The organism is Amycolatopsis sp. NPDC001319 (assembly GCF_042896185.1).
Classification (GTDB): domain Bacteria; phylum Actinomycetota; class Actinomycetes; order Mycobacteriales; family Pseudonocardiaceae; genus Amycolatopsis.
Map to the genome: position 1 here is coordinate 334456 of NZ_JBIAWY010000004.1, position 226366 is coordinate 560821.

The following is a 226366-nucleotide window of genomic DNA, read 5'->3' on the forward strand; positions in this document are numbered from 1 at the left end:
GCGCCGGTCGCCCGCGTCGGTGGCCTGACGCTGCGCCGGATCAGCGAGGAGCAGCTCGCCGCCGCGCGATCGACGCCGAGCAGCACCGACTCGCTGTACTCGCTCGACTGGGTCCCGACGACACTGCCGGACGCGGGCACCACCGACTACACCGTGTACGAAGCCGGCACCGGCAACGACGCCGAAAGTGCGCGGGCGGCTGTCCACAATGCACTGACGGAGCTGCAATCGGTCGAGGGCAAGCTGGTCGTCGTGACCCGCGGTGACCTGGCCGGTGCGGCCGTCGCCGGTCTCGTCCGCTCGGCGCAGGTGGAGAACCCCGGCCGGATCGTGCTGGTGGAAGGCGAGTCCACCCCCGACCAGCTCGCCGCGATCGCGGTCGCCGACGAGACGGCCGTGCGCGTCTCCGGCGACGACGTGCGCGTGCCGCGGCTGGCCCGCGCGGTGCCGGAGCCGGGCGAGCCCGTGGACTGGTCCGCCGGAACGGTGCTGCTCACCGGCGGCACGGGTGCGCTGGGCCGGATCGTCGCGACGCACCTGGCCCGGCGGGGCGCGAAGAAGCTCCTGCTGGTCAGCCGCCGCGGCAAGAAGGCGCCGGGTGTAGCCGAGCTGGTCGCGCAGCTGGCCGAGCTGGGGGCCGAGGCCACCGTGGCCGCGTGCGACCTCGCCAACGCCGCCGCCGTGAAGCGGCTGCTGAAGAAGCACCCGATCCACGCCGTGGTCCACGCGGCCGGCGTCCTCGACGACGGGGTGCTGCCTTCGCTCACGCCCGAGCGCATCGACGGCGTCTTCGACCCCAAGGCGCTGGCCGCGTGGCACCTGCACGAGCTGGCCGGCGACGTCGCCGCGTTCGTCACGTTCTCCTCGGCGGCCGGCGTGCTCGGCGCGCCCGGTCAGGCCAACTACGCTGCCGCCAACGCCTTCCTCGACGCCCTCGCCACCCACCGCCGCGCCGAGGGCAAGCCGGCGCACTCGCTGGCCTGGGGCATGTGGGAGTCGGCCGCGGGTATGGCCGGCGAGACCCACGGCAAGCGCGGCCTCGGCGCGTTCACGGCGGAGGAGGGCCTCGCGCTCTTCGACGCGGCCGTCGGCTCGGCCGGCGACGTGTTCGTGCCGATCAAGCTCGACCTGCCCGCGTGGCGCGAAGCCGGCGGCGTACCCGACCTGCTGCGTGGCCTCGTCCCGGCGGCGCGGCGGACGGTCTCCGACCGCGAGGCGGGCGCGGACTCGTTGCTGGGCAAGCTGATCCGGCTCCCGGCCGACAAACGGCTCGACCACCTGCGTGAGCTGGTCATCGCCCACGCGGCCGCGGTGCTCGGGCACGGTTCGGCCGACGTCGTCGACGCCGACCGCGCGTTCAAGGACCTCGGGTTCGACTCGCTCACCGCGGTCGAGCTGCGCAACACGCTCAACGAAGCCACGGGCCTGAGCCTCACGGCCACGCTCGTCTTCGACTACCCGACCGCCGGTGACCTGGCGGCGCACCTGCACGAATCGCTGCTCGGTGACCTCGGCGACGCCACCGAGCCGGAGCAGACCGTGGTCGCCCTCGGCGCCGACGAGCCGATCGCCATCGTGGGCATGGCCTGTCGCTTCCCCGGCGGCGTCCGCACACCCGAGGAGTTCTGGCAGCTCGTCGTGAACGGGGGCGACGGCACGTCCCGCTTCCCCGAGGACCGCGCGTGGGACCTCGACTACTGGCTCGGGCTGTCGGCGGCCGCGGGCAAGGAACCCAACGGCGGGTTCGTCACCGACGCCACCGACTTCGACGCCGGCTTCTTCGGCATCAGCCCCAACGAAGCCGTGATGATGGACCCGCAGCAGCGCATGCTGCTCGAGGCCGTGTGGGAGGCGTGCGAGTCGGCGGGCATCAACCCGTTGTCGCTCAAGGGAACCGACACCGGCGTGTTCGCCGGCGTGATGCAGTCGGACTACGACCCGGGCCCGCTGGGCACGCTCGCGCACAACGGCCTGTTCCGCGGCTCCGGCGCGCTCGGCAGCGTGGTCTCCGGTCGCGTCGCCTACACCTACGGGCTGGAGGGCCCGGCCGTCTCGGTCGACACCGCGTGCTCGTCTTCGCTGGTCGCCCTGCACCTCGCGATCCAGGCCCTGCGCCAGGGCGACTGCTCGCTCGCCCTCGCGGGCGGGGTGTCCGCGCTCGTCTCGCCGGAACCGTTCGTGCACTTCGACAACAGCGGCACGGCGTCCGACGGGCGCACCAAGGCGTTCTCGGCCGCGGCCGACGGCGTGGGCTGGGCCGAAGGCGTGGGCCTGCTCGTGGTCGAGCGCCTCGCCGACGCGCAGCGCAACGGCCACGAGGTTCTCGCGGTGGTCCGCGCGAGCGCGGTCAACCAGGACGGCGCGTCCAACGGGCTCACCGCACCCAACGGGCCTTCGCAGGAACGCGTGATCCGCCGCGCGCTCAAGCTCGCGGGGCTGACCGGCGCGGACGTCGACGTCGTCGAGGGCCACGGAACCGGCACCACGCTGGGCGACCCGATCGAGGCCAACGCGCTGCTCGCCACCTACGGCCGCGAGCGCTCGGCCGACGACCCACTGTGGCTCGGCTCGGTGAAGTCGAACATCGGGCACACGCAGGCCGCCGCGGGTGCGGCCGGGGTCATCAAGATGATCCTGGCGATGCGCCACGGCGAGCTGCCGATGACGCGGCACGGCGGCGACCCGTCGCCGCACGTCGACTGGTCGCCGGGCACCGTGCGGCTGCTCGCCGAGACGATCCCGTGGCCCGAGCGCGACCGTCCGCGCCGCGCCGCCGTCTCGGCTTTCGGGTACAGCGGCACCAACGCGCACGTCATCGTGGAGCAGGCGCCGCCCGTCGCCGCGCCAGAACCGGTGCGGGCGCCGGGTGAGCGTGGCACGGCCCTTCCGCCGTGGCTGCTCACCGCCCGTACGCAGGAAGCATTGTCGCTGCAGGCCGCCGCGTTGCTCGCGCACCTCGAACAACATCCGGACCTGGACCCGCTCGACGTCGGGTTCTCGCTGGCCGTGCGCGAACCGATGCTGTCCTACCGCGCGGCGGTGGCCGGCGACGACCGGGCCGAACTGGTGGCTGGCCTCACCGCGCTGGCCGCGGGGGAGGACTCGCCGGCCGTCGTGCGCGGCATCGCCCGCGGCGGGGTGACCGCGTTCCTCTTCCCGGGACAGGGCACGCAACGGCCGGGGATGGGTCGTGAGCTGTGCGCCGCGTTCCCGGTGTTCGAGCACGCCTTCAACCAGGCGAGTGTGCTGTTCGACGACCACCTGGGCCGCTCACTGCGCGAGGTGATGTTCGCCGCCGAGGGCTCGGTCGACGCGCAGCTGCTCGACCGCACGGCGTTCACGCAGGCCGCCCTGTTCACCATGCAGGTGGCGCTCTACCGGCTCGTCGAGTCGTGGGGCCTGCGGCCAGGGGTATTGCTGGGCCACTCCGTGGGCGAGATCGCCGCCGCGCACGTGGCCGGGGTGCTGTCGCTCAAGGATGCGGCGAAGCTCGTCGCGCATCGCGGGCAGCTCATGCAGGAACTCTCCGGCGGCGCGGTGTTCGCGGTCGAAGCCGACGAAGCCGAGGTCACGCCGCTGCTCACCCCGGCCTGCGGGATCGCCGCGATCAACGGCCCTCGCTCGCTCGTTGTGTCCGGTGCCGAGCCCGACGTGCTGGCCATCGCCGAGCACTTCCAGGCCGAAGGCCGCCGCACCAAACGGCTCGCGATCAGCCAGGCCATCCACTCGCCGTTGCTCGACGAGATCCTCGACGAGCTGCGCGAGATCGCCGAAGAGCTCACCTACGAGCCCGCCCGGTTGCCGATTGTGTCCACGGTGGACGGTGTGGTGGTGGACCCGGAGCGCTGGTGCGACCCGGAGTACTGGGTGGCGAACTGCCGTCAGTCGGTGCGGTTCCTCGACGGTGTGCGAGCCCTGGAGGACTTCGGCGCCGCGCGGTACGTGGAGCTGGGCACCGACGGCACGCTCGCCGCGATGACCCAGACGTGTCTCGCCGGTGACCCGCGTGACGTCGTGGTGATCCCGTTGCGCGCCAAGGCCCAGGGTGAGCTCCGGGGTGCGCAGCTGGCCGCCGGCCGGTTCTTCGCGCACGGCCTCGGTCTCGCGCCCGCCAAGTTGTTCCGCGGCGCCGAGCAGGTGCCGTTGCCGCCGTACGCCTTCTGCCGCACCCGCTTCTGGCCCGAGGTGGACATGGAGGCCCTGCACGCCACCGGCGACCTCGTCACCACCGGACTCGACGCGACGGAGCACCCGCTCGTGGCCGCGTCGCTCACGGTGGCCGGTTCCGCGCAGGTGGTGCTGACCGGCCAGGTGTCGGTGCACACGCACCCGTGGCTGGCCGACCACACCGTCGGTGGCGTGATTCTGTTCCCGGGCGCGGCTTTCGTCGAGCTGGCCGTGCGGGCCGGTGACGAGGCTGGCTGCCCGCGGATCGACGAGCTCACTCTGGAAGCGCCGCTCGTGCTGCCGGAGCTGGGCAAGGTGCGCTTGCAGGTGGTCGTGGACGAGCCGGACGGCTCGGGTCGCCGCACTGTGTCCGTGTTCTCGCAGGCCGATGCTGCCGAGCCGTGGGTGCGGCACGCCACCGGGGTGCTCGCCCCGGACGCGGGGGCAGGGCCCGCGGGGCTGTCCGTCTGGCCGCCTACGGGGGCGGAACCCGTTGACTTGGAAGGGTTCTACGAAGGTTTCGCTGCCGCGGGCCTCGGTTACGGGCCGGCGTTCCAGGGGCTGACGGCCGCCTGGGTGTCGGGTGCCGAGGTCTTCGCGGAGGTCGTGCTGGACGACCCGGCCGCCGAGCGGTTCGGGTTGCACCCGGCCGCACTCGATGCGTCGCTGCACGCCATCGGGCTCGCCGAGACCGTGACGGTCGAGGGCGGGCTGCCGTTCGCGTGGACCGGCGTGCGGCTGCACGCGGTGGGCGCGAGCCGGCTGCGCGTGCGGATCACGCCGCTGGGCGCGGACTCCGTGGCGATCGAGCTGGCCGACCAGACCGGACGTCCGGTCGCGTCGGTCGAGTCGCTGGTGCTGCGGACCGGCGCCGGTGGTGCGGCGGCCACCCGGGCGCCGGAGTCGCTGTTCGGCTGGGCTTGGCTGCCCGTGCCGGCGATCGGTACAGCAGTGCCCGCGCTGTTCCCGAGTCTCGACGCGGTCCTCGCCGCCGGCCCGGTGCCGGACGTCGTGGTGCTCGATCGCCGCACGCCGGCTGAGATCGGTGACGCGTTGGAGGACGTGCAGAACTGGCTTGCCCAGAAAGAGTTCTCGGCGGCCACGCTGGTCGTGCTCACGAGCGGCGCGGTGGCGCGCGACGGCGAGGACGTGACGGATCTCGCCGGGTCCGCGCTGTGGGGCCTGGTGCGCGCGGCGCAGTCGGAGAACCCGGGCCGGTTCGTGCTCGTCGACTCCGACGAGGCTTCACTGGCGCTGCTGCCGGGTCTGCGGGACTCCGGGGAGCCGCAGTTCGTGCTCCGCTCCGGCGTCGCGTACGCCGGACGGCTCACGCGCCCCGCGCCGTCGGCCGAGCCCCTGACCGCGTTCGGTCCCGACGGGACGACGCTCGTCACCGGGGCCACCGGGGCGATCGGCTCGCAGCTCGTGCGGCACCTGGTGACCGAGCACGGCGTGCGGCGACTGGTCCTGGTCAGCCGGCGTGGTTCGGCTCCCGGCCTGGTCGACGAGCTGACTTCGTCGGGCGCATCGGTGACCGTCGCGGCCTGCGACGCGGCCGACGAAGCCGCGCTCGCCGAGGTGCTGGCCGCGATCCCGGCCGAGCACCCCTTGACCGCGGTGGTGCACCTGGCCGCGGTGGTCGACGACGCCACCCTGCCGTCGCTGACCCGCGAGCGGCTCTCGGCGGTGCTGCGGCCGAAGGCCGACGCGGCGCTGAACCTGCACCGCCTCACCGAAGGCCTGGAGCTGTCGGCGTTCGTGCTCTTCTCCTCCGTCGCCGGGCTGCTCGGCAACGCGGGCCAGGGCAGCTACGCCGCGGCCAACACGTTCCTCGACGGCCTCGCCGCGCACCGGCGGTTCCGCGGGCGGCCCGCGCAGTCGCTCGCGTGGGGCCTGTGGGAGGACGCGGGGCTGTCCGAGAGCGACCGGGACCGGTTGGTGCGCAACGGGATCTCGCCGCTGTCCGCGGAGGAAGGAATGGCGCTGTTCGACGCCGCCGTGGCGCGGCCGGAGGCGCTGCTCGTGCCGATGAAGGTGCTGGCCGGCGACACCGAGGACGTGCCGCCGGTGTTCCGCACGCTTGTCACGCCTTCGCGGCGCACGGCGTCGCGGGCCGCGAGCGATGCGGAAGGTCTGAAGCAGCGGTTGGCCTCGCTCGAACCGCTGCAGCGTGAACGGGCGGTGCTGGACCTGATCCTGGACCGGACGGCGGCGCTGCTCGGCTACGCCGGCGGCACGGCGATCGACGCGTCGCGCCACTTCCTGGAGTCGGGCCTCGACTCGCTCACGGCCGTCGAGCTGCGCAACGGCCTCAACGACGACACCGGCCTCCGCCTGCCGGCCACGGTGGTGTTCGACCACCAGACCCCGGCCGGCCTGGCCACACACCTGCTGTCCGAATGGGACACGACAGTAGCGGCTCCGGCGGAAGACGACTCCCTGCAGGAACTCTTCGCCGACGCGGTGCGCGCCGGCCGGGTGCAGGACGGGCTGAGCATGCTGGGCGCGGTCGCGAACCTGCGTCCCGCGTTCACCTCACCCGCCGACGTCGACCGGCTGCCCGCGCCGGTGCGGCTCAAGGAGGGGTCGGCCGACCCGCAGCTGTTCTGCTTCGCGACGCCGGTCGCGACGGGCGGGGTGTACCAGTACGCGAAGCTCGCCGCCGGGTTCCCCGGTGACCACGAGCTGCACGCGGTGCCGATGCCGGGCTTCCTGCCCGGGGAGGCGCTGCCGTCGACGCCGGAGGCGATCGTCGAGGTCCTCGCGGAAAGCCTGCGCAAGGCGGCGGGCGACCGTCCGTTCGCACTGCTGGGCTACTCGTCGGCGGGCATCCTCGTCCACGCCGTCGCGGAAGCCCTGGAACGCACCGGCACCCCGGCCGCCGGCGCCGTCCTGCTGGACACCTACGTGATCCACGAAGGCGCCGGTGAAGACGTCCGCGCCAGCGAGGAGGCCGCCGCGGACCTCGCGAAGGGCATGCTGCGTCACGAATCGCAGTACGGCTCCTTCGACCGCACGAAGCTCACGGCGATGGCCCGCTACATGGACCTGCTGCCGCGGATCACGGTCACGGACCTCGCCACCCCGTCGTTGCTCGTGCGGCCCACGGACCCGTTCGACCCGGCCGCCACGACGTGGCGCACCACCTGGTCCCACGCGGGCACCACCCGCACCGTCCCGGGCCACCACTTCACCCTCATCGACACCGACGCCCCCACCACCGCCCGCGCCGTCTCGGCCTGGCTCACCGACCTCGCCTGACCCTCTGCTCACCGCACCCCAATGCGGCGTTGGTGGCGCTCAACGCACCGAACGCCGCATGGGGGCGCTCCGGGCCGGGCGAGCGGGTCAGCGGGACTCGGCGAAGCCGGACACGCCGGCGACGACGTGGTCGAGGCCGGCTTCGAGGAACGCGTCCGCCTCGGGTTCTGTCGCCGGGTACTGGCCGTCCGAGACGAGGCCGGCCAGGTGTGTCGAGCCGAGGCGGTCGAGGTGGGGCAGCAGGTGATCCCGCACGGCGGTTGCCTCTCCGGGACCGGCCGGGGACGCGAGCCGCGCGGCGGCGGCGTGGGCGAAGCCCGCCACCATGGTGACGCAACCGAGCAGATGTCCTTTGTGGACACCGGCGCGGGACAGGGCCGCCAGGAGGAGCTCCGTCCACGCCAGGCGGTTCGGGGTGATCGCGTCGCCGCTGCGCGGCAGGTCCAGCAGCCACGGGCGGGTCAGCAGCCGGTCGACGACGGCACGGGCCCAGGCCCGCACGTCGGCGCGCCAGTCGTCGGACGCGACCAAGGCCGGCGGCGGCGGGCCCCAGCCCGCGTCGGCGAGCAGCACCGTCAGCTCCTCTTTCGAGCTGACGTAGCGGTACAGCGCGTTGGTCGTCACGCCGATCTCGTGCGCGATGTTCGGCAGGGAGGCGCCCGCGGCGCCCTCGGCGTCGGCGAGCTCCACGGCCGCCGCGACGATCTGTTCGACGGTGTGCGCGGGCCGCGGTCCGCGGCGTGGCGGCGGAGCGCCGCCCCAGGCGAGCGTGAGCCCCGGGGGCCGTTCGGGTGTCGTGTCCCTGTCCAGCATGGTCCGCATCTTCCCTGGCGAGTACTCCGGCAGTAAACTGTGAGAGTCTTGCACTGATTCGGGCGGAGGGCGAGCGGACGTGATCGAGACCAAGCCGGTGGCTTCGGCCATCGGCAGGCTCCTGTGGCCGGAGCGCACGGAGGTCACCGAGCTGGACCGCAAGCTCGCGGTCACGCGGATCGAGCACGCACGCGATGAAGGGCAGTACGACGAAGCCGAGGCGGCGCAACGGATCGCCCGGGTCGAATCGGCCGGCGACTACGCCGCGCTGACCGCCGGCGTGGCCGGCAGCGCCGACGCCGCGGTGCCGGCGATCCTGCAGGCCGCCCCCCGGGTTGGTGCGGCGGTGTGGGCGGTGGCGAGTGTGGTCAACGTGCTCGTCTACCTGATCCTCGGCCTGGTCAGCGGCCACTGGGACGGGCCGTGGCCGATCTGGCCCGTGCTCGGCGGCGGCCTGATCGTGCTCGGCCTGTGGTCGACTCGTGAGCGCGACCGCCGGATGCGCCTCGCCGGCGACTGACGCGCAACCCCTGACCTGGTGAAGAGGGTCCTGGGTTCCCCTTGGCGAACTGGTCCGCTAAACTGTGCAAGCCATACACAGTTCAACGATCGGGGGCCGAGATGGCCGAAACGACAGACAGTTCGACGGCCGGGGGGCGCACCACCGCTTTGAAGGTGGTGACGATCGTGTGGCTGGTGGCCACGGCGATCCACCTGCTGATCTGGGTGATCATGTGTGCCGTCACGCTGAGCCTGAACCACTCGCCGTTCTGGATCTGGCCGCTCCTCGGCGGCGCCGTGATCGTGGTGCCCTGGTGGCTCGCGGTCCGCGGCCGCGCGAAGGAGAGGGTCGCCCGGTCATGACGACGATGACGGCCACCGGGTCGCCCGTCCGGCTCGACTCCGTGAAAAAGACGTACGGGCGCGGAGAGAACGAGGTCGTCGCGCTCGCCGGCGTCAGCGTCGACTTCCCGCGCGGCAGCTTCACCGCGGTGATGGGCCCGTCGGGGTCCGGCAAGAGCACGCTGCTGCACTGCGCGGCGGGCCTCGACCGGCCCGACTCGGGCAGCGTCACGCTCGTCGGCGCCGACCTCAAGGGCAAGAGCGAGACCCAGCTGACGGAGCTGCGGCGCGAGCACGTGGCGTTCGTGTTCCAGTCGTTCAACCTCATGCCGGCGCTCAACGTCGAGGAGAACATCACGCTGCCGATGCTGCTCGCCGGGCGTGAGCCCGACCGGGCGTGGATCGCGCAGGTCGTCGAGCGGGTCGGGCTCACGCACCGGGTGAAGCACCGCCCCGGTGAGCTTTCCGGCGGCCAGCAGCAGCGCGTGGCGATCGCCCGCGCGCTCGCCGGCCGTTCGGAGGTGACGTTCGCCGACGAGCCGACCGGCGCCCTCGACACGAGCACCGCGCTCCAGGTCCTCGGCCTGCTGCGCGAGCTCGCCGACGCCGGCCAGACCATCGTGATGGTCACGCACGACCCGGTCGCGGCTTCGTTCGCCGACACGGTGCTGTTCCTTGTGGACGGTCAGATCGTGACGCGCATGACCGCCCCGGCCGTCGAGGCCGTGGCCGGCGAGCTGGCGCGCCTCGGCGCCCAGGCCAAGCTGGCGAGGGGGCGGCAGTGAGCCCGCGGCGCGTGGTGCTCCGGATGGCGCTGGCCAGCCTGCGGTTCCGCGCCGCCGCCTCGCTGGCGACGTTCGTCGCGATCCTCGTCGGCTGCTCGCTGCTCATCGCGTGCGGCGGCCTGTTCGAAACCGCGCTGACGCTCGACGCGCAGCCCCAGCGGCTCGCCGCGGCGCCCGTGGTGGTCGGCGGTTCGGCCGGGTTCAAGCTGCCCGACGAAGAGTCGCAGGTCGTGCCCTACAGCGAACGCGCCGGCGTGCCCGCGGACCAGCTCGCGAAGCTGGCGGGTGTGCAGGGCGTGCGCCAGGTCGTGCCCGACGTCTCGTTCCCGGCGGTGGTCGTGACCGCGGCCGGGCCGCAGGCGGGCGGCGACACACTCGCCGGGCACGGCTGGGAGTCGGCCGCGCTGGCGCCTTACACGCTGGTGCACGGCACGCCGCCGCAGAACGCCGGGCAGGTCGTGCTGGACGAGGCGTCCGCCACCGGGGTCCAGGTCGGCGGCCAGGTGGCCATCGCCGTGGACGGCGCGCAGCCGCGCGACTTCGTCGTGACGGGCATCGCGCGCTCCGACGTTTCGGGGCCCGCGCTGTTCTTCTCGGCCGGCGACGTGCAGCAGTTCGCCACGCACCTGGGCACCGTCGACCTCGCCGGCGTCTTCCCGGCGCCCGGCGTCGACGCCGACGACCTGGCCGGCCGCCTCGCCGAGCAGGTGCCGGGCCTGACCGTGCTGACCGGAGCCGACCGCGGTTCCGCGGAATTCCCGGGCATCGAGGCCGCGCAGCTGCCGCTGATCCTGCTCGCCGGGGTCTTCGGCGGCATGGTGCTGGTCGTGATGGCGCTCGTGGTGTCGGCGACGATCAGCCTCACCGTGCGCCAGCGCCAGCAGGAGCTCGCGCTGCTGCGGGCCACGGGTGCGACGCCGAAACAGGTGCATCGCATGGTGCTGTCCGAGACGATGGTGGTTGCCGTGCTGGCCGCGATCGCGGGCGTGTTCCTCGGCCGGTTCGTCGGCACGCGGATCTTCGCGGTCACCACGGAGGACGGCGTGCTGCCGCCGCAGCTGGAGTTCAGCCAGGGGATCATCGCGTTCGCAGGTGGTCTGCTGCTGGCGCTCGGGATCTCGTTCGCCGCCGCGTGGTTCGCCGCGCTGCCGGCCGCACGGTCGCGTCCGCTGCAGGCGCTCGCCGAGGCGTCGATCCCGTCGGCGAAGGTCAACGACGTGCGCAAGTTCGGCGCGAAGGTCTTCGCCGGGTTCACGGTCGTCCTGGCCGTCGCGACGCTGTTCCTGCCCGTGGACATCGCCTCGGCCGCGTGCGGTCCGGCCGTGCTGACCGGTTCGATCGCCGTCGCGCTGATCGGCCCGGAGCTGATGGCCTACGTCGCCACGCGCTTCGGCCCGCTGATCCGGCGGGTCGGCGGCCGCGACGCGACGCTGGCCGTGATCAACTCGCGCACGCGCGCCGTGGCGTTCGCCGCGGTGCTCACGCCGATCACGCTGGCGACGGCGGTCGCGCTGGGCAACGTGTACGCGGAAACCACGCAGCAGCACGCGATCGTCGGCGCGTATGCCGAGCAGCTGCAGGCCGACGCGGTGGTGGACAGCGGCACCGGCGCGGTCTCGCCCGAGCTGATCCGCGCCGTGCAGCAGGTGCCGGGCGTGGGCACGGTTTCGCCCCTCGTCACGAGCCAGGGCTGGATCGAGGAACCCTACGACGGCAACGGCAGCGACCCGGGCCGGCTGCTCGGCGTCGACGCGGGTGACACCAGCGTGCTCGCCACGCCCGTCACCTCGGGGACGCTGCGCGACCTCACCGGCGACACCGTGGCGCTGCCCGAGGACATCGCCGACGACCTGGACCTCGAGCTCGGCGACACCATCACCATGCGCCTCGGTGACGGGGGCCAGGCGCACGTGCGGATCGTCGCGCTGCTCGACAGCCCTACGGGCTACCCGAGCATCGTGCTGCCGGCGGCTTTGCTCGCCCAGCACACCACGTCCGGCGTCGCGAGCCGGCTGCTGGTGCGCGCGGCGGACGGGCAGGACGCGTCGGCGGTCGTCTCGGCCGTCACCGCGGCGACGCACAACTGGCCCGGGGTCGTGGTCGGCGACTCGGGTACGCTGACGGAGAGCTTCGCCGCCAGCGCCGACGTCGAGGCGATGATCCACTACCTGCTGGCCGTGCTGGCCATCGCGTACGCGGCCATCGCGGCCGTGAACACCCTTGCGGTGGCGGTGCTTTCGCGGCGGCGGGAGTTCGGCGTGCAGCGGCTGGCGGGCGCGGGGCGGCGTCAGGTCCGGTCGATGCTCATGATCGAGGGCGGGATCCTGGCGGTGCTCGGGATCGTGCTCGGCACGGTGATCTCGTTGTTCACCATGGTGCCCATGGCGATCTCGTCGGGGACCATCGTGCCGGTCGGGCCGATCTGGGTGTTCTTCGCGGTCATCGCGGCGGTGTTCGTGATCGTGTGGCCCGTCACCGCGCTTTCGGCCCGGCTGGCCATGCGCCGCAGCCCGATCGAGGCGGTGACGCTGCCCGGGCAGTGAGCTTTTCTAGGGGTACGCGGGCCGGTTCCGGGTGGCTAGTCTCGAATTCGACTATCCGCACCGGGCCGGCCCGGTTTCCCTTTTCTGGAGTGGATTTCCATGCGAGTACTCCTGGCCGCGCCGTCGTCGCCCGCCCGTCTGCGCACGCTCGTCCCGCTCGTCTGGGCGCTGCGCACCGCGGGGCACGACGTGAAGATCGCCGGACGGCCTTCGTTCGTCGAGGAGATCCTCAGCACCGGCTGCGTCGCCGTGGACCTCGAAGAAGGTGACGGGGAAACGCTGGCCGAATCGGCCGCGCTGGTCGAGTTCGCGAAGCTCTGGCGGCCCGAGGTCGTGGTCTCCGACGCGCTGGCTCCCGCCGGCACGGACGCCGCCCGCGCGGTCGGGGCCGTGGCGGTGCGGTTGCTCGGCGCCGCCGACGAACCTGCCACCTCCGACGTCGACGCCACGCTCGACGTCGTGCCGCCTTCGTTGCGGGCCAGGAGTTCGGACGTGCGAGCCGTGCGGCACGTGCCGCACTTCGGCCCCGTGGTCGTGCCGAACTGGTTGCGCCGCAAGGCCCGGCGGGCCCGGATCCTGCTTTCCCTCGACGACACCTCGCTGTTCGGCCCGGTCTTCGACGCCGTGACCACTGTGGACGCCGAGCTGCTGTGCGCGGCGCGCGCCGACACGTTCGGCCCGGGGACCACGGTGCCTGCCAACGTGAAGCTCGTCGACGTCGCCCCGCCCGCCGCCGTGCTGCCCACGTGCGCCGCGGTCGTCCACGACGGCGACCCCGCCCTCGCGCTCGCGGCGGTGGCGCACGGACTGCCGCAGCTTTCCTTGGCCAGCAACGCTTTCGCGACCCGGGTGGCCGAAGCCGGTGCCGGGTTCGTCGGCGCCGTCGAGCACGTCGCCGACGTGGTGGCCGACGGCGGGGTGCGGGCCAAAGCCGTGGCGCTGCGCGAGGAAATCGCCGCGCTGCCGGCCCCGCACGCTGTGCTGACCGAGCTGACGCGGTGATTGTGGGGCCGCCCGGCCCCGTTAGGGGTGGGGCGGCCACCAGGGCCTCGGTAGCGTTTTCGACGTGGCACCTTCCACCCCTTTCCGCGGTTAGGTGGGTCGAATCCGTGAGTACCGAAAGCCCGTCCGGTGAGAACGAGCGCAAACTGCTCGGGTATCTCAAACGCGCGACGACGGAACTGCGCGAGACCAAGCGCGCCCTGCAGGAATCGCGCGACCGCGACAGCGAACCCCTGGCGATCGTCGGCACGGCCTGCCGCTACCCGGGCGGGGTCCGGACGCCGGAAGACCTGTGGCGGCTGGTCGCCACCGGCACCGACGCCATCGGCGAGTTCCCGGCGGACCGCGGTTGGCCGCTCGACACCCTGCACGACCCCACCGGAGAACGCCCCGGCACCACGAATACGCGCGAAGCCGGGTTCCTCTACGACGCGGCCGAATTCGACCCGGAATTCTTCGGCATTTCCCCGCGTGAGGCGCTTTCCATGGACGCGCAGCAGCGGCTCATGCTGGAAACGGCGTGGGAAGCGCTGGAACGCGCCGGAATCGTGCCGGAAACCCTGCGCGGCAGCAGCACCGGTGTGTTCACCGGCGTGATGTACCACGACTACGCGGGCCACGCGGCCGCCGGCAGTGTGGTGTCCGGCCGCGTCGCCTACGCGCTCGGGCTGGAAGGTCCCGCGCTGAGCGTGGACACCGCGTGTTCCTCGTCGCTCGTCGCCCTGCACTGGGCCGGCCAGGCGCTGCGCCGCGGCGACTGCTCGCTCGCGCTCGTCGGCGGCGTCACGGTGATGGCGACGCCCGAGACCTTCGTCTACTTCACCGAGCAGCGCGGGCTGTCCGACGACGGGCGCTGCAAGGCGTTCGCCGCCGCGGCCGACGGCACGGGCTGGGGCGAGGGCGCGGGCATGCTCGTGCTGGAACGCCTTTCCGACGCGCAGCGGCGGGGCCACCCCGTGCTCGCCGTGGTGCGCGGCAGCGCGGTGAACTCCGACGGCGCGTCGAGCGGCCTGACCGTCCCCAATGGACCGGCGCAGCAGCGGGTGATCCGCAGCGCGCTCGCGTCGGCCGGCCTGACGACCGCCGACGTCGACCTCGTCGAGGGACACGGCACCGGCACGAAGCTCGGCGATCCGATCGAGGCGCAGGCCCTGCTGGCCACCTATGGCCAGGACCGCGCGGAACCGCTGTGGCTCGGTTCGCTCAAGTCCAACATCGGCCACACGCAGGCCGCGGCGGGCGTCGGCGGGATCATCAAGGTCGTCGAGGCCATCCGGCACGGGGTACTGCCGAAGACGCTGCACGTGGACGCTCCTTCGCCCCACGTCGACTGGGCGTCGGGCGCGGTCGAGCTGCTCACCGAGGCGCGCGAGTGGCCCGAAACCGGGCGGCCGCGGCGGGCGGCGGTGTCGTCGTTCGGGATCAGCGGCACCAACGCACACGTGATCATCGAGCAGGCGGAAGCTCCGACGCCCGAGGCGGAAGTGACCGAGCCGGTAGTTTCGGTGCCGGTAGTTTCGGTGCCGGTTGTGGTGTGGCCGCTGTCGGCCGACTCGGGGGACGCGCTGGACGCCCAGGTGGAGAACCTCGCCCAGCGCCTCGATTCGGCGCTGCCGATCACGGACGTCGGGTTTTCCCTGGCCACGACCCGGTCTTCACTCGACCACCGCGCGGTGGTCGTCGGCGCGAACCGCGAAGAGCTGCTGGCCGGGCTGGCCGAGGGCGGTATCCGGGGCGCCCGCGGTTCGGGCCGTACGGCGTTCGTCTTCACCGGCCAGGGCGCGCAGCACGCGGGCATGGGCCGGGAGCTCGCGGCGGCGTACCCGGTGTTCGCCGAGGCCTTCGACCAGGTGTGTGCGCTGCTCGACCCCGGGCTGAAGGCGGCGCTGGACGACGCCGAGCTGCTGGAGCGGACCGGATACACGCAGCCGGCGTTGTTCGCGTTCGAGGTGGCGTTGTTCCGGCTGCTCGAATCGTGGGGCGTGCGGCCCGACCACGTGCTGGGGCACTCGATCGGCGAGCTGGCCGCGGCGCACGTCGCCGGGATCCTGTCCCTCGAGGACGCCGCCACGCTGGTCTCGGCCCGCGCGAAGCTGATGCAGGCCCTTCCGGCCGGCGGCGCGATGGTGGCGGTGCAGGCGACCGAGGACGAGGTCACGCCGCACCTGACCCCGAACGTCAGCGTCGCCGCGATCAACGGCCCCGACTCCGTCGTGCTTTCCGGCACCGAGGAAGCCGTCGCCGCCGTCGTTGCGAACTTCAGCGAGCGCAAGTCCACGAAGCTCAAGGTCTCGCACGCGTTCCACTCGCCGCTGATGGAACCGATGCTCGCCGAGTTCGCCAAGGTGGCGAAGAAGCTCACCTACGCGAAGCCGCGGATCCCGGTCGTCGCCACGGCCGGCGGTGATCCGTCCACTCCGGACTACTGGGTGCACCAGGTCCGCGCGGCCGTGCGGTTCCACGACGGCGTGCAGACGTTGCTCGGCCACGGTGTCACCACATTCCTCGAGGTCGGCCCGGCCGCGATCCTCAGCGTGACGGCCGCCGACGCCTTCGTCCCCGTACAGCGCAAGGGCCGGCCCGAAGCGCACGCGCTGGTCACCGCCCTGGCGACCCTCCACACCCGCGGTGTCGAGGTGGACTGGCACACGTTCTACGCCGGGGCCCGGCGCGTGGACCTGCCGACGTACGCGTTCCGCCGCACCCGCTACTGGCTGCCCGCCACCACAGCGTCGGGCGATCCGGCCGAGCACGGCCAGGAACGCGCCGCGCACCCGATGCTCAGCTCCGTCGTCCGCCTCGCCGACCGCGACACCGTCGTGCTCACCGGGCGGCTGTCGGCCACGGGCTGGATCGCCGATCACGTGGTGCTCGGCACCGTCCTGCTACCCGGCACGGCGTTCGTCGAGCTGGTGCAGCGCGCCGCCGACGAGGTCGGCTGCGCACACCTCGAAGAGCTCACGCTCGAAGCCCCGCTCACCCTGGCCGAAGGCGCCGCGATCCAGGTGACCGTGGAGGCCGCCGACGCCGACGGACGACGTCCCGTGACCGTCCACTCGCGACGCGACGAGGCCGCCGAGTGGGTCCGCCACGCGAGTGGTTTCGTGACGCCCGAGGCCGAAGTGCCGTCGTGGCGGCTCACCGAATGGCCGCCCGCCGGCGCCACCGAGGTCGCGCTGGCCGACCCGTACGAGACGCTCGCAGCCCTCGGCTACGACTACGGGCCGGCGTTCCAGGGCCTGCGCGCGATGTGGCGTTCCGGCGACGACGTCTACGCGGAGGTCGTCTTGCCCGACGGCGCCGAGGCCCGCGACTACGGTCTCCACCCCGCCCTGCTCGACGCCGCCCTGCACGCCCAGCTCCTCGGCCCGGTGCCCGAAGAGGGCTCTCTGCTCGAAGACCCGGCGCCGATGCTCCCGTTCTCCTTCTCCGGCACGACTCTGCACTCCGCCGGCGCGTCGGCGCTCCGGGTGCGGGTGTCACCGGCCGGCCCGGACACCATCACGGTGCGGATCGCCGATTCGACCGGCGGCCCTGTGCTGACGGTGGACGCCCTCGCCGCCCGCGCGGTTTCGCTCGACAAACTCGGTGGCGCCAGGGACTCGCTGTTCCGCACCTCGTGGGAACCGGCGAACGAAACCGTCCCCGTCGAAGCCGCCCGCATCCTCGAACTGTCCACTCCGGACGGTCCGGTGCCCGCCGCGGCCCGCGCGATCACCCGCGAGGTGCTGACCGCCATCCGCGAGACGCTCGACGGGACCGGTCGCTTGGCCGTCGTCACCCGAGGCGCCGTGTCGGTGGCCGGGGAAGACGTGCACCCGGCGCTGGCAACGGCGTGGGGCCTGGTCCGCGCGGCCGAGGCCGAGAACCCGGGCCGGTTCCTCCTCGTCGACGGCGAACCGACCTCGCTCACCGAGGAGCCCGAGGTCGCCGTCCGCGATGGCCAGGCCTTCGTACCTCGCTTCACCGTCGCCGCACCCACCGTGAAAGACCTGGGCTGGGACCCCGACGGCACCGTCCTCATCACCGGCGGCACCGGTGGGCTCGGCGCGGTCGTGGCCCGGCACCTCGTCGGCACCCACGGCGTCCGCCGCCTGCTCCTCACCAGCCGCCGCGGCGCGGAGGCACCCGGCGCCGTCGACCTGCGCGCCGAACTCACCGCCCTCGGCGCACACGTCACCATCAAAAGCTGCGACGTCACCGATCCCGGCTCCGTGCGGTCCATGCTGGACCGCACGCGGGTCACCGCCGTCATCCACGCCGCCGGTGTTCCGTCCGCGGGACGCGTCGAAACCCTCACCGACGACGAGACCGACCGCGTCTTCGGGCCGAAGGTCGACGGTGCCTGGAACCTCCACGAGCTCACCGGTGACCTCGACGCCTTCGTGCTGTTCTCCTCCGCCGCGAGCTCCGTCCTCGCCGCCGGCCAGGCGGGGTACGCGGCGGCCAACGCCTTCCTCGACCAGCTGGCCGAACACCGCCGTGCACAAGGCAAACCCGCGATCTCCCTCGCCTGGGGCGCGTGGGCCGAGGACGGCGGCATGGCCGGCGAGCTCGACGCCGCGGACCTGCGTCGCCTCCGTCGCCTCGGCACCCCGCCGATGGCGACCGGTGAAGCCCTCGCCCTGCTCGACGCGTGCCTCACCGCCGACGACGCCGTGCTCGCGCCCGTGCGCCTCGACCGCGCCGCGCTGAAGGCTCGCCGGGACGTGCTCCCGCCCGTGCTGCGCGGCTTCGTCCGCCCGGCCGCGCCGAAGCGGGCGGGCCGTGCGGACGGGGCCGTCGCCGCCCGGCTGGCCACGGTGGCGGAGGCCGAGCGCGAGGCCTACCTGCTGGAGGTCGTGTCGGAGCAGGTCGCTGCGGTCCTCGGTTTCACGAGCGGGGCCGCGGTCGAGCCCGGGCGCGCGTTCCAGGAGATGGGGTTCGACTCCCTCACCTCCGTGGAGCTGCGCAACCAGCTCGGCGCGCTGACCGGCCTCAAGCTCACGGCCACGGTCGTCTTCGACCACCCGACGCCGGCCGCGCTCGCGCGCCGGCTGCACGACCTGCTGGGCGAGGGCCGCGGCCCGGCCGACCCGGTGCTGGCCGAGATCGACCGGCTCGAGGCGCTGCTGTCGGGCGCCGCCGGCTCGCTGAACGGCTCGACCGGCAAGGTCACCGCCCGCCTCGACGCGCTCGTGCGCAAGTGGGCCGACGCGCACACCGGCCGCGAAACGACCGCCGACCTCGGCGAAGCCACCGACGACGAGCTCTTTGCCGTGCTGGACGACGAATTGGGCATCGGATGAACAGGCAGACCATGACCAACGAGGACAAGCTCCGCGACTACCTGAAGCGCGCCACCGCGGACCTGCAGCAGGCCCGCCGGCGGGTGCACGAGCTGGAGGCCCGGGACACCGAGCCCATCGCGATCATCGGCATGAGCTGCCGCTACCCCGGGGGCGTGCGGACACCGGACGACCTGTGGGAAGTCGTCGACGAAGGCCGCGACGTGATCGGCGAGTTCCCGGCCGACCGCGGCTGGGACGTCGAGGGCGTGTACGACCCGACGCCGGAGCGGCCGGGCAAGACATACACCCGCCACGGCGGCTTCCTCTACGACGCCCCGGATTTCGACGCCGACTTCTTCGGCATCAGCCCCCGCGACGCGCGCCGCGCCGACCCGCAGCAGCGCATCCTGCTGGAGGCGTCGTGGGAGGCGTTCGAGCGCGCCGGGCTCGACCCGCACTCGCTCAAGGGCAGCCCCACCGGCGTCTACGCGGGCGTGATGTACCACGACTACAGCGGCGGCAGCCCCGACGGGAGCCTGGTGTCCGGCCAGGTGTCGTACACGCTCGGGCTCGAAGGCCCGTCCGTGTCGGTGGACACGGCCTGCTCGTCTTCGCTCGTCGCGCTGCACCTGGCGGCGCAGGGGCTGCGCCGCGGCGACTGTTCGCTGGCGCTGGCCGGCGGTGTCGCCGTGATGGGCACGCCGGAGATGTTCGTGGACTTCTGCAGCCGCCGGGGCCTCGCCGCCGACGGGCGCAGCAAGTCGTTCTCCGACGACGCCGACGGCACGTCGTGGGCCGAGGGCGTGGGTGTCCTCGTGCTGGAGCGACTGTCGGACGCACAGCGCAACGGCCACCGGGTGCTCGCCCTGGTGCGCGGCTCGGCGGTGAACCAGGACGGGGCCAGCAACGGCTTTTCCGCTCCCAACGGCCCTTCGCAGGTTCGGGTGATCGAGGCGGCGCTGGCCGACGCCGGGCTGTCGGTGTCCGATGTGGACGCCGTCGAGGCCCACGGCACGGGCACCGCGCTCGGTGACCCGATCGAGGCACAGTCGCTGCTGGAGACCTACGGCCGGCGCACGTCGGGTGAGCCGCTGTTGCTCGGGTCGATCAAGTCGAACATGGGCCACCCGCAGGCCGCGGCCGGTGTCGCCGGGGTGATCAAGATGGTGCAGGCGCTGCGCCACGGCAAGCTGCCGCGCACGATCCACCTGGGCACGCCGTCGAAGCACGTCGACTGGACGTCCGGCGCCGTGGAGCTGCTCGCCGAGCCGCGCGACTGGCCCGAGGTGGCGCGGGCGCGCCGCGGTGCCGTGTCGTCGTTCGGGGTCAGCGGCACCAACGCGCACGTGATCCTGGAGCAGGCACCCGAGGTCGAAGCCGTCGAGCCGGCCGTGGCGCCGGTGTATCCGCTGGTGCTGTCGGCGAAGAACCCGGCCGCGCTGGCCGAGGCCGCCGCCCAGCTCGCGTCCCCTGTGGACGCCGGGCTCGCCGGCGCGGCGCACACGCTGGCGACCGGCCGGGCCCGGCTGGACCAGCGCGCCGTGGTCCTGGCGCACAATCCGGAGCAGGCCGCGGAGGCGCTGCAGGAGTTCAGTTCCCGGCCCGACGTCGTCACGGGTACCGCCGACCTTCGCGGCAAGACGGTGTTCGTCTTCCCCGGCCAGGGTTCTCAGTGGACCGGGATGGCGACGCAGCTGCTGCGGCAGTCGCCCGTGTTCGCCTCGCGCATGGCCGAATGCGATGCCGAGCTGCGCAAGTTCACCGGCTGGTCGGTGCTCGCCGTCCTGCACGGCGAGCCGGGCACGCCGCCCGCGGACCGCGTGGACGTGGTGCAGCCGATGCTGTGGGCCGTGATGGTGTCGCTGGCCGCGGTGTGGCGCGCGCACGGCGTGGAGCCGGACATGGTCATCGGCCACTCGCAGGGCGAGATCGCCGCCGCGAGCGTCGCGGGTGCGCTGTCTCTCGAAGACGGTGCTCGCGTGGTCGCCCTGCGCAGCAAGGCCATCGGGGAGGTCCTCGGCGGACGGGGCGGCGGGATGCTCGCCGCCGGGCTGGCCGCGACCGACCTCGAAGCCCGCCTCGGTGCGTGGGACGGCCGGATCTCGGTGGCCGCCGACAACGGCGCCACCTCCGCCGTGCTCTCCGGCGACGGCGACGCGCTCGACCAGCTGCGCGACCAGCTCGTCGCCGAGGGTCTGCGCGCCAAGCGCGTGCCGGTGGACTACGCGTCGCACTCCGCGCACGTCGAGCACCTGGCCGACCGGCTGCTGGCCGATCTGGGCCCGATTCGCCCCCGTCGCGGTGAGGTCGCCATGACCTCCACGGTGACGCTCGAACCCGTCGGCGATTCCACTGTGGACGCTGCCTACTGGTTCGCGAACCTGCGCCGGACCGTGCGGTTCGCGCCGGTCGTCGCGCAGCTTGCCGCCGCCGGCTACACGCGGTTCGTGGAGATCAGCCCGCACCCGGTGCTGACCATGAGCATCCAGGAGACCCTCGACGAAGCCGGCCACGCCGGTGCCGTCGCCGGGACCCTGCGCCGCGACGAAGGCGACCTGACGCGGTTCGCGACCTCACTCGCCGAGTACTGGGTCCGCGGCGGCTCGGTCGACTGGTCCTCGCTGATCCCGGCGGCGGGGATCGTCGACCTGCCGACTTACCCGTTCCAGCACAAGCGTTTCTGGCGCGAGGAAGCCGACGCCACGGCTTCGCCGGCCATGCCCGTCGCCGACCAGGAGTTCTGGGAGGACGTCGCCGAAGGGGACGTCGCCGCGCTCGCCGCTCGGCTGGGCGTGGAGGCACAGCCCCTCGCCGAGGTCGTGCCGGCGCTGGCCACGTGGCACAGCCGCCGCACCGAACTGTCCACCGTGGACTCCTGGCGCTACCGCGTGTCGTGGACGCCGATCGGCGGCGTCACCGGCGGGCTGACCGGCGCCTGGTTGGTCGTCGCCCCCGCCGGCGCCGCCGAGCTGGCCGACGCGCTCGCGGAGCAGGGTGACGTCGTCCGCCTGTTCGTCGAGAGCACCGACGACCTCGCGACCCTGATCACCGAGGCGACGGCAGTCCGGCCGTTCGACGGCGTGCTCTCGCTGCTCGCCCTCGGCGCGGACAACCCCGCGCTCACCACGATCGAGCTGCTGCAGGCCCTGGGCGACATCGACGCGCCGGTCTGGGTCGTCACGCGGGGCGCCGTCGCCGTGGACGCGTTCTCCGACGCCGACCCGGCCGCCGCCATGGTGTGGGGCCTCGGCACGGTCGCCGCACTCGACCGCCCCGGCACCTGGGGTGGCCTGGTGGACGTCACCGGCCCCGGCGACGCGGCGAAACTGGCCGCCGTCGTGTCCGGAGTGGACAACGAGGACCAGGTCGCGATCCGCCCGTCCGGCGTCTTCGCCAAGCGGATGGCCCACGCGCCGCTCACCGGCGACGCTCCCGAGTGGACTCCGCGCGGCACCGTGCTGATCACCGGCGGCACGGGCGCGGTCGGCGCGCACGTCGCCCGTTGGCTCGCCGCGAAGGGCGCCGAACACCTCGTGCTCACCAGCCGACGCGGCCTCGACGCCGACGGTGCGCGCGAGCTGGTGGAGGAGCTGTCCGGCACGCGCGTCACCGTCGCCGCGTGTGACGTCACGGACGCGCAAGCGCTTGCGGCCCTGCTGGAAGAGCACCCGCCGACGGCCGTCGTCCACGCCGCCGGGGTGCTCACCCGCGAGCCGTCACTCGACGACGTCACGCCCGAGCAGTTCACCGCCGCCCTCCACGCGAAGGTCGCCGGTGCCGCCCTGCTGGACGAACTGCTGGGCGACGCCGAGCTCGACGCCTTCGTGCTGATGTCCTCCGGCGCGGCGGTCTGGGGCACGTCCGGCCAGCCCGCCTACGCAGCCGGCAACGCCTACCTCGACGCCCTCGCCCGCCGCCGCCGTGCGAACGGCCGTACCGCCACCGCCGTCGCCTGGGGTTCCTGGGGCGGCGGGGGCATGGTCGACGCCGAGGCGAGCGACCTGCTGCGCCGCATGGGCCTGGCCGAGATGGCGCCGAAGCTCGCCGTCGAAGCACTCGGCCAGGCCCTCGCGCACGACGACACGCACCTGGTCGTCGCGGACATCGACTGGGCGGCGTTCGCGCCCGTCTACCAGCTCGCCCGGCCGCGGCCTTTGCTGCGTGCGCTGCCCGAGGTCACCGCCGACGAGGCTCCGGTCGAGTCCACCGGCGACCTCGCCGGGAAGCTCGCCGGCCTGACCGCCCCCGAACAGCGCCGCACCCTGCTGGATCTGGTGCGCGGCGAGGTCTCGGCCGTCGCCGGCTACGACGGCGCCGGTTCGGTCGAGCCGGCCCGCGCGTTCAAGGAACTCGGTTTCGACTCCGTGACGGCCGTCGACCTGCGCAACCGGCTCGGCGCCGCCACCGGCCTGAAGCTGCCCGCGACCGTCGCGTTCGACCACGTGAACCCGCAGGCGCTCGCCGAGCACCTGTGGACGCAGCTGTGCGAAGGCGACGCCGAGGTGCCGCTCGAGGTGGAGCTCGACCGCCTGGAGGCTGCCGCCGCTTCGCTCGACGCCGCGGAGATCGACCGGTCGCGCATCGTCGCGCGGCTGCAGGCGATGGTCACCACCCTGCACAAGACGCTGGCCGGCAGCGGAGCCGGCGCGGAAGCCGCGCTGGAAGCCGCGACCACCGACGAGCTGTTCGCCCTCATCGACAACGAGCTCGGCGCCTGACACCCGCCCACTGCAGCGACAAGAGGAATCTCGCGATGACTGACGAAAACAAGCTGGTCGACTACCTCAAGCGGGTGACCGCCAACCTCCAGGAGACGCGCGAGCGGCTGCGCGAGGTCGAGGCCGCCGGCGCCGAGCCGATTGCGATCGTCGCGATGGGCTGCCGCTACCCGGGCGACGTCCGCTCGCCCGAGGACCTGTGGCGCCTGGTGGCCGAAGGCCGCGACGCCATCGGCGGGTTCCCCACCGACCGCGGCTGGAACCTGGACACGCTCTTCGACGCCGACCCCGACAGCCCCGGCACGAGCTACGTCAGCGAAGGCGGCTTCGTCGCCGACGCGGGCGAGTTCGACGCGCCGTTCTTCGGCATCTCGCCGCGCGAGGCCCTGGCCATGGACCCGCAGCAGCGCATCGTGCTGGAGCTGGCGTGGGAGACGTTCGAACGCGCCGGCATCGCGCCGCACTCGCTGGCGAAGCAGCAGGTCGGCGTGTTCGTCGGCAGTGGCGGGCAGGACTACTACGACGAGCTGCCGGCCTCGGTGCTCGCCGGTGAGGTCGAGGACTACCTGAGCACGGGCAACGCCGGCTCGGTCATTTCCGGCCGCATCGCCTACGCGCTGGGACTGGAGGGCCCGGCCGTCACGATCGACTCGGCGTGCTCGTCCTCGCTGGTGGCGCTGCACCTCGCGGTGCAGTCGCTGCGGCAGCGCGACTGCTCGCTGGCGCTGGCCGGCGGCGTGATGGTGATGTCGCGGCCGGGCCCGTTCCTCGCGTTCAGCCGGCAGCGCGGCCTCGCCGCCGACGGCCGTTGCAAGGCGTTCTCCGACAGCGCCGACGGCACCGGCTGGGCCGAGGGCGCCGGAACCCTGTTGCTGGAACGGCTTTCCGACGCCCGCCGCAACAGCCACCCGATCCTCGCCGTCGTGCGCGGCTCGGCCGTGAACTCCGACGGCGCGTCCAACGGCCTCACCGCGCCCAACGGCCCGTCGCAGCAGCGCGTGATCCGGCAGGCGCTGGCCAACGCGCAGCTGTCGGCGTCCGAAGTGGACGCGGTCGAGGGCCACGGCACCGGTACCACGCTGGGCGACCCGATCGAGGCGCAGGCTGTGCTCGCGACTTACGGGCAGGACCGGCCGGCGGGCAAGCCGCTGTGGCTGGGCTCGATCAAGTCGAACATCGGCCACGCGCAGGCGGCGGCCGGCGTCGGCGGCGTGATCAAGGTCGTGCAGGCGCTGCAGCACGGGTTGTTGCCGAAGACGCTGCACGTCACCGAGCCGTCGACCGAGGTCGACTGGGCGTCGGGCGAGGTGGAGCTGCTGCGGGAGGCGCGGCCGTGGACCGCCGACGGACGGCCGCGCCGGGCGGGGATCTCGTCATTCGGCGTGAGTGGCACCAATGCGCACGTGATCGTCGAGGAAACGCCGGCCACCGAAGCCGCCGAGGTCGTCGCGCCGAGCTGGCCCGAAGGGGTCGCCGTGCCCATGCCGCTGGCCGGGCACGGGTCGGCCGCGTTGGCGGCCCAGGCCGGACGGCTGTCCGAAGTGGAGGGTGCGTCCGCGCTGGATCTCGGCTTCTCGCTGGCCACGTCCCGGTCGCCGTTGTCGCACCGGGCCGTGGTGCTGTCCGAGGACCCGGCGACGGCGATCGCCGCACTGGCCGTGGGGGAGACCGCGCCGGGGCTGATCACCGGTTCGTCGGCGGAGGGGCAGACCGCGTTCCTGTTCTCGGGCCAGGGTGCGCAGCGCGCCGGGATGGGCGCCGCGCTGGCCGCCGCGTTCCCGGTGTTCGCCTCGGCCTTCGACGAGGTCTGCGCCGAGCTGGACCGGCATCTGGACCGTCCACTCAAGACGGTGGTGTTCGAGAAGCCGCGCCTGATCAACCAGACCGGGTACACGCAGCCGGCGTTGTTCGCGATCGAGGTCGCCCTGTTCCGGCTGCTGCAGTCGTGGGGCGTCAAGCCGGACTACCTGCTGGGCCACTCCATCGGCGAGCTGGCGGCCGCGCACGTCGCCGGGATCCTGTCGCTGGCCGACGCCGCCACGCTGGTCACCGCTCGCGCGAAGCTCATGCAGGCCTTGCCGGGTGGTGGCGCCATGGTCGCGCTCCAGGCGACCGAGGACGAGGTCACGCCGCACCTGACCGATTCCGTGAGCATCGCCGCGATCAACGGCCCCGACTCCGTGGTGCTGTCGGGCACCGAGGACGCCGTCGCCGCCGTGGTCGCGCGGTTCGACGGCCGCAAGTCCACCAAGCTCAAGGTGTCGCACGCGTTCCACTCGCCGCTGATGGAGCCGATGCTCGCCGAGTTCCGCACCATCGCCCAGCAGCTCACCTATGCGCCGCCGGTGATCCCGATCGTCTCCACCGTCGGCCCGGATGTCGACATGTCCACTCCGGAGTACTGGGTCGGCCAGGTCCGCGCCGCCGTCCGGTTCCACGACGGCATCACCACGCTCACCACCCATGGCGTCGGCCGGTTCGTCGAGGTCGGGCCGGACGGGGTGCTCTCGGCGCTCGTCCGGCAGGCCACGGATGCCACCGTCGTTCCCGTCCTGCGCAAGGACCGTGACGAGCCGCACGCCGCGCTCACGGCGCTGAGCGAGCTGTTCGTCAGCGGCCTCGAGCCCGACTGGGCCGCGGTCTTCGCCGGCCGCGGCGCTAATCGGGTCGACCTGCCGCCGTACGCGTTCCAGCGCAAGCGCTACTGGCTCGCCGCCCGCGCCAACCGCGACGAGATCACCGGCGCCGGCCTCACGGTGGCCGGGCACCCGCTGCTCGGCGCCGCCGTCGCGCTCGCCGACAGCGACGGGGTCGTCCTCACCGGCCGGCTGTCCGTCGAGACGCACGCGTGGCTGGCCGAGCACCGGCTCGGCGACGTCGTGGCCGTGCCCGGCACCGCGTTCCTGGAGCTGGTCGTGCGCGCCGGTGACCAGGTCTGCGCCGGCCGGATCGAGGAGCTGACGCTGGGCAGCCCGCTCGTGCTGCCCGCACGCGGTGGCGTTCAGGTGCAGGTCACGGTCGGTGCGGCGGGGGAGCACGACGTCCGCACGGTCACCGTCCACTCGCGACCGGAGGAGGGCGCCGAGTGGACGCTGCACGCGTCCGGCACCGTCGCCCCGCAGTCGCCGCGGGGCGGGACCGAGCTCACCGAGTGGCCGCCCGCCGGCGCCGAGCCCGTCGCGATCGACGGGATCTACGAGGACTTCGCCGACACCGGCCTCACCTACGGTCCGCTGTTCCGCTCGCTGCGCGCGGTGTGGCAGCGCGGGCGGGAGGTGTTCGCCGAGGTCACGCTGCCCGAGGACAGCGACGCGGAGCGCTTCGGCCTGCACCCGGCCGCGCTCGACGCCTGCACCCACGCCCTGCGGGTCGCCGGTGGTGGCGACGGCGGCGTCGGCCGCGTCCCGTTCTGCTGGACCGGGGTCGAACTGCACGCCACCGGCGCGTCCGCGCTGCGGGTGCGCTTCACCCCGACCACGGACGACGGCTTCGAGGTCGTCCTCGCCGACACCACCGGTGCTCCCGTGGCGACGGTCGCCGAGACCGTCTTCCGCGCGTTCACCGCCCCGGTCGCGACCGAGCAGGCCGCGCCGCTGTACCGCGTGGAATGGCAGCGGGCGACGGTGCCCGAGTCCGATAGGGACACTTCGGGCCTCGAGGTCTTCGACTGCACCGCCACGACCGGTGACCTGCACGAACCGACCCACCGGGTGCTCGCCGCCCTGCAGAGCTGGCTCGCCGAAGGTCACCAGGAGCACGAACGGCTGGTTATCGTGACCCGTGGCGCCGTCGCGGCCGGTGGCGACGTCACGGACCTCGCCGCGTCCGCCGTGTGGGGACTCGTGCGTTCGGCGCAGGAGGAGAACCCCGACTCGTTCCTGCTGCTCGACCTCGACAGCGAAACCCAGGCCGCAGACGTCGTGGCGCAAGTCCTGGCCTCGGGCGAGACCCAGGCCGCCGTCCGCCTCGGGGTGCTGCTCGCGCCGCGCCTGGTGCGCACGGCACCCGAGCTGGAGCGTCCCTACTTCTGCCCCCACGGCACGGTGCTGGTCACCGGCGCGTCCGGCGCGCTGGGTGGCAAGCTCGCCCGGCACCTGGCCGCCGAGCACGACGTGCGCCGGCTGCTGCTCGTCAGCCGCCGGACCACGCCGGAGCTGGAGCAGCTGGCCGCTGACCTGCGGGAGCTCGACGTCGACGTGCGGCTCGCGCGCTGCGACGTCGCCGACCGCGCCGCGCTGGCCCGGGTCCTCGCCGACATCCCGGCCGAGAATCCGCTCACCGCCGTGGTCCACGCGGCCGGCGTGCTCGACGACGGCGTCGTCACCGCGCTGACCCCCGACCGCGTCGACACGGTGCTCGCGCCCAAGGTCGACGGCGCCGTGAACCTCCACGAGCTGACCCGCGACACGGCGCTCTCGGCGTTCGTCCTGTTCTCCTCGGTCTCCGGCGTGCTCGGCGCGCCCGGCCAGGGCAGCTACGCCGCTGCCAATGCGTTCCTCGACGCCCTCGCCGCCCACCGCGTCGCCCACGGCCTGCCGGGCCTCTCGCTCGGCTGGGGCCTGTGGGGCGAGGTCGGCGGCATGGGCGGCACGCTCACCGCCGAGGAGGTGACGCGGCTCGCGTCGAGCGGCATCGTGCCACTGTCCACTGCGGACGGTCTCGCGCTGTTCGACCGTGCGCTCGCCGTGCGGCAGCCGACCGTGGTCCCGGCGAAGCTCGACCTGCCGGTGCTGCGCAAGCTGGACCGGATCCCGCGCACGTTGGAGCAGCTCGTCGGTCGCGCGGCCCGGCGCGTCGCGGCCCAGGCCGAAGCGACCGAGGACTCGTTCGCCGGGCGGCTGCTGCGGCTGCCGGAGGAGGACCGGCGCGACGCCGTGCTGGAGCTGGTGCGCGGTCACGCCGCCACCGTGCTCGGCTACGGCGGTGCGCACGAGATCGAGCCGGCGGCCCAGTTCCAGTCGCTCGGCTTCGATTCGCTGACCGCCATCGAGCTGCGCAACGGCCTCACCGCCGCAACAGGCCGGCGGCTGCCGGCGACGCTCATCTTCGACCACCCGACCCCGTCCGCCCTGGCGACCCATTTGCTCGCCGAGCTGGCGGGCACCACTGAAGAAATCGTCACGGTCGCGTCGGCGACCTCCGACGAGCCCATCGCCATCGTCGGCATGGCCTGCCGCCTGCCCGGCGGCGTCACGTCGCCCGAGCAGCTCTGGGAGCTGGTCGCCGAGGGCCGCGACGCCATCGGCGACTTCCCGGCCGACCGTGGCTGGGACGTCGCGGGCCTGCTCGACCCGACCGGCCGCCGCCCCGGCACGACGTATGTCGCGCGCGGTGGGTTCGTCTACGACGCGGGCGACTTCGACCCGGCGTTCTTCGGCGTCTCACCCAAGGAAGCGCCGGCCATCGACCCGCAGCAGCGGCTGCTGCTCGAAGCGTCGTGGGAAGCGCTGGAGCGCGCGGGCATCGACCCGGTGTCGCTCAAGGGCAGCCCGACCGGCGTGTACGCGGGCGTGCAGTACCACGACTACGTGGGGGCCAACAGCGCCGGCTCGATCGTCACCGGGCGGGTGTCCTACACGCTGGGGCTGGAAGGTCCGTCGGTCAGCATCGACACGGCGTGCTCGTCTTCGCTGGTCGCGATGCACATGGCGGCCCAGGCCCTGCGCGGCGGCGATTGCTCGCTGGCGCTGGCCGGCGGCGTCACGGTGATGGCGACGCCGGAGACGTTCGTCGAGTTCAGCCGTCAGCAAGGGCTCGCGGCCGACGGCCGGTGCAAGGTGTTCTCCGCGGACGCGGACGGCACCACCTGGTCCGAAGGCGTCGGTGTGGTCGTGCTGGAACGGCTCGCCGACGCGCGAGCCAACGGGCACCCGGTGCTCGCGGTCCTCAAGGGCAGCGCGGTCAACCAGGACGGCACGTCCAACGGCCTCACCGCCCCCAACGGTCCCGCGCAGCAGCGGGTGATCCGGGCCGCGCTGGCCGACGCGGGCCTCGAACCGTCCGAAGTGGACGCCGTCGAGGCACACGGCACGGGCACGAAGCTCGGCGACCCCATCGAGGTCCAGGCGCTGCTGGCGACCTACGGCACGCAGACGTCAGCCGACCGTCCCCTGTGGATCGGCTCGGTGAAGTCGAACATCGGCCACACGCAGGCGGCGGCCGGTGCGGCGGGTGTCATCAAGATGGTCCTGGCGATGCAGCACGGGGAGCTGCCGGCGACGCTGCACGTCGGGCGTCCGTCCACAGAGATCGACTGGTCCACCGGCGCCGTGCGGGCGCTCGTCGAGCCGGTCAAGTGGCTGCCCAACGGCCACACGCGCCGCGCCGGCGTCTCGTCGTTCGGTGTCAGCGGCACCAACGCGCACGTGATCCTCGAAGAAGGCGACCGGCGTGAGGTGGTCTCCGGCAGCGGGGTACCCGAGTACGACGGGCCGGTCGCGTGGCCGGTGTCCGGCCGCGGTGCCGCGGCGCTGCGGGCGCAGGCCGAGCAGCTCATGTCGTACGTGGACGAAGAGCCCGAAGGCAGCCTCGCGGACATCGGCCTTTCGCTCGCCACCTCCCGCAGCGCCTTCGACCGCCGGGCCGTGCTGATCGGCGGCCGGTCGCCGCAGTTCGTGCGGGGCCTCGCGGCGCTGGTCGACGAAGAGGAGGCTCGCGGCGTCGTCAGCGGCGTCACGACTTCGGGCCGCACGGCGTTCCTGTTCGCAGGCCAGGGTTCGCAGCGCCTCGGCATGGGGCAGCGGCTCGCCGAGCAGCAGCCCGTGTTCGCAGCCGCGTACGACGAGGTCTGCGCGGAGCTGGACCGGCACCTGGACCGTCCGATCCGTGAGGTCATCACCAGCGGTGAGGCCCTCGACGAGACGCGCTACACGCAGCCGGCGTTGTTCGCACTGGAAGTTGCGCTGTTCCGGCTGGTCCGGTCGTGGGGCGTGAAGCCCGACGTGCTGGCCGGGCACTCGATCGGCGAGATCGCGGCGGCTCACTGCGCCGGCGTGCTCTCGCTGGCCGACGCGGCGAAGCTCGTGGTCGCCCGTGGTGCGCTGATGCAGGGGCTGCCGGAAGGAGGCGCGATGGTCGCGATCGACGCGTCGCCCGAAGCGGTGCGCGAAGCCGCGGCCGGCACGGTCGACCTCGCCGCGATCAACGGCCCGAGCTCGGTGGTCATCTCGGGTGCGGCCGACGCCGTGGCCGCGGTGGCGGCGAAGTTCGAGCGCACCAAGCAGCTGCGGGTCTCGCACGCGTTCCACTCGCGGCTCATGGAGCCGATGCTCGCCGAATTTCGCGCGGTGGCCGAGCAGCTGACCTACACCGAGCCGCGGATCCCGGTCATCTCGACCGTGACCGGCGAGCCGGCTGACCTCACGTCGCCGCAGTACTGGGTGCGTCAGGTGCGGGAAGGCGTCCGGTTCCACGACGCGGTCACCCGCGCCGCGGCCGACGGTGCGACACGGTTCCTCGAGCTCGGCCCGGACACCACGCTCACGGCGATGGCCACGGCCTGCCTCGACGATCGGCCGGAAGGGCTGGTGCTGGCCGCCTTGCTGCACAAGGACCAGGACGAGGCGGTCACCGCGTTGACCGGACTCGCGCAGCTGCACGTGAGCGGCGTCGACGTCGACTGGACCGCGGTCTACGAGCCGACCGGCGCGCGGAAGGTCGCGCTGCCGACGTACCCGTTCCAGCGGCAGCGTTACTGGCTGGAGAGCACGGCGTCGGCGCCGGGCCAGGAGGACCACCCGCTGCTCGGCTCGGCGCTCGAACTCGCCGACGCGGGCGGGCTCCTGTTCTCCGGCCGCGTGTCGGTGGGCACGCACCCGTGGCTGGCCGACCACGTCGTCGGCGGCGCGATCCTCTTCCCCGGCACCGGGTTCGTCGAGATGGCGATCCGCGCGGGCGACGAGGCCGGCTGCGCGCGGCTGGACGAGCTGACGCTGGAGTATCCGCTCGTCGTGCCCGAACGCAGCGGCGTGCGGGTGCAGTTCGCGCTCACCGCACCCGACGGCACCGGCATGCGGACGTTCACCGTCCACTCGCGACCGGAAGGCGACGGGACCGCGTGGACCCGCCACGCCACCGGCCGGCTCGCCAAGGCGGACAAGGCCGGCAAGTTCGAGCTCGGCCAGTGGCCGCCGGGCGCCGAGCCGGTGCGGCTGGAGGGCACGTACGAGGAGCTGGCGGAAGACGGCCTGGCGTACGGTCCGGCGTTCCGCGGACTGGTCGCGGCCTGGAAGCACGACGGTGAAGCGTTCGCCGAGATCCACCTGCCCGCGTCGGTGTCCGAAGTGGACCGCTACGGCATCCACCCCGCGGTCCTCGACGCGGCCTTGCACACCATCGGCGTCTCGGGAGCGCTCGGCAAGGAGCCGATGCTGCCGTTCGCGTGGGAAGGCGTGCGGCTGCACGCGGTCGGCGCGACGACGCTGCGGGTGCACGTGAAGCCGATCGGCACCGGGGCGGTCGCCCTGGACATCGCCGACGGCACGGGTGCGCCCGTCGTCTCCGTCGAGTCGTTGCTGCTGCGCCCGATGTCGGCGGTGCCGCAGGCGGCCGAGCCGAGCGGCGGGGACTCGCTGTTCCGCGTCGCGTGGGAGCCGGCGGAGCTGGACGCTGTCGCCGAGGTCACCGACTGGACCGTGGTGGGTGCCGACCCGTTCGGCCTCGCCGGTGAGCTCGGGGCGGAGACCACTGTGGACTTCGCCGGTGCGTCCGGCCTGCTCGTGGTGTCGGTCGGCGGGGATGACGTCCACGCCGAGCTGCACCGCGTCCTCGGGCTCCTGCAGGAGTTCCTGGCCCGACCGGACGGTTCGCTGCTCGTGGTCACCCGCGGTGCGGCCGCCACGGAGGCCGGGGAGAACCCGGATCCGGTCGGGGCGGCCGTGGCCGGCCTGGTGCGTTCGGCGCAGGCCGAGCACCCGGACCGCGTCACGCTCGTCGACCTCGGCACGGGCACGCCGACCGGCCGCACGCTGGCCGCGGTGTCCGCTTCGGATGAACCGCAAGTCGCGCTGCGCACCGGCTCGGTGCTCGTGCCGCGGCTGCGGCGGGCGAGCGACGCGGCGGCCGCGCCGGTGTGGCGGACCGACGGCACCGTGCTCATCACGGGTGCCACCGGTGCGCTGGGCAGCGCCGTGGCCCGGCACCTGGTGGCCGAACACGGGGCGCGGAGCCTGCTGCTCGTCAGCCGTCGTGGCGCGGACGCGCCGGGCGCGGCGGACCTGCGGGAGGAGCTGGCCGGCCTCGGCGCCGACGTCACGCTCGCCGCGTGCGACGTCGCCGACCGGGCCGCGGTTTCCCAGCTGTTGCGGGGAGTCGAGCTGCAGGCCGTGGTCCACGCGGCCGGTGTCCTCGACGACGGCGTGCTCACCTCACTCACCCCGGAGCGGCTGGACAACGTGCTGCGACCCAAGGTCGATGCCGCCCTGACCCTGCACGAGCTGACGCGAGACGCGGACCTCACCGCATTCGTCCTGTTCTCCTCGGCCGCCGGCGTGCTCGGCGCACCGGGCCAGGGCAGCTACGCCGCGGCCAACGCCTACCTCGACGCACTGGCGGCTCGCCGCAGGGCCGAAGGACTCGCCGGCACCTCGCTCGCGTGGGGCCTGTGGGAAGGCGGCATGGGCGACGCCGTGCAGGACGCCGACGCACACCGCATCGGCGAGACGGGCATCACCGCGCTGTCCACTGAGGACGGGTTGCGGCTGCTCGACTCGGCCGCGGGCTCCGCCGAGCCGCTGCTGGTGCCGATCGGGCTCGATCCGCGTGTGCTGGCGGCGTCGAGTGTGGAGGACCTCCCGGCCGTGCTGCGCGAGTTCGCCGACGCACCGGGCCGCCGGGCGGCGAAGGACGCGGCGGACGACACGGAGTCGTTGGCGCAGAAGCTGTCGGCTCTGCCGGCGGCCAAGCGCGTGCTGACGATGCTGACGCTGGTGCGCACCCACGCGGCCGCCCTGCTCGGCCACGCCGGGCCGGAGGCGGTGGAGGCGGACCGCTCGTTCAACGAGGTCGGCTTCGACTCGTTGTCCGCCACCGGGTTCCGCAACAAGCTGAGCCTCGTCACGGGGCTGAAGCTGCCCGTGAGCCTCATCTTCGACTACCCGACGCCGCGGATCCTGGCCGAGCACCTCGTCGGCGAGCTGGCGCCACAGGCGGTGGAAACCCCGGTTGTGGAGGAGCCCGAGGACGAGCAGCCGGCGCTGGACGCGTCGGCGATCGACGAGCTCGACGCCGACGCCTTGATCAGCATGGCGATCGGGGGAAGCGACGACGACTGACCGGCCGTCGACCCCTAACTCCGCGCCACCCGGCCATTATTGCCGCTGCGAAGGCGCCTGTGGCCCACTGGTACGGACAGTTCACCGGGCTCCCGGCCGGTGTCCGAGAAGAGAAGTTCTTCATCGATCTTGACCCGAACGAGGAGAGGTAACCGATGGTCACCGGCTACGCAATAGAAGCACGGGGGCTGCGCAAGTCCTATGGCGACGTCGACGTGCTGGAGAGCGTCGACCTCAGCGTGGAGCGGGGCACGATGTTCGCGCTCCTGGGCCCCAACGGCGCCGGAAAGACCACCACCGTGCGGATCCTCAGCACGCTCCTGGAGGCCGACGGCGGCACGGTGACCGTCAACGGCCACGACCTCAAGGGCCCCAAGCGCAAGGTGCGCGAGCAGATCGGCCTGACCGGCCAGGACACCGCGGTCGACGAGCTGCTCACCGGCCGCGAGAACCTCGAGATGATGGCGCGGCTGTTCCACCTCTCGACCGCCGACGCGAAGGCGCGCGCCACGGAACTGCTCGCGCAGTTCGACCTCGTGGACGCGTCGACGCGGCAGGTCAAGACGTACTCCGGGGGCATGCGCCGCCGGCTGGACCTCGCGATCAGCCTCATCACGTCGCCGCCGGTGCTGTTCCTCGACGAGCCGACCACCGGTCTCGACCCGCGCAGCCGCTCGGCGATGTGGGACGCGATCCGGCAGCTGCTCGACGGCGGCACCACGATCCTGCTCACCACTCAGTACCTCGAGGAAGCCGACCAGCTCGCCGACCGCATCGCCGTGATCGACAAGGGCCGCGTGGTCGCCGAGGGCACGGCGGCCGAGCTCAAGCGCCGTGTCGGCACGGAGCGGCTCAAGCTCACCTTCGCCACCCCCGTGGAGGCGGAGCGCGCGCACACCGTCGTCGAGGGCGTGCTGCTCGACACGACGGTGAGCATCGCGATCGACAACCCCGCGCAGGTGCGGCGGGTGCTCAACCAGGTCGCCGACGCGGGCCTCGAAACCACCGGTCTCGAGCTCTCCGAGCCGACCCTCGACGACGTCTTCCACACCCTGACCTCAACCGCGGGAGAGAAGTGAGATGACCCAGACCCTGTCGAGGGAGACGGAGGGGACCCGGATCCCCGCCACTCCCGCCCGTTCGGCGCTGTCGCTCGCGGCGTCCGACTACCGGGTGCTGATCGGGCGCAACCTCAAGCACATCACCCGCAACCCGGAGATGCTGATCCAGGCGGTCTCGCTGCCGATCGTGCTGCTCCTGCTGTTCCGCTTCATGTTCGGCGGCGCGATCAACCTGCCCGGCATGAACTACATCGACTACCTGGTGCCGGGCCTGATCGTGATCAGCATCGGCTTCAACTCCACGTCCACTGTGGTCGGTGTATCCGCCGACCTCACCAACGGTCTCGTGGAACGCTTCCGGTCGATGCCGATGGCCGGGTCGGCTGTGCTGGTCGGCCACGTGGTTTCCGGGGTGCTGCGCAGCCTGCTCTCGCTCGTGGTGATGGTGGCTGTCGGGCTTGCCATCGGCTTCCGGCCCGGTGGTGGCGTTCTCGGGTGGCTTGGCGCGGTGGGCCTGCTGGTGCTCTTTGCGGCCGGTGTGTTCTGGCTGGCTACGTTGCTCGGGTCGATCGCGAAGACGGTGGAGGGGGCGAGTGGCTTGGGCATGATCCTGGTGTTCGTGCCCTACGCCACCAGCGCGTTGGTGCCGACGGCGTCGATGCCGAGCGTGCTGCGGGTGATTGTGGACAACCAGCCGGTGACGGTGTTGATCGATGCTGTTCGGCATCTGATGAACGGGTCCGCGTTGGGTGCCACGGGGTGGCTGGCGTTGGCGTGGTGGGTTCCGATCACGGCGGTTGCGGCGGTGCTGACGGTGCGGAAGTTCCATCAGCGGGCGACGGTCTGAGGCTGGCTCTTCTGGGGCGGCCCGCTTCGTGCGGGTCGCCCTTTCGTCGTGTGCAAGGTCGACTTTAGGTGGGTCGGGCACGCTGCGTTGAGCAGCCAAGACCAGTGCGTGAAGTGAGGTGGCAGGATGCCGACCCGCATCGATGAGTTGCCGGCCGATGTGCTCGACGTGTGGCTCGCCCCGTTGGCGGATGATCCGGCCGGGGCCGTGGCGTTTCTTGCCGAGGTGACCGATCGGGTTGCCCGCCGGAGTGGGGGTGGGCGGGTGTTGGTGCTCGGTGGGGGGCCGGTTGCGGATGCGTTGGCCGGGGAGGGTTACGCGGTCGACGTGGGTTCGTTTTCGCTTGGGTTGCCGGTGGGTTCGCGGTTTGATGCGGTTTTTCTCGGTGGTGACGGGTTGTCGCGGATCTCGGGGCAGCGGGGGCAGGTGCGGGCGGTTCGTTCGCTGGCGAGGGTGTTGCGGCCGGGTGGGGCGTTGGTGGTGCAGGGGAGGCAGCCGGATCCTCGAAGGTGGGGTGCGGATGTCTGGGTGCGTGAGGTGGATTGTGTTCGGCAGACCGTGGTGGTGGGTGGGTCGGTGTTGAGGTATGTGTGGCCGGCTGAGTTGGATTTGATGGCTGAGTTGGCGGAGTTGGCGTTGGATTCAAGGTGGGGTGGGTGGTACGGGGAGCCGGTTGAGTGTGGGGGGCCGGTGGTTTCTGTGTATCGGAGTTGAGGGGGTTCTGGTTGTGGTGCCGGCTCGGCGTGCTGCGCACACCATTGCCGGTTGTCGGGTGGGTGGTGGGGAACCCCGATTTTTGATTGTGACGACGGTAGGGATCGGCTTGTCAAGGCGGGAAAGCGTGCCTTGACAAGCCGATCCCTACCGTGTTGGAGAAAAGCATCGGGGGGCCGGGTGGGGGAAGGGTTCGGGGAGGGGTTGGGGGAACGTGGCGTGCGGTGCCGGGTGGCGGTTGGTGAGTGGCAAGGGCACGCGTGGGGGGTGTGGAGTGGTGGCTGTGGTGCGCGGCCGGCGGTTGGGGTGGTGGGCGCCGGGGTCAGGTGGGGGTGTGGGTTGTATGGGCGGCCGGCGGTTCGGGGTGTGCCGGAGCGTCCCAATGTGGCGTTGGTTGCGTTGGGTGCACTCAATGTGGCGTTCGGTGCGTTGGGCGCAACCAACGCCACATTGGGGCGGTGGCGGTGGTGGTGTGCCGTCGGGCGGCGGAGCGGGAGTGTCGCGAGTGAAGGACCGAGCAACAAGAAAGGCCCGCTACTGCAATGAAAGCAGTAGCGGGCCTTCCTGCTGTGCGGAGTTACACGGCGTCGGACATTTCTCCCACCAGGATGCTCTGGTGGAGTTTGCGGAGGGAGACGCCGGGTTCGATTCCGAGTTGCTGTACCAGGTTCTGGCGGGCCGAGGCGAAGGTTTCCAGGGCTTCGGCGCGGCGGTTGGAGCGTAGGAGCGCGGTCATGAGGTATTCGTAGAAGGTTTCGCGCAGGGTGTGTTCCTTGGCCAGCGCCGAGAGTTGGCCGACGACCTCGCGGTGGCGGCCGATGAGCAGCTCGGTTTCCATGAGCAGCTCCAGGCATTCCAGGCGGGTCTCCTCCAGGAGGGTGGCGTACGCCTGTACGTCCGGGGAGTCCGTGAAGCCGCCGAAGGCGGGGCCGCGCCAGAGGGAGGCGGCGTGGCGGAGGACGGTGGCGGCCTGGCCGTAACTGCGGTCCCAGTGGAGGGCGCGGCCTTCCTGGTAGAGGCGGGTGAAGCGGTCGGCGTCGAGTTCGTCGATGCCGACGTGGAGGGAGTAGCCGCGTGGGCTGGTGACCACGGGGCTGTCCTCGGCGTCGGCCGGGGTGCCGCGGAGGAGCTTGCGCAGCTGGGAAACGTAGACGTACAGCGCGGCGCTCGCGCGCGCCGGTGGGTTTTCGCCCCAGATTTCGCCGATGAGGTGCTCGGTGGTGACCACCTGGTTGCTCTTGGCCAGCAGCACGGCGAGCAGCGTCTCGATCTTGCGCGCCCGGGGTGCGCTGACACCGGGCCGGCCGCTGACTCTGATCTGCCCCAGAATTTCGTAGTTCATCATGAACGCCCTCCGGTGTCCGCGTCGTCGGGGGGCCGGCATCGGCGGCGCCCCCAGCGCCCCTGCCTGCCGGACTTGCCTGGCCCCACGTGAGCAACTTACCAAACCGGGAGGTCGGTTTTCAAGACAAAACCGGGAGGTCGGTCTGTTTTGATCAAGGAAAAACGGCCTCGGTCCAGGTAGTGGCCCTGAATTGTGCCGGGAATCCTTGTAAACCGGGCGGTTGGTATCTTACTCTGATCAGGTCGGCACGGACGTGCGCGGCCGGAGTGGATGGGGACGACGGTGACGAAGCAGGCGCGCGCGGAGCAGACCCGGCTCTTGTTGCTGGACGCCGCCGCCGAGCTGCTCCACCGCGACGGCTACGCGGCCACGAGCATGGTGGACATCGCGCGCCAGGCGGGCGTCACCAAGGGCGGCCTGTACTTCCACTTCTCCTCGAAGGACGAGGTCTGCGACGAGGTCCAGGGCGCCGCGGTGGCCGTGCTCCAGGAGCACGTGGACCGCGTCGACCGCCGGAGCGGCGCGCCCGCCCTGCGCAGGCTCGCGGAGCTCAGCCGCGCCCTCATGCACTGGCTCGGCGCGGATCCCAAGGTCGGCGCCAGTTTCCGGCTCACACGCGAGATGGGCTCGAAGGACGCCCGCTACGTCGCCTTCACACGCGCCTGGCTCGCCCAGGTGCGGCGCTGCATCGCCGAGGCGCACGACGCCGGCGAGCTCAGCGCGGAGGTCCTGCCCGACATGGCGACGCTGCTGGTGGTCGTGACCTGTGTGGGCCTCGAGTCGGTGGTCGCGAGCGGCACGATCCCGGCCGACACCGACCTCACGCGCACGCTTTCCGAGCTCTGGCGCGTGATCGAGCTGGCCGAGCCGGTGCCGAGCACCGCGCGATGAGCCGCCTCAGGCGGGCTGCTCTTCGAGGACCCCGGCCGGGTTGAACTTGTGCAGCCGGCGCGGCGGCACGATCGAGGGCAGCAGCGTCGCCCACATGAACGTGACGCGCTCGCGCAGGTCGGTCCGGTCCGTGAGGACCTGGGAGCTCAGCTGGATCCCCGTGAACGACCCGACGGCGTACTGCGCGAGATCGTGGGTGTTGATCTCCTTGCGCACGTCACCCGAGGCCTTCGCGGCGAGCAGGCACCCGTGGACGAGGTCGATCCACTGCTTGTAGGCGTTGGCGGCCGGCGTGACGAACGAACCCTGCTCGATGACGAGCCGGATGCTGGCGCGCACGAAGACATCGTTCTGCAACCCGGTGGCAAGGGTGTGGCACCAGTCGATCACTGTCTGCAGCCCTGGGTTCGTCAGCGCCGGCGACGAGTCCGCCACCGCAAACTGCTCCTGCATCAGCGCTTCGGCGAGATCTTCCTTCGACTTGAAGTGGAAGTACAGCGCACCCTTGGTCACGCCGGCCTCGGCCAGGATGTCGGACAGGCTCGCCCCGAGGAATCCGACCGCGTCGAACCGCGACGCCGCGGCGGCGAGGATGGTCTTACGGGTCTGCTCCGCGCGTTCCTGGCGAGCCACGCCTGACTCCTTCGTGCACAAGGGGATGAGGTCCGTCGTGGACCGGTGCAAGCGCTCAGTGTACCGGTCGGCGGGCCGAAGAGCCAGCGAAAAAAACCGGTAGGTAGGTATGGTTTTGGCTCTCGGATTCCGCTAGAAATTGAACGGGGGAGCACTGGGGAAACTGGGGAATTTCTTTCTGGGAGGTCCGACATGGTCGGCACACTGCTAGTGGAGACAGTAGGAAGATCATCCACTGAAACGATCGATGAAACTCCGGCGAAGAGACCGATTGACTTCCAGCAGACGATCCCGCGCAGCCTCGTGCACCGCGCGGCTGTCTCGGAAGTCTTCGTCACCGATCTGAACATCCTGGGGCCGGGACGCTTCGAGCTCGGCGCCCAGTGGCCGCGGCGCCACGGCTTCTTCGGCCCGCGCACACCGGCTTCACACGACCCGTTGCTGTACACCGAAACCTGCCGGCAAGCCGCGATGCTGCTCGCCCACCGGGCGTACGGGGTGCCCCTCGGCTACAACTTCCTCTCCGACCACAAGGCGTACGAGGTCGACGAGGCAGGGCTGGCCACCGACACCCGGCCGGTGAACGTGGTGCTGCAGGTCAGCGCGCACGACGTGCAGTACCGCGGCAAGCAGGTCGGCGGCATGCGGTACGAGTTCGACGTGTTCCGCGACGGCACGCACGTCGGCACGGCTTCGGAGCGCTGGCGGTGCGTCTCGTCGGCGGTCTACCGGCGGCTGCGCGGCGAGCACTTCGCGGCGACGCCGTTCCAGGTCACGGTGCTGCCCACCGTCGAACCGGCCGAGGTCGGGCGCAACCACGCGCAGGACGTGCTGGTCGCGGCCACTTCGGAGACGGGCGTCTGGGCCCTGCAGTTCGACCCGGACCACGCGGTGCTGTTCGACCACACGGTGGACCACGTGCCCGGCATGGTCATGGTCGAGGCCGCGCGGCAGGCCGCGTTGCTCACGGTCGGCGACCCGCACGCGTTGCCGCTACGGGCGGAGATCGAGTTCGACGCCTACGTTGAGTTCGAGGCCGAATGCCTTGTCGTGGCCACGGAACTGGCCCCGGCGGAGGACGACTGCCGCCTGGTGCGCGTGGAGTTCCGGCAGTACGGCAAGACCGCCGTGACGACCACGCTGGCGATGCGTCTGTCATGACTGCCGACCTGGGGGCGGTCAGTACGACAGACATCCTGGTCACCGGCGCCACCGGCTTCATCGGCTCGGCCGTGGTGCGGGAGCTCGTCGCGAGCGGGTGCGGCCCGCGCGTGCGGGTCCTCGTGCGGCGGCCGCTGCCCGACTGGCCGGCGGACACGGGCGTGCGAGCCGTGGTGGGTGACCTCACCGACCCGGCGAGCCTGGCCGGGACGTGCACGGGCGTCACCACGCTCGTGCACCTCGCGGCGCAGGTCGGCGGGGACGAACAGCTGTGCACCGCCGTCAACGAGGACGGCACCCGCGCGCTGCTCGCGGAGGCGGCGCGTGCCGGCACCACGCGGCTGCTGCACCTGAGCACCTGCGCGGTCTACCGCGACGGCGACCACCGCGGCGCGTCGGAGTCGGCGCTGGTCACGGGTCCGGCATCGGCCACGAGCCGCAGCCGGCTCGCGGCCGAACGGCTCGTGCGCGCGGCCGGTGGTGTGGTCCTGCGGCCGCACCTGGTCTACGGCGTCGGCGACCGGCACGTCGTCCCCGCGCTGGTGCGGTGGCTGCGTGCGGTCCCGGCGTGGGCGGCGGGCGGCGACGCGCGGACGTCGGTGGTCTCGGTCACGGACCTCGCGGCGGTGCTCGTCGCGTTGATCCACCGCCCGGGCCCGGCGGGGGAGGTCTTCCACGTGGCCGACCCGCGGCCCGTGCGGATGCGGCGCCTGGTCACGGCCGTGTGCGACCTGCTCGGTGAGCCGGTGCCCGCGGCGGACCTGCCGCTCGCGGAGCACCGCGAGCGGACGCGGGACGCGTTGCCGTGGCTCAGTGATCACCAGTATTCCCTGCTCACGCGCGACCACTGGTACGAGAGCAGCCGCATCTGGGCCCGCACGGGCGTGTCGGCGGGGCCCGGCCTCGTCGCGCGCCTGGCCGAGGCGGCGGAGTACTACCGGGAAACGCTCTTCGGCCGCGTTGGCGGAATATGACGCGATTCGAAGATCGAATAACGCGGAAAGTGCCCGCTTGAATTCGCACAGCAATTTCGATCATGACGGCCACCCGGAATGGACCGGGTGGCCGTCCGCTTTTCCCGGTGGCCGGTGATCGTCGAAGATGGCGGCATGTCACGACGTGAGCTCGTGGTGCTCGGGTCGGCGAGCCAGACGCCGACCCGGCACCGCAACCACAACGGGTACCTCCTGCGTTTCGACACCGACGGCGTGCTGTTCGACCCCGGGGAGGGCACGCAGCGGCAGATGACCCACGCCGGCGTGGCCGCCGCGGAGCTCACGCGCATCTGCATCACCCACTTCCACGGCGACCACAGCCTCGGCCTCTCCGCCGTGCTGCAGCGGCTGTCGCTCGACGCCGTGCCGCGGCCCGTGCGCTGCCACTACCCGGCCTCCGGCCAGGTGTTTTTCGAGCGGCTGCGCTACTCCACCGTCTACCACGAGCGCGCCGAGGTCGTCCCGCGGCCGGTGCTCGCCGACGGCTGGACCGACGGCCCGATGTCCGCTCACGTCCTCGACCACCGCATCGACTGCTTCGGCTACCGCTACACCGAACCCGACGGCATCCGCATGCTTCCCGACCGCCTGGCCGCGGCCGGCGTCCGTGGTCCGGACATCAGCCGGCTGCAGCGCGAAGGGTCGCTGGAGATCGACGGCCGCACTGTTCACCTCGCCGACGTCAGCGAGCCCAAGCCCGGACAGGTCGTGGCGTTCGTCATGGACACCCGGCCGTGCGCGGGCGCCCTGGACTGCGCGCGCGACGCGGACCTGCTGGTCGCCGAGTCGACCTTCCGCGACGCCGACGCCGACATCGCCACCCGCTACGGCCACCTCACCAGCACCGACGCCGGGCGCCTCGCCGCCGAGGCGGGCGTGCGCAAGCTCGTGCTGACCCACTTCTCGCAGCGCTACCCCTATTCGGAGGCCGACGCGTTCGGGGAGGAGGCGGCGCAGGTGTTCGACGGGGAGATCCACGTGGCGCGCGACTTCGACGTGATCCCGTTGCCCCGGCGGCGCTGACGCTGTGACCTGGGCCGTCGGCGTGTCGGTGCCCGGGGTCGGCGGAGCGTGCCCGCGGTCGTGCCAGACTTCCGGGCGATGTACACGCCGTCCGATCTCGCCGATCTGCTCGAGTGCGAGCACCGGAGCGTCCTCACGCAGGCGCTGGCGGCGGGGCTGCCCGGCGCGCCGACGCCCGGCTCGGGGCCCGATCAGCTGGCCGTGAAGCACGGGCGCGCGCACGAGGAGGCGACGCTCGGGCGGCTGCGGGCCGAACGCAAGGTCGTGGAGATCGAGGAGCGGGACCCGGTCGTCGCCGCGAAGGCGACGGAGGAGGCGCTGCGCGCGGGCGCGCCCGTGGTCTACCAGGCCGTGTTCCACGACGACGAGTTCACCGGCCGCGCCGATTTCCTGCTGCGCGACGACGAAGGCCGCTACGAGGTCTACGACACCAAGCTCGCCCGGCACGCCAAGCCGTCCGCCGTGGTCCAGCTGACGGCCTACGCCGATGCGTTGCGCCGGGCCGGGTGGCCCGCTGGTCCGGACATGCACCTGCTGCTGGGCGACGGCACCACCCGCACCCTGCGCGTGGACGACTTCCTCCCGCTGCTCGACCGCCTGCGCTCGCGGCTGCGCGATCGCCCGGCCCGCCTGCCGTTGCAGCTGTGGGCCGACGAGCGGCCGGCGTGCGGAGCGTGCCGCTTCGCGCAGCACTGCTCGACCGCGCGGGAGGCGGACCGGGACCTGTCGCTCGTCGCGGGGATGCGCGGAGACCAGCGGCGCAAGCTCGTGACGGCCGGGCTCGCCACGATCGACAAGCTCGCCGCCGCCGGTCCGGACGACCGGCCGCGCGACATGTCGGCGACGACGTACACGACGCTGCGCGCGCAGGCCGCGATCCAGGTCCGCCAGGACGAGACGGGCGAGCTCGCCTACGAGGTGATCGACCCCGCCGCGCTCGCCGAGCTGCCGCCGCCGAGCCCGGGCGACGTCTTCTTCGACATGGAAGGCGACCCGTACGCGCTGGCGGGCACCGGGCTCGAGTACCTGTTCGGTGCGGTGACGGACGACGCCGACGGCCGGCGGTTCACCCCGTTCTGGGCGCACAACCGCGCGCAGGAGAAGCGCGCGTTCGAGGAGTTCGTGGACTTCGCCGCCGCGCGGCTCGCCGAACACCCCGGTGCGCACGTCTACCACTACGCGCCGTACGAGGTCACGGCCATCAAGCGCCTCGCCGCCGTGCACGGCACCCGCGAGGAAGAGGTCGACGAGCTGCTGCGGGGCGGCGCGCTGGTGGACCTGTACGCCGTGGTGCGCAAGGCGTTGCGGGTCGGGCAGCGGTCGTACTCGATCAAGTACCTCGAGCCGCTGTACATGCCCGCCGCGCGCGAGGGCGACGTGAAGACGGCCGCGTCCAGCATCGAGGCGTACGAGGACTACCTCACCCTCACGGCCGCCGGCGAGCCCGAGCGGGCCGGTGAAGTGCTGCGCGGCATCGGTGAGTACAACGAGTACGACTGCGTGTCCACCCTGCGGCTGCTGGAGTTCCTGCACCGGGTGCGCGTGGACGAGGGCATCGAGCTCGCGGAGCCGGCACCGGAGTCCGATGTGGACGCTCTGCTGCGGGAGACCGACGAAGACGTCGCGGCGCAACGGCGGGCGGAGCGCGCGGCCGCCATGGCGGCGCTCGTCGATCCCCTGCTGGAAGGCCTGCCCGACGACCCGGCCGAGTTCACGCCCGACGACCACGCCCGCGCGCTGCTCGCCGCGTCCGTGGGCTACCACCGGCGCGAGACCAACCCGGCGTGGTGGGAGTTCTTCCGGCAGCTGGCCGCACCGCTCGGCGACCTGGAGATCGACACGACGTGCGCGGTGCCCGTTTCGGTGTCGGCCGGCGAGTGGGTGCCGCCGTCGGGCCGGCTGCGCACGGCGAAGCGGACGCTCGTCGTGGCGTGCGACCCGGACCGGCCGCACCCGTTCGCGCCGGGTGACGACGTGCGCCTGCGTTATGGCGCCGAAGCGCGCGACGCGAAGGTGGTGGCTTCCTCGGCCGTCGAGCTGACGCTGGAGGAGAGCAGCGCCCCCGACGCGACGTCGAACGACCGCCCGGCCGCGGTGCTGCCCGGCAGCCCGGTGCGGCCGTCGCCGAAGGACGAGGCGGTGGCGGATCTCGCGCGGCTCGTCGGCGAAACCCTGCCCGCGTTGCCGAAGCACCCTGGTGTGGACCTCTTGCGCCGCACGGCGCCGCGGCTGCGGACCGGCGGCGCGTTGCCCGCCGCGGGAGCGGATCTGGTCGCGACGGTGATCGAGGCCGTCGACGCGCTCGACGGTTCCGTGCTCGCGGTGCAGGGCCCGCCGGGCGCGGGGAAGACGTACCTGGCGGGCAAGCTGATCGCGCACCTCGTGCGTTCGGGCCGGACGGTCGGGGTCACGTCCAACAGCCACAAGGCCGTGGAGAACGTGCTGTCCGCCGCGCTGGGCAACGATCCTTCGCTCGCGTGCGCCAAGCGTGCGAAGCGGACGCCGGACCCCGCGGCGCCGTGGGAACAGCCCAAGAACAACAATGCTTTGGTGCGCTGGCGCGAGGAACACGACACCGGGCACCTCGTGGGCGGCACGGCGTGGACGTTCGCCAACGCGGCCGTGCGCGCGGAGCCGTTCGACGTGCTCGTGATCGACGAGGCCGGCCAGTTCGCCCTGGCCGACGCGCTGGCGGTGTCGACGTGCGCGAAGAACGTGGTGCTGCTGGGTGATCCGCAGCAGCTGCCGCAGGTGGTGCAGGGCACGCACCCGGCGGGCGCGGAGGCGTCGGCGCTCGGGCACCTGATCGGTGACGCCGACATCATGCCGGCGCACCTGGGCTACTTCCTCGACCAGACGCGGCGCATGCACCCGGCGGTGTGCGCACCCGTGTCGCGGCTGTCGTACGCGGGGTTGCTGCACTCGCACCCGTCGGCGTCGCGATCGGTCGACGGGTTCGCGTCGGGGCTGTACTTGGCATCGGTGGAGCACCGCGGGAACACGACGCGTTCGGTGGAGGAGGCGGCCGAGGTCGTCTCGGTGATCTCGGCGCTGCACGGGCGCACGTGGGAGGGCCGCCCGCTGACGGACGCCGACTTCCTCGTGGTGGCGCCCTACAACCTGCAGGCTCGCGTGGTCACGCGCGCGCTGGCCGACGCCGGCTTCGGCGACGTCCGAGTGGGCACGGTCGACCGGTTCCAGGGCCAGGAGGCGCCGGTGGTGGTGACGACGATGACATCGTCCTCGGCCGTCGACCTTCCGCGCGGGCTCGACTTCCTGCTGTCGCGCAACCGGCTGAACGTCGCGCTCTCGCGGGCCCAGTCGGTGGCGGTGCTGGTGTGTTCGCCGCACCTGCTGGAGGCCGACATCCGCACGGTCGAGCAGATGCGGCTCGTGTCGGGGATGCTCGGGCTGCTGCAGGACGCGCTGCCCTGGCCTTCATCCGGATAAGGGCGTGCCCCCGGTCCCGTCGCTGCGGAGGGGGAGTTCGCGCGGGCCGGGAGCGGGGGCACTGTTTCCCGCCTCGGGCGCCGCGCCGATGGGGGGATCGGCGGGTGCGGGCGGGAGCTTTCTCTTGTGCGTGGCTTGCGTCGGTACGGGGGGTCGCCTCTCGGCGAGTGGCACGACCCGGCGTCTTGCGACGGCCCGGGAAGGCAAAGGGTGAGGCCCGGGGACACCCGCCGTACCGACACCGTGTACAACGCCTGCGCGGGGCCGGTGTTCCGGATTTCCCTTGTGACGCAGGTCGCTCAGGTGATTTTCATGATCCACTGTGGACGTTTGGATACTCCCGCTCCTGCCGCGGCAGTGGGTCCGGCGACAGGAGCAGGAGCACATGAGCCCACCCCGCGCTGCCTGGGGGCAACTGCGGCGCAGCGGGGTGGGGTGGTCCGAAGGGGCTGGTTCGAGGCCGGTGCGGGGGTCGCCTCTCGGCGGTTGGCGCGACCCGGAGTCTGTGCGACGGTCCGGGAAGGCAGTGGGTGGAGCCCGGGGACACCACCACACCGGCAAAGGTTGTAACCAGTGCCGGTTCTTCGGTATTCCCGGCGTTCTGGATGATCCACAGTGGAGGGTAGGGGTGCTCCCGCTCCCGGCTCCGCCGGCTGGGGGCCCGGCGAGCGAGAGCAGGAGCACTGATGCCCGCCCCGCGCCGCGTTGGGGGAGTGCAGGGCAGCGGGGCGGGTGGTCTGGCGTCGGCACGGGGGTCGCCTCTCGGCGAGTGACGCAACCCGGGGCCGGCGAACCGGCTGTCCGGGAAGGTGAAGTGTGGAGCCCGGGGACCCACCCGCACCGACAGTGAGTACAACGCCCACGCCCCCCGAATGTTCCACGGCCCGCGAGTGACGTGGATCGCGACCGTTCGGGTGAGGGCTCGGCGACGTGCCGAGCTGCGGGCGTCGGAGCCGCCGGGTCGGTCAGCCGCGCCTGCCGGTCGAGGAGGCCCGGGTGGATGCGGGAGTCGCGGCGGCAGAGGGGAAACGAGCGTCGACGGAACGTCGCCGGGCGACTCCGGTCGGCGAAGGTTGCCGGGGCGCTGCGCCGCCCGGGACCTTCGGCGTGCGTCGGCGCCGCGTCGCCTTCGGCAGTGAGCGCCTGTGACGCGTGTGGTCCAGACCGCGACCGGCGTGCGCTTCACGTCGCTCCCGCTGACGCGCGACCGCGTGTGGCAAGCGCTCTCCTCCCGGGGCGAGTGAGGGTGTGTTTGTGTGGCCCCCTGGGCGCGGAAGGGGGACTACCAGGGGGCCTGGCCCGCCGCCCGGTCGGGGGAATGTCGAGGCTGAGCGGGTTGTCGGTGACACTAGCGGTAGAAGTCGATCTTTGATCAGTCCACGAAACGGTGAATCTATCAGGGTGAACTATTACTCTTGGTGATCATCGGTGGTGAGGCGGTTTCCGGCCCCTTCCGGTGTGCCGAACCATGTCGCGAGGGCTTCGCGGAGGCCGGCCGGATCGACGGGCGAGTCGAGCGGCGCGGCCCACGCGATGTGCGCGTCCGGGCGGAGGAGGAGGGCGTCGGCGGGGCGGAGCGCGGTCTTGGCGGTGCGGAGAGCCACGCGCGGAGCCCAGGGTTCGGCGGCCGCCCGGAGCTCCGGGCGGTCCGCGAGGTCGAGGAACACCGGCCGGCCCGGGCGCAGCAGCGAGGCGAGCGACGACGGGCCCTCGTCGGTGGTCAGGGGGAAGTCGCGGGCGAAGGTGCCGGCCAGGGGGTGGTCCGAACCGGGCGCTGGGTACCGCAGGTCGGTGCCGCCGATGGCCGCGGCGAGGCGGTGCAACGGTTGTTCGTCGGTGAGGAGCTCCTGGAACAGCGTGCGCAGCGCGTCGGCAGCGGGGTCGTGGCCGCGGCGGAGCGCGGCCTGCGCGCTGGTCTGCAAGAGAGCCCGGCTGCCGGCGTAGTGGCGTTCGGCGTGGTAGCTGTCGAGCAGTCCCGGCGGCGCCCAGCCGTGCACGGCGGCGGCGAGTTTCCACGCCAGGTTGACCGAATCGAGCATGCCGAGATTGAGCGACGCGCCCGAGGAAGCCAGCAGGTGCGCCGCGTCGCCGGCGAGGAAGACGCGTCCGACGCGGTACTCGGGGACCTGCCGGCCCTGCCACTGGTAGCGCGACAGCCGCCGCACCTCGCCGAGCGGCAACGGAACCCCGAGCACACGGCGGACGCTGGCCTGGAACTCGGCTTCGGTCATCGGGCTGAGGTCGTCGTACTCGGTCGTCTCTTGTTCGACGGTGTTGATCAGCAGAACGTTCGCCCCGATCGTGCCGAACGCGAACACTCCGCTGTCGGTCCGCGTGAAACCCTGGCGCAGCAACCCCAATCCGGGGACGTCGAGGTCGCCGTTCCGCCTCACCGAGTCCGGCACCGTCGCCTCGACGAGCCGGTTCACCTCCGGATAGGTCGTGCCCGGGAACGGCACCCCGAGGACCTCGCGGACCCGGCTGCGGCCGCCGTCGCAGCCCACGACGAAGCGAGCCGTGAGCTGGTACGGCCCGTCGGGACCCCGCACGTCCACCGTCACTGCCGTGTCTTCGCGAAGGCCGACGACCTCGTGCCCCTCACGGATCTCCGCCCCGAGCTCGGTTGCGTACTCGGCGAGCGTGCGTTCGAGCACCGGCTGCGGGATGCCGAGCGCGTAGTACGCCGGCTCGGCCAGGTGTGAGAGGTCCAGCTGCGTCCCGCCGAACGGCAACGACGGCGCCGCGCGCACCGGGGAAGCCGCCGCTTCGAGCCGTTCCAGCACCCCGCGGTAGCGCAGCAGCTCCACGATCTGGCCGCCGAGACCGTTGGCCCGCGCCACTTCCCGGCGCTGCGGCTGCCGTTCCAGCACCAGCGGCCGCACCCCGGCCAGGCGCAGCTCGGCGGCCAGGACCAGGCCGGCCGCGCCGGCACCCACGATGATCACGTCGTGCACTTCGTACCCCCGTTTCGCTGACGACCGCCGATTCTGCGGCACGACGGGGGTCTTGCGGCAAGCCCCGGGGTGCGCTATAGCTTGAGAGTGGGAGACGTCCAGTGTGGACGGATCCCCTCACGCCACCCGGACCTCGACCCCGGCTTGGCGAAATCGGTCCAGTGCTTCCGAAGGCGCCTCGGCGTCGGTGACCAGTACGTCCACGTCCTCCATCCCGCACACGGTCGCCAGCGCGGTGCGCGAGAACTTGGCGCTCTCGGCAACCAGCACTGTGCGCCGTGAAGACCGCTTCGCAGCGCGTTTCACGGCGGCGTCCTGCAGGTCGTGGGCCGTCACCCCGTCGTCGGGCGAGAGGCCGCAGCAGGTGAGCACGAACGTGTCGAACCGCAGCGCGGCGAGCGCGGCTTCGGTGATCGGGCCGACCATCGAGCCCTCGCCGAAACGCGTGGTTCCGCCGGGCAGCAGCAGGTTCACCGACGAGCTCTCCGCCAGCGCGGTCGCGCTCGGCAGCGCGAGCGGCATGACCGTCAGGCGCCGGCCGGCGAGGGCGCGCGCGACCGCGAGCCCGCTCGTACCGCTGTCGACGACCACGGCCTCGCCGTCGCGCACCAGGCCACCGACCACGGCCGCGATCCGGTCTTTCGCCGCTGCGGACTCCACCGCGCGCAGCGCGAACGGCAGCTCCTCGCCGCGCATCAGCAGGCTCACCGCGCCACCTCGTACGCGGCGCAGCGTGCCCTGCTCGGCCAGTGAGTCGAGGTCGCGCCGGATGGTCACCTCCGACGTGTCCAGCTCGCCGGCCAGCTCGCCGACGTCGACGCGGCCGTCGCGCCGGAGCCGCTCGAGGATGCGTTCGTGCCGGGGGTTGCCTCGCATGACTGCCGAACTTACCTCCCTTTCGTTCGAAAGGCCTGGGCGTCTGTGACGACGAACATGTTCGTTACGACCTTGTTCGGAACGAACATGTTCGTTACCGTGAGAACATGACCGCACCACGCAGCCGCCGGGAACGTCCGGCCAAGCCGGCCCTGACCAGGGCCGGGATCATCACGGCCGCGCTCGCGATCCTGCGCGCCGAAGGCCTGTCCCGGCTGACGATGCGCCGGCTCGCGCAGGAGCTCGACACCGGTGCGGCGTCGCTGTACGTCTACGTCCGCAACACCGTGGAGCTCCACGCGGCGGTGCTCGACGAGCTGCTCGCCGAGGTCGAGCCGGCTCCGTCGGCCGGTACCTGGGCGGAGCGGCTCGAAGCGGTGCTCGGCTCGTACACGGCGGTGCTGTTCCGCTATCCCGGGCTGGCGCAGTCGGCGCTCGTGGCCCGCCCGCGCGGGGACAACTACCTGCGGCTGGTGGACACTGTGCTCGCGCTGCTGGCCGAGGGCGAGGTGCCGGGCGCGCAGGCGGCGTGGGGCGTCGACCTGCTGCTCCAGCTGGCCACGGCGACCGCGGCCGAACACGCCGACGAGCGCCCCGAAGACCGCGAAGCGTTTCAGGCCCTGGCGGCCGTCATCCACGACGCGTCACCCGAGAAGTACCCGCACTTGGCCGCGGCCGGGCCCGACCTGCTGTCCGGCGCGCCCGGGCAACGCTTGTCCTGGGCGTTCCGCGCGCTGATCGCCGGAATCGCCGCGACCCCGAGAACCTGAAGGAGAAAGACCGTGAAGATCACCGTCATCGGAGCCGGTCTCGGCGGGCTGACGCTCGCGGCCGTGCTCAACCGCAACGGCGTCGAGGCCACCGTGCTGGACCTCGACGCGTCGGCCGCGGCCCGCTCACAGGGCGGGATGCTCGACATCCACGAGGAAACCGGTCAGGCCGCGTTGCGCGCGGCCGGCCTGTACGAGGAGTTCCTGCCGCTGATCCACCGCGGCGGGGAGGCCATGCGCGTGCTGGACCGGCACGCGGTGGTGCGACTGTCCGAAGAGGACGATGGTCACGGCGCCCGGCCGGAGGTCGAGCGCGGCGCGTTGCGCGACCTGCTGCTCTCGTCGCTGCCGGAGGGCACCGTGCGGTGGGGTGCCAAGGTCGTTTCGGCCCGTCCGCTGGGTGATGGCCGGCACGAGGTGACGCTGGCCGACGGTTCGACGCTGGAGACCGACGTGCTCGTCGGAGCCGACGGGGCCTGGTCCCGGATCCGGCCGCTCGTCTCGGCCGAAGTGCCCGCGTACACCGGGATTTCGTTCGTGGAGCTGGATTTGCTGGACGTCGCCACCCGGCACCCGGAAAGCGCGGCACTCATCGGCGGCGGAATGTTCATGGCGCTCGGCCCGGGGAAGGGGATTCTGGCGCACCGGGAGCCGGACGGCAGCGTGCACGTCTACGTCGCCCTCCAGGTTCCCGAGGGCTGGGTTTCCTCGCTCGACCTGTCGGGCGCGCAGCTGGCGCGAGAGTTCGCCGGCTGGGCCCCGGAACTGAAGGCCTTGATCGAGTCGGCCGACACGGAGCTGGTGCCGCGGCCGATCCACGCGTTGCCGGTCGGCCACGAGTGGGCGCGCGTGCCCGGCGTGACGCTGGTGGGCGACGCGGCGCACCTGATGTCGCCGTTAGCCGGTGAGGGCGCCAACCTGGCCATGATCGACGGCGCCGAGTTGGCGCTGGCCCTGGTCGAGTCGGGCGGCGACGTCGAGGCGGCCTTGGCGCGGTACGAGAAGGCGCTGTTCCCGCGCAGCGAGGAAGCCGCGCGGGGTTCGGAGAACCTGGTGGCCTCGTTCGCCGAGGACGCACCCGACCGGCTGCTCACGGTGTTCGACGGGCACTACTGTGCCGATCAGTACTGATCCGACCACAGTCACGGCCGAATGGCTTCGTAGCAACGATTGCGTGCCGCTTGGGGAGTCGGCCTACTTTTGGCCGGATCAGTAAATTCCGTCGACCGCTGCGGTGAAGATCGTTACGCTCGGGGGCTCGTCCGACCCGGGGGGATGATCTGGCGTGCGGAGCCGTGGTGGGGCGGTGCTGCTGGCGGCCTTGGTGGTCGACTCGGTGGGCAACGGGTTGTTCCAGCCGTTGTCGGTGTTGTTCTTCGCGAAGCTGACCACGGTGCCGCTGGCGCTGATCGGCGTACTGCTCAGCGCGGCGAACGCGCTCACCCTGCCGGTGCCGCTGATCGCCGGGCGGCTGGCCGACCGGATGGGCCCGTGGGTGCTGGTGGTCGCCGCGCAAGGCGCGCAGGGCGTTGGGTTTCTGCTGTTCACGCGCGTGACCGGGCCTGCCGGGATCTTCCTCACCGCCGCGCTCGTGGCGGTCGGGGTGCGGTTCTTCTGGTCGTCGGTGTTCACCGCGGTCGCGGATTTCGTCGACGGCAGTGAGAAACCGCGGAGCAAGGACTCCTGGTTCGCGTGGATGAACGTGACCCGCACGGCCGGACTGGCCATCGGCGGCCTGATCACCGGGGTCGTCGTCACCATCGGGACGCCGGAGGCGTATCGCGCGATCGCGTACGGCTCGGCGGCCTGTTTTCTTTGTGCGGGACTGGCGATCGCGGTGCGCGTGCGGGCGCCGCGGCGTGCGGAGGGCGACGCCGGCGGGTACCGGGGGATGCTGCGGGCGCGGCCGTTCCTGGCCTTCACGGGGCTGAACGCGGTGTTCGCGTTGACGAGCATGATGCTGGCGCTCGGGTTGCCGGTGTTCGTGACCGTGGGGCTGCACGGTCCGCCGTGGCTGGCGCCCGCGATGCTGGTGGGCAACACCGTGCTGCTCACGGCGCTCACCGCGCCGGCCGTGCGGCTGGTGTCGCCGCTGCGCCGGACGCGCGTGCTGATGGCCTCGGCGGTGCTGTGGGCGGCGTGGTGCCTGGCGTTCGCGCTGCTGGTGCCGGGGCAGCTCGGGTGGGTGGCGCCGGTGCTGCTGGGCGCGACGTTCCTGTTCACCGCGGCCGAGACCGTGCACGGCCCGGTGTCGCAGTCGCTGGCCACCGAGCTGTCGCCGCCGGGCGCGCGAGGGCGCTACCTGGCGGTGTTCCAGTACTCGTTCACGGTCGCGAGCCTGGTGGCGCCGGCGTTCTTCACCACGTTGTTCGAGGTCGGGTACTGGCTGCCGTGGCTGGTCCTGGGCGTGGTGAACGTGTTCGCGGCGCTGGCCATGCGGTTGCTGGAGCGCGTGATCCCCGTCGCGGCTACTACTTAAGGATTACGCGGGTCGAGCCGTCGAGCCGATTCGGGTGCGCGGCGCGCGCTCTCATACTGGACCCATCGCGTCCGATGTGGACCGACGAGAACCAGGGAGAGGACCGATGACCATCCCCACCGCGCTGGCCGCCGCAGCCCAGGACGGCCCCCACGCCGCGAACATCGCCGTCGCCGTCGGGATCATCGCGTTGATCCTGACCCCGCTGGTGTTCTTCCTCGCCGCGCTGATCAGCGTGCTCGGCAGCCCGCTGACCGGCGGGATGAAGCTCGTGTGGGTCGTGTTCGCGTTCTGCGCGCCGTTCCTCGGGCCGCTGCTGTGGTTCCTGGTGGGGCGGCGCAGTGCCGAGGCCGCAGCGTATCGCTGAGTCTGTTGTGGACTGGATCGGCGGACGGGTTCGGCGAACCCGTCCGCCGATTTCGTCAGCTCACCTGCAGGTCGACGCAGGAGTAGAACGCGTTGGCCGTGTCGGCGACGTTCCAGATGGCCAGCACGGTCTGGCGCCCCGTGCGGTTGCCCAGGTTCACCGAGTGCGACACGGTGGCCGGCGGCACCTGGTTGTTGCCGCTGAAGCTCGCGACGCGCGTGTTGCCGATGTAGTACTCATAGGTGCTGGTCTTGTGCCGGGCGGTGAACGTCCAGTTGAACGTGACCGTGCGACCGGTCGCGGTGGCGCGCCAGGGCTTGCTGTTGTCGTTGAGCTCGGCGAAGCGCGCGACGCCGCCGTTGCAGGTGCGCTGGCCCTTCGGGCCTTCCACGCTCTGCGGTTCCCACTTGATGTCGCCGCAGGACACGATGTTCTGCGCGCATTGCGCCTGCCGGCTGGCGGGCGCGTTGACGTAGCCGTGGGCGCTGGCCGTGCCCACGGGGCCGACCAGCACGATCACGGGCGCGATCGCCGCACCGGCGAGGGCGGCCACGAGCTTGCGGTTCGTTTTCATACCGGGCTCCTTCGACAGCGGTGCCCGCTCCCACGGATGGCCTTGAACGGGCGCGATCGAGCCGCCGCGTGGGAGGTGCGCGGGCGGGGAGAGGGGGAGAATGTGGTCTAGACCATACTGGGAAACGGGCGTTTCGGTCAAGAGGTCGCAAACTTCTGGAGTAGTCGGACGACCTTCGCCGGGCTAGTGCATACTGTATGCAGTTTGATAGCCTGAGCGCGTCCGACCGCTTCGTTCCGTCGAACACGGAGGCTCTCGCCGCGATGTACACCGTCACCGACCCGGCCACGGGTGAACTGATCGAGCAGATCGAGAACTCCACCGACCAGGAGGTACGCGACGCGATCGCCCGCGTCCACCGCGGCTACCTTTCCTGGCGGGACCGCCCGGTCGCCGAACGCGCCGAGATCGTCGCGCGCGCGGGTGAGCTGTTCGCGGAACGGTCCGACGAGCTCGCCGCCATCATGACCCTCGAGATGGGCAAGCGCGTCAACGAGGGCCGCGGCGAGGTCGGCATCGTCGTGGACATCTTCTCCTACTACGCCGAACACGGCCCGTCCCTCATCGCCGACGAGCCACTGAAGATCCAGGGCGGCGACGCCGTCATCCGCAAGGAGCCCATCGGCGCCCTGCTCGGCGTGATGCCGTGGAACTTCCCCATGTACCAGGTTGCGCGTTTCGTCGCGCCGAACCTGGTGCTGGGCAACACCATCCTGCTCAAGCACGCGTCCATCTGCCCCCGCTCGGCCGTCGCGATCGAACAGGTCCTCCGCGACGCCGGCGTGCCGGACGACGCGTACGTCAACGTCTTCGCCTCGTCGCGCCAGGTCCCCTCGATCCTCGCGGACCCGCGCATCGTCGGCGTTTCCCTGACGGGCAGCGAACAGGCCGGCATCTCGGTCGCCGCCGAGGCGGGCCGCAACCTGAAGCGCTGCGTCCTGGAGTTGGGCGGCTCGGACCCCTTGATCGTCCTCGACACCGACGACTTGGACTCGACGGTGAACGCCGTGGCGACGGCCCGCATGCGCAACTGCGGCCAGTCCTGCAACGCCCCCAAGCGCATCATCGTGGTGGGGGATCTGTACGACTCGTTCGTCGAGAAACTGACCGCGCGGGTGGCTTCGTTCTATCTGCCCGGCGACCCCTCCGACTCCTCGACCAAACTGCCACCCCTGGCCTCGGTCTCCGCCGCCGACGAAGTCGCCGCCCAGGTCTCGACGGCCATCGCCCAGGGCGCGGTTCTGCGGACCGGCGGCCACCGCGTGGACGGCCCCGGCGCCTACCTGGAAGCCACCGTCCTGACCGACGTGACCCCCGACATGGACGCCTACCGCGACGAAATCTTCGGCCCCGTGTTCTTGCTCTTCCCGGCCTCCTCCGACGAGGAGGCCATCTCCATCGCCAACGACTCCCCCTTCGGCCTGGGCGCCAGCGTCTTCGGCACCGACCCGGCCCGCATGCGCGCGGTGGCCAACCGCATCGAGTCGGGGATGGTGTACTTCAACAAATCGGGCGGGTCGCAGGCGGATCTGCCGTTCGGTGGGATCAAGCGCTCCGGGATGGGTCGGGAGCTGGGCCCGTTGGGGATCGAGGAGTTCATGAACAAGAAATCGATCCGGTTGTGAGCTGCCGGGTTGTTGTTCTCGGCCTTGGCAGGCCGTCGTCAGGCCGTCGCGGATTCGTCCGTGGCGGCCTGAGTTCACCGCTGGTCGGACGAGCTCTGTCGTCGGGAGAGCGTGAGCTGGCGTCCCGCTTTGTCGATCTCGGTGACGACGACCGTGACTTTCTCGCCAACCTGGACGACCTCTTCCGGGGTTTCCACGGGCGTCCCAGCGAGTTCTCGCAGTGGGACCAGCCCCTCGATTCCGCGAGCGACTTCGACGAAGGCGCCGAACGGGGCCAGCTTGGTGATGCGTCCGTGTAGTTTGTGCCCCACCGGATCGCCGTCGGCGAACGCCTTGAAGGGATCCGGCTGCAACGCTTTCAAGGACAGTCTGGCCTCCAGGTTCCACGTGTCGAACTGGAGGAACTCTCCTGTGACGCGCTGTCCGACTTGCACGACGTCGGTGGCGGCTTCGAAACGCCCCCAGGTCAGCTCGGCGTAGGACACGAAGCCGACTCCGGGGAAGACCGGGTGATCGGGACCCTCATCCAGCGCCACGAACACGCCGAAGTGTTCGATCGCCGCGACGGTGCCGGCGAGGAGGTCACCGCGGCACAGCGATGCCAAGAAGGTCCAGAGCTCTGGGTTCTCGGACTGTCCGCCCATCACGGTCTCCAGTCTCTCGCTGGTGCTCGTGTGCTGGGAAGGAGATCGGCGTGCCGGCGACCGCTTCGAGAGCAACTCCCAAAGCTTCGAATCCGTCTGGAACCTCTGCCGCGGCGCCGAGTTCCAGGAGCGCAGTATTTCCCGCACGGACTACTTCGACGACCCGCGCGAGCCCGCTGTGAACGCGTCGCCGCCTCCGCGTTCATCCAGGACGAGCGCGGCCACATCCTCATGATCCGCCGAACCGGATCCGGCTCCGCATTGATCACGCGTTGAGTGACCAGAGTGAGCCGTACTTCACGTAGGGCTGACGCGACAAGGCTCTCGATCGGCATGGTTCGATGGGAACCGACGCGGCCGGGTGACTTCCGGCCGGTGGCTGACGGAGGCGTGGCATTGAAGGTATTGCGCGACGATACTTTTGGGGAAATGTCGATCTCCGGAACTCGTTCCGATCTGCTGGCACTGTGCCGGGAGCTGCGGAGTGGTCGAGCGGAAATGAGGGCCTCGAAGGCCGCAGATCCACGGCCGTATGACAGATCGTTGTCGCGGATCGAGTTTCGCCCGGCAAGTGGAAAGGTTCACATTTCTTCTTTGGAGGATGGTGAATCTATGGAGATTCGAGGAGGACTGGAGTTCCTTGCTTTCCTTGCCGAGGTTATCGAAGGGTTCGCCTTGGAGGCCGACCAAGACGATCACCTCCATGTGGATTACTTTCCTGGGCACTACTATCTGGTCGAGGAGTCGGATTCGCTGGTCATCGAATTCGATGATGGCGAGCCCAATTCATTGTGAAGTGTCGAGAGGGGGATTGTCGTGGCGTGGATGAGTTCGGAAGCTGCTCGGATTGCCGGGGCGGATCTTCTGGACGTCGTCAGGCAAAGCGACGTAGTCGTGGAGCTGAGTGGAGTGGTCGAGCAAGGCTGGGTCACGGTGGATGATGCCCACTTGCTCGAGGCGTGGTATCAAAGTTATTTCGGCAACCGGGGCCGGTTCTCGGCCGTCATTGACTATGAGGCTGCGGTCAACGGCCGCGGCATCCCTGACCTTGATCTGAGCGGAACCGGCGAACCGCGGGTTTCACGGCTCCTCCGCAGTGGGGTGGCGTTCGCTTGGGCGGCCCTGTTTCGGCAAAACACAGACTTGCCAGATGTCCGGATGGCTGCGTACGTCTCTGCTGGACCGACGCTGTTCGACCCGGAACATTTTACGGGGAACGTGACGTTCTGCACCGTGCCGCTTGGGCAGCCGGGGTATACCGACCCCATGAAATTGGGGGAGGAGGATATCGTCGTCGCGCTATTCAGTGAGGACTGTCGGCGTCCCCTTCCGGTGGCCTCGTGAGGACGGGAGTGTAGTGACCTTCGAGTACCTAGCCGATACCAAAGCGGCGGAATGGCTCTCCCAGACGGGGACGTCAGGTGAGCGGCTCATCCTCTTCGGCCCAGCCGGCTACGAAGCCTACGCCCGGCTGCGGTTCATCCCGGACCCCGAGCGCCCCGGGCAGGCAGAGGCCGACGTACGACTGCCCCCGGGCCACAAGTCCGACATCGAGCAAACACGGACGGCACTGCGCGAACTCAGCCGGTTCACCGAGACGCCCGACGAGTGCTACTTCTGCGTCTGGGAGGGCTACTCCGACATAAGGCCGCAAGGCGAAACCTTCCTGACCCTGCCCCACCGTCGCTACTGGGTTCTGCGCGGAACACTCACCGACCTCGACGACTGGGAAAACGAACTGGGCACAGGCCACCCCATCGCCCCACCGGCGTTCGTGTGGCCGGTGGATCGCGCGTGGTGCTTCGCCAGTGACGTCGATCCGCACTGGGCCGGGGTCGGGGCGGCAAGAGAAGCCGTCGAAGCACTGGCCAGCACACCAGGGATCGACGTCGTAACAGCTAGGCCCGAAGAACGCCAACCCGTCTACTGGTGATCGGCTCGCAGCAAAGAGCCCAGCCAGCCCGCGAAAACCACCTGAGTCTCAGCCAGCACCGCCGCCTGGTCCGACGCCGAAGCGATCATCCGCGCCGCCTCCATCACGGCGCTCAGGATGAGCTGCGCCAGAGTCCCGATGGGCATGTCCACGATCAACCCCGCCGCATGGGCCGAAGTCAACGCCGACACCAGCAGCCCCAAGCCGTACTCGCCTTCGATTTCGCGCCAGGCGTCCCAGCCCAGCACGGCGGGGGCGTCCGTGAGGGAGATGCGCTGGACCTCCGGGCGCAGACACGCCTCCAGGAACGTCCCCAACGCCGTCGTCATGCCCACCAAGGGATCGGCGGACGCGGTCATCACCGCCGAGACCTCCGCCGTGAGCTCGCGTTCAACCGACTCCACCACGGCCCGGAACAGGCCCAGCTTGTCGCCGAAGTGGTGGTAGAGCGCGCCGCGCGTGACGCCGGCGGTGCGGGTGATTTCTTCGGCCGGGACGTCGTGGTAGCCGCGCGTGCCGAAGAGCTCGCGGGCGGCGCCGACGAGGGCGGCGCGCGTGCTGTCGGAACGTTCCTGCTGAGTGCGTCTCACCCGGCCTAATCTGCCATGACGCTCGCGAACTCGACGATGTGCCCGGCCAGCACCTCGGGCTGGTCCTCGGGGACGAAGGTGTACGAGTCGGCGATCTCCACAACCCGAGCATCCGGCAAAAGCGACGCCAGCCGGTACGCGAAGCGCACGGGGAACAGCTTGTCCTCCGTCGCCCACGCCAGCAGCACGGGCCGGGAGAACGAGCGCAGCTGCTCCGCCGCGGCCAGGGTCAACCGCGGGTCCACCGAGCGCAGGAGCTTCCGCAGGTCCCGCTGGACACCGCGAGATCGGCGCAGGCGAAGCAGGTACGCCGACGCCACCGCCGGATCCAGCGGCTTCTTCGTCACCCAGCCGAACAGCAGCGGCAACGGCCACAACGCCCGCACCCGCAACAGCTGATCCAGCACGGCCATCGAACCCGGCACCTTCGCCAACGTCGGCAACGGCTTGAAGATCGGCGGGAAGAAGTACTCGAAGCTGTCCGACGGCGTCAGCACGACCCGGCCGACGCGCGCCGGATGCCGCGCGAGCAGCAGCTGCGTGATGGCGCCGCCGGTGTCGTTGGCCACCAGGGTCACGTCGTGCAGGTCGAGGGCCTCCAGGAAATCGCCCAGCAGCGTGGCCACGCCGGGGGCGCTCAGGTCCGCGTCGGATCGAAGCGGGATCTCGTGCGCGCCCAGGGGCAGATCCGGGGCCAGGCAACGGAACCCGGCCTCCGCGATGGTGGGCACGACCTTGCGCCACAGCAGCGCGTTGGTGAGCACCCCGTGCACGAAGACCACGGGCTGACCCGTGCCGCGTTCGTAGTAGCGCACCTCGCCCTGCGGCAGGCGGATGCGGTGGTCCTGTCCGAGTGAGGAAGTCATGCGACCAAGATACATACATACAGTCTGTATGTAAATAAAAGCGGACACGACTGTGCCCGCCACCCCCGGAAGGTGTGGCGGGCACCAGTGCGAACAAGCTCAGCCCAGTTCGGCCGCCAGCTGCGCAACGCCCCAGCGCAGGTCCTCTTCGGACACCACGAGCGGCGGAGCCAGCCGGATCGTGCTGCCGTGTGCGTCCTTCGCCAGCACGCCGCGCCGAAGCAGGCCTTCGCAGACGTCCCGGCCCGTGCGGCCGCGCACGTCGATTCCGGCCCACAGGCCGCGCACCCGCACCGCGTCGACCGCCGAAGAGGGCAGTTCGGACAGGACCGCAGCAAAGACCCGGCCCAGCTCCTCGGCCCGGCGCTGCGGCTCACCCGTCTTCAGCTTCCGCACCACCGCCGTCCCGACGGCGCATGCGAGCGGGTTGCCGCCGAACGTGCTGCCGTGCTCACCCGGCCGGAACACGCCCAGTACGTCGCGCCGCGACACCACGGCCGACACCGGCAGGATGCCGCCGCCCAACGCCTTGCCGAGCACGTACATGTCGGGCACGACGTCCTCGTGGTCACACGCGAACGTGCGCCCGGTCCGCCCGAGCCCCGACTGGATCTCGTCGGCGATGAACAGCACCCCGGCCTCGGAGCAAATGGACCGAACCGCACGCAGATACCCGTCAGGCGGCAGCACCACACCGCCCTCACCCTGGATCGGCTCGATCAGCACCGCCACCGTGTCCTCGTCCACCGCGGACCGCAGCGCCTCCGCGTCGCCGAACGGCACGGTCACGAACCCCGGCGTGAACGGGCCGTGGTCGGCCGTGGCCTCGGGGTCGTCGGAGAACCCGACGATCGTCACGGTCCGGCCGTGGAAATTGCCGCCCGCCACCACGATCTTCGCGCGCCCGGCCGGCACGCCCTTCACGCGGTAGCCCCACTTGCGCGCCGTCTTGATGGCCGTCTCCACGGCCTCGGCGCCGGTGTTCATCGGCAGCACCATCTCCATGCCGCACAGCTCGGCGAGCTCGGAGGCGAACGTGCCCAGCTGGTTGTGGTGGAACGCGCGGCTGGTGAGGGTCAGCCGGTCGAGCTGGGCGTGCGCGACGGCCAGCAGCTCGTCGTCACCGTGGCCGAAGTTCAGCGCGCTGTAGCCCGCGAGCAGGTCGAGGTAGCGCCGGCCTTCGACGTCGGTGACCCACGCGCCCTTGCCTTCCGTGAGCACCACGGGCAGCGGGTGGTAGTTGTGGGCCAGTGCGGCTTCGGCGCGTTCGATCTCTTCGCCGGTGATGGACATTTCTCTCCGCTTCAAGGAAAACTCAGACGAGGGTGCCGGCCGGTTGCGACGCCGCCGGCTCGGGTTCGGGCTCCGGCGCCGGCCGGTCCGGGCGGCGCCGGACCTTCTTCGGCCGGTCGAGCAGCTCGGCGACGCGGGAGAGCCCGAAGTTGATGACGATGTAGATGACCGCGGTGAACGCGTAGGTCTGCAGGAAGTTGGCGTTGAACTCGCCGATCACCTGCCCGTCGCGCAGCAGCTCGGGGTAGCCGACGACGTAGCCGAGGCTCGATTCCTTCAGCGTGCGGATCACCTGCGTGACCAGCGCCGGGCGCAGGGCCCTGAACACCTGGGGCAGCACCACGAGCAGCATCGTCTGCCCGCGGCGCAGGCCGATCGCCGCGGCGGCGTCGAACTGGCCGCGGTCCAGCGAGTTCACGCCGGCGCGGACGATCTCGGCGAAGACCGCGCCGGCGTGCAGCACGATCGGGATGGTCAGCACCCAGAACGGCGGGAGGTTCCAGCCGAACATGGGCAGGCCGATGAGGAAGAAGTACACGAGCAGGATCAGCGGGATCGCGCGGAAGAGCTCGATCAGGCCGGCGCACGGGATCGAGACCCACTTGTGCGTGGAGAGCCGGCCGACGCCCATCAGCGTGCCGAACACCAGGGAGATCGCGGCGCCGGTGAGGCCGACCTCCAGCGTGGTCAGCAGGCCCTGCAGCAGGTAACGGATGTTCGACCACTCGATGAGCGGCTCCCACAGACGCGTGGTGAGCTGCTGCACGTGGGCGAGCTGGGCGATGGCGCCGGCCACGATGCCGATCAGCGCGAGGACGGCCACGACGGTGGCGATCTTCAGCCGCTTCTGGCCTCGGGGCCCGAGTTCGTCGAAAAGGGCGGGGGAGCGCGACTTCATCGTCGGATGCGAACCTTCCGTTCGACGACGCCGGTCAGCTGGCCGATCGTCAGGGTGATCAGGAGGTAGCCGATGACCGCGGCGATGAAGGTCGGGACCGGCTGGGCGAAGTCGAGGTTGAACTGACGCGCCGAACCGGTGAGCTCCTGGACACCGACCGCCGCGCCGAGTGCCGAACCGAGGCACACGTTGATCAGGATGTTGCCCAGCGGCTGCACCATCGACCGGAACGCCTGCGGCAGCACGACCTGCCGCAGGACGCCCGAGAAGGTGAGGCCGATGGCGCGCGCCGCCTCGATCTGGCCGAGCGGCACGCCGGCGATGCCGGAGCGCACCGTTTCGCAGATGTAGGCGCCGAAGTACAGCCCCAGCCCCAGCACGACCGACCCGAACAGCGGGACGGTCGCGCCGAGGTAGGGCAGGCCGAAGACCACCATGACCATCACCAGCAGCATCGGCGAGTTGCGCAGGCAGTGCACGTAGAACCCGGCGGCCGCCCGCAGCGGCCCGATCGGGCTGACGCGGCAGACACCCAGCAGGGTGCCGATCACCAGCGCCAGCGGAAACGCGATCGCGGCCAGCTCGAGGGTCGTCAGCAGACCGGTCAGCAGCTCACCGAGGTGCGCGAAGAGCACGGACATGGGGTCTCCGATTTCGGGGTTCGGGTCAGACGCCGGGGACGGAGCCGAGCTTCGGCGGGGCGGGCGGCGGGGTCTTCAGCAGCTTGCCGACGGTGCCCTGCCAGAGCTTGGTCCAGGTGCCGTCGGCCTCGATCTTCTGCAGGAACTCGTCGACGACCTGCTTGAACACCGGGTCGTCCTTGGGCTCGCCGATGCCGAACGGGTTGGAGCCGAACGTCGCGTCGAGCAGCTTCACGTCCGAGCGCGTCTGGATCGCGCCGAGCAGCGAAGCGTTGTTCAGCGTCACGGCCTCGGCGCGGCCCTGCTCCACCGCGGCGATGCACTGCGCGGTGGTGTCGAACAGCACCGGCTGCGCGGTCGGCACCTCGGTGACCAGCGCGGTCTTCGCCGCACCGGACTCGGTGGCCACCTTCTTGCCGGCGAGGTCCTTGGCGCTCTTGATCGTGGTGTCCGTGGACTTCACGATGATGCCGCTGGCCGCCATGTAGTACGGGCCGGAGAAGTTCACGAGCTTGGCGCGCTCGGGCGTCATCGTGTACGTCTGGATCGCGACGTCGATGGTGTGGTTGCCGAGCAGGCCCTCACGGGTGTCGGAGCCACCGCTCTGCATCTTCGCCGACGGCTTGCCCAGCAGGTACTTCGCGAGCAGGTCGGCCATGCCGGCGTCGAAGCCGGAGATCTTGCCGGTGGCCGGGTCGAGCTGCGAGAAGCCCAGCGTGTTGCGGCTGCCCGCCCAGACCAGCTCGCCGCGCTGGCGGATCTTGTCCAGCATCGGCGAGTGCGGCAGGTTCTGGCCCACCGGCGCGCCCGCGACGGCGTCGTCCTGGCTGATCATCTTGGCGACGTCCGCGGCGGCCGGCTTCGCGGCGGCGCCACCGGGGGCCGTGGCCGGGGCGCTGCCGCACGCGGCGAGCAGCGCGCCCGCGACGACCACCGCGCCCACGGCGGCGGTGATTCTGGTCAGCTTCATTGCTTTCTCCTTGTCACGGTGGGGAAATTCGGTGCTGGAGGGACTAGTGCTGGAGGACTTTGGACAGGAAGTCCCGCGCCCGGGCGGTGCCCGTGCGGTCGAAGAACTCTTCGGGGGTGCCTTGTTCGGCGATGCGGCCTTCGCTCATGAAGACCACGCGGTGGGCGGCACGGCGGGCGAAGCCCATCTCGTGCGTGACCACGACCATCGTGGTGCCCTCCGCGGCCAGCGAGGTCATCACGTCGAGGACCTCGCTCACCATCTCCGGGTCGAGCGCGCTGGTCGGTTCGTCGAACAGCACGATCTTGGGGTTCATCGCGAGCGCCCTGGCGATGGCCACGCGCTGCTGCTGCCCGCCGGAGAGCTCAGCGGGCAGTTTGTCGGCCTGGTCGGCCACCCCGACGCGGTCGAGCAGCCGTCGTGCGGTCGCTTCGGCCTCACGCTTGGGAATCCCGCGAACGCGGATCGGCCCGAGCGTCACGTTCTCGAGCACACTGCGGTGCGCGAAGAGGTTGAACGACTGGAAGACCATGCCGACGTCGGCCCGCAGGCGCGCCAGGTCGCGGCCCTCGGCGGGCAGCGGCTTGCCGTCCAGCGTGATGGTGCCGGAGTTGATCTTCTCCAGGCGGTTGATGCAGCGGCACAGCGTCGACTTGCCCGACCCGGACGGGCCGAGGATCACCACGACCTCGCCCTGGTGGATGTCGAGGTCGACGTCGTGCAGCACCTGCACTTCGCCGTAGCTCTTGTTCACACCGCGCAGACTGGCGAGCACGGGTCCGGTCATCAGTGACCTCCGGGGCCGTCGTAGAGCTGCCAGGGCAGCAGTTCGTAGTCGTTCTCACAGGGGTTGCCGATCGCCACGCGGTATTCGCCGCTGGTCAGGTCGACCAGGCTGGAGGCGATCGTCTTGTAGCGCTTGAGGTCCGGCGCCCGGTCGTCCGGGTGGGCGCACACGCCGTCGGGATGCCCGACGTGGTCGCTCATCGTCGCGGCGACGACCTTGCGCACCTCGGCGGAGCTGGTGGCCGTGCGCGCGGACGCGAGCCCGCGCTCGATCACCTGCACGCGGTAGAGCGAGTCCACAGGGGACACGCGGTGGGTGGCGGCGATCCGGTCGGGCACGCCGTACTGGTAGTGGTTGCCGTGCACCAGCATTCCGCCGCTCGGCAGGCCCCAGCGGTGCACGGTGGGGGTGGTCTCGTAGTCCACGGCGACGCCGCCGCGGTGGGTCACCAGGAGGTTGGTGGCGATGTGCTGGTGGACGTCGAAGGGCACCTGCAGGGCGCTCTTGAGGTGGTCGTGGTCGAGGATCATCCGGCGCAGCACCGGCTGCGGGATGCCGATCGGCGTGCCGAAGGCGCCGTTGAGCCCGTTGGCGTTGAGCGCGATGCCCGCGGAGTTGGCGCCGTGGCGGCCGATCTGGCCGGCCTCGACCTGCATGATGAGGGTGGGCTTGGGCGGCTGGACCACGCGCAGGAGCACCACGGTGTCCTGCGTGCCTTCCCGCCAGTCCCAGTTCTGTCCACAGTAGACGTGGCCGTCGCCGGTCGCCTCGGGCAGCAGTGCGAAGGAGGAGCAGCCGTCGGCCGGCTCCTCGTCTTCGGCGACGCCCGGGTTGAAGGCGCTGTCGTTGTTGCGGACGATCTCGCCGCGCGCGTTGAGCGCGAGGATCTCGTCCTGGTGCACGCCGGCACCGTCGGCGATCGCGTCCATCTCTTCGAGCAGGTGCGGTGCGACGGCGGCGACCGGTGCGCGCCAGCGCCGGGCCGAGGCCTGCACGTCCGTCCACTCCAGACCGGACGCGAGCCGGAAAGCTTCCCGGTAGTAGGCGATCGACGTGCGGATCTCCGCCCTGGCGGCCTCTCCGTAGGCGAGTCCCCGTTCACGGGGGCCACCTTCGATCTGGACCAACCGGACTGCCATGGATACCTCTTTCCCGGTGCTGGCGATTCGTTGAAGGTTTGCGCTACATTCATCAGGAACTTGTAGTGGCAGCTACGGATAAGATAGACCGTGCTACGAAGTTGTCAACACCTGTCGTCGTTACTACATGGTTACGACGGTGCAGGACGGTCCCACGCCATGCCAAGGAGATCCGCTCCATGACGAGCCCCCAAGCGACGCCCGACTCCGCCCGAGTCCTCGACCCGACGGAGTTCTACTACGGCGGGCCGACGCCGTTTTTCGCGCTGCAGAGCGACCAGCGCTTTTCCTACTGCCTCTACGTGCCCAGCGCCCACCGCACCTCCGAGACGCCGCTGCCGCTGCTCGTCCTGATGCACGGCACCCAGCGCACCGCGGAGCGTTACCGCAACGACTACCGCGAGTTCGCGGAGCAGAACGACACCATCGTGCTCGCGCCGCTGTTCCCGGCGGGCATCGCGCAGCCCGGCGACCTGCACGGCTTCAAGCGCCTCAGCTTCGAAGGCATCCGCTACGACTCGATCCTGCTCGACATGATCGCCGAGGTCGCCGCGCGCTTCCGCGTGGACGCCGACCGCTTCTACCTGCACGGCTTCTCCGGCGGCGGGCAGTTCGCGCACCGCTTCGCTTACCTGCACGCCGATCGGCTGGCCGCGTTGTCCATCGGCGCTCCGGGCCGGGTCACGCGGATCGACCCGGACGTCCCGTGGTGGCTGGGCACCGCCGACGTGCGCGAGCTGTTCGGCACCGACGTGCAGGTGGATGCTCTGCGCAAGCTGCCCGTGCAGATGATCGTGGGCGGCGAGGACAAGGACACGTGGGAGATCGCGGAGCCGGGGATCGACGCCGGTGGTGACACGCGCATCGAGCGGCTGACCACGTTGCGCAAGAATTTCGAGAGCAACGGGATCGACGTGCAGTTCGACGTGGTGCCCGGCGTGGCACACCGCGGGCTGCTGATCCAGCCGGTGGTGAAGAACTTCATCGCCGGGGAGCTGGCGCGCCGGCCGTAGCGCGTGACGGGCTCACGGGGCACGGCCGCACCGTGGCGGCCCTCCCGTGGGCACGTGGATCGGGAAACGAGGGTGGGATGGGGAACGACGAAGAGTCGCTGCGCGCGCGGATCGCGCGGTGCCTGCCGAAGATGTCGCGGGCCGAGCGGACCGTCGCGGAGTACCTGCGCGACCACGGCCGCTACGCCATTTTCGCCACGGCCGACCAGATCGGCGGCGCGACGGCGACCAGCGACGCGACCGTGGTGCGCACCGCGAAGTCACTGGGGTTCGCGGGGCTGATGGACCTGCGGCGCAGCCTGGCGCGCGAGGTCGCGCTGGAGACCAGCCCGTCGCACCGGCTGCTGACCGAGCTGCCCGACGGCGCCACCGCGGGCGATGCCGTGGTGGACAAGGTCTTCACCGACGCGACCGAGCGGCTGGCCGCCACCTGGCGGCTCGTGCAGTCCGACGAGTTCCTGCACGCGGTCGACCTGCTGGACTGCGCGCGCGAGGTCCTCAGCTTCGGCCTGGGGGCCTCGAGCCTGGTGGCGCGGTACCTGACCATGCGCCTGGTCCGGATGGGCCGGCGCGCGCGGTCCACGGGCGCCACCGGCTTCCAGCTGGCCGACGACCTGCTCGGCCTCGGCCCGGAAGACGTCGTCGTGCTCTACATCCCCGGCCGGATCCTCGGCGAGATCGAGGTGCTGCTCGATCACGCCGAGGAGGTCGGCGCGAGCGTGGTGCTCGTGTCCAGCTCGCTGGGGCCGCTGTTCGGCTCCCGGGTGGACGTCTCGCTCACGGCTCCGCAGAGCGCCAGCAACTTCACCGGGGAGATGCTGAGCGCGGAGGTGCTCACCGACGCGTTGGTGCTGCGCCTGGCCTCGCGCGACGAAAACCGCGCGACGAAGACGTCGGAACTGCTGACTTCGCTGCGTTCCGATCTGATCAACGGCGATCTGCGCGCACCGCGGCTGCCGCGCGGCGACGGCGTCGGTTAACCGGGGCCGGCCGTTTTCTCCACGCTGACGGTGCTCAGGTGCCGCCGCAGGAACTCCGCCGCTTCGGCGGTGCGGCCGGCCAGCAGCAGGTCCGCGAGGTCGACGTGCTCGCGGCAGCGCACCGCGGCCCGGTCGCGCGGCAGCGTGCGCCGGTACTCGATCAGGCGGCGCAGGTTGTCCACGCGGCGCAGCGAATCGATGAAGAACGTGTTGTGGCTGCACGCCACCACGGCCTCGTGGAAGGCGCGGTTGCGCGCGAACAGCTCGGTGTTGGTCACGGTGTGCGCGGCGCCCTCGGCGAGCTCGAGCTGTTGCGCGCGAACGGTTTCGATGGCCGCCCGGTCCACGGCGAAGCCGGGTTCGAGCAGCGCCGCCGGTTCGAGCGCGAGCCGGAACCGGTAGCTGTCCTCATAGGACTCCTGCGACGTCAGCATCGGCTGGAACTCCCAGCCGTAGCCGGGCAGCCGCTCGATCCAGCCCTCGCCGGAGATGCGGCGCAGCACGGCCGTCACCTGGGCCGGGGTGAGGGCGTAGCGGCGCGCCAGCTCGCTCTCGCTCACGCGGTCGGGCAGCTCGCCGTCGAGCCGGTCCGAGGCGATGCGCAGGTACTGCTCCTCGTCCTCGTCGCCGAGCTCACCGGCCTCGACCGTGAGCTCGGCGACCGGGCGGGCGACGGTGTGGCCGCCGCCGGGCTCGGCGACGGCCACCACCCCTTCGTCCGCCAGCAGGCGCAGCGCCGCGCGCACGGGTGAGCGCGAAACACGCAGGTGCGCGGCCAGGGTGCGCTCCACCAGCCGCGTGCCCGGCTCGGCCGCGGTCTCGCGGATGTAGCCCACGATGCGCGCCGCGACCTGCCGGGTGAGCGGGGTCGGGGTCTGTTCCACTTACCCAGGCTAGCGCCGGTGCTCGGCATCCACCCGGGTGGTGGTGCCGGTCGCGACGATGGTGCGCGTCGCCTCCACCGAGGCGTAGGTCCACAGGATCCGCATCGGCGCCGTGGCCGAGGCGTTGCGGAACCGGTGCGGCACGCCCGCGTCGACGTAGGTGGTGTCCCAAGTGGACAGGTGGTGCTCGGCGCCGTCGATCTCCACGATCGCCTCGCCCTCCAGGATCACCACGCTCTCGGGGCAGTTGTGCGTGTGCAGCGGGATGCCCGCGCCGCCGTCGAACAGCGTCTGGCCGTTGAGGAACACCTCGGCGCCCAGGGCCTTGCTCACCAGCGGGATCGTGCGCGCGCCGCCGCCGCGGTCGGCCGCGGTCAGCTCGGCCGGGCGCAGCACCACGGAGGGAAACGGCTTCGATTCGCTCATCGGGTTCCTCCGAACCACACGGTCTTCACGTTCACGAACTCGCGGATCCCGTCCGCGCCCAGCTCCCGACCGTAGCCGGACTTCTTGATGCCGCCGAACGGCAGCCGCGGGTCGGAGGCGACCATGCTGTTCACGAACACCGCGCCGGCCTGCAGGCCCTTGGCGAAGCGCTGCGCGCGTTCAGCCGACCGCGTCCACACGGCGGCGCCGAGGCCGAACTCGGTGTCGTTGGCCAGCGCCAGGGCCTCGTCGTCGCCGGAGACGCGGACGATGGCCGCGACCGGCCCGAACGTCTCCTCGTCGAACGCGGCCATGCCCGGCTTCACGCGGTCGAGCACCGTCGGCGCGTAGAAGTAGCCCGGTCCGGCCACGGGCTCGCCCCCGGTTCGCAGCACGCCGCCGGCCGCGACCGTGCGGCGCACCTGGTCGTCGAGCCCGTCGCGCAGGTCCTCGCGCGCGAGCGGCCCGACGGTGGTGCCCGCCTCGGCCGGATCGCCCACCCGCAGCCGTTCGACCGCGGCGGTGAAGGCTTCGGCGAACTCGTCGGCCACGGCCTCGTCCACGATGAACCGCTTGGCGTTGACGCAGCTTTGCCCGTTGTTGAGGAACCGTGCGCGCACGGCCGTCTCGGCGGCGGCCGGCACGTCGGCGTCGGCGAGGACCACGAACGGGTCGGAGCCGCCGAGCTCCAGCACCTGCTTCTTGAGCGCGGCCCCGGCCTGGCTCGCCACGAGCGCGCCGACGCGCGTCGAGCCGGTCAGCGTGACGGCGGCGATGCGGTCGTCGGCGATGAGCTTCGCGACCTCGCCGACGTCGACGAGCAGCGCCCGCACCAGCCCGGCGGGCGCCGAGGCCTTGCGGAACACGTCTTCGATGGCCAGCGCGCAGCCCGGGACGTTGGTGGCGTGCTTGAGGATCGCACCGTTGCCCGCGGCCAGCGCCGGCGCGGCGAAGCGGAAGAACTGCCAGAACGGGTAGTTCCACGGCATCACGGCGAGCACCACGCCGAGCGGCTCGGCCACCACGGACGCCTCGGCCAGCACCGGGCGCTCGGCCAGGTACTCCGCGGCGTGCTCGGCGTAGTGCACGCAGTTGAGCGCGCACTTCTCGATCTCGGCCTCGGCTTCGGCGAGCGGCTTGCCCATCTCTTCGGTGATCAGCCGCGCGTACTCGGCCTTCCCCGCGCGCAGGACCGCGGCCAGCTCGCGCAGCAGCTCCACGCGTTCGGCAAGCGGTTTCTCACGCCACCCCGCCTGCGCGGCCACGGCCGCATCCAGTGCGGCGTCGACCTCTTCGGCCGTGTGCGAGTCGTAAGTGGACAGTGGCTTGCCCGTCGCCGGGTTCACGGATCGGATCATCGGGCACCCACCGGAAGGCCGGTGACGGACTCGGAAACCGCGCCGGCGAACGCTTCGGTGCCGAGTGTGCCGCCGACGTCCGCGGTGCGCGTCGCCGGGTTGTCGAGGACGGAGTCCACGGCGCGGGTCACGAGTTCCGCGCCGGCCACGAGCACGTCGTTGCCGTCGCGGCGGCCGCGCCAGTCCAGCAGCATCGCCGCGGACAGGATGAGCGACGCCGGGTTGGCCACGCCCTGGCCCGCGATGTCGGGCGCGGAACCGTGCTGCGCCTGGCCGACGCACACGTCGTGCCCGGCGTTGATCGACCCGCCGAGGCCGAGGCTGCCGGATAGCTCGGAGGCCTCGTCGGACAGGATGTCGCCGAACATGTTGGTGGTCACCAGCACGTCGAAGCGCTCCGGGTCGCGCACGAGCAGCGCCGCCGCCGCGTCGACGATCAACTCTTCCAGCTCGACGTCGGGGAACTCCTGGGCGACCGCGCGGACCTCGCGCAGGAACAGGCCGTCGGACAGCTTGAGCACGTTGGCCTTGTGCACCGCAGTCACCTTGCCGCGGCGGCCGCGCGCGAGCTCGAACGCCGCCCGCGCGACGCGGGCGGAACCGCGTGCGCTGACCTTGCGCACGGACAGCGCGAGGTCGGGGTCGGGCATGAACTCGCCGGTGCCGGCGAACATGTTGCGGTCGGAGTAGAAACCCTCGGTGTTCTCGCGCACGATCACGAGGTCCATGGGCTTGCGCAGGATGCTCAGGTCCTCGCGCGAACGACACGGGCGCACGTTGGCGAACAGCTCGAACGTGGTCCGCAGCGCGGCGGACGGGTTGATCCCGCCCTGTTCGCGCGGCGGATACTCGTAGTGCGACACCGGGCCGAGCAGCGTGCCGTCGACCTCGGGCACACGCTCGAGGACCGCCTGCGGCAGCGTGGTGCCGTCGGTCGCGAGCGAGGCCAGGCCGATGTCGCGGACCTCGAAGCTCAGGCCGAGCCCGAGCCGCCGATCCGCGGCGCCGAGCACGTCCAGGGTTGCCGCCGTGATCTCCGGGCCGATTCCGTCGCCGGGCAGGACGAGGACTTTCACGGACACTCCTTCCGACTGCGGATTTTCCGACGCTGGTTTTTCACTCTAGCAATATACCATCAATGTAGTGGACGCTTCAGTCTTCACATCCGTTGTAGGATCAGCTACCTTCGACCGCCAAGAGCCTCCCCACCTGTACGGCTCACGTCCCCCGCTCGAGGAGATGGCTGCCGATGTCCCTGCTGCTTACCCAGGCCGTGTCCGCGGCCGAAGCGAACCCGACCCCCGAGGTGTGGCGGGTCATCACGAAAATGGCGTACTTCGCCGGTCTGATCGGTTCGATCGGCGGCTGCATGCTGTACCTGATCGTGCTGCGGCCCGTCTTGAGACGGCCGTCGGTCGATCCCGCCGACCGCGCGGTGCTGCAACGCCGCGCCGGCGTCTACTACGCGCTCGTCGGCACGTGGTTCCTTGTCGCGCTGTACTTCCAGATCGCCGGCAAGGGCGCCCGTGTGAAGGGCAAGGAAATCCCGTTCGGCGACGCGCTGTCGCCCGCGGCGATCTGGCGCTTCATCTCGGTGCCGGGCAAGAAGGGCGACTGGATCTCCAGTGGCGCCGAGGCGTTGATCCAGTACGCGCTGTGGGGCCTCGCGGCGATCGTGCTGATGCTGGCGTTCTCCCCGCGGCTGCGGGAAAAGCTCGGCGTGCTCACGCTGACGTCGCTCATCATCAACTTCGTCGCCTACCAGGTCACGCTGCTGCCGACGAACTTCTCCAAGGCCACCGGCGACACCGTCGCCAACTCGCTGCTCGACCACCTGCACGTCTTCTCCATCTCGACGTGGGTCGGCGGCATCGCGGGCCTGGTGATCCTGGCCTTCTCGCGCCGCAAGCTCACCCGCGGCGCCGGTGACACGTTCGCCCAGATCTGGACGCGCTTCTCGACGCTGGCCATGGTCGCCGTCGGCTGCATCCTGATCACCGGCCTGTACCTGGCGTACACGCTGATCGGCAGCCCGTCGGAGCTGTTCACCACGAGCTTCGGACGCTTCCTCGTCATCAAGGTGTCCTTGGTCCTCACGATGATCTGCATCGGTGCGGCCAACGAGTTCGTGATGATGCCGCGCATCGCCCGCGCTCGCGCCGCCGGTGCGGAGGGTTCGGTGTTCAAGCTGGCGCTGCGCACGTTCCCGGTGCTGGTTTCCGTGGAGACCCTGCTCGCGGTCGGCGTGCTGTTCGTGCTCTCGTTCCTGACGGGTTCGGCCCGCGCCGAGGCCGGCGACCCCGCCGACCCGACCCTGAGCGGCAGCGTGATCGGCATCGGCGTGGTGCTGGCGATCCTGATCGCGATCTCCTTCGTGACCACCGCCAAGGTCTCCGACCGCCTGTCCCGCTCGGCGGCGCGCGCCCACGAGGTCGAACAGCGTGAGGCCGTCGCCGCGGAGAGCTGAGCGTCAAGGGCCCATCAGGGAAACGCGTTGGTGTGTCAAGCGTTCGTCGTGCCCATGCCCGCCCCGCCGTCGTCCGGGAGACCGTGAGGGTCCTCGAGAAGAAGGCGGTGGCGGGCATGGGCACGGTGGTTTCCGCGGTGGTGCTGATCGGTCTGTCGGCAGTGCTGGCGCTGGCGTTGCGCGTGTCTTCACGGCGGTGAGCCGGGCGCTCGCCTCAGTGACCGGCGCCCGTCAGTGCGATCGTGCGGTCGGTGTGCGTGGCGAGCAGGGGGTCGTGGCTGGCGACGAGGACGGCGGCGCCCGCGTCGGCGGCCGTGCGGAGGCGGGCGAGGACGACTTCAGCGTGGGGACGGTCCTGGTGCGACGTCGGTTCGTCGGCCAGGACGAGGGTGGGGGCGGTGGCCAGCGCGCGGCCGACGGCGGCGCGTTGTTGTTCCCCGCGGCTGATTTCGGTGGGCAGACGGCCGGCGAACTTGGCGAGGTCGAGGGTTTCCAGCAGCTTGGCGAGGTCGGCGTTGCCGCCGGTGCGGGCGGCGAAGGCGAGGTTGTCGGCGACCGTCAGCTCGTCGAACAAGCCGATGGACTGCGGCACGAAACCCAGGTGCTGCCACGGCATTCGCGCCATCGGGCCGGCCGGCAGCACCGAACCCGGCGTGACGCTGCCGGTGTCCGGGGTTTCCCAGCCGCCGGCGATCATGAGCAGGGTGCTTTTGCCGGAACCCGAAGGGCCGGTCAACGCGACCAGCTCACCGGGGTGCAGCTCGAAGCTGATCGGGCGCAGCACCTGCGTGCCGCGGTAGGTCTTGGAGACGTCGGTGAGCGTCAGCACGGTCATCGGATGCGTCCGTCCACGAGTTCGATCACGTCGTCGGCCGCGGTGACCAGCTCGGGGTCGTGGGTGGCGACCACGACGGCGTGCCCGAGGGCCGCCAGCCGGCGGACGGCGTCGCCGACGAGGTGGGCCGACGCGCGGTCGAGCTGGGCCGTGGGTTCGTCGGCGAGCAGCGCGGCGGGGTCGCCGGCGGCGGCGAAGGCGAGGGCGACGCGTTGCTGTTCGCCGCCGGAGAGGCCGCTGGGTCGGCTGTCGCCGCGGTGCCCGAGGCCGAGGGTGGTGAGCAGCTCGCCCGACGGCGTGCCGGTGCCGCGCAGGCGGCCGGCGAGTTCGAGGTGCTCGGCGACGGTCAGGTACCCGAGCAGGTTGTCGACCGGGTTCTGGAAGACGTAACCGAGCCGTTTCCGGCGCAACCCGCGGCGGCCGCGGGCCGACAACGCGGTCGCGTCGACACCGTCGACCTCGACACGGCCGCGCGCCGGGCGTTCGAGGCAGGCGAGGATCCGCAGCAGCGTCGACTTCCCGGAGCCGGACGGTCCGACGAGCGCGGTGACCCGGCCGCGCGCGGCGGACACCGAAACCTCTTGCAGGGCAACGACATCGTGGGTCGCGGTCCGGTAGGTCTGGTGCACGTCTTCGCACCGGAGCGCGTCAGTTGGTGTCACGCAGCACCTCCGACGGGCGGGCGCGCGAGACGGCGCGCTGGGCGGCGAGAGTGGCGAGCACGGCGGCCAGCAGCGTCGCCGCGGCGAGGCGCGCGGTGAGCGACCACGGCGCGGCGATCAGGGTGCCGGGTGCGGCGGCGGGGTCGAGGTCGTAACCCGCGCTGGTGATGGCAACGGCGATCGCGGCGAAGCCGAGGCCCGCGACGAAGCCGCCGGCCAGCAGGCCGCCGACCTCGTAGAGCAGGGCCCGCCAGTGCGAGCGTGGCCCGATGTCCATGCGCCGCAACAACAAGTACGCGCTGCGCCGCGCCCTTGCCCGCGAATTGAGGTACAGCAACAGTCCCACGAGGACGATCGCGCCGGCCAGCACGGACACCGCCGTCAGGAACAGGAACGTGTAGGTGATCGCCGCGTAGACGCCGTTGGCGGTCACGTCCTGGGCCTGGCTCAGCGTGCCGACGGGCACGTGGGCCGCGGACAGCGCCGGAACGATCCGCCCCGGGTCGCCGCGCAGCCACAGCTCGTGGTGCAGGTTCTCGCCCGCCAGCCGGGTGAGCACGTCGCGGCGGACGAACATCAGCGGGAACCCGGCGCTCTTCCCGGGCAGCTGCGCGACGCTCGTGACGGAGAACTCGACGGTGTGGCCGTTGATCTCCACCGGCGTCGGCCCGGAAGTGCCGGGGATCCCGGCCAGCACGCCGGCCGGTGCGCCGGGTGCGGTCAGCCCGGCCATCAGGTCGTCGAGGGCCGGGCCGGGCAGGAGGTTGTCCCAGAACGCGGTGCCGGTGAACGTCGCCGGGTCGACGCCGAGGACGTTGACGGTGGTGCTCCCGACCGTGCCGGAGTCGTAGCGCTCGACGAAACTCGACGGGAACCCGGGCGGCGCCTGCGCGGGTCCGGTCAGGTCGACGACCACGTCGGTGCCGACCACGAGCTGGCCCTCGGCGTGCAGCGTGCGCTCGACCGACCCGGTGACCGTGGTCGCGTACACCGACAGCGCGATCGGGATCGCCGTCGCGGCGATCAGCACGGCCGCCGCGGCCGGCGCGGACGCGAGCCTTCGCCACGACAGGAACGCGACCGCCCGCGACAGCGACACCGGCCGCAGGCGCACCACGGAGAACCGGACGACGCGCGCGGCCAGCAACGCCAGCCCGATCACCAGCAGCAGCGGCACCACGATCAGCCGCGGCGGGATCCGCGCGACGGTCCCCGCCGCACCCACTCCCGCCGCCGGATCGTCACCGAGCGCGAAATAGCAGACCAGCGCGGCGCCCAGCGGCAGCAGCTCCCACGGCCAGTTGCGGCGGCGGGTGGTGCGCGCGTCGAACAACGCGGTGATCCGGCGGCCGCTCGACACGGCGATCGCGCCCAGCGTCACCACCAGCGCGGCGGCGGCGCCGAGTACCGATCCGGCCAGCGCGCCCGGCGTGACGAGCGGGCTCGGCCCCAGCGCCGCCACCAGGTAGCGCGCGAGGAACCAGCCCGCGGCACTGCCGAGCACCACGATCGTGCCGACCTCCAGCACCGCCTTGCCCACCAGCGCGAACGGTCCCACCCCGCGCGACGACAGCACCGCCAGCTCGGCGCGGCGCCGGTCCACCCAGAACGAGCCGGCCGCCGCCGCGATCACCAGCCCGGCCAGCGCCCCCACCGCGCCCATCGGCACGACGGTGGTCGCCAGCTGCGTGGTCACCTGGTCGGCGCGGACCACCATGCCGCCCAGCGAAGACGTGTACTCCGTGCCGCCGAAGCGGTGGAACGCCCGCCCGAGCGGGTCGGCGGGATTCTCGGTGCGGGCGCGGACGTGTTCCAGCCCGGCCACCACGGGTGGCGCGCTCGCCGTGGTCATCCCCGTGGTGTCGACGGAGCTCTCCACCAGGTTCTGCACGCCGGAGTCGCGGGTGGCGATGTGGAAGAAGTCGTCCGGCGACACGAGCGCCACCGGGTACGTGCCGGCGTTGGACAGCGGGCTGCCGCGGTAGAGGCCGACGAGGCTGCACCAGTACTGCTGGTCCGGCAGCGAACGCAGGTCGCGGTAGATCCCGGCGACGCGCATCGTCGACGTGCTGCCGCCACCCGGCGCGGTGGCTTTGCCGCTGGGCTTGAGGTCGTTGCGGGAGCCGCCGCGCACGGTCACGAGGTCGCCGGCGTGGAGGTTCTTGAGCGCCGCGAACTGGTCCGGCAGCCAGATGCCCGGCCCGGTCCCGCGCTGGACCACCTGGATGTGGTTCTGGAAAACGGTGCGCGAGATGAGGTTGACGACCGTCTGCTCGGGGTGCGCCGGCGGGCCCGTCGCCGCTTCCACCGACGCGCCGGAGACCAGGGTCGACACCGGCGCCGAGGCTCGCGGCACCTCGGCGGTGGCCTGGCCGGCCAGCTTCGCGCGCGTGTCGTACAGGGCTTTGCCGACCGCCTCGGGCACAGCGGGGTCGTGCTGCTGCATCGGCAGGCCGCCCTGCCACTGCGCGCCGACCGCCCATTCGCACGCGAGGGAGGTCTGCTGCTGCAGCGTCGCGTTGCCCGCCGCCGAAAGGAACAGTGCGACGGCCGTGGCGGGCAACGCCACCAGAACCGCGGCCGCCGCGACGGCGATCACCACCGCCGGATTGCGCCACCCCGTCCGCACGGCCCGCGACCACGGCGTGGGCAACCCCCTCCTCGGCATGTCGAGGAGTTTCACACAGGCGTTTGCCCGTCAGGGCGCGCCGAGATCGTTTCGAAACGGCGTGCTGGCCGACCGCACCCGTGCGGCGACGGGCTGTGGCGGAATCCCGCTCAGCGGGCCGGTTCGGGGTGCGCGAGCCCGTCGGGGGCGCAGTGCGAGCACACGCCGGTGAGGATCGGCGCGCTCGTGGCTTCGGCCGTGCCGACGGAGTCGAGGCGGCCGCAGTTGGTGCACAGCAGGTGGCCGTGTTCGGGCCCGGTCAGCTCGTAGCGCTGGGCCACGCCGACGGTGTCGAAGCGGCGGACGAGCCCGGCGGACACCCCGGTGGCGAGCACGTCGTGGATCGCCCGGGTGGAGGCGAAGCGGAGGCGGTCGCGGACGTGGGGGAGCAGCTCGGCGACGGTGGTGTGCGGCTGCTCGGCGAGGGTTTCGAGCACGACCTGGCGGGCGGTGGTCACGCGCAGGCCGGCACGGCGCAGGCGGGCCCCGGCGTCGACGTGGCCGGGCGACGGCTGGGGGAGCGTGGGAGTCGGCACAACACCTTTGTAGTGCCTAGAGTTGATGGAGTCAATTGTCTGATGGAGTCAAGTGTGGGTTACTCAGCGGCGTAACGGCAGGTGGGGAGGGTTTCGGCGGGCCGTGTGAGCTTCTCCACGCCAGACTTGATGCAGTCCATTCTGAGGTACGCTGCGGCCATGGATGCGTTCGGGGTGCGGTTGCGCCGGGTAGGGCTGCGCAACACGCCGCAGCGGCGAGCGGTGCTGGCCGCGGTCGAGCGGCACCCGCATTCGACGGCGGCCGAGCTCGCCGTGGACCTCGAAGCCGACGGCGCGGCCGGCGGGCTCTCCCGTCAGGGCCTGTACAACGTGCTCGAAGACCTCGTCTCCGCCGATCTGCTGCGTTCGCTGGAACCCGCGGGTTCGCCCGCGCGCTTCGAACCGCAGCGCCACGACAACCACCACCACCTCGTGTGCCGCGGCTGCGGCGCGATCCAGGACGTGCCGTGCGCCGTCGGCGCCCCGCCGTGCCTCGACCCGGTCACCGCGCCCGGCTTCCGCGTCGAAGCGGCCGAAGTGACGTGGTGGGGCGTGTGCGACGCGTGCGCTGCTGCCGAGCCGCATCTGTCCACAACGGACTGACGGCAGCCGGCGCTAGTCGTCCGGCTGTGCCCGCAGGTGGCGGCGCAGGGTCTCGTCGCTGCCCAGCCCGCTGCGCCGCGCGGCGGCGGCCACGGTTTCGCCGCTCATGACCAGCGCGATCGCTGCTTCCCGGCGCACGGCGGCGACGTAGGTGGCCGGGGTCTGGCCCGTGCCTTCCTTGAACAGCCGCGACAGGTGGCGCGTGCTGAGGCCCACGCGCTGCGCCATGCTCGTGAGGCAGTGGTCGCCGGCCGGGTCGGCGGCGACCTCGTCGCAGAGCTCGCGGACGATGTCGCGGCGCGGGCGCGGAGTGCGGGCGGGCACGGAGAGCTGGGGCTGAGCGCCGCGGCGGCGCATGAAGACCACCAGCTCGCGGGCGATCTCGTGGGCAAGGACGTCGCCGGCGTCCTCCTCCACCAGTGCGAGGGCGAGGTCGATGCCGGAGCTGACGCCGGCGGAGGTGAGCACGCGGCCGTCGCGCACGTAGATCGCCTCGGGGTCGACCTCGACGCCGGGGTAGCGCTGCTGCAGCGTGTCGGCGTGGCGCCAGTGGGTGGTGGCGCGGCGGCCGTCGAGCAAACCGGCGGCGCCGAGCGCGAAGGCGCCCGCGCACACCGACGTCACGCGCCGGGCACCGCGCGAGAGGTGCCGGATCGAGGTGAGCAGCTCGTCGTTCGCGCCGGGTTTCACCAGGCACTCGCCGCCGGGGACGACCAGCGTGTCGACGTCGGTGACCTCGGCCGCGGCCCGGTCGACGCCGATGCGCAGGCCGCTCGACGTGGTGATGTCGCGCCCGTCCGGGGAGCACATCGTGACGACGTAGCCGGTGCCGAGCTCGGCGGCGACGTCGAACACCTCCAGTGGCCCGGTCACGTCGAGCAGCCGGACGCCGTCGAACACGAGGACGGCGACCGGGACCGGCGGTCTCGACAGGCCCACCCCGGGAATCTACGACGGCCCCCCGCGACAGGAAAGGGCCGGATGTGTGGGCTGCGTGTCCGCTTCCAGTCGGTTACGCGGTGTTAGCTTTTCCCCGGACGACGCGAAGGCGGTTCCCAGGATGAAGCTGCAACACGGTCTCGGCGGTCTCGAAGGCCTCGAGGGTTTCCCGTTGGACTACGAGAAGCGCGTGTTCGTCGAAGACTGGGAGAAGCGCATCTTCGGCATCCACACGGCGATGATGGGCCTGAGCGCGTCGCTGCGCGACTCCGTCCCAGGCTACGACCTCGACGCGGTGCCCACCACGTTCGGCACCACGTGGACGTGGGCCCACCTGCGCGCGGGCGCGGAGGCGATGCACCCGTTCGAGTACTTCAAGTTCCGCTACTACGAGAAGTGGCTGGGCGGCATCAGCGCGTACCTCGTCGAGCAGGGTTACCTGACGCAGGAGGAGCTGGACGCCGCCACGGAACGCTTCCGCGAGCAGCCGCAGGCGCAGCTGCCGGACCGCGACGCCGAAGCCGTCGACGAGCAGGTGCTCGACTACCTGCGCCGCGGCGACACCCCGAGGCGCGGCCCGGCCACGCCGGCGTTCGCGGTGGGCGACGAGGTCGTGGTGCGCAACCCGCCGGCCACGGAGCACACCCGGCTGCCCGGTTACCTGCGCGGGCACCGCGGCCGCGTGGAGCGGGTGTTCGAGGGCAACTACTCGTACTTCGTCTCTACCGGCGGCGACGGGCTCGGGGAGCCGATGTCGGTGTACATCGTGCGGTTCGAACCCGAGGAGCTGTGGGGCGAGGAAACCGAACGCGCGGCCGGCCCGCTGTACGCCGAGCTGTACGAGACCTACTTGTCCGCCGGATCGACGAGGGACGGAAACCGATGAGCGAGCTGTTCGCCTACCCCGACGACCGCGAGGAGGCGAGCGCCGCGCAGGTCAAGGCGCTCGAGGCGCTCCTGATCGAGAAGGGCGTGATCACCGGGTCCACTGTGGACAAGGTGCTCGGCTACTTCGAGTCGGAGATGACGCCGCTCAACGGCAAGAAGATCGTGGCCCGCGCGTGGGTCGACCCGGAGTTCGCGCAGCTGCTGGCCACCGACACCCCGAAGGCGATCGCGCAGCTGGACCTGCCCGAGGGCATGGCCGGCGCCGAAGGCGAGCACATCGCGGCTGTGGTCAACGAGCCCGGCGTGCACAACCTGGTGATCTGCTCGCTGTGCTCGTGCTTCCCGTGGCCGGTGCTCGGGCTGCCGCCGTACTGGTACAAGGACCCGGTGTTCCGCGCCCGGGCAGCGCGCGAGCCGCGTGTGGTGCTGGCCGAGCTGGGCGTGGAGCTCGACGACGACACCGAGGTGCGCGTGTGGGATTCGAGCGGCCACTCGCGGTGGTTCGTGGTGCCGGCGCGGCCTTCGGGGACGGAGGGCTGGAGCGAGGAACAGCTCGCGGAGCTCGTGACGACGGAGTCGATGATCGGCGTGGCCCTCGCGGGCCCGGCGGCGTGAGGGGGCGGGCGTGGCGATCGACATCAGCACGCTGAACTACGACGAGTCCGGGCACGTCAAGTTCCACTCGTCGTGTTCGACGGACCTCGAGCAGCCCGTGTTCGACGCGGAGTGGCAGCGGCGCGCGTTCGGTCTGGCGGTGGCGCTGTCGGAGTTCGGCCACTACGCGTGGGAGGACTTCCAGCGCGAGCTGATCGCGGCCATCGGCTCGTGGCAGTCCGCACCCGACGACGAAAAGGGCCGCTGGGAGTACTACCAGCACTGGGTGACCGCGCTCGACACCGTCGTCCGGCGCCACGGCCTGCTCGAAGAGGGGTACGTCAACCCCGAGGACCGCGACTGAGCGTTCGCCTAGACTTCCTCCTCACCGGGCGAGCGGGGCCCCGCTGCCGGACGACGCGGAGGAGGCGGCAGGGTTGGTCAGCCGGGCCGAGAAGAACGAATCGAACCCCGACCTGGGCGTCCTCGCCGGGCGGCTGCTCTTCGCCGTGCAGCACGAGCTCTTCACGTCCCTGGCCGCCCAGGGCTTCGCCGACCTCCACCCCCGCCACGGCGCCGTGCTCGCCTACCTCGACACCGAGGGGGTCCGGGCCACCGAGCTGTCCCGCCTTTCGGGGCAGCACAAACAGGTGATCGGGACGATGATCGACGAGCTGGAGGCCCTCGGGTACGTCCAGCGCCGCCCGGATCCCGCCGACCGCCGCGCGAAGCTGATCTGCCCGACCGAGCGCGGGCTGGCGGAGATGCGCGCGGCCGGCCGGATCATGACGGCTCTGCAGGAACGTCACGCGCGCCGGCTGGGGCGTGAGGTGTACACGCAGTTCAAGACGGTGCTGCAGGACGTGGTGGAGCACCAGCGGAAACGCACCGTGTGACGCGGTCAGCCGATCCGGTGGGGCCCGGTCCAGCCGGGGTTTCCCCGGGTGACGAAGGAAACCCACGCGTCGTGGGTGCTCCGGGCGAGGTCCGCGGGTGGTTCGCCGGGGCCGAGCAACGCGTGTTCACCGCGCAGGCCGGGCAGATCGACACAGTCGAAGACGAACGGCAGCTCCACGCAGTGGCACGCCCCGAGGCGGCCACCGAACGCCGGTGACCGCCAGCGGAAGTCGTAGGTCCAGGTGCCCAGGTTTTGGTTGGCTTCCCGGAAGGCATCGGTCATCAGCCGGGTGAGGAGCTGCTCGGGATCGTCGTGGGGGTGCGTTTCCCGGCAGCGCGCGATGCGGGCTTCGGGATCGGGGAAACGTCGCCGGGCGCCCCGCAGGAGGTCGGCTTCGGTGGTGTCGAAGGCGAAGGGGATCGAGTAGAGGTTGGCTTCTTCGGCGTTGGTGCCGGCGAGGAGGCCGATGTCGCCGCGGAGGCCGTCGGCGGGCTGGCGCGTCAGGAGTTCGCCGTCGAGGACGGGCTTGAACGGGCTGCTGCCGAGTGACGGGTCGAGGAAACCGTGCTCCGGCTTGAGCTGCTCGGTCAGGTCGAGGATGCGCTCGTCGCCGAGGTCCGCCAGCGCGGCGGCCGTGGCGGGCGCACCGAGGGCCGCGCCGAACGCTCGTGTGGTGAGCGCCGCGCGTTCGGGCGGGTGGCAGCACAGGGCGTGGCCGCTCTGGCTGATCCCGCGCCGGAACAGATCGGTCGGTGTGGTCATCAGGGCGAGCACCAGCATGGCTCCGGCCGACTGCCCGCCGAGAGTGACGTTCCCGGGGTCCCCGCCGAAGTGCGCGATGTTCGCGTTGATCCACCCGAGCGCGGCCAGCACGTCGAGCAGCCCGCGATTGGCGGGCGCGCCGGGCAGGTCGAGCCAGCCGATCGCGCCGAGCCGGTAGTTCACGGTGACCAGCACGATCCCGTCGCGGGGGAAGGCGTCGGTGGCGTACACGGGCGCGTGGCCGGTCCCGGTGGCGAAACCCCCGCCGTGGAGGAAAACGAGCACGGGCAGGTTCCGCGTACCGGGATCCGGCGTGGACACGGTGAGGCTGAGGTACTCGCCCGGCGCCGTCGTCGTGCCGAGAACCGGCGACAGATCGGCCCGCCCGAACGGCCGCATCCGCTGAGGCGCGGTGGCTTTCGCCGCGCCCCGCACCCCGTCCCACCTCGGCGGCGGCCCCGGCGCGGCGAACCGCCCCGCCCCGACCGGCGTCGGCGCGTACGGAATCCCGGCGAACGTTACGCCGTGCGCGCTCCGGTGGCCGAGCACCTTGCCCGAGGCGGTGCGGACGATGGTCACCGGTGCGGCCTCAGCGCAGCGCGTCCTGGAGCGCGGCCAAGCCCACCGGGCCCACCGAGAGAGCGTCGTGGTGCCACTGCCGCAGCGAGAAGTCCGGGCGGGAAGCCGCTTCGGCGCGGGCGGTGAGCCAAGCTCGTTCCCCCAGCTTGTACGCGATCGCCTGGCCCGGCCAGCCGAGGTAGCGCACCACCTCGGGGTGGACGCGGTGCTCGGCCGCCAGCCCGCGTTCGTGGAGCACGCGGCAGGCCGTGTCGAAGTCCCAGCGGGAACCATCGGGCAGGGGCAGGTCCAGGTGCGCGCCGATGTCGATGACGACGCGGGCGGCGCGTGTGGCCGAACCCGCGAGCATGCCGAGGCGGGTGCCGGGCTGGGTGTACCAGCCGAGCTCGTCGGCGAGGCGCTCGGCGTAGAGCGCCCAGCCCTCGGCGTGGCCGCTGACGGAGTGCACGCGGGCGAAGCGGCTGACGCGGTCGGCGGCGAGCTTCGCGGTGCCGATCTGCAGGTGGTGGCCTGGCACGCCCTCGTGGAACACCGTGGTCAGCTCGGACCACACGGCGAAACGCGAGCGTCCGCCCAGCGGCCACCACGTGCGGCCCGGCCGAAGGCCGTCCTCGCTCGGGCCGGTGTAGTACGGCGCGCCCGAGCCGGAGCCGTGGGCGATGGTCACGTCGATGGCGCGCAGGGGTTCCGGGATGTCGAAGTGGGCGGCCGCATCGGCCATCGCGCGGTCGTGGGCGGCGCGCAGCCAGTCCACATAGGCCGGTTCACCGTCCACAAAGTACTGCCCGTCGAGCAGCGCCATGGCCTCCGCGACCGAAGCGCCCGGACGAACCTGGGCCGCCTCCGCCGCCAGCTCCTGCTCGATGCGGGCCAGCTCGGCCCAGCCCCACTCGTACGCCTCGGCCAGGTCGATGTCGGCGCCCAGGCTCAGGCGCGCGCCCGCCGCGTAGCGCTCGGCACCGACGCCCTCGACGGTGGTCGCGCGCGGCGCGTAGTCCTCGCGCAGGAAGCGGGCCAGCTCGGTGTAGCCGCGGTGGGCGGCGTCGGCGGCGGAGCGCAGGTCTAGGGCGAGCGGGCCGTCGCCGTACGAAGCCACGAGGGCTTCGTGGACGCCGGCGAACCGGTCGGCCTGTGCCGCGGTCTCCAGGGCCTGGCGGCGCGCGGCGACGAGGCCGCGGTCGAGGCCCGCGCGCAGCGACGTCTGCCAGGCCGCCAGCATCGTCTCGACGCCGGCCAGGCGCACGCCGATCACGTGCCAGTCGTCGTCGCCGGCACGCGGGAGCATGTCGACGGTGTCGCGCAAGGAAGTCAGCACGCCGAACTGGGCTTTCACGGTGCGCAGGGGCTCGCCGAGGTCGTGCCAGGCGAGCTGCGCCTCGAGCCGTTCCTTGAGGTGCGCGCCCGCGATGCGGTCCTCGGCCGACTCGGGGGTGAGCGTGGCCAGGGTCGCGAGCGTCCGCCGCGCTTGATCGGCGCGGGCGTCGAACCCGTCGGGCGAGAAGTCGGTGAGCGTGGCGGGGTCGGGGGTGGTGATCCCGCGCATCGTCGCCGCCACGGGGTCCAGGGCGGCTTCCGCGGTCACGTGGTCGTCGGAGAGCTGGAAGATCGGCGTCACCCGGCTCACGCTATACCCGCTCCGCGAAGCCGGTGTGAACTTCACGAAGCCACACTGCTTGGCGAGAACACCGGTGACCACTAGGATCCCGCCATGCACTCCGTGGTGATCCTGGCTCTCGACAAGGTCGTGCCGTTCGATCTGGCCACGCCCATCGAGGTGTTCACCCGCACGCGCCTGCCCGACGGCCGCGCCGCCTACCAGGTGCGCGTGTGCGGTCCGGCCGAGGAGATCGACGCGGGCGCCTTCACGATCCGGCCACGGCACGGCCTCGAAGCCCTCGCCGAAGCGGACACGATCATCGTCCCCGGCCGTGACGAGCTCGAAGAGGTGCCCGCCGACGTCGTCGATGCCCTGCGTGCAGCCGCGGCTAAGGGCACGCGGATCGCGTCCATCTGCTCCGGCGCGTTCATCCTCGCCGCCACCGGCCTGCTCGACGGGCAGCGCGCCACCACGCACTGGGTCGCCGCGCCGCAGCTCGCCGCGGCCTACCCGGCGATCGAGGTCGACCCGGACGTGCTCTACGTGGACAACGGCAGCATCCTCACCTCGGCCGGCGCCGCCGCGGGCCTCGACCTGTGCCTGCACCTCATCCGCCGCGACCACGGCTCCGCGGTCGCCGCCGACGCCGCCCGCCTGTCGGTGATGCCGCTCGAACGCGAGGGCGGCCAGGCGCAGTTCATCGTCCACGACCCGCCGCCCACCCCGCGCGGCTCGGTGCTCGAACCGGTGCTGCGCTGGCTCGACGAGAACTGCGCGAAAGACCTCACGCTCGACGACATCGCCGCCCACGCCGGCATGAGCAGCCGCACCCTCAACCGCCGCTTCCGCGAACAGACCGGCACCAGTCCGTTGCAGTGGCAGCTGCGCGCCCGCATCCGCCAGGCGCAGCACCTGCTGGAAGCCACCGACCACGGCGTGGACCGCATCGCAGGCCAGGTCGGCTTCGGCTCGCCGACGTCGTTCCGCGATCGCTTCAAACGCATCGTGGGCACCAGCCCGCAGGCCTACCGCGGCAGCTTCCAGCGGCGCTGAACACGGGAAACCGGCCGGACGCGACGGCGACCGCCGCGCCCGGCCGGGGGATCAGTGCAGCAAGCCGGTCAGTTCCGAGAGCTCGCCCAGGCCGGCCAGGCCGTAGGTCAGCTCCGTGATCTGATCGGCCGTCTCCGCGGAGACCACGCGGGTGGCGTTGAGGCGGAACTTCGTGGCCGGCTCCTCGGCCGACAGCGGGTTGTCCGGCCCGCCGGGCACGCAGGACGGCGGGGAACTGGTGCGGGAAGATCTCGTCGCACCGCGAGTCCGGCACGCACGTCACCTTGGCCGCCAACGCGAGCCGCTCGGGGTCCGCCGCCGCGGAGTCGGTGAAGTCCTCGTGGAACACGCCCAGCCCGCCGCCGCCGAGGAACGCCGCCGGGACCGTGTAGGGGCCGGAGAACGCCGCGTGGTAACCCGATTTCGGGTGGACCTTGTCCTCGCGCGGCTCGCCGATGGTGCGCAGCACGGCCGTGGGCGCGCCGAGCTCCAGGCTGACGATCGAGGCCGGATCCACGCCCCGGGCCCGCAGCCGGCGCGCGGCGTCGATGCCCGCGTGCGTGAAGTGGTTGCAGGGATACGGTTTGAAGAAGATCCCCGGCAGCTCCCAGTCGGTGCCGAGGCCGGTCACGATCTCGTCGACGTGGGCCTGGTCGCCGCAGAACGCCTGCACGAACCCGAACCGGCCCTCCAGTACGGTGGGCGGACCCGTGATGCCGTGCCGTGCCATCCCGGCGGCCGTCACCGCGGCGTGCGCGGCCCAGCCGCAGTGCACGCGCTTCACCGTGCCGCCGGTGCGGTTGGCCTCCAGCAGACCGGAACCCATGCTCGCCGCGATGCCGATGGCGTCGGCGATCCCGGCTTCGTCCACATCGGACAGCATCGCGGCGGCGGCGCCGAGGGCACCGCAGATCGCCGTGGCGTGCAGGCCGTGCTCGAAGAAGACGGAGTTGCCGAGCTCCTCGGCGTACCCCCCATGCCGAGCCGCACGGTTGGGGCGCTTTTACCCCTACCCAACCGCCGTCCGACAACACAACAAAACCCGCACCCAGACCCGCCCCGGCACCCTGATCCGAAGCCCCCTGTAACACACTCCAGCTTCGGGGTGCACTCCCAACGCAAGCCGCCCTGCGGGGGACCGCGTCACCACGAGGACAACACGCCCTGCGAGGACAGAATCACCGCCCCGAAGAATCCCCGGATTCCCTCAACCAAGCCCAGCTGTGCCGTATCTCCTCCGCGGCATCCCGCACCAACACCCGATACCTCCCCACCACCTCGGGCGTAAACCGATACTCCGGCCCGCAAACGCTGATCGACCCGTGGATCTCCCCATCCGGCCCGAACAGCGGCGCCGCCACCGACCCCGCACCCGGTTGCCGTTCCCCCAACGACACAGCAACCCCTTCACGCGCAGTCTCCACCAGCACTGCCCGCAAATCATCCGCCGCGGTAATCGTCTTCTCCGTCAACGCCGGCAACTCCCGCCCCAGCACCGCCGCCCGCCGCTCCTCCGGCAAGAACGCCAGTATCACCTTGCCCGACGACCCGGCATGCAACGGAAACCGCCGTCCGATGTCGACAGTCATCTTGATCTCCCGAGGGCTCTCGAACTGATCGAGATACACCCGCTCATCCCCGACCAGCCCCGACAACGTCGTCGTCTCGCCCGTCTCATCCCGCAACCGCCGCAACACCGGCGTCGCGACAGTCCGCGCATCGAACCGCCGCAACGCACTCGCCCCCAACGCCACCGCCGCCGGGCCCAGCCGGTACCCAGCCACCCCCGGATCGGTCGCGAGCATATCCCGCGACACCAGCGACTGCAGGATCCGATGCACCACCGCCTTCGCCAGCCCGAGCTCCCGGCTGATCGCACTCACCCCCAGGTACCGGGGCCCGCCGGTGAAAAGCAGCAGCACGTCGGCGACCCGCGCGGCCGCTTCCGTGCCGGCGTTGTCGGACGAAGCTGCGGGCTTGCGCCCGGCGGTACTCTGGGTGCTCAAACCGGTAATCCTCGGAATTCTGGTTGTGTTCCGCTGATGGGAACGTGGGTGAACTGCGCGCTGGCGCCCACTTTACCGGTTCCGAGGAGTTTCGGGACCACCCCGTTCCGGTCAGCGATACGGCAGCACTCGGGCGAGGGCCGCGACGGCCGTCGCGGGGTCCGGGCCCGCGGGGATGAACACCACGTGGCCCGCGCCGGCGGCCTCGAGCTCGGCGAGCCGGGCCCGGGCGTCGGCCGGGGTGCCGACCACCGCCAGCTGGTCCACCCACGCGTCGGGCAGCGCCGCCGCGAACTCCTCCCGTGACCCGGCTGCCTTCCGCAGCGCCGCGAACTCCGCGGCGAACGGCAACGGCGCGAGGTGCGGCGCCCAGTCCGGCTCGCCGATCGCCGTGAGCGCCTTCCTGGCCAGCGCCCGCGCCTGGTCGGGGGAGTCGTCGACGGCCGCGACGTTGTACGCGACCAGTTCGTGCTCCGTCCCGACGATCTCCCGCACGGCCCGCAGGTACTCCGGCGTGACGGGCTCCGCCAGGATCGTCCCGTCCGCCACCTCGGCCGCGAGCGCCAGCGACTTCGGCCCGCGCACACCGGCGTACAACGGCGGCACGACCTTCGGCGGGCTCTGCAGCCGGACGTCTCGCAGGTGCACCTCGGCGCCGTCGAAGCCGACGCGCTCGCCCGCGAGGATTCCCCGGACGGCGGTGAAATACTCGCGCAGCAGCGTCAACGGGCTCCCCGGCCACGCCCCGGCCTGCTGCAGCCACGCCGGCATCCCGTGCCCGATCCCGGCCAGCAGCCGCCCCGGGAACATCGCGGCGAGCGTGGCCACCTCCATCGCGGCGAACGCGACGTTCCGCGCCGCGGCGGGCAGAACCCCGATGCCGACCTGGATCCGCTCGGTCTTCGCGAGCGCCACCGCCGCCTGCGCGATTCCGCCGCGGAAGAAGCAGTCCTCGACCACCCACAGCTCGTCGAACCCCAGCTCCTCGGCGCGCTGCGCGTACGCGACGAACTGGGCGACGTCGAGATCCGGCGGTGCGACGAGACCGAGCTTCACGGCGAGTTCCTCCCGAACGTTCCACGGCTGAGGTGTCTTTTGTACTCGCTGTCCGGAGCAAGCGGCCATCCGTCTTGACACCTTGATCAACTTCGGAAAAAGTTCGCCGGGTGAAGGGAAAAACACTGCGTGTGATCTTCGCGTTCGCGCTCGTGGTCTTCGGGATCGCCGCCGCGGCACCGGCGGTGTCGGCCGCGCCAGGGCGCACGCCCGTCGTCCTGTTCCCGGCGTTCCGCCTCGCCAAGCTCGAGGTCACGGTGCACAACCAGACCACGGACGCGCGGTGCCCGCGGTCGGGGTCGTTCACCGACTGGTTTCACAACGACCACCCGAGCACCACGTTCAGCCAGGTTTGCCAGGACGAGCTGCTGACGCTGCGCTACGACTCCGACCCGTTCGTCCCGATGGCGAAACGGTTTTCCGAGCAGCCCGGCGTCGACGTGGCGGTGCTCGGCTACGGCACGACCGCCAGTGCGCCGTTCTACGAGCCGCTCTACCGCACCCTCGAGGCGCACGGCTACCACCGCGACCAGGACATCCGCGTGGCCGGCTACGACGCGCGGCTCACCCCGGACCTCGGCGGCTTCGTGCAGCGCACGAAGGCCCTGATCGAGCAGACCTACCGGGACAACGGCAACCGGCCCGTGCGGCTCGTCGGCCACTCGAACGGGCCGCTGTACGCGCAATACCTGCTCACGCACACCAGCCGCGCCTGGCGAGCCCGCTACATCCAGGGTTTCACGTCGCTCGCGGGCAACCTGCCGGGACAGGGGCTGCTGTACGCGACCGTCTTCACCGGGCTGAACATCCAGGACTTCACCAACCCGACGACCCCGGACAACGCCCGGAGCAGCGCCGGCATGTACCTGACCGCGCCCAGCACCTACATGAGCGCCTCCGACCCGAAGGTCTTCGGTGACCGGGAGACCGTGCTGGTGGACCAGTCCACCGGCCGCTCGTACACGCCGGATGACTACGCACGCCTCTTCGCCGACGCGCACCTGCCCGTCGCCGAGCAGCTCGCGAACCACTACGTCGGTTTCGTGAAGTTCACCGATCCCGCGCATTTCCCGGACGTCGACGTGACGGCGGAGAAGGGCTCCGGCGTCCCGACCGTGGTCGGCGCGCGCCTGCCGGACCTCACCGTCGGCCAGGTGGCCGGCCCGCCCTCGACCACGATCACGCGCGACGGCGACGGCAACCAGGAAGACCTCACCAACGAGGCGACCCGCGTGTGGCAGGGCATGTCGTGCTGCTCGTACCGGCTCGACGACAACCCCGGGGTCGACCATTTCTCCTTGCCCGGCAACGAGAACGTGCTCGCCCGGCTGCTCGCCGACCTCGGGGTGCGCCGCTGAGCCAGCCGGGTCCCCGCGCGTCAGGAAGGTTCGTCCGCCGGCGTCTCCTCCGGCCAGTCGAGGCCGGCTTCGGTGATCAGCGTGTCGAAGATCGGTGTGTCGGGCTGCGTCATGTCGGGGCCACCACGTCGATGATCGCGTCGGCACGGACCCATTCGCCGGTGTCGTAGGTGCCGTCGGCCTGGACGGGGACCCAGGTGACGTCGGTGTCGGTGTCGAGCACGGGCGGGCCGGTCACGATGCCGCGCCGGCACAGGCGCTGGGGGCCGGGCTTGCGCTTGCCCGGCAGGTAGGTGACGCGGTGGCCGCGCACCAGTGGTTCCTCGGTCATGGTTCCCCTCCTCGTGGTGTTCCCCTGCGTTTCCCTCTCAGGCCGGAAGTTCGTCGTTGACCTCCGCGAGCCCCGCGGTCACGACCCGGCACGGCGCGCAGGCCGCGAGATGCCCGCCGATCACTGTCGAACGCCGCTGCGACAGCCCGCCGCGCACCCACGCACCCAGGTTGCGGCGCGCCTCGGCGCAGTACGGGTCTTCCGCGTGCGGCACCTGGACCTGCAGGTACGCCTGGCGCAGGCCCTCGCGCGCCCGCCCGGCGAGCACGGAGGCGCCGTTCGGCGAGACGCCCAGCAGCAGCGCGGCCTGCGCGGTCGAGTCGCCTTCTGCGGCCGTGCGCCACAGGACCGTTCGCCACCGGCCGGGCAACGTGCAGTAGGCCGACCAGACGAGGTCGATGTCGGACCGTCGCACCGCTTCTTCCTCGGCCACCGCCCGCGCGCCGGCCGGCTCGGGAACGGTTTCGCACAGGTCGACGCGGTTGTGGAGCCGGCTCCAGCTCGCGGCGAGGTTCCGCATCGTGACGATCAGGTACGGCCGCGCGTTCTCCCGCGGCCCGCCGCCCGCGCGCACCGTGGTGATCACCCGGATGAACGCCTCGGCGACCAGGTCGTCGCGCTCCGCCGGCCGGTGGCTCAAGCGCACGGCCGTGCGGCGCATCGGCTCCACGTGCCGGCGGTACAGCGCCCCGCTCGCGTGGACGTCACCGGCGCGGACGGCCGCGAGCAGCACCGGGTCCGGCGGCTCGTCGTCCACGCAACTTCCCACGCGGTTCTCCAGGGTCGTATGGACACTCTCCGTAATAATACTGACCGTGTTCAACAAGCACTCAAAGTAACAGGTACAGAAGTGTACCCGATATCGGCGCGAGCGCTACACTTCCCGCCGATGACGTCCCCGGGCTCCTCCCACAAGGCTGACGGCCGGGCGGCGCGCTGGGCGGGCCAGCGGGAACGTCGCCGTCGTGAGTTCGTCGAGGCCGGGCTGCGCGCCATCGCCCGCCACGGGCCGGACGTGTCCACCGAGCAGATCGCCGAGGAAGCGGGCGTCGCGCGCACCCGGTTGTACAAGCACTTCGCCGACGCCACCGACCTGCAGTGCGCCATCGCCGACCGCGCGGGCGAGCTGATCACCGCCGAGTTCGCGCCCCTGTGGGACCCGCCCGGCACCCCCATGCAGATGATCCGCGGCGCGATCGGCGCCCACACGCGCTGGCTCGCCGACCACGCGCACCTCTACCGCTACCTCACGCAGGTTTCCGGCCGCCCCGGCACGCGCGACGTCGTCGCCGACGTGAAAACCGCCATCGCACGCCAGCTGACCGCGCTGTTCGAGCGCTACCTCACCGCGTACGCCATGGACACGCGCGTCGCCGACACCATCGCCTTCGCCCTCGTGGGCCTCGTCGAGTCCAGCACCGCGCGCTGGCTGGAAAACCCCCGCGGCCTCGACCAGGCCGACCTGGCCACCCTCCTGGCCCGCTGGACCTGGCACATCCTCGACGACGCCCTCCAAGCCGGCGGCATCACCCTCGACCCGGACGTGCCGCTACCGAAAAGCGTCGCCGGGCGGGGGGATTCTTGAGTCCCTTGTGGATGGTGGTCGGTCGTGCCGCTGGAGGATCGAGGCGAAATCGCCGTTGTCGAGCAGTCCTTCGAGCACGCCGACGATGGCGCTGACCCCGGGGTCGCGCACGATCAGGCCGTCGGAGACCCAGAAGTAACGGCCGCCGAGGGCTTCGTCGGATGCGGTCCAGCGTTGCATCAGCTTCTCGACCTCGGCGAGGGTGAAGACCGTCGCGGTCCAGCGAGAGCCGTCGGGCAGCCGGACTTGGACGTCGACGTCGCACACGTCCTCGGGGTCCTCGCCGGCGTCGGGGAGGAAGTCAGCCTCGAGCCGGTCCGTGCGAACGCGGTACCAGGGGCCGTCCCACCGGCCGGGCGCGGTGTCGGTCATGGGCGGAGCCTGGCATGCGGATCTGCCTGCCTCAAAGTGAGTTTCGCGGGTTCAGCGGGTGATGAGCGACGCGAAGGCAGCGCGCACGTCGGCGTCCGAGGCGTCGACCGGCATGTCGGACGGCGGGCCGAGGTCGGTGTAGCCGTAGGAGGTGTAGGAGACCGACGCCGGGCAGCTGGTGCCGCCGATTTCCACCTTGGTGTCGGCGACGAGTTTGCCGGTGCGGAGTTCGTAGGCCTTGAGGGGGAGGGCGATCTTGTGGAACGTGACGTCGTCGGGGAAGCCTTTGAAGGTGCCTTCGTACTGGCAGGTGCGGACGGCGGTGCCGCTGGTGTCGTCGCCGGCGCAGACGATGAGGACGGCCTTCGTCGGGTCGGTCACGCGCCAGTCGGCGGGGAGGCGGTTGGTGAAGTCGTCGTTGCCGGAGAAGATCGCGCGGTTGGTGCCCTTGCCGTAGGGCGGCGCGGCGCTGTAGGGGGCGGGTTTGGTGCAGTATTCGGGGGCGCTGGTGTTCGCCAGGAGACTGCGGACGTTCGCCAGTTCACCCGCCACCTTGGCCTTCTGGACGCCTTCGGCGGCCCTCGCGGCGACGGCGCTGTGCGGGTACTGGTCGAGCGCCTGCTGGTAGCGCGTGCGGGCGTTCTGCCAGTCGCCGTTGGCCAGCAGGCCGTCGGCGCACGAGACAAGCGCGCCGGGCCGGGTGCGCTCGACGACGGCGGTGGCCTCGTGGTGGGCCCGCAGCCAGTCCGTGTCCACGGCCAGGTTGCACGGGTTCTGCGCCGGCAGCTGGCTGAGGAAACCGTCCAGCACGACGTCGGCCATGCGCTCGTGGCCGGGCAGGGCGGTGCGCACTCCGGCCAGGGTGTCGAAACCGGTCTTCAGCTGATCGGGATTGCCCGGCAGCCCGCCGGTGAGCGCCTCGGCCGCGGTGCGCAGCCGGGCGCACGCCTCCGCCGTCGCATCCCCGGCGGCAGCCAGTGGCGCATCGGCGAGACGGTGGCCCAACCACACGCGGTCCAGCGCCGTCTGGGCCTTTTCGCAGTCACCGCTGCCGCGCGCCTCGGCCACCTCGCGAGCGATCGCGACCGCGTCGAGGCGCAGCAGCGCAGCCACCACGAGCACCGGCACCGCGACGGCCAGCGCCACCACCCAGTCCCGCCACCGGTTCGTCGCCGCCGGCCCCGCGAGAAACCACCCGTGCACGATCGTGGCCGCCCACCACACCAGCACCACGATCTCGAACCACACCGTCGGGAACGCCGTCACCAGCAGCACCGCCAGCACCACCGTGCCGACGACGTTCACGACCGCCAGCCCCCGCCGCCGCAGCAGCAGATACCCGACCCCCAGGAACGACGCATTCCCGACCGCCACGGCGACCGGTCCAACCCGGCGCCGCACCGGCACCCACGGCGGCTCGTACATCAGCTCCCTCTCCACCCACGCGACAACCGCCACCGATTGTGACCACCCACCCCGGGAGGGGTCCCGATCTCACACTCACCAGCCCGGCACCGCCTCACGCGAAGGCCGGGACGGGCGGCGCCCATGAGCGATTGTCGAGACGGAGCCCGCTCACCGGCCGCACGTTGCGGGTTCCTGCCAGCCGAATGCCGCCCTCGCGACAGCAGGCGAGAGGCCGAAGCCGGGCGGTCCAAACCTTCCGCCACTTCCCTGCTTCACGGCCGCGCACCGACCGCGCGGCCAACGCGGCAGGCGTTGCACCTGCGCACGCCGAGCGACCCGCGAGTCCGATGTGGTCAGACCCCGCCCGAACCTCACCCCAGCCGCTTCCTCCACTCCACCTCCACCCGGATCCGTTCCTCCGGCGACCCGTCCCACGTCACCGACAGCTCCTGCGCCCGCAAGGCCGCGGCGACCACCTGGCCCACCTCCGCCGTGTCTGCCGACGAGTCCGCCAGTCGGCCGTAGGACAGCAGCAGTTCGCCTCCCTCTACGGCCCGAGCCGTGTCCTGCGAGTGGAAGAAGGCGAACCCCCGGTCGCCCGGAGCGGCTTCGGCGCCGATTTCCGTGAGGCCGCAGTTCTGGCAGCACGTGAAGTCCGCGCGGGCCACGACGCCCTCGGCGGCCAGAGAAGAGAACGCCGCCAGTACCCGATCCGGGTCGGTCACCGGGGGCCACGTGTGTTGTTCCGCCACCCGCGCCTGCCACAGCCGGTCGACGACGGCGCGGGCCTGCGCCGGCGTCACCGTGTCCGGCTCGAAGTACTCCGTGATGGCGACCGCGACGTCGTCGGGTGTGCTGAAGCCGCCGTGCACGAGCGGCCGCGCGAACTCGACGGCCTCGGGCAGGTCCTTCTCCTTGCGTCCCCACATGCCGGCCATGGTGCCGGCCACCCCCGACAGAAATGGCCGTTATCCTGGAACGACCGGGCGGCGAGGAGCGAAACGAATGACTGTGGAGAAGGCGACCCGCACCTACCGCATGAGCCGGCGGGCCGACGCCATGGAGGACACGCGCCGCCGGATCACGGAGGCGATCGTCGAGCTGCACGAGTCGGTCGGGCCGGCGCGCACGACCATCGCGGGCATCGCCGAGACCGCGGGCGTGCAGCGCCACACCGTCTACCGCTACTTCCCGACGGAGGAAGACCAGCTCGCCGCGTGCTCCGCGCACTACTGGGGCCGGCACCCGTTCCCCGATCTCGAAGGCTGGCAGGCGATCGGCGAGCCGGTCGAGCGCATCACGTACGCGCTGAAGCAGCTCTACGCGTTCTACTCCGAAGTGGAACCGATGCTCGTCAACGCCCTGCGCGACGCCGTCGAAATGCCCGCCGTCGAGCGCGCGCTCGGGTCGATGGCGGCGTTCCTCGAAGACGCCACGAGCCTGCTCTCCGCGGGCTGGTCGCCGGCGCGCGGGCGCAAGCGGTTCGTGGTCGCGGCGGTGCGCCACGCGCTCGCGTTCGACAGCTGGCGCTCACTCGTGCGCGAAGCGGGCCTGAGCACCAACGACGCCGCGAAGCTCATGGCCACCATGGTCTCCGCCGCGAAAACCACGCCCTGACAACGAAAACTAGAGCACGCTGTGCGCACGCCGGTAACCGGTCGGCGTCGTGCCCACCTCACGGCGGAAAATGGTCCGGAAGTTCGCCGCCGTCCCGAAACCGGTGGCCGCGGCGATGCGTTCGACCGGCCAGTCGGAGGTCTCCAGCAGCCGGCGCGCGCTGAGGATGCGGTGGTTGACCACCCAGCGCATCGGCGACATGCCCGTCTCGAGCTCGAAGTGCCGGATGAACGTGCGGCGCGGCAGGTTGCTGCGCTCGGCCATGCGCTGCACGGTGATCGGGTCGCCGATGTGCTCCATGACCCAGCTGCGCGTCGCCGACAGATCCGTTCGCGCGGCCGTGAGCACGTCGACGTACTGCGGCTGCGCGCCGCCGCGCGCGGGGGAGGCCACGACCTCCTTGCCGGCCTCGTGAGCGGCCGCGGCACCGAAGTCGGTGCGGATGAGGTGCAGGCAGGCGTCGATGCCGGCGCCGGCCCCCGCGGACGTGAGGATTTTTCCGTCTTCCACGAACAGCTGGTTCTCCAGCACGCGCACCGCAGGGTACTGTTCGCGCAACGCGGCGAGGTACCGCCAGTGCGTGGTCGCCTCGCGGCCGTCGAGCACGCCGCTTTGGGCGAGCGCGAACGCGCCGGTGCAGATCGCCACCACCCGCGCACCGCGGTCGGCGCCGAGGCGGATCACGTCGAGGTACTCGTCGGGCAGCGGCACCTCGGGCTCGTCGTAGCCGGGCACGATCACGATGTCGGCCTCCGGCGCGTCGGCCAGCGAATGCGTCGGGCTGATGCCCAGCGGCGACCCCGTGGTCTCCTTGCCGCACACGAGCACCTGATAACCCTCTTGCCGGCCGAGGATGTGCGCGGGGATGCTGAAGTCGAGCCCCATGACCCGGGGCACGGCCAGCAACGCCACGACCAGCTGCGTGCGGGGCAACGGACGTCTCCTCGGATCGCACCGGAACCAACTCCCGCCAGGCTACCCGCAGTGGCACGATCCTTGCCCAATCTGGCATCGAAACGGCTGGTGAGCGCCCTGCCCACGCTCGTAGTGTTCGAATTCGACCACGCGGCAGGAAGGCTGAAAACCCCATGAGCAAGCCGATCGAGAGGACCACGGAGAACTTCGGGGTCCCGTGGGAAGGCATCTACGGCTACGTCCAGGCCGTGAAACACGGCGACACCATCTACGTCTCCGGCCAGCTGTCCCACGACGGCGACCAGCTCGTGGCTCCCGCGCCCGTGGACGAGAACGGCGCCGTCACCGACTTTTCCGCCATGGAAGAGCAGATGCGCCGCTCGTACGTGAACGCCGCCGAGCTGCTGAAGCGCTTCGGCGCGACGCTGGCCGACGTCGTCGAAGAGGTGCTCTACGTCCTCGACATCGACGCGGCCTTCGCCGTGGCGGGTCCCGTGCGCAAGGCGGCCTACGGACGGGAGGACCCGCAGGTCGCCAGCACGCTGGTCGGCACGACGCGGCTCGCCTTCCCCGAGCAGCTCGTGGAGATCAAGCTGATCGCGCGGGTCTGACCCGTCCGTGGAGCGCCCTCGCCGGGGGATCCGGCGAGGGCGTTCAGGCGTCGTGCGCCGAGTCGCGGCCCGAGTCCACGAAGAACGCCGCGACCACACCGCCGATCGCGCAGAGGATCCCGATCACCACGAACGCGGTGTTGTAGCCGTCGACCTGGTTGCGGGCACCGTCGATCAACGCGCCCGTCGCCCACGGCGCGATGATCCCCGACGTGCTCTGGAGGGCGATGAACAGGCTCAGCACGCTGGTGCGCTGCGAAGGCGCGGCGGCCGTCCCGATCGCCGCGTACACGATCGGCTGGGCCACCAGCGTGAGGCAGTAGCCGGCGACGAGGATGACGTAGGCGAGGTAGCGCGCGCTGCCCGCCAGCGGCAGCACAACCAGCAGCACCCCGCCGGCGGCGAGCGAGAGCGTCGGCACGAGGCCGTGGGCGATGCGCGCGGACACGCCTCGCGCGAGCAGCCGGTCGGTCAACCAGCCGGAGCCGAGCATGAACACCATGCCGATGACGCTCGGCAGTCCGAAAAGGACACCCGAGGTGAGCGTGGAGAACCCCAGCCCGGCTTCGAGGTAGGACGGGAACCAGCTGAACACCACGGAGATCAGCGCGTACATCGGATACGTGGCCAGCAGGAGCACGATGAACGTGCGGCTCCTCGCCACCTTGAGGAACGTCCGCCGCCGCGCGGCCCGGTCCACTTTGCCCGGTGCCTCGGGCGTGACCGCGAACGGCCCGGTGCGTCCCGCGAACAGCCACACCGCGCACCAGACGAGACCGGCGAGACCCAGCGCGAAGAACGCCGAGCGCCACCCGGAGTGCACGATGAGCAGGGTCAGCAACGGCGCCGCCACGATCTTCGCGAGCGACGCGCCGGACGTGAGGACGGCGGTGGGCAGGCCGCGCTTCTCGCGCGGGAACCAGCTGTACGCGGTGGAGTTCGCGACCGCCGTCGCCGGGCCCTCGGCGGCACCCAGGCCGATGCGCGTCGCGAGCAGCACGCCGCCGCCGGCGAAGAAGAACACCGGTAGCTGCGTGGCCGCCCACAGCAGCGACATCACGAACAGCAGCCACTTCAGCGGCACGTGCCGCGTGGCGAGGAAGCCGACGCCGACGGCGCTGAGGCTGTAGAGGAAGTAGAACGAGCTGCTGATCAACCCGAACTGCGACGCCGACAGGTGCAGTTCCTTCATGAGCGGCTGCGCGGCGAGCGCGAGGGAGATGCGGTCGGCGAAGTTGAGGACCATGAAGACGGCGAGCAGGAGCAGCACCGTCCACGCCATCGCCGGCCGGTAGCGCGGCTCGGGACCGGCGACGGCGACGAGCGGGATCTCCGGGGTTCTCGAAGTGGTCACGGGATTCCCTTCGCTGGTGCGACGGCGTTGTCGCCCATCGCGGTGGTGGGGTTCTCCGAAAGGAAACGGGAGTGTCCGAAGTGGCCAGACGATCGGCGCACGCGGCGCCCTGGCGATCGGTGTGAGGACAGTATGTCGGAGTTGCGTTACAGTCAACACCTGCAACGTAATTGTCCCGCACGTCCGGCTTGCCGATGCGGAAGTCCCACTGAACGCGGGGTGTCAGACGAGCTGCGGCTGCAGCTCCTCGGCGGCTTCCCGCAGCGCAGGCAGCACGCGTTCCCGCATGTCCGCCTCGGAGATCCGCTCGACGCTCGTTCCGATGTTCAGCGCGGCGATCGGCGTGCCGTCCCACCGGCGCAGTGGCACGGCCGCCGAGTGGAAGCCCGCCTCGACCTCGTGGGCGACATACGCGCACCCGGCCTCGGCCACCTCCGCGACCTTCTTCTCCAGCGTGGCCACGCCGTCGTCGTCGAGGCCCGCGTGGCTGACCAGGTGGCGGTGCCTGCGCTCGGCATCGAGGCCGCTGAGCAGCACCAGACCCAGCGCGGACTGCGCCGCGGGCACCCGGAACCCGATGCCTTCGCCGATCGGCAGGGTGTGGCGCGGCAGGGCCCGCGCGATCATCACGGCCGCCGGTCCGTCGAGGACCGCGGCGGTGCAGGACGCCTGGAAGACCTCGGCGAGGCGGTCGCACCGCGGCTGCAGCACCTGGCTCACCGGGTTGGTCGTGAGGTAGGCCGACGCGAGCGTGAGCACCTTCGGGGCCAGGCGGTAGGCCTTGTCGTCGGCGACGACGTAACCGAGGTGCGCCAACGTGAGCAGGGCGCGGCGCACCGTCGCGCGGGGGAGTTCGAGCTTGCGGGCCAGCTGCGCCTGCGTGAGGCGTTCTTCGGTGTGGTCGAATGCGGTGAGCACGAGCAGGCCGCGTTCGAGGGCTTCGGAGTAGTCCGAGCGGCTGGTGCCGTCCACTTCGCGGGCCGCCCGGCGGGCCTCGTCCCGTGCGTTGAGCTTCGACACCCCACCAGCTCCGTTCGATTAACGCACACCTTGTCGCGAAATGTAGCACGAACGTCGCCCAGGGCCTTGCGACGACCCACCGCGCGTGCCTACAGTGCTCACATCAGAACCGAGTGTTCGTTAATTGAACTTTCTGCCCCACCACGCTGGACGACGAAGTCGCGAGGAGAACGCTGCGATGCGCGCGGACGACAACCGGAAGATCACCGAGACCGGGCCCGGTACTCCGGGCGGCGACTGGATGCGGCTGTACTGGCAGCCCGTGGCGCTGACCGAGGAGCTCGACACCGAACGCCCGGTGGTTCCGCTGCGGGTGCTCGGTGAGGACCTCGTGCTGTTCCGCAACGCCGACGGCTCGCTGGGCCTCATCGACCGCCGCTGCGCCCACCGTGGCGCGGACCTTTCCTTGGGGCGTCTGGAAGACGGCGGCCTGCGCTGCTACTTCCACGGCTGGCTCTTCAACGGCAACGGGTCCTGTATGGACACTCCGGCCGAGCCCGAGGACAGCAAGCTCAAGGCCAAGGTGAAGATCCGCTCGTACCCGGTGCAGGAGTGCAACGGAATCGTGTGGGGCTACCTCGGCGACGGCGAGCCGCCGAACCTGCCCGCGCTCGACTGCTTCGTGGCGCCGCCGGAGTACACGTTCGCGTTCAAGGGTTATCTCGATTGCAACTGGCTGCAGGCGCTGGAGGTCGGGATCGACCCGGCGCACGCCTCCTACCTGCACCGGTTCGAGGAGGACGAGGACACGAGCGACAGCTACGGCAAGCAGTTCCGCGGCGCGTCGCTCGGCACGAACCTGCCGATGACGAAGATCCTGCGCGAGTACGGCCGGCCCGAGATCCTCAACGCCCGCACCGAATACGGGCAGCGCATCGTCGCCCTGCGCACGCTCGACCAGGACGGTCTCGACGGCTCGTCCACCCACGTGCGCATCACGCACCAGGTGTTCCCGCACGGCATCACGATCCCGCTGAGCTCCACCATGGCGATCACGCAGTGGCACGTGCCGATCGACGACGTCTCCTGCTACTGGTACGCGATGTTCACCAGCCTCGACGAGCCCGTCGACCAGGAAACCATGCGCGCGCAACGGCTCGACGGCATCACACTCCCGGACTACAAACCGGTGCGCAACCGGGCGAACAACTACCGCTTCGACCCCGAGGAGCAGCGCACGCAGACCTACACCGGGCTGGGGCGCGACATCAACGTCCACGACCAGATGGCGGTCGAGGGCCAGGGGTACGTCTACGACCGCAGCCGCGAACACCTCAGCCGCTCGGACCGTGCGATCGTGACCTACCGGCGGATGGCGTTGCAGGCCATCGACACCGTCGCCGAAGGCGGCAGCCCCGACCTGCTGCTCAAGGACGGTGCGGACGTCGAAAGCCGCGGCCCCATCCCGCTCGACGGCATCGGGCCCACCGGCGAGTGGGAGGACTACTGGGCGAGCTCGATCGCCGACCTGCGCAAGGCGAGCCCGTGGGCCTCGCACCTGCAGGCGGCGCTCGCGACGGGACCGGCGGGCGTGCCGGGCTCGGCGGTCGAGCCGGACCGTTCTTCGTCGCCCGACGCCTACGACCGCACGCGGGACTGAGGCATGGGGTTCATCGAGAAGTTCGGGCTCTGGACCGAGGAGCAGCAGGAAGCGGCGAGAGCCGTCCTGGCGCGGATCGGCGCGGAGGGCCTGCGGACGATCCGGGTGTCCTTTGTGGATCAGCACGGGATCCTGCACGGCAAGACGATCCCGGCGAGCGGGCTGGCCGCCGCGTTCCGCAGTGGGCTGAGCTGTGTGTCGACGCTGCTGTCGAAGGACACGTCCGGTACGACGGTGTTCTCGGCCTTCAACGCCGACGGCGGCCTCGGCGTGGCCGAGATGGCGGGCGCGGCCGACGTGGTGATGGTGCCCGACCCCACGACGTTCCACCTCGTGCCCTGGGCCGAGGACACCGCGCGGATCCTCTGTGACCTGCGGTTCGGCAACGGTGAGCAGGTGCCGTTCTGCAGCCGCGGCGTGTTCCGCACGGCGCTGGACCGCGCGAGCGTCGCCGGGTTCACCTACGTCACGGGGCTGGAGATCGAGTTCCACCTCTACCGGCGGGCATCGCATTTCCCCAACGACGACGGGATCGGCCGCTGCACCACGCCGACCCCGGTCGAGCCGATCAACCAGGGCAACCAGCTGCTGAGCGAAAACCTCGGCGACGAGGTCGAGCCCGCCACCCGGCGCATCCGCGAGGCGCTGGAACGGATGGGGATCGAGCTGCGCAGCATCGAGGTCGAGCTGGGGGCCAACCAGCTGGAGGTCACGCTCGACCCGGCCGCCGGGCTCGCTTCGGCCGACGCGATGGTGCTGTTGCGCAGCACGGTCAAGCAGGTGGCGCGGCGCAACGGTTACCACGCGACGTTCATGTGCCGGCCGCAGATCACCGACAGCAAGTCGAGCGGCTGGCACCTGCACCAGAGCCTCGTGTCGCCGGACGGTGGGCACAACGCCTTCGTACCGGACGACGGCGAGGGTGCGATTTCGTCGGTGGGCAAGCAGTTCATCGCCGGTCAGCTCGCGCACGCGAGCGCGGCGTGTGTGTTCGCGAACCCGACCGTGAACGGTTACAAGCGGTTTCAGCCGTACTCGATGGCGCCCGACCGGATCGCGTGGGCGCGGGACAACCGCGGTGCGATGATCCGGCTCGTCGGCTCGGCCGAGGACGCCTCGACGCACATCGAGAACCGGGTGGGGGAGTCGGCGGCCAACCCGTATCTGTACATGGCTTCGCAGCTGCATTCGGGTCTGAACGGGGTCGAGGGGGCGTTGCCGTTGCCGCCTTCGGCCGACGATCCGTACACGACTGACGCCGGGCGGCTGCCGGCGAACCTGGCCGCGGCCGTCGACGCGCTGGAGGCCGATGCCGGGCTGCGGCGGGTGATGGGTGAGCAGTTCGTGGCTTACTACGCCGTGATCAAGCGGGCCGAGGTCGCGCGGTTCGAGCGGACGGTCACCGATTGGGAGCATCGTGAGTACTTCGACCTCTACTGATCTGTCGTTGCGGGTCACGCGCGTGACCTGGGAAGCCGCGGGAGTGGTGGGGCTCCGGCTGACCGGTGGTTCGCCGTTGCCGGCGTGGGAGCCGGGGGCGCACCTCGACCTGAAGCTGCCGTCGGGGCTGGGCCGGCAGTACTCGCTGTGCGGCGACCCGGCCGACCGGCTGCACTACGACATCGCGGTGCGGCTGGAGGACGCCGGCCGCGGCGGGTCGGCCGAGATCCACGGCACGGCGCTGGTCGGGCGTGAGCTGCTGGTGGAGCGGGTGCGCAACCACTTCCCGTTGGCGGACGCCGAGTCGTACTTGCTGATCGCCGGCGGAATCGGCGTCACGCCGCTGCTGCCGATGGCGCGGGTTCTGGCAGAGCGTGGGGCCGACTTCTCGGTGGTCTACTGTGGACACGGTGCTGCCACCATGGCCTTCCGCGCGGAGCTGGCCGCGATCTGTGGTGACCGGGTGTCCTTCGTCGACACTTCCGTCGAGCCGCGGCCGGATCTGAAGGAGCTGATCGGCGGACTGGCACCGGGCGCGGCGGTGTACTGCTGCGGCCCGGCCGGGTTGCTCGAGGGCGTCACCGAGGTCTGCGAGGCCGCCGGTGTGCGGTGCGAGACCGAACACTTCGCCGCCGCGCCTTCTCTCGATGCTTCCGTGGGCGAAGAGGTGGAACTCGAACTGCGCCAGTCCGGCCTGACCGTCGTGGCCGGCCCGGACACCACCCTGCTGCAGGCCATCCGCGACGCCGGGGTCGACCTCGAGTCCGACTGCGAAGAGGGCTACTGCGGCACCTGCGAAACCCGGGTGCTGGAGGGCACGCCCGATCACCACGACGTGGTGCTGTCCAACGCCGAACGCGCGGCGGGGAAGACGTTCTTCCCTTGCGTGAGCCGGGCCTGCGGCCGCAAGCTCGTGCTGGACCTGTGATCACGAGGAAGGAAACCAGGTGGGCGAGGAAAACCGGACGAAGGTCGCCGTGGTGCAACCGGGGGACGAGTCGGACCAAGTGGCGCTGCCCGGGTTCGGCGCGGTGTTCAAGCTGACGCACCGGAACAACGGCGGCGAGGTCGCGATCCTCGAGCACCCGTTCGCGGTCGGCTCCATCACCGCGCCCCACCGCCACACCCGCGAGGACGAGCACTCCATCGTGCTGGCCGGTCACATCGGCTTCCGTTCGGACGACGCCGAGGTCGTCCTCGGCCCGGGCGGCTACATCACCAAACCCCGCGGCGAGATGCACGCCATGTGGAACGCCGGCAAAACCCCGGGCCGCATCGTCGAGGTCATCACCCCCGGCGGCTTCGAAACCTACTTCCGCGACCTCAGCGACCTGCTCCTCGCCCACACCGCCGGCACCCTCGGCGACGCGCCGAACCTCCACGAAACCGACGAGTTCGCCCGCCTGGCCACCAAGTACGGCCTGACCTACGGCACCCCGGACTGGCTGGACGACGTCGTCCAGCGCTACGACCTCAACACGCCCACCCACTGACCGCCCGCCTCGGCGGCTGGGCGCCGCCCCGGCCTCTCGTCAGCGCGCCCGACCGGCCGGTCGGCTCAGTTCGACGTGTCCGCCGGGTCGTCGGTGGCGTCGCCGGCGTCGAAGACGGAGAGGGCGCGCCGCTGTTGGAGGAGGCGGACGACGGCGTCCAGTTCGGACTCGAGTCTGGTCAGGCGCGCCTGTTCGGCGGGGGAGAGGCCACCGCCGTGGTGGATGGCGCGGGTGCGGAGGTCGTGTTCCTCGTCGAGAAGCGCCGCGAGGCGATCGGTGATTGCGTGTGAAGTCGTGCCCATGTCACCCACCCGTTCGAGCCGGCCCCGGTCCGGGTCGGGGTGACCCGGCCGGGATGACGTGCAATGCGGAAATCCCGGCCGGGCGTGGGCATCAGGCCACCTTGGCCAGCGTTGCCCGGGCGGCGGACACCACGGCCTCGGGCGTGAACCCGAACTCGCGGAACAGCGTCGCGTAATCGGCCGAAGCGCCGTAGTGCTCGATCGAGACGATCTCGCCGGCATCACCCACGAACGGGTACCACGGCAGCGCGATCCCGGCCTCGACGGCGACCCGCGCCTTCACCGACGGCGGCAGCACCGAATCACGGTAAGCCTGGTCCTGCGCGGCGAACCACTCGAAGCACGGCAGCGAAACCACGCGCGTCGGCACGCCCTCGGCCTCCAGCCGCTCCCGGGCCGACACGGCGAGCTGCAGCTCCGAACCGGTCCCGATCAGCACCACCGCCGGGGCACCGTTCGACGCGTCCGCCAGCACATAACCACCGCGCGCCACGCCCTCGGCCGAAGTCCCGGCCAGCACCGGCACCGGCTGCCGGGTCAACGCGAGCGCGGTCGGGTGGTCGACGTCCTCGATCGCGGCCTGCCACGCCGCGACGGCCTCGTTCGCGTCGCCGGGGCGCACCACGTTCAGGCCCGGAATCGCCCGCAGCGCCGAGAGGTGCTCGATCGGCTGGTGCGTGGGCCCGTCGCCGCCGACGCCGATGGAGTCGTGCGTCCACACGTACACCACCGGCAGCCGCATCAGCGCCGCCAGCCGCACCGACGGGCGCATGTAGTCGCTGAACGCGAGGTACGTCGCGCCGTACGGCCGGGTGCCGCCGTGCAGCGCGATGCCGTTGAGGATGGCGCCCATCGCGTGCTCGCGGATGCCGAAGTGCAGGGTGCGCCCGTACGGCTCCGCGGCCCACATCTTCGTCGCCGCCGCGACTGGCCCGAACGAGTCGGCGCCCGTCATCGTCGAGTTGTTGCTCTCCGCGAGGTCGGCCGAACCGCCCCACAGCTCGGGCAGCACGTCGGCGACCGCGTCGAGGAACGCGCCGGATCCCTTGCGCGTCGCCATCGAAGCGCCCACCTCGAACGACGGCAGCCCGGCGGCCCAGCCCTCCGGCAGCGCCCGCGTCGAGAGGCGCTGCAGCAGCGCGTGCCGCGAGGGGTGCGCCGCGGCCCACTCGTCGTACTCGCCCTGCCACTGCGCCCGCCAGGCCTGACCGCGCTCGACGGCCTTGCGCGTCCGGGCCAGCACGTCGTCCTCGACCACGAAGTGCCGCTGCGGATCGAAGCCCAGCACGCGCTTCACCGCCGCGACCTCGTCGGCGCCGAGCGCGGAGCCGTGGATCTTGCCGGTGTTCATCTTGGTCGGCGCGGGATAGCCGATCACCGTGCGGAGCCGGATGTAGGACGGGCGCGGGTCGGTCTTCGCCGCCGCGATGGCGTCCTGGATCGCGGCGACGTCCTCGCCGTCCTCCACCACCTGCACGTGCCAGCCGTACGCGCGGTAGCGCTCGTCCGTGTCCTCGGACAGCGCGATGTCCGTGTGGTCTTCGATCGAAATATCGTTGTCGTCGTAGAACACGATCAGGTTCGCCAGCTGCTGGCGGCCCGCGATCGACGACGCCTCGGAGGTGATGCCCTCCTGGATGTCACCGTCGGAGGCGATCACGTACACGAAGTGGTCGAAGATGCTCTGCCCCGGCGCGGGTTCGGGATCGAACAACCCGCGTTCGCGCCGCGACGCCATGGCCATGCCCACAGCGTTGGCCAACCCCTGCCCGAGCGGACCGGTCGTGACCTCGACGCCCTGGGTGTGGCGGTACTCCGGGTGCCCCGGGGTGAGCGAACCCCACCGGCGCAGCTGCCGCAGGTCTTCGAGCTCGAGGCCGTATCCGGCGAGGAACAGCTGGATGTACAGCGTGAGGCTGGTGTGCCCGGCGGACAGGACGAACCGGTCGCGCGCCGGCCACGACGGGTCGGCCGGGTCGTGGCGCATCTCGCGCTGGAACAGCGTGTAGGCCAGCGGCGCGAGGCTCATCGCCGTGCCGGGGTGACCGTTTCCGGCCCGCTCGACCGCGTCGGCGGCGAGCACCCGGACGGTGTCCACGGCGCGGGTGTCGGTGTCGGTCCAGCCTTGCGGGCGGCGGCGGGTGGTGACGGTGTCGGGCACTGTGCTCAGACTTCCCCTGCGTAGTCGGGTTTTCCCGCCCGTTGTGCACACGCGCCGAGCCGGTTCCGCGTCGTCCGGCGGGCTTCCGGGCGGCGCGGTCGGTCACCGGGCTCGACTGTAATGAGCCGGAGCGAGCCCCGGCAACTCACCGTGGGGCTGCTCTCAGCGGATGACTCAGCTGTGTGAGTTTTCGGACCAGAGTGGTTCGGGAACGGACACGCCGAACTCGCGGCCCCACCGGTTGCGGCTGCTCACCTCGTGCACGGGGCGGCGGTTCGCGGCGACGCCCCACTTGCCGCGCGGGTACCCCATCGCGACCATGGCCGTGAGCTCCCAGCCCTCGTCCTCGGGCACGTCGAGCATCTCCATGACCCGGTCGGACTCCAGGCGCAGCATCGTGGTGAGCACCCCGCCGACCCCCTCCGAACGCGCGGCGAGCAGCGCGCTCCAGATGGCGGGGTAGATGTTGGCTCCGCCGTGGTTGTCGATGGAGAAGACGAACAGCAGCAGCGGGATCTCGGTGAAGTGGTCGGTCAGGAAGTCGCCGGACTTCGCGATCCGCCGCATCGTCTCGCGGTGGTTCTCCGGGTCGTGGATCGGCTGCGCAAACGTGCCGGCCGAGATCTCCTCGTACTCCCTTGCCCGGCAGCGCCGCCAGATCGGGGCGAGTTCGGCCTTGATGCCCGGATCGTCCACGGCCAGGAAATGCCAGCGCTGGGTGTTGCCGCCGTTCGGCGCCCGGATCGCGGCGTCGAGGATGCGCGCCTGCACGTCCAGGGGAATCGCGTCCGGATGCATGCGCCGCATCATCCGTGTGGTGTAAAGGGCTTCGTGGACGTCCATCGAGGGCACAGGCGGCATGGGCCGATTATGCCCCGGTTTACGTTACAGTCAATGATCGGAACTAATTCGGCTCACCGTTTGCCCGAAGTGGACGCCCGCCGCCGCGCGGGCTTCTTCTCCAGCGCCGGCCAGAGCACGGAGACGACCGCGCCGGGGATCTCGGTTTTGGCTTCCCCGCGGTAGAACGCCGCGAAGTACGCACCGAAGCACATGGTCGCGATGGTGTGCTTGTCGATCTCCTCCCGCACGGCGCCGCGGTCCTGCAGGTGCGTCAGCACGCTTTCGACGAGCTCCACGCGGGGCTCGACGGAGTGCTTGCGCAGGATGTCGAGCAGCTCCGGCGTGCGGATCGCCTCGCCCGCGAAGTTGCCCATGAGCACCATCGCGTCCGGGTTGAAGTACGCCGGGTCGAGCCGGCGGACGGCCTCCGTCAGCGCCTCGCGCGGCTCGAGTCCACTGAGGTCGAACGCGTACATGTCGCGCTGCTTGCGGAAACCGTAGTCGAGCGCGTCGACGACGAGCTCGAACTTCGTGGCCCAGCGGCGGTACAGCGTGGGCCGGCTGACCTTCGCGTCGGCGGCGATGTCGCCGATCGTCATGCGGGAGTAGCCGTCGAGGACGAGCCGCCGGCGGGTGGCGAGGATGATCGCCTCGTCGAGCGCGGCGTCGCGGGGACGCCCGCCCGGCCGGGGTCCGTCTTCGGTGCCGACCTGCTCGTCTGCCGTCGCTTCGCGTGTCCGCGCCATGGCTCCACCTCGCCGAGAAAACCGATCGGCGAAGCATATCCGATCCGTTACACGACGGCGTTGTTATCCTGATGGTTACGTGCACTCATTGTAATGAAACAGCACTGGAGGAACGATCGTGGACGTCGAGGACTACCTCCACCGGATCGGCGCGGCCCGCCCCTCGGTGCCGGATCTGGCGGCGCTGCGCGAGCTGCAGCGACGGCACCTCGAGAGCGTGCCGTTCGAGAACCTCGGGTTCTACCTCGGGGAGCAGATCGAGCTGGCCGAGCCGGCGCTGCTCGACAAGATCGTGGGCCGGCGCCGCGGCGGGCTCTGTTACGAGCTCAACGGGGCTTTCGCCCTGCTGCTGCGCGAAGTCGGGTTCGAGGTGCAGCTGCTGGCCGGCCGGGTGATGCGCCGCGAGGGGTTCTTCGGGCCGCCGTTGGACCACCTGGCTTTGCGCGTGGACCTCGACGAACCGTGGCTGGTCGACGTCGGCTTCGGCCGCTTCAGCCTCGCGCCGCTGCGGCTGGCCACGACCGACGTCCAGCTCGATCCGGGCGGCCGGTTCACCGTCGAGCCCGCGCCACACGGTGACGTCGATGTGGTGTGCGACGGCGCGATCGTCTACCGGCTCGAGCCGCGGCCGCGCGAGCTCGACGACTTCGTCGCCATGGCGTGGTTCCACGAGACCTCGCCCGCCTCGCCGTTCACGCAGCGGCCGACGTGCTCGCGCTCGACCGCGGAAGGACGCGTGACGATCACGGGTGCCCGCCTCATCGAGACGATCGGCGGGGAGCGCGTCGAGCAGGCGCTCGAAGGCGATGCTGCGGTCCTCGACGCCTACCGCGAGCACTTCGGCCTGCGGTTCGATCGGGTACCGAGTTTCGTTACAACACTTGACTGTAACTAAACGTGGACGTACGGTTCGAGAACGCCGAACCACAGCGGACCGAACGGAGTCGACGATGACCACGCCCCAGGAGCTGATCGACCGCAGCATCCCGTTCCTTAACGAGGTGAAGAACCGCACCGCGGGCGGGGAGCTGGAGTCCTGGCTCAACACCCGCTACGGACCGGACAGCGAGCTCTACCAGGACCTCGCTCGCATGATCACCGAGGGCGTCGAGGCCGGCTGGGCCGCCAACATCGAGGTCGAGGGCAAGAAGTACCGCCGCAGCCGCATCGCCGAGCCGCAGGACGTGCTCAACTACTTCAGCATCACGGCCGTCTACATGGACAGCGTCGAGCCGTTCCGCGGCCAGTACCACCAGCACCCCTACGGCGAGCTCAACCTCGTGGTGCCGCTCGACGCGGACGCGAAGCTGATGGGCCCCAACGGCTGGAGCGGCCCCGGCTGGACCGCGCCCGGCCCCGGCAGCCACCACTACCCGGAGGTCAAGGGTGGCGCGCTGATCGCGTTGTTCTACCTGCCCGCCGGCCGGATCTCCTACGACATCCAGCCGCCCGCGGCCTGAACCCGGGGAGCCCAGCGCCATGAACCCGGCGTCCACGATCGAGGAAGCGATGGCGACGCGGCGCAGCTGCCGGGCGTTCCTGCCGACGCCCGTGCCGCGCGCGCAGGTCGAACGGCTGCTCGCGCTGGCGTCGTCCTCGGCCAGCAACTCCAACAGTCAGCCGTGGCAGGTCCACGTGCTCACGGGTGCCGCCAAGCGCGCCTTGACGGCCGACCTGCTGTGCGCGTACGACGAGGGCCGGCGCGCCGTCGGCGAGTTCGCCTACCAGCCGGCGGCGGACTCGTGGCCCGAGCCGTTCCGCTCGCGCCGCCGTCGTTTCGGTGAAGGCCTGTACTCCGAAACGCTCGGCATCGCGGCCGACGACACGGCCGGCCGCGACGGCCACCACCGGCGCAACTACGACTTCTTCGGCGCCCCGGTGGGCTTGGTGCTCACGGTGAGCCGGGGACCACTGCAGGGTGCGCTGATCGACGCCGGTCTGTTCCTCCAGGGACTGATGTTGTCCGCGCGCGGAGCCGGGCTGCACACTTGCGCACAGGCCTCGTTCATCGATTACCACCCGGTGTTGCGCCGCCACCTCACCATTCCGGACGACCACCTCGTGGTGTGCGGAATCGCACTCGGCTATGCCGACGACGAACACCGCCTTGGTGGATATCGCACAACGCGGGAGCCGGTGGAATCCTTCGTCACCTTCTACGATTCCGCTGTGACTCATCAGGTGGAACCGGCGTGACGGCCGACCGCGACCTCGTCTACGCGACGGTCGGCGGCACCCGGCTGATGGTGGACATCCACCACGCCCCCGCCGCGGGCGCACCCGTCGTGCTGTACCTGCACGGCGGCGGGTGGACCCGCGGCGACCGGCGCGGCGAGGCCGCACGCCGGCAGGCGCCCTTGGCGGAGCACGGTGTGACCGTCGTGTCCGTCGATTACCACCTGGCACCGGAGGCGGTGTTCCCGCAGCAGGTGCACGACGTCAAGGGCGCCGTGCGCTGGCTGCGGGCCAACGGCGCGCGCCTCGGCCTCGAGACCGGGCGGCTCGGGGTCTGGGGCGCGTCCGCCGGTGCGTACCTCGCCTCGCTGCTGGCGTTGTCGCCGGGCGACGCCGAGCTGGAGGGCACGGTCGGCGGTCACCTGGACCAGTCCAGCGCCGTGCAGGCCGTGGTGCACTGGTTCGGGCAAGCCGACCTGGCGGCCACGGCGGCGCGCAGTGAGCTGGAGGCGAAGCTGCTGCCGTTCCACTTCGAAGCCGACTTCCTCGGCGGCGCCGACCCGGCGGGACATTCGCTCCTGACGTGGGTTTCGGCGTCGGCGCCACCGTTCCTGATCGCCCACGGCGACCGCGACCGGATCGTGCCGCCGGGGGAGGGCCGCGCGTTGCACGACGCGCTCGTGCGGGCCGGGGCGAAGAGCAGCTTCGTGCTGCTGGGCGGCGCCGGGCACGAGGACCCCGCGTTCGACGGCCCGGTGAACCTCGCGACCACGGCGGCGTGGCTGCGCGCCGTTCTGGCCTGACCCCACCCGCGCGTACCGGGCGCCGGGACTAACGCGCCGGATTGTTTCGTTACAGATCATGAACGTATCGAAACAATCCGAAGGAGTCCCGGATGTCCCCGACCCCGACCGTGGAGCACTGGTTCGATTTCCTCTGCCCCTTCTGCTACGTCGCCCAGGATCGCAACCGGGTGCTGCGCGAACACGGCGTGGTGGTGAACGAACATCCGCTCCAGATCCACCCCGAGATCGGCCCCGGCGGCAGCCTGGCCGGCCCCCGCGTCGGCCCGACCTACGAGTTCCTCGCGCGCGAAGCCGCAGCCGCGGGCCTGCCGCTGAAGTGGACGGACCGGATCGCCTACTCGCTGCCCGCACTGGGCGCGTACGCCACGCTCGACGACCCCGAAGTCGCCGACCGCTTCGCCACCTCCGTGTTCAACGCGTACTTCGGCGAAGGCCGGGACCTCGAATCACGCGACCTGCTCCTCACGCTGGCCGAGCAAGCCGGCGGCGACCCCGAGGTCGTCCGCGCCGCCTGGGAATCGGGCGAAGCGGACCGGGCCGTGGGCCGCTCGGCGATCCTCGCGTACGAGAACGGCGTCGAGGGCACTCCCGCCTGGGTGTCCGGCGGCCGGAGCTTCAGCGGGTTGCGGCCACGTGAATGGTTCGTGACGTGGGCTGCGTCTCTCAGCTGAACCCAGGGTGTCGCACGATCCGTGTCACAAAGGTCTTCGCAGGTCAGTGTGGGTGATAATGTGCGAAGAAGATCACCCGCACGGCCGATCGGTCCAGTCAGAAAGCCGCTCCACGATGGTTTTGTTCGGCACGGGTGATTCGCTCACCTTCGCCTTCGACGAGTCCCGCCGGCTGCGCATCTCCGCCCCGCCCGGCCAGTTGCCGTTGGCCGCCTTCCTCTACACCGACGCACAAGCCGACGCCGCCACCGTCGGGCAGCTCATCGGCCTGCTCCGCCGAGCGCAGCGTGAAGCCAAGACCTGGCTCGGCAACGGCACTTCCGTCACGTTCACCGGCGAGGACGTCGGGCTCGAAAGCCTCTACGGCACCTGGCCGCACACCGTCGTGCCGCAGCACGTGTTCTTCGCCGCGCTCGAGTCCCTGCACCGGTTCCTGCTCGCGTCCGGCGCGACCCCGGCCGAAACGGGCATCACGCGCCGGGCCTCCGAATACCGCAACCTGAAGAACGGCCGGTTCTCCTTCGTCGACCACACCTACTTCCCGCCCGACTGGACGCCCGAGGCCGTGTCCGCGGCCGGCACCGCCGCGTGGTCCTCGCCCGACGTCCTGCGCGACCCGGCCACGGGCGCCTGGTCCGGCACCTTCGCCGACCTGGAGATCGCCGGCTACCACAACCCCGCGACGGGCGAGGTGCTCACGTATTTCCCTGTGCAGCACTGATCCGCGTCCCTAGGCTCACGGCCATGGCGGGCTGGGAGTGGGACGAAACGCTGTACGCGGGCAGTGCGGCTTATTACGCGCGCGGCCGCGTCGCCTATCCGGCCGCGCTCGCCGACGCGATCGCCGGCGCACTGCGGCTCGACGGTTCCGGCCGCCTGCTCGACGTCGGCTGCGGCCCGGGCTCGCTCACGCTGCTGCTCGCCCCTCACTTCGCGGAAGCCGTCGGCCTCGACGCCGACCCCGGCATGCTCGCCGAAGCCGCCCGGCTGGCCGCCGCGAACGGGATCAGCACCACGCGCTGGGTCCACGCGAAGGCCGAGGACCTGCCGGCCGGGCTCGGCTCGTTCCGGCTCGTCACGTTCGCCCAGTCCTTCCACTGGTTCGACCGCCCCCGGGTCGCCGCGGCGGCGCGCGGAATGCTCGACCCCGGCGGCGCCTGCGTCCACGTGCACGCCACCACCCACCGCGGCACCACGACCGCGTCGGCGCCGCCCCACGGGCAGATCACCGAGCTCGTGCGCGCGTACCTGGGCGAAACCCGGCGCGCGGGCCGCGGTGTCCTGCCCGACGGCACGGCCGGCGGGGAGACGGAGATCTACCTCGCCGCCGGGTTCACCGGCCCGGAGCGGATCCCGGTGCCGGGCCCCACTGTCGTCCGGGATATCGACGACGTCGTCGCCACGGTGTTCTCGTTGTCGAGTTCCGCCCCGCATCTCTTCGGCGATCGCTTGGCCGCTTTCGAGTCCGAATTACGGGGTCTTCTCGGCGCCGCGAGCCCGTCCGGAAAGTTCCGTGAGCAGATGCGCGAGTTCGTCGTGGATGTCTGGCGGCCGTGAAATCCGGCGAGGTTGTCACACCAACGGGTGGTTTATCCGACGATCACTCCGTGGAACACCGCGTGGCGCCGAACGAAGGGCCAGGATCCGCGCCGCGCAGGGGAAGCGGGCGAAATCGGCCGCACCGCGCTGACCACGGCGAATCGTCGCGCAGGGGCGAATTTCCCTAGTCCCCCTAATGGGGTGGGGTCCGAAATCCCTAATGCCGATGCGCCGAACCCCCGGGGTGGCCCCCGATGGCCGCCGAACGGCGGCGTCCTATCTTCGTCCCCGAACCCCTTCGACTTCGCGGCATGCCCACGACGGCCGAATCAATCAGTGCACAGGAGACAACAGACTATGGACGCGGTGCAGAACCTGCACGAATTCGCCATGACCCTGCTGAGCGACCCGCAGGCCGCGGCTGCCTACGCCGCCAACCCGCAGGGCCTGCTCGACGCTGCTGGCCTGGCCGACGTTTCGCCGGCCGATGTGCAGGACATCATGCCGCTGCTGGCCGACACGGCCCCGCTGGCCGCCGCCCCGAGCCTGCCGGTCTTCGGCAACGTGCTCTCGCACGCGGCCGGCGAGCGCGCCGACCTGCCGAACGTGACGGGCCTGGCCAGCGGCCTGCCGAACCTGAGCGGCGTGTTCGAGACCGTCAGCGACGTCGCGGACTCGACCGGCGTCAACACCCTCGCCCACGGCACGCTGGGCGCCGTCTCGAACGTCGTCGACCACGTGGCCGGTGCGGTCAACGGTGTCCCGGTCGCCGGCCCGGTCGTGGCCGCCGGTGCGATCGACCTGGAGAACACCGTGAGTGCGGTGGGCGAGCACCTCTTCGACGGCAAGCTCGTGGGCTCCGCGGTCGACGCCACCACCAACCACCTGGGCGACGCCCTCATGCCGCAGGCCGCCGTGGCCGCGATCGCGGGTGTCCCGGCGGTCGGCGGCCCGGTGTCGGGTCTCGTCGAGGACGTCCGCGTCACCGGCGCCGGCCTGCTCGGCCACGTCAACGAGGCCATCGGCTCCACCCCGGTGGGCGTCGCGCTGAACGGTGGCGACGAGCGCGCCGACTTCGGTGCCGCGGGCGACCTGTCGCACACGCTGGACCACGTCGTCCCGGCCGCGGCCGCCGTCCCGGCGCTGCCGGCCCTCCCCGCGGTTCCGGGTGTCCCGGCCGTCCCGGCTCTGCCGGCCGTGCCGAACGTCGCCGGCACCGTCGGCTCCGTGACCCACACCCTGTCGGCCGCCGCGCCGCAGGCCCCGGTCGCGGGCGACGCCGTGCACCACGTGCTCGACACCGTCGGCCAGGCCGACACCGCGGGCATCCAGCACACCCCGATCGCCGACGTCGCGGACGCGGCCCACACCGGCTCGCCGCTGGGTGGCGTCGAGACGCACGCGCAGGACCTGGTCCACGGCCTCGACCTGCACGTCGCGACCGACGCGCTCGGCCACCTGCCGCTGCTCGGTCACTGAGTTCTGCCGCTCAACCAAAAAACAGGCCCGGACCGCTTGGTCCGGGCCTGTTTTTTGTTCTCTAGGAAGAAATCGCGTGCGTCCGCCGGTAGTGGCGCGCCACCCGCGCCCGGTTGCCGCAGATGTTGCCCGTGCACCACTGCCGCCGCTTCGTCTCCGCGACGAACAGCATCGAGCACGTGGGGTTCGCGCAGCGGCGCAGTTTCTCCAGCTGCGCCGGGGAAGACAGCAGTTCGATGGCCTCGGTGGCGATCGCCGCCAGCGCCGCGTTGCCGCCGTGCTCGGTGTGCCAGCGCGTGGCCGCGGTCAGCGTGCCTTCGGCGTCTTCCGCCAGCCGCAGGCTGCGCGGCACGGCCGAGGCGAACGCGTTGAGGTCCTCGATCGAAACCGCCTGCGGCGCCCGCGTCTCCAGGTGCGACTCCAGCAGGTCGCGGATCGCCGCGCGCAGCCGCCGGGTCGCGGCCGCGGCGGGGACGCTCGCCTCGGGCAGCCGGGGCAGCTGCAGCCGCCACCAGGTCTCGTACCCGTCCGTCGGTTCGATCAGGTCGACGGCGGGGTCCACCGCCGTCATGAGGGTGTCGGCGAGGTCGAGGGCCACGAGCGGCTCGCCGCCCATGGGGAACCCGGCTGCCTGCACGTCCTCGAGGGTCGGTCCGGCGGTCATGGCTCCACGATATCCGGCAGAGCGCCGCGAGGTGGTCAGAGCGCGGTTAGTAACTCATACTGAGGTTACTAACACACTGGAGGAGCCATGCGGCCGTGGGCCAGGGTCGGTGCGGCGGTGCTCGCGGTCGGCTGGGGCGCGAACCAGTTCTCGCCGCTGCTCATCGTCTACCGCGACCAGGAGCACCTCTCGCCGACAGTCGTCACGGCGATCTTCGGCGCGTACGTGGTCGGGCTGATCCCGGCCCTGCTGCTGGGCGCGCGGTTCTCCGACCGGCTCGGCCGGCGCCGCGTGATGCGCCCGGTGCTGGTGCTTTCCGCGCTGGCTTCGGTGATCCTGCTGTTCGGCGCCGGGTCGACCTGGGTGCTGGCGCTCGGCCGGCTCGTCGCGGGAATCGCTTCGGGTGCCGCGTTCGGGCCGGGCAGCGCGTGGATCAAGGAGCTGTCCGCTGACGCCGGCCCGGGCGCGGGCGCGCGCCGGGCCGCGGTCTCGCTGTCGGTCGGGTTCGGGAGCGGGCCGCTGGTCGCCGGGGTCCTGGCGCAGTGGCTGCCGGCACCGGCCGTGGTGCCGTACCTGGTGCACATCGCGGTGACGGTGGTGGTCGGCGTGCTGGCGTGGCACGTCCCGGAAACCGTGCCGGCCGCGGCTTCCTCGGGGCAACGGCGGCGCGCGCTCAGGCACGCGTTGACCAGCCCGGAGTTCCTCCGCCGGATCGTGCCGAGCGCGCCGCTGGTGTTCGGCGTGGCGACGACGAGTTTCGCGGTCCTGCCGGCGCTGTTGCCCGCGCCGGTCGCGCCCGTGGCGAGCAGCGGGGTGATCGCGGGCCTGACGCTGGGCAGCGGCCTGCTCGTCCAGCCCGTGGCCCGTGCTCTGGAACGACGCGGCAGTCCGCTGGTGCTGACGTGCGGCCTCGGCCTGACCGTGGCGGGGTTCCTGCTCGCCGCGCTGTCGACTGAGCTCAGGCAGGCCCTGCTGACGCTCCCCGCCGCCGTGGTCCTGGGCGCGGCCTACGGGATGCTGCTGGTCGGCGGGCTCAGCCGCGCCGAAGCGCTGGCGGAGGCGGCCGATCTCGCCGGCGTGACGGCGGTGTTCTACTGCCTGGCCTACCTCGGGTTCGCGGCGCCGTACCTGTTCGCGGCGGTCGACGTCGTCATCCCGGCGCCCGTGGCCTTCGTGGTCGCGGCCGGGGTGAGCGTGGTGCTGGTGGTCGTCACCGCGCCCTTCCCCGTCCGCGCGGCGCGGTGATCACCGTGACCCAGCCTCGCGTCCGCGTGACCGCCCAGCTCAGGGAACTCCGCTTCGACGCCGGTTCCCGCGCCCTCGACCTCGTCGCCACCGTCGGCCGCCGCCCGACCGCGGTCATCGAGCGTCTCGGGGACACCGGCCGCCTCGACGCGTGGGCCGGCGGGGTCGGCCTGCCGCTGCTCCCGGGCGCGGCGACCGCCGCCGCGCTGGCCGACGCGCAACGCTTGCGGGAGGCCGTGTTCCGCATGGTCACGGACGTGATGGCCGACGCCCCGGTGGACCCCGCCGCGGCCGCGACGGTCGAGGGCTACGCCGTCCTCGCCACGGAACCACCGCGGTTGGACCTGGCCGCCGACGGTCGCCTGGCCTCCGGGCCCCGCCTCCGCACGTCCGCCGAGCTGCTCTCCACCGTTGCCCGCGACGCTCTCGACCTCGTCACCGACCCGGCCCGCCGGACCCACCTGCGCGCCTGCGACTCACCCGTGTGCCGCATGCTCTTCCTCGACCCGCCCGGCGGCCGCCCGCGCCGCTGGTGTTCCATGCGGCGTTGCGGCAACAGCAGCAAAGCGGCGGCCTTCCGCGACCGGGCAGCGTCTACTGTGGACTCTTAGGCCGTCACCCGGGGGTTGTGCGGGGAAGGCACCACGTCAGGCGCGTGGAGCGGCACTCTGGTGCGCGACACCACCCGCGTCGGGTGGAAGCGGACGCGGCGGCCGGTGGCGTCGTCCTCGCCTGCGGTGCCCGGGGTGACCCATTCCAGCGTGGCGGTGCCGGTGAGCTGGAGCGTGGTGCCGGTGGTGAAGTCGAGGAACAGCAGCGCCGCCTCGGGGTCCGTGGCGATGTTGCCGAGGCTGTTGAACAGGTTGTTGCCCGCGTAGTCCGGCCACCACAGGTCGTCGCCGTCGAGGCGGACGAAGCCGGGCTCGCCGCCCTTGTGGGACGAGTCGGCGCCGCGCGTCGGGTGGATCGTGCCGAGAAAAAACGTGTCCGCGCGGCGGATGAGGGCGCGGTGGGCGTCGGTCAGGGCGTCCGACCGTTCGACGGCGGCCGGCGCCGGCTCGGGGTCGATCTCCAGCCGGCGCTGCTGGATGTAGGACGGGCAGTTGCCGTAGGCCTGCTCGACGTCGAGGAGGAACTCGCCCTCGGCCGAGGCGACGACGGTGCCGTTCACCCGCAACCGGCGCCGGGTCGCGAACTCGACGGCGATCAGGCCGACCGGCTCGGCGGTGGGCAGCTCGTGCAGGGGATCGCCGGCGCCGGGGCGCGTGTGCACGACCAGCGTCGTGTCGAAACCCTCCAGGAACCCCGCCGGCCCGAGCAGGGGAGACGTCCACAGTGTCCCGTCGGCGTCGCGCGCCGTGACGGCGGCGAACTCGCGCTGCGCGAGGAAACCCTCGGCGCCGCGGCTCAGCAGCGCGGGCGCGAGCATGCCTTCGAGCCGGGCCGCTTCGAACTCGAGCCCGGCCTGCCGTTGCACGCTCAGCTCACCGCTGTGGAATCCGGCGACGATCGGCTGCGTGGTCATGGTGTGCCCTCTCATCCGGCTTGCTGGTCGTGGGTTCGGCGGTAGTGGCGGGCGACCCGCACGCGGTTGCCGCAGACGTTGCCCGCGCACCACTGGCGACGCCGGTTCGTGGCGAGGAACAGCATCGTGCAGTCGGGGTTCGCGCAGCGGCGCAGCCGGGCGAGGCGCGCGGGGTCGGCGAACAGCTCGATCGTCTCCCGGGCGATGGCCGCCAGCGCGACGTTGCCGCCGTGCTCGCCGTGCCAGCGCGTGTGCGCCTCCCAGGACTCGTGCGCTTCGAGCCGCGGGCTGGTCGGCACGGCCGCCGCGACCGCGTTGACCTCTTCGAGCGACGCCGGCGCGGGCCCGCGGCCGTCGAGGTGCGCTTCCAGCAGGTCGCGGATCGCGGACCGCAGCCGGCGGGTGGGCACGAGGTCCGGCGCCGCCGACCCGGGCAGCCTCGGCAGCTCCAGCTGCCACCACGTCGCGTAGCGCCCGGGCGAGGCGAGGAGGTCGCCGTCGCCTGGCTCCGTCTCGGCCGCGAGCGTGTCGGCGAGATCCAGCGCGACCAGCGGTTCTCCGCCCATGGGGAAGCCGGCCCGTTGCAGGTCCTCCAGGCTGACACTACTGCTCATGTGGCGAGTGTACGCATTAGTCATCACTGTACACAAGTTTTTGATCAGGTCTTGTGCTCTGCTGACTAACGGATATACAGTCTGCAAATCCGTTAGCGAGAAGGAAGGCGAAAGTCATGGGACTGGCATGGCAGCAGGGACCGCTTTCGACGAGGTCGGTCGGCAGGTTCCTCACCCCGGAACCGTTGCCCGAGCGGTTGCTCTTCGTGGAGCCGCTGCGCAGGCGGATGCGCGTCCGTTTCGGTGGCGAGTGGCTCGTCGACAGTGAAGACGTGTTGCTCCTGCACGAACCGGGCCACTACCCGGTGGCGTTCTTCCCGAAGGCCGCCGTCGCCGACGGCGTGCTGGAGTCGAGCGGCCGCGTCACGAAGCACCGCGAACTGGGCGACACCACGTGGTACACGGTCGTGGCCGGCGAAGGCCGTGCCGAGCGTGCGGCGTGGGAGTACACCGGGCTGCCGGAATACGCCGACGTGCTGAAGGACCGCGTCGCCTTCGCGTGGCGCGCGATGGAGGCCTTCTACGAGGAGGACGACCGGATCGTCGGCCACGCCGCGGACCTCTACCACCGCAACGACATCCGCAGCACGTCGCGTCACCTCGTGGTCCGCGACGGTGACCGCGTCATCGCCGACACCCACAACCCGGTGGTGCTGTACGAATCCGGCTTCGCGCCGCGCTGGTACGTGCCGCGCGAGGACATCGTGGACGGAGCGCTGACCCCGGTCGACGGGCAAACGTTCTGCCCGTACAAGGGCATCGCCAGCTACTACGACATCGGCTCGCACGCCGGCGCCGCCTGGTCGTACGAGCAGGCCTGGACCGAGGTCGAACGCGTGTCCGGTCTGGTGTCGTTCGAACCGGACAAGATCGAGGTCTACCTCGACGGCGTGCGGCAGTCGCTGGCGCCCGGCCAGACCGTGATCCCGCACGGCGTGGACCGCGGCCTCGACACCGACGAGATCGAGAAGCGCACCGCCTGAAACGGCGGGCCTTACCGAATCCGAACGAGCCGAGGGAACCGGGGGGAACCGTGTCACAGTGGTACGTCTTCGCGGCGCAGGAGGTGCTGGTATGACCGCAAAAGTGCTGTCGGTGAACGTAGGCACGCCGAAAAACGTGTCCTGGCAGGGCAAGACCGTCTACACGGGAGTGTGGAAGCAGCCGGTCGAGGGCCCGGCCATGGTGCGCCGCCTCAACATCGACGGTGACGGCCAGGGCGACAAGGGCGGCCACGGTGGCGAGCAGCGAGCCGTGTTCGTCTACCAGATCGGCTCGTACCGCCACTGGGAGCGGCACTTCGGCCGCGACGGCCTCGAGTACGGCTCGTTCGGCGAGAACTTCACCGTCGACGGCCTGCCCGACGACGAGGTGTGCATCGGCGACCGCTACCGCATCGGCGAGGCCGAGTTCGAGGTCACGCAGCCGCGGGTCACCTGCTACCGCGTCGGCATGCGGCTCGGCGAGCCGGAGCTGCCCGCGCTGCTCGTGGCCCACCACCGGCCCGGGTTCTACTTCCGCGTCATCCGCGAAGGCAACGTCGCGGCCGGCGACCCGATCGTGAAGACGCGCACCGGGCCGGGTGCGCTGAGCGTGGCCGACACCGACGCGTTGCTGTACCTGCCTGAAAAAGACGGGGAGAAGCTGCGCGTCGCCGCCGGGATCCCCGCGCTGAGCCCGGGGTGGCGGCAGTCGTTCGAGGAGCTGCTGGGCATCGGCACCACAGCGCCGGGCCCCGCGTGGGACGGCTTCCGGCCGCTGCGCGTCACGGCCGTGCGACCCGAGAGCACCTCGGTGACGTCGGTGTACTTCGAGGCCGACGACGGCAGCGCCTTGCCCGCCGCGCTGGCCGGGCAGTACCTGACGCTGCGGGTCCCGGGCGCCGCGACGCCGGCCCCGGTGCGCAGCTACTCGATCTCGTCGGCGCCGGGCTCCGCCGGCTACCGCATCAGCGTGAAGCGCGAGGGCGTGGCCAGCACGTTTCTGACCACGCAGCTGGCGGCCGGCACGGTGCTGGACGTCGCCGCGCCGCGGGGCGACTTCGTGCTCGGCGACGGGTCTTCGCCGGTGCTGCTCGTGTCCGCCGGGATCGGCGTGACGCCGGTGCTGGCGATGCTGCACCAGCTGGCCGCGCAGGACAGCACCCGCGAGGTGTGGTGGATCCACGGGGCGCGCGGTCCGGCGGAGCACCCGATGGCCGCGGAGGCCCGGTCGCTGCTCGCCGCGTTGCCCGGTGGCCGCGCGGAGATCTTTTACAGCGCCGCGACGGTGGAGGAACGCACCTCGGCCGGTGCCCACACCGGGCGGCTCACCAAGGACGCGCTGGTGGAGCTGGGCGTGCCCGCCGACGCGTCGGCGTATGTCTGCGGTCCGACGGCGTTCATGACGGACATGACCGCCGCGCTCACCGCCGCGGGTCTGGACCCGACCCGCATCCACAGCGAGCTGTTCGGCGCGCTGGACGCCATCAATCCCGGCCTCGTCGGCCAGACCACGCGGCCGCCGCACGCGCCGGAGGGGCCGCCCGGAACCGGGCCGACCGTCACGTTCGCGCGCAGCGGCATCTCGGCGCCGTTCCCCGGCGGCAGCCTGCTGGAGCTGGCCGAGGCGTGCGACGTGCCCGCGCGCTGGAGCTGCCGCAGCGGCGTCTGCCACACGTGCGTGACGCCGGTGCTTTCCGGGTCCGTCGACTACTCGCCTTCGCCGCTGGAGCCGCCGGCTCCGGGGCAGGCGCTGGTGTGCTGCGCCGCGCCGCACACCGATCTCGTCCTGGACATGTAACCCCTGTGCTCGAAAGGAACACCACGATGAACTGGGCTCTCGAGGTCGTCACGCTGGCCGTCGGCGACGTCGACAAATCGCTGAAGTTCTATGCCGACCAGGTCGGGTTCTCGCTTGACGTCGACTACCACCCGCAGGACGGCTACCGCGTCGTCCAGCTCACGCCGCCCGGCTCCGCCTGCTCCATCCAGCTCGGCACGGGCCTCACCGACGCCGCTCCCGGCTCGACGCGCACCACCTACCTCGTCGTCGCCGACCTCGAAGCCGCCCGCAGCGAGCTCTCCGGCCGTGGCGTCCCCGTCGGCGACTTCCGGCACAAGGCGAACCTCGCCGACTGGCAGGGTGACTGGGCCTCCGGCCTCGACGCCGACCGCCGCGACTACGCGAGCGCCTTCGACTTCGCGGACCCGGACGGGAACACGTGGGTGGTGCAGGAGGTCGGCTACCGCGCCTGACGGGTCCGGCGGGTGTGCGGAAACCGCCGCGGAGTGTTCGGGAATTCGCGAGGGGTGTGCGGAAACGGCCACCGGGTGTTCGGGAAGCTACGGTGCGGGTGAGGAGGTTCCCAGCCGGTGTCCGAATGTTGTCCACCTTCGCGCGTTTCACACCATCCCGTGGCCGCCGAGGTTCCGGCGGGGCCGGCGACCAACGCCGACGGTTTGCTCACCCTGCCCGGCGGCAGCTTCCGGATGGGGACCGACGACGCCGACGGGTTCCCCGACGACCGGGAAGGCCCGGTGCGCGAGGTCACGGTGGCGGCGTTCGCCATCGACGCCTACGCCGTGACCAACGCGCGCTTCGCGGAGTTCGTCGACGCCACCGGCCACCGGACCGAAGCCGAGGAGTTCGGCTGGACCTACGTGTTCGCGAAGTTCGTCCCCGGCACGTTGCGCAAGATCTCGCCGCGGCCGGAGCAGACGCCGTGGTGGTGCGGGGTCGCGGGCGCGTACTGGCGGGCGCCGGAAGGACCGCACAGCAGCGTCGAGGACCGGTGGGACCACCCCGTGGTCCACGTGTCCTGGAACGACGCCCTGGCCTACTGCGCGTGGGCCGGGCGCCGGCTCCCGACCGAGACCGAGTGGGAGTACGCGGCGCGCGGCGGGCTGGACCAGGCACGGTTCCCGTGGGGCGACGAGCTCACCCCCGGCGGCGAGCACCGGTGCAACATCTGGCAAGGCCGCTTCCCCGTGCACAACACCGAAGAGGACGGCCACGTCGGCACCGCGCCCGTGGATGCCTTTCAGCCCAACGGGTTCGGGCTGTACAACGTCTCCGGCAACGTCTGGGAGTGGTGCGCCGACCGGTTCGACCCCGGGAACCGCTCCCTGCGCGGTGGGTCCTACCTGTGCCACGAGTCCTACTGCAACCGCTACCGCGTCGCCGCCCGCATGGGCAACACGCCCGATTCTTCCAGCGGCAACACGGGTTTCCGCACCGCCGCCGACGTCTGACTCAGGACTCCAAGTACGCCAGGACGTCGGCGGGTTCGGCGGCGAAGTGGACGAGGTCGTCGAGCGGGAGCGGCAGGAACCCGTCGTCCTCCATGCGGCGCAGCTGCAGGATCAGGCCGTCGTAGAAGCCGTCGGTGTTGAGCAGCACGATCGGCTTGTGGTGCAGCCCGTGCTTCTTGAGTTCGAGGACCTCGGTGACCTCGTCGAGCGTGCCGAGGCCGCCGGCCAGCACGACCACGGCTTCGGAACGCGAGAGCAGCAGTGCCTTGCGTTCGGCGAGGTCCGCGGTGATCACCATTTCGTCGGCGTCTTTGCGGGCGGCGCCGCGCAGCAGCTCGACCGAGATGCCGACGAGGCGCCCGCCTGAAGCCCGCACGCCGTCGGCGACGACCTTCATCAGACCGCTGTCGGACCCGCCCCACACCAGCGTGTGGCCGCTTTTGCCGACGAGCCCGGCGAACTCGCGCGCGGGCTCGGTGTAGCGCTCGTCGAGGTCGGCGGCGGAGAGGAAGACGCAGATGTTCATGGCCGGACTATAAAGTCAGCCCACGCGGTAGCGCGCGACCGCTTCCGGATCCCACTCCAGGCCGTTGCCGGGCCGGTCGGGCGGCGTCGCGTGGCCGTCGGTGATCCGCAGCGGTTCACGCAGGACCGGGGCGGCCCAGTCGACGTACTCCAGCCGGTGCGCGGTCGGCGTCGCGGCCAGCAGGTGGGCGCTGACCTCGGGGAACAGGTGTGACGACAGGGGAATGCCGCGGGTGTCGGCGAGGGCCGCGGCGTCGCGCCAGCCGGTGACGCCGCCGATGCGGTCGAGGTCGGGCATGACCAGGTCGCTCGCGTCGTGCTCCAGCGCGACGGCCATCGCGCGCGGGCCGGCGAAGTTCTCGCCGATCTGCACGGGCGTGCGCAGGGTGGCGGTGAGCCGGGCGTTGGCCGCGTAGTCGTCGTGGCGCACCGGTTCTTCGATCCACGACAGGCCTTCGTCGTCCAGCGCGCCGCAGCGGGCGAGGGCGTCGGGCAGGTCGAGGGCCTGGTTGTAGTCGGCCATGACCTCGACGTCGGGGCCGACCGCCGCGCGGATCGCGCGCACGGCGGCCAGATCGTCGGCGGGCGCGCGGCCGAGCCGCATCTTGATCGCGCGGAAGCCTTCGGCCACGAGTTCCTGGGCTTCGTCGGCCGCGGCCGAGGGTTCGATCAGTCCGAGGCCGTTGCTGTTGTACGCGGGGATCGGGCTCAGCGGTGCGCCGAGCAGCCGCGCCAAGGGCAGGCCGGCGGCAATCGCGAGCGCGTCCCAGCATGCGGTGTCCACGAGCGACACCACCGCGGCGACGAGCCCGCGCACGCCGAGCAGCTTGAACCTCGCCTCGAGTTTCGACCGCGCGGCCGCCGGGTCGGCCGGGGTGCCGGCCAAGGCCTCGTGCACGTCGCGGGCCAGCGCGGCCGCGGCGTGCCCGGCGGCTTCGAGGTAGCAGAACGAATACGCCCGCCCGGTCACGCCTTCCTCGGTGTGCAGGTCGAGCAGCAGCAGTGGCGCCGCCGTGACGCGCGCGGCGCTGGTGCCGAGTGGCCGGCGCATCGGCACCAGCACGAGCGTGGCGTCGACCGAGCGGATCGTGAGGCTCATCAGCGGTGGCCTTCGCTGTGCACGGCGAGGATGTCGGTAATGGCGCGGTTGCACGGCGTCGGCACGCCCAGCGCCTTGCCGCGCTCGACGACGTCGCCGCTGAGCCACGTGACCTCGAGCCGGTTGCCGCGTTCGAGGTCGTGGTGCATCGAGGACGTCATGCCTTCGGGGACGCCGTCGGTGAAGGCGAGCCGGTCGTCGGCGTAGTCGGCGGGCAGCGCCACGCCCTGGGCGCGGGCGACCTCGACGACCTCGGCCATCACGTCGTGCAGGAACGCTCGCGAACGCGGGTTGGCGCGGACCGGGCCGATCGTGGTGCGCGCGGTGCTCGTGGTGCCGGAAAGGCCGACCAGGAACACGAACTTCTCCCAGATGGTCTGTTCGATCTCGGTGCTGATCTCCACGTCGATGTTGCTTTCCGCACACGCGTCGTGGAATTTCTGCACCCGTGCGGAGCTGGTGCCGTCGTACTCGCCGAACACCAGCTTCTGCAGCGTGCCCGTGTGCCGGATGACGCCCGGCTCGGCGATCGTCGCCGCGATGTAGCAGACGCCGCCGATCACGTGCTCGGGCCCGAGGACGCGGCGCAGGATGTCGTCCTTGACCACGCCGTTCTGGAACGACACCACGGCCGTCTGGTCGGTGAGCAGCGGCTTGATCAGCTCCGCGGACGTCTCGGTGTCCCACAGCTTCACGCCGAACAACACGAGGTCGGCGGGCGCGAGCCGCGTCGGGTCGTCCGTCACGTCGATCTTCGGCAGGTGCAGGTCGCCGAGCGGGCTTTCGACCCTCAACCCGTTGGCGCGCAACGCTTCCAGGTGCTTGCCGCGCGCGATGAAGCTCACGTCGTGGCCGCCGTGGGCCAGCCGGGCCCCGAAGTAGCCGCCCACCCCGCCGGTGCCCATCACCACGACCCGCATGTGATCCCCTTAGTTGATCGCTCGTCCAAGTTACGTGCCTTGGATTTCTACCACGCTGGATCGGCGGTGTCGATATTCTTGAACGCTTACTCTACTATCGCGGCGTGGGACGCACACGCACCTTCGACGTCGACGAAGCCCTCGGCGTCGCCCTGGACACCTTCTGGCAGCGCGGCTACGACGCCACGTCGATCCAGGCGCTGTGCCAGGCCATGGACATCCAGCCCGGCAGCGTCTACGCCGCGTTCGGAAACAAACACGACCTGTTCGTCGCCGCACTCCGCTCCTACGCGGCCACCGTGTCCGCCGAGGCCGTCGAGCGGCTCAACGTCGCCCCCAGCGGGATGCAGGGCCTGCGCGACTACTTCGCCCACCTCGTCGACGCCATGGTCGACGGCCGCCGCCGCTGGGGCTGCCTCGTCACCAACTCGCTCGTCGAGCTCACCGACCGCGACCCCGCGCTGGCCGCGATGTTCGAACAGCACCTCGCCAACCTCCGCACCAGCTTCGCCGGCGCCCTCACCCGCGCCCGCACCGCCGGCGAACTCCGCCCGGGCGCCGGCCCCGAGTCCGCGCCCCTGCTCGTAGCCGTCGTGCAGGGCATGAACGTCCTCGCCAAGACCCGCCCGGGCCGCGCCACCCTGCAGTCCATCGCGGACAACGCACTCGCCGGCCTGGCCGCACCGTCCACTGAGGATTGACGAGCGCTTTCACCACGGCGGGATCATGATCAACCTGGGCGGCGTCGCCGGCTCGCTGCTGATGACGGTCGTCGCGTTGCGGTTCAGCAGCCGCGTTCTCGCGGTGGTGACGCTCGCCGGCGCCGCGGTGGTGTTCCTGGCGATGGCGGTCGTGCTCGGCAATCTCACGGCGACGCTGGTGGTTGCGGTGCTGATGGGCACGCTGCTGTACGCACTCGGCGCGTCCTCTACGCGCTCGGCCCGGCCCTCTACCCGGCCGGTGTCCGCTCGACGGCGCTGGGCTGGGCGGTCGGCGTCGGGCGCATCGGCGCCATCGTGACGCCGCGGGTCGCGGGCGTCCTGGTCGATGCGGGGTGGTCGGGGTCGGCCTGTTCGAGCTGTTCGCGATCCCGCTGGTGCTCGCCGCGCTGGGCCTGGTGGCGCTGCGCTTCGTGAAGCCGTCGGCAGCCGCCGTTCCGGCCGCGGCGGAGGCGCCGACCTCGGCGTGAACCGCGTGGGGTGGGCGCCGCGGCGGCCACCCCGTGACGGTGCCCACTCGAACGGGGCAAACCTGTCACATCCGGCATCGCTGTCTTGTCTCCCTAGTGCAGGGCAAGAGAGCGAGGAGCGAGATGCGCAGGATCCTGGTGGTCGGCGGCGGGTACGCGGGTTTTTACGCGGCCTGGGGACTCGAGAAGCGGTTGCGGCCTTCGGAGGCGGAGCTCACTGTCGTGGACCCGCGTCCGTACATGACCTACCAGCCGTTCCTGCCCGAGGTCACGGCCGGGTCGATCGAGGCGCGCCACGCGGCGGTGTCGCTGCGGCGCCACCTCAAGCGCACGCGGATCGTGGCCGGCGCGGTGACGGAGATCGACCACGCGAACCGCCGCGTGGTCGTGCGGCCGGCCGAGGGGCCGGAGTTCGAGCTCGAGTACGACGAGATCGTGGTGACGGCCGGCGCCGTCACGCGCAAGTTCCCGATCCCCGGCGTCACCGAGGAGGCGATCGGGATGAAGCACGTGGAGGAGGCGGTCGCGATCCGCGACCGGCTGCTGACGTCCTTCGACCGCGCGTCGGCGCTCGAGCCGGGGCCGGCGCGGCGGAAGCTGCTCACGGTGACGTTCGTCGGCGGTGGCTTCTCGGGCGTCGAGGGCTTCGCGGAGCTGCTGTCGCTGGCGACGGCGCTGCTGAAGTCGTACCCGGAGATCAGCCGCGACGAGCTGAGCTTCCACCTCGTGGAGGCGCAGGGCCGGATCCTGCCCGAGGTCACCGACAAGCCGGGGCAGTGGGTGGTCCGCTCGCTCGAACAGCGCGGCGCCCACGTGCACCTGAACACGCAGCTGCGCTCGGCCGTCGACGGGCACGTGGTGCTCTCGACCGGCGAGGAGTTCGATTCCGCACTCATCGTGTGGACGGCGGGCAACGCCGCCAACCCCGTGGTGCACAACCACACCGACCTGCCGATCGACGAGCGCGGCCTGCTGGTCGTACGTGCCGACCTGCGGGTGGGCACCGAGACGGACCCGGTGCCGGGCGCGTGGGGCGCGGGCGACGACGCCGCCGTGCCGGACCTCGCGTCGCCTGTTCCGGGGGCGCGGACGGTGCCGAACGCACAACACGCCGTCCGCCAGGGCAAGCTGCTTGCTCGAAACCTCACAGCGCATGTTCGTGGTCGCACACCGAAGCAGTACCTCCACCACGGGCTGGGCTCCGTCGCGACGCTCGGCATCGGCAAGGGCATCTTCCAGTACCGCCGGATCGTGATCACGGGCCTGCTCGCGTGGCTGATGCACCGCGGGTACCACGTGCTGGCCGTGCCGAGCTGGGAACGCAAGGTGCGCGTGCTCGCGATCTGGCTCACGGCGGCGTTCTTCGGCCGCGACATCGTGTCGCTCGCGTCGGTCGAGCACCCGCGCGACGCCTTTGTCTCCGGAGGTGACCCGATCAGGTGACGGGTTTCCGCGCGGATGCTGTCACAGATCCGCGGTCCGCCTTGTCCTGGCTGGTGCGACGTCCCCGGGCCCTCCGGGGACACCCAGCGAAAGGCGCATCATGAGGATTGTCGTCATCGGCGGTACCGGCCTGATCGGCTCGCGGGTCGTGAGCCTGCTGAAGGAGCACGGCCACGAGGCGGTACCGGCGTCGCCCAACTCCGGGGTCAACACCGTGACCGGCGAAGGCGTCAAGGAAGTGCTGCAGGGCGCCGACGTGGTGGTGGACGTGTCGAACTCGCCGTCGTTCGCCGACGACGACGTGATGGCGTTCTTCCGCGCCGCCACCACGAACCTGACCGGCGCCGCCAAGGACGCGGGCGTCGGCCACTACGTCGCGCTGTCGGTGATCGGCAGCGACCGCCTGCCCGAGTCGGGCTACCTGCGCGCGAAGGTCGCCCAGGAGGAGCTGATCAAGGACTCCGGCCTGCCCTACTCCATCGTGCGGGCCACGCAGTTCTTCGAGTTCGTCGGCGCGATCGCCGACGGCGGCACCGAGGGCAACGTCGTCAAGCTCCCCGACGCGGGCATCCAGCCGATCGCGGCGTCCGAAGTTTCCGGCGCCGTCGCGAAGGTCGCCGCCGGGACGCCGCTCAACGGCATGACCGAGATCGGCGGTCCCGAGGTCTTCACGATGGAGAGCTGGGTGCGCGAGGCCCTGGCCTTCCGCAACGACCCGCGTGAGGTCACCGTCGACCCCGAGGCCCGCTACTTCGGCGAGAAGCCGGGCCCGAAGGGCCTCCTGCCCGACGAGGGGGCCCAGCTCGGGCAGATCAAGTTCGCGGACTGGCTCCCGGCCAACCCGCCCAGGAAGTGATTCCTCGCGCGGGTGGTCCCGTTCCGGTGCCACCCGCGCATCCCGTCAGGAGGTAACCCGATGACAGAACAGCAGGTCGCGACGTCGGTACTGGTGATCGGCACGGGCGGATCCGGGTTGCGCGCCGCGATCGAGCTGGCCGAGCGGGGTGTGGACGTGCTCGTGGTCGGCAAGCGGGCCAAAGGCGACGCCCACACCACGCTGGCCGCCGGCGGCATCAACGCCGCACTGTCCACGATGGACCCCGAGGACAGCTGGCAGCAGCACGCCGCCGACACGATCAAGGAGAGCTACCTCCTGGCGCACCCCGACACGGTGCGGGTCGTCACGCAGAACGCCGCGCGTGGCATCGAGGACCTCGAACGCTGGGGCATGCCGTTCGCCCGCGAGGCCGACGGCCGCATCTCCCAACGGTTCTTCGGTGCGCACACCTACCGGCGCACCGCGTTCGCGGGTGACTACACCGGGCTGGAGATCCAGCGCACGCTCGTGAACCGCGCGGCGCAGCTCGACGTGCGGATGCTCGAGAACGTCTACATCACGCGGATCCTGGTGCAGGACAACGTGGTCTTCGGCGCGTACGGTTTCGACCTCGACGACGGCACCCGGTACGTGATCCACGCCGACGCGGTGATCCTGGCCGCCGGTGGGCACACGCGCATCTGGCGCCGCACGTCTTCGCGGCGCGACGAGAACACCGGCGACTCGTTCCGCCTCGCCGTGCTGGCCGGCGGCCGCATCCGCGACCCCGAGCTCGTGCAGTTCCACCCGTCCGGGTTGCTGGAGCCGGAAAACGCGGCGGGCACGCTCGTGTCCGAAGCCGCCCGCGGTGAGGGCGGCCAGCTGCGCAACGCGTTGGGCGAGCGGTTCATGGCGCGCTACGACCCCGAGCGGATGGAACTGTCCACTCGTGACCGCGTGGCGCTGGCCGCGTACACCGAGATCAAGGCGGGCCGCGGCACGCCGAACGGTGGCGTGTGGCTCGACGTGTCGCACCTGCCGCGCGAGACGATCATGCAGCGACTGCCACGCGTGTACCAGACGTTGCTGGAACTGCAGATGCTGGACATCACGAAGAGCCCGATCGAAATCGCGCCCACCGCGCACTATTCGATGGGTGGCGTCTGGGTGCGCTCGGCCGACCACGGCACGGGTGTCGAAGGCCTGTACGCGATCGGCGAGGCCGCGAGCGGTCTGCACGGCGCCAACCGACTCGGCGGCAACTCGCTGATCGAGCTGCTGGTGTACGGCCGGATCGTCGGCGAGGCCGCGGCGGAGTACTCGGCTGCTCTTTCCGCGCAACGACGTTCCGCCGGCGCGCTGGCGGAGGCTCGCGGTGAGGTCGACGAGCTGCTGGCGGCCGACGGCCCGGAGAACGTCCGGGCCCTGCAGCGTTCCCTGCGCAACACGATGACCGAGCACGCGGGTGTCGTGCGCGACGAGGAGGGTCTGCTCGCGGGACTGTCCGAACTGGACGCGCTCGAGGGGCGGATGAAGAACGTCGGGGTCCACCCGGACCTGGCCGGGTTCCAGGATCTCGCGCACGCGTTCGACCTGAAGTCCTCGGCGCTGGCCTGCCGGGCGACACTCGAGGCGGCGGTGGAGCGGCGCGAGACTCGGGGTTGCCACAACCGTTCTGACTACCCGGAGCTGGACGAGTCGATGCGGGTGAACCTCGTGTGGTCCGGGCCCGGGCGGATCGAGCGGGAAGCGTTGCCGCCGGTGCCTCCGGAGATCGCCGCGTTGACGCGGGAGGTTTCCTCGGAAGGGAAGCTGGTCGAGTGAACCGAGGGGCTCTCCCTGACCGGGAGAGCCCCTTCTTCATCGGGGTCGCACGACGTTGGTGAACAGGATCGCCACGTCGGTCTCGGCTTCGAGGCGGTGCCTTCGCTCGGGGAGCACGAGGAAGTCGCCGGGTGCCGCGCTTCGGCTTTCGGCGCCGGTGACCAGGCGGAGGTGGCCGAGCAGAACAAGCACGGTGGTCTCGCCGCCGGGGTGTTCGTGTTCGTGCAGGTGTTCGCCGGCGCGCAACGCCATCACGGTCTGGCGCAGGGCGTGCTCGTGTCCACCGTGGACGGTCACGGCGCTGCGCCCGGAGGACGCCTGCGCCGCGAGTCCGGCGTGGGTCTCGGCGAGGGTGATCAGGTTCATGGTGCTCCTTGCCGAGGGGGCCGGCTTTCGGGCCGGCCCCCGTTCCGGGTCACGGGCGGGGCGCTCGCAGGTGCTTGCGCTGCTCCAGTTCCTCGTCGCTCACCGGGATGAGCATCGGCTGTCCCGGTGCGCAGAACATCGTGACGACGAACTGGGACTCGGCGTCGTCGAGGTTGTTGCCGTCCTGGTAGTGGATCACGTCGAAACCGGGCTCCCAGAACGCTTCCCCGGCCTTCACGACGCGCTCCGGGTCGCCTTCGAGCTCGAAGACGATCTCGCCCTTGAGTACGTACCCGAACGCCGGACCCGAGTGCCGGTGCGGTGGCGCCCCGTCGCTGCCCGGCGGCAGCGTGACCAGGATGGTCATCGGCACGGCCCCTTCGGGCGCCGCCGGTGCTCCCTCCGCGGTCGCCACCAGCTCGATCTTCGGCGGCGGCGCGCTCGACTTGGGGTTCGGCAGGTGGTGCGAATGTTCCACGCTCATGAGCTTCCTTCACGGACCTGGTGTCGGTTGTCCTTCCGTGAGCTGAGACAAGACGCGGGCGCGATCTGTGACAGCGCCACCGCTCCTTGTGGTTTTCCGGCCGGGAATGGTGCGATGGGGACCATCTGCCGTGCGGGAACGAACACCCGGCGGTGATCGGCGAACATTCCGCTGGTGTCCGGCAGAGCCGGACGCTCGCCAGCCGAAACGCGGGCACCCGACCTATCGTGGCCGGATGGATGAAACGCGTGGTGGCGTGGCGTCGGTGGTGAAGGCCTGCAAGGTGCTGCGCGCCTTCTCGCCCACGGTGGGTGTCCTGTCGGTCCGGCAGGTCTCGGCCCGCGCGGACATCCCGCGCAGCACCGCCCACGAGCTGTGCCGCACCCTCGTCGCCGAGGGGATGCTGGAGGATTCGGGCAACGGTTACCAGCTCGGCCCGCTGCTGCTGGAGCTCGCCGGCCAGATCATCGAACGCACCGGCCTCGTCCGCGCGACCGAGGGCATCCTCGACCGCCTGGTCCGCGCGCCCGAACAGGAGGCGCACCTGGGCCAGCTCACGCAGGGCTGGGTCGTCTACCTCGACCGCAACGCCAGTACCTGCAAGGTCCCGATGCACAACCGCGTCGGCCAGCGCGCGCCCGCGCACCTCACCGGGTGCGGCAAGGCGGCGCTGTCGTGGCTGCCGTTCGACAAGGTCGTGGCCCACGTCGAGAAGTGCTGCGCGGAGAGCTCGACGCCGCCGCCCGACCTCGACGAGCTCGAAGCCGAGCTCATCCGCGCCCGCCGGGACGGGTTCCTGGTGTCGAAGTCGTTCCAGAAGGACCGGATGTCCGTGGCCGCGGCGATCTTCGACGCGTCGGGCCACTCGGTCGGCGGCGTCTCGCTGGCCGGGCCCGCGACGATGTTCACCACGGCGGTCGTGGCGTCGGCCCGCTCGTCGGTGACCAACGCGGCCGGCCTGATCAGCGCGCGGCTCATCAACGAGTCGGCCCGCTGGGCGAGTACGTCGCGCTGACCGCAATCGTCTGCAGGATAATCGGCGACACCCGCGCCCGATTGCGGCAAGACCGGCGCGAGAATCGCACCTGAAATCGGCGGGCCGCGCGGCTCCTCTGCGTATACTGCCGTCGTGCGAAGAGCGACCTTGAAGGACGTGGCCGCGCGCGCCGGGGTCCACGTCGCGACCGCGTCGAGGGCCCTCAACGAGACCAGCCGCCACCTGGTGAACAGCGCGACGCTCGACCGTGTGCTCCGGGCCGCCACCGAACTCGGCTACTCCGGCAACCTCAGCGCCCGCACGCTCCGCACCGCCCGGTCGATGGCGATCGGCATCCTGCTGCCGGACCTGACCAACCCGATCTTCCCGCCGATCGTGCGCGGCGCCGAGGACATCCTGCGCGAACGCGGCTACAGCACGTGGATCGCCAACACCGACGACGATCCGAAGATCACGGCCGCGTCGATCGACGCGTTCCTCTCCCGCGGCGTCGACGGGTTCATCTCGGCGGGGTCGCGCCTGCACGACGACACGGCCGAGCAGATGGCCGGCCAGGGGCACCCGCTCGTGCTGGTCAACCGCACCGTCGACCGCCGCGACATCCCGTCGGTCACGGCCGACGACGACCACGGCGTCCGCCTCGCGCTCAGCCATTTCGTGGAGCTGGGCCACCGCAAGATCATCCACCTGGCGGGCCCGCAGGACCTGTCGACCGGTGTGCACCGCAAGCGCGCGTTCGTGCAGGGCCTCGCCGACCACGGCCTCGACCGCGAACCCGAACGCGTGGCGCAGTGCGACGCGTGGTCGCAACGCGAGGGGCACCGTGTCCTCAGTGGACTCCTGCGCGACGAGAAGATCGAGTTCACCGCGATCGTCGCCGGAAACGACCTGATCGCCCTCGGCTGTTACGACGCGTTGCGCGAACACGGGATGACCTGCCCGCACGACGTGAGCATCATCGGGTTCAACGACACCCCGTTCATGGACCACGTTTCCCCGCCGATGACCACGATCCGCATTCCGCAGTACGACTTGGGCCGCGAAGCCGCCAAACTTCTCGTCGACAACCTGGAAAACCCCGACCAGGGGCCACGGTCGATCGTGCTGCCGGTGGAACTGGTCAACCGGCGTTCCACGGCGCCTTTGCGCACGAACTGACTTTCTCATTGTGAACGATTGCAGCCGAGCATTCGGCGGCTCTCGGCTTGGCGCCCTGTCTAGGCTTCTCCCGAGAAGCACGACCGAAGCCCGAAGGAGTCTCCGATGGACCTGCTGTTGCGCGGCAAGACGGCGCTCGTCACCGGTGCGAGCCGCGGGATCGGGCTGGCGGTGACGCGGGCGCTGGTCGAGGAGGGCGTTCAGGTTGTCGCGGCGGCGCGCAACGTCGACGGGGATCTCAAGGACCTGCCCGTCGAGACCGTGGCGGTCGACCTCGGCACCCCGGACGGCGCGGCGCGGGTGGTCGAGGAGGCCGTGGCGCGGGTGGGCGGGATCGACATCCTGGTCAACAACGTCGGCGCCGTGCGGCCCCGGCCCGACGGCTTCGCGTCCGTGACGGACGAAGACTGGCTGGCGACACTGAACCTCGACTTCATGTCGGCCGTGCGCACCACGCGGGCGGCGCTGCCGTCGCTGCTGGAGCGGACCGGCGCGATCGTCACGGTGTGCTCGGTCAACGCGACCCTGCCCGACCCGCTGGTGATCGACTACAGCGCGGCGAAGGCGGCGTGCCTCAGCTTTTTCAAGTCCCTGTCGAAGGAAGTCGGCGCGCGCGGCGTCCGCGTGAACACGGTCAGTCCCGGCCCGGTCGCCACGGACCTGTGGCTGGGCAAGGGCGGCGTCGCCGAGACGGTCGGGGGCGCGGTGGGTGCGGAGCCCGGCAACGTCGCGGCGAAGGCGGCGGCCGACTCCGTGACCGGGCGGTTCACGCGGCCCGAGGAGGTCGCGGACCTGGTGACCTTCTTGGCCAGCGGTCGCGTCGGCAACCTCACGGGCGCCGACATCATCCTCGACGGTGGCCTGACGCAGACGATCTAGACCCCGCCTGACCTGGCGTAACATCCCGTTGATGACACCCGAGGAGCAGCTGCGCGAAGCCGACCCGGTCCTCGGCCGGGCCATGGACGAGATCGTCGGGCCGCCGCCCCGGCTGCCGCCCGACCCCGCGCTGGCCGGCGACCCGGACATCCCGAAGGACAACTACGGCGTGCTGGTGCGCGCGATCGTCAGCCAGAACATCTCGATCCACTCGTCGCGCGCCATCTTCCGCAAGCTGAAGGACCGCTTCGGCGGCCGGCTGCCGACGCCGGAGGAGCTGCTGGCCGACGACCCCGAGGAGCTGCGCCCGGCCGCCGGGCTGTCCCGCGCGAAAACGGTGTCGCTGCGCTCGCTCGCCGACTGCATCCTGTCGGGCCGCCTCGACCTCGACGCGCTGAACGAGCTGCCCGACGACGAGGTCGTCGCGCAGCTCGACCTGGTGAAGGGCATCGGCGTGTGGACCGCGCAGATGTTCCTGATGTTCCACCTGCACCGCCCCGACGTGCTGCCGACCGGGGACCTCGAGCTGCGCCGCAGCGTCGAGCGGGCCTACGGGCTGGCCACCCGGCCGACGCCGGCGGAGCTCACGCGCCTGGCCGAGCCGTGGCGGCCGTACCGCACGCTGGCGTGCCTGTACCTGTGGCAACTGGCCGAGCAGGCGCCGCGGTTGTGATTAAGCTGGTGCCACAGGACTTTTCGCGCAAAGGAGAAACACGTGGAGGGTGTCGACCCCGCGGTGGCGCCGAGCGGCAACGGCTGCGCCGAGTGTGATGCGGCCAGCCCACAGGGCTGGTGGTTCCACCTGCGCCGCTGCGCGCAGTGCGGCCACATCGGCTGCTGCGACTCGTCGCCCGGCCAGCACGCCAGTGCGCACGCCGCCTCGTCCGGCCACCGGATCGTCCGCAGCTTCGAACCGGGCGAGGAGTGGTTCTGGGACTACGCCGAGGAAGTGATGTACGAACGCGGCCCCGAGCTCGCCGCCCCGACGCACCACCCGCTCACCCAGTCCGCTCCTGGTCCGGCCGACCGGCTGCCGGCGGACTGGGCCAACCGGCTTCACTGACCCGGCTCCGGGCGCCCGGCCGTGGTGACGACCGGGCCGTCCGGGCCGGCACAGTACCTTCGACACCATGACCAGCTCACGTCCGAATCCCACCGACGTCGCGGGTGCGTTGTTCGATTTCGCACTTCGGCCCTCACAGGTGCAGGCGGCCGACGCGGTCGCGGCGGGCCAGGACACGTTGGCCGTGCTGCCCACCGGTAGCGGGAAAAGCGCCATCTACCAGGTCGCGGGCCTCGCCCGGGGTGGGCTGACCGTGGTCATTTCGCCGCTCATCGCGTTGCAGCGCGATCAGCTCCGGTCCATCGCGAGTCGCCCTTACGGCGACCGCATCATCAACGCCGAGCTCCTCAATTCCAGCCAGAAGGTCCACGAGCGCCGCGAGACGCTGGCGCGGCTGGAGAAGGGCGAGCTGGACTTCGTCTTCCTGGGCCCCGAGCAGCTCACGAACGCCGAGACGCGTGCGGCGATCACCAATGTCACGTTGTTCGTGGTGGACGAAGCACATCTGGTGAGCGAATGGGGACAGGAGTTCCGCCTCGAGTACCTGCGGCTGACCGACGCGGTCGCCGAGTTCGGCCGGCCGCCGATCCTCGCGCTCACGGCCACGGCGTCGCCGCCCGTGCAGGCGGACATCACGCGCCGGCTGGGGATGCGCGACCCTCAGGTGGTGGTCGCCGACTTCGACCGGCCCAACATCTCGCTCTCGATGCGCCCGACGCAGCCCAGCAAACCGGAGGCCCGGGCCGTCGACGACCGGTGCGTCGACGTCCTCATCCAGCACGACACCCCGGCCCTCGTCTACGCGCTCACCCACGCCCGCTGCGAGTCCCTGGCCGATCGCCTGCGCCTCGACGCCTTCCGCTCGGCGCCGTACCACGGCGGCATGACGGCGGCCGCCCGCGCGCAGGTGCAGGACGACTTCTTCGCCGGGAAGCTGGACGTCGTCGTGGCCACGAGCGCGTTCGGGATGGGGATCGACAAGCCCGACATCCGCACGGTCGTGCACGCCGGGGTGCCCGCGAGCATCGACGACTACTACCAGGAGATCGGCCGCGCCGGCCGTGACGGGGAACCCGCGGTGGCCGTCCTCGTGCACGACCCGCGGACCATCCGCATCCCGCGCCTGCTCGCCGCCCGCACGCACCTGGGCGAGGAGACCGTGCACCTGGTCGTCGACGCGGTCGAGAACTCGCCTCGGCAAGCGGCGCTCACCGACCTGACCGCCAGCGCCGGGGTGCCCGCCCACGCCGTCGAGCGGGTGGTCAACGAGCTGGCGGAGCTGGGGTTCGTGGGCGTCACGGGGTCGGGCCACCACCGCATGGTGGAATGCGAACACGAACTCACACCACCGGCCCAGCTCGCCGACCAGCTCGTGGACCTCGACCGGCGCCGGCAGGCCGTGCTCGCCAGCCGGATCGAGGCCGCGCGCTCGTACGCCGAAAGCACGCGGTGCCGCCGTGCGGAACTCCTCGCATACTTCGGTGAGAACTACACACCCCCGTGTGAGAACTGCGACAACGACCGTGCGGCGCACACCACCGAACACCAGCGCGCCGACGTCTCCGGCGGTGCTCCCGTGCACCACCGCCTGTGGGGAGACGGACAACTGTTGTCCCAGGACGAACACGAGTTGCTCGTTTACTTTCCCAGCGTGGGCTACAAGCACCTCACCGCGTCGACGATCTCGTCCGGCATCCTCCAGCCGCGCTGAACAACCGCGCGCGGGCTCGCCTGGTAACTTCCCGACTCGGGCGCGAGACTGGGTGCGCCCGGAGAGAGGAGCCGTCCGTGGACGACGACATCGAGGACAACGCCGACACCGGCGTGCTCGACCCTGAAGACACCCTCGAGGACGGCGATCCGTACGACGAGGGCTACTCGCCGCCGGAGAAGCCGTACGAGGTCGACGAGTTCGGCACCACGCCCGAGGAGGAGCGCGAGGGCGAAAGCTGGGAGGGCCGCCTGGCCCGCGAGGTGCCCGACGTGCAGCCCGAGGAGGGCGACGACCTCGGCGACAGCGAGGACACCGACGGCGAACTCATCGACGACGAACTCGGCGACTTCCGCGCCGGCCGCCTGGTCGCCGCCGACGAGGGCACCGGCGAAGACTCCGACGCCGAGCTCTACGCCTCCGACGTCGGCCTCGACGGCGGCGCCGCCTCGGCGGAAGAAGCCGCCGTCCACGTGGTCGACGACCCCGAGGACTACTGAGCACCACCGAGCATCACCGAACACCGCTGAGTGCGGGGTGGTGCGGGCCTTCCCGCACCACCTCCTCCAGCCGCCGCGGCCCGGGTTGCACCGCGCCCCACACCGCCGATTGGTGCGTCGCACCGGGGAGATCGCCCCTACGCTGCGCCGCGGCTACCACGCTGAGGTCTCGCTGTTCACCGTGTCGCTCGGCCGGCTTCCGCGAGCTTCGACCGGACTGCCCTGGGGCGCGAGGGATCTGGCGTGGCTGTCTTGCCGGGGGCAACCGTTCGGGCGCCGCACGCCCGCTATCCGCGAGCATCCCAGCGCGGGGGCAGCGAGCCTCGCAATCGTGAAGGCGCGCCGCTGAGATTCCCGCCCAGCCCGACGTCCATCGACCTGCATCCGGCGTCCGGCAGCGCAACAGTCGCACGCCCTGGGGAGTCACGCCTTGCGCGCGATCTCCTCCAGCCAGCCAGTCACCTTCTCGCAGATCGTGGCCTCGCCGCCGCGCGTGTGTTCCACCAGCTTGTCCTGGGACCACAGCATGGCCGCGATCACGCCGTGGCGCACCGGTGTCAGGCCGATCTGCCAGCGGCCGTGGCGCCACTCCGCCGTGCTCCACTGGCCGGTCGTGGGGCTGCGCTCGACGGTCCAGGCCGGGCCGGCCGCCAGTTCTGCCACCGTTTTCGGCGCTCGCCACTGCCGCACGGTGTGGTTCTCGGTGCTCATCGGGGTCCCTCGGGGTGCGCAGGAACGGGGTCGTGTCGCGGGAGCGGCGGTCCGGCCGCGAGAGCGGGGAGTCAGCGCACGGTGGCAACCCTTTCGTTCAACTCCCGTTCACTTTAGCGGCCCGTGAGGTGTGTTTGCGCGTACTTCCGGAAAGCCGCGACGAGGCGGCTGCGGTCGTCGGCGCGGGTGGCGAGCACGACGTGCGCCGGTTCGACGTCCTCCAGTACGACCGAGGTCAGGTCGGGGCGCAGGAAGCGCACGTCGTGACCTGCGGAAATGGCCACGGCCTGACCGGACGCGACCAGCTCGAACTTGTCCTCCAGCGCTTCGATCACCGGCCCGTCGCGCACCGGCCGGCCGTTGGGCCGAGGTTCGATGCGCCAGTACGCGCTCCACGCCGGGTCGATGTCCCGCATGCGCGGCAGCGGCTCGTCGGCGATGTCGTTGATGCTCACCGACTCCTTGCCCGCCAGGCGGTGATCGAGTGGGAGAATAACCACACGCGGCTGATCGAAAAGCACCGTGACGTGGAGTCCTTCGGTCGCGAACGGCAGCCGGCTCACCACAACGTCGACCCGGTGCTCCAGCAGCGAAGCCGGCACGTCGTCGAACGCGATGTGCAGCGTCTGCACGTCGGCCTCCGGGTGCCGGTGGCGCATCTCCCGCACGGCCGGCGTGACGATGAGCCCGCCCGCGTACCCGACGGCCAGCCGGCTGGGCTGCGCGGCGGCCCGCGTGCGCGCGATGGTCTGGGCCGCCGTGCGCAGCAACGCCTTCGCCTGCGGCAGGAACACCTCGCCCGCCTCCGTGAGCCGGCTGCCCTGCGGCGTGCGGTCCAGCAGCCGCGCGCCGAGCTGCTGCTCGAGACGGCGGATCTGCCGGCTCAGCGAAGGCTGCGTCACGTGCAAGGCCTCGGCAGCGCGGCCGAAGTGCCGGTGCTCCGCGACGACCGTGAAGCAGTGCACCAGCCGGAGGTCGAGGTCGACCGGATGTTCGGGCATGTGCGCATTCTACCTGCTGTGATGCATGAAACGTATTGCGCAATACGAAGGTTTCATTGGCCGATGTGCGGGATCCGACGGCAGGGTGGAAGAACCAGAACATCCCTTGTTTGAGGAGCAACACCATGCGTGTGTTTGTCACCGGTGCGACCGGGTTCATCGGCACCGCGGTCGTGCGTGAGCTGCTCGGCGCCGGCCACCAGGTACGAGGCCTGGCCCGCTCCGACGCGTCGGCCGCCAAGCTGACCGCCGCCGGCGCCGAGGTCCACCGCGGCAGCCTCGAAGACCTCGACAGCCTGCGCACCGGCGCCGCCGCGGCCGACGGCGTGGTCCACATCGCGTTCGTCCACGACTTCAGCGACTTCGAGCGCTCCGTCGGCACCGACCGCCTGGCGATCGAGACCATCGGCGAAACCCTGGCCGGCACGGGCCGCCCGTTCGTGATCAGCTCCGGCACCCCGGCCACCCCCGGCGGCGTCGCGACCGAGGACACCGTCCCCGAAGGCGGCAGCCTCGCGGCCGGCCGGTTCGCGTCCGAAGAGATCGTGGTTTCGCTCGCAACGCGGGGAGTCCGCGGCTCCGTCGTGCGGTTGCCCCGGTCGGTCCACAGCGACGAGGATCGCCACGGCTTCATCCCCTTGCTCATCGAAACCGCCCGCACGCGCGGCGTTTCGGCTTACCCCGGCGACGGCGCGAACCGCTGGCCCGCCGTCCACTGCCTGGACGCCGCGCGGCTCTACCGCCTCGCCCTCGAACACGCCCCGGCGGGCACGCGCCTGCACGCCGTCGGCGACGAGGGCATCCCCGTGCGCGAGATCGCCGAGCGCATCGGCAAGCACCTCGGCCTGCCGGTCGAGTCCGTCCCGGCCGAACAGTCGGCCGAGCACTTCGGCTGGCTGGGCCCGATCTTCGCCGCGGACATGCCGGCGTCGAGCGTCGGCACGCAGGACCAGTTCGACTGGCAGCCGGCGCATCCCGGCCTGCTGTCCGATTTGGACGCCGGCCACTACTTCGCCCGCTGATGGCCACGTTCGAACCCGGTCCGGTCGGCGTCTGCCTTCCGGTCACCTTCACCAGCACGCCATCCGCCGACGACCAACGCGCCGCCGTGCGCCGCCTGGAACGCTCCGGCTACCACGCGGCGTGGACCAACGAGGTCATCGGCAAAGACGCCCTCGCCCAGCTGGCGGTGCTCCTGGGCGCCACCGAGACGCTGGCGTTCGGCACCTGCGTTGCCAACATCTGGGCCCGGGCGCCCCAGACCGCGCACGCCGCCGCTTCCTTCCTGGCGCAAGCTTTCCCGGGCCGGTTCACACTCGGCCTGGGCGTCGGCTACCCGCAGCAGGCGTCGAGTGTGGACCGTCCTTTCGGGACTGCGCTCGCCACCATGCGGTCCTATGTGGAAGGAATGGCCGCCGAAACCTGGCCACCCGCCCCTGACGCCCCGTACCCACTCATCCTGGGCGCCAACGGCCCCAAGATGCTCTCCCTCGCCGCCGACATCGCCGACGGCGCACTCCCCGCCGGCCTCCCTCCACAACACACGGCTCTCGCCCGGCAGACGTTGGGCCCGGACAAACTCCTGGTCGTGGCGCTGTCGATCGCCGACTCGGTCGAGACGGCCCGCCAAACCGTCTCGAACTGGCTCGACCGCCCCGCGTTTCGGGCAACACTCACGGACCTCGGCTACCCCGCCGAGCCCACCGACGACCTGGTCCGGACCCTCGTCGCATACGACGGCCCGGACCACGTCGCCGCCGCCGTCCAAGCCCACCTCGACGCCGGCGCCGACCACGTCACCCTGCTGTCCCCCGCGGGCACGGAATTCGGCCCGGGCATCGACCACCTCGTGGCGCTCGCCCCGGCACTGCGCTGATCACAACCTCCCGGCCACAGTCTTCGCGAGCGATGCGTAACCGTCGCGGGACGCGTCGCTCGGCCTCAGGGTGAGCGAGAGCAAGACGACGCGGGTCTCGCCGTGACTCGGCTTGGCCACGGTGATGTCGGTGCCGTTGTCCGTGTTGGTGCAGTAGACGGCGGCTTCGCTGAGGGTCTGCGGCTTGTCAGCGCATTCCTGTGTGGACACCTGCAGCGCCGTCTTCTGCGAAGGATTCCCCGGCGCGGCAAGGACGGTCAGGCTCGCCCATTCGTAACTCGGCTCGTCGGAACGGTGGTATTCGCAGGTGTATGAAGTAAGGCCGTTTTCGGTTGTGGGGGATTCTTCGCTGCTGTCGTAGGTGTCCCCGTTGGTGAGCGCCCGCGCGATCTCGGCGGCGTCCAGCAACGGACACGCCGCACTCAACCGCGCGGGCGACGCGGCCGGCACGAACGACGTCGGGGGAGCGGAACTCGTGGTGGTGGTCGTTTCGGGCGCCGTGCTCCCGCTCGGCGGTGGCGCCACCAGCGTCCCGTCTCCACCATTCGAACACCCCGCGGCGGCCGCCACCACAAAGGCGACGGCGATGAGTCTTCTGGGCAAACGCATGCCCCGAATCCTGCCCGATCTTCGGGGAGATCCCCGTCTTGGAGATCTACTCGTGATCATCCCTATTGTCCCTTTTCGTCCGAGATAGGGTGATCCGTGGTCCCGAGGAAGTGTCTCGGCGTTCCAGGACCGTCGAATGTGCGGATCTCACCACGAAGTGGGAGTGACCCCGGGCCGCCGAGCAGCCCGGGGACACCACCTCAAGCCTTCGGCTTCGTCAGCTCGCATCCGGCCAACGAAAGGTCCACCGTCGACCCCGCGCCGAGGCAGGCCGGGATCCCGGCGGTCTGCTGTCCGTACGACCGAGCCATGTGGACGGTGACCACGCCGTTCTCGTCGACCTCGCAAGGGTTGTCCACCTCGCACACCTTGCCCAGGCCGTTGGAGGTGTTGTGGATGCCCACGACCTGGCCGGTGTGCGGGTCGAGCACGGGCGAGCCGGAGTCGCCGCTGCCGGGGGTGCAGTCTTCGCTGTACTGGATCGCGTTGTGCTGCGTGTAGCCGCCCTCGCGGAGTTCCGGGACGATGTTCGCGACCGAACACGCCCAGGTCTTCCCGCGGGTGCCCGAAAGGACGTCGAGCTGGTCGGCCTGCTGGGGTTCGCGCGTGCCGAGTTCGAAGACCTTCGCGCCGGCGGCGGCGAGCTGCGCGTAGGTCTTGTCCACTTGGTACAGGGCGACGTCGGTGCCGGTCATGGTGGCGTACAACAGCTTCGTGGTGCGCAGCGTCGTCTTGATCCCGCCCGACGCGGACAGCACCGCGGCGTCGCGGGCCTCCGCGCGCTCGGTCACCGCCGAGCCCACGGCGGGGTGGTCGCCGGCGATGCAGTGGCCGTTGGTCAGCAGGAGGGCGGGGTCATCCGGACCCGCGCCGGCCTTGCGGACCAGCGATCCCGCGCACGAGCCCAGGTTGACGGCGCCCTCGAGCGTCGGGTGGCGTTCCGCGATGGTTTCGTGCACCCAGTCGGCGTACGCGGGCACGTTCGTGTAGATCCCGGGCCCGTTGTCACCACCGCTGACGACACCCGCCAGCGTCCACGCGCCGCCTTCCTTCACGAGCGCCGGGCCTCCGGAGTCCATGTTGGTGGGGCCGACCTTGCCGTCGAGTGCGCCGATGCACAAGTCGCTGAGCGAAACCTGACAGGTCGATGTTTGCTGGACAACAGTGTCGGCCTCGCGCAGGTGGTCGGGGTAACACTGGGGCGCGGACTGGTTGCAGGTCATGCCCCAGCCCATGATGCGCGCTTGTGTGCCCGGCGCCGGGGCCTTCGCGCTGATCTTGATCGGCGCGGCCTTCGCCGGGTGCGCCAGCTTCAGCAGCGCGATGTCCTTTCCGAAGATGTGCGGGAGGGTGCCGTTCGAACGGCGCACGAACTTCTCGACCGGGATCACCTCACCACCCGACGACGCGCTCACCGACCCCAGCCGCACCGACCAGTCGTGCGGATAGCCGACCTGGGTCTCGAGATCGTTGCGCGCACAGTGCGACGCCGTCACCACCCACTGGGGCGCGACCAGCGTCACCCCGCACACGTGCCCGTCGGGCCGCGGCGAGTCGGCCGGTCGGTTCAGCGACCCGGTGAACGGATACGCACGCGGAGATGGGACTCCGCCAACAATCGCTGATGCCGGAGCAACACCCAACGCGGTCACGGACAACGCGGCCGCCACGGCGGCCAGCACACTTCGGAGTTTCAACGGGCTCCCTCTCACCTGTGGATCACAGAACCCGCTCAGACTCCTCACCCTGTGTGCGCGCACCTCGACCGGAACGTCACGATCCTGTGACAGCGCCCGAAAACCGTCTACGGGTACGGCTCCAGAACACCCTGGACTCATGTCCTCGCCGAGCGCGACGCCCCTCTCCGCCGCCTACGACCGGTCACAGACCGTCTCAGGGCACGGCCGATTCCGGAGTGCGCGGGCGAACACGCGCATGGTGTTCTTCTCACTCAGGCTGTCGCTTTAAGACCACGCCAGCCCAATGCCTATGGCAATGCGGCTCCATAGCGGGTCAACTGGCGTTCGTGGGGCTCCGGTGATCAGCGCGGCGGCCATGCTCGCACCAGGTCTTCCGTGAGGTTCCAGGTCGGCAGTTGAGACGTGGCGACCAGCACCGGCATCGCCGGGCCGTGCTCCGGCGCCTTCATCAGTTCGGGCGGGACAGTTTCGCTGCCGCGGCCGTTTGTGTGGCCCCACGACCTGGCGAAGATCCCGAAGAGGTCTCCGTGTCGATCCCGGACGCTGCCCCGATCACTACCGCGCGCCGCCCGCCGAGGTCTACGCGTTCGGCCACTTCTGCCGCGACGCCGGCGAAGCCAAAGGGAATCTGCATAGAGGTCGCACTCTCACGGCAAGCAGCCACAGGGCATGCCGCCAGCGAAAGTTCACCGAGTCTGGTATGCGTAACTGTCATGGCCTTCACTGACGCGTCGCTGACCTCGCTGCGGGTGTTCCGCGAGGTGGCCGAGCGAGGCTCGTTCACCGCGGCAGCAGCAGCTCTCGGCTATACGCAGTCTGCCATTTCGCGGCAGATCGCGTCGCTGGAGCGCGCCGCGGGGACCCAGCTCGTCGAGCGCCGCCACGACGGTGTGCGCCTCACCTCCGCCGGGCGGCTGGTCGTGCGCCGTGCCGCCGCCGTCGTCGACGAGGTGGACGCCGCGGCGCGCGACCTCGTCGGCTTGCCCGAGGGGCACGGCAGCGTCCGGCTCGGCTGGTTCGCCAGCGCGGGCGCCGCCCTGGTGCCCCGCGCGCTGGCGGAGCTGCGCCGCACGCACCCGGGCATCACCGTGACCACGCGCGAAGGCAGCACCCCCGCGCTGGTCCGCGCCTTGCGTGCGGGCACGTTGGACCTGGCGCTGATCGCGTCGACGCCGCCGTTCCGCCCGCCTGACAGCGAAACCCCGGCGCTGCGGGTGCAGATCCTCGCCGAACGCAACCTGTGCGTTGCCGTGCCGACCACCCACCCGCTCGCGCGCGGCGAGTTCATCGACGTCGCCGACCTGTCCGGCCGGCGCTGGATCGCCGGCTCCCGCAACGAGCCCGTCATGGGCGTCTGGCCCGGCCTCGACGAGCGCCCCGACATCGCCCACACCGCGCGCGACTGGCTCGCCAAGCTCCACCTCGTCGCCGCCGGCTGCGGCATCACGACCGTGCCCGCCGCCCTCACCCCGGTGCTCCCGCCCGGCGTCCGCGTCCTCCCCGTCCGCGGCGGCCCTTCCGAACGGCGGCGCATCCTGCTCGCTCGACTGCCGGGCCGCCCGTCGGACGCCACGGCGCGGCTGGCGGAGGCTTTCCGCGCGGCAGCGTTGGAAGGCGATGTCGAGGGGTTCTGACGGTGTGATCCGATTGCCGCTGGTGGAGGGTGTGACCGTCCGAAGGGCGCACCCACTGTCAGCGCTGTCATCACTTTGTGTACTCATGCGCGAGAACGCACACTCGAGTCTCACCGGTGATCAAGTTTTGTGACTACCATCTCACCGGATGTGCGAATCCGACCACGGACGCGTCGCCAAAACGTCAACCCTTGGTCGGCCGCGCACAGTTTTCCCTGGTCAAGGTGGTGCCGAAGTCACACACCTTGCTCAGATGAGCACTTCGATTCACTTGAACGTGTCCAGTCTCTAGTCTGGACTTGTTCCAGAAAACGTGATCTGATGCCCTCATGCCGGCCACCGATCCTGCGGAACGTCTGCGGGGTGTCTCACTGCGAGTCACCAAGCAGCGGACCGCCGTGCTGCACGCGGTGGCGCAGCGGCCCCACGCGGATGTCGAGGCCGTGGTCCGCGCGGTGCGCTCCGAGCTCGGCGCGGTGTCGACGCAGGCGGTGTACGACATCCTCGCCGCGTTGGGGGAAGTGGGGCTCGTGCGGCGCATCGAGCCGGCCGGGTCGCCGGCGCGGTTCGAGGTGCGCACGGGCGACAACCACCACCACGTGGTGTGCCGTCGCTGTGGTTCGGTCGCCGACGTCGACTGCGCCGTGGGGGAGCGGCCCTGTCTGACGCCGGCGACCACCAACGGGTTCGTCATCGACGAGGCCGAAGTGACGTACTGGGGCCTTTGCCCTTCCTGCAACGAAAACTGACTGTCCACCACCTGAAGGAGATGAAGTGGCTTTCGAGGAAAACACCAAACCGCTGACGACGGCGGCGGGTGCGCCGGTCGTGGACAACCAGAACAGCGTCACCGCCGGCCCGCGCGGCCCGGTGCTGCTGCAGGACCTGTGGCTCATCGAGAAGCTGGCGCACTTCGACCGCGAGGTCATCCCGGAGCGCCGCATGCACGCCAAGGGCTCCGGCGCGTGGGGCACTTTCCGCGTCACGCACGACATTTCGCAGTACTCGAAGGCCGCGATCTTCGCCAAGGTCGGCAACGAGTGCGAGATGTTCGCGCGGTTCTCGAGCGTCGCGGGTGAGCGTGGCGCGGCCGACGCCGAGCGGGACATCCGTGGTTTCGCCCTGCGTTTCTACACCGAAGAGGGCAACTGGGACGTCGTCGGCAACAACACGCCGGTGTTCTTCCACCGTGACCCGCTGAAGTTCCCCGACCTCAACCGCGCGGTGAAGCGTGACCCGCGCACCAACTTGCGTGACCCGGAGAACAACTGGGGTTACTGGACGAACCTGCCCGAGGCGCTGCACCAGGTCACGATCATCATGACCGACCGCGGCATCCCCAAGTCGTACCGGCACATGCACGGCTTCGGCTCGCACACCTACAGCCTCATCAACGCCGCGGGCGAGCGGAACTGGGTCAAGTTCCACTTCCGCACCCAGCAGGGCATCGAGAACCTGACCGACGAGGAAGCCGGCGCCGTCATCGCCGCCGACCGCGAGTCGAACCAGCGCGACCTCTTCGACGCCATCGAGCGCGGCGACTTCCCGAAGTGGAAGCTGTTCGTGCAGATCATGCCCGAGGCCGACGCGGCGACGTACCGCTTCCACCCGTTCGACCTGACGAAGGTGTGGAGCAAGAAGGACTACCCGCTGATCGAGGTCGGCGAGTTCGAGCTCAACCGCAACCCGGACAACTACTTCCAGGACGTCGAGCAGGCCGCCTTCACCCCGGCGAACCTGATCCCCGGCATCTCGTTCAGCCCGGACAAGATGTTGCAGGGCCGCCTGTTCTCCTACGGCGACGCCGCCCGTTACCGCGTCGGCGTGAACCACCACCAGATCCCGGTCAACTACCCGCGCGGCGCCAAGCTGGTCAACACCTACCACCGCGACGGTGCCATGCGCGTCGACGGCAACCAGGGTGGCGTCCCGGGCGTCGAGCCGAACAACTTCGGCCGCTGGCAGGAACAGCCCGCCTACGCCGACCCGGCCCAGGCCGTCGGCTCGACCGCGGACCACTTCAACTTCCGCGAAGACGACGACGACTACTTCACGCAGCCGGGCAACCTGTTCCGCCTGCTGTCCGCGGACGAACAGCAGCGCCTGTTCGAGAACACGGCGCGCGCGATCAAGGGTGCGCGCAAGGAAACCGTCCAGCGCCACATCGAGAACTGCACCAAGGCCGACCCGGCCTACGGTGAGGGTGTGCAGAAGGCCTGTGAGGCCCTGGGCGCTCTGTAAGTCCTTTGTGGCCGTTGCCCCCGTCGCCGTTTGCCGCGACGGGGGCACGGTCGTTCTTACAGGCTTTGTCCGAACATTTTCGCGGCTTCCCGCGCGCTCGGTGTCCCGGCGTCCAGATCGGCCCCCGCATTCTTCAACGCCGCGACGATTTCCGTCTCGCCCTTGAACAACGCACCCGCGATCGGCGACTGGTTGCGCGCGTTGCAGATGTCGGGATCGGCGCCGTGCTGCAGCAGGTAGCCGACGGTCTCGCTTCGCCCGTGGTACGCGGCGAGCATGAGGAGTGAATTGCCGGCCTCGTCGAGGGAGTTGACGTCCAGGCCGTGCTCGATGAACTCCGCGAGTTCCTTGGTGTTGCCTTCACGCGCGAGGTCCGCCATGACGGTGCGGGCTCGTTTTCGGAGATCTTCGTTTTCGTCAGAGGGCATGGCGGAATTTTAGCATCGGTCAATTGTCCAAGCCGACCTTCGATGCGTTGCGACTATTGGGCGGGCTTCGGAAATGGCCCTGATCGCGCGCCGCGGGGCCGCGCACAAATGCGTGCGCGGCCCCGGTGAAAAGATCAGCGCAGCGGTTCGAGTGCCTTCGCCAGCGGCTCCAGCACCGCGGGGGTGTGCGGCGGCGGCAGGTAGACGATCGCCAGGTCGAGACCGGCCTCGCCGAGGGCTTCGGCCTGCTTGGCGACCGCGGCGTAGTCCAGGTCGGGCTCGAGGCGCACGTGCGAGGACAGCGTGATCTCGCTCGGGTCGCGGCCGATGTCGGCGCAGTGGCGGTGCAGGACGTCGCGCTTGTGGGCGAACTGCTCGGGCGTGCCGCCGGTGAAGTTCCAGTGGTCGGCGTACTTCGCGGCCGTGCGCAGGGTGCGCTTTTCGCCGCTGCCGCCGATGCAGATGGGCGGGTGGGGCTTCTGGACGCCCTTGGGTTCGTTGCGGGCGTCGGTGAGCTGGTAGTGCGTGCCCTTGAAGGTGGTGGTTTCCTTCGTCAGCAGGCTGATCAGGACCTCGCAGCCTTCCTCGAACCGGTCGCTGCGTTCCTTGAGGGTGCCCAGCTCCATGCCGTAGGCGCCGGACTCCTCCTCGTTCCAGCCGGCGCCGATGCCGACCTCCAGGCGCCCGCCGGACACGATGTCGAGCGTCGCGGCCATGTTCGCGAGCAGTGCGGGGTGGCGGTAGTGCATGCCGCTGACGAGTGTGCCCAGGCGCAGCCGCTTGGTGGCCTGCGCGAGCGCGGTCAGGGTGACCCAGCCCTCCATGCAGGGGCCGGTCGAATCGGAGAAAATGGGGTAGAAGTGGTCGAACGTCCAGCCGGATTCGAACAGCTCGATCTCGTCGGCCGCCTGCCAGACCGCGAGCATGTCCTCCCAGACGGTGTTCTGGGGCGAAGTCTTGATGGCGAATCGCATGGTCGTGAGCGTAAACCTGGAGTAACCCCAGCTGCCAACACCGCTGTAGTGGACCGGTGCTCGTCCGAATTGTGTCGCTTTGGGGGTAACAGGCGCTGGGCCTCCCGTGGGTGCACCTGGAAGAAGAGCTGACCTTCAGTACTTTGTGGACAGTGGGCACCACACTGGTGAACCACCGGCACGGTGCCCACCGCCGAAAGCCTCAGTCGCGGATCGCCTTGAGGGCGCCGGACCACGTCTCGAGCTGGGTGAACAGCGTGTCGGCCGCGTCGTTGTGGAGGGCGGCCGGGGCGAAGGACGCGAAGTTCTCGAAGTCCGTGAACAGGGAGAACGACAGCTGCTGCCGCACGTGGGCGATCTGGAGCTCGCTGCAGATGGCGCGCAGGTGTTCGATCGCGCGGGCGCCGCCGAGGGAGCCGTAGGACACGAAGGCCGCGGCCTTGTTGTTCCACTCCGCGTAGAGGTAGTCGATGGCGTTCTTGAGGACGGCGGACGTCGAGTGGTTGTACTCGGGCGTCACGAAGATGAAGCCGTCGTAGGAGTCGATCTTCGCGGCCCACGCCTTGGTGTGCTCGCCCGCGTATTGGCCGAGGGTGGGCGGCAGGGCCTCGTCGAGGTGGGGCAGCGGGAACTCGGCCAGGTCGACGAGCTCGTAGTCCGCGTCGGTGCGGGCCTTGGCCTTCTCGAAGACCCAGTCGGCGACCTGCTTGCCGTTGCGTCCCGGGCGGGTGCTGCCGAGGATGACGGCGATCTTCAGGTTACTCACTTGTGCCGGTTCCTTCCGGAGGTGTGACTTGAATGTTCATGTCAACTATCGAGCACCGGTACTTGAACATTCAAGTCACGCGCTAGACTGGGACGCATGACACACCGGCAGGCCACCCCGCGGTGGCTCGACTCCGAAGAGCTGCAGACGTGGCGCTCGTTCACGTACCTGCTGCACCGGCTGCCGACCGAGCTGGAGAAGCAGCTGCGGGAAGACGCGCAGCTCAGCTACGTCGAGTACTACGCGCTGGCAGGGCTGTCGGAGGAACCCGGCCGGCGCATGCGGCTCAGCGAGCTGGCGATCCTGACCAACGCCGAGCTCTCCCGCCTGTCGCATCTCATCAGCCGGCTGGAGAAGCGCGGGTTCCTCTACCGCGAGCCCGACCCCGAGGACGGTCGCTACACCCACGCCGTGCTCACCGAAGCCGGCTACGCGCACGTGCTCGAGTCCGCCCCGGGCCACGTCGAGCGCGTGCGTGAGCTCGTGTACGACGTGCTGTCCGAATCGGAGCTGCGCACCCTGCGGACGGCGGCCGACAAGATCACCCGGCGCATCGAAGCCGATGGCTGAAGGTCTCCATGAGAGGGAGCGGCAGGCGGCCCCCGCGCCGACGCATCCTGGTGGCATGACGAAGAATCCCGGCTTCGAGTTCGGGCTGAACTCCTTCGGCGAAGTCGCCACCGACGGAGCGCGCACCCTGAGCGACGCGGAGACCGTCCGCCTGCTCGTCGACGAGGCACGCCTCGCCGAAGAAGCCGGCCTCGACGTCTTCAGTGTCGGCGAGCACTACCGCGAAGGCCACAACGACAGCGCGACACCGGTGCTCCTGGCGGCCGTCGCGACGGCGACGGAGCGCATCAAGCTCGGCACGTCGGTGACGGTCCTGAGCACCAACGACCCCGTCCGCCTCTACCACGACTTCTCCACCGTGGACGCCGTGTCCAACGGCCGGGCGCAGCTGGTGCTGGGGCGGGCGTCGGCGACGGAGTCGTTCCCCTTGTTCGGATACGACCTCGCCGACTACGAGCACCTGTTCGAAGAGAAACTCGAATTGTTCATGCGGTTACAACGCGAGGAGTCCGTGACGTGGTCGGGCACCGTGCGGGCGCCGCTGGTGAACCAGACGCTGCACCCGCGGATGCGCCCGGGCGGGATCCCGACGTGGATCGGTGTGGGCGGCAGCCCGGATTCCGTCGTGCGTGCCGCGAAGTACGGGCTGCCGCTGATGCTGGCGATCATCGGCGGACGGCCGCAGCGGTTCGCCGGGCACGTGGAGCTTTACCACCGTGCTTTGTCGCAATTCGAACAGCCGGTGTTGCCCGTCGGACAGCACTCGCTCGGCCTGATCGCGGACACCGACTCCGAAGCCGTCGAGACGTGGTGGGAGTACTGGCAGCCGGTGGTCGCGAAGCTCGCGGCCGAACGCGGCTTCTACAAGCCGGACCGCCGCCGGTACCTGGCGGAGATCGAGGGTGGCGCGCTGTTCGTCGGCTCGCCGGAGACCGTCGCGAACAAGATCGCGACCATGGCGCGTGACCTGCGCCTCAGCCGTTTCGACCTGAAGTACGACATCATGAACCTGCCCCGCGAAGCCCGCGCCCGGTCGATCGAGCTGTTCGGCCGCGAGGTCGCACCGCGGGTCCGTGAACTGCTCACGAAGGCGCCTTCCCATGTCTGACCTGGTTTTCGGCCTCGACACCTTCGGCGACGTCCCGGAGGACGACGCCGGCACGCCGATGTCCTACGCCGCCGCGATCCGGCACGTGCTCGACGAGGCCGTGCTCGCCGACGAGATCGGCGTGGACGTGATCGCGCTCGGCGAGCACCACCGGCCGGAGTACTCGATCACCACTCCGGAGACGGTGCTGGCGGGCATCGCCACGCGCACGTCGCGGATTCACCTGTCTTCGGGGGTGACCGTGTTGAGTTCCGACGATCCCGTGCGCGTTTTCCAACGTTTCGCGACCGTCGACGCACTGTCGGATGGCCGGGCGGAGATCATTCTCGGACGTGGTTCGTTCACGGAGTCGTTCCCGTTGTTCGGATATGACCTCTCCGACTACGACAAGCTGTTCGAAGAGAAAATCGACCTGTTCGTTCGGTTACTCGACGAGAAGCCCGTGACGTGGAGCGGCACGCTGCGCCCGGCGCTGGACGCGGCCGATGTGTTCCCCAAGACGGAGTCGGGCCGCCTGACGACGTGGGTCGGTGTCGGTGGCTCGCCGCAGTCGGTGATCCGCACGGCTCACTACGGGCTGCCGCTGATGCTCGCGATCATCGGCGGGCCGGCGAAGCGGTTCGCACCGTACGTGGACCTCTACCGGCGGGCGGCCGCCGAGTTCGGCACGACCGCGCACCCGGTCGGCATGCACTCGCCCGGCTTCATCGCCGACACCGACGAAGAAGCGCGCGAACTGTTCTGGCCGCGCTACCGCGTGATCCGCGACCGCATCGGGCGGCTGCGTGGGTGGCCGCCGATTCAGCGCGCCGAGTACGACAGCGAAATCGAGCACGGCTCGATGTACATCGGCTCGCCGGAGACGGTCGCGCGCAAGATCGCCGGGGCGGTCAAGGATCTGGACGTGGGCCGGTTCGACCTCATCTACTCCAGCGGTTCGCAGCCGGCGAGCGCGCGGATGCACGCGGTGGAGCTCTACGGCACGAAGGTGATCCCGATGGTGCGGGACCTGCTGGCGGAGGGGAAATGACGCAGACGCTGGGCATCCTCGGCGCGGGCAAGGTCGGCACGGTCCTCGCGAACCTGGCCGTGGCGGCCGGCTATCGCGTGCTGATCGCGGGCTCGGGCGCGCCGGAGAAGATCGCGCTCACCGTGGAGGTCCTCGCCCCGGGCGCCGTCGCCACGACACCGGCCGAGGCTGCTTCGGCCGACGTCGTGATCCTGGCGCTGCCGCTGGGCAAGTACCGCGGCATCCCGGCGGTGGAGCTGGACGGCAAGCTCGTGATCGACGCCATGAACTACTGGTGGGAAGTGGACGGTCACCGCGCCGACCTGGAGGTCTCCACGAGCGAGACGGTGCAGAAGTTCCTGCCCGGCGCGCGCGTCGTGAAAGCCTTCAACCACATGGGTTACCACGACCTCGAAGACGAGGCCCGCCCCGCCGGCACCCCCGGCCGCAAGGCCATCGCCATCGCCGGCGACAACCCCGCGGACGTGGTCGAAGTGTCCACTGTGGTCGATTCGCTTGGCTTCGACCCCGTGCCGGCCGGCGGCCTCGCCGAGGGCGTCCGCCTGGAGCCGGGCGCGGAGACCTTCGGGGCGGACGTCGAGGCTGCGGAGCTACGGGCGATATTGGAGCGGTTCCCGGAATCGGAACGTGGTCGCGCGCTCAGTGAGCGGCTGGCGGAGGAGCCGCACTAGGCGCCTCCTCGAGTCTGGGACCGGTCGTGCCGGGTTGGCCGGTTTGTCGGCGGTCACGGTGACCGGGAATGTCGGGCACCGCTGATGCCGAGGCCGCGTGGGCCGGTCCGGGACCCAGGGGACGGTTCCGCCGATGGCTCGGCTACGGCTCTGGCCGGCGCGGCAACAAACCAGCGAACCGGCTCGGGTACTCGGTGCCGGTCACCACTCGCCACGGAGTCCGGTCCCATCGGACCTTACTGGTCCCGGGACCTGCGATGCGGGGCCGGTTCGGAGGCTGCGTCTTCAGCGTCGCGGCCGTGGGACCAGCGGAACTGGGTTGCGGCCTACGCGGCGGCGGGGGAGGTCGCAACGGTACCGGGGAGCGCTGGATGCGCGGATACCGAGGCCACGCGAAACCCGTCTGGACCTTGCCGTGCAGGTTCTTGTGGAGATTCGGCTTTGGGTGGCGCGGCAGCAGTGTCAGCGGAACCGATGCGGCTGAATCGACGACTGTGAACGACGGTGTCCGGGAAAGCCGGTGGTGCGATGACGCGGATCCGTCCGGGATCTGCGGCGCGGGGATCGGTTCCGCCGGCAACTTCCGAGTGGCGCGGCGACAAAACCAGCGGAACCGACCCCACTCACTCGGCGCCGGTGAGCATGGCGACGAGGTCGCGGGCCGAGGTGCCGCGGGAGAAGAGTTCTTGCATCTCGGCGCCCTCGGTGGCGACGGCCTGGCTGCGGGGGAACATTTCGTGTTCGTATTCGGACAGGGCCTTCTCGACGTTGCCCGGGTGGGCGGCCAAGGCTTGGCCCAGGCGGGCGGCGTCGAGCATGGCGAGGTTGGCGCCTTCGCCGTTGGGGGGCATGAGGTGGGCCGCGTCGCCGAGGAGGGTGGCGCCGGGGACGCGGTCCCAGCGGTGGTCGTGGGGCAGGGTGAAGTGGGGGCGGAGCACGGGTGCGGTGTCAGCCTCGGTGATGAGGGCGGTGAGTTCCGGGGCCCAGCCGGTGAACTCCTGCGCGACGCGGGCGGCAGCACCCGCCGGGTCGGTGAAGTCGATGGCGGCGAACCACTCCTGGGGCCGGGTGAGGACGACGTAGGTGTGCAGCGTGTCGCCGCTTTCGCGGTGCGCGTGGATCTCGCGGCCGGACGCGGGCGCGATGAGCGAACCGCCGCCGACGGCTTTCGCGGCGGCCGGGTGGCGGGTGTCGGCGTTGTACAGGTAGACCTCGACGAACGAGGTGCCGGCGTACGAGGGAACCGCGTCCGACAGCAATGGCCGGACGCGGGACCACGCGCCGTCCGCGCCGACCAGCAGGTCGGTTGCGACCACGCTGCCGTCGGCGAAAGTCACCTCGTGGCGGCCGGCGCCCACGGAACGCGCGTCGAGAACCTTGGCGCCCCAGCGAACCGTGCCGGCGGGGAGTGAGTCGAGCAGCAGCTGCCGCAGCTCGGCGCGTTGGACTTCGGGCCGGCCGCCGGTGCCGTCGTCGGGTTGGTCGAGCAGGAGGGTCCCGTCGGGATCGAGGACGCGCATCTGCTGGCGGCCTTCGAGGATCAGGCCGGAGAACTCGGCCATGAGCTGTGCGGCTTCGACGGCGATCTGGCCGTTGTAGTCGTGGATGTCGAGCATCCCGCCCTGGGCGCGCGCCCCTGCGGATGCCTCGGCTTCGTAGACGGTGGCGGGAATGCCGTGGACGTGCAGGACGCGGGCGAGGGTGAGGCCGCCGAGTCCGGCGCCGATGATCGTGACGGTGTTCATGGTGACTCCTGCCGAGAAGTGGGCTGGAACGCCGTTCCAATGTTGGAACGACATTCCAGATGTGTCAAGATGGACGCATGGTTGCGCGGACCCGCCGAGCTCAGCGGCGTACCGAGGCGCTCTCCCGCGAGCGCATCACCGAGGCCGCCGTCGAGCTGCTCGACGCGTCCGGCGAGGGCGGGCTGACGTTCCGCGCGCTGAGCGAGCGCCTCGCCACCGGGCCCGGGGCGATCTACTGGCACGTCGCGAACAAGGGCGAGCTGCTCGAGGCCGCGACCGACGCCGTGGTCGCCGCCGCGCTGGCCGAGCCCGCCGAGGCCGGGGGCTCGCCGCGGGACGAGATCCGCGCCGTCGCGCTGGGGCTGTTCGCCGCGACCGCCGAACACCCGTGGCTGGCCACGCAGGTGTCGCTGCAGCTGTCGCACGGTCCGACGAAATCGGTGCCACTGCGGATCTTCGAGGGCATCGGCCGGCACGTCGGCGCGCTGGGTGTGCCCGAGGAAAGCTGGTTCACCGTGGCGTCGGCGCTGATGCACTACATCCTCGGCGCCGCCGCGCAGAACGCTTCGAACACCCGCGTCGCCGGGTCAGTGGTGGACCGGGCGGAGTTCCTCGACGCGGTGTCGGCGGCGTGGGAAGCACTCGACCCGGACGACTACCCGTTCACCCGGGCCGTCGCCCGCCAAGCGCGCGAGCACGACGACCGCGAGCAGTTCCTCACCGGGATCGACCTCATCCTCGCCGGGATACGCGCCCGGTGACGGCGTTGCCGGCATTGTGGGGCAGCCGGATCGCGGCGACGAGCGGGATCGCCAGCAGGACGGCCAGCAGCGCCAGCGCCACGCGGAACGGACCGGGCGCGTCGGTCGCGACCAGGCCTCCGGCGCGGATGAGCAGGGCTCCGATGGCCACGCCCAGGCCCGCGCCGAGTTCCTGCAGCGTCGAGAGCAGGGTGTTGGCGTGGTTCATGAGCGGCTCGTCGACGTCGGCGAAGGCGACGCTGTTGTAGGCCGTGAAGCCGGTGGAGCGGGAGATGCCGCTGACGAGGAGCAGGGCGAGCAGCACGGGCAACGGCGTGTCGGCGCGGACGAACGCCAGGCCGACAAGGCAGGCCGCGCCGACGAGGATCGACGCGAGCAGCACCGTGCGGATGCCGAAGCGGCGCATGAGCGGGGTGGTGGCGGGTTTGATGCCGACGTTGCCCACGAAAAGTGCGATCACCACCAAGCCGGCGCGGGCGGGGGTCCAGCCGAAGCCGAGCTGGAACAGCAGCGGGAGGACGAAGGGGATGGCGGTGATCACGCCGCGGTAGACGGAGCCGGTGGCGGCGGTGATGCGGTAAGTCGTGATGCGGAGGATTCGCAGGTCCAGCAAGGGATTCGGCGCGCGCAGCAGATGCCGGATCGCCCAGCCGAGGCCGACGACGGCCACGACCAGCGCCACGGCCGTCGCCGGGCCGAAGCCCGAGCCGAGGCCTTCGAGGGCGACGACCAGCGCGGCGGTGCCGACGGCCACCCACCCGAACCCGACCCGGTCGAACGGCGCGGGCCGCTCCGCCCGAAGGTCCGGCACGATCGCCCACGCCACGGCCAGCGCGGCGATGCCCAGCGGCAGGTTGATCACGAAGATCCACCGCCACGACGCGTACTGCGCGAGCAGCCCGCCGACCACCGGAGCCACCACGGGCGCAAGCAACGCCGGCCACGTCAGGTAGGCGACCGCTTTGACGAGATCTTTTTTGGGCGTGGCGCGCAGGACCACCAGCCGGCCGACGGGCACCATCATCGCGCCGCCGACACCTTGAACGACCCGCGCTGTTGTCAAAAGAACAAGGTTTGGTGCGAGTGCGCACGCCAATGACGAAAGGGTGAACAGGATCAGTGCGGTCGCGAACACGCGGCGCGCGCCGAAGCGGTCGGTGAGCCAGCCGCTGATCGGGATGAGGACGCCGAGGGTGAGGACGTAGGCCGTGATGGTCACGTTGACGTCCACCGAGCTCACTCCGAGATCGGCCGCCATGAGCGGTGCCGCGGGCGCGATGATCGTGGCGTCGACGATCTCCATGAAGAACGTGGCGGCGACCAGCAGTGCCAAGCCACGCCGAAACCCCATGGCGGTCGACCCTACTTGCCCGGCCCGGCGGGTCGGCTGGTCGCGATGGGGATCACATCGGGGTTGACGGTTGGGTCGCGTCGGCCACGGCACCGTCACCGGCGACGGGCGGCCGCCGCGCGCCGTCGCCGCGCACCGTCGCCGTGGGCGCCGCAGCCTCCCGACCGCCCCGACCTGGCGATGCTTCAACTCCTTCGAATCGGGGTATGAGGACGCTGGATCATGCCCGAAGTTCGGAAAAAGGAGCGCTGACCGCTGGTGGACTCTCCCCTGCGCTCGAGCCGGCCGCCGCGATGACGGCGCTGCCGCTGACCGGCGCGGGCGGCGAGCTGCACCAGGTGCGGTGCTGGACGCGCGAGCACCTGCTCGACGTCGATGCCGACGTGCTGATCGACATCGTCCAGGTCGTCGACGAGCTGGCCACCAACGCGCTCTCCCACGGCGGGCCCCCGTGGTGCGTGCGCCTGCTGCGGATGCCCGGATTGGTCCGCGTCGAGGTCGACGACAGCACCCCGGCCCGCGCGGCGCCGCGGCCGCCGGACACCGAGGGTGGCCGCGGCCTGCACCTCATCGCCGCCCTGTGCGTGGCGTGGGGTCAGCAGGTCACGGCGACGGGGAAGACCGTGTGGGCGGAGCTCGCACTGGGGCCGGGTAACGGCACCGGTTCGTGAGGGTGACCGGCCGCGGCCGGAAGTGGTGGGGTCCCACCATCCTGTGGTGGAATTTTCGCGTGAGTTCTGAGCTGGAGCCGGTGGGGCAGGCGGCCAAGGTCGAGCAGCTGGAGGCTGCGCTCGCGACGCGCCCGGTGATCGAGCAGGCCAAGGGCATGCTGATGCTGGTTCGGAGCTGGACCGAGGACGAGGCCTTCGAAGCCCTGCGCGAGATCTCACAGCACACGAACGTGAAACTGCACGACGTCGCCACGGTCGTCGTCGCGAGCGGCACGGGCGCGAAGCCCGACTTGCCGGCCGAGACGGCCGACGTCGTGCTCGCCGAACTCCGGGCGGGCGTCCTCGGCAGCGCCTTCGGCGCCGAGAGCTGAGCCTCGAACGGAACAACCGAGCCGCAACCGCAATGACTTGAAGATTCAAGTCACCCTCGCTACCGTGAACGCGTGCACCCCGCCAAGACGCCCGTCACTTCGCGTGGCCGCGCCAAGCACGTGATCGCGGTGCTGCTGGTGCCCGATTCCGTGGCACTGGAGATCACGGTGGTGCAGCAGGTGTTCGGCCCGCGGATGTCCGCGATCGCCGAGCTGACCGGGGACGCCGAGAGCGCCTACGAAGTGGTGCTGTGCGGCGAGCAGCCGCGGCAGGTGCTGCGCTCGGGCGTCGACTTCGGCGAGCTCGCGCCACTGGAGACACTGCTGACGGCCGACACGGTGCTCGTCCCCGGCGTCGAGGATCCGCTGGCGGAACGCTCGCGGCCGCTGCTGGCCGCCCTGGTCGCGGCCGCCGGGAACGGCGCGCGGATGGTCTCGTTCTGCGGCGGCGCGTTCCTGCTGGCCCGCGCCGGGCTGCTGGACGGACGCCGCGCCACCACCCACTGGCTGTTCACCGAGGAGTTCCGCCGCGAGTTCCCCGAGGTCCGCCTCGAACCCGGCTGCCTCTACCTCGACGACGGCCCCGTGCACACCTCGGGCGGGATCTTCTCGGCCACCGACCTGTCGCTGCACCTGCTGGCCGAAGACCTCGGCCACGCCTACGCCGGCGACGTCGGCCGGCTGCTCGTGACGGCGCCGCGGCGGCCCGGCGCGCAGGCGCAGTTCGTGAAGGACTCGATCCGGATCGCGGGCGAGCCGGCGCTCGGTTCGTTCCTGGCGTGGCTGCGGGAGCACCTCCACGAGCCGCTCACCCTCGGCGGGCTCGCCGCCCACCTGCACCTGAGCGAGCGCAGCCTCGTGCGGAAGTTCCGCCGCGCCACCGGGACGACGGTGTTCGACTGGGTCAGCCGCGAACGCGTCGCGAGCGCGAAGGTGCTGCTCGAAACCACCGACCACCGCATCTCCGAGATCGCCGCGATGGTGGGGTTCGGCTCCGCGGAAACCCTGCGCCGCCACTTCGAACGCCAGGTCGGCACCACCGCGGGCAGCTACCGGAGCACCTTCCGCGCCGCGCTCGTCCCGGCCTGACCGGCGGCTAAGATACGTCTGGGATTTCTTCCGACCTCACGGGGGATCTATGGCGAGCGAGCGCTTCGGTGCGAAGGACCGTGCGCTCGCGTACGTCAAGGAGCAGGTGCTCTCCGGCGGCTTCCCGGGCGGCGAGCTGATCAGCGAGGGCGAGGTCGCCGAGGCGCTGGGCATGTCCCGCACGCCGGTGCGCGAGGCGTTCCTGCGGCTGGAGGGTGAAGGGCTGCTGCGCCTCTACCCACAGCGTGGTGCGCTGGTCGTCCCCGTTTCGCCCGACGAGGTCCGCGCGGTGCTGGAGGCGCGGCTCGTGCTGGAGCAGTTCGCGGCCGGCAAAGTCGCGGCCGCGGGGCCGGACGTGCGTGAAGCCGTCTTCGCGGCCATGGAGGAGCAGCGGGCCAAACAGCAGACGGCGGCCGGGCTCGGCGAGTTCCTCGAGGCCGACCGCGCGTTCCACACCGTGCTGGTCGACGCGGCCGCGAACCCGATCCTCGGCTCGGTGTACGGCTCGCTGCGCGATCGGCAGATGCGGATGGTCGGTGAGTCCACTGTGAACGGACGCAGCGGCACGCGCAATCGCCTCGACGTGATCCTCGAGGAACACCAGGAAATCGCGGAGGCCGTGCACGTGGGCGAGGCCGAACGGGCGTGCGAGGCCGTCCGGGCGCACCTGTCCAGCACCCGCCGCGCGCTGGGCGTGACCGAGGACGCGGGGCTGTAGCCGGCCCGGCCATTGTTCAACCGGCGCTCAACCGTTCCGGAGTTATCGTGGCTGCATGGCAGGTGACGCGGATCTCGCCCGGATCGGATTCCTTCTCTCCGACCGGAACCGCGCCGCGATGCTGTTGCTGCTGCTCGACGGACGGCCGCAGCCGGTCTCGGCGTTGATGGCGGAGGTCGGCATCTCGGCGTCCCTGGCGAGCACGCACCTGCGCAAGCTGAAGGACGGCGGTCTGGTCGTCGTCGAAGTGTCCGGCCGCCAGCGGCTGTACCGGCTCGCGAGCCCCGTCGCCGACGCGATCGAGGGCCTGCTGCTCCTCGCGCCGCCCGGGCCGGCGAAGTCGTTGCGGCAGGCGACGCGGGGGCGCAAGCTGCGCGAGGCCCGGGTTTGTTACGACCACCTCGCGGGCAGCGTCGGCGTCGCCATCACCGACGCGTTCCTGGCCAAGGGATTTCTGGTCCAGGACCACGATTCCTACGGCGTTTCGGACCGAGGGCGCGATGAGCTGGCGGCGCACGGGATCGACGTCGACGGGTTGCGCGGGCGCGCGCGGCCGTTGGCCCGCCCGTGCATGGACTGGAGCGAACGCCGGCACCACCTCGCGGGCAGCCTCGGCGCCGCGGTGAAGAGCCGGCTGCTCGAACTGGGCTGGATCGACCTCCTGGAGGCGAGCCGCGCCGTCGACCTCACCGAGGCCGGGCGGCGCGAGCTGCGCGAATGGCTGGGTGTGGACACCGCGTAAGTGGTGCTGTTCAACGGAGAACGGAGCGAGATGTCCGATGTCAGCGAGGTGACGGTGATCGCCGTCGACGTCTTCGGGACCACTGTGGACTGGCGCAGCGGTGTGATCGACGGCGTCGCCGCGATCGCCCGAAACCAAGAGGTCGAGCTCGACTGCCCCGCGCTCGTGGACGCGTGGCGCGAGCGCTACCTGCCCGCGGTCGGGCAGATCAACCGCGGCGAACGCGGCTGGGCGAACCTCGACGCCGTGCACCGCGAAGCGCTCGACGAGTGCCTGGAGGTGCTCGGCGTCGCCGGGAAGTTCGGCGCCGAGACGCGTGAGCGCATGGTGCGGGCCTGGTACGCGCTGCCGCCGTGGCCCGACGCCGCCGAGGGGCTGGCCGAGCTGCGCCGCGATTTCGTGGTGGTCGCGCTGTCCAACGGCGGGTTCGCCCAGCTCACCCACGTGGTCAAGGGCGCCGGTCTCGGGTTCGACGCGATCCTGTCGGCCGAGAACGTCGGCGCGTACAAGCCCGACCGTCGCGCGTACACCAACGCGGCGAAGCTGCTCGACGTCGAACCCCGCGACGTCCTCATGGTCGCCGCCCACACGTGGGACATCCACGGCGCGCGCGACGCCGGGTTCCGCACGGCCTTCGTCGAACGACCGGGGGAGAAGGGCCCGGACCGGCCCGCCGACGCCGCCGCGACCACGGACTGCGACCTCAGCGCCGTGAGCTTCACCGACCTCGCCGGCCGGCTGCGCGCGGGGGTGAGGGAGGCCGGCCACTGAATTTCACCATGCGGAAGATCAATTACACTTGGTGGAAATTTATGGCCTTCAGCCCTTGTGACTCGGTAGGCTGGGAGTTAGCGTTGGACGGGCTACGACTTGTATCTCAGTCATGTTCCAGACCTCCTCCGTGAACCGGGGGAACGCTGGACGACCTGGTGGAGGTGACGACGGTGCCGCAGCGTTTGCACGCCGAGTTCGTCGAAGCCGTGGGTGCCGACGCGGTGGTGTCCGACCCGGTCGCCCTGCGGTCCTATGAATGTGACGGCCTGACCGGCTTCCGCGTCGTCCCGTCGCTGGTGCTCTTGCCCCGAACGGCGGAGGCGGTCGCCGCGGCCGTGCGGGTCTGCGCGAAGCACGACGTGCCGTTCGTCGCCCGCGGCGCCGGCAGCGGGCTGTCCGGCGGTGCGCTGCCGGTCGCCGACGGGGTCGTGATCTCGTTGCAGCGCCTGCGGTCCGTGGTCGAGATCGACGTGGTGAACCGGCGAGCGGTCGTCGAGCCCGGAGTGACCAATGTGGACATCAGCCGGGCAGCGGCGCCGTACGGGCTGTACTTCGCGCCGGACCCGTCGTCGCAGCAGGTGTGCACGATCGGCGGCAACATCGCGGAGAACTCCGGTGGCGCTCACTGCCTCAAGTACGGCTTCACCGTCCACCACATCCACTCGGCCGAGGTCGTGCTGCCCGACGGCACGACCACGGTCCTCGGCGGCGACTGCCCGCAGCAGGGTGGGTACGACCTGCTCGGCGCGTTCGTCGGCTCCGAGGGCACGCTCGGCATCGCCACGCGCATCACCGTGAAACTGCTGGCCAAGCCGGCCGCGGTCAAGACACTCGTGGCCGACTTCCCATCCGTCGAGCAGGCGGGCGACACGGTGAGCGCCGTGATCGAGGCCGGCATCGTGCCCGCGGCGGTGGAGATGATGGACGCGCTGGCCATCGAGGCCGTCGAAGCCGCGGTCGACGCCGGCTACTCGCGTGACGCCGCCGCGGCGCTCGTGGTGGAGCTCGACGGGCCGCAGGCCGAAGTCGACGCGCAGTTCGCGCAGGTGAAGCAGCTGTGCGAGGAGTTCGGGACGACGAAGCTGCGCATTCCGGCGAACGCCGAGGAACGGGCGCTGGTGTGGAAGGGCCGCAAGGCCGCGTTCGCCGCGGTCGGGCGGATCAGCCCGAACTACTTCGTGCAGGACGGGGTCGTCCCGCGCACGCAGCTGGCGACGGCGTTGACCCGGATTTCCGAACTGGCCGCCGAGGCCGGGCTGCGCGTGGCGAACGTGTTCCACGCGGGGGACGGGAACCTGCATCCGCTGGTGCTCTACAGCGAGGCAGCCGGTGAGCACGAGCGCGCGGAGGCGCTTTCGCGGGCCATCGCCGAGCTGTGCGTGGACCTGGGCGGTTCGTTGTCCGGGGAGCACGGGATCGGCACGGACAAGGCGTGTTCGATGCCGCGCCAGTTCAGCCCGGACGACCTGGCCACGATGGCGCGGCTGCGCCACGCGTACGACCCCGCGGGGATCTGCAACCCGGGCAAACTGCTGCCGACGCCGCGGCTGTGCGGGGAACGGCCGGGTGTCTACAAGCCGCATCCCCTCGAAGCCGCCGGCCTGATCGAGCGGATGTGAGGGGCGTGACGACGGAAACCACGTTCACTCCGTCCACTGTGGAGGAAGTGCACGCCGCGGTCGCGGACACCCGGGCGAGCCACCCTCGGCTGCTCGTGGCCGGTGCGGGGACCGCCCCGGACTGGGGTGCGCCCGCCGAGCCGGCCGACGCGATCATCGACACGACGTCGTTGTCCGGGGTCCTGAAGTACGCCCCTTCGGACCTGACGATCGCGGTCCGGGCGGGCACGCCGCTCACGACCGTTCAGCGGACGCTCGCGGAGGCGGGTCAGCGCGTGGTGCTCGACCCGGCTCGCGCCCGGCGGGGCGCGACGATCGGCGGGCTGCTGGCCACCGCGGATGCCGGGCCGTTGCGCACGGCGTTCGGCAGCCTGCGTGACCTGGTCATCGGGACGACCGTCGTGCTCGGCGACGGCACGGTCGCGCGGTCCGGTGGGCACGTGATCAAGAACGTCGCCGGCTACGACCTGGCGAAGCTGTTCCACGGATCCCTCGGGACGCTCGGGGTCGTCGCCGAAGTCGTGCTGCGGTTGCACCCGCTTCCGCCGGCGATGTGCACGGTGGCGGTGGAGGCCGACGCGGGCGAGGCGTTCGACCTGGCCGGCCGGATCGTCATGACGGGGTTGGAGGCTTCGGCCCTCGAATGGTCCGGCGGGCGGCTGCTGGTGAGGCTCGAAGGGACGTCGGAGGGCGTCGAGCAGCGTGAAGGTGAGCTGTGCCGGTTCGCGGGCACGACGGCCCGGGTGCTCACGGACGAGGAAGCGGACGCGGCCTGGGCGGGTGTTGCCGCGATCGCGGATGGTGTTCAAGGGACGACAGTTGTGCGAATCGGGACACTGCCCGCTGCGGGCCCGGTTCTGGTGACGCGGATGGTGGCCGCGGGAGCCGCGGTGGCCAGTTCGATGGCGATCGGCGTCCACACCGTCCAGTTCACCGCCGGTGACCACGACGAACTCCTCACCCAGCTGCACCAGGAGTTCGGCGCGGCCGTGACCGTGCTGCGCCGCGACGGCCTCTCCGCCGGCCACGGATGGGGTCCGCCACCGGCGCCCGTGCGGGTGATGCGGGCGATCAAGCGGCAGTTCGACCCGGCCGGCCGGTTCGGGGCCGGCCGGTTCGGGGCCGGCCGGTTCTCACCCTGGCTCGAAGACGAGGAGCGCGCGTCATGACCTCGACACTCGGCAGCTCCTTCGACGAGCACCACCCGCCGAAGCGCGAGCTGCTCGACGACTGCGTCCACTGTGGATTCTGCCTCCCGACCTGCCCGACCTACGCGGTCACCGGCCAGGAGATGGAGTCCCCGCGCGGGCGCATCTACCTGATGGACCTCGCCGCCCAGGGCGAGATCGGCTTGGACGAGACGTTCGGCCACCACATGGACACGTGCCTCGGCTGCCTCGCGTGCACCACCGCGTGCCCCTCGGGGGTGCAGTACGACAAGCTCATCGAGTCGGTCCGGCCTCAGGTCGAACGCCACGTGCCGCGCGGCTTCCTCGACAAGGTGTTCCGCGCGTTCGTCTTCTCGCTGTTCCCGTACCCGCGCCGGCTGCGGCTCGCGGCGTTCGGCGGGCTGCTCTACACCCGCCTCGGCCTGCGGGCGCTCGTCCACCGGTCGGGCACGCTGAAGCTGCTGCCACCACGGCTCCGGGCGCTGGAAGCGCTGCTGCCGCCGGTGACACTGCGGGCGCTGCGGGCGAAGACGCCGGAACGGACCCTCGGGCCGGTCGGCGAAGCGCGGCTGCGCGTGGGGTTGCTCGCCGGCTGCGCGAACCGCGTCTTCTTCGGTGACGTCAACGCCGCCACCATCCGGGTGCTCGCCGCCGAAGGCTGCGACGTCTACGTCCCGCAGGACAGCCAGTGCTGCGGCGCCCTGTCCGTCCACGCGGGACGGGAGGAGGAAGGCCTCGCCCGGGCCAAGGGGACCATCGAGATGTTCGAGCGCTACGACCTCGACGTCGTCGTCGCCAATGTGGCCGGTTGCGGGTCCGTGCTCAAGGAATACGGCGACCTGCTCGCGGACGTGCCCGAATACGCCGAGCGAGCGCGGACCTTCGCCTCGCGAGTGCGGGACATCAACGAGCTGCTCGCGGACCTCCCCGCGCGTGCCACCCGGCACCCGATGAAGACCAAGGTCGCCTACCACGACGCCTGCCACCTGGCCAACGCCCAGGGCATCCGCCGGCAACCGCGCGAACTGCTGCGCACCATCCCGGAGCTGTCCGTGCACGACATCGCCGAGGCGGAGCTGTGCTGCGGCTCGGCGGGGATCTACAACCTGGTGGAGCCCGAAACGGCCGAAGAACTCGGCCGCCGCAAGGCGAAGCACCTCGCGGACGTCGAACCCGACGTGGTGGCCACCGCGAACGCCGGGTGCCTGCTGCAGATCCGCCGGTTCCTCGACCAGGGCATCCCGGTCGTGCACCCGATCCAGCTGCTCGACGCGTCCATCCGGGACGTCGATCCACTCGATACGCGTTCCTGAGGGCCCTTTCACCGCACCGATTACCGAGCGCCGATCTTTCCGGCGCCGGTTCAGCGCGCCGATTTCACAGGAGATTTCACATGAGCACGGTGGGTTTCATCGGCCTGGGCATCATGGGCCTGCCGATGGCCGAGAACCTGGTCAAGGCCGGGTATGACGTCGTCGGCTACAACCGCGGCGCGAAGCGGGTCGACGCGCTGGTCGCGGCGGGCGGCCGGGGCGCGTCGAGCATCGCGGAAGCGGTCAAGGGCTCGGACGTCGTGATCACGATGCTGCCGGACTCGCCGGACGTCGCGGCGGTCGCGACGGGTGAAGGCGGCATCTTCGAGAACGCGCACCCCGGTCTGCTGCTCATCGACATGAGCACCATCGAGCCGGCCACGGCCCGCGCGGTCGCCGAGGCCGGTGCGAAGGCCGGCGTGCGTGTGCTCGACGCGCCGGTGTCCGGTGGCGAGGCCGGTGCCGTGGAGGGCGTGCTGTCCATCATGGTCGGTGGCGCCGCCGAGGACTTCTCCGCGGCCAAGCCGGTACTGGAGGCCGTCGGGCGCACCATCGTGCACGTCGGTCCGCACGGTGCGGGCCAGACCGTCAAAGCCGCCAACCAGCTCATGGTCGCCGGTCACCTGCAGCTGCTCGCCGAAGCGCTCGTGCTCGCCGAATCGTCCGATGTGGACCCGGTGGTCGCCGTGGAGGTGCTCGGCGGCGGGCTGGCCGGCAGCACCGTCCTCGACCGCAAGTCGGAGAACATGCTCAAGCGCGATTTCACACCCGGTTTCCGCCTTTCCTTGCACCACAAGGACATGGGCATCGTCACCGCGGCCGCACGGGAGGCCGGGGTGGCGATCCCCCTCGGCAGTGCGGTCGCCCAGTTGATCGCCTCCCTCGTCGCTCGCGGCGACGGCGGGCTCGACCATTCCGGTCTGTTCAAGCTCACCGAAGAGCTCGCCGGCCGGACCCAGTAGGACAGTCACTTGTCAGGAGTGGACTCATGCCCAGAATGACCGCAGCCGACGCCGCCGTCGCAGTGCTGCGCCGCGAAGGCATCACGAATGCCTTCGGGTTGCCCGGCGCCGCCATCAACCCGTTCTACGCCGCGTTGCGCCGGGACGGGAACGTCGCGCACACGCTGGCGCGCCACGTCGAAGGCGCCTCGCACATGGCCGAGGGTTACACGCGGACGCGGCCGGGGAACATCGGCGTGTGCATCGGCACGTCGGGCCCGGCGGGCACCGACATGATCACCGGCCTGTACTCGGCCAGCGCGGACTCGATCCCGATCCTGTGCATCACCGGCCAGGCGCCGGTGGCCAAGCTGCACAAGGAAGACTTCCAAGCCGTCGACATCGCGGCGATCGCGGCGCCGGTCACCAAGTGGGCCGTGACCGTGATGGAGCCCGCGCAGGTGCCCGGCACGTTCCAGAAGGCGTTCTGGCTCATGCGCACCGGCCGGCCCGGCCCGGTGCTGATCGACCTGCCGATCGACGTGCAGCTGGCCGAGATCGACTTCGACATCGACTCCTACGAACCCCTGCCCGTCGCGAAACCGGCGGCGACGCGCGCCCAGGTCGATCGCGCGTTGGACCTGCTGGGCGCGGCGCAGCGGCCGGTGATCGTGGCCGGCGGCGGGATCATCAACGCCGACGCGGCCGACCTGCTGGTCGAGTTCGCCGAGCTGACCGGCATCCCCGTGATCCCCACGCTCATGGGCTGGGGCACCATCCCCGATGACCACCCGCTGATGGCCGGCATGGCGGGGATCCAGACGAGCCACCGCGGCGCCAACGCCACCATGCTCGAAGCCGACTGCGTGCTGGGCATCGGCAACCGCTGGGCCAACCGGCACACCGGTGACCTCGACGTCTACCGCGGCGAGCGGACGTTCATCCACGTCGACATCGAGCCGACGCAGATCGGCCGCGTGTTCGCGCCGCACTACGGGATCGTGTCCGACGCGAAGGCCGCGTTGGAGCAGTTCGTCGCGGCGGCCCGGAAGCGAAGCGAAGCCGGGACTCTGCCGGATCGTGCGGCCTGGGCGGCGGATTGCGCGCGCCGCAAGTCCACGATGGAACGCAAGACGCACTTCGACGAGGTGCCGATCAAACCGCAGCGCGTCTACGAAGAGATGAACCAGGTGTTCGGAAAGGACACCCGGTACGTCTCGGCGATCGGGCTTTCGCAGATCGCCGCGGCGCAGTTCCTGCACGTGTACCGGCCGCGGCACTGGATCAACTGTGGACAGGCCGGGCCGCTCGGGTGGACGGTCCCGGCGGCGCTCGGCGTGGCCACCGCCGACCCGGACGCCGAGGTCGTGGCGATCAGCGGGGACTACGACTTCCAGTTCATGATCGAGGAGCTGGCGGCCGGTGCGCAGTTCAACCGCCCGTACGTCCACGTGCTGGTCAACAACTCCTACCTCGGCCTGATCCGGCAGGCGCAGCGCGCGTTCGACATGGACTACTGCGTGCAGCTGGGGTTCGAGAACGTCAATTCGCCCGAGACAGCCGGCTACGGCGTGGACCACGTGAAGGTCGCCGAGGGACTGGGCTGCAAGGCCATCCGCGTGCGCCGGCCCGAGGATCTGCGGGCGGGGCTCGAGAAGGGGCGGCAGCTGGCGGCCGAGTACCGCGTGCCGGTGATCGTCGAGGTGATCCTGGAGCGCGTCACGAACATCTCGATGGGCGCGGACCTCGCGGGTGTCAACGAGTTCGAGCCGCTGGCCGAAAGTCCGGAGGACGCGCCGACCGCGCTCACGCACTGACGCGTCCGAAGTGGAGGTTCCGTAAGGAATCGGAAACTACTGTCCGGCCTTCGTCGACGATTAGCCTGGGTTCGACCAGCCCGGCCAAGACGAAGGAAACATCCATGGTGAAACGCGTGGTGGCCGGCGCTCTGGCGGCCGTGGTCGCGGTCGGGCTCGCAGCTTGTTCGTCGGACGAGCCCGCCGCGCCCGCGGCCCCGGGTCCCCGCGCGGTGTACGTCACCAACTGGCCTCCGACACCATCGCCGAGTTCGGGCTCAACGAGGACGGTTCCCTGAAGTCGCCGGCGATTTCGCTGCCGGTGGGGAAACGGGACACGCACCCGCAGGCATCGATCCGTTCGCACGACGGAAAATGGCTCTACGTCGGCAACTGGGGCACGCGGGACGTCACTCCATTCCGGATCGAAGCCGACGGGCGCCTGACCGCCTTCCCCGCCGCGCACGGTCCGGCGCCCGAACCCGTGACCCCGTCGGGAATCGCGCTGAGCCCGGACGGCAAGAATCTCTACACCGCCAACTTCAGCAACGGCGGAGACGGAACCGTTTCGCACTACCGAATTTCGGCTGACGGCCTGCCTCAGGGCGTGGCAACGATCCCCGCCCACGGCCGCGGCACGACGGCACTGGCGGTCGCACCCGACGGCCGCACCCTCGTCACCGCCAACAGCGCTTCGGGTGACATTTCGACGTTCACCGTCGCCACTGACGGCAGCCTCGCCTGGGTGACGACCGTCGCCACGGGAAAGGGCGCCTTCTTCGCCGCCATCACTCCGGACAGCGCGCACGTCCTCGTCACGAACTCGCTGGCCGACAGCATCAGCTACCTCACCCTGGGCGCGGGTGCCCGGCCTGCGCTGGTCAGCACCGTACCCAACCCCGCCGACGAGCCCCGCGGCATCGTCCTGACCGCCAAGGGTGACCGCGCATACGTCGCCAACTTCGCCAACGGCACCGGCCCTGGCCACATCACGACGTTCACGGTGACGGCCGCCGGTCTCCGACAGGCCGGCCCGGCAGTGGCGACGGGCGGGAACGGCGCCGAGGGCATCGCGCTGTCCCACAACGGCCGCAGCCTGTACAACGCGAACTTCAACACCAACGGCGACGGCAGTGTCACGACCTACCCGCTGGCCGCCGACGGTTCGGTGGGCACCCCGCGCCCGCCGGTGCTCACGGGCGGCCGTCAGCCCGATCTGACGAGCATCACCCTGCCGGCGAGCTGACCGAGACACTGCGGAGAAACCGATGCCGCTGCGGCAGGCTGTCCACAGTGGTCTGCGGGGCGGGATCGTCTTCACGGCGGTGAAGATCTCAGGTGAGCATGTGCATCCCGCCGAAGAACGCGACGGCGAGGACCCCCACAGCGAACCCGACGAACAGCGCCGCCCCGAGCCCGGGGCGCAGCCGCGTACCCGCGTAGGCCAGGCCCAGCGCGAGGATCAGCCACGAGCCGATGAGGGCGACACCGCTCATCATGGACTCGGCGAAGACGGCGGCGACCCGCGCGCCGGCCGCGACGAACAGGGCGAACCCCGCCGCCGCGGCCGGGATGACCCACGCTTTACGGCCCAGGTGCGGTGTGTGGGCGGATTCCGGTGACCTCTGCATGGCAACGCTCCTCGGCTGGATGACCACTGTTCGTAGTGTGCCTCGCGTCACGGCGAAGATCCCTTACCGTCGGCTAACGCCCGGTCTGCCCAGTGGCGGCGAAGGACGAGGACGGCGCCGGTCAGGGTTTCGTAATGGCCGAGGTGCCCTGGGGTGGTCTCGACGCTTGTAGCTTCGGGGACGTGATGTTCCGACGTGGTGCCCTTGCTGCCGGTGCGTTCCTGCTCGCTGCCTGCGGGGCTGCACCGGCCGCTCCGGCTGCGCCTCCCCTCGTGTTTCCGCAGGCGTCGGCCGGCGTCGCGACGTGGACGCCGTGGCCTTCCGCGTTGCACGACGCGCGGCACTCGGGCGCCTCGGCTGTGTCGGGACCGACGCGCGGCACCATCCGCTGGCAACGTCGCCTCGAAGGCGCCACGACCCCCGGCCCGGTGGTCGGTGCGGACGGCACCGTGTTCATCGCTTCGAACGGCGGCGTACTCCACGCCCTCGACCCGGCCGACGGCCACGACAAATGGACCTACGACACGAAGACCCCCGTGGGCGGCGACCTGTCGATCTCACCCCTGGTGCTGCGCGACGGCACGATCCTCCTGCCCAGCGGCGAAGATCTGATCGCGTTGTCCCCGACCGGCCGGCTACTGTGGACGCGAGCGTTCTCGTCCCGGGTGACCTCTCCGGCTTCCTTCGACGGCACCCGGGTCTACGTCGGAACCGGCGACGGCACGGTGTCCGCAGTGGACACCGTGGCCGGTCACGTCGTCTGGACCGTCGACACCGGAACGACCTCCTACGGTTCGGTGGTCACCGACGGCCGCGGCCGCGTCTACACCACCGCCGACTCGTCGCTGATCGCCCTCGACGACCAGGGCACCTCTGCCCGCATCGCCTGGCGCGCCGACCCGCACGACGACATGACCGAGGTCTCCGCAGGCCTCGGTCCGGACGGCACCGTGCTGCTGGGCACCAACGGCCGCGCCGAATGTGCCTATCACCCGGACGGGAAACCGGCCTGGCAGGCACCGCGCGTGATCACGTACTCCTCACCCGTGGTCACCGCGTCCGGTCTGGCCTACGTGGCCGACCACAGTGGACAGGTCCACGTCTTCGACGTCCACACCGGACACGAGGCCGCCCGCTACGGCCCCATCGGCGCCCAGATCTGGAGTTCCACCGTCGTCGACCGCTCCTACCACCTCTACTTCGGCGGCGAAAACGGCCACGCCTACGGCTTCAACCCCGACGGCACCCGCCTCTTCGACGTCGACCTCGGCGGCAAGGTGGACAGCTACCCGGCCCTCACCGGCGACGGCGCGCTCGTGATCGGCAGCCGCAACGGACTGGTCACCGCCGTCGGCTGACCGTGGCTCAGGCCGGGTACCGCCGCTCGATCTCGGCCAGCTTGCGGTCCACGACCTGTTGCGCGCCCGCCCGGGGGGAGACCGCGTGGGCCTGGGCGAGCAGGTCGGTGACGATGCGGTCCATCGACTCGCGGACCTTGGTCTCGGCCTCCTGCGCGTCGGCGTCGAGGTCGCCGAACAGGGTCCACCACCACCAGGCGTTGGTGGCCGAGTTGGCCACGAAGCCGGGGATCACGGTGACGCCGCGGGCGGCGAGCGCGGCCTCGGCCTCGGCGGTGGTCGGCATGTTGGCGGCTTCGACGACGACCCGCGCGGTGACGCGGTGCTGGTTCGTCTCGTCGAGGCAGTAGGACACCGCGGCCGGGACGAGGACGTCACATTCGACGTCGAGCCAGGCGCCTCGCGCGAGCTCGCGGTCGGCCGGGCGAAGCTGCGTGCGGTCGAGGCCGCCCCACGGATCGCGCGTGAGCAGGAGACGTTCGACGTCGAGACCGGCGGGATTCGCCACGACGCCGTCGGCGTCGGCGATCCCCACGACGAGGACGCCGGCCCGGGCCAGGTAACGCGCGGTCGCGCCGCCCATCGAACCGAAGCCCTGCACGACGGCCCGGCGCGGCGCGGCCGGCAGACCGAGGTGGTCCATCGCGGTCAGCGCGGCCTGCGCGACCCCGAGCCCGCCGACGAGCTCAGGCAGCGCGACGCCGTCGACGTCGATCGAAAACGCCTTGGCCAACCGGGCACGCGCCTCGTCGGCGTTGTCCAGCAAGGGGTAGACGGCCTGCACGGAACTGTCCATCCCGAGCTCAGCCACGACTTCGTCGATCGTCTCCTGCCGGACGCCCAGGTCCTCCCCGGTGGTCCAGTGCCGTTCGACGATCGCGCGCACCGCGGCCAGGAACCGCGTGAGGACGCCGCGGGCCTCGGGATCGCGCGGGCTGCAGTCGATGCCGCCCTTGGCGCCGCCGAGCGGGATGTAGCGGGCGCCGGGTTCGTAGTGCAACGCTTCCTTGCGGGTCATGCCCGCCGCCAGGCCGCGGACTTCGTCGAGCGTGCAGCCTTCGCGCATGCGCAGCCCGCCGCTCGCGACGCCACGCACCAGTCGGTCGATGACCACGAACCCGCGGCGGCCCGTCTCGGTGTCGGTCCAGGTGATCGAGAGGTGCGGCTCCCGCGCTGTCATGTGTGCCCCGTTCGTTTCACTACTGAATCACCATGCAGTAGTGACTGAATGGTTGTCAACGGCCGAGGCCCAGCTCGTGCGCGACGTGCCGGCGCGCCCACTCCTGCATCCGCTCGCGGTTCTGCACCCCGCCGTGCACCAGGGTCTGCACGGCGAGCCCGTCGAGGAACGCGGTGATCCGCCAGGCCGCGCCGCGCGGGTCGGGTGCGGTGAACTCGCCGGCGTGGACGCCGTCCTGGATGATCGTGACCAGCGCTTCCTTCCAGCGCAGGTCCAGCTCGCGGCCGACCTGCCGGAGCTCGGGTTCGCGCAGCGCCGCCGACCACCCCTCGATCCACAGGCGCCAGCCCTTCGCCCGCCCGGTCGGCGCGTACCAGTCGAGTGCGGTGCGCAGCCGTTCGGATGCCGTCGTCACGCCCGCAGTGAGCTGTTCGAGCTTCTCGAGATCGCGTTGCGCGGCCCAGGTGAACGCATCCGCGATCAGCGCTTCCTTGTTCTTGAAGTGGTAGAGCACCAGCGACGTGCTCACCGACAGGTCGGCCGCAACGTCGGCCATCCGCACGGCGTGGATCCCGGCCTGCTCGAGGCGGCGGACGGTGGCGCGCAGGATCTCGTCCCGGCGCACGGTGGTGTCTTTCCGGCTGCGGCTCACGAGGCGAGCTTATCCTGAACCACCGATCAGTAGTGGCTCACAGGACGCCCGCGCGGAGAGCGAAGGCCACCGCCTGCGTGCGGTTGCGGAGGTTGAAGCGGCCGATGATCGAGGCCAGGTCCTTCTTCACCGTGCTCTCGGAGTACACGAGGGTTTTGGCGATCTCCCGGGTTTCGACCCCCTCGGCGAGCATGCGGAGGATCTCGACCTCGCGGGCGGACAGTCCGGGGCCGGTGTAGCCCAGGGGCTCCAGGACGTTGCGTTGCAGGCCGCGGATCTGGGCGACGAGGGTGCCGAGCAGGCGGGGCGACATCACGGCGGACCCGTTGGCGCTCGACAGCACCGCCTCGGCGAGGTCGGCGCCCGTGGCGGTGGTGCGGTCGAGGACGGCGACGACGCCGTGGCTGACGAGGGACAGCAGCGAGTGCTCGCGCACGTCGGCGGTCAGCAGGACGATGGGGGCGGCGAGCACGGCCGCGGCTTGGACGCGGCGCATCGTCGCCGTGGAGAAGCGGTCGTCGACGACGACGGTGACGTCGGGCGGCGGCTCGTCTCCCGCCGTGCGCGGGGTTTCGACGCCCAGGAGCTTGCGGATGCTTTCCGTCGTCAGCGGGTCGGGGCCGAAGACCGTGATCGCGACCTCGGTGAGCGACCGGCGCGGCTTGGCCGCGACGGGTGAGCAGGACGTCACGACGAGTCCTTCCTCCGGTGCCGTTGTCCCACCGAAGATACTGAGCGAGTTCGCCGGGAACCGGTTCCGCAAGAGTTCGGTCACATGAGAAATCCGGTGGCCGAACCACGAAACGGCGAATGGGTCTCCTCAGCGCTGGAGCGCGTGGGCGGCCAGCACGTGGGCGACGGTTTCGGTGATCTGACGGGCGAACGGGATGTTGAGCCATTCGTCGGGCACGTGCATGTTCGACTCGGCGCCGACCGCGCCCGTGACGAGAAAGGCCGCGTCCGGGTAGGCCCGGCCGAGCATCTGCATGAACGGGATCCCGCCGCCCAGGCCCAGGAACTGGTGCGGGGCCTCGAAAACGCCGGATTCGAGCGCGGCGGACAACCAAGCCGGCGGCTCGGGTGCGCACCAGCCGTCCTGGGCCATCACGTCGGTGATCGTCGCCGAAGCGCCGTAGGGGACGTCGGTCGTGGTCGCCCGCTCCAGCGCGGCCGCCGCGTCGGCCGCGCTGACGGTGGGCGGCAGGCGGAAGCTGAGCCGCAGCGACGTCGAGGCCCGCAGGACCGCACCGGCTTCGGCGACATCCGGGAGGCCCGCCGCGCCGGTGACCGACAGGGTCGGGCGCCAGGTGTTGTTGAGGATGCGTTCGGCCTCGTCGTCGGCGGCCGGTCGCCCGCCGGGGACCAGGGAAAGCGGGTGCAGCGTCGACAGTGGACGCAGTTCGGCCAGCCGCTGCGCGTCCGCCACGCGTTCGGGCGGGATCGGCGCGTTCAGCTCCGGCAGCAGGATCCGGCCGGTGGCGGGATCTTCGAGCCGGTCGAGCAGCAGCCGCAGAATGCGGAACGAGCTGGGCACGACGCCGCTGGCGATCCCCGAGTGCACGGCTTCTTCGAGCACGGCGACGGTGAGCGTCGCCTGGAGGATCCCGCGCAGGCTCCGCGTGACCCACAGCCGTTCGAAGTCACCGCCGCCGGAGTCCAAACAGGTCACGAGGCTCACCCGGCCGAGCCGCTCCGCCAGGTGGCCGAGGTAGTCCGGCAGGCCGGGGCTGCCGGACTCTTCGCCGGCCTCCAGCACGAGAACCACGCGGCAGTGCTCGCCACCGGCGGCCCGGACCGCGGTGACGGCGGTGAGAGCCGCGTACGCGGCGTAGCCGTCATCGACGGCGCCACGGCCGTAGAGCCGGTCGCCCCGCAGCACCGGCTGCCACGGGCCGAGTCCTTCGGACCAGCCGTCGAACGGCGGTTGCTTGTCAAGGTGCCCGTAGAGCAGGGCCGTGCCTTCGCCGGACGCTCCCGGCGTGGCAGGTATTTCCGCGAACAGCAAGGGCGGCACGTCGTCGAGCTCCACGACCTCGAAGGTGCTGCCCGCCGGCGCGTTCGCCTCGAGCCAGCCGCGGACGTGCTCGACCGCGCGGCGCAGGTGCCCGCGTTCGCGCCACTGCGCGTCGTACGCGGGGGACACGGCCGGGATCGCCACGAACTCCGCGAGGCTCGGCAGGACCCGCTCCGCCCACGCGGTCTCGACGTGGTGTCGCACCTGTTCGATTTCCACCAGCCCACCCCGCTCCTTCGTGACTACTCGATCATCGAATCACAACACGCCCGCGCGCAGGGCGAACGCGACCGCCTGGACCCGATTGCGGAGCTTGTAGCGCGTGGTGAGGCTGTGGAGGACGTGCTTGATCGTGCTCTCCGAGTACGTCAGCTTCCGGGCGATTTCGGCGGTTTCCGCACCGTCGGCCAGGAGCCGCAGCACCTCGACCTCGCGCTCGGTGAGGCCGGCGCTGTTCACACCGAGAGGCCCGAGCGTTTCGCGCTGCATCCGCCGCACGAGGCCGATGAGCGTGCCGAGCAGGTCCTGCGGCATCACGCTGTGCTGGTGCGCGGCGGCCGACACCGCGGCGGCGAGCTCGGCGCCGTCGGCCGACTTGCTGTCCACGATGGCCACCACCCCGTGCTCGATGAGCGTGAGCAGCGCGGCTTCCTCGACGCCGGCGGTGAGCAGGACGACCGGGACACCCGAAGACTGCAGGGCCCGCAGCTGCGCCACGGCGGCGGTGTTCACGTGCGGCGTCGAGAAGACGAGCACGTCGGGCCGCGAGCCCGGGCGCGCCCGCACGAGGCCGGCGTGGCTTTCGAGGACCAGCCGCAGGCCGGTGGCGCTGAGGGTGTCCGTGGCTTCCACCCGGACCGAAACCTGCTGGGCGACCCGGGGCCGGAGCGCGACGGGGTGGGATCCCGGGACGGGGTGCCGGGGCCGGACCGCAACGTGTTCCATGGTGCTCTTTCCTTGCCTGTTTTCGTCATCCGGAGCCGGTGCGGGGACTCGGGCGTGCTCCTGGTGCTCCTTCAGCATGCCCCGGGCGCGTTGGCCCGGCATTGACGAAAGCTTTATCGCGCGCGGCGATCACCCGCGCACGGTCGGTGTCATTCGTCTTTCGGCGGCCGAGCCTCGGAAAGACTCATGCGACGACCCCGCCGCGACGGCCGGGGACGATCTACGCTCATCCGGCGCACAGCAGTGAACCGCAACTCGTCCGCCGGCGAAAGGTGTGGCACCGAAATGGCCGAAGTGGACCCCGAGGTCGAGTACACCGCAACGCACCAGTGGGTGCGGCGGCTGCCGGGCAACTCGGCGCGCATCGGCGTCAGCGATTTCGCGCAGGAGGAGCTGGGCGACATCATCTCCGTGTCCCTGCCGGCGGTCGGTGCCGAGATCGTGGCGGGCGAGCCGTTCGGCGAGGTCGAGTCGACGAAGAGCGTGGCCGAGGTCTACGCGCCGGTTTCCGGAGTGGTCGCCGCGGTCAACGGCCTGCTCGCCGACAGCCCGGAGGTCGTCAACGACGACCCGTACGGCGACGGCTGGCTCATCACCGTCGACGTGCGGCCCGGGGAGACGAAACTGTTGGGCGCGCAGGACTACCGGACCTCCACCGAGGGCTGAGCCACGTGGGCGAGGCAGGCGTAGGTCGCCTCGACCAGCGCCATCTTGCGCGGATCGTCGCGTGGGTGGGCGCCCATCCGGTTCATCACGTACCCGAAGCCGACGCCGTTCTCCGGGTCGGCGAACCCGGTCGAGCCGCCGAACCCGTCGTGCCCGAAGCTGCGGGGGTTGGGGCCGAAGCTGAGCTGGCCGCTGCCGAGGGTGAACCCGAGGCCGAACTCGTTGTCCAGCCCCATGACCAGGTCGCGGCCGCGGCCCTGGCCGGTGCGGGCGAGCTCGATCGTTTCCTGGCGCAGCAGCCGTTCCGACCCGTCGGCGAGGGCGCCGTAGATCGTGGCGAGGCCGTGGGCGGTGCCGTGCCCGTTGGCCGCAGGCACCTCCGCGACGCGCCAGCGGGTGAGGTTCGCCGTGCGGCCCAGGGGAAGCGGGTTGGCGAGCGCGGCCAGGGTCGCACGGTCCGGCACGACTGTCCTTTCCGGACCGGCGGACGGCTCGACCATCGTGGAGCAGCGGGTGAGGTCGTCGCGGCTCACTCCGATGTGGACGTCCACGTTGAGCGGTTGCGCGACGTTGGCGCGGAAGAACTCGCCGACGGTCTGCCCGGTGATCCGGCGGATCACCTCGCCGACGAGGAAACCGTAGGACAGCGCGTGGTACCCGCTGGTCGAACCGGGCTCGAACAACGGCTCCTGTGCGGACAGGAGCAGGGTCATCTTCGTCCAGTCGAGCAGGTCGTCGATCTGCAGCGGGTGCTCGGGCGCGACCCCGGTGACACCGGAGCGATGCGAAAGCAGCCACCGGACGGGGATGCCGGCCTTGCCCGCGGCGGCGAATTCGGGCCAGTAGCGGGCGACCGGCGCGTCGAGGTCGAGATCGCCGCTTTCCACGAGCTGCATCGCGCACAGCGCGACGAGGCCCTTGGTGGAAGACCACAGGTTGGTCAGTGTCGGGCGTCGCCACGGAACCCGGCGCTCCTCGTCCGCCCAACCGCCCCACAGGTCGACCACGGTCTGGCCGCGCACCACGACGGTGACGGCCGCGCCCAGCTCGTCGCGCTCACCGAAGTTCTCGCGGAAAGCCTGGGCCACCGGCTCGAAACCTTCGGCGGTCTCACCGTGCACGGGTGCGGGGGACGAGAGGGGCATCGGCTTTCCTTAGGTCGAGGCGAGATCGCCGGACGCGCTGGTGGCGGCCCGGCGAGGTCGATTCTCCCCGGCCCTGCGGCGGGAAAAGGCCGCGTTGGCCGGAAAGGCGGGAAACGTCGCCCGCGCGATCACGGGGTCGCCCGCAGGAGGTCGTCGAGTGCACGCCGGGCTTGCCGTCCGTCGTGCTCGCGATGTTGCTGGTGGTAGAGATCCACCGCCTGGCGCAGGCTCTTCAAGGCGAGGTCGTGGCGGCCCAGCTTCTCGTAGGCGGCGCCGAGCGTGAGCAGGGTGTCCGGGATGGAGAACATCTCGTCCCCGAACAGCGCCAGCGCCTCTTCGAGGTAGGCGATGGCCCGGTCGAGATTCCCGAGGCCGAGGTGGATGGTGCCGAGAGTGTCCAAAAGGGCCGGACGTATGTTGTTCATGCGGGCCTCGTCGGCCAGCGCGAGAGCCTGTTCCGAGATCTCCAGCGCCCTCTCGTACTGGCGCTCCAGCTGCAACGCCCACGCGAGGTGGTTGCCGACCCATGCCCGGATCGCCGGGGGCAGCCCGGCGGCCAGCTGCCACGCGTCGGTGCTCAGCTCGACGGCCTCGGCGATCCGCTGCGCCCGTACGGAGATCTCGGACCACGCGTTGAGGCTGAGCACCCGCTGCGACACGTCGCCGAGCTCCTCGGCGATGGTCAGCGCCACCTCCACGTGCTGGACGGCTTCCTCGTGGCGGCCGGTGCGGGTGAGGGCTTGGGCGATCACGCGGCGGGCCAGACATTCGGAGCTGCGTTCCCCGAGGATCTGCGCGGCGGCCAGCCCGTCGCGCCAGACCCCGATGGCGTGGTGCGCGTCGCCCTGGGTGGCGTAGAGCGAGCTGCTGCCCCACGCCAGCTGCCACACGATCTTGTGCCACTCGCGCTCTTTCGCCACCGACCGGACGGCGCCGATGTTCTCGGCCTCCGTGTTCACCCACCGCTTGGCTTCGGTGCTGTCGCGCAGCGGCACGGGCGTGCACCCCGCGGGGAGCGGCACCGGGGTGATGGGTGGGCGTCCGGCGTCGGCGAGAGTGACCGCGTGAACCAGGGTGTGGAGGTAAAAGCACGTCAAACGGTGGAGTGCGGACGTGATTTGTTCGTTGTCGCGCGAAAGTTGTGCGAGTTCTCGCGCGTACGCACGCACCAGGTCGTGAAGGCGGAAGCGGCCCGGCTCGTGTTGCTGGACCAACGAAGCGCGTTCGAGAACTCGCAACGCGGTCCGCGTCGCCGCGTAGGTCTTGCCCGCGAGTGACGCCGCGGCGTCGAGCGAGATGTCCGGGCCGGGCACGAGACCGAGCAGCGTGAACAGCTCCGCGGGCTCGCCCGCCAACGCCGCCAGTGACGTCCGCAGCACGGCCCGGATGCTGAGGTCGGTGCCGATCTCCAGCGCGTTGAGGGTGGAGCCGGAGTCGGCGAGCTCGTCGGCCAGCGCGGTGAGCGCGAACTCGGGGTGCTCCTGCGCCCGGCCGACGACGATGCTCAGGGCCAGCGGCAGGCCCCCACACGCGTCGGCAAGCCGGGTGACGGCCGCGGGCTCCGCTGCCGTGCGCGAAGGGCCCAGCCGCGAGACGAGCAGCTGCCGGGCGGCGGCGCCGTCGAGGACGTCGAGGGAGATGAGGTCGGCGTGGTGGCTCGAGACCAAAGTGGTCAGCCGGTTGCGGCTCGTGACCACGACCGGGCACTGCGAGGTACCCGGCAACAGCGGGGTGACCTGGTCGGCGTCGAGCGCGTTGTCGATGACCACCAGCAGGCGTTTGTCCGCCACCAGGCTGCGGTAGAGACCGCTCATCGCGGCGAGGTCCTGCGGGACGGCCGCCGGCTTCACGCCGAGCGCGGAGAGGAACGCGCGCACGGCGGTCTCCGGCGGCACCCGGTCCCCGGACGGCGCGAACCCCCGCAGATCGACGAACAGCTGCCCGTCGGGGTAGCGGCCGGCGTGGTCGTGCGCCCAGCGCAGCGCGAGACAGGTCTTGCCGACCCCGCCGGGGCCGACGATCACCGACACCGGAGCGTCCGCCAGCGCCGAGAGCTCCCGGTCGCGCCCGGTGAACGCGCGCGGCGGCGCCGGCAGCTGCCGCGGAACCGGCGGTGGCAGGCCGGGATCGTCGTCGGCCGGGCCGGACCGCGCGGGTTGATCGTCCACAGTGGTCTCGTCCCGCAGGATCGCCTGGTACACGGCCCTCAGCGCGGGGCCGGGATCCACCCCGAGCTCCTCGGCCAGCAGCGTCTTCACCTTCTGGAAGTGCCGCAACGCGTCGGCCTGGCGGCCGGTTCGGTGCAGCGCGACCATCAGCTGCCCGGCCAGACGTTCGTCGTACGGGTGGTGCTCGGCCCGGCTGGTGAGCGTCGGCAGCACCTGCGCGTGGCGACCGAGCTCAAGCTGCAGGTCCGTTCTGGCCAGGAGCACTTCGTCGCGCTCGGCCAGCAGCGCGGTGCGGAACTCCCGCAGCCACGGGCTGTCCAGCCCCGCGAACGGTTCGCCCCGCCACAGCTCCAGCGCTTCGTCGTAGAACCCGACCTGCTCCTCGGCGTCCTCCGAACGCCGGGCGAGGCCGCTCAGCCGCCGGAAGCGATGTACGTCGACCTGGCCGGGCTCGACGTCGAGCACGTACCCGTGGCCCCGGCGCACGATCCGGTGCTCACCCGCCAGCGCCGTGCGCAGCCGGGTGAAGTAGCTGTGCACCATGCCCCGCGCGCTGCCGGGTGCTTCGTCGCCCCACACGCGGACCACGAGGTCGTCGAGCGAGACCGGCTGCCCGGCTTCGAGCAGCAGCGACACCAGGATGGCGCGCGGCCCGGCCGGGCCGATCGGCTGGGGCTCCTCGCCCCGGACCACCTCGACGTTGCCCAGGAGCCGGAAGCCGAGAGACATCTGAGACCACCTCTGACCCGCTCCGCGCGAACATTCGCCACATCTTAAGCACGGTCGTCGAATGTCTCACCCGACAGGTAACCGCGTCCCGCATTCTAGTTCCGCGCCGTCGACGAATTCGGATCCGGAATCCTTATCATTCGATTAAGGAATGCGCCGCGTCGTGCCGCCCGGATTCGGTCGCGGCGGCTACATTCGCGGGAAGCCTCGCGAAAGGAGCCCCCATGGCCGCAAGAGCCCGGACCGTGGGCTTCACCGGGATCTGCCTGGGGTACTTCGCGATCATCCTCGACGGCAGCGTGCTCAACATCGCCGTGCCCGCGCTGCGCGACGACCTGAAGACGTCCCTGGCCTCGGTCCAGTGGGTGATCAACGCGTACACGCTGTGCCTCGCCGCGCTGCTGCTCACGGCGGGTGCGCTGGGCGACCGCTGGGGCCTGCGCCGATGTTTCCTCTGGGGCACCGCGATCTTCACCGCCGCCTCGCTGGCCTGCTCGCTCGCGCCGTCGGTGCACGTGCTCATCGCGGCCCGCGTCGTGCAGGGCGTGGGCGCGGCGGCGCTGCTGCCCGCGACGCTCGCGCTGATCCGCACGCTGTTCTCCGACGACGGCGAACGCGCCCGCGCCACGGCGATCTGGGTGTCCACCGGCGCGATCTCCACCGCGGTCGGGCCCATGGTGGGCGGGCTGCTGATCGACGCGTTCGGCTGGCGCAGCATCTTCCTGATCAACCTGCCCATCGGTGTCGCCGCGATCCTGCTGGCCCGGGCCGGGATCACGGAGGCGCCGCGCCACAAGCGCAAGGTCGACCACGCCGGGCAGGTCACGGCCGTGGCCGCGCTCGGGCTGATCACCGCCGGCGTGATCGTGAGCGGCAGCGCGGGCTGGAGCTCCCCGCTCAGCCTCGGCCTGCTGGCCGGCGGCCTCCTGTCCGCCGCCGCGTTCTGGCTGGTCGAACGCCGCGTCGCGCAGCCCATGCTGCCGCGGGGGTTCTTCTCGGTCCGCGTGCGCACGGTCGCGGTGGCAAGCGCCGCGTTCATGGGGTTCCTCTTCTACGGCACGCTTTTCGTGATGTCGCTGTACTTCCAGCAGGTGCGCGGCTGGTCGGCGGGCGAGGCCGGGATCGCGCTCCTGCCGCTCACGGTCGGCTCGACGATCGGCTCGCTCGTCCTCTACCGGCCGCTGTCGCGCAGGTTCGGCAACCCCGTGGCGCTGCTGACCGGGTTCGCCTGCTGCGCGTCCGGTGTCGCGGTGCTGCTGGTCTTCACCGGGGCCCCGGCGTATGTACCGGTCGCAGCCGGCCTGCTGCTGGTCGGGGTGTCGAGCACGATCGCGTTCTCCGCGCTCACGTCGCTGCTGGTCCCGAGCGTGCCGGTGCACCAGTCGGGTGTCGCGTCCGGCGTGCAGAACACGAGCCGGCAGTCGGGCGCGCTGATGTCGGTGTCGGTGCTCGGCGCGATCCTGAACACGGCGGCGTTCACGGCGCGGCTGCCGATCGCGTTGGGCGTACTCGCCGCGGTGGTCGTGCTCGCCCTCGTCTCGGCCGGGTTCGCGATGCGGCCCGCCCGCTGAACCGTTGTCCGTTCGAGCACCGAAATCGGTCCGTGCGACCAAGATCGGCGTGGGACCGGTTCGGCCGACGGGGCCGCCGGGTAGCCAGGTGCCGACCCGGACGAAGGGAAGTTCTCATGTCGGCTGGCACTCGGTGGCACGTGATCCCGCGAACCGCGGGGCTGTGCGTGCTCTGGCTCCTCGTCGGTCTCGCGCTGGCCGTTCAAGCCGTGCTGGTGCTCAGCACCTCCAGCGTGAACCAGCCCGCGCTGGAGGTGGTCGTGGCCGTGCTGGGTGTGATCCTGGCGGGGTGCTCGATCGCCGGGCTGGTGTCCCCGCGCCGGCGCGGTCGGTGACCTACTGGTCGAGCACGACGTCGGTCTCCGGCCGGGCGAAGCACACGAGGATCCGCCCGGCCGGGGGCAGTTCGAGCGGCGCCGGGTCGTACGTCGTCGTGCCGGCGAGCAGCGGGGTGTCGCAGGTGTGGCAGACGCCGCTGCGACAGGCCCAACGCGTGGGCACGGCACACGCTTCGGCCAGCTCCAGCAGGGTTTCCCCGTCGTCGCGCCAGCGGACCGTGAGGCCGCTGCGGGCGAAGGTGACGGCGGGGCCGGCTCCGGGCGGGCCGTCCGGCGGGTGGGGCGCGACGGTGCCGGCCTCGCGCACGCCGGGGTTGATCGCGGCGAGGGCGCCGAAGAGTTCCGTGCGCACGTCGGTGCAGCCCAGCGCGACGAGAGCTTCGCGGACGTCGTCCATGAAGGACGGCGGGCCGCAGACTTACGCGGTGGCGCCGGCCGGCAGGGCGAGCTCCTTCAGCGTCCGGCCGGTGACGCGACGGCTGTCCGCGCCGGATTCCGGCCGGGTGTGGAAAAAGTGCGCGTGACTGTTCGGCAGCCTCGCGAGCAGACCCCGGACTTCGAGCTCGAACGCTTGGTCCGCAGCGTTGCGGGCCGTCTGGATCCACTAGATCTCACGCTCGGGCTCCTCCGCGGCGAGCTGGTGCAGCATCGCCAGGACGGGGGTGACACCGACGCCGGCGGACAGCAGCACGACCGGGCCGGAACCCGGCTCCAGCACGAAGTCGCCGCGGGGCGCGGCCGCGTCGAGGGTGTCGCCGGCCTTCAGCACGTCGTGCACGTAGGTGCTGGCGGCGCCGTCGCGCTTCACGCTGATGCGGTAGCCCTCGGTCGTCGAGAGCGAGTAGCTGCGGACCAGCGGCGGTTCGCCGGCACCCGGCAGCCGCACGGTGAGGTACTGGCCGGGCCGCGCGGCCGGGAGGGCTTCGCCGGGCGCGTCGAGGTGGACGGACGTGATGGTCGCGCTCTCGCGCACGACCTTCGTCACGGTCAGCGGCCGGAACCCGGTCCAGCCCGGGTCAGCGGGCTTCTCGGCCGGGCTGAGCAGGTCGCGGAACGACTGGCGCCAGCCGGGGCTGAGCGCGGGGATGTCGACGGCGGACTCGAGCGCTTCGGTGGTGCGGTTCGGGGTGTAGAGCAGGGCGTCGACGTCGGCGACGGTCATCTCGTGCGGGCCGCGCCGGGTGCGCACGATCTCGTCGCCGGCCGCGACGTGGCCCTCGCGCAGGACGCGGAAGTAGAACCCCGGCCGCCCGTGGGACACCAGCAGCGACGGCAGCTCCGGCTCGTTCAGGCGCATGCCGACGCGGAAACACGTGACGCGCGGCTGCGTCACCTCGAACTCCGCCTCGCCGATGCGGTAGCGGTCGCCGACGCACACTTCGTCGTCGGGCATCCCGGTGACGGTGAAGTTCTCGCCGAACTGCCCGAACTCGTAGCTGTCGTGCCCGAAGTACGCCTGCCAGTACTCGATCGACTCCAGCTGGTAGACGAACACCGCGCGCTGCTCGCCGCCGTGCCCGGCCGGGTCGCCCTGCCCGTCGCCGTCGACGTTGAGCCGCCGCACCATCCGGGGGCCGCTGACCGCGCTCTTCCAGATGCCGGTGTGGACGATCCTGCCGTTCCACTCGACGTCCTTGGGCATTCCCACGTTGACCGACACCAGCGTTGGCACGCCTGCTCCTTCCGCGATGGCGCCAAACTACTGTGGGCGCGTTTTCCGCGGTGTGCGGGAAATGGTCACGTCACATGAAATTTCCGGAGGATCTTGTTAGATTTTCCGAATGACAACGCTGCGCGCCCTGGAATGTCTGGTCGCCCTCGTGGAAGAGGGCTCGGTGACGCGTGCCGCGGCCTCGTTGCAGATGTCGCAGCCCGCGCTGTCGCACCAGCTCGCCTCGCTCGAACGCGAGATCGGCACCCCGATGGTGCAGAAGATGGGCCGTGGCGTGCGCGTGACCGCCGCGGGCCACGCGGTCGCGGAAGAGGCGCGGGTGGCGTTGAAGGCGTCCGAACGCGCGGTGCGCGTGGGCCGGCAGATCGGGTCCGGCGGAGCGGGACGGCTGCGGATCGCCTGCGCCGAGACCATGACGGCGTGGCTGCTCGTCCCGGTGCTGCGGCACTGGCGGGCGCGCCGGGCCGAGGTGCTGATCGAGCTCAGTGAGCACACCAGCTCCGACCGGATGGTGGAACTCGTGGCGTCGGGCGAGGTCGACGTCGCCGTGGGACCGCGGCCGTCGGAGACGGGTGAGCACCTCGAAGTGCTCGGCGAGGAGGAGGTGGTGGTCGTCGCGCCGGCGGGCCACCCGTTCGGCGAACGCCTGTCGGTGCCGTTCGCGGATCTCGCGGCGGAGCCGTTCGTCCATTTCGTGAGTGACAACGGGTTGTCGGTGTGGCTCGACCAGCTGGCCGCGGACCACGGTGTGGTGCTGGATCCCGTGCTGCGCACCAGGAGCCCGCGCACGGCCGCGCAGCTCGCGGCCGCGGGGATGGGCGTGACGATCGTTCCCGTCTCGGCGCTGCCTCCTCGCCCGCCGGGGGTGGTGCGGCGGCTGGATCCTCTGGTGGAGCGGGAGATCGTCGTGGTGGTCGCGGCGCCGTCGGACTCGCTGGTCGACCTGTTCGTGGGCGATCTTCGACGGCGTGGGTTGCCCGGAGGCCGTCCGGCGCGCGCGAACTGAGAGTGTGACGGAATTCTTTCGGCCTCGGCGCCGCGGGTTCCGCGTCGCCTGACGCGGCTACCGTGACGCTCGACCTGGTTGTCGACCGGGAACGCGAAATGGGTTCGCACTCTCTTCTCCCGCAATGATTCTCGCGGCTCTGGCGCGCGTTCCCCCGATCACGGAAGAAGCGCGTACGTGGATCAGCTGCAGGCTTTTGTACTCGACGTCGACGGGACCGACATCCAAGCGGAGGGCGCGCGGTTGCGCGCCGGCGGCTCGGCGGTGGTGGTGGAGCTGCCGGGCGGGGTCCGCGCCTGGGCGGTCGGCCACGCCGGCACGCTCAAGTCCCTGCTGACCGACAGCAGAGTGTCCAAGGATCCGCGGCAGCACTGGGCCGCGTGGAAGGAAGACCGCATCGCCGCCGACTGGTCGCTGCGGCTCTGGGTTTCGGTGCAGAACATGTTCACCGCCTACGGAAGCGACCACCGGCGGTTGCGCTCGCTGGTCGCGTCGGGCTTCACCGCGAAGCGGACGATGGAGCTCAAGCCGTGGGTGGAACGCATCACGGCGACGCTGCTCGACGAGGTGGCCGCGCTGGGCCGGGCCGACGTCGTCGACCTCCGAGCGGCTTTCGCGTATCAGCTGCCGGCGGAGGTGATCTGCCGGTTGTTCGGTGTGGACGACTCACAGCGCGCCGGCCTGCGCAAGGTGGTGGACACCGTCTTCGACACGACGACCACCCCCGAAGCTGCGCAGGCCAACGCCGAGGACATGTACCGGATCCTCACGGGCCTGGCCGAGCAGAAACGCGCGCGGCCCGGCGACGACGTGACGAGCGCGATCATCCAGGCCGACTCCGACCGCTTCGGCCGGCTCACCGACGCCGAGGTCGTCGACACCCTCATCCTCATGCTGACCGCCGGGCACGAGACGACCGTGAACCTGCTGGACCAAGCCGTGACGGCGATGCTCACGCACCCGGAGCAGCTCGCGCTCGTGCGGTCCGGCGAGCGCACGTGGAGCGACGTCGTCGAGGAAACCCTGCGGTGGCAAGCACCCGTGGCGTACCTGCCGCTGCGGTACGCGGTGACCGACATCGACCTGGGTGACGTCGTCATCCCCGAGGGCGACGCGATCCTCGCCGCCTACGCCGCGGCCGGCCGGGACGAGGCGGAGTACGGCGAGACCGCGGGCGAGTTCGACATCACGCGCGGGGTGAAGCAGCACCTGGCGTTCGGGCACGGGATCCACCACTGCCTCGGTGCCCCGCTGGCGCGGCTGGAGGCGACGACGGCGTTGCGGATGTTGTTCGAGCGGTTCCCGGACCTCGCTTTCGCGGAACCGTCGGCACGGCTGGTGCCGATGAGCTCGTTCCTGTCCAACGGTCACGCGGAGCTGCCGGTGCGCCTGGGGCGTGACGCAGCTGTGTGACGGGCGGGGCGGTGGCCTCGATGCCTCGGGGCCACCGGTTTTCGGCTCAGGTCAGGGGTTCGCCGCCGTCGACGCGCAGGGTCACGCCGGTCAGGAACGGGTTGGTCATCGCGAAGAGCACGGCCGACGCGATGTCGTCGACGGTGCCGATGCGCCGCGCCGGGTTGTGCGTGCGGAAGTGCTCGAAGTAGGCGGCTTTGCCTTCTTCGCCCAGGGCGTCCCAGATGCCGGTGTCGATGACGCCCGGGGAGATGGCGTTGACGCGGATCGGCGCCAGCTCCAGTGACAGCGAGCGGGTGAGGAAGTCGGCTGCGCCGTTGGTGATGGCGACGCCGAGGAAACCGACCGCGGGCTTGAACGCGGCCACGCCGGAGAACAGCGTGAAGGATCCGTCTTCGGAGAGGTGCGGCGCGAAGTGCTTGGCGAGCATGACAGGTCCGATGACCTTGGTGTCGAACGAGCGGCGCAGCGCGTCGCGGTCCAGCTCTTCGAGGAGGCCGCGGGCGCGCGACGACGCCGTGGTGACGAGGTGGTCGACCTGGCCCAGACGTTCGGCCAGTGCGGCGATGGACTCGTCGACGGTGACGTCGACCTCTTCGGCGCGGATGCCCTCGTCGTCGTAGGCCTGGGCCAGCTTGGCCGGGTCGCGGCCCGCGACCACGACCTGGGCGCCCTCGGCGCGGGCCGCGAGCGTGACCGCCCGGGCGATGCCGCTCGGCCGTCCGATGACCAGAACCGTCCGGTTTTCCAGCGCTGTCTCCACGGCCGTCCCTCCCGTGCTCCTCTGTGGACTCTTCCACCGTAGGGCCCGGGCGCGGCGGGGAGCCATCGATGTTGTGGCTGGTCAGGTGAGGTTTTGTGCATGGATGGATGGCAACCATTAGGTGGGTATCCGGCTGTCGACCTTGATCGTTCGGCTGGGTGAAAGTCCGGGTCTTGCATCTGAATGACTAATGGGTATAGCGTCTTTGTATACGTTAGTTAGACGGTGGGTGAAGCATTCGCCGGCTCTCGTTCACGGGCAGAAAACTTTCATGAAGCGGGCCGAGTCCCCGGCCTACGCTTCCTCGCGGGACTGTGCAAAGGAGACACACTCATGTCCGAATCCCTCAAGGGACGCAAGGTTCTCGTCGTCGGTCGCGGTAGTGGCATCGCCCGGGCGGTGGTGCTCGCGGTGCGCGCCGCGGGTGCGGAGGTCGTCGTCGCCGGTCGCGACGAGGAGAAGCTCAAGGGCGCGTACGACGATCCGGGCGTCTCGGTCGAAACGGTCGACCTGACCGACGAAGCCAGCGTGGCCGCGCTCGCCGAGCGTCTCGGGCAGGTCGACCACGTCGTGTCCACGGCGTCGGCCCGCGCCCGCGGCCTGGTCGGTGACCTGGCGCAGGGCACGATCGCGCTTTCGTTCGAGACCAAGGTCATCGGCCCGATCCTGCTGGCGAAGCACCTGGCCCCGAAGATGCCGGCCGACGGCTCGATGGTGATCTTCTCCGGCGCGACGGCCCGCAAGCCGTCGATCGGGATGCTGGCCGTCGCCGCGACCAACGGCGCGGTGGACTCGTTGACGAAGGCGCTCGCGGTGGAGCTCGCACCGATCCGCGTCAACGCCGTCTCGCCGGGCACGATCGACACCGGCGCGTACGACGCCCTCGGCGACGACAAGAAGGCCGCGCTCTTCGCGCAGCGTTCGGCGAGCAACCCCGCGCGGCGGATCGGGACGTCTGAGGACATCGCCGACGCGGTGCTCTTCGCGCTCACCAACGGGTTCGTGACCGGGGTGTCGCTGGGCGTCGACGGTGGCGAGGCGCTGGTGTGACGCTGTCCTGAGTGGACGGTCGTGGTGGTTCGGCGCGGTCCCGATCGGGCGCGTCGTGGGGGATCGAAACGATGAACGGAGGTTCGTGATGCCGTTGCCGTGGTTGCTCGCTCCGCAGCCGGACGTGTTCCGGGGCAAGTTCCTCGTGCCCGGCGCGTTGCCGGATCGCCTGTCGTACCGCGAACCCCTGCGACGCCGTCTGCGGGTGCGGTTCGCGGGGGAGTGGATCGCGGACAGCGAGGACGTCGTTCTCCTGCACACGCCGGGCCGGTTTCCGGTCGCGTACTTCCCGGCAGCGGACGTGCGGGTCGAGGTGCTGGAGTTCCGCCAGCGCACGACGCTGCACCCGGATCTCGGGAAGACGGCGTGGTTCGCCGTCCGCGTCGGGGACCGGGTTCACGAGGGTGCGGCGTGGCAGCACGTGCGGCCGCCGGCTCATGCGGCTGAGTTCGCGAACCTCGTCGCTTTCTCGTGGCGGGCGATGGACGGGTTCCAGGAGGAGGACGAGCCCGTCACCGCTCATGCCGCGGACCCCTACCACCGCATCGACGTCCGGAACGCCTCGCGCGAGGTAGTGGTCGAAGCAGACGGACGGGTGGTCGCGAAGTCGCGCCGGTCGCGGGTGCTGTACGAATCGGACCGGGAGCCGCAGTGGTATTTGCCGCGGGCGGACGTCGACGAGACCGCGTTGGCCGAGGAGACCTTGCGGACTCGGTGCCCGTACAAGGGGGTCGCGACGTACTACGCCATCGGTGGGCAGTCCGGGGCCGCGTGGTCCTATACGGACGCGCCGGCGGAGTCGGCGGCGGTCGCGGGGTTCGTTGCGTTCGACCCGAACAAGCTCGGGGTGTACGTCGATGGCAAGCGGTTGCACGACACGCTCGGCCGCGGTGGAGCGAGGACAGGGCTGGATCGGGCGTTCGCTTCGCGTCGCTGAGGTGGGGCGCGGCGGCTGGGACGCTGAGGTGGGGTGTCATGGCCGGGGTGTTGCGGCCGGGACATTGAGGTCAGTGGCCGTCCGCGAACAGCCGTTCGCAGTGGTCGAGGAACGCCTGCGCGCGGTGCGTGAGCGGGCCTCCGGCCGGCCAGCCCATGATGACGGGTGTCGAAGGTGCCTTTTCGCGCAACGGAAGTGCGATTACTGCCAGGCCTTCGTAGGATTGCGACAGCGCGGGTTGCTGAACGGTCATCGAGTAGCCGAGACCGCGTGCGACAAGCGACCGCGCGAGTTCGAAACTTCGCGCCCGGTGTGCGGGAACCATCGCCAGCTGTGCGGACTCGAACACGGCACGGAAGTAGCGCTCGCTCGGGGGCACGTCGAGCAGGATGAAGGGCTCGTCGGCCAGCTCGTCGAGCGAGAGCGCCTCGCGGCCGGCCAGCCGGTGGTCGCCCGGCAGGAGGATCGCGGGCTGCTGGTCGTACAGGGTCCGGAACGTGATCGCCGGGTAGACGTCCTGTTCGTAAAGGAACGCGATCTCACACCGCCCGTCGAGCAGGTGGTCCTGGATCTCGGGCAGGCTGCCTTCGACGAAGCGCACCGACACGTCGGGATGGTCGTTTTCGAACGTCGCGATCGCGGCCGGCAGGTGGAACGGCGCGATCGGGCCGTAGCAGCCGACGACCAGCGTGCCGCTCACGTCGCGGCTCAGCCCCCGGGCCTCGACGCCGAGGTCGCTCATGGCCCCGACCACCCGCCGCGCGTCGGTGAGCACCTGTTTGCCCGCCGCGGTGAGCGAAGCGCCACGCCGGGGTGAACGGATCACCAGCCGCAGGCCGAGGGCGCGTTCCACCTCGGTGAGGGCCAGGGAGATGGCGGCCTGCGAGACGTGGCAGCGCTCGGCCGCGGTGGTGAGCGAGCCCGTTTCGGCGACGGCGATCAGGTATTCGAGCTGCCGGATCGTCACGTTCGGCAGATTCATGAGCTGAGCATATAACTGGGCTCAGTTCTTCAAGCTGGACTCGGTAATCGCTGGTTGGCAGTGTTGCCGAGGTGACTCAGACGCGGAAGCACCGATACCCGTTCGCGCCGTACGCCCCGCCGCGGCTGCCTGTCGACGAGGGGCTGCGCCGCGGCGCCGAGTTCCACCGCCACCTGGACCGGCGGCGGTCGGTGCGCTGGTTCTCACCCGACCCCGTGCCGGCCGAGGCGATCGAGCTCGCGGCGCGCGCGGCCAACACAGCACCCAGTGGTGCGCACCAGCAGCCGTGGACGTTCGTCGCCACACAGGATGTGGTGGTGAAACACCAGATCCGGGTGGCGGCCGAACAGGAAGAGCAACGTTTCTACCACGAACGCGAGATCCCCGAGTGGCGTGCCGCGCTCGCGCCGCTGGAAACGGACGAGCACAAGGAGTTCCTGGAAGTCGCACCCTGGCTCGTGGTGGTGTTCGCGCAGAAACACCGGGTGTTGCCAAACGGACAGCTCCAGAAGACGTACTACGCGTCCGAAAGCGTCGGGATCGCGTGTGGGTTTTTCCTCGCCGCACTGCACTCGATGGGGCTCGCGACGCTGACGCACACACCGAACCCGATGGCGTTCCTGAGCCGGGTGCTGCACCGTCCGTCGACCGAGCGGCCGTACATCCTCTTCCCGGTGGGCTATCCGGCCGACGACTGCGAGGTCCCCGCCCTCACGCGGAAACCGCTGTCGGACGCACTGGTGTTCGTCGGCGACTGAGCATTCAGGACCAGGTGCGTTCAGGACCAGGTGCGTTCAGGACCAGGTGCGTTCAGGACCCGGCGCGTTCGGGGCCCGGCGCGTTCGGGACCGGGCGCGTTCGGGACCGGGCGCGTTCAGGACGCGGTGTTTTCAGGACACGGTGCTGCCAGAACGGGACACAACGCGTTCAGGACACGGTGATCGGGTCGTCCAGGTGGAGCGTGCCCGGCCGCACGACCTCGGCGTACGCGCCCGCGCACGGCATGGCCTTGCCGAGGCCCGCGACGTCGATGCGGTTGCCCGCCATCACCGCCCGCACCGCCTGCGGGTTGCGCGGCAGCGTGCCGTGGGCGAGTGACGGCACGGCACACCGCGGGGTCGGCAGCGTGACCCTCAGCCGCGCGCCCGTACCGGCGTCGCCGAACTGGATTTCCTTGCCCAGCCAGTGGTTCTCCACGAACGCGCCGGTGCCGGGCGGGGTCGCGATGACGAGGTTCGGCCGGTAGCGGATGGCCTCGGTGTCGAGGTGGTCCAGCGTCGCGGTGCTGATGAGGTGGATCGGGGAGTGGTCCACGAAGTTGAGCCCGGGGGTGCCCTGGCCGATCTGCAGGGTCTGGGCCGGAACGACGGCGCTCACGCCGTTGTCGAGGACGTCTTCCGGGTCCGGGCGTTCGACGGACGCGCCGTCAGGCCGGATCCCGGACACCGTGATCGCGCGGCCCAGCAGGTCCGACAGCCGCGAGCCGGCTTCGGGGTCGTCGGCGGCCAGTCTGGTGCCGTCCGGGAAGGTGATGAACACCCGGCCGTCGGTCTCGGCCGCCAGCTCCAGGAGCCGGCGCCACAGGCGCGGGTGTTTCGCCGTCGCGACGAAGCCGGTGTCGGAATCGATCACGGCGAGCGTGCGGTCGCCATCGAGGCCGGCCGCGCCCACCCGCGCTTCCGTGACTTCCTCGCCGAGCATGGATTTCACCGGATAACGCCGCAATGCCACTACACGCACGTCTGCCTCCTCAGGGGTGTCCGGAACCGCACACGGAATGGTGGACGACGAACGCGATGCCCACCCGCGCGGCACGAGCGGACGGGTTGTGCACCCGGTGCGTGCGGCCGGAGGTCGAACTGGGTGGGGCCGCCGGACCTGAGCGCGATCTCCTCGTCGTCTTGTGCAGCCGGTGCGTGCGGCCGGAGCCCGAACCGGATGGAGCCGCGGGACTTGAGCGCCATCTCCTCGGCGCCCTGGAGCGCGCGCCGTCGCGGACGTGGCGCCTTCTCTCGCCGGCGTGGTGCACGGCGCCGGTTTCGGTGCCGGGCACCAGCTCGAGCCTGACCACCGCGATCGTGGCGCGCGGCCCGCTGAGCACTTCGTCGCGTCCCTCGGCGTTTTCGTGCGCCACGCCCTGTCCGGCGCGCACCAGGTGGTACTCCTCGCCGGGCTGGTCGGTCACGAGCTTGCCGATCGAGGTGCCGTACGTCCGCGCGAGCTGCAGGGGCTGCCGATTGAGATGGCGTCCGTGGGCGCGAGCTGCAGGGGGCTGCCGATCGACGTGCCGTCCGTGCGCGCGACCTGCGGGCTACCGATCGAGGGCCGCGGTTCCCTGCGCTCGAGGCGCGACAGCTGGGCGATCCCCGTGAGTTCCGCCAGGTGGGTGAGCGTGAGCCCGCGGTCCGTGCGCAACTGCTGAAGTTTGCGCGCGACCAGGCGGTCGATGTCGCTGTCACCCATGGTCTGCCCCCGCTCGGCGACCCGTCACGCGCCGGCCTGGCGGGTGCGCTGGTAGTGGCGGCGGGCCTTCATGCGGTTGCCGCACACGGCCATCGAGCACCAGCGGGCGGTGTTCGGCTTGCTGTGGTCGATGAGGAACAGCCGGCACTCCGGGTTCGCGCACGGCCGCAGCCGGCCGGGGCTCGCGTGGCGCAGCGTGTCCCAGGCCAGCACCGCGCGCGAGGCGGCCGCGCGCCCGGAGGCGGTGTCGAGGTCCCACTTGATCCCGCCGTCGTCGAAGACGGCGCGGTAGCTGAGGCCGTCGACGAACGGGGCCAGCGCCTCGGGCCCCGCGTCGCCGCGCACGACGTCCTGCAACGCCGCGCGCACGTCGACCAGCGCGCGCCACTCCTGCGCGGACGTCGGCTGGCCGTGGGCGGCGAGCCACTCGCGGCCCAGCTCGGCGTCGGCGAGCTCGTCGTGCGGCGTCCCGTCGAGCACCGGAGTGGTGTTCAGCAGGTCGAGCAGCAGCTTCTCGTCGGTCACGGCTCCAGGCTAACCGGCAAAATCGGGGTTGACAAGTTAGGCACGCCCTGTTTGAGTACTAACCATCAAACAACTCGTGAGGAGTTAGAACTCATGACCGCAGTCCACCACCGCTACGCGACCGTCGACGGCCGGCAGCTCTTCTACCGTGAGGCCGGGCCCGCCGACGCCCCCGTGCTCGTGCTGCTGCACGGCTTCCCGACCAGCTCGTTCATGTTCCGGAACCTGATCCCGGCGCTGGCCGACCGCTACCACGTGATCGCGCCCGACCATCTCGGTTTCGGCCTGTCCGATGCGCCTGCGGCCGACGAGTTCGACTACACCTTCGACGCGCTGACGGACCTCACGGCCGGCCTGCTGCGTCAGCTCGACATCACCCGCTACGCGATCTACGTGCAGGACTACGGCGCCCCCATCGGCTGGCGCCTCGCGCTCGCGAACCCCGACGCCATCACGGCGATCGTCACGCAGAACGGCAACGGCTACGACGCCGGTTTCGTCGAGGGGTTCTGGAAGGTCGTGTGGGACTACCAGGCCGAGCAGAACGCCGAAACCGAGGCCGGCATCCGCAGCGCGCTCAGCCTCGAGCTGACGAAGTGGCAGTACGTCACCGGCGTCCCCGACGAGACCCTCGTCAGCCCCGACACCTGGAACCACGACTTCGCCCTGCTTTCACGCCCGGGCAACGACGAGATCCAGCTCGCGCTCTTCCGCGACTACGCCACCAACCCGCCGCTGTACCCCGCCCTGCACGAGTACCTGCGCAAGACCCAGCCGCCCGTCCTCGCGGTCTGGGGCAAGAACGACCCGATCTTCGGCCCGGACGGCGCCACCGCCTTCACCACCGACGTGCCCACCGCCGAAATCCACCTCCTCGACGGCGGCCACTTCCTCCTGGAAACCGCCGGCGCCGAGGTCGCCGCCCACATCCGCGACTTCCTGGGCCGCGTGCCTTCGCCGCACTGAGCTTTGGTCGCGGTGGTGCCCGTTCTTCCGCCACCACCGGCTTTCCTCCGGGCGGCCTGACCCTTATGCGACGCCATCCCCGCCGCGCGGGGCCTGCCGCCGCGGCGGGTCGGCGCCGGGTCTTCCACCACTACCGGCTTTCGTCCGGGCGGCCCGCCCCTGCGCGACGCCATCCCCGGCGCGCGGGGCCTGTGGGCGCGGCGGGCCGGTGTTCGTTCTCCCGCCATTGCCGGCTTTCCTTCGGGCGGCCTGACCCTTGTGCGACGCCATCCCCGTCGCGTAGCGCGCGTGGCCGCGGTGGGTCGGCGCCGGGTCTTCCACCACTACCGGCTTTCGCCCGGGCGGTCCGGCCCTGCGCGACGCCATCCCCGTCGCGCGGGGCCTGTGGGCGCGGCGGGCCGGTGCTCGTTCTCCCGCCATCACCGGCTTTCCTTCGGGCGGCCTGACCCTTGTGCGACGCCATCCCCGTCGCGTAGCGCGCGCGGCCGCGGCGGGTCGGCGCCGCGTCTCCCGCCACTACCGGCTTTCCTCCGGGCGGCCTGCCCTTCCGCGACGCCATCCCCGTCGCGCAGGGCGCGTGGCGCCGGCGGGCCGGCGCCCGGAGCCCGCACTCCGGCCGCCGGCCCGTGTCGATCCTGTGTGTTGAAGCCTTACCTACGTTGTTGAGGCGGTGGCGTGCCGTCTCGGCTCTGCCGAACCGGCGGTGAGGCCAGGGTCGCTTCCTCGTCCGTCGTGATGCGCGGGGTGCCCGCGACGTCGGCGGGCAACTGCACCTGGCACGCGCGGTCCACGGAAATGCACCGCCACACGGCCGCGGGCCCGGACCCGGCCGACGGTGACCAAGTCGTCGCGGCGCAGGATCGCTGCACGTTGTCCATCGAGCCGTGTCACAAGTCGCTCCCCTTTTGGTTTGCCTAGTAGGCAGACCGCGACTCTCGATGGGCGGTGGGGAAGCAGGCGGTGACGGGTTTCGGGGGACTCCGTCACCACCTGCCGGCGAGGGGGCGGAGCAGCGGGGGAGGGAGAGCGGCTGCTCCGCGGGTCACAGTGTGCGCCCGTCCGGGCGATTTGCCCCGAAACCGGACTGAACGGCCAGTGATGTCTGTCCGGGTGGTCACTCCGCCCTCGGGACCGGCATCCGTAGCCGTTCGATGAGATCTGGACGCCGTCGGCGGCGCATCGAGACCGGCGTGGTCCACGTCAACGACGCCACCAGCCACGGCGAACCCATCGTCGCGTTCCGCGGCGAGAAACGTCCGGGCCGCCGCTACGGCGAGTGGGGCCTCACCGAGTTCACCACGCCGAAGTGGATCTCCGTCCGCCGTGGACGCTGGGTCTTCCCGTGTTGACCATGTCCCCCGACACTGGCAAGGGCGGCGCGAGCTTCGCCAACACCGTCGCCGCGGAGGTCGCCGTCCTGGGCCGTGTCAGCGCGCGCCGAGCTTCTTCTTGCGCGTCATGACCAAGCGCGCGTGGATCAGCCCGAGGAGCCCCAGGTGCGCGAGGACAAGGGCGACGACCGGGCTGTGCCGTTCCACGGGGAAGCAGTCGTCGAGGGTGTAGTCCTGCCAGGCGATCGCGGGGTCACACGCCTCGCCGGACGGGGTCACGAAGTCCGGGCCTCCGATCATGCCGCGGAACGTGAGGAACACCCCGACGATGAGAGCCGCAACGCTGGTGATGGCGACGATGGCACGTGCTGACACAGACTGCTCCTCGGATCCGCGGGTCGATCACTCGATCGCGGCATTCGTCTCCTTCGTTACGTTCCGGGCGCACGGGACACGAAGCAGTTCGCCGTCGCGGTGGCCAGGAGCGTGCCCGCGGTGTCCTCCAGGCGCGCTTCGGCCAGGACGACCTGGGATCCCGAGTGGAGCACGCGGCCGGTGGCGGTGATCGGCCCTGTGTCGATGCGGATGGCCTTGAGAAAACGGACGGAAAGGTCCAGAGTGCTGAACCCGCTGCCGAGCGGGAGGGTCGTGTGCACGGCGCACGCGGCCGCCGAATCGAGCATCGTGGCGTAGAGGCCACCGTGGACGGTCCACATCGGATTGTAGTGGTACTCGCCCGGTGTGAGGCGGAAAACGGTCTCACCAGGCGACACCGACACCAACCGAAGGCCGACGAGGTCCATCATCGGCGCGGATGGGATGTCGCCGCGCGCCATGGCCCGCAGGAACTCCAGGCCGCTGAGCTCGGCCGCCGCACTGGCGAACGCGAGGTGATCGGCCCAGGAAACGGTGCGGACCCGCTCGGCGGGTTCGGTGCCGGCGGCGAGCTTGGCGGGCTCTGCGATGCGTGTGCGCTCGGCTGGCGCGGTGGTGGCGGCGGGCTTGGCGGATCTGGTGGTGGTGGTGTGCATCCGCTCGGCGGGCTCCGGGGTGGTGGTGTGTTTGTGCTCGGCGGACTCGGTTTTGGTAGTGGGTGTGTGGTCGCTGGCCACGGTGCGCACCCGCGCTGCGGGCTCTGTCGTCGTGGCCGCGGCTGAGGTGCGTTTGTGCTCGGTGGTGGCGCACGCCCGCTCGGCGGGTTCGGTGGTGGCGCTGCGGACGCGGTCGGGCGACTCGGTGGTGTTGGCGGGCGTGGTGCTGTCGGTCATGGGGTTTCCTTCACGGCGGCGAGTGCGTTCAGCGCCGAGTGGAGGCCCGTGTCCACGGCGGCGCGCATGGGGTGCGGGCGGCGCTCGGTGCGGCCGATGTGGGGGCTGCCGAGGGGCGGGCGGATCTGCAGGGTCGCGGGGTGTGTGGCCAGCAGGCGTTCCTCTTCGGATCTGAGGGTTGCGCGGGCGAGCCAGGGTTCGAGGGCGCCCGGTGCGTGGCGGGCGAACCAGCGGGTCGCGACGAGGCGTTCGCCGCGGGAGGGAGCGGTCGCAGTGGTCTCGTCGGAACGTCGGGTGCGGAAGGCGACGAGGTGTGTTGCTTTCTGCGCAAGCGCTGTTCGGATGGGAACGGATTCGCTCACGCCGGCGTCGACGAAGTGTCGGCCGGCGATCTCGATCGGTTCGCCCGCGAGCAGGGGCATGGCGGTCGACGCGCGCAGGGCGGCCTGCAAGCCGGCCTGGTCGTGGAGGTGCTCGTGCAGGTCGGCGGACTCGCCGGTCATCGCGTCGGTGGCGGTGGGGTGGAACTCGACGGGGTTGTCGAGGATCTCCCGGAACCCCATCGGGACGACCTCGGTGTAGAGCGTGTGGACGAGAAACTCCGTGTCCACCACCGGCCGCCGGCTCAGGAGGCGCTTCGGGTTGATCGTCCGGCCCATGATCATCGGGTCCCACCAAGCGTGCTGGGTGCTTTCCGCACGTCCGCACAGCAGCCACGCGCCGTTGAGCGCGCCGGCGGAGCTCCCGTAGACGGCGTCGAACAGCGGCAGCAACCCGAGTTGTTCGATGGCGATCGTCATGCCGCTCGAATACGCACCTCGAGAGCTCCCGCCCTCGATGAGCAGCACCAGGCGAGCGTCGTCGCCGCGGTTTCCGGGGGTGCTCCCGCTGCGACGGCGTTCTCGCAGCAACTCCACGACGGCTTCGGTCACCGGTGAACCTTCTTTCGTTCGGATGTGAGAAATTTCCCCTGAGTGACGGCGAGCAGCGCCCCCACGACGGTGATCACCGCACCCGCGACCTGCACGGCGGTGAACGACTCACCGAGGAACACCACGGAAGTCACAGTGCCGAACACCGGCACCGCGAACATGGTGATCGTCGCGGTCACCGGGCTGACGGCCCGCAACCCCCGGTAGTAGAACAGGTACGCGATCGCCGTCGGTCCGATCGCGAGGAACACGAGGTTCCCCCACGTGAGCGTGGACACCGATGTCCATTCAGTACCAGAAAATGAGGGAATTGCGACAAGCACCAACGCCAACGCGCCCACACCCGTCGCATACGTCGTGGCCCGCAACGGTTCCATGCCGCTCAGCACCTTCTTCGACGCGATGCTGTACGCGGCCCAGCACGCCGCGCCCGCCAGGTAGACGAAGTCGCCGGCGAGGCGGGTTCCGCTGAACCCCGCACCACCCCCGCCGACGCCGAGGAAGAACACCACCGAGCCCGCGATCCCCAGCACCAGCCCGGCGATGCGCGCACCGGACGCCGATTCCTTACCGGTCACCAGGAAGTACAGCGTAGTCAGCACGGGACTGAGCACGGGCACGATGATGCTGCCGTCGATCGAGGGGGCGAGGGAAAGCCCCCAGAAGAAAAAGAAGTTGTACGCGAACACCCCGACGAGCCCGACCAGCCCGGCTCGCACCAGGTCACGCCAGGAAAAGCGCGCCGAACCCGGGCGCAGGCACAGCAACACCACGAGAATCACCGCGCCCGCCCCGAACCGCAGGCAGGCGGCGACGTCGTGCGGCAGCTCACCCACCACGACCTTCGAGCTGGTGAACGCCGCCCCGAACAACACCATCGTGATGAGCAGGTAGGAGTACGGAGCGACGCCACCGTCGCGTTGTTCGGGCATGAGTTCGGTCCACTTCGTTCCGGGTACGGGAAAAGGCTGGGGATCACACCGATCCTCGCCGCCCGGCGCGCGGATTTCTTGTACGTTCCTTGCATGGCAGGCGAGTCCGAGATCACCGCCTGGAGCCCCGGCGTTCCCGGCATCAGCGAGGTGTTCCACGCGCACTTCGTGCGGCACGCCTACCCCGTGCACACGCACACCGTGTGGACGTTGCTGATCCTCGACGACGGCGTGCTCCAGTACGACCTCGACCGCCACGAGCACGGCACCCTGCGTTCGCAGGTCGTGCTCCTGCCCCCGCACGTGCCGCACAACGGCCGCACCGCGGCGCCGCACGGGTTCCGCAAGCGCGTGCTGTACCTGCCCGAGGACGCGCTCGACGCGCGCCTGATCGGCCCGGCGACCGACCAGCCGAACCTGCCGGACCCGAAGCTGGCGGACCGGATCAGCCGGCTGCACGACACGCTCGCCGCACCGGGCGACGAGTTCGAGGCGCAGAGCCGGCTCGCGTTCATTTTCGAACGAGAGCCCGACACCGGTTCCGACTCCGCCGCCATCCGCACCACGGCCGTGCTCGTCGGGGACCACTACGTGCTCAACGGCGAGAAGATCTTCGTCACCTCCGGCGAGCGCGCCGACGCCGTGGTGGTGTGGGCGACGCTCGACCGCACGCTGGGCCGCGCGGCGATCAAGTCGTTCGTGGTGGAGAAGGACTCGCCGGGGTTCGAGCTCGTGCGCCTGGAGCACAAGCTCGGCATCCGTGCCTCCGACACCGCGCACCTGCGCTTGGACAACGTGCGTGTGCCGCGGGAAAACCTGCTCGGCGACCCGGAGATCAACGTCGAACGCAGCTTCGCCGGCGTGATGCAGACGTTCGACAACACCCGTCCGCTCGTCGCGGCGATGGCCGTCGGCGTGGCGCGGGCCGCGCTGGACGAGACGCGCACGCTGCTCGCCGAGGCCGGCCTGACCATCGACTACGACCGCGCCGGCCCGCGGCAACCCGCGGCCGTCGCGACGTTCCTGGACCTGGAGGCCGACTACGAGGCGGCCTACCTGCTCACCCTGGAAGCGGCGTGGATGGCGGACAACGCCCGGCCGAACTCGATGCACGCGTCGATGGCCAAGGCGAAGGCCGGCCGCAGCGCCACGGACATCGCGCTGGGCTGCGTCGCGCTCGCCGGCAGCCTCGGCTATTCGGAGGACTCACTGCTGGAGAAGTGGGCGCGCGACGCGAAGATCATGGACATCTTCGAAGGCACGCAACAGATCCAGCAGCTCATCGTGGCGCGCCGGCTGCTCGGCAAGTCGTCCGCCGAACTCAAGTGATCGGAGTGGATCATGCTCTCCTACGCCCGCGGCGCCGACAGCCCGGCCCTGCTCGAAGAGACGATCGGCGCGAACTTCGAACGCACCGTCGCCGCGCACGGTGACCGCGAGGCCCTGGTCGAGTTCGCGACCGGACGGCGGTGGACCTACACCGAGCTCAACGCGGACGTCGACACGCTCGCCCGGGCGTTGATGGCCGTCGGGGTCGAAAAGGGCGACCGCGTCGGCATCTGGGCGCCGAACTGTGCCGAGTGGACGATCACGCAGTACGCCACCGCGAAGATCGGCGCGATCCTGGTCAACATCAACCCGGCGTACCGCACGCACGAGCTGGCGTACGCGCTCGAACAGTCCGGCGTCACGCTGCTGATCTCGGCGAGCACGTTCAAGACCAGCGACTACGGGGCCATGATCGACGAGGTCCGTGCCGGCACCGCGCTGCGCACCGTGGTGTACCTCGACACCGACGACTGGCAGCAGCTGCTCGACTGCGCGACGGGTGAGGAGGACCTCGCCGGACGGCTGGCTTCGCTCAGCCCGAGTGACCCGATCAACATCCAGTACACGTCGGGGACCACAGGGTTTCCCAAGGGCGCCACGCTGAGCCACCGCAACATCCTGAACAACGGCTTCTTCGTCACCGAGACCATCGGCTTCAGCCCCGAAGACCGGCTGGCGATCCCGGTGCCGTTCTACCACTGCTTCGGCATGGTGATGGCCAACCTCGGCTGCACCACGCACGGCGCCGCGATGGTCATCCCCGGCCCGGCGTTCGACCCGGCGACCACGCTCAAGTCCATTCAGGACGAACGGTGCACGGCGGTGTACGGCGTGCCGACGATGTTCATCGGCATGCAGGCGCTGCCCGCTTTCGCGGAGTACGACCTGAGCACGCTGCGCACGGGGATCATGGCCGGCGCGCCGTGCCCCGTCGAGGTGATGAAGCGCTGTGTCACCGAGATGCACCTGGCGGAAGTGTCCATTGCGTACGGAATGACAGAGACTTCACCGGTGTCGTGCCAGACGCTGGCCGACGACGACCTCGACCGGCGCACCGCGACGATCGGGCGTGTGCACCCGCACGTCGAGATCAAGATCGTCGACCCCGAGACCGGCGAGACCGTGGAACGCGGGACGCCGGGCGAGTTCTGCACGCGTGGCTATTCGGTGATGATCGGGTACTGGAACGACCCGGAACGCACGGCGGACGTCCTCGACGCCGACGGCTGGATGCACACCGGCGACCTCGCCGTGATGCGTGAGGACGGTTACGCGCTGATCGTCGGCCGGATCAAGGACATGGTGATCCGGGGCGGGGAGAACGTGTATCCGCGGGAGATCGAGGAATTCCTCTACACGCACCCCGACATCGAGGACGTGCAGGTGGTCGGGGTGCCCGACGAGCGGTTCGGCGAGGAGCTGTGCGCGTGCATCAAGGTGCGCGCCGGCGCGGCTCCGCTGGACGCGGCCGCGATCCGCGCCTTCGCGACGGGAAAGCTGGCGCACTACAAGATCCCGCGGTACGTGCGCCTGGTGGAGCAGTTCCCCACGACGGTGACCGGCAAGATCCGCAAGATCGAGATGCGGGCGGAGTCGGCCAAGGCGCTGGGGCTTCCGGTGCCGACGCTGTGAGGGGCCATGGCTCCTGACGCCGACCTGGCGGCGCGGATCGTCATCCGCCGACCTGTCGCCGGAGACGGTGAGCCGGTCGGAAGATTCCTGATCGGACTGTCGCTCGCCAGCCGGTACCACCGGTTCTTCTCCGGCATCCGGTACATCTCCCCGGCTTTGCTCACCACGCTGACCACGGTGGCGCCCGGCCAGGTCGTGCTCCTCGCGCTCGACGGCGAGACCGTGGTCGGGCACCTGATGGCGACCGACCACGACGGTGACGGGGTGGACATCGGCATCGTCGTCGCCGAGGACTACCAGTTCCGCGGGATCGGCCGGAAACTCCTGCAGGAGCTGACGAACGCTCTGTCGGACGGCGGTTCGACGCGAGTGCGGTGTGATGTGCTCGGCGCCAACTACTTCGTGCTCGACTGGCTGCGGCGGCGGTTGCCGGACATCCGGTTCGTGCGGCACGGGGAGACGATCACCGTCCACGGAACCCTTGCCGCTCCTGGGAACCCGCGGCGGTGACGTACACCGACAGCGTCACTTGACGCTCGCGCCGAAGATCACTGTCCACATAGGTTTGGCGCGTCAACGAACAAGCACTATCTCCCAGGGAGCTGGAATGATCAACCGGAGGCAGTTCGGCCAGGCCTTCGCCGCGACGGCGGCGGCCGCGTCGCTGGCCGCGTGTTCCACCGGACAGGGCGCACCGGCAGCCGCGCCCGCCGCCGCACCCGGCGACGACCTCAGGGTCGGCTCCGGCAACAACACCTCGCTCGGCCCGATCAAACAGGTCAAGGCTGGGCTGCTCGACGTCGGGTACGCCGAGTGGGGCCCGGCCACGGGCAAACCGGTGGTCCTGCTCCACGGCTGGCCGTACGACCCGCACAGCTACGTCGACGTCGGCCCGCTGCTCGCGGCGGCCGGCTACCACGTCTTCGCGCCGTTCCTGCGCGGTTACGGGCCGACGACGTTCCTGTCGAAGGACACCGTCCGCAATGGACAGCAGGCGGTCGTCGCGCTCGACATCGTGGCCATGATGGACGCGCTGCACCTCGACAAGGTGATCCTCGGCGGCTACGACTGGGGTGTGCGCACCGCGGACGTCATCGCGGCGCTGTGGCCGGAGCGGGTTCAGGCGATGGTGGCGGTGAGCGGGTACGGCATCAACAACCTGGAGGTCAACAAGCAGCCGCTGGCGCCGCTGGCCGAGTACGGCTGGTGGTACCAGTACTACCTCGCCACGGACCGCGGTGTCCTCGGGTACACGAAGTACCGGCACGACTTCAACAAGCTGATCTGGAAGAACGTCTCTCCGAAGTGGAACTTCGACGACGCGACCTACGACCGCACGGCGCAGGCGTTCGACAACCCCGACCACGTGGCCATCGTCGTGCACAACTACCGCTGGCGCCAAAGCCTCGCGCCGGGCGAACCGCAGTACGACGTCTACGAGCAGAAGCTTCAGGCTTCACCCAAGATCGGCGTCCCGACGATCACCATCGGCAGCGACTTCGACGCCGCCGCGGCCGACGGCAAGGCCTACCGCGACAAGTTCACGGGCAAGTACGAGCACCGGACGTTCACCGGGATCGGCCACAACGTGCCCCAGGAAGCACCGCAGCCGTTCGCCAAAGCCATCATCGACGTCGACAAGTTCTGAGGCTGCTCGCGAAAAGTCCGTTCGAGGGGAATTGTGCAGTTCTGCCGCGGGAGTTGTGCTCCAGTCGGTCGGTGACCGGTGTGGGACTCGCCACGAGCGGGCCGGTGAGCAGGCCGGGCTTGCGAAGATCGGCCCGTGCGCACAGGACTTCTCGCTGCCGAAATACCAACTCGCCTCGCCCTGTGGCACTCCGGCGCTCGGAGAGCGAACGGTTCCGGCCGTGACCGGCTGATCGCGGCGGTGGCCGGGCATGGCTGAGGAGTTCCGGCTGCGGTCGGTGGCCGTCGCGGTCTACGGGCCCGCCGCGTTGTTCGGGCTGGCGGAAGGGTCGATGCTGCCGGTCGTCGCGCTGAGCGCGATCGACCGCGGGGCCACGACGTCGGTGGCGGCGTTGATCGGGGCGCTGCTCGGGATCGGCTCGCTGATCACGAACATCCCGGCGGGCATCCTCGCCACGCGGGTCGGTGAGCGGAAGTCGATGTTGGTGGCGGCCGGGGTGACCGCCGTCGGGCTCGTGCTGTGCCTGGTGAACATCGGCGCGGGGCAGGCCGCGCTGGTCGTCTACGGCGCCGGCGTGCTGCTGATCGGTGCGGCGAGCGCGGTGTACAGCCTGGCACGCCAGTCGTACCTGACCGAAGCCGTGCCGCTGCACATGCGGGCGCGGGCGTTGTCGACGCTCGGCGGGACGATGCGCGTCGGGCTGTTCCTGGGTCCCTTCGCCGGGGCCGCGGCGATGCAGATCTGGGGACAGGCCGGCGCGTACTACCTGAGCCTCGTCGCGGTGCTCGCGGCCGGGATCGTCGTGTACCGGGTGCCGGACCTGGAGACGGTCGAGGAAAACCGCGCGGCCGCGGCGGCGGTCACGACGTGGGGGATGGTCAAGCAGAAGTGGCGGGTATACGCGACGCTCGGCGTCGGCATCCTGCTGCTGTCGGGGATCCGGCAGACGCGCCAGACCGTCGTTCCCCTGTGGGCGGCCCACCTCGGCCTCTCGCCCACGGTCAGCTCGGTGATCTACGGCTTCGCCGGCGCGATCGACGCGCTGGTCTTCTACCCGGCGGGCAAGGTGATGGACCGCCGTGGCCGCCGGTGGGTCGCCGTCCCTTGCACGTTCGTGCTCGGAGCTTCCTTCGTCCTCATGCCGCTGACGCACGGGCCGGTTCTGCTCGCCCTGGTGGCCATGGTGATGGGCTTCGGCAACGGCCTCGGCTCGGGCATCGTGATGACACTCGGCGCGGACGTCTCGCCGACCGTCGGCCGCCCGACCCACATCGGCATCTGGAACGAATTGGCCGACATCGGGTCCGGCCTCGGCCCGCTGCTGCTGGCCGGTGTGACCGCACTGGCCGGGCTCGGGCTGGGGATCGTCGCCAGTGGATTCGTCGGCTTCGCCGCGGCCGGGGCGCTGTGGGCGTGGATCCCGAGGACGGCGCACCGGGTGCGAAGAGTCGCCGAGCGGACGTGACCGCCGCGGCGCACACGCGGCGGCTCAGGCGTCAGCGGCCCGGACGGCGGCGGCTCAGACGGCAGCGGCTCAGGCGTCGAACCACTCCTCGGCGCCGTGGCTCGCGACGCGCAGCTGGCCTCCCACGAGCGCCCACAACACGCTGGCGAAGAAGTGCCCGTTCAGCATCAGCACGATCCCCTGGATCACGATCAGCCAGTTGACCGTCGTCATCGCACGCAGCACCCACCGCGCACCACCGCCGAGTGCGACGGCGCACGCCGCGAACGTCGCCGCACCGGCCACGTCGAGCACCACACCCGCGACGAGGAACGCACTCCACCAGCCGCTGCTGTCCCCGACCTCGGCGACGCCGTAGCCCGTCGCCAACAGGGCGGCGGCGACCTGCAGCCACAATCCCCACCGCAGGACGCGGATCGTCGGTGGTTCGTCGACTGCCACTGTCCTCAACCGATCACAAAGTGTCGCAGCGACACCAGCGGCTGTCCGAATTCGCACAACCCGTGCGGCAGACCGCGCACCCCAGAACCGCTCACGTGCGAAGGTTATCGCCGGGAGGACGGAAAACGGGCTGACCGTGATCGAAACCGGTCAGCCCGCTGTCCATTCCCAACACGGCGTCAGAAGCCGGGGAACACCCGGCGCAGGTCGTCGAGCGAGAGGGCGCCGTCGACGGTCACGCCGGTGTCGTGCGGAGGCTTCAGCCGGCCGCTGACCAGGCGGATGAAGGCTTCGGCCGGGCCGTTGAACGTGGCCGAGGGCGATTCGAGGTGGTCCACCACCGTCACGGCTTCGTCGATCACCAGGCCGGCACCCGGGATGGCGACCGACGCCGGCTTGCCGAGTTCGGCCGGTTTCGCCAAGAAACCGAGCATGAAGCCGATCGGGCCGGCCATCAGGTCGACGAGCACCTCGGCCGAGCCGGCTGCCACGCCGGCGTTGGGGTCGAAGGCCACGCGCACGTCCCACGAGTGGTTGGCCACCTCGTTGAGGCGCATGCCCAGGGCGGTCAGCAGCGAGACCGGCTCGGGCAGGAAGCCGAGGTCGACGGTCAGCGACGAGCGCTGTTCGGGCGTAAGCGCCGCGACGGTGTCGAGCCAGCGGGCGTTGTGCTCCAGGAAACCTTCGGCCTGCGCGCGCGGCGCGGAGCCGTCCCAGCGGGCCCAGATCGTCGGGTTGTCTTCGGCCGCCACGGTCTCGCCGGCGGCGCGGGCGATCGGCGCGCGGCCGATCTCGGCGCCGCTGCCGAGGTGGGACAGGGCCTGCGCGACGGTCCATTCGGCGGCGCCGCTGGTGGTGGCCAGCTGCTCGTCGGTGAGGGTGCGGACGAGGGCGGCGAGCGTGTCGTGCTCGGCGCGAAGGGCGGTGATCGTGCGGTCCACGAGTTGGCTCATGCCACGCTCAACTCCCGAATGGACGGCTGTGTTCCGCCGATCACCGAGCGGCGCACTCCTTTTTCCGCTCGCGGTACGCGCGCGTGGCCATCTGGCCGCTGCACGTCGTGCTGCAGTACAGCGCCGAGGAGTTGCGCGTCTTGTCGAAGAACGCGGTGTAGCACGTGTCGTTCTTGCACACCTTCACCCGCGGCCACGCGCCCCGCGAGGCGAGGTCGGCGACCGCGCTGAGCAGGTGCGAGAACAACCGGTCGACGCCGGTGCCGGTCGGGTGCAGCTCGCACCCCTCCGCCGTGACGACTGTGGTCACCGGGAAGCGCATCGCGGCCCGCTGCAGGTGGGCTTCGGACTCGGCCACCATCGCCACGCCCTCGTCGCAGCCGACGTGCGCGCGCAGGATGCCCAGCAACGCGTCGCGCAGTTCGCGGGCGGTGGCCGCGTCGGCGTCGGTCGCGCCGGCGGAGTCACCCGCGTCGACGGCCTGGAACCACTTCGCGACGGCGGCGCCGTCGGCCAGCTGCTCCTCGGCCTGTTTGCCGTGCACCCGCGTGTTCACGAACCCGACTAACAGGTTCGAGCTCACGCACTCGTCACCGGCGCGCGCGGGACCCAGCGTCACCTTCACAGCCGCCACCTCCGGTCTCGAGTGTAGCCGACCGAAGTGTCATGACCTAAGTTGTTAAGCAAGTCACAAGAGCGCTCGATTCATTGCCAGGTGACATGCATCAGGGAATAGCCTATGACACGTGATCAAGCCCGCGGCTCGCTCCGGAGCGCGGGAAATCCCCAAGGAGAACGAAGACATGACCAAGCTGCTGGTGATCCTCACGTCGGCCACGAAGTGGAGCCAGAAGGACGGCAGCCAGCGCCCGACCGGGTTCTGGGCCGAGGAGTTCGTGGTGCCGCACCGCATCCTGTCCGCGGCGGGCGTGGAGCTGACCATCGCGACGCCGGGCGGGCGCCCCGCCCCGGTCGACGAGCTGAGCCTCAGCCTGCAGGCCAACGGCGGCAACCAGGCCCACGTCGACGACATGCGCGCGTACGTCGAAGCCCACCGCGAGCTGCTGCAGTCGCCGGCGCGGCTCGAGGACGTGGACCCGGCCGGGTTCGACGGGGTGCTGATCCCCGGCGGCCACGGCCCGATGCAGGACCTGGCCGTGAACGCCGACGTCGCCCGCGTGCTGGCCGCGCTGCTGCCCCACGAGTCCAAGGTGGTCGCGTCGCTGTGCCACGGCCCGGCAAGCTTCTTCTCCGCCGGCGACCCCGAAGGTGGCTGGCTGTTCAAGGGCCGCAAGCTCACCGCGTTCTCCGACGAGGAGGAGCAGCAGGTCGGCCTCGCGCAGAACGCGCCGTGGCTGCTGGAGGAGCGGCTGCGCCACGCCGGCGCCGAGTACTCCTCGGGTCCGGCCTGGGGTTCGTACGTGGTGGTCGACGGCAACCTGATCACCGGCCAGAACCCGGCCTCGGGTGAGCAGGCCGCCGAAGCGCTGCTGAAGGCGCTGGCCGAGCGCGGCTGAAACCGTCCCGGCAACGGGAGCCTTGACAGTTCTGAGTGCGCCAACGCAGAATGGCCGCGATCTGAGTTGGACAACTCAGATTCCCGGTGCCGGCTGTCCTGCGTGGACGTTGCCGGTCCTCGCCGTGCCGGCGACCGCAGGAGGAACCGTGCAGGAGTCAGACTGGAAATCCGTGCTCGACGCGGCGAGCACGGCCGCGCTGGACTACCTCGGCTCGCTGCCGGACCGGCCGGTGTTCCCGACCGCGGACCACGCGACGATCCGCGCCGCGCTCGACCGCCCGCCGACGACGCGAGGCCTCGACGCGGTGCGGGTCGTCGACGAGCTCGCTCGTGATCTGGAGCCCTACGTGGCCGCGCAGGCGAGCGGGCGCTACTTCGGTTACGTCGTCGGCGGCCTGCACCCGGCCGCGCTCGGCGCGGACGTGCTGGTTACAGCGTGGGACCAGAACGCTTCGCTCTACCCGTCGACGCCGGGTGTCGCCGTCGCGGAGGAGCTCGCCGCCGAGTGGCTGGTCGACCTGCTGGGGCTGCCCGGCGAGAGCTCGGTCGGGTTCGTCACCGGCGGGCAGATGGCCACGTTCACCTGCCTCGCGGCGGCCCGGCACCAGGTGCTGCGCGACGCCGGGTGGAACGTCGAGGCCGACGGTCTCGTCGGCGCCCCGCGGATCACCGTCGTGGTGAAGTCCGGTGCGCACTCGACCGTGCTGCGGGCGCTGCGGTTCCTCGGCCTCGGCGAGCGGGCGCTGGTCACTGTGGACTGCGACGACCAGGACAACATGCGCCCCGACGCGCTGGAGAAGGTGCTGGCCTCCGTGCACGGGCCGACGATGATCGTCGTCGAGTGCGGCAACGTGAACACCGGCAGCTTCGACGATTTCGCCGCCGTGGCGGACCTCGCCGACGCCCACCGCGCCGCCGGCAATCCGACGTGGGTCCACGTCGACGGCGCCGTGATGCTGTTGGCCGCCGCGGCGCCGGCGATGGCGGCGCGCACCGCGGGCCTCGGCCGCCTCGACTCGTGGTCGACCGACGGGCACAAGCTGCTCAACGTCTCCTACGACTGCGGAATCGCCATCTGCGCCAACGCGTCCGCGCACCGGGCGGCCATGAGCGTGCAGGCGGCCTACCTCGAACAGGGCGAGGGTGGTCGCGACCCGATGGACTGGGGACCCGATTTCTCCCGGCGGGCGCGGGGTGTCGGCGTCTACGCGACGCTGCGGGCGCTCGGCCGCGACGGCGTGGCGGACCTGGTCGAGCGGACCATCGGGCTGGCCCGCCGCTTCGCCGACCGGCTCGGGGCGAGCGGCCAGGCCGAGATCGTGAACGACGTCGTGTCCAACCAGGTCCTCGTGCGCTGGCTCGCGCCCGACGGCGACCACGGCCGGCTCGCCGATGCCGTCATGGCGGGCGTTCGGGCCGAGGGCACGGCGTTCTTCAGCGGGACGACCTACCGCGGTGAGCGGCTCATGCGCATCTCGGTCTCGGACTGGGCGAGCGACGAGGCGGACGTGGACCGCGCCGTCGAAGCCCTGCTGCGCCACGCGCGTCTGGCGGCCTGAACCTCAGGCGCGCCAGTTCTCCACGAACGCCCGCAACGACTTCAGCTGGGCGGCCAGCTCGCGGCCGTCGGGATCGGCGCGTGCGATGGTGAGCGTGCCGAGCACGGTCGCGGTGAGCAGATCCGCGAGCACGGCCGGGTCGGCGGTGGACTCGCCCAGCTCGCGACCGCGTTCGAGGGCGGCCAGGAATCCGGCGCGGAGCTGCTCGCGGTAGCGCCGGGTCGCGGTGGCGACGTGCTCGTCGACCGGCTTGGCCATCGCCGTGGTGGCCAGGCAGCCGAAGCCCGCGTTCGGGCCGTCGAGCACGGATTCCAGGCGGGACAACGCTTCGAGCACGTCTTCGCTACCGCGCTCGCCCTGCTGCAGTGGAGCGAGGACGTCCTGCATGAGGACCAGGTACTCGTCGACGGCTTCGCGGTAGATCTCGATCTTCGTGCCGAACGAGTTGTAGAGGCTCGACGTGGACAGTCCCGTCGCCGCGGCCATCTGCTGCTGGGTGACGCCGTCGAAGCCGACGTGCCAGAACAGGGTCATCAGGCTGTTCAGGGCTTCGCGGCGGTCGAAGCCGAGCGGCCGCCCCGCGCGCGGCGATTCTGAGTTCACCCACTCAGTGTTCGTCGCCGGCGGGGGAATTTCAAGCCCGCGGACCTGCGGTGGTACCCGTGAGGTATCACAGAACGCGGAACAGGTCTTGGACGCGGCTCGCGCGCCCGGCGCACAGTCGAGGTGATCGACGACGGGAGCGAGATGAGCAGGCAACCCGGGATGGACCGCGGCGCGGTGCTGTGGTCCGAAGTGGAGAGTGCGCGCAGGTCACGGCCGTTGCTGGTGATGCTGCACGGCTGGAGCTACGACGAAACGCACCTGCACCGGCTGATCACGCCGGTGCTGCCGGCGGAGGTCGTGGTCGCGTCGGTGCGGGCGCGCATCCCGGAGGCCGGCGGGTACGCCTGGTTTCCCAGCCAGGGCAACCCGATCGGTGATCCTCGGCCTCGGGTCGCCAACGCGGCGGCGCTCGATGTCCTGGCGTGGCTGGAGACGGTCGACGCGCCGTCGATCGGGCTGCTCGGCTTCTCCCAGGGTGGCGCCATGGTCCACCAGCTGATGCGGCACGCGCCGGCGCGCTTCGCGTACGGCGTGAACCTGGCGGGGTTCGTCGTGCGCGACGAGCAGCCCGGTGACGAGCTCCTGAGCGCCACGCGGCCGCCTGTCTTGTGGGGCCGCGGCCGGGAAGACGGTGTCATCCCGGCGGCGGCGCTGGCCCGGACGCAGCGGTGGCTGGCCGGGCACGCCACCGTCGAGAGTCACGTCTACCCCGGCCTGGGCCACGACGTCCGGGGCCGGGAGATCGAGGACGTCGCGGCTTTCGTCGGCGAGCAAATCCGTTAGAAAACCCCGTTTTCGAGGAGGCACTCATGCGTCACGACATCGAGTTCGATGCCGAAGGAGCGTTGCTGCGCGGCTGGTTCTACGAGGCTGAGGGGGTCAGCGGGCCCGCGCCGTGTGTGGTCATGGCGCACGGCTGGAGCTCGACCAGGCGCATGTACCTCGACCGGTTCGCCGAGGTCTTCGCCGCGGGCGGGCTGTCGGTGCTGCTCTACGACAATCGCGGCTGGGGCGATTCGGAGGCCGCGCCCGGCCAGCCCCGGCACGAGATCGACCCCTGGGTGCAGGTCGGTGACTACCGGCACGCCATCACCCACGCGCAGAACCGGTCCGATGTGGACCCCGGCCGCATCGGCGTGTGGGGCACCAGTTTCTCGGGTGCGCACGCCTGTGTCGTCGCGGCGATGGACCGGCGGGTGAAGGCCGTGGTCACGCAGGCGCCGTTCGTCAGCGGCCGCGCGACCTACGCGAACCTCGCGCGGGTCGACAACCAGGTCGTCGGGCCGGACGTGTTCACGGCCGACCGCCGGGCCCGCGCTCGCGGGGAAGCCGCGGCGACGATCCCGGTCGTCGGCACCGACCCCGGGCAGCTCGTCGGCCTGCCGACGCGGGATTCGTACGAGTGGTTCACCCGCGCGCGAGCCGAGCTGGATCCCTCCTGGCCCAACGAGGTCACGCTGCGCAGCCTGGACAACTTCTACTGCTACGAGCCGGCGAAGTACCTGCCGGAGGTCACGCCGACGCCGTTGCTGATGATCGTCGGCAGCGAGGACGGCCTGACAGGCGGCAACCTCGCGGCCGTCGCGTACTCCCGCGCGGCCGAGCCGAAGGACATCGTTTTCCTGCCGGGCGGCCATTTCGACGCGTACACGGGCGAGGGCTTCAAGGTCGCTTCGCGGGCGGCGCGCGATTGGTTCGTGCGGCATCTCGCCGCGAAGTGATGCCCAGGAGGTATCACAGCGAGCGAAACAGGTCTTGGACGTGCGCCACCGTTCCGACGCACAGTTGTTCTGTATCCATTGTGAGCACAAGGGAGTTGTCATGAGGGTCTTCTTGACCGGCGGGTCCGGCTACATCGGACAGGCCACGATCGCCGAGCTGGTGAAGCAGGGGCACACGGTCGACGCGCTTGCCCGCAGCGATCGCGCGGAGGCGACCGTGGTGGCGGCCGGCGCCACGGCGGTGCGCGGCGGTCTCGGCGACCTGGCCGTGCTGAAGGACGCCGCGGCTCGCGCCGACGCCGTGATCCACCTGGCGCAGGCCGAATCCGGCGACGAAGATCTCGCCGCCGCCACCGCGATGCAGGACGGCATCGGCGCCGGCACCTACGTGCACACCGGCGGCACCTGGGTCTACGGCGACACCGGCGGCGTCGTCGACGAGACCGCGCCGTGGAACCCGCCCGCGGCGGTCGCGTGGCGCAAGCCGGTGGAGGACGCCGTGCTGGCCCACGGCGGGCGCCCCGTCATCGTGCAGCCCGGCCTGCTCTACGGCGGCGACAACCGCCTGATCGACGTCTTCTTCGTCCAGCCCGGCAAGAAGAACGGCGCCATCCCTTACATCGGTGACGGTGCCAACCACTGGGCGCTCGTCCACATCGACGACCTCGCCCCGCTGTACGTCGCCGCCCTCGCCGCGCCGGCCGGCTCCGTCTACGTCGGCGTCGGCGGCGTCAACCCGACCGCCAAGCAGGTGGCCGAGGCCTGCGCCCACGCCGCGGGCCTCGCCGGCAAGACCACCTCGATCTCGCTGGAGCAGGCGCGGGCCGAGATGGGCCCGATCGCGGACGCGTTCGCTCTCGACCAGCAGCTGACGCCGGCCAAGGCGGAGCGTGAGCTGGGCTGGCAGCCGCGGCACACCGACCCGCTGGCGGTCTTCGCCCAGGGCTGAGCCCCGCGGCTCCGCGACCCCAGAGCCGCTGTCGCGTAAGATACGTTTCGTAACTTACGGCGGGCTGGAGGATTCGTGGCCGGACGGCGGATGTCGTACGACGAGCGGCACGGCCAGTTGCTCGACACGGCCGCGGCGGTGGTGCGGGCGGACGGGGCCGACGCGCTGACGCTGGCGCGCGTGGCGGAGCAGGCGGGCGTGACGAAGCCGATCGTCTACGGGCACTTCGAGACGCGCGCTGGGCTGGTGAAGGCGTTGTACCAGCGGGTCGACGAGCAGCAGTCCGAGGCGGTGCGGGTGGCGCTCGACACGAAGGTGCGCACGCTGGAGGAAGCGGCCGCGTTGCTGGCCGAGGCGTACGTCGGGTGCGTGCTGCACATCGGGCAGGAGTACGGCGCGATCACGGCGGCGCTGTCGAGCAGTCCGGACATGGAGGAAGTGCTGCACGCCGGGCGTGAGCGTTACGTGGATCTGTACCTCGAAGCGCTGCACCGGTTCGTGCCGGGCAAGCTGGACCGCGCCGTGGTGTTCGGGGTCATCGGCGCGGCGGAATCGCTGTCACGGGAAGCGATCGCGGGCCGGCTGCCGGGACCGCGGGCGATCGACGCGGTGGGGCGCATCATCCTGGCCGTGGTCCGGGACAGCTGAAGCCGCCCGCGCGGGTGCGGCGCGGGCGGCTGGTCAGGCTGCGGTCGCGGCGAGCTGCGCGATCGCGTCGGCGACCCGGTCGTAGAGCTCGCGGGGCAGGTTGTGGCCCATGCCGGGGAGGACGAGCAACCGGGCGCCGGGGATGGTCGACGCGGTGTCCTCGCCGGCGGCCGGCGGGATCAGGGGATCGTCGGCGCCGTGGACGACCAGCGTGGGTGCGGTGATGCGCCGGAGCCTGGCGCGGCGGTCGCCGTCGGCCAGGAGGGCGGCGAGCTGGCGTTGCACTCCGCCCGGGTTGTGGGCGCGGTGCACTGTGGACAGCAGGGTCGCCCGGAGCTCGGCTTCGTCGTACGGGTAGGCCGGGCTGCCCAACGTGCGGGCCGCCGCCGCGGCGTGGTCGAGGTAGGCCTTCTCGTCCGCCGGGTCGGGCGCCGGGGCGGTGAGCGCCGTGACGGCTTCCGGCGTCGGGGGCGGCAGTGCCGGATTGCCTGTGGAGGACATGACGGACGTCAACGACAGTGTCCGATGTGGATGGCCGGCCGCGACGAGCTGGGCGATCATGCCGCCCATCGAGGCGCCGACGAGGTGGGCGCGGCCCACGCCCGCCGCGTCCAGCACCGCCACGACGTCGGCGGCCATGTCCTCCAGGCGGTAGGGCTGTTTTGCCGACCCGCTCGGGTCCGGGGCGCCCGCTTCGGAAAAGCTGGTGGACAGGCCGGCGTCCCGGTTGTCGAAGCGGATCACGAAGAACCCGCGCGCGGCCAGTGCCTGGGGGAAGCCGTCGGCCCACTTGGTCAGCTGGTCGCCGAGGCCCTGGACGACCACGAGCGGTTCGCCGGACTCCGGCCCGACGGTGTCGTACTCCAGCGAGCAGCCCTCGGCAGCGGCGCGGGGCATCAGAACTCCAGCGCTTGCGTGAGGTCGGCGATGAGGTCGTCGACGTTCTCGATGCCGACCGAGATCCGCACGAGCGAGTCCGTCAGCCCGATCTCCTCGCGCAGCGGCGCCGGCACACCCGAATGCGTGGTGGAGGCGGGGTGGCAGATCAACGTCTCGGTGCCACCCAGGCTCACGGCCAGCTTGCACAGCTGCAGCCGGTCGAGGAACGCGAACGCCTCGCGCTCGCCGCCCTTGACGTAGAAGGAGAACGTGGAGCCCGGCGAGGTGGACTGGCGGTCGAACACGGCTTTGCGGGGGTCGTCGGCGGTCAGGAATCCGAGGTAGTCGACCTGGGCGATCTTGTCGTGGTCACGCAGGAACTCGGCCAGGCGCAGCGCGTTGGCGGCCGCTCGCTCGGCCCGGATCTGCAGCGTTTCCAACGACCGCAGCAGCATCCAGCACGTGTTCGGGTCGAGCTGGGTGCCGAGGGCGCTGCGTGTCTGCACGATCCGGCCGACGTGCTCGGCGCTGCCGGTGACGCCGCCCGCGATGAGGTCGCTGTGGCCGCCGGCGTACTTCGTCAGCGAGTAGACGGCGAGATCGGCGCCGTGGCGCAGGGGCTGCTGGAACATGGGGCCCAGCAACGTGTTGTCGACGATCACCAGCGGCCGCTTGCCCTGCCGCGTGCCGATCAGGTCCGCGACGGCCGAGAGCACCTTGAGGTCGATCAGCCCGCCCGTCGGGTTGGCGGGGGTCTCGGCGAAGAGCACGCTGACGGTGCCCTGCTCCATCGCCGTGTCGGCGGCGGCCTCGACGTGCGCGGCGTCGGTGCCGTCGGTGAAGCCGGCGGAACCGATCCCGAAGGCGGAAAGCGTGTTGCGGATCAGGGTTTCCGTGCCGCCGTAGAGGGGGCGCGAGTGCAGCACGACGTCGCCGGGCTTGCAGAACGTGAGCAGCGTGGTGGCGATCGCGGCCATGCCCGAGGCGAAGACGGCGCCGCGTTCGGCGTCGTCCCAGACGGCGACGCGGTCTTCCAGGATCTCGAAGTTCGGGTTGTTGAAGCGGGAGTAGACGAGGCCGGCCTGTTCGCCGTCGCGGGCCTGGCGCCGGCCGGACGTGAGGTCGAACTGGTCCTTGCCCTGTTGCGCGGTTTCGAAAACGAACGTCGAGGTGAGAAAAACCGGTGGTTTGAGTGCGCCTTCGACAACGCGGGGGAATATCCGAACCCCATCATGAGCGTTTCCGGACGCAGCGCGCGGTCGCCGACGGTGCGCCGCTTGTAGTTCGACGACTTCACGCGTCCTCCCCGGCGTGCGCGGCGGCGCGGAGCACCAGCAGGACCCCGTTCGCGTGTTCGGGCGCCACCACAAGACCGCCTTCTGTTGTCGTGAAAGGAACATCGGATGTGCGAAGGTGCGCAGCGGCGGTGTCCTGGTCGGACACCTTGACCGCCAGCACCGTGAGTCCGGCCGGTGGCAGGGCGATGCCGGGGTAGGTCGCGGCGAACGAGGCCGGGCCGAGGTAGACGATCGGGCTGCCGCCGGTGGGTACCGAGATCGTCCTGGCGTGCGCTTCGGGTTCGGTTTCGAACACGCGGGCAACATCCGCGGCGGCCGCCGCGGCGTCCTCGGCGACGATCGCGACGTGGTCGATGCCCCAGGCCGTGTTCGGGTGCTTCATCAGCTCCGGGAGCCACGTGTGCTCGGGCGTCCGGATCTCGCTGGAGAACAGCTGCAGGTACCCGCGGACGTCGGTGAGCCGGGCGATCGAGAAGACCGCCTCGGCCTCGGTGCCGTCGGGGAGCTCGACCGGCCGTCGCACGGTCTGGGGTTCCGTCGTGGCGAGGCCCGCGGCCTGCCACTCGGCGGCCGCCGCCGCGGTGTCGTCCGTGCGCAGCGCGACGGCCGCGATGCCCTCGCGCACGCTCAGCGCGGCGCGGATGTCCTCGTTGTACCCGGTGGGTTCCCGGACGCCGAGCAGCTCGAAGTAGTCCTGCTCGAACAGGACGTTGTGGTTGCCGGTGCCCATTTCGGCGGTGTGCCGGCCGAAGGGGGACACGGTGAACCCCAGGCGGGTGAACGTGTCCCGCGCCCGGTCGAAGTCCCGGACCAGCACGCAGCAGTGGTCGATGCCGTTGAGATGACTCCGCATGGCCCTCTTCCTGTCGGATCGCCGGCTCGAACCCCGGCTAAGTTACGAACCGTAGCTTACCTTTCGTAACTTCGCTGTCAAGGCAGCTGCGCGACCGCGTTTGCCGTGGTCGCGGCGACAGGTAAAGTCGAGTGGGTTCGAAATCGACCGGCCGGCCAGGAGGTACCGGGATGTACGCGGTGCACAGCGGCGGGGCACTGGGCGGGTCGCTGGAGGCGTGGCGCCACAGCCACCTCGCCGAGCTGCCGGAGGACGTCCGCGACGCGATGCTCGCGGAAGCCTTCGTGGTCACCGTCCCGGCCGGCAACGTCATCGGCGAGAACAACCGCCCCACGCTGGCGTTGATCCACTCCGGACTCACCCGCGTGGTCCTCAGTGGACCCGACGGCCGCACCGCCACCGTGCGCTACGCCGGCGCCGGCCAGATCCTCGGCCTCACCTCGGCGATCGCCAACGGCTCGCCGTGGCTCGGCTACGCGATCACCGAATGCCGCATCACGTTCCTCAACCCCGAGACCCTGCGCCGCTTCGGCCAGACCGACGCGCGCGTCGCGTGGTCACTGGCCCGCCAGATGGCGCGCGTCTGCTACGAGGTCATCGACACCCTGGGCGCCAACGTCTTCGGCACCATCGACCAGCGCGTCAGCCGCCACCTGCTGGAGCTGGCGGTGCGGCAGCCGGAGGGTCTCGTGGTGATGGCGGACCAGCACGAGCTCGCCCAGTCGGTGGGCTCGGTGCGCGAGGTGGTGGCGCGCTCGCTGCGGTCCCTGCGTGAACGCGGTGTGCTGCGCCGGCTGCCGAAGGGCGGCTTGCTGATCGTGCGGCCCGAGGTCCTCGAAGGTGTGGCCGCGGGGCTGGACACCTCGAAGACCTCGGGCGAGTGAACCGGGCGAGCTGAGGGGATGGGTCAGTCGCCCAGCCGCACGAGCACCTTGCCGTTGTTGGTGCCGTTCAGCAGGACCTGAATGCCGTCCGGGGCGGACTTCAGGCCGTCGATCACGTGTTCCTGGCAGCGCAGCTCGCCGGCGCGAACACGGGGCAGGAGGTCGGCCTCGACCTCGTCGAAGCGGGCGGCGTGGTCCATGTAGATGAAGCCCTCCATGCGCACGCGGTTCGGCAGCAGGTGGAACCAGTTCCGCAGCGGGACCGGGCCGCCGTTGCCGTAGCGGGAGACCGCGCCGCAGAGGACGACGCGGGCGTTGACCGCGAGGTGGGGCAGCAGGGCGTCGAGGGTGGCGCCGCCGACGTTGTCGAACACGACGTCCACGCGGTCGGGGGCGAGCTCGGCGATCGTGGCTTCGACGTCCTGCGTGCGGTAGTTCACGCAGTCGGCCGCGCCCAGCGACCGCACGAGATCGCACTTCTCCGGCGTGCCCGCGACGCCGATCACGCGGGCGCCCGCGGCGACGGCGAGCTGCACCGCGATCGAGCCCACGGCGCCGCCCGCGGCGGTGACGACCACCGTCTCACCGGGCTTCGGCTGCCCGATGTCGTGCAGGCCCAGCCAGGCCGTCTGGCCGGAGATGCCGAGCACGTGCAGCGCGGCCTGCAGCGGCACGCCGTCGGGCACCTTCCGCAGGGTCGAGCCGTCGACCACCGCGTCCTCCTGCCAACCCAGCAACCCGGACACGCGGTCGCCGGCGACCAGGCCGGGGTAACGCGACTCGGTGACGACGCCGGCGCCGAGCGCGCGCATCGCCTCGCCCAGCGGTGCGGGCGGCAGGTAGTTGCGCACGTCGTTCATCCAGCCGCGGGTGGCGACGTCCAGCGACAGCCAACCGACCTTCACCACCACCTGGCCGTCCCGCAGCGCGGGCACGGGCGCGTGGTCCTCGTAGCGCAGCACCCCCTCTTCGAGCGGCCCGGTCGTGGTGGCGGGCCGGGCGGCGAGGACGTAGCGCCGGGTGTGTGACGTCGACATGGGCTTCTCCTCGAAGCGGGTTCCAGCACGGTCAGGCCAGGGTTCACTGGCTTGATCGAAACCGCAGTGACCTGGGTCGGGTCGCGGCTGCACCCAGGTCGGGAACCCCAGGTCGAGCGGGGGTCGTGTGCCTCGGGTTACACCCGGACGGGAGCCAGGTCGCTGACGGAGGACGGCCCGCGCGGCGATCCTCCGGGGACCCACCGCAGAGGAGGACCCGTGGCCGAGAGCCGATTCGTCACCGTCGACGGCATGCGCACCCACTACCTCGAGGCGGGGCCGGTCGACGGGCCGCCCGTGGTCCTGCTGCACTCGGGGGAGTACGGGTCGTCGGCCGAAGGTTCGTGGACGGAGACCATCCCGGGCCTGGCCGGCGCCGGGTATCACGTGTACGCGCCCGACTGGCTCGGTTACGGCAAGACCGACAAGGTGATCGACTTCGCCGACCCGAAGGGCCGGCGCGTGCGGCACATCGCGGCCACCGTCCGGGCGCTGGGCATCCAGTCCGCGGCTTTCGTCGGCAACTCGATGGGCGGGACCTACCTGGCCGAAGACCTCGCGTCCGACGCGCCGCTGCTGCCCGCCGCCGCGGCGGTGCTGGCCAGCGGCGGCGGGTTCATCCCGTTCAACGAGGCCCGCGCCGCCATCCAGGACTACGACCTCACCGAAGCCGGGATGGCGAGGATCCTGCGCACGGCGATGTACTCCAGCCGCTGGGCCGACGATCCCGAGTACGTGCGCCGGCGCCACCGCATGAGCCTCGAACCCGGCGCCTGGGAGTGCGCGGCGTCCGCACGGCTGCGGCCGCCGAAACCGGTGACGCCGGACCACGGCGGCGAGCACTTCGGCAAGAAGGACCCGATCGCCTACGAACGCTTCGTCGTGCCGACGCTGGTGATCGCCGGCGCCGAGGACCCGCTGCGCGAGCCCGGGTACGCCGACGAGATCACCGCGCGCATCCCCGACGCCGAGCTGCGCGTGTACAGCGAGTGCGGCCACCTGCCCAACATCGAGCACGCGCAGCGGTTCGTGGAAGACGTCCTGGCCTTCCTCGCGCGCCGGTACCGCAAGCCCGAGTAACCGGCCACACCCATCCGAAGAGCGCCGCCGAGCTGTCCTCGGCGGCGCTCTTCGGCGTGTCCTGGCTCGCACGGCGAGGTCGGGCCCGGCAATTGACTCCCGATCTCCGCGTCTGCTCTACTGTTCAGAGGTTAGTTCTGCTCTACAGAGTTTGCGGGTTTGAGGAGAGTCGACGATGACGGATCAGTCCGGCACCCTGTCCGACGTGCGGCGCGGGATGATCCCGGCGCACATCTACAACGACCGGGAGATCTTCGAGCTGGAGAGGGAACGCGTCTTCGGCCGGGCGTGGCTCTTCGTGGCCCACGAGTCGGAGATCGCCAAGCCCGGCGACTACGTGGTGCGCCGCGTGCTGGACGACTCGTTCATCGTCACGCGCGACGAGAAGGGCGAGATCCGGGCGCACTTCAACATGTGTCTGCACCGCGGCATGCAGGTCTGCCGTGCGGAGATGGGCAACGCGTCGCACTTCCGGTGCCCGTACCACGGCTGGTCCTACCGCAACGACGGCCGGATCGTCGGGCTGCCGTTCCACCAGGAGGCCTACGGCGGAGAGGCCGGGTTCAAGCGCAAGGGCCAGCGGTTGCTGCCGGCGCCGAACCTCGACACCTACAACGGGATGATCTTCATCTCGCTCGACCCGGAGGCTCCGCCGCTGTGGGACTTCCTCGGCGATTTCCGCTTCTACCTGGACTTCTACACCAAGCAGAGCCCCAGCGGCATCGAGCTGCGCGGCCCGCAGCGCTGGCGCGTGAAGGCCAACTGGAAGATCGGCGCCGAGAACTTCGCCGGCGACATGTACCACACGCCGCAGACGCACACCTCCGTCGTGGAGATCGGCCTGTTCCGCGAGCCGAAGGCGGAGAAGCGCAAGGACGGCGCCACGTACTGGGCCGGCAACGGCGGCGGGACGACCTACAAGCTGCCGCCGGGCGGGTTCGACGAGCGCACGCGCTACGTCGGCTACCCGCAGGAGATGGTCGACCGCATGAAGACCACGTTCTCCGAGGCCCAGCAGCAGGTGATCGGCGAGGACGGTTTCATGATCTCCGCCGCGTCGGTGTTCCCGAACCTGTCGTTCGTGCACAACTGGCCGCGCGTCGCGGATTCCGACGACGTGCTGCCGTTCATCTCCGTTCGGCAGTGGCAGCCGATCAGCGAGAACGAGACCGAGGTGCTGTCGTGGTTCGCGGTCGACGCCGAGGCGCCCGAGGAGTACAAGGCCCTGTCCTACAAGGCTTACCTGATGTGCTTCGGCTCCACCGGCATGTTCGAGCAGGACGACGTCGAGAACTGGGTCTCGCTCACCAACACCGCCGCCGGCTCGATGGCGCGGCGGCTCAAGCTCAACAGCCGGATGGGCATCCTCGAAGACGACACCGAGGTCGTGCCCGCGCTCACCCCGGAGCAGTTCCACGGCCCGGGCGTCGCGCACACCGGCTACGGCGAGTACAACCAGCGCGAGCTGCTCAACCGCTGGGCCGACTACCTCGAACAGCCGACGAAATCGGCCACCGCCCTGGAGGTCGGCGTGCCGGCCGAGACCGCCGAGGCGGTGCAGGCATGACCACCGAGACGCACTCCAGCCGTTCCGCCCTCGGCGCGCACGCGTCGCGCATCCAGCGCACCGGCCGGCCGCTGCCGTTCGACGACGCTCGCCACCTGCAAGCCCACCAGTGGCTGGTCGACGAGGCGTGGCTGCTCGACGCGCAGGACTACGAGCAGTGGCTCACCACGCTCACCGAGGACATCCACTACCTGATGCCGGTGCGCGTGACCACCGCGCTGGGCGCGGGCTTCGACACCGCGCCGGGCATGGCGCACTTCGACGAGGACAAGTACTCGCTGTCGCGGCGCGTCGCGCGGTTCCTGACCGAGCACGCCTGGACCGAGGACCCGCCTTCGCGCCTGCGCCACCACCTGTCCAACGTGCGCACCTTCGCGACCGAAGACGACGACCACCTGGTCGTCGAATCGGCGACGCTGCTGTTCCGCAGCCGCGGCGACGTGCTGGCCGGTTCGATCGTCTCGGCCGGCCGCGAGGACCTGCTGCGCCGGACTTCCGACGGCTGGCAGCTCGCACGGCGCACGATCCTCGTCGACGATTCGGTGATCCGCATGCAGAACCTGGCGATCTTCCTGTGAACCTCTCCTGGGAAGGCGAGGCCGAGGACGCCCGCGCGGCGGCCGCGGCTGCCGCGGAACACGACGAACTGGTCGCCCGCACCACGGGCGAGGTGATCCGGCTCGGCAACGAGTTCGCCGAGATCCTGGTGCGGCGCGTCGACACGCGCAACGGCACCCGGCTGCTGATCGAGTCGCCGAAGTCGGGCCAGTGGGTGGCCTTGTGCCCGCTGGAGCTGGAGGCGCTGACCTGGCAGAACACCGAGACGTTCTCCGCCATGATCGGCCACCCGTTCGGCCCGCTCGTGGCGGCGGAGCCGGACTCGGGGGAGGACGCGTGACCGGCTGGCTGGAGGGCCGGCGTGCGCTGATCGTCGGCGCCGGCTCGGGCATCGGCCGGGCCGTGGTCGACGCGTTCCGCGCGGAAGGCGCCCGGGTCGCCGTGCTCGAACGCGACGCGGCCAAGGCGGCCGCGCTCGAAGCCGAGGTGCCGGACGTGCCGGTGACCGTCGGCGACGCGACCACGCGGGCGGCGAACGACACCGCGGTGGCCGCCGCCGTCGCCGCGTTCGGCGGGCTCGACGTGCTCGTCAACTGCGTCGGCGTGTTCGACTTCTACCGCAGCATCGAAGACCTCGACGCCGCCGTGCTCGACGACGCGTTCGACGAGATGTTCCGCACCAACGTCAAGAGCCACCTGCACTCGGTGAAGGCCGCGCTGCCGGAGCTGAAGCGCTCGGGCCACGGCGTGGTGCTGCTGACCGAATCGACGTCGTCGTACTACCCGGGCCGCGGCGGCGTGCTGTACCTGTCGTCGAAGTTCGCCGTGCGCGGGCTCGTCACCGCGCTCGCGCACGACCTCGCGCCGGAGATCCGCGTGAACGGCGTCGCGCCCGGCGGCACGCTGGGCACCGACCTGCGCGGCCTGCCCAGTCTCGGCACCGCCGAACGCAGTCTCGGCGACGCGCCGCGGCGGGCCGAGGAGCTCGCCGCCCGCGTGCCCCTGCACGTGGCGCTCAGCGGCGAGGACCACGCGTGGAGCTACGTGTTCCTCGCCTCCGACCGCGCCCGCGGCATCACCGGTCAGGCCGTCCACCCCGACGGCGGCATCGGCGTTTCCGCGCCCCGCAAACGATCCTGAACCCGAAACGGAAAGACCGATGGCCAAGCTCACCGCCGACACCGACCTCTGCCAGGGCTACGGCAATTGCCTCACCACCGCCGCCGACGTCTACGACATCGACGACGACGGCAAAGTCGTCCTGCTGACCGAAACCATCCCCGAGGCCGACCGCGCCCGCGTCGAAGCGGCCGCGCGCAGCTGCCCGGTCAAGGCGCTGGGGGTGGTCGACGGATGAGCACGGTCGTGATCGTCGGCGCGTCGGTGGGTGGCGTCCGCACGGCGCAGGCCCTGCGGGCGCAGGGCCACGACGGCCGGATCGTGCTCGTCGGAGCCGAGCCGCACCTGCCCTACGACAAACCGCCGCTGTCCAAGCAGTTCCTCGCCGGTACCTGGGAGCACGACCGGCTGGCGCTGCTCACGGAGGAGGAAGCCGCCACCGACCGCATCGAGCTGCGGCTCGGCGTCGCGGCGACGGGCCTCGACCCGGCCGCGCGCACCGTCGAGCTGGCCGACGGGACGACCCTCGGCTACGACACCCTGGTGATCGCCACCGGCGCCACCGCGCGGCCGTCGCCGTGGGCCGCCGAATCCGGCGTGCACGTGCTCCGCACCCTCGCCGACGGCACGGGCCTGAAGGACGCGCTCGCCGAACCGGGGCCGCTCGTGGTCGTCGGCGGCGGGTTCATCGGCGCCGAGGTCGCGGCCACCGCCCACGCCGCCGGCCGCGCGGTCACGGTCGTCGACCCGCTGCCGGCGCCGATCGGGCGCGTGCTCGGTGACGAAGTGGGCCGGCTGGTCGGCGACGTGCACCGGCGCCACGGCGTCGAGACGCGCTTCGGCACCGGCGTCCAGGCCGTGTCCGGCCGCGTGGGCGCGCTGGAGGTCACGCTCACCGACGGGACGGTGCTGCCCGCGGGCACGGTGGTCGTCGGCATCGGCGCGGTGCCGTCGGTCGAGTGGCTCGCCGGTTCGGGGCTGGAGCTGGACAACGGCCTCGTGTGCGACGAGTTCTGCCACGCCACCGGGCACCCGGAGATCTTCGGCGTCGGCGACGTCGCCCGCTGGTTCCACGCCGGCCACGGCGAACACGTGCGCGTGGAGCACTGGACCAACGCCGTCGAGCAGGCGGCCTGCGTGGCCCACAACGTCGTCCACCCGGACGAGCCGGTGCAGTACCGGCCGACCGAATACGCGTGGAGCGACCAGTACGACTGGAAGATCCAGATCGCCGGACGGCCGAGCCGCGCCACTGGCTTCGAGCTGGCGGGCGACCCCGCCACCGACCCGCCGCGGTTCGCCGCGCTCTACCGCGACGAAACCGGCCGGCTTTCCGCGGCCGTCACGGTGAACTGGCCGAAGCTGCTCGTCGCCGCACGGCGGCTCATCACCGCCGGAACCCCTTACGAGGAAGGACTTTCCGTGCTGGACAAGCTGATCGCCCCGGTGAGCGCCGCATGACCGAGTTTCCGAAGGAACGGCAGCTCGTCTCCGACGCCTGTCGTGTGCTCGCCGCCCGCGGGCTGGCGGAAGGCTTCCTGGGCCACGTTTCCCTGCGCATCGACGACGACCGCCTGCTCGTCCGCTGCCGCGGGCCGCAGGAACGAGGGCTGGCGTGGACGTCACCCGAGGACATCCGGCTGGTCGACCTCGACGGCGCGGCCGCCGCGGCGGGTGAGCTCGACGGCTGGTCGGTCCCCAACGAGCTGCCCCTGCACACCGAGGTGCTGCGCACCGACCCCGAGGTGCAGGCCGTGGTGCACGCCCACCCGCCGTCGGTCGTCGCGGCGGACCTGGCGGGGCTGGCGATCCGGCCGATCGTCGGCGCCTACGACATCCCCGGCGCCAAGCTCGCGGCCGGCGGCGTGCCCGTGTACCCGCGCGGGGTCCTGGTCCGCAACCGCACGCTGGCGAAGGAAATGGTGGCGGCGATGGCCGGCCGGCCGGTCGTGCTGCTGCGCGGGCACGGGCTCACGAGCAGCGGCGGTTCGGTACAGGAAGCCGTGCTGCGCGCGCTGTCCGTGGACACGCTCGCGCGGATGGCGCTCGACGTGGTGAGCGCCGGCGGACGGCTCGCCGACCTGCCGCCGGAGGATCTGGCGGAGCTGCCCGACCTGGGGCCGGCCTTCAACGAGGGCGTGGCGTGGCGCCACGAGCTCGCCCGGCTCGGCCAGAGCACCAGCGGTTAATGCAGCAGCGGCGTGGCTTCGGCGACCGTCTCCTTGAGACGTTCGCCGATCTGCCGGACCTCGGCGCGCGACAGCCGCCCGACCGGCAGCGAGACGTTCAGCGCGAGCCGCGCGGGGAGGTTCCCGGCGGGGAAGGCGACGGCGACCGACGCCACGCCTTCCTCGCTCTCCTCGCTGCTGGTCGCGTACCCGCGCCGGCGCACGCTCTCGATCTCCAGCTCCAGCTCGGCGCGGGTGCCGATCGAGTTCGGCGTGAGCGTCTCCAGCCGCTCGTCCGGGTACATCCGGCGCAGGTCCTCGGTGGACAGCTCGGCGAGCAGCGCCTTGCCGGTCGAGGTGCAGTTGGCGGGCATCGCCTGGCCCAGCCGCGAGGCCACCCGGACCGCGCGCGGGCTTTCGATGGCCTCGATGAACCGCACCGTGGTGCCGTCGAGGATCGCGAGGTGCACGGTCTCGGCGAACTCGTTGTTGAGCTTCTCGAGGAACGGCCGCAGCGTTTCGCGCACGTCGAACCGCTGCAGGATCGCGAACGCGACGGCCGTGAGCGAGGTGCCCGGCCGGTACGTCTTCGTGCGCGCGTCCTGCCGGATGAAGCCGCGGTACTGCAGCATCGCCAGCAGCCGGTGGGCGGTGGAGGAGGCGACACCCAGGTACTCGGCGACGTCCGTCATCCGCAGCTCGGGGCGATCCCCCAGCAGCAGGAGGATCCGAAGCGCCTTGTCGACCGAGTCGATCGGGTACTGCGGTGCGGGCGAGTGCGCGCCGGCGGGGTCGAGAGCGGGCTTCTTCATAGCAGAATCGTACGGCAAGCGGCGAACCCGGCGGGGCGCGGTGATCGCCGTGCCGCGGGCGGTTCGCGCTCCGAACCCCTGTCCGGCAGCCAAGAACTCGAAGACGGCTCGGCTTTTGCGAGGCGCGGAAAACGCGGTCCGCAACCGTTCGGAAACGCTGGGAACGCACGGCGAACCTGTGCCTTGACCCTGTTCTAAACCTCTGTTAGACAGAGCGCACTTCTTCATCGCAGAAGACTGGTGAACAATGACCGTTGCTGTTCAGTTCTCCCCGCCGTCGAGACCGTCCCCACCACGGCGCCGCTTCGGCTTCGTGTTCGCGGCTCTCGCACTCGCCACGGCCGGCTGCTCCGCCTCAGCCGCTTCCGACGGCTCCGCCTACACCCTGGGCCTCATCACCAGCCAGACCGGCACCGGCAGCCAGCTCGGCGTCGGCGAGCTGCAGGGCGCGCAGCTGGCAGTGGACCAGATCAACGCGCGCGGCGGCGTCAACGGCAAGCAGCTGCGGCTGCGCACCGCCGACGACCAGAGCAATCCCGCGCAGGCCGTGTTGCAGACGCGCAAGATGCTCGGCAGCGTCGACGCGCTCGTCGGGCCGTCGCTGTCGGGTCCGTGCCAGGCCGTGATCCCGCTGGCGTCCAGCGCGCAGCTGATCGACTACTGCCTTTCCCCCGGCGTGAAGCCGAAACCGGGCTCGTACCAGTGGTCGGCCAGCGCGCCGACCGACACGCTCGCCGAACGGCTGCTGGCGTACTGGAAGAGCCAGGGCATCACGCGCGTCGGGCTGATCTACACCACCGACGCGAGCGGCCTCGACGGCGCGCACGCGATCCAGTCGGCCGCCGCGCACACGGGCGTTTCCGTGGTGGGACAAGCCAGCTACAGCCCCACCGCGGTGTCGGTGACGTCTCAGCTGCAGGCCACCACCTCGGGCAAGCCGCAGGCGCTGGTGGTCTGGAGCAGCGGGGCCGCCGCGGGCGTCGCGTTCAAGGGCATCGACCAGATGGGACTCAAGCTCCCGGTCGCCACCACCGACGGCAACCTCACCTACGCGTTCCTGCGCCGCATCGCCGACTACACGCCGGAAACGCTGCTCATCCCGGCGACGCGCGACTTCTGGTTCCAGCAGCAGAACACCAGCACCGAGGTGCAGCAGCTGGAACGCGCTTACCACGACGAGTTCCGCGCCCGCTACGGCGCCGACCCCGACTTCGGCCCCGGCGTCGCCTACGACGGCGTGCTGCTCGTCGCGCAGGCGCTGGAGAAGGCTCACGGCGACGTCGCCGGAACCCGTGACGCGCTGGAGAGCCTGCGCGGGGTCTCGGGTGTGGTCGGCACTTATTCGTTCGCCCGGGACAACCACCGCGGGATCGGCGCCGACGACGTCGGCATCGTGCGCGCGACCGGTGGCCGGCTGACTTTCGTGGGGAGATGAGCACGGCCATGTCCGGACTGATCCAGGTCATCGTCGGCGGCCTCGCCGACGGGGGCGTGTACGCGCTGATCGCGCTGGGCGTCTCGCTCGTCTACTCGATCAGCCGC

Annotated in this window: 211 protein-coding genes (2 of these 211 running past the window's edge); 124 read left to right on the forward strand and 87 right to left on the reverse strand. The window is 71.1% G+C overall.

Going from position 1 to position 226366, the window contains the following annotated elements; translation table 11 throughout:
* Positions 1-7428: the 3' portion of an SDR family NAD(P)-dependent oxidoreductase gene (locus ACFY1H_RS16640; RefSeq protein ID WP_386947267.1), read on the forward strand. It extends 3465 nt beyond the left edge of the window; 7428 of the gene's 10893 nt are visible here — the last part of the coding sequence; its start codon lies off the left edge, out of view; it ends in the stop codon at positions 7426-7428.
* An 87-nt stretch (positions 7429-7515) separates the two neighbouring features.
* Here ACFY1H_RS16640 and ACFY1H_RS16645 read toward each other — a convergent pair whose 3' ends face one another.
* Positions 7516-8241, reverse strand: coding sequence for a TetR/AcrR family transcriptional regulator (locus ACFY1H_RS16645; RefSeq protein ID WP_386947268.1), 726 nt, complete (start codon positions 8239-8241; stop codon positions 7516-7518).
* Positions 8242-8320: 79 nt separating this feature from the next.
* Here ACFY1H_RS16645 and ACFY1H_RS16650 point away from each other — a divergent pair, with 79 nt between their 5' ends.
* From ACFY1H_RS16650 to ACFY1H_RS16700, 11 genes are all read left to right on the forward strand, one after another.
* Positions 8321-8761: a hypothetical protein gene (locus ACFY1H_RS16650; RefSeq protein WP_366584106.1), complete on the forward strand. Its 441-nt coding sequence runs from the start codon at positions 8321-8323 to the stop codon at positions 8759-8761.
* 101 nt (positions 8762-8862) lie between these two features.
* Positions 8863-9105 carry a hypothetical protein gene (locus ACFY1H_RS16655; RefSeq protein ID WP_366584107.1) on the forward strand — a complete coding sequence of 81 codons (243 nt, stop codon included), beginning with the start codon at positions 8863-8865 and terminating at the stop codon, positions 9103-9105.
* A gap of 5 nt (positions 9106-9110) precedes the next feature.
* Complete coding sequence (locus ACFY1H_RS16660; protein WP_386947917.1) at positions 9111-9869, forward strand: ABC transporter ATP-binding protein; 759 nt, start codon at positions 9111-9113, stop codon at positions 9867-9869.
* Complete coding sequence (locus tag ACFY1H_RS16665; RefSeq protein WP_386947271.1) at positions 9866-12412, forward strand: ABC transporter permease; 2547 nt, start codon at positions 9866-9868, stop codon at positions 12410-12412. The genes ACFY1H_RS16660 and ACFY1H_RS16665 overlap by 4 nt, the downstream gene beginning before the upstream one ends.
* 99 nt (positions 12413-12511) lie before the next feature.
* On the forward strand, positions 12512-13414 hold the full coding sequence (locus ACFY1H_RS16670) for a nucleotide disphospho-sugar-binding domain-containing protein (RefSeq protein ID WP_386947273.1): 903 nt from the start codon (positions 12512-12514) through the stop codon (positions 13412-13414).
* Between the two features lie 107 nt (positions 13415-13521).
* Entirely contained in the window at positions 13522-18702 is a 5181-nt protein-coding gene (locus tag ACFY1H_RS16675; protein WP_386947275.1) for an SDR family NAD(P)-dependent oxidoreductase, read from the forward strand.
* A 41-nt stretch (positions 18703-18743) separates the two neighbouring features.
* Positions 18744-23402, forward strand: coding sequence for a type I polyketide synthase (locus ACFY1H_RS16680; RefSeq protein WP_386947920.1), 4659 nt, complete (start codon positions 18744-18746; stop codon positions 23400-23402).
* A gap of 35 nt (positions 23403-23437) precedes the next feature.
* Complete coding sequence (locus ACFY1H_RS16685) at positions 23438-33673, forward strand: SDR family NAD(P)-dependent oxidoreductase (RefSeq protein WP_386947277.1); 10236 nt, start codon at positions 23438-23440, stop codon at positions 33671-33673.
* Between the two features lie 155 nt (positions 33674-33828).
* Positions 33829-34752: an ATP-binding cassette domain-containing protein gene (locus tag ACFY1H_RS16690; protein WP_366584113.1), complete on the forward strand. Its 924-nt coding sequence runs from the start codon at positions 33829-33831 to the stop codon at positions 34750-34752.
* Between the two features lies 1 nt (position 34753).
* Positions 34754-35581: an ABC transporter permease gene (locus ACFY1H_RS16695; protein WP_386947279.1), complete on the forward strand. Its 828-nt coding sequence runs from the start codon at positions 34754-34756 to the stop codon at positions 35579-35581.
* Between the two features lie 126 nt (positions 35582-35707).
* Entirely contained in the window at positions 35708-36295 is a 588-nt protein-coding gene (locus tag ACFY1H_RS16700; protein WP_386947281.1) for a hypothetical protein, read from the forward strand.
* A gap of 577 nt (positions 36296-36872) precedes the next feature.
* Here ACFY1H_RS16700 and ACFY1H_RS16705 read toward each other — a convergent pair.
* Complete coding sequence (locus ACFY1H_RS16705; protein WP_386947283.1) at positions 36873-37637, reverse strand: BTAD domain-containing putative transcriptional regulator; 765 nt, start codon at positions 37635-37637, stop codon at positions 36873-36875.
* A gap of 285 nt (positions 37638-37922) precedes the next feature.
* On the opposite strand from ACFY1H_RS16705, the gene ACFY1H_RS16710 reads away from it, so the two are divergent.
* Positions 37923-38531, forward strand: coding sequence for a ScbR family autoregulator-binding transcription factor (locus tag ACFY1H_RS16710; RefSeq protein WP_386947285.1), 609 nt, complete (start codon positions 37923-37925; stop codon positions 38529-38531).
* Between the two features lie 6 nt (positions 38532-38537).
* Here ACFY1H_RS16710 and ACFY1H_RS16715 read toward each other — a convergent pair whose 3' ends face one another.
* Positions 38538-39164 (reverse strand): ScbR family autoregulator-binding transcription factor, encoded by a 627-nt coding sequence (locus tag ACFY1H_RS16715; RefSeq protein WP_364060871.1) that lies wholly within the window; start codon positions 39162-39164, stop codon positions 38538-38540.
* 192 nt (positions 39165-39356) lie between these two features.
* Here ACFY1H_RS16715 and ACFY1H_RS16720 point away from each other — a divergent pair, with 192 nt between their 5' ends.
* The 4 genes from ACFY1H_RS16720 (at position 39357) to ACFY1H_RS16735 (ending at position 45793) form a co-directional block, all read left to right on the forward strand.
* Positions 39357-40325, forward strand: coding sequence for a ScbA/BarX family gamma-butyrolactone biosynthesis protein (locus tag ACFY1H_RS16720; protein WP_366584117.1), 969 nt, complete (start codon positions 39357-39359; stop codon positions 40323-40325).
* Positions 40322-41299: an NAD-dependent epimerase/dehydratase family protein gene (locus ACFY1H_RS16725; protein ID WP_366584118.1), complete on the forward strand. Its 978-nt coding sequence runs from the start codon at positions 40322-40324 to the stop codon at positions 41297-41299. The genes ACFY1H_RS16720 and ACFY1H_RS16725 overlap by 4 nt, the downstream gene beginning before the upstream one ends.
* 135 nt (positions 41300-41434) lie before the next feature.
* On the forward strand, positions 41435-42343 hold the full coding sequence (locus ACFY1H_RS16730; RefSeq protein WP_366584119.1) for a ribonuclease Z: 909 nt from the start codon (positions 41435-41437) through the stop codon (positions 42341-42343).
* 78 nt (positions 42344-42421) lie between these two features.
* Positions 42422-45793 (forward strand): TM0106 family RecB-like putative nuclease, encoded by a 3372-nt coding sequence (locus ACFY1H_RS16735; protein ID WP_386947289.1) that lies wholly within the window; start codon positions 42422-42424, stop codon positions 45791-45793.
* A gap of 1409 nt (positions 45794-47202) precedes the next feature.
* Here ACFY1H_RS16735 and ACFY1H_RS16740 read toward each other — a convergent pair.
* Entirely contained in the window at positions 47203-48738 is a 1536-nt protein-coding gene (locus ACFY1H_RS16740) for an FAD-dependent monooxygenase (RefSeq protein WP_386947291.1), read from the reverse strand.
* A 126-nt stretch (positions 48739-48864) separates the two neighbouring features.
* A complete protein-coding gene (locus tag ACFY1H_RS16745) occupies positions 48865-49623 on the reverse strand; it encodes a DeoR/GlpR family DNA-binding transcription regulator (protein WP_366584122.1) in 759 nt (252 codons plus the stop codon).
* A gap of 107 nt (positions 49624-49730) precedes the next feature.
* On the opposite strand from ACFY1H_RS16745, the gene ACFY1H_RS16750 reads away from it, so the two are divergent.
* The 4 genes from ACFY1H_RS16750 to ACFY1H_RS16765 all read left to right on the forward strand — a co-directional run bounded on the left by ACFY1H_RS16750 (position 49731) and on the right by ACFY1H_RS16765 (position 53239).
* Positions 49731-50393, forward strand: a complete 663-nt coding sequence (locus ACFY1H_RS16750; RefSeq protein WP_386947293.1) for a TetR/AcrR family transcriptional regulator — start codon at positions 49731-49733, stop codon at positions 50391-50393.
* A gap of 12 nt (positions 50394-50405) precedes the next feature.
* Positions 50406-51524, forward strand: coding sequence for an FAD-dependent oxidoreductase (locus tag ACFY1H_RS16755; RefSeq protein ID WP_386947295.1), 1119 nt, complete (start codon positions 50406-50408; stop codon positions 51522-51524).
* A 154-nt stretch (positions 51525-51678) separates the two neighbouring features.
* Positions 51679-52872, forward strand: coding sequence for an MFS transporter (locus ACFY1H_RS16760; RefSeq protein ID WP_386947297.1), 1194 nt, complete (start codon positions 51679-51681; stop codon positions 52870-52872).
* A gap of 106 nt (positions 52873-52978) precedes the next feature.
* A complete protein-coding gene (locus ACFY1H_RS16765) occupies positions 52979-53239 on the forward strand; it encodes a PLD nuclease N-terminal domain-containing protein (protein ID WP_366584126.1) in 261 nt (86 codons plus the stop codon).
* Positions 53240-53294: 55 nt separating this feature from the next.
* On the opposite strand, the gene ACFY1H_RS16770 is transcribed toward ACFY1H_RS16765, so the two are convergent.
* Positions 53295-53813, reverse strand: coding sequence for a lytic polysaccharide monooxygenase auxiliary activity family 9 protein (locus ACFY1H_RS16770; protein ID WP_366584127.1), 519 nt, complete (start codon positions 53811-53813; stop codon positions 53295-53297).
* 263 nt (positions 53814-54076) lie between these two features.
* Here ACFY1H_RS16770 and ACFY1H_RS16775 point away from each other — a divergent pair, with 263 nt between their 5' ends.
* Entirely contained in the window at positions 54077-55438 is a 1362-nt protein-coding gene (locus ACFY1H_RS16775; RefSeq protein WP_386947923.1) for an NAD-dependent succinate-semialdehyde dehydrogenase, read from the forward strand.
* A 74-nt stretch (positions 55439-55512) separates the two neighbouring features.
* Here the strand turns inward: ACFY1H_RS16775 and ACFY1H_RS16780 are convergent, their stop codons facing one another.
* Positions 55513-56082 carry a S1 RNA-binding domain-containing protein gene (locus tag ACFY1H_RS16780; protein WP_386947926.1) on the reverse strand — a complete coding sequence of 190 codons (570 nt, stop codon included), beginning with the start codon at positions 56080-56082 and terminating at the stop codon, positions 55513-55515.
* A 375-nt stretch (positions 56083-56457) separates the two neighbouring features.
* On the opposite strand from ACFY1H_RS16780, the gene ACFY1H_RS16785 reads away from it, so the two are divergent.
* The 3 genes from ACFY1H_RS16785 to ACFY1H_RS16795 are packed head-to-tail and all read left to right on the forward strand — an operon-like array spanning position 56458 to position 58015.
* The gene (locus tag ACFY1H_RS16785; RefSeq protein WP_386947299.1) at positions 56458-56877 is read left to right on the forward strand and encodes a hypothetical protein; all 420 of its coding nucleotides are present in this window, start codon (positions 56458-56460) and stop codon (positions 56875-56877) included.
* A 21-nt stretch (positions 56878-56898) separates the two neighbouring features.
* A complete protein-coding gene (locus ACFY1H_RS16790) occupies positions 56899-57426 on the forward strand; it encodes a hypothetical protein (protein ID WP_386947301.1) in 528 nt (175 codons plus the stop codon).
* Positions 57427-57439: 13 nt separating this feature from the next.
* Positions 57440-58015, forward strand: coding sequence for a hypothetical protein (locus ACFY1H_RS16795; RefSeq protein ID WP_386947303.1), 576 nt, complete (start codon positions 57440-57442; stop codon positions 58013-58015).
* On the opposite strand, the gene ACFY1H_RS16800 is transcribed toward ACFY1H_RS16795, so the two are convergent.
* The 8 genes from ACFY1H_RS16800 to ACFY1H_RS16835 form a co-directional block, all read right to left on the reverse strand.
* Positions 58006-58605: a TetR/AcrR family transcriptional regulator gene (locus ACFY1H_RS16800; protein WP_366584143.1), complete on the reverse strand. Its 600-nt coding sequence runs from the start codon at positions 58603-58605 to the stop codon at positions 58006-58008. The two genes, ACFY1H_RS16795 and ACFY1H_RS16800, sit on opposite strands and share 10 nt — an antisense overlap.
* 5 nt (positions 58606-58610) lie before the next feature.
* Positions 58611-59471, reverse strand: coding sequence for an alpha/beta fold hydrolase (locus ACFY1H_RS16805; protein WP_386947305.1), 861 nt, complete (start codon positions 59469-59471; stop codon positions 58611-58613).
* A 99-nt stretch (positions 59472-59570) separates the two neighbouring features.
* Entirely contained in the window at positions 59571-60764 is a 1194-nt protein-coding gene (rocD, locus tag ACFY1H_RS16810) for an ornithine--oxo-acid transaminase (protein ID WP_366584145.1), read from the reverse strand.
* A gap of 22 nt (positions 60765-60786) precedes the next feature.
* Positions 60787-61662: an amino acid ABC transporter permease gene (locus ACFY1H_RS16815; RefSeq protein ID WP_386947307.1), complete on the reverse strand. Its 876-nt coding sequence runs from the start codon at positions 61660-61662 to the stop codon at positions 60787-60789.
* Positions 61659-62303, reverse strand: coding sequence for an amino acid ABC transporter permease (locus ACFY1H_RS16820; protein WP_366584147.1), 645 nt, complete (start codon positions 62301-62303; stop codon positions 61659-61661). The genes ACFY1H_RS16815 and ACFY1H_RS16820 overlap by 4 nt, the downstream gene beginning before the upstream one ends.
* A gap of 25 nt (positions 62304-62328) precedes the next feature.
* Positions 62329-63273, reverse strand: coding sequence for a transporter substrate-binding domain-containing protein (locus tag ACFY1H_RS16825; protein WP_366584148.1), 945 nt, complete (start codon positions 63271-63273; stop codon positions 62329-62331).
* 43 nt (positions 63274-63316) lie between these two features.
* The gene (locus ACFY1H_RS16830; RefSeq protein ID WP_364181174.1) at positions 63317-64060 is read right to left on the reverse strand and encodes an amino acid ABC transporter ATP-binding protein; all 744 of its coding nucleotides are present in this window, start codon (positions 64058-64060) and stop codon (positions 63317-63319) included.
* Entirely contained in the window at positions 64060-65199 is a 1140-nt protein-coding gene (locus tag ACFY1H_RS16835; protein ID WP_386947309.1) for a C45 family autoproteolytic acyltransferase/hydolase, read from the reverse strand. The genes ACFY1H_RS16830 and ACFY1H_RS16835 overlap by 1 nt, the downstream gene beginning before the upstream one ends.
* 179 nt (positions 65200-65378) lie before the next feature.
* Here ACFY1H_RS16835 and ACFY1H_RS16840 point away from each other — a divergent pair, with 179 nt between their 5' ends.
* Entirely contained in the window at positions 65379-66212 is an 834-nt protein-coding gene (locus ACFY1H_RS16840) for an alpha/beta hydrolase (protein WP_386947311.1), read from the forward strand.
* 77 nt (positions 66213-66289) lie between these two features.
* On the forward strand, positions 66290-67192 hold the full coding sequence (locus ACFY1H_RS16845; RefSeq protein WP_366584151.1) for a MurR/RpiR family transcriptional regulator: 903 nt from the start codon (positions 66290-66292) through the stop codon (positions 67190-67192).
* Here ACFY1H_RS16845 and ACFY1H_RS16850 read toward each other — a convergent pair.
* The 4 genes from ACFY1H_RS16850 to ACFY1H_RS16865 are packed head-to-tail and all read right to left on the reverse strand — an operon-like array spanning position 67189 to position 70936.
* Entirely contained in the window at positions 67189-68076 is an 888-nt protein-coding gene (locus tag ACFY1H_RS16850) for a GntR family transcriptional regulator (RefSeq protein ID WP_366584152.1), read from the reverse strand. The two genes, ACFY1H_RS16845 and ACFY1H_RS16850, sit on opposite strands and share 4 nt — an antisense overlap.
* 9 nt (positions 68077-68085) lie before the next feature.
* Positions 68086-68502 carry a cupin domain-containing protein gene (locus tag ACFY1H_RS16855; RefSeq protein ID WP_366584153.1) on the reverse strand — a complete coding sequence of 139 codons (417 nt, stop codon included), beginning with the start codon at positions 68500-68502 and terminating at the stop codon, positions 68086-68088.
* Positions 68499-69860 carry an NAD-dependent succinate-semialdehyde dehydrogenase gene (locus ACFY1H_RS16860; RefSeq protein ID WP_386947314.1) on the reverse strand — a complete coding sequence of 454 codons (1362 nt, stop codon included), beginning with the start codon at positions 69858-69860 and terminating at the stop codon, positions 68499-68501. Before ACFY1H_RS16860 ends, ACFY1H_RS16855 begins: the two co-directional genes overlap by 4 nt.
* Positions 69857-70936, reverse strand: coding sequence for an isocitrate/isopropylmalate dehydrogenase family protein (locus tag ACFY1H_RS16865; RefSeq protein ID WP_386947316.1), 1080 nt, complete (start codon positions 70934-70936; stop codon positions 69857-69859). Before ACFY1H_RS16865 ends, ACFY1H_RS16860 begins: the two co-directional genes overlap by 4 nt.
* A gap of 173 nt (positions 70937-71109) precedes the next feature.
* Here ACFY1H_RS16865 and ACFY1H_RS16870 point away from each other — a divergent pair, with 173 nt between their 5' ends.
* Complete coding sequence (locus ACFY1H_RS16870; RefSeq protein WP_386947318.1) at positions 71110-72327, forward strand: copper resistance D family protein; 1218 nt, start codon at positions 71110-71112, stop codon at positions 72325-72327.
* Between the two features lie 214 nt (positions 72328-72541).
* Here ACFY1H_RS16870 and ACFY1H_RS16875 read toward each other — a convergent pair whose 3' ends face one another.
* The 4 genes from ACFY1H_RS16875 to ACFY1H_RS16890 form a co-directional block, all read right to left on the reverse strand.
* A complete protein-coding gene (locus tag ACFY1H_RS16875) occupies positions 72542-73162 on the reverse strand; it encodes an ABC transporter ATP-binding protein (RefSeq protein ID WP_386947320.1) in 621 nt (206 codons plus the stop codon).
* Positions 73159-73824, reverse strand: coding sequence for an ATP-binding cassette domain-containing protein (locus ACFY1H_RS16880; RefSeq protein ID WP_366584158.1), 666 nt, complete (start codon positions 73822-73824; stop codon positions 73159-73161). Before ACFY1H_RS16880 ends, ACFY1H_RS16875 begins: the two co-directional genes overlap by 4 nt.
* Positions 73811-76492 (reverse strand): ABC transporter permease, encoded by a 2682-nt coding sequence (locus tag ACFY1H_RS16885; RefSeq protein ID WP_386947322.1) that lies wholly within the window; start codon positions 76490-76492, stop codon positions 73811-73813. Before ACFY1H_RS16885 ends, ACFY1H_RS16880 begins: the two co-directional genes overlap by 14 nt.
* A 110-nt stretch (positions 76493-76602) precedes the next feature.
* A complete protein-coding gene (locus tag ACFY1H_RS16890; RefSeq protein ID WP_366584160.1) occupies positions 76603-77028 on the reverse strand; it encodes a transcriptional repressor in 426 nt (141 codons plus the stop codon).
* A gap of 159 nt (positions 77029-77187) precedes the next feature.
* On the opposite strand from ACFY1H_RS16890, the gene ACFY1H_RS16895 reads away from it, so the two are divergent.
* Positions 77188-77631 (forward strand): Fur family transcriptional regulator, encoded by a 444-nt coding sequence (locus tag ACFY1H_RS16895; protein ID WP_386947324.1) that lies wholly within the window; start codon positions 77188-77190, stop codon positions 77629-77631.
* A 12-nt stretch (positions 77632-77643) separates the two neighbouring features.
* Here ACFY1H_RS16895 and ACFY1H_RS16900 read toward each other — a convergent pair whose 3' ends face one another.
* Positions 77644-78570, reverse strand: a complete 927-nt coding sequence (locus tag ACFY1H_RS16900) for a DJ-1/PfpI family protein (RefSeq protein WP_366584162.1) — start codon at positions 78568-78570, stop codon at positions 77644-77646.
* Positions 78571-78691: 121 nt separating this feature from the next.
* Here ACFY1H_RS16900 and nthB point away from each other — a divergent pair, with 121 nt between their 5' ends.
* The 4 genes from nthB (at position 78692) to ACFY1H_RS16920 (ending at position 80948) form a co-directional block, all read left to right on the forward strand.
* Complete coding sequence (gene nthB, locus ACFY1H_RS16905; RefSeq protein WP_386947327.1) at positions 78692-79456, forward strand: nitrile hydratase subunit beta; 765 nt, start codon at positions 78692-78694, stop codon at positions 79454-79456.
* A complete protein-coding gene (nthA, locus tag ACFY1H_RS16910) occupies positions 79453-80073 on the forward strand; it encodes a nitrile hydratase subunit alpha (protein ID WP_366584164.1) in 621 nt (206 codons plus the stop codon). Before nthB ends, nthA begins: the two co-directional genes overlap by 4 nt.
* A gap of 10 nt (positions 80074-80083) precedes the next feature.
* Complete coding sequence (locus tag ACFY1H_RS16915) at positions 80084-80416, forward strand: nitrile hydratase accessory protein (RefSeq protein ID WP_366584165.1); 333 nt, start codon at positions 80084-80086, stop codon at positions 80414-80416.
* Between the two features lie 73 nt (positions 80417-80489).
* Entirely contained in the window at positions 80490-80948 is a 459-nt protein-coding gene (locus ACFY1H_RS16920) for a MarR family transcriptional regulator (protein ID WP_366584166.1), read from the forward strand.
* Positions 80949-80953: 5 nt separating this feature from the next.
* Here ACFY1H_RS16920 and ACFY1H_RS16925 read toward each other — a convergent pair whose 3' ends face one another.
* Together ACFY1H_RS16925 and ACFY1H_RS16930 are read right to left on the reverse strand one after the other, a co-directional pair.
* Complete coding sequence (locus ACFY1H_RS16925; RefSeq protein ID WP_386947330.1) at positions 80954-82291, reverse strand: carboxylesterase/lipase family protein; 1338 nt, start codon at positions 82289-82291, stop codon at positions 80954-80956.
* 10 nt (positions 82292-82301) lie between these two features.
* Positions 82302-83906, reverse strand: a complete 1605-nt coding sequence (locus ACFY1H_RS16930; protein ID WP_386947332.1) for a DUF885 domain-containing protein — start codon at positions 83904-83906, stop codon at positions 82302-82304.
* A gap of 93 nt (positions 83907-83999) precedes the next feature.
* Between ACFY1H_RS16930 and ACFY1H_RS16935 the strand changes: the two genes are divergently transcribed.
* Positions 84000-84941, forward strand: a complete 942-nt coding sequence (locus ACFY1H_RS16935) for a helix-turn-helix domain-containing protein (protein WP_366584169.1) — start codon at positions 84000-84002, stop codon at positions 84939-84941.
* On the opposite strand, the gene ACFY1H_RS16940 is transcribed toward ACFY1H_RS16935, so the two are convergent.
* From ACFY1H_RS16940 to ACFY1H_RS16950, 3 genes are all read right to left on the reverse strand, one after another.
* Complete coding sequence (locus tag ACFY1H_RS16940) at positions 84883-85869, reverse strand: MmgE/PrpD family protein (protein ID WP_366584224.1); 987 nt, start codon at positions 85867-85869, stop codon at positions 84883-84885. The genes ACFY1H_RS16935 and ACFY1H_RS16940 overlap by 59 nt on opposite strands.
* Positions 85870-86119: 250 nt before the next feature.
* On the reverse strand, positions 86120-86947 hold the full coding sequence (locus ACFY1H_RS16945) for an IclR family transcriptional regulator (RefSeq protein ID WP_366584170.1): 828 nt from the start codon (positions 86945-86947) through the stop codon (positions 86120-86122).
* 111 nt (positions 86948-87058) lie between these two features.
* Complete coding sequence (locus ACFY1H_RS16950; protein ID WP_366584171.1) at positions 87059-88003, reverse strand: LLM class flavin-dependent oxidoreductase; 945 nt, start codon at positions 88001-88003, stop codon at positions 87059-87061.
* Positions 88004-88113: 110 nt separating this feature from the next.
* Between ACFY1H_RS16950 and ACFY1H_RS16955 the strand changes: the two genes are divergently transcribed.
* Entirely contained in the window at positions 88114-89361 is a 1248-nt protein-coding gene (locus ACFY1H_RS16955; protein ID WP_386947334.1) for a hypothetical protein, read from the forward strand.
* Positions 89362-89470: 109 nt separating this feature from the next.
* Here the strand turns inward: ACFY1H_RS16955 and ACFY1H_RS16960 are convergent, their stop codons facing one another.
* Both ACFY1H_RS16960 and ACFY1H_RS16965 read right to left on the reverse strand, forming a co-directional pair.
* Positions 89471-89692, reverse strand: coding sequence for a hypothetical protein (locus ACFY1H_RS16960; protein WP_366584173.1), 222 nt, complete (start codon positions 89690-89692; stop codon positions 89471-89473).
* Positions 89693-89729: 37 nt separating this feature from the next.
* A complete protein-coding gene (locus tag ACFY1H_RS16965) occupies positions 89730-90449 on the reverse strand; it encodes a sigma-70 family RNA polymerase sigma factor (RefSeq protein ID WP_366584174.1) in 720 nt (239 codons plus the stop codon).
* A gap of 132 nt (positions 90450-90581) precedes the next feature.
* On the opposite strand from ACFY1H_RS16965, the gene ACFY1H_RS16970 reads away from it, so the two are divergent.
* Positions 90582-91277, forward strand: coding sequence for a TetR/AcrR family transcriptional regulator (locus tag ACFY1H_RS16970; protein ID WP_366584175.1), 696 nt, complete (start codon positions 90582-90584; stop codon positions 91275-91277).
* Here the strand turns inward: ACFY1H_RS16970 and ACFY1H_RS16975 are convergent.
* The 3 genes from ACFY1H_RS16975 to ACFY1H_RS16985 all read right to left on the reverse strand — a co-directional run bounded on the left by ACFY1H_RS16975 (position 91242) and on the right by ACFY1H_RS16985 (position 93985).
* Positions 91242-91649 carry a hypothetical protein gene (locus ACFY1H_RS16975; RefSeq protein WP_366584176.1) on the reverse strand — a complete coding sequence of 136 codons (408 nt, stop codon included), beginning with the start codon at positions 91647-91649 and terminating at the stop codon, positions 91242-91244. The two genes, ACFY1H_RS16970 and ACFY1H_RS16975, sit on opposite strands and share 36 nt — an antisense overlap.
* Positions 91650-91700: 51 nt before the next feature.
* A complete protein-coding gene (locus ACFY1H_RS16980; RefSeq protein ID WP_366584177.1) occupies positions 91701-93074 on the reverse strand; it encodes a hypothetical protein in 1374 nt (457 codons plus the stop codon).
* Positions 93075-93427: 353 nt separating this feature from the next.
* Positions 93428-93985, reverse strand: coding sequence for a DUF6891 domain-containing protein (locus ACFY1H_RS16985; protein WP_366584178.1), 558 nt, complete (start codon positions 93983-93985; stop codon positions 93428-93430).
* Positions 93986-94061: 76 nt separating this feature from the next.
* On the opposite strand from ACFY1H_RS16985, the gene ACFY1H_RS16990 reads away from it, so the two are divergent.
* On the forward strand, positions 94062-94673 hold the full coding sequence (locus ACFY1H_RS16990; RefSeq protein ID WP_366584179.1) for a helix-turn-helix domain-containing protein: 612 nt from the start codon (positions 94062-94064) through the stop codon (positions 94671-94673).
* A 9-nt stretch (positions 94674-94682) separates the two neighbouring features.
* On the opposite strand, the gene ACFY1H_RS16995 is transcribed toward ACFY1H_RS16990, so the two are convergent.
* Complete coding sequence (locus ACFY1H_RS16995) at positions 94683-95606, reverse strand: helix-turn-helix domain-containing protein (protein ID WP_366584180.1); 924 nt, start codon at positions 95604-95606, stop codon at positions 94683-94685.
* Positions 95607-95761: 155 nt separating this feature from the next.
* On the opposite strand from ACFY1H_RS16995, the gene ACFY1H_RS17000 reads away from it, so the two are divergent.
* Entirely contained in the window at positions 95762-96199 is a 438-nt protein-coding gene (locus ACFY1H_RS17000) for a Rid family hydrolase (RefSeq protein WP_366584181.1), read from the forward strand.
* A gap of 43 nt (positions 96200-96242) precedes the next feature.
* Here ACFY1H_RS17000 and ACFY1H_RS17005 read toward each other — a convergent pair whose 3' ends face one another.
* The gene (locus ACFY1H_RS17005) at positions 96243-97553 is read right to left on the reverse strand and encodes an MFS transporter (protein WP_366584182.1); all 1311 of its coding nucleotides are present in this window, start codon (positions 97551-97553) and stop codon (positions 96243-96245) included.
* 222 nt (positions 97554-97775) lie between these two features.
* Positions 97776-98573: an IclR family transcriptional regulator C-terminal domain-containing protein gene (locus ACFY1H_RS17010; RefSeq protein WP_366584183.1), complete on the reverse strand. Its 798-nt coding sequence runs from the start codon at positions 98571-98573 to the stop codon at positions 97776-97778.
* Between the two features lie 178 nt (positions 98574-98751).
* On the opposite strand from ACFY1H_RS17010, the gene ACFY1H_RS17015 reads away from it, so the two are divergent.
* From ACFY1H_RS17015 to ACFY1H_RS17030, 4 genes are read left to right on the forward strand one after another with little or no spacing between them, the layout of a single operon-like run.
* On the forward strand, positions 98752-100173 hold the full coding sequence (locus tag ACFY1H_RS17015) for a Rieske 2Fe-2S domain-containing protein (protein ID WP_386947339.1): 1422 nt from the start codon (positions 98752-98754) through the stop codon (positions 100171-100173).
* A gap of 3 nt (positions 100174-100176) precedes the next feature.
* Positions 100177-101613 (forward strand): glutamine synthetase family protein, encoded by a 1437-nt coding sequence (locus ACFY1H_RS17020; RefSeq protein ID WP_366584185.1) that lies wholly within the window; start codon positions 100177-100179, stop codon positions 101611-101613.
* Positions 101591-102541 (forward strand): PDR/VanB family oxidoreductase, encoded by a 951-nt coding sequence (locus tag ACFY1H_RS17025; RefSeq protein ID WP_366584186.1) that lies wholly within the window; start codon positions 101591-101593, stop codon positions 102539-102541. The genes ACFY1H_RS17020 and ACFY1H_RS17025 overlap by 23 nt, the downstream gene beginning before the upstream one ends.
* Before the next feature lie 19 nt (positions 102542-102560).
* Positions 102561-103106 (forward strand): cupin domain-containing protein, encoded by a 546-nt coding sequence (locus ACFY1H_RS17030; protein ID WP_366584187.1) that lies wholly within the window; start codon positions 102561-102563, stop codon positions 103104-103106.
* Between the two features lie 65 nt (positions 103107-103171).
* On the opposite strand, the gene ACFY1H_RS17035 is transcribed toward ACFY1H_RS17030, so the two are convergent.
* The 4 genes from ACFY1H_RS17035 to ACFY1H_RS17050 all read right to left on the reverse strand — a co-directional run bounded on the left by ACFY1H_RS17035 (position 103172) and on the right by ACFY1H_RS17050 (position 107158).
* Positions 103172-103408, reverse strand: a complete 237-nt coding sequence (locus ACFY1H_RS17035; protein ID WP_386947342.1) for a DUF2630 family protein — start codon at positions 103406-103408, stop codon at positions 103172-103174.
* A gap of 91 nt (positions 103409-103499) precedes the next feature.
* Entirely contained in the window at positions 103500-105569 is a 2070-nt protein-coding gene (gene tkt / locus ACFY1H_RS17040) for a transketolase (protein WP_386947343.1), read from the reverse strand.
* Positions 105570-105743: 174 nt separating this feature from the next.
* On the reverse strand, positions 105744-106430 hold the full coding sequence (locus tag ACFY1H_RS17045) for a nitroreductase family protein (RefSeq protein ID WP_386947345.1): 687 nt from the start codon (positions 106428-106430) through the stop codon (positions 105744-105746).
* A 53-nt stretch (positions 106431-106483) separates the two neighbouring features.
* Entirely contained in the window at positions 106484-107158 is a 675-nt protein-coding gene (locus ACFY1H_RS17050; protein ID WP_386947347.1) for a TetR/AcrR family transcriptional regulator, read from the reverse strand.
* Positions 107159-107276: 118 nt separating this feature from the next.
* Between ACFY1H_RS17050 and ACFY1H_RS17055 the strand changes: the two genes are divergently transcribed.
* From ACFY1H_RS17055 to ACFY1H_RS17090, 8 genes are all read left to right on the forward strand, one after another.
* A complete protein-coding gene (locus ACFY1H_RS17055; protein WP_386947349.1) occupies positions 107277-108053 on the forward strand; it encodes an arylamine N-acetyltransferase in 777 nt (258 codons plus the stop codon).
* Between the two features lie 55 nt (positions 108054-108108).
* Positions 108109-108618, forward strand: coding sequence for a DUF4863 family protein (locus ACFY1H_RS17060; RefSeq protein WP_366584193.1), 510 nt, complete (start codon positions 108109-108111; stop codon positions 108616-108618).
* Positions 108619-108637: 19 nt separating this feature from the next.
* Positions 108638-109354: a nitroreductase gene (locus ACFY1H_RS17065; RefSeq protein WP_366584194.1), complete on the forward strand. Its 717-nt coding sequence runs from the start codon at positions 108638-108640 to the stop codon at positions 109352-109354.
* On the forward strand, positions 109351-110136 hold the full coding sequence (locus ACFY1H_RS17070; protein ID WP_386947351.1) for an alpha/beta hydrolase fold domain-containing protein: 786 nt from the start codon (positions 109351-109353) through the stop codon (positions 110134-110136). The genes ACFY1H_RS17065 and ACFY1H_RS17070 overlap by 4 nt, the downstream gene beginning before the upstream one ends.
* Before the next feature lie 92 nt (positions 110137-110228).
* Positions 110229-110810 carry a DsbA family protein gene (locus ACFY1H_RS17075; RefSeq protein ID WP_386947353.1) on the forward strand — a complete coding sequence of 194 codons (582 nt, stop codon included), beginning with the start codon at positions 110229-110231 and terminating at the stop codon, positions 110808-110810.
* 115 nt (positions 110811-110925) lie between these two features.
* Positions 110926-111531: a hypothetical protein gene (locus ACFY1H_RS17080; protein WP_386947354.1), complete on the forward strand. Its 606-nt coding sequence runs from the start codon at positions 110926-110928 to the stop codon at positions 111529-111531.
* Between the two features lie 23 nt (positions 111532-111554).
* On the forward strand, positions 111555-112367 hold the full coding sequence (locus tag ACFY1H_RS17085) for a class I SAM-dependent methyltransferase (RefSeq protein ID WP_386947356.1): 813 nt from the start codon (positions 111555-111557) through the stop codon (positions 112365-112367).
* A gap of 339 nt (positions 112368-112706) precedes the next feature.
* On the forward strand, positions 112707-113828 hold the full coding sequence (locus ACFY1H_RS17090) for an IniB N-terminal domain-containing protein (RefSeq protein WP_386947358.1): 1122 nt from the start codon (positions 112707-112709) through the stop codon (positions 113826-113828).
* 61 nt (positions 113829-113889) lie between these two features.
* On the opposite strand, the gene ACFY1H_RS17095 is transcribed toward ACFY1H_RS17090, so the two are convergent.
* Positions 113890-114492, reverse strand: coding sequence for a CGNR zinc finger domain-containing protein (locus tag ACFY1H_RS17095; protein ID WP_386947360.1), 603 nt, complete (start codon positions 114490-114492; stop codon positions 113890-113892).
* 87 nt (positions 114493-114579) lie between these two features.
* On the opposite strand from ACFY1H_RS17095, the gene ACFY1H_RS17100 reads away from it, so the two are divergent.
* Positions 114580-115737 carry an MFS transporter gene (locus ACFY1H_RS17100; protein WP_386947361.1) on the forward strand — a complete coding sequence of 386 codons (1158 nt, stop codon included), beginning with the start codon at positions 114580-114582 and terminating at the stop codon, positions 115735-115737.
* Positions 115738-115742: 5 nt separating this feature from the next.
* Positions 115743-116348, forward strand: a complete 606-nt coding sequence (locus tag ACFY1H_RS17105; protein ID WP_366584202.1) for a CGNR zinc finger domain-containing protein — start codon at positions 115743-115745, stop codon at positions 116346-116348.
* On the opposite strand, the gene ACFY1H_RS17110 is transcribed toward ACFY1H_RS17105, so the two are convergent.
* Entirely contained in the window at positions 116345-117262 is a 918-nt protein-coding gene (locus tag ACFY1H_RS17110) for a pyridoxamine 5'-phosphate oxidase family protein (RefSeq protein ID WP_386947363.1), read from the reverse strand. The genes ACFY1H_RS17105 and ACFY1H_RS17110 overlap by 4 nt on opposite strands.
* Positions 117263-117273: 11 nt before the next feature.
* The gene (locus tag ACFY1H_RS17115; protein WP_366584204.1) at positions 117274-117876 is read right to left on the reverse strand and encodes an ABATE domain-containing protein; all 603 of its coding nucleotides are present in this window, start codon (positions 117874-117876) and stop codon (positions 117274-117276) included.
* 116 nt (positions 117877-117992) lie between these two features.
* Between ACFY1H_RS17115 and ACFY1H_RS17120 the strand changes: the two genes are divergently transcribed.
* The 4 genes from ACFY1H_RS17120 (at position 117993) to ACFY1H_RS17135 (ending at position 122108) form a co-directional block, all read left to right on the forward strand.
* Positions 117993-118859, forward strand: a complete 867-nt coding sequence (locus ACFY1H_RS17120) for a DUF427 domain-containing protein (protein WP_366584205.1) — start codon at positions 117993-117995, stop codon at positions 118857-118859.
* A gap of 91 nt (positions 118860-118950) precedes the next feature.
* Positions 118951-120657, forward strand: a complete 1707-nt coding sequence (locus ACFY1H_RS17125) for an MOSC domain-containing protein (protein WP_386947366.1) — start codon at positions 118951-118953, stop codon at positions 120655-120657.
* Positions 120658-120683: 26 nt separating this feature from the next.
* Positions 120684-121112 (forward strand): VOC family protein, encoded by a 429-nt coding sequence (locus ACFY1H_RS17130; RefSeq protein WP_386947368.1) that lies wholly within the window; start codon positions 120684-120686, stop codon positions 121110-121112.
* Positions 121113-121271: 159 nt separating this feature from the next.
* The gene (locus ACFY1H_RS17135; RefSeq protein ID WP_386947370.1) at positions 121272-122108 is read left to right on the forward strand and encodes a formylglycine-generating enzyme family protein; all 837 of its coding nucleotides are present in this window, start codon (positions 121272-121274) and stop codon (positions 122106-122108) included.
* Between the two features lies 1 nt (position 122109).
* Here the strand turns inward: ACFY1H_RS17135 and ACFY1H_RS17140 are convergent, their stop codons facing one another.
* The 3 genes from ACFY1H_RS17140 to ACFY1H_RS17150 are packed head-to-tail and all read right to left on the reverse strand — an operon-like array spanning position 122110 to position 124652.
* A complete protein-coding gene (locus ACFY1H_RS17140) occupies positions 122110-122634 on the reverse strand; it encodes a TIGR00730 family Rossman fold protein (RefSeq protein WP_386947372.1) in 525 nt (174 codons plus the stop codon).
* Positions 122635-122649: 15 nt separating this feature from the next.
* A complete protein-coding gene (locus ACFY1H_RS17145) occupies positions 122650-123732 on the reverse strand; it encodes an enolase C-terminal domain-like protein (protein WP_366584209.1) in 1083 nt (360 codons plus the stop codon).
* Positions 123732-124652, reverse strand: a complete 921-nt coding sequence (locus ACFY1H_RS17150) for a 2-dehydropantoate 2-reductase (RefSeq protein WP_366584210.1) — start codon at positions 124650-124652, stop codon at positions 123732-123734. Before ACFY1H_RS17150 ends, ACFY1H_RS17145 begins: the two co-directional genes overlap by 1 nt.
* 104 nt (positions 124653-124756) lie before the next feature.
* On the opposite strand from ACFY1H_RS17150, the gene ACFY1H_RS17155 reads away from it, so the two are divergent.
* The 6 genes from ACFY1H_RS17155 to ACFY1H_RS17180 all read left to right on the forward strand — a co-directional run bounded on the left by ACFY1H_RS17155 (position 124757) and on the right by ACFY1H_RS17180 (position 129925).
* Positions 124757-125353 carry a TetR/AcrR family transcriptional regulator gene (locus ACFY1H_RS17155; RefSeq protein ID WP_366584211.1) on the forward strand — a complete coding sequence of 199 codons (597 nt, stop codon included), beginning with the start codon at positions 124757-124759 and terminating at the stop codon, positions 125351-125353.
* Positions 125354-125378: 25 nt separating this feature from the next.
* Positions 125379-125672, forward strand: coding sequence for a hypothetical protein (locus ACFY1H_RS17160; protein ID WP_366584212.1), 294 nt, complete (start codon positions 125379-125381; stop codon positions 125670-125672).
* A gap of 34 nt (positions 125673-125706) precedes the next feature.
* Entirely contained in the window at positions 125707-125841 is a 135-nt protein-coding gene (locus ACFY1H_RS17165) for a hypothetical protein (protein ID WP_366584213.1), read from the forward strand.
* A 123-nt stretch (positions 125842-125964) separates the two neighbouring features.
* Entirely contained in the window at positions 125965-127284 is a 1320-nt protein-coding gene (locus ACFY1H_RS17170) for an NAD(P)/FAD-dependent oxidoreductase (protein WP_366584214.1), read from the forward strand.
* Between the two features lie 100 nt (positions 127285-127384).
* The gene (locus ACFY1H_RS17175; RefSeq protein ID WP_366584215.1) at positions 127385-128140 is read left to right on the forward strand and encodes an SDR family oxidoreductase; all 756 of its coding nucleotides are present in this window, start codon (positions 127385-127387) and stop codon (positions 128138-128140) included.
* 60 nt (positions 128141-128200) lie between these two features.
* On the forward strand, positions 128201-129925 hold the full coding sequence (locus ACFY1H_RS17180; RefSeq protein WP_366584216.1) for an FAD-dependent oxidoreductase: 1725 nt from the start codon (positions 128201-128203) through the stop codon (positions 129923-129925).
* A gap of 36 nt (positions 129926-129961) precedes the next feature.
* Here ACFY1H_RS17180 and ACFY1H_RS17185 read toward each other — a convergent pair whose 3' ends face one another.
* On the reverse strand, positions 129962-130291 hold the full coding sequence (locus ACFY1H_RS17185; RefSeq protein ID WP_366584217.1) for a cupin domain-containing protein: 330 nt from the start codon (positions 130289-130291) through the stop codon (positions 129962-129964).
* A gap of 49 nt (positions 130292-130340) precedes the next feature.
* Complete coding sequence (locus ACFY1H_RS17190) at positions 130341-130775, reverse strand: cupin domain-containing protein (protein WP_366584218.1); 435 nt, start codon at positions 130773-130775, stop codon at positions 130341-130343.
* 235 nt (positions 130776-131010) lie between these two features.
* Between ACFY1H_RS17190 and ACFY1H_RS17195 the strand changes: the two genes are divergently transcribed.
* The 7 genes from ACFY1H_RS17195 to ACFY1H_RS17225 all read left to right on the forward strand — a co-directional run bounded on the left by ACFY1H_RS17195 (position 131011) and on the right by ACFY1H_RS17225 (position 137083).
* On the forward strand, positions 131011-131790 hold the full coding sequence (locus tag ACFY1H_RS17195; protein WP_366584219.1) for an IclR family transcriptional regulator: 780 nt from the start codon (positions 131011-131013) through the stop codon (positions 131788-131790).
* A gap of 114 nt (positions 131791-131904) precedes the next feature.
* On the forward strand, positions 131905-132930 hold the full coding sequence (locus ACFY1H_RS17200; protein ID WP_386947377.1) for a LacI family DNA-binding transcriptional regulator: 1026 nt from the start codon (positions 131905-131907) through the stop codon (positions 132928-132930).
* Positions 132931-133035: 105 nt separating this feature from the next.
* Positions 133036-133809, forward strand: a complete 774-nt coding sequence (locus tag ACFY1H_RS17205) for an SDR family oxidoreductase (protein ID WP_386947379.1) — start codon at positions 133036-133038, stop codon at positions 133807-133809.
* 31 nt (positions 133810-133840) lie between these two features.
* Complete coding sequence (locus tag ACFY1H_RS17210; RefSeq protein WP_386947380.1) at positions 133841-134482, forward strand: DNA-3-methyladenine glycosylase family protein; 642 nt, start codon at positions 133841-133843, stop codon at positions 134480-134482.
* A gap of 42 nt (positions 134483-134524) precedes the next feature.
* A complete protein-coding gene (locus tag ACFY1H_RS17215) occupies positions 134525-134872 on the forward strand; it encodes a UBP-type zinc finger domain-containing protein (RefSeq protein ID WP_366587317.1) in 348 nt (115 codons plus the stop codon).
* Between the two features lie 67 nt (positions 134873-134939).
* The gene (locus ACFY1H_RS17220; RefSeq protein ID WP_386947383.1) at positions 134940-136583 is read left to right on the forward strand and encodes a RecQ family ATP-dependent DNA helicase; all 1644 of its coding nucleotides are present in this window, start codon (positions 134940-134942) and stop codon (positions 136581-136583) included.
* Between the two features lie 77 nt (positions 136584-136660).
* Positions 136661-137083 carry a DUF5709 domain-containing protein gene (locus ACFY1H_RS17225; protein WP_366587321.1) on the forward strand — a complete coding sequence of 141 codons (423 nt, stop codon included), beginning with the start codon at positions 136661-136663 and terminating at the stop codon, positions 137081-137083.
* Positions 137084-137506: 423 nt separating this feature from the next.
* Here ACFY1H_RS17225 and ACFY1H_RS17230 read toward each other — a convergent pair whose 3' ends face one another.
* Together ACFY1H_RS17230 and ACFY1H_RS17235 are read right to left on the reverse strand one after the other, a co-directional pair.
* Positions 137507-137794, reverse strand: coding sequence for a hypothetical protein (locus ACFY1H_RS17230; protein WP_366587323.1), 288 nt, complete (start codon positions 137792-137794; stop codon positions 137507-137509).
* A gap of 113 nt (positions 137795-137907) precedes the next feature.
* The gene (locus ACFY1H_RS17235; protein WP_366587325.1) at positions 137908-138795 is read right to left on the reverse strand and encodes a LysR family transcriptional regulator; all 888 of its coding nucleotides are present in this window, start codon (positions 138793-138795) and stop codon (positions 137908-137910) included.
* Positions 138796-138920: 125 nt separating this feature from the next.
* Between ACFY1H_RS17235 and ACFY1H_RS17240 the strand changes: the two genes are divergently transcribed.
* Together ACFY1H_RS17240 and ACFY1H_RS17245 are read left to right on the forward strand one after the other, a co-directional pair.
* Complete coding sequence (locus ACFY1H_RS17240) at positions 138921-139817, forward strand: SDR family oxidoreductase (RefSeq protein WP_366587327.1); 897 nt, start codon at positions 138921-138923, stop codon at positions 139815-139817.
* The gene (locus tag ACFY1H_RS17245; RefSeq protein ID WP_366587329.1) at positions 139817-140671 is read left to right on the forward strand and encodes an LLM class flavin-dependent oxidoreductase; all 855 of its coding nucleotides are present in this window, start codon (positions 139817-139819) and stop codon (positions 140669-140671) included. The genes ACFY1H_RS17240 and ACFY1H_RS17245 overlap by 1 nt, the downstream gene beginning before the upstream one ends.
* Here the strand turns inward: ACFY1H_RS17245 and ACFY1H_RS17250 are convergent, their stop codons facing one another.
* Both ACFY1H_RS17250 and ACFY1H_RS17255 read right to left on the reverse strand, forming a co-directional pair.
* A complete protein-coding gene (locus ACFY1H_RS17250) occupies positions 140672-141280 on the reverse strand; it encodes a hypothetical protein (protein WP_386947386.1) in 609 nt (202 codons plus the stop codon).
* Between the two features lie 200 nt (positions 141281-141480).
* On the reverse strand, positions 141481-143025 hold the full coding sequence (locus tag ACFY1H_RS17255; RefSeq protein ID WP_386947388.1) for a trypsin-like serine protease: 1545 nt from the start codon (positions 143023-143025) through the stop codon (positions 141481-141483).
* A gap of 668 nt (positions 143026-143693) precedes the next feature.
* Between ACFY1H_RS17255 and ACFY1H_RS17260 the strand changes: the two genes are divergently transcribed.
* The 3 genes from ACFY1H_RS17260 to ACFY1H_RS17270 all read left to right on the forward strand — a co-directional run bounded on the left by ACFY1H_RS17260 (position 143694) and on the right by ACFY1H_RS17270 (position 146855).
* Positions 143694-144614: a LysR family transcriptional regulator gene (locus ACFY1H_RS17260; protein WP_386947390.1), complete on the forward strand. Its 921-nt coding sequence runs from the start codon at positions 143694-143696 to the stop codon at positions 144612-144614.
* A gap of 329 nt (positions 144615-144943) precedes the next feature.
* Positions 144944-145363, forward strand: a complete 420-nt coding sequence (locus ACFY1H_RS17265; protein ID WP_366587337.1) for a Fur family transcriptional regulator — start codon at positions 144944-144946, stop codon at positions 145361-145363.
* Between the two features lie 25 nt (positions 145364-145388).
* Positions 145389-146855: a catalase gene (locus ACFY1H_RS17270; protein WP_366587339.1), complete on the forward strand. Its 1467-nt coding sequence runs from the start codon at positions 145389-145391 to the stop codon at positions 146853-146855.
* Between the two features lie 56 nt (positions 146856-146911).
* Here ACFY1H_RS17270 and ACFY1H_RS17275 read toward each other — a convergent pair whose 3' ends face one another.
* From ACFY1H_RS17275 to ACFY1H_RS17285, 3 genes are all read right to left on the reverse strand, one after another.
* The gene (locus tag ACFY1H_RS17275; RefSeq protein WP_366587341.1) at positions 146912-147283 is read right to left on the reverse strand and encodes an ankyrin repeat domain-containing protein; all 372 of its coding nucleotides are present in this window, start codon (positions 147281-147283) and stop codon (positions 146912-146914) included.
* A gap of 134 nt (positions 147284-147417) precedes the next feature.
* Positions 147418-148257: an LLM class F420-dependent oxidoreductase gene (locus tag ACFY1H_RS17280; protein WP_366587343.1), complete on the reverse strand. Its 840-nt coding sequence runs from the start codon at positions 148255-148257 to the stop codon at positions 147418-147420.
* Between the two features lie 202 nt (positions 148258-148459).
* On the reverse strand, positions 148460-149023 hold the full coding sequence (locus ACFY1H_RS17285) for an NAD(P)H-dependent oxidoreductase (protein ID WP_366587345.1): 564 nt from the start codon (positions 149021-149023) through the stop codon (positions 148460-148462).
* 96 nt (positions 149024-149119) lie between these two features.
* Between ACFY1H_RS17285 and ACFY1H_RS17290 the strand changes: the two genes are divergently transcribed.
* The 4 genes from ACFY1H_RS17290 to ACFY1H_RS17305 are packed head-to-tail and all read left to right on the forward strand — an operon-like array spanning position 149120 to position 152402.
* Positions 149120-149593 (forward strand): MarR family transcriptional regulator, encoded by a 474-nt coding sequence (locus ACFY1H_RS17290; RefSeq protein WP_366587347.1) that lies wholly within the window; start codon positions 149120-149122, stop codon positions 149591-149593.
* A gap of 55 nt (positions 149594-149648) precedes the next feature.
* On the forward strand, positions 149649-150701 hold the full coding sequence (locus tag ACFY1H_RS17295; RefSeq protein ID WP_386947394.1) for an LLM class flavin-dependent oxidoreductase: 1053 nt from the start codon (positions 149649-149651) through the stop codon (positions 150699-150701).
* Complete coding sequence (locus ACFY1H_RS17300) at positions 150694-151731, forward strand: LLM class flavin-dependent oxidoreductase (protein WP_386947395.1); 1038 nt, start codon at positions 150694-150696, stop codon at positions 151729-151731. Before ACFY1H_RS17295 ends, ACFY1H_RS17300 begins: the two co-directional genes overlap by 8 nt.
* Positions 151728-152402: an NADPH-dependent F420 reductase gene (locus ACFY1H_RS17305; RefSeq protein WP_386947397.1), complete on the forward strand. Its 675-nt coding sequence runs from the start codon at positions 151728-151730 to the stop codon at positions 152400-152402. The genes ACFY1H_RS17300 and ACFY1H_RS17305 overlap by 4 nt, the downstream gene beginning before the upstream one ends.
* 623 nt (positions 152403-153025) lie before the next feature.
* Here the strand turns inward: ACFY1H_RS17305 and ACFY1H_RS17310 are convergent.
* A complete protein-coding gene (locus ACFY1H_RS17310; protein ID WP_386947399.1) occupies positions 153026-154147 on the reverse strand; it encodes an FAD-dependent oxidoreductase in 1122 nt (373 codons plus the stop codon).
* Between the two features lie 77 nt (positions 154148-154224).
* Here ACFY1H_RS17310 and ACFY1H_RS17315 point away from each other — a divergent pair, with 77 nt between their 5' ends.
* Positions 154225-154908: a TetR/AcrR family transcriptional regulator gene (locus ACFY1H_RS17315; protein ID WP_386947401.1), complete on the forward strand. Its 684-nt coding sequence runs from the start codon at positions 154225-154227 to the stop codon at positions 154906-154908.
* Here ACFY1H_RS17315 and ACFY1H_RS17320 read toward each other — a convergent pair.
* The gene (locus ACFY1H_RS17320) at positions 154880-156259 is read right to left on the reverse strand and encodes an MFS transporter (RefSeq protein ID WP_366587362.1); all 1380 of its coding nucleotides are present in this window, start codon (positions 156257-156259) and stop codon (positions 154880-154882) included. The genes ACFY1H_RS17315 and ACFY1H_RS17320 overlap by 29 nt on opposite strands.
* A 206-nt stretch (positions 156260-156465) precedes the next feature.
* Between ACFY1H_RS17320 and ACFY1H_RS17325 the strand changes: the two genes are divergently transcribed.
* The 12 genes from ACFY1H_RS17325 (at position 156466) to ACFY1H_RS17380 (ending at position 168708) form a co-directional block, all read left to right on the forward strand.
* A complete protein-coding gene (locus tag ACFY1H_RS17325; RefSeq protein ID WP_386947403.1) occupies positions 156466-156930 on the forward strand; it encodes an ATP-binding protein in 465 nt (154 codons plus the stop codon).
* A gap of 59 nt (positions 156931-156989) precedes the next feature.
* On the forward strand, positions 156990-157301 hold the full coding sequence (locus ACFY1H_RS17330; protein WP_366587366.1) for an ANTAR domain-containing protein: 312 nt from the start codon (positions 156990-156992) through the stop codon (positions 157299-157301).
* Positions 157302-157373: 72 nt separating this feature from the next.
* Positions 157374-158390, forward strand: a complete 1017-nt coding sequence (locus ACFY1H_RS17335; protein ID WP_386947406.1) for a GlxA family transcriptional regulator — start codon at positions 157374-157376, stop codon at positions 158388-158390.
* Between the two features lie 49 nt (positions 158391-158439).
* Positions 158440-159108 (forward strand): GntR family transcriptional regulator, encoded by a 669-nt coding sequence (locus tag ACFY1H_RS17340; protein WP_386947408.1) that lies wholly within the window; start codon positions 158440-158442, stop codon positions 159106-159108.
* A 55-nt stretch (positions 159109-159163) separates the two neighbouring features.
* Positions 159164-159850, forward strand: coding sequence for a winged helix-turn-helix domain-containing protein (locus ACFY1H_RS17345; protein WP_366587373.1), 687 nt, complete (start codon positions 159164-159166; stop codon positions 159848-159850).
* 30 nt (positions 159851-159880) lie between these two features.
* The gene (locus ACFY1H_RS17350; protein ID WP_386947410.1) at positions 159881-160621 is read left to right on the forward strand and encodes a haloacid dehalogenase type II; all 741 of its coding nucleotides are present in this window, start codon (positions 159881-159883) and stop codon (positions 160619-160621) included.
* A gap of 164 nt (positions 160622-160785) precedes the next feature.
* On the forward strand, positions 160786-162243 hold the full coding sequence (locus ACFY1H_RS17355; RefSeq protein WP_386947928.1) for an FAD-linked oxidase C-terminal domain-containing protein: 1458 nt from the start codon (positions 160786-160788) through the stop codon (positions 162241-162243).
* A 5-nt stretch (positions 162244-162248) separates the two neighbouring features.
* Positions 162249-163412 carry an FAD-binding oxidoreductase gene (locus ACFY1H_RS17360; protein ID WP_386947412.1) on the forward strand — a complete coding sequence of 388 codons (1164 nt, stop codon included), beginning with the start codon at positions 162249-162251 and terminating at the stop codon, positions 163410-163412.
* Complete coding sequence (locus ACFY1H_RS17365; RefSeq protein WP_386947414.1) at positions 163409-164725, forward strand: (Fe-S)-binding protein; 1317 nt, start codon at positions 163409-163411, stop codon at positions 164723-164725. Before ACFY1H_RS17360 ends, ACFY1H_RS17365 begins: the two co-directional genes overlap by 4 nt.
* Positions 164614-165687, forward strand: coding sequence for a 2-hydroxy-3-oxopropionate reductase (locus tag ACFY1H_RS17370; protein WP_386947416.1), 1074 nt, complete (start codon positions 164614-164616; stop codon positions 165685-165687). The genes ACFY1H_RS17365 and ACFY1H_RS17370 overlap by 112 nt, the downstream gene beginning before the upstream one ends.
* Positions 165688-165713: 26 nt before the next feature.
* Positions 165714-167483 carry a glyoxylate carboligase gene (gene gcl / locus ACFY1H_RS17375; RefSeq protein ID WP_386947418.1) on the forward strand — a complete coding sequence of 590 codons (1770 nt, stop codon included), beginning with the start codon at positions 165714-165716 and terminating at the stop codon, positions 167481-167483.
* A 163-nt stretch (positions 167484-167646) separates the two neighbouring features.
* Positions 167647-168708: a lactonase family protein gene (locus ACFY1H_RS17380; RefSeq protein ID WP_386947420.1), complete on the forward strand. Its 1062-nt coding sequence runs from the start codon at positions 167647-167649 to the stop codon at positions 168706-168708.
* Between the two features lie 88 nt (positions 168709-168796).
* Here the strand turns inward: ACFY1H_RS17380 and ACFY1H_RS17385 are convergent, their stop codons facing one another.
* Positions 168797-169093, reverse strand: a complete 297-nt coding sequence (locus ACFY1H_RS17385; RefSeq protein ID WP_366587393.1) for a hypothetical protein — start codon at positions 169091-169093, stop codon at positions 168797-168799.
* Between the two features lie 134 nt (positions 169094-169227).
* On the opposite strand from ACFY1H_RS17385, the gene ACFY1H_RS17390 reads away from it, so the two are divergent.
* A complete protein-coding gene (locus ACFY1H_RS17390) occupies positions 169228-170451 on the forward strand; it encodes a PQQ-binding-like beta-propeller repeat protein (protein WP_386947422.1) in 1224 nt (407 codons plus the stop codon).
* 7 nt (positions 170452-170458) lie between these two features.
* Here the strand turns inward: ACFY1H_RS17390 and ACFY1H_RS17395 are convergent, their stop codons facing one another.
* The 5 genes from ACFY1H_RS17395 to ACFY1H_RS17415 all read right to left on the reverse strand — a co-directional run bounded on the left by ACFY1H_RS17395 (position 170459) and on the right by ACFY1H_RS17415 (position 175242).
* Positions 170459-171631 carry a Glu/Leu/Phe/Val dehydrogenase dimerization domain-containing protein gene (locus ACFY1H_RS17395; protein ID WP_386947424.1) on the reverse strand — a complete coding sequence of 391 codons (1173 nt, stop codon included), beginning with the start codon at positions 171629-171631 and terminating at the stop codon, positions 170459-170461.
* A 55-nt stretch (positions 171632-171686) separates the two neighbouring features.
* Positions 171687-172283, reverse strand: a complete 597-nt coding sequence (locus tag ACFY1H_RS17400) for a TetR/AcrR family transcriptional regulator (RefSeq protein ID WP_386947426.1) — start codon at positions 172281-172283, stop codon at positions 171687-171689.
* Positions 172284-172320: 37 nt separating this feature from the next.
* On the reverse strand, positions 172321-172974 hold the full coding sequence (locus ACFY1H_RS17405) for a LuxR C-terminal-related transcriptional regulator (RefSeq protein WP_386947428.1): 654 nt from the start codon (positions 172972-172974) through the stop codon (positions 172321-172323).
* 129 nt (positions 172975-173103) lie between these two features.
* Positions 173104-174516, reverse strand: coding sequence for a M20/M25/M40 family metallo-hydrolase (locus tag ACFY1H_RS17410; protein WP_386947430.1), 1413 nt, complete (start codon positions 174514-174516; stop codon positions 173104-173106).
* A 39-nt stretch (positions 174517-174555) separates the two neighbouring features.
* On the reverse strand, positions 174556-175242 hold the full coding sequence (locus ACFY1H_RS17415) for a response regulator transcription factor (RefSeq protein ID WP_386947432.1): 687 nt from the start codon (positions 175240-175242) through the stop codon (positions 174556-174558).
* A gap of 285 nt (positions 175243-175527) precedes the next feature.
* Here ACFY1H_RS17415 and gcvH point away from each other — a divergent pair, with 285 nt between their 5' ends.
* Positions 175528-175908 carry a glycine cleavage system protein GcvH gene (gcvH, locus tag ACFY1H_RS17420; protein ID WP_386947434.1) on the forward strand — a complete coding sequence of 127 codons (381 nt, stop codon included), beginning with the start codon at positions 175528-175530 and terminating at the stop codon, positions 175906-175908.
* Here the strand turns inward: gcvH and ACFY1H_RS17425 are convergent.
* Together ACFY1H_RS17425 and ACFY1H_RS17430 are read right to left on the reverse strand one after the other, a co-directional pair.
* Positions 175884-177053, reverse strand: a complete 1170-nt coding sequence (locus tag ACFY1H_RS17425) for a serine hydrolase domain-containing protein (RefSeq protein WP_386947436.1) — start codon at positions 177051-177053, stop codon at positions 175884-175886. The two genes, gcvH and ACFY1H_RS17425, sit on opposite strands and share 25 nt — an antisense overlap.
* A gap of 128 nt (positions 177054-177181) precedes the next feature.
* Positions 177182-179950 (reverse strand): BTAD domain-containing putative transcriptional regulator, encoded by a 2769-nt coding sequence (locus ACFY1H_RS17430; protein ID WP_386947438.1) that lies wholly within the window; start codon positions 179948-179950, stop codon positions 177182-177184.
* 224 nt (positions 179951-180174) lie between these two features.
* On the opposite strand from ACFY1H_RS17430, the gene ACFY1H_RS17435 reads away from it, so the two are divergent.
* Both ACFY1H_RS17435 and ACFY1H_RS17440 read left to right on the forward strand, forming a co-directional pair.
* The gene (locus ACFY1H_RS17435) at positions 180175-181521 is read left to right on the forward strand and encodes an MFS transporter (protein ID WP_366587413.1); all 1347 of its coding nucleotides are present in this window, start codon (positions 180175-180177) and stop codon (positions 181519-181521) included.
* A gap of 116 nt (positions 181522-181637) precedes the next feature.
* Positions 181638-181856 carry a hypothetical protein gene (locus ACFY1H_RS17440; RefSeq protein WP_366587415.1) on the forward strand — a complete coding sequence of 73 codons (219 nt, stop codon included), beginning with the start codon at positions 181638-181640 and terminating at the stop codon, positions 181854-181856.
* Between the two features lies 1 nt (position 181857).
* Here ACFY1H_RS17440 and ACFY1H_RS17445 read toward each other — a convergent pair whose 3' ends face one another.
* Together ACFY1H_RS17445 and ACFY1H_RS17450 are read right to left on the reverse strand one after the other, a co-directional pair.
* Positions 181858-182256 carry a 2Fe-2S iron-sulfur cluster-binding protein gene (locus ACFY1H_RS17445; RefSeq protein ID WP_386947440.1) on the reverse strand — a complete coding sequence of 133 codons (399 nt, stop codon included), beginning with the start codon at positions 182254-182256 and terminating at the stop codon, positions 181858-181860.
* A gap of 207 nt (positions 182257-182463) precedes the next feature.
* Positions 182464-183531 (reverse strand): MOSC domain-containing protein, encoded by a 1068-nt coding sequence (locus ACFY1H_RS17450; protein ID WP_386947442.1) that lies wholly within the window; start codon positions 183529-183531, stop codon positions 182464-182466.
* A gap of 109 nt (positions 183532-183640) precedes the next feature.
* Here ACFY1H_RS17450 and ACFY1H_RS17455 point away from each other — a divergent pair, with 109 nt between their 5' ends.
* Together ACFY1H_RS17455 and ACFY1H_RS17460 are read left to right on the forward strand one after the other, a co-directional pair.
* Positions 183641-184537 carry a LysR family transcriptional regulator gene (locus tag ACFY1H_RS17455; protein WP_366587419.1) on the forward strand — a complete coding sequence of 299 codons (897 nt, stop codon included), beginning with the start codon at positions 183641-183643 and terminating at the stop codon, positions 184535-184537.
* 177 nt (positions 184538-184714) lie between these two features.
* Complete coding sequence (locus tag ACFY1H_RS17460; protein WP_386947444.1) at positions 184715-185950, forward strand: cytochrome P450; 1236 nt, start codon at positions 184715-184717, stop codon at positions 185948-185950.
* 46 nt (positions 185951-185996) lie between these two features.
* On the opposite strand, the gene ACFY1H_RS17465 is transcribed toward ACFY1H_RS17460, so the two are convergent.
* Positions 185997-186713, reverse strand: a complete 717-nt coding sequence (locus ACFY1H_RS17465) for an SDR family oxidoreductase (protein ID WP_366587424.1) — start codon at positions 186711-186713, stop codon at positions 185997-185999.
* 333 nt (positions 186714-187046) lie between these two features.
* On the opposite strand from ACFY1H_RS17465, the gene ACFY1H_RS17470 reads away from it, so the two are divergent.
* Both ACFY1H_RS17470 and ACFY1H_RS17475 read left to right on the forward strand, forming a co-directional pair.
* The gene (locus ACFY1H_RS17470; protein ID WP_386947445.1) at positions 187047-187763 is read left to right on the forward strand and encodes an SDR family oxidoreductase; all 717 of its coding nucleotides are present in this window, start codon (positions 187047-187049) and stop codon (positions 187761-187763) included.
* A gap of 88 nt (positions 187764-187851) precedes the next feature.
* Entirely contained in the window at positions 187852-188700 is an 849-nt protein-coding gene (locus ACFY1H_RS17475; RefSeq protein ID WP_386947446.1) for a DUF427 domain-containing protein, read from the forward strand.
* A gap of 70 nt (positions 188701-188770) precedes the next feature.
* On the opposite strand, the gene ACFY1H_RS17480 is transcribed toward ACFY1H_RS17475, so the two are convergent.
* Positions 188771-189682 (reverse strand): LysR family transcriptional regulator, encoded by a 912-nt coding sequence (locus tag ACFY1H_RS17480; protein WP_386947448.1) that lies wholly within the window; start codon positions 189680-189682, stop codon positions 188771-188773.
* A 71-nt stretch (positions 189683-189753) separates the two neighbouring features.
* On the opposite strand from ACFY1H_RS17480, the gene ACFY1H_RS17485 reads away from it, so the two are divergent.
* Positions 189754-190440: a nitroreductase family protein gene (locus ACFY1H_RS17485; protein WP_386947450.1), complete on the forward strand. Its 687-nt coding sequence runs from the start codon at positions 189754-189756 to the stop codon at positions 190438-190440.
* A gap of 169 nt (positions 190441-190609) precedes the next feature.
* On the opposite strand, the gene ACFY1H_RS17490 is transcribed toward ACFY1H_RS17485, so the two are convergent.
* The 4 genes from ACFY1H_RS17490 to ACFY1H_RS17505 are packed head-to-tail and all read right to left on the reverse strand — an operon-like array spanning position 190610 to position 192670.
* Positions 190610-191422, reverse strand: coding sequence for an MOSC domain-containing protein (locus tag ACFY1H_RS17490; RefSeq protein ID WP_386947452.1), 813 nt, complete (start codon positions 191420-191422; stop codon positions 190610-190612).
* A 10-nt stretch (positions 191423-191432) separates the two neighbouring features.
* Positions 191433-191867 carry a hypothetical protein gene (locus ACFY1H_RS17495; protein ID WP_386947453.1) on the reverse strand — a complete coding sequence of 145 codons (435 nt, stop codon included), beginning with the start codon at positions 191865-191867 and terminating at the stop codon, positions 191433-191435.
* Positions 191864-192145, reverse strand: coding sequence for a helix-turn-helix domain-containing protein (locus ACFY1H_RS17500; protein ID WP_386947454.1), 282 nt, complete (start codon positions 192143-192145; stop codon positions 191864-191866). Before ACFY1H_RS17500 ends, ACFY1H_RS17495 begins: the two co-directional genes overlap by 4 nt.
* Positions 192146-192169: 24 nt before the next feature.
* Positions 192170-192670: a CGNR zinc finger domain-containing protein gene (locus tag ACFY1H_RS17505; protein WP_386947456.1), complete on the reverse strand. Its 501-nt coding sequence runs from the start codon at positions 192668-192670 to the stop codon at positions 192170-192172.
* Between the two features lie 93 nt (positions 192671-192763).
* Here ACFY1H_RS17505 and ACFY1H_RS17510 point away from each other — a divergent pair, with 93 nt between their 5' ends.
* Positions 192764-193636 (forward strand): alpha/beta fold hydrolase, encoded by an 873-nt coding sequence (locus tag ACFY1H_RS17510; protein WP_386947458.1) that lies wholly within the window; start codon positions 192764-192766, stop codon positions 193634-193636.
* Positions 193637-194787: 1151 nt separating this feature from the next.
* The gene (locus ACFY1H_RS17515) at positions 194788-194985 is read left to right on the forward strand and encodes a hypothetical protein (RefSeq protein ID WP_386947460.1); all 198 of its coding nucleotides are present in this window, start codon (positions 194788-194790) and stop codon (positions 194983-194985) included.
* Between the two features lie 78 nt (positions 194986-195063).
* Here the strand turns inward: ACFY1H_RS17515 and ACFY1H_RS17520 are convergent, their stop codons facing one another.
* From ACFY1H_RS17520 to ACFY1H_RS17535, 4 genes are read right to left on the reverse strand one after another with little or no spacing between them, the layout of a single operon-like run.
* Positions 195064-195342 (reverse strand): hypothetical protein, encoded by a 279-nt coding sequence (locus ACFY1H_RS17520; protein ID WP_366587446.1) that lies wholly within the window; start codon positions 195340-195342, stop codon positions 195064-195066.
* Between the two features lie 56 nt (positions 195343-195398).
* The gene (locus ACFY1H_RS17525; RefSeq protein WP_386947462.1) at positions 195399-196235 is read right to left on the reverse strand and encodes a PaaI family thioesterase; all 837 of its coding nucleotides are present in this window, start codon (positions 196233-196235) and stop codon (positions 195399-195401) included.
* Positions 196232-197167, reverse strand: a complete 936-nt coding sequence (locus ACFY1H_RS17530; protein ID WP_386947463.1) for a patatin family protein — start codon at positions 197165-197167, stop codon at positions 196232-196234. Before ACFY1H_RS17530 ends, ACFY1H_RS17525 begins: the two co-directional genes overlap by 4 nt.
* Complete coding sequence (locus ACFY1H_RS17535) at positions 197164-198099, reverse strand: DMT family transporter (RefSeq protein WP_386947465.1); 936 nt, start codon at positions 198097-198099, stop codon at positions 197164-197166. The genes ACFY1H_RS17530 and ACFY1H_RS17535 overlap by 4 nt, the downstream gene beginning before the upstream one ends.
* Before the next feature lie 93 nt (positions 198100-198192).
* On the opposite strand from ACFY1H_RS17535, the gene ACFY1H_RS17540 reads away from it, so the two are divergent.
* From ACFY1H_RS17540 to ACFY1H_RS17560, 5 genes are all read left to right on the forward strand, one after another.
* Entirely contained in the window at positions 198193-199428 is a 1236-nt protein-coding gene (locus tag ACFY1H_RS17540; RefSeq protein ID WP_386947467.1) for an acyl-CoA dehydrogenase family protein, read from the forward strand.
* 12 nt (positions 199429-199440) lie between these two features.
* Positions 199441-201060, forward strand: coding sequence for an AMP-binding protein (locus tag ACFY1H_RS17545; RefSeq protein WP_386947469.1), 1620 nt, complete (start codon positions 199441-199443; stop codon positions 201058-201060).
* 6 nt (positions 201061-201066) lie between these two features.
* Positions 201067-201570 carry a GNAT family N-acetyltransferase gene (locus ACFY1H_RS17550; protein WP_366587485.1) on the forward strand — a complete coding sequence of 168 codons (504 nt, stop codon included), beginning with the start codon at positions 201067-201069 and terminating at the stop codon, positions 201568-201570.
* 97 nt (positions 201571-201667) lie between these two features.
* Entirely contained in the window at positions 201668-202708 is a 1041-nt protein-coding gene (locus ACFY1H_RS17555; RefSeq protein ID WP_366587487.1) for an alpha/beta hydrolase, read from the forward strand.
* A gap of 250 nt (positions 202709-202958) precedes the next feature.
* Positions 202959-204173, forward strand: a complete 1215-nt coding sequence (locus tag ACFY1H_RS17560; RefSeq protein ID WP_366587489.1) for an MFS transporter — start codon at positions 202959-202961, stop codon at positions 204171-204173.
* 69 nt (positions 204174-204242) lie between these two features.
* Here the strand turns inward: ACFY1H_RS17560 and ACFY1H_RS17565 are convergent, their stop codons facing one another.
* From ACFY1H_RS17565 to ACFY1H_RS17575, 3 genes are all read right to left on the reverse strand, one after another.
* Complete coding sequence (locus ACFY1H_RS17565) at positions 204243-204614, reverse strand: hypothetical protein (protein WP_366587491.1); 372 nt, start codon at positions 204612-204614, stop codon at positions 204243-204245.
* Positions 204615-204793: 179 nt separating this feature from the next.
* Positions 204794-205567 carry a maleylpyruvate isomerase family mycothiol-dependent enzyme gene (locus ACFY1H_RS17570; RefSeq protein ID WP_386947472.1) on the reverse strand — a complete coding sequence of 258 codons (774 nt, stop codon included), beginning with the start codon at positions 205565-205567 and terminating at the stop codon, positions 204794-204796.
* Positions 205568-205607: 40 nt separating this feature from the next.
* Positions 205608-206192: a CGNR zinc finger domain-containing protein gene (locus tag ACFY1H_RS17575; protein WP_386947474.1), complete on the reverse strand. Its 585-nt coding sequence runs from the start codon at positions 206190-206192 to the stop codon at positions 205608-205610.
* Positions 206193-206370: 178 nt separating this feature from the next.
* On the opposite strand from ACFY1H_RS17575, the gene ACFY1H_RS17580 reads away from it, so the two are divergent.
* Complete coding sequence (locus ACFY1H_RS17580; RefSeq protein ID WP_366587499.1) at positions 206371-207084, forward strand: type 1 glutamine amidotransferase domain-containing protein; 714 nt, start codon at positions 206371-206373, stop codon at positions 207082-207084.
* A gap of 148 nt (positions 207085-207232) precedes the next feature.
* Positions 207233-208645, forward strand: a complete 1413-nt coding sequence (locus ACFY1H_RS17585) for a pyridoxal phosphate-dependent decarboxylase family protein (protein ID WP_386947476.1) — start codon at positions 207233-207235, stop codon at positions 208643-208645.
* Between the two features lie 3 nt (positions 208646-208648).
* Here the strand turns inward: ACFY1H_RS17585 and ACFY1H_RS17590 are convergent, their stop codons facing one another.
* Positions 208649-209248 (reverse strand): TetR/AcrR family transcriptional regulator, encoded by a 600-nt coding sequence (locus ACFY1H_RS17590; protein ID WP_366582986.1) that lies wholly within the window; start codon positions 209246-209248, stop codon positions 208649-208651.
* Between the two features lie 144 nt (positions 209249-209392).
* Between ACFY1H_RS17590 and ACFY1H_RS17595 the strand changes: the two genes are divergently transcribed.
* The 4 genes from ACFY1H_RS17595 (at position 209393) to ACFY1H_RS17610 (ending at position 212569) form a co-directional block, all read left to right on the forward strand.
* Positions 209393-210034 carry a dienelactone hydrolase family protein gene (locus ACFY1H_RS17595; protein ID WP_366582985.1) on the forward strand — a complete coding sequence of 214 codons (642 nt, stop codon included), beginning with the start codon at positions 209393-209395 and terminating at the stop codon, positions 210032-210034.
* 26 nt (positions 210035-210060) lie between these two features.
* Positions 210061-210972, forward strand: a complete 912-nt coding sequence (locus ACFY1H_RS17600; RefSeq protein WP_386947479.1) for an alpha/beta hydrolase — start codon at positions 210061-210063, stop codon at positions 210970-210972.
* A gap of 100 nt (positions 210973-211072) precedes the next feature.
* Entirely contained in the window at positions 211073-211921 is an 849-nt protein-coding gene (locus ACFY1H_RS17605; RefSeq protein ID WP_386947481.1) for an NAD-dependent epimerase/dehydratase family protein, read from the forward strand.
* Positions 211922-211996: 75 nt separating this feature from the next.
* Positions 211997-212569, forward strand: a complete 573-nt coding sequence (locus ACFY1H_RS17610) for a TetR/AcrR family transcriptional regulator (RefSeq protein WP_386947482.1) — start codon at positions 211997-211999, stop codon at positions 212567-212569.
* 33 nt (positions 212570-212602) lie between these two features.
* Here ACFY1H_RS17610 and ACFY1H_RS17615 read toward each other — a convergent pair whose 3' ends face one another.
* The 3 genes from ACFY1H_RS17615 to ACFY1H_RS17625 are packed head-to-tail and all read right to left on the reverse strand — an operon-like array spanning position 212603 to position 215599.
* Positions 212603-213466: an alpha/beta fold hydrolase gene (locus ACFY1H_RS17615; protein WP_386947484.1), complete on the reverse strand. Its 864-nt coding sequence runs from the start codon at positions 213464-213466 to the stop codon at positions 212603-212605.
* Positions 213466-214848, reverse strand: coding sequence for a cystathionine gamma-synthase family protein (locus ACFY1H_RS17620; RefSeq protein WP_386947486.1), 1383 nt, complete (start codon positions 214846-214848; stop codon positions 213466-213468). Before ACFY1H_RS17620 ends, ACFY1H_RS17615 begins: the two co-directional genes overlap by 1 nt.
* Positions 214742-215599 (reverse strand): VOC family protein, encoded by an 858-nt coding sequence (locus tag ACFY1H_RS17625; protein ID WP_386947487.1) that lies wholly within the window; start codon positions 215597-215599, stop codon positions 214742-214744. The genes ACFY1H_RS17620 and ACFY1H_RS17625 overlap by 107 nt, the downstream gene beginning before the upstream one ends.
* Before the next feature lie 170 nt (positions 215600-215769).
* Here ACFY1H_RS17625 and ACFY1H_RS17630 point away from each other — a divergent pair, with 170 nt between their 5' ends.
* Positions 215770-216483 carry a Crp/Fnr family transcriptional regulator gene (locus tag ACFY1H_RS17630; protein WP_366582978.1) on the forward strand — a complete coding sequence of 238 codons (714 nt, stop codon included), beginning with the start codon at positions 215770-215772 and terminating at the stop codon, positions 216481-216483.
* Between the two features lie 23 nt (positions 216484-216506).
* Here the strand turns inward: ACFY1H_RS17630 and ACFY1H_RS17635 are convergent, their stop codons facing one another.
* A complete protein-coding gene (locus tag ACFY1H_RS17635; RefSeq protein WP_366582977.1) occupies positions 216507-217520 on the reverse strand; it encodes an NADP-dependent oxidoreductase in 1014 nt (337 codons plus the stop codon).
* A gap of 219 nt (positions 217521-217739) precedes the next feature.
* Between ACFY1H_RS17635 and ACFY1H_RS17640 the strand changes: the two genes are divergently transcribed.
* The 8 genes from ACFY1H_RS17640 (at position 217740) to ACFY1H_RS17675 (ending at position 224033) form a co-directional block, all read left to right on the forward strand.
* Positions 217740-218600, forward strand: a complete 861-nt coding sequence (locus tag ACFY1H_RS17640; protein ID WP_366582976.1) for an alpha/beta hydrolase — start codon at positions 217740-217742, stop codon at positions 218598-218600.
* 175 nt (positions 218601-218775) lie between these two features.
* Positions 218776-220167: a Rieske 2Fe-2S domain-containing protein gene (locus ACFY1H_RS17645; protein WP_386947490.1), complete on the forward strand. Its 1392-nt coding sequence runs from the start codon at positions 218776-218778 to the stop codon at positions 220165-220167.
* Positions 220164-220745, forward strand: coding sequence for a 3-phenylpropionate/cinnamic acid dioxygenase subunit beta (locus tag ACFY1H_RS17650; RefSeq protein WP_366582974.1), 582 nt, complete (start codon positions 220164-220166; stop codon positions 220743-220745). The genes ACFY1H_RS17645 and ACFY1H_RS17650 overlap by 4 nt, the downstream gene beginning before the upstream one ends.
* On the forward strand, positions 220742-221065 hold the full coding sequence (locus tag ACFY1H_RS17655; RefSeq protein WP_386947492.1) for a hypothetical protein: 324 nt from the start codon (positions 220742-220744) through the stop codon (positions 221063-221065). The genes ACFY1H_RS17650 and ACFY1H_RS17655 overlap by 4 nt, the downstream gene beginning before the upstream one ends.
* Entirely contained in the window at positions 221062-221865 is an 804-nt protein-coding gene (hcaB, locus tag ACFY1H_RS17660; RefSeq protein WP_386947493.1) for a 3-(cis-5,6-dihydroxycyclohexa-1,3-dien-1-yl)propanoate dehydrogenase, read from the forward strand. The genes ACFY1H_RS17655 and hcaB overlap by 4 nt, the downstream gene beginning before the upstream one ends.
* A 19-nt stretch (positions 221866-221884) precedes the next feature.
* The gene (locus ACFY1H_RS17665) at positions 221885-222082 is read left to right on the forward strand and encodes a ferredoxin (protein ID WP_360599605.1); all 198 of its coding nucleotides are present in this window, start codon (positions 221885-221887) and stop codon (positions 222080-222082) included.
* Positions 222079-223305 carry an NAD(P)/FAD-dependent oxidoreductase gene (locus ACFY1H_RS17670; RefSeq protein WP_386947495.1) on the forward strand — a complete coding sequence of 409 codons (1227 nt, stop codon included), beginning with the start codon at positions 222079-222081 and terminating at the stop codon, positions 223303-223305. The genes ACFY1H_RS17665 and ACFY1H_RS17670 overlap by 4 nt, the downstream gene beginning before the upstream one ends.
* Positions 223302-224033, forward strand: coding sequence for a class II aldolase/adducin family protein (locus tag ACFY1H_RS17675; protein ID WP_386947497.1), 732 nt, complete (start codon positions 223302-223304; stop codon positions 224031-224033). The genes ACFY1H_RS17670 and ACFY1H_RS17675 overlap by 4 nt, the downstream gene beginning before the upstream one ends.
* On the opposite strand, the gene ACFY1H_RS17680 is transcribed toward ACFY1H_RS17675, so the two are convergent.
* Positions 224030-224824, reverse strand: coding sequence for an IclR family transcriptional regulator (locus tag ACFY1H_RS17680; RefSeq protein ID WP_366582969.1), 795 nt, complete (start codon positions 224822-224824; stop codon positions 224030-224032). The genes ACFY1H_RS17675 and ACFY1H_RS17680 overlap by 4 nt on opposite strands.
* 247 nt (positions 224825-225071) lie before the next feature.
* Between ACFY1H_RS17680 and ACFY1H_RS17685 the strand changes: the two genes are divergently transcribed.
* Together ACFY1H_RS17685 and ACFY1H_RS17690 are read left to right on the forward strand one after the other, a co-directional pair.
* Positions 225072-226259: an ABC transporter substrate-binding protein gene (locus tag ACFY1H_RS17685; RefSeq protein ID WP_366582968.1), complete on the forward strand. Its 1188-nt coding sequence runs from the start codon at positions 225072-225074 to the stop codon at positions 226257-226259.
* An 8-nt stretch (positions 226260-226267) separates the two neighbouring features.
* Positions 226268-226366, forward strand: partial view of a branched-chain amino acid ABC transporter permease gene (locus tag ACFY1H_RS17690; RefSeq protein WP_220243261.1) — the start only. It continues 780 nt past the right edge of the window; only the first 99 of its 879 coding nucleotides appear in the window; the start codon lies at positions 226268-226270; its stop codon lies off the right edge, out of view.

Bases quoted from the DNA above. Each gene is read 5' to 3' on its own strand.
- ACFY1H_RS17475 (WP_386947446.1), top strand. From the start codon at position 187,852: ATGCCGTTGCCGTGGTTGCTCGCTCCGCAGCCGGACGTGTTCCGGGGC.
- ACFY1H_RS17220 (WP_386947383.1), top strand. From the start codon at position 134,940: ATGACCAGCTCACGTCCGAATCCCACCGACGTCGCGGGTGCGTTGTTC.
- ACFY1H_RS17115 (WP_366584204.1), bottom strand. From the start codon at position 117,876: ATGAGCAGTAGTGTCAGCCTGGAGGACCTGCAACGGGCCGGCTTCCCC.
- ACFY1H_RS16870 (WP_386947318.1), top strand. From the start codon at position 71,110: ATGTCCCTGCTGCTTACCCAGGCCGTGTCCGCGGCCGAAGCGAACCCG.
- ACFY1H_RS17110 (WP_386947363.1), bottom strand. From the start codon at position 117,262: ATGACCACGCAGCCGATCGTCGCCGGATTCCACAGCGGTGAGCTGAGC.
- ACFY1H_RS17675 (WP_386947497.1), top strand. From the start codon at position 223,302: ATGACCGAGTTTCCGAAGGAACGGCAGCTCGTCTCCGACGCCTGTCGT.
- ACFY1H_RS17545 (WP_386947469.1), top strand. From the start codon at position 199,441: ATGCTCTCCTACGCCCGCGGCGCCGACAGCCCGGCCCTGCTCGAAGAG.
- ACFY1H_RS17470 (WP_386947445.1), top strand. From the start codon at position 187,047: ATGTCCGAATCCCTCAAGGGACGCAAGGTTCTCGTCGTCGGTCGCGGT.
- ACFY1H_RS16775 (WP_386947923.1), top strand. From the start codon at position 54,077: ATGTACACCGTCACCGACCCGGCCACGGGTGAACTGATCGAGCAGATC.
- ACFY1H_RS17265 (WP_366587337.1), top strand. From the start codon at position 144,944: ATGCCGGCCACCGATCCTGCGGAACGTCTGCGGGGTGTCTCACTGCGA.
- ACFY1H_RS17365 (WP_386947414.1), top strand. From the start codon at position 163,409: ATGACCTCGACACTCGGCAGCTCCTTCGACGAGCACCACCCGCCGAAG.
- ACFY1H_RS16765 (WP_366584126.1), top strand. From the start codon at position 52,979: ATGACCATCCCCACCGCGCTGGCCGCCGCAGCCCAGGACGGCCCCCAC.
- ACFY1H_RS17205 (WP_386947379.1), top strand. From the start codon at position 133,036: ATGGACCTGCTGTTGCGCGGCAAGACGGCGCTCGTCACCGGTGCGAGC.
- ACFY1H_RS16695 (WP_386947279.1), top strand. From the start codon at position 34,754: ATGACCCAGACCCTGTCGAGGGAGACGGAGGGGACCCGGATCCCCGCC.
- ACFY1H_RS17180 (WP_366584216.1), top strand. From the start codon at position 128,201: ATGACAGAACAGCAGGTCGCGACGTCGGTACTGGTGATCGGCACGGGC.
- gcl (WP_386947418.1), top strand. From the start codon at position 165,714: ATGCCCAGAATGACCGCAGCCGACGCCGCCGTCGCAGTGCTGCGCCGC.
- ACFY1H_RS17595 (WP_366582985.1), top strand. From the start codon at position 209,393: ATGAGCAGGCAACCCGGGATGGACCGCGGCGCGGTGCTGTGGTCCGAA.
- ACFY1H_RS17065 (WP_366584194.1), top strand. From the start codon at position 108,638: ATGAACCCGGCGTCCACGATCGAGGAAGCGATGGCGACGCGGCGCAGC.
- ACFY1H_RS17600 (WP_386947479.1), top strand. From the start codon at position 210,061: ATGCGTCACGACATCGAGTTCGATGCCGAAGGAGCGTTGCTGCGCGGC.
- ACFY1H_RS17560 (WP_366587489.1), top strand. From the start codon at position 202,959: ATGGCTGAGGAGTTCCGGCTGCGGTCGGTGGCCGTCGCGGTCTACGGG.
- ACFY1H_RS16735 (WP_386947289.1), top strand. From the start codon at position 42,422: ATGTACACGCCGTCCGATCTCGCCGATCTGCTCGAGTGCGAGCACCGG.
- ACFY1H_RS17045 (WP_386947345.1), bottom strand. From the start codon at position 106,430: ATGCCGCCTGTGCCCTCGATGGACGTCCACGAAGCCCTTTACACCACA.
- ACFY1H_RS17050 (WP_386947347.1), bottom strand. From the start codon at position 107,158: ATGGCGCGGACACGCGAAGCGACGGCAGACGAGCAGGTCGGCACCGAA.
- ACFY1H_RS17570 (WP_386947472.1), bottom strand. From the start codon at position 205,567: ATGAGCCAACTCGTGGACCGCACGATCACCGCCCTTCGCGCCGAGCAC.
- ACFY1H_RS17100 (WP_386947361.1), top strand. From the start codon at position 114,580: ATGCGGCCGTGGGCCAGGGTCGGTGCGGCGGTGCTCGCGGTCGGCTGG.
- ACFY1H_RS17250 (WP_386947386.1), bottom strand. From the start codon at position 141,280: ATGCGTTTGCCCAGAAGACTCATCGCCGTCGCCTTTGTGGTGGCGGCC.
- ACFY1H_RS16645 (WP_386947268.1), bottom strand. From the start codon at position 8,241: ATGCTGGACAGGGACACGACACCCGAACGGCCCCCGGGGCTCACGCTC.
- ACFY1H_RS17170 (WP_366584214.1), top strand. From the start codon at position 125,965: ATGCGCAGGATCCTGGTGGTCGGCGGCGGGTACGCGGGTTTTTACGCG.
- ACFY1H_RS16855 (WP_366584153.1), bottom strand. From the start codon at position 68,502: ATGAGCGAATCGAAGCCGTTTCCCTCCGTGGTGCTGCGCCCGGCCGAG.
- ACFY1H_RS16935 (WP_366584169.1), top strand. From the start codon at position 84,000: ATGCACTCCGTGGTGATCCTGGCTCTCGACAAGGTCGTGCCGTTCGAT.
- ACFY1H_RS17645 (WP_386947490.1), top strand. From the start codon at position 218,776: ATGACGGATCAGTCCGGCACCCTGTCCGACGTGCGGCGCGGGATGATC.
- ACFY1H_RS16655 (WP_366584107.1), top strand. From the start codon at position 8,863: ATGGCCGAAACGACAGACAGTTCGACGGCCGGGGGGCGCACCACCGCT.
- ACFY1H_RS16875 (WP_386947320.1), bottom strand. From the start codon at position 73,162: ATGACCGTGCTGACGCTCACCGACGTCTCCAAGACCTACCGCGGCACG.
- ACFY1H_RS17415 (WP_386947432.1), bottom strand. From the start codon at position 175,242: ATGGAACACGTTGCGGTCCGGCCCCGGCACCCCGTCCCGGGATCCCAC.
- ACFY1H_RS17385 (WP_366587393.1), bottom strand. From the start codon at position 169,093: ATGCAGAGGTCACCGGAATCCGCCCACACACCGCACCTGGGCCGTAAA.
- ACFY1H_RS16835 (WP_386947309.1), bottom strand. From the start codon at position 65,199: ATGGCAGTCCGGTTGGTCCAGATCGAAGGTGGCCCCCGTGAACGGGGA.
- ACFY1H_RS17130 (WP_386947368.1), top strand. From the start codon at position 120,684: ATGAACTGGGCTCTCGAGGTCGTCACGCTGGCCGTCGGCGACGTCGAC.
- ACFY1H_RS17345 (WP_366587373.1), top strand. From the start codon at position 159,164: ATGGCAGGTGACGCGGATCTCGCCCGGATCGGATTCCTTCTCTCCGAC.
- ACFY1H_RS17230 (WP_366587323.1), bottom strand. From the start codon at position 137,794: ATGAGCACCGAGAACCACACCGTGCGGCAGTGGCGAGCGCCGAAAACG.
- gcvH (WP_386947434.1), top strand. From the start codon at position 175,528: ATGGCCGAAGTGGACCCCGAGGTCGAGTACACCGCAACGCACCAGTGG.
- ACFY1H_RS16980 (WP_366584177.1), bottom strand. From the start codon at position 93,074: ATGTACGAGCCGCCGTGGGTGCCGGTGCGGCGCCGGGTTGGACCGGTC.
- ACFY1H_RS17160 (WP_366584212.1), top strand. From the start codon at position 125,379: ATGATCAACCTGGGCGGCGTCGCCGGCTCGCTGCTGATGACGGTCGTC.
- ACFY1H_RS17190 (WP_366584218.1), bottom strand. From the start codon at position 130,775: ATGAGCGTGGAACATTCGCACCACCTGCCGAACCCCAAGTCGAGCGCG.
- ACFY1H_RS17620 (WP_386947486.1), bottom strand. From the start codon at position 214,848: ATGTTCCTTTCACGACAACAGAAGGCGGTCTTGTGGTGGCGCCCGAAC.
- ACFY1H_RS16730 (WP_366584119.1), top strand. From the start codon at position 41,435: ATGTCACGACGTGAGCTCGTGGTGCTCGGGTCGGCGAGCCAGACGCCG.
- ACFY1H_RS17535 (WP_386947465.1), bottom strand. From the start codon at position 198,099: ATGCCCGAACAACGCGACGGTGGCGTCGCTCCGTACTCCTACCTGCTC.
- ACFY1H_RS16895 (WP_386947324.1), top strand. From the start codon at position 77,188: ATGGATGCGTTCGGGGTGCGGTTGCGCCGGGTAGGGCTGCGCAACACG.
- ACFY1H_RS16820 (WP_366584147.1), bottom strand. From the start codon at position 62,303: ATGTCCGTGCTCTTCGCGCACCTCGGTGAGCTGCTGACCGGTCTGCTG.
- ACFY1H_RS16975 (WP_366584176.1), bottom strand. From the start codon at position 91,649: ATGACCGACACCGCGCCCGGCCGGTGGGACGGCCCCTGGTACCGCGTT.
- ACFY1H_RS17020 (WP_366584185.1), top strand. From the start codon at position 100,177: ATGGGGTTCATCGAGAAGTTCGGGCTCTGGACCGAGGAGCAGCAGGAA.
- ACFY1H_RS17085 (WP_386947356.1), top strand. From the start codon at position 111,555: ATGGCGGGCTGGGAGTGGGACGAAACGCTGTACGCGGGCAGTGCGGCT.
- ACFY1H_RS17240 (WP_366587327.1), top strand. From the start codon at position 138,921: ATGCGTGTGTTTGTCACCGGTGCGACCGGGTTCATCGGCACCGCGGTC.
- ACFY1H_RS17275 (WP_366587341.1), bottom strand. From the start codon at position 147,283: ATGCCCTCTGACGAAAACGAAGATCTCCGAAAACGAGCCCGCACCGTC.
- ACFY1H_RS16825 (WP_366584148.1), bottom strand. From the start codon at position 63,273: ATGAAGCTGACCAGAATCACCGCCGCCGTGGGCGCGGTGGTCGTCGCG.
- ACFY1H_RS17350 (WP_386947410.1), top strand. From the start codon at position 159,881: ATGTCCGATGTCAGCGAGGTGACGGTGATCGCCGTCGACGTCTTCGGG.
- ACFY1H_RS17625 (WP_386947487.1), bottom strand. From the start codon at position 215,599: ATGCGGAGTCATCTCAACGGCATCGACCACTGCTGCGTGCTGGTCCGG.
- ACFY1H_RS17310 (WP_386947399.1), bottom strand. From the start codon at position 154,147: ATGAACACCGTCACGATCATCGGCGCCGGACTCGGCGGCCTCACCCTC.
- ACFY1H_RS17340 (WP_386947408.1), top strand. From the start codon at position 158,440: ATGGCGAGCGAGCGCTTCGGTGCGAAGGACCGTGCGCTCGCGTACGTC.
- ACFY1H_RS17290 (WP_366587347.1), top strand. From the start codon at position 149,120: ATGACACACCGGCAGGCCACCCCGCGGTGGCTCGACTCCGAAGAGCTG.
- ACFY1H_RS17150 (WP_366584210.1), bottom strand. From the start codon at position 124,652: ATGCGGGTCGTGGTGATGGGCACCGGCGGGGTGGGCGGCTACTTCGGG.
- ACFY1H_RS17315 (WP_386947401.1), top strand. From the start codon at position 154,225: ATGGTTGCGCGGACCCGCCGAGCTCAGCGGCGTACCGAGGCGCTCTCC.
- ACFY1H_RS17090 (WP_386947358.1), top strand. From the start codon at position 112,707: ATGGACGCGGTGCAGAACCTGCACGAATTCGCCATGACCCTGCTGAGC.
- ACFY1H_RS17235 (WP_366587325.1), bottom strand. From the start codon at position 138,795: ATGCCCGAACATCCGGTCGACCTCGACCTCCGGCTGGTGCACTGCTTC.
- ACFY1H_RS16705 (WP_386947283.1), bottom strand. From the start codon at position 37,637: ATGAACTACGAAATTCTGGGGCAGATCAGAGTCAGCGGCCGGCCCGGT.
- ACFY1H_RS17390 (WP_386947422.1), top strand. From the start codon at position 169,228: ATGGCCGAGGTGCCCTGGGGTGGTCTCGACGCTTGTAGCTTCGGGGAC.
- ACFY1H_RS17210 (WP_386947380.1), top strand. From the start codon at position 133,841: ATGACACCCGAGGAGCAGCTGCGCGAAGCCGACCCGGTCCTCGGCCGG.
- ACFY1H_RS17555 (WP_366587487.1), top strand. From the start codon at position 201,668: ATGATCAACCGGAGGCAGTTCGGCCAGGCCTTCGCCGCGACGGCGGCG.
- ACFY1H_RS17515 (WP_386947460.1), top strand. From the start codon at position 194,788: ATGAGATCTGGACGCCGTCGGCGGCGCATCGAGACCGGCGTGGTCCAC.
- ACFY1H_RS17435 (WP_366587413.1), top strand. From the start codon at position 180,175: ATGGCCGCAAGAGCCCGGACCGTGGGCTTCACCGGGATCTGCCTGGGG.
- ACFY1H_RS17245 (WP_366587329.1), top strand. From the start codon at position 139,817: ATGGCCACGTTCGAACCCGGTCCGGTCGGCGTCTGCCTTCCGGTCACC.
- nthA (WP_366584164.1), top strand. From the start codon at position 79,453: ATGAGCGAGCTGTTCGCCTACCCCGACGACCGCGAGGAGGCGAGCGCC.
- ACFY1H_RS17605 (WP_386947481.1), top strand. From the start codon at position 211,073: ATGAGGGTCTTCTTGACCGGCGGGTCCGGCTACATCGGACAGGCCACG.
- ACFY1H_RS17630 (WP_366582978.1), top strand. From the start codon at position 215,770: ATGTACGCGGTGCACAGCGGCGGGGCACTGGGCGGGTCGCTGGAGGCG.
- ACFY1H_RS16670 (WP_386947273.1), top strand. From the start codon at position 12,512: ATGCGAGTACTCCTGGCCGCGCCGTCGTCGCCCGCCCGTCTGCGCACG.
- ACFY1H_RS17325 (WP_386947403.1), top strand. From the start codon at position 156,466: ATGAGGACGCTGGATCATGCCCGAAGTTCGGAAAAAGGAGCGCTGACC.
- ACFY1H_RS16805 (WP_386947305.1), bottom strand. From the start codon at position 59,471: ATGACTTCCTCACTCGGACAGGACCACCGCATCCGCCTGCCGCAGGGC.
- ACFY1H_RS17080 (WP_386947354.1), top strand. From the start codon at position 110,926: ATGGTTTTGTTCGGCACGGGTGATTCGCTCACCTTCGCCTTCGACGAG.
- ACFY1H_RS16770 (WP_366584127.1), bottom strand. From the start codon at position 53,813: ATGAAAACGAACCGCAAGCTCGTGGCCGCCCTCGCCGGTGCGGCGATC.
- ACFY1H_RS17175 (WP_366584215.1), top strand. From the start codon at position 127,385: ATGAGGATTGTCGTCATCGGCGGTACCGGCCTGATCGGCTCGCGGGTC.
- ACFY1H_RS17060 (WP_366584193.1), top strand. From the start codon at position 108,109: ATGACCACGCCCCAGGAGCTGATCGACCGCAGCATCCCGTTCCTTAAC.
- ACFY1H_RS16860 (WP_386947314.1), bottom strand. From the start codon at position 69,860: ATGATCCGATCCGTGAACCCGGCGACGGGCAAGCCACTGTCCACTTAC.
- ACFY1H_RS17670 (WP_386947495.1), top strand. From the start codon at position 222,079: ATGAGCACGGTCGTGATCGTCGGCGCGTCGGTGGGTGGCGTCCGCACG.
- ACFY1H_RS17665 (WP_360599605.1), top strand. From the start codon at position 221,885: ATGGCCAAGCTCACCGCCGACACCGACCTCTGCCAGGGCTACGGCAAT.
- ACFY1H_RS17185 (WP_366584217.1), bottom strand. From the start codon at position 130,291: ATGAACCTGATCACCCTCGCCGAGACCCACGCCGGACTCGCGGCGCAG.
- ACFY1H_RS17195 (WP_366584219.1), top strand. From the start codon at position 131,011: ATGGATGAAACGCGTGGTGGCGTGGCGTCGGTGGTGAAGGCCTGCAAG.
- ACFY1H_RS17455 (WP_366587419.1), top strand. From the start codon at position 183,641: ATGACAACGCTGCGCGCCCTGGAATGTCTGGTCGCCCTCGTGGAAGAG.
- ACFY1H_RS17445 (WP_386947440.1), bottom strand. From the start codon at position 182,256: ATGGACGACGTCCGCGAAGCTCTCGTCGCGCTGGGCTGCACCGACGTG.
- ACFY1H_RS17120 (WP_366584205.1), top strand. From the start codon at position 117,993: ATGGGACTGGCATGGCAGCAGGGACCGCTTTCGACGAGGTCGGTCGGC.
- ACFY1H_RS16700 (WP_386947281.1), top strand. From the start codon at position 35,708: ATGCCGACCCGCATCGATGAGTTGCCGGCCGATGTGCTCGACGTGTGG.
- ACFY1H_RS17580 (WP_366587499.1), top strand. From the start codon at position 206,371: ATGACCAAGCTGCTGGTGATCCTCACGTCGGCCACGAAGTGGAGCCAG.
- ACFY1H_RS17260 (WP_386947390.1), top strand. From the start codon at position 143,694: ATGGCCTTCACTGACGCGTCGCTGACCTCGCTGCGGGTGTTCCGCGAG.
- ACFY1H_RS17430 (WP_386947438.1), bottom strand. From the start codon at position 179,950: ATGTCTCTCGGCTTCCGGCTCCTGGGCAACGTCGAGGTGGTCCGGGGC.
- ACFY1H_RS16750 (WP_386947293.1), top strand. From the start codon at position 49,731: ATGACCGCACCACGCAGCCGCCGGGAACGTCCGGCCAAGCCGGCCCTG.
- ACFY1H_RS17035 (WP_386947342.1), bottom strand. From the start codon at position 103,408: ATGGGCACGACTTCACACGCAATCACCGATCGCCTCGCGGCGCTTCTC.
- ACFY1H_RS17295 (WP_386947394.1), top strand. From the start codon at position 149,649: ATGACGAAGAATCCCGGCTTCGAGTTCGGGCTGAACTCCTTCGGCGAA.
- ACFY1H_RS17320 (WP_366587362.1), bottom strand. From the start codon at position 156,259: ATGGGGTTTCGGCGTGGCTTGGCACTGCTGGTCGCCGCCACGTTCTTC.
- ACFY1H_RS16885 (WP_386947322.1), bottom strand. From the start codon at position 76,492: ATGCCGAGGAGGGGGTTGCCCACGCCGTGGTCGCGGGCCGTGCGGACG.
- ACFY1H_RS16745 (WP_366584122.1), bottom strand. From the start codon at position 49,623: ATGCGAGGCAACCCCCGGCACGAACGCATCCTCGAGCGGCTCCGGCGC.
- ACFY1H_RS17395 (WP_386947424.1), bottom strand. From the start codon at position 171,631: ATGACAGCGCGGGAGCCGCACCTCTCGATCACCTGGACCGACACCGAG.
- ACFY1H_RS17425 (WP_386947436.1), bottom strand. From the start codon at position 177,053: ATGCCCCTCTCGTCCCCCGCACCCGTGCACGGTGAGACCGCCGAAGGT.
- ACFY1H_RS16690 (WP_366584113.1), top strand. From the start codon at position 33,829: ATGGTCACCGGCTACGCAATAGAAGCACGGGGGCTGCGCAAGTCCTAT.
- ACFY1H_RS17615 (WP_386947484.1), bottom strand. From the start codon at position 213,466: ATGCCCCGCGCCGCTGCCGAGGGCTGCTCGCTGGAGTACGACACCGTC.
- ACFY1H_RS17540 (WP_386947467.1), top strand. From the start codon at position 198,193: ATGGCAGGCGAGTCCGAGATCACCGCCTGGAGCCCCGGCGTTCCCGGC.
- ACFY1H_RS16990 (WP_366584179.1), top strand. From the start codon at position 94,062: ATGACTGTGGAGAAGGCGACCCGCACCTACCGCATGAGCCGGCGGGCC.
- ACFY1H_RS17305 (WP_386947397.1), top strand. From the start codon at position 151,728: ATGACGCAGACGCTGGGCATCCTCGGCGCGGGCAAGGTCGGCACGGTC.
- ACFY1H_RS17125 (WP_386947366.1), top strand. From the start codon at position 118,951: ATGACCGCAAAAGTGCTGTCGGTGAACGTAGGCACGCCGAAAAACGTG.
- ACFY1H_RS17525 (WP_386947462.1), bottom strand. From the start codon at position 196,235: ATGACCGACAGCACCACGCCCGCCAACACCACCGAGTCGCCCGACCGC.
- ACFY1H_RS16685 (WP_386947277.1), top strand. From the start codon at position 23,438: ATGACTGACGAAAACAAGCTGGTCGACTACCTCAAGCGGGTGACCGCC.
- ACFY1H_RS16840 (WP_386947311.1), top strand. From the start codon at position 65,379: ATGACGAGCCCCCAAGCGACGCCCGACTCCGCCCGAGTCCTCGACCCG.
- rocD (WP_366584145.1), bottom strand. From the start codon at position 60,764: ATGTCCATCACCGGCGAAGAGATCGAACGCGCCGAAGCCGCACTGGCC.
- ACFY1H_RS17480 (WP_386947448.1), bottom strand. From the start codon at position 189,682: ATGAATCTGCCGAACGTGACGATCCGGCAGCTCGAATACCTGATCGCC.
- ACFY1H_RS17550 (WP_366587485.1), top strand. From the start codon at position 201,067: ATGGCTCCTGACGCCGACCTGGCGGCGCGGATCGTCATCCGCCGACCT.
- ACFY1H_RS17500 (WP_386947454.1), bottom strand. From the start codon at position 192,145: ATGGGTGACAGCGACATCGACCGCCTGGTCGCGCGCAAACTTCAGCAG.
- ACFY1H_RS16660 (WP_386947917.1), top strand. From the start codon at position 9,111: ATGACGGCCACCGGGTCGCCCGTCCGGCTCGACTCCGTGAAAAAGACG.
- ACFY1H_RS16845 (WP_366584151.1), top strand. From the start codon at position 66,290: ATGGGGAACGACGAAGAGTCGCTGCGCGCGCGGATCGCGCGGTGCCTG.
- ACFY1H_RS16720 (WP_366584117.1), top strand. From the start codon at position 39,357: ATGGTCGGCACACTGCTAGTGGAGACAGTAGGAAGATCATCCACTGAA.
- ACFY1H_RS17440 (WP_366587415.1), top strand. From the start codon at position 181,638: ATGTCGGCTGGCACTCGGTGGCACGTGATCCCGCGAACCGCGGGGCTG.
- ACFY1H_RS16830 (WP_364181174.1), bottom strand. From the start codon at position 64,060: ATGACCGGACCCGTGCTCGCCAGTCTGCGCGGTGTGAACAAGAGCTAC.
- nthB (WP_386947327.1), top strand. From the start codon at position 78,692: ATGAAGCTGCAACACGGTCTCGGCGGTCTCGAAGGCCTCGAGGGTTTC.
- ACFY1H_RS17650 (WP_366582974.1), top strand. From the start codon at position 220,164: ATGACCACCGAGACGCACTCCAGCCGTTCCGCCCTCGGCGCGCACGCG.
- ACFY1H_RS17280 (WP_366587343.1), bottom strand. From the start codon at position 148,257: ATGCGATTCGCCATCAAGACTTCGCCCCAGAACACCGTCTGGGAGGAC.
- ACFY1H_RS16725 (WP_366584118.1), top strand. From the start codon at position 40,322: ATGACTGCCGACCTGGGGGCGGTCAGTACGACAGACATCCTGGTCACC.
- ACFY1H_RS17680 (WP_366582969.1), bottom strand. From the start codon at position 224,824: ATGAAGAAGCCCGCTCTCGACCCCGCCGGCGCGCACTCGCCCGCACCG.
- ACFY1H_RS17095 (WP_386947360.1), bottom strand. From the start codon at position 114,492: ATGACCGCCGGACCGACCCTCGAGGACGTGCAGGCAGCCGGGTTCCCC.
- ACFY1H_RS17300 (WP_386947395.1), top strand. From the start codon at position 150,694: ATGTCTGACCTGGTTTTCGGCCTCGACACCTTCGGCGACGTCCCGGAG.
- ACFY1H_RS16960 (WP_366584173.1), bottom strand. From the start codon at position 89,692: ATGACCGAGGAACCACTGGTGCGCGGCCACCGCGTCACCTACCTGCCG.
- ACFY1H_RS17635 (WP_366582977.1), bottom strand. From the start codon at position 217,520: ATGTCGACGTCACACACCCGGCGCTACGTCCTCGCCGCCCGGCCCGCC.
- ACFY1H_RS17000 (WP_366584181.1), top strand. From the start codon at position 95,762: ATGAGCAAGCCGATCGAGAGGACCACGGAGAACTTCGGGGTCCCGTGG.
- ACFY1H_RS17145 (WP_366584209.1), bottom strand. From the start codon at position 123,732: ATGAGCCTCACGATCCGCTCGGTCGACGCCACGCTCGTGCTGGTGCCG.
- ACFY1H_RS16985 (WP_366584178.1), bottom strand. From the start codon at position 93,985: ATGTGGGGACGCAAGGAGAAGGACCTGCCCGAGGCCGTCGAGTTCGCG.
- ACFY1H_RS17685 (WP_366582968.1), top strand. From the start codon at position 225,072: ATGACCGTTGCTGTTCAGTTCTCCCCGCCGTCGAGACCGTCCCCACCA.
- ACFY1H_RS17510 (WP_386947458.1), top strand. From the start codon at position 192,764: ATGACCGCAGTCCACCACCGCTACGCGACCGTCGACGGCCGGCAGCTC.
- ACFY1H_RS17140 (WP_386947372.1), bottom strand. From the start codon at position 122,634: ATGAACATCTGCGTCTTCCTCTCCGCCGCCGACCTCGACGAGCGCTAC.
- ACFY1H_RS16815 (WP_386947307.1), bottom strand. From the start codon at position 61,662: ATGAAGTCGCGCTCCCCCGCCCTTTTCGACGAACTCGGGCCCCGAGGC.
- ACFY1H_RS16970 (WP_366584175.1), top strand. From the start codon at position 90,582: ATGACGTCCCCGGGCTCCTCCCACAAGGCTGACGGCCGGGCGGCGCGC.
- ACFY1H_RS16780 (WP_386947926.1), bottom strand. From the start codon at position 56,082: ATGGGCGGACAGTCCGAGAACCCAGAGCTCTGGACCTTCTTGGCATCG.
- ACFY1H_RS17015 (WP_386947339.1), top strand. From the start codon at position 98,752: ATGCGCGCGGACGACAACCGGAAGATCACCGAGACCGGGCCCGGTACT.
- ACFY1H_RS17075 (WP_386947353.1), top strand. From the start codon at position 110,229: ATGTCCCCGACCCCGACCGTGGAGCACTGGTTCGATTTCCTCTGCCCC.